This window comes from Cupriavidus sp. USMAA2-4 (assembly GCF_001854305.1).
Taxonomy (GTDB): Bacteria; Pseudomonadota; Gammaproteobacteria; order Burkholderiales; family Burkholderiaceae; genus Cupriavidus; species Cupriavidus malaysiensis.
The window spans coordinates 3,265,666-3,492,960 of the sequence record NZ_CP017748.1 but is presented as its reverse complement, the minus strand read 5'-3'; the positions used below and the strand labels follow the sequence as shown (position 1 = coordinate 3,492,960).

The window sequence follows — 227,295 nt, the reverse complement described above, 5'->3', positions numbered from 1 at the left end:
GCGCATCGGGCAAAGGCCACCCGACCCGTACCTGACTGCCCGCGCAGCACCTCGCGGCGAAAAAAAACCTCCCCAGCCGGGGAGGTTCTCGTTTCTGCTCTGCGACAGGGTGCCCGGCTTACGCGCTCCAGGCCACCAGCCCGCTGTAGGCCGTGCCGAGCACGATCAGGCCGAAGGCAATGCGATACCAGGCAAAGGGCTTGAAATCGTGCGTGGCGACGAAGCGCAGCAGCCAGCGCACGCACAGGAAGGCCGAAATGAAGGCGAACACGAAGCCGATGCCGAAGATACCGAAGTCGTCGGCCGACAGCAGCGCGCGCGCCTTGTAGAGTTCGTAGACGGTGGCGCCGAAGATCACCGGGATGGCCAGGAAGAAGGAGAATTCGGTGGCCACCTGGCGCGACAGGCCGAACAGCATGCCGCCGATGATGGTCGCGCCGGAGCGCGAGGTGCCGGGAATCAGCGCGAAGCACTGGGCGAAGCCGATCTTGACTGCGTCGCGCCAGTTCAGGTCGTCGACCGATTCGATGCGCGGCGCGCCGGCCTTGGCCGCCTCCAGCAGGGCGTTGCCGCGCGGATGCGAGACCTGGCCGCGGCGCGCGTCGCGCCGTTCCGCCCACAGGATCACCAGGCCGCCGATGATGAAGGCGGTCGCCACCGTGATCGGGCTGAACAGATGGGCCTTGATCCATTTGCCGAACACCAGGGCCAGCACGATGGCCGGCAGCGTGGCGACGATGACATTGACGGCGAAGCGCTGGGCATTGCGGTCGGACGACAGGCCGGCCACCACCTTGCCGATGCGCTGGCGGAACTCCCAGCAGACGGCCAGGATCGCACCGAACTGGATGACGATCTCGAAGATCTTGCCCTTTTCGTCGTTGAAATTCAGCAACTGGCCGGCCAGGATCAGGTGGCCGGTGCTGGAGATGGGCAGGAACTCGGTCAGGCCTTCGACGATGCCGAGGATCACGGCCTTCAGGGCGATTGCAATATCCATGCTGGAGCGGATTGGGTTGATGGAGAGCGCCGCACGGCCCCGCCGGGACGGTCCGGACCGGACGATGCGCCGGCCTCAGGGCCGGTTGATCTTGACGTTGATGCCGTTGGGCAAGACGGTGATTGTACCGGGCTCGACCTCGGTTCCGGCCAGCCGCAGCTGTTCCGGCTTGAACGTGTAGAGGGGATAGCCCTGCAGCAGCTGTTCGGCGAGGATCGCGCCCAGTGCATTGAGCTGCCGCGAGAACTGCCCCGGCAGGCCGGCCACGTCGAACTGCTGCACCTGCGGATCCTGCAGCACCAGCGAGCGCGTGGGCTGGTCGTAGCGCAGGCCGCTGTCCAGCGCGAAGCGGCCCTTCAGCGGCTGGTTGAAGAACAGCCGGTTATCGACCGTGGCGTCGAACTGCACGCTGACACGGTTGCGCTGCGGATCGAGCAAGAGCTGCGGGTGGGCGAGCTGGATGTCGAACAACTCCATGTAGCGCTTGTTGAAGGGGAACTTGCGCTCGAGCGCGGCCTGCAGCTGGGCCTGCGAGAAGGTGTAGTCGCTGCCGATGCCGGCGCAGCCGCCCAGCCACACGGCCAGGCCTGCGGCGGCGGCGGTGAGGGTGGCGGCCATCCAGCGGCGGCGGTTGAAGTGGATCATGTCGTTTCCCCTGGCTGTATCCCTGACTCTTTCCCGGACCCTGTTCCCGGCAGCGTCGCCGTCCCGCCCGTCCAGGCCGGGCAAGGCCGCCCGCGTCCTCAGCACGCCGCCGCGCCGCTCGCGGGAGCGGTATCGGCTTCGAGCCGCGCCAGCCAGGCGAGCGCTTCGCCGCGCGAGGCGCCGCACATGTCGGCGGCCGGGCGCAGGCCGGCGCAGAAGGCGGGCCGCTCCGGCCGGCCGAAGATGGCGCAGCGCTGGTCGGGCAGCAGCTGCGCGCACGGCACGCCCGCCGGCTTGCCCTCCGGCATGCCCGGGATGGGCGAGCGGATGGACGGCGCGATGCAGCAGGCGCCGCATCCCGGGCGGCAGGCAAGGTCAGACTGGTGGTTCATGGCAAAGGTTCAGGACGGCGCCGGACGGCGCGCCAGCCCGCCATTTTGCCGCAGCCGGCTCGCCTTGGCCCGCCCATGGCGCCAGCCACCCCGCCGCGCATGCGGTATAGGGCACAAATCGCGCCGGCCGGCGCAAAACGTGCGTGGCCTCCCCTCGCACAATTGACCACAAATGACCACAAATGTGCGCTTGACCGAGCCTGAGCCCTCCCCTACATTACTGACCCATTGGTTATTAACGAAAACAACGCGCTCCGCCCGGCGCCGCGCGCCCCTCGTGAACTCGACTCCCAGCAAAGACAAGCCAGGCGCCCCGGCCAAGCGCTGGAGCCGGCGCAAGGCCGCCCGCCCGCAGGAACTGGTGGCGGCAGCCCTGGCACTGTTCGTCGAACGCGGCTATGCGGCCACGCGCCTGGAAGACGTCGCCGCGGCGGCCGGGGTCTCCAAGGGTACGGTCTATCTCTACTTCGCCAACAAGGAGGAGTTGTTCAAGACGGTGGTGCGCGAAAGCCTGGTGCCCGCGCTGGCAAAGGGCGTGGACCTGGTGGAGGGCTACCAGGGCTCCACCCCTGAGCTGCTGCGCGAGCTGCTGCGCGGGTGGTGGGGCCTGATCGGGGCCACGCCGGTGGCCGGGCTGACCAAGCTGATCCTGGCCGAGGCGGGCAATTTCCCTGACATCGCCGCCTTCTACCATCGTGAGGTCACGGTGCCCGGTGACGAATTATTCGCCCGCGTGCTGGCGCGCGGCGTGGCACGCGGGGAACTGCGGGCGCTGCCGCCTAACCCGGCCACCTCGCTGATCTGCGCGCCGCTGGTGTTCCTGATGCTGTGGCAGCACGGCCTGGGCGCCGGCTCCGCGATCGAGATCGATCCGGAAGCCTACCTGGACAACCTGCTCGAAGTACTGCTGTTCGGCCTGACCACGGGCGCCGCGCGCGACACGCCGCTGCCGCCCCAGTCCGGCCCCTATTTCTGGGAGCAGTTCCGGCCTGCTGCCGGCCCCGCCCCGCTGCCGGACGGCCGGCAAGGAGACGAGACGTGAGACGTGGCAAGGTAGTCGCCCTGGCAGTCCTCGCGCTGGCGCTGGCACTGGGCGCCGGCGCAGCGGTGCGCAAGAGCCGGGGCGCCAAGGCCCCGGCACCCGCGGCGCCGGCGACCGTGGAATTCCTGCAGACCGACCTGATCGACGCCGCCCGGCGCGACCTGCAGGTGGCCCTGCCGCTGTCGGGCAGCCTGCGCGCGCTGAACCAGTCGTCGGTCAAGGCCAAGGTGGCTGGCGAGGTCCTGCAGGTACTGGTGCGCGAGGGCGAAGCCGTGCGTGCCGGGCAGGTCATCGCCCGCATCGATCCCACCGAGTTCGAGGCCAAGGCCGCGCAGGCGCGCGGCCAGATGCTGGCCGCGCGCGGGCAGTACGAGAATGCCCGCCAGACCTACGAGCGCAACCGCACCCTGGTCGACAAGGGTTTCATCTCGCAGACTGCCTTCGATAACTTCCAGTCCAGCCTCGACGTGGCGCGCGCCAACCTTGATGCGGCCCAGGCCGGGCTGGCGCTGACACAGAAATCGCTGGCCGACACCATGGTCAGGTCTCCGCTCGACGGCACCGTCTCCGCGCGCGCGGTGCAGCCTGGCGAGAAGGTCTCGCCCGACACCCGGCTGATCGACGTGGTCGACCTGCGCGTGCTGGAGCTGGAGGCCCCGATCCCGATGGCCGACGTGGCACGCGCCGCCATCGGCCAGCGCGTGCTGCTCGAGATCGAGGGACACGGCCGCCACGAAGGACGGCTGGCGCGCATCAACCCGGCCGTGACCACCGGCACCCGCAGCGTGATGGTCTATGTGCGCGTGGACAATGCCGGAACCGCGCTGCGCTCGGGCATGTTCGCGCGCGGCGCGCTGGTGCTGGGCAACCGCGCCGATGTGCTGGCGGTGCCGGCCGGCGCGGTGCGCAGCGAGGGCCAGCGCGCCTTCGTCTACGTGATCGAGAACGGCCTGCTGGCCGAGCGCGCGGTGCAGACCGGCGTGCGCGACGAAGACGGCGGCCTGGTCGAGATCACCGGCGGCCTCAACCCGGGCGAGCGCATCGTGCGCAACAACCTGGGCACGCTGCGGGCCGGCAGCCGCGTCAAGCTGGTACAGGACTGAGGTCGCCGCCGCCATGTGGTTCACGCGCCTGTCGATTCGCAATCCGGTCCTGGCCACCATGATGATGATGGCCTTCATCGTGGTCGGCCTGTTCTCCTATCAGCGCCTGCCGGTGGACCAGTTCCCCGACATCACCTTCCCCATCGTGGTGGTGCAGACCGAATACCCCGGCGCCGCGCCGGAATCGGTCGAGTCGGACGTGACCCGCAAGGTCGAAGAGATCGTCAACACCATTTCCGGCATCGACGAGATTTTCTCGCACTCCTACCAGGGCACCTCGGTGGTGGTGATCAAGTTCGACCTGAGCGTCGACGTGGGCCAGGCCGCGCAGGACGTGCGCGACAAGATCGCCCTGATCCGGCCCCAGCTGCGCGACGAGGTCAAGGAGCCGCGCGTGCTGCGCTACGACCCGTCGGACGCGCCCATCTTCTACCTGTCGGTCTCCAACGCGCCCGGCGCCACGCGCAGCCAGCGCGAGCTGACCACCATCGCCGACCAGATCGTGCGCAAGCGGCTGGAAACCGTGCGCGGCGTCGGCGCCATCAATCTCGTCGGCGGCACCAAGCGCGAGGTGGAGATCCGCATCCGCCCGGCCCAGCTCGAAGCGCTGGGCATCGGCGTGGACCAGGTGATGAACGCCATCCGCAACGAGAACCAGGAACTGCCGGCCGGCGAACTGCGTTCCTCGTCCACGGAATCGGTGGTGCAGATCAAGGGCCGGGTGCTTTCGCCGGAAGCCTTCCGCCACATCATCGTCGCGCGCCGCGCCGGCCACCCGGTCACGCTGGGGCAGGTGGCCGAGGTGCGCGACGGCGAGGAGGAACGTGAAAGCCTGGCCCTGCTGGATGGCAAGCGCGCCCTCTTCCTCTCGGTGGTCAAGGCCCAGGGGCAGAACACCGTCGACACGGTCGACGGCCTGGTGCGCATGACCGAGGAGACACGCAAGCTGGTGCCGGCCGACGTGCGCCTGACCGTCGTCAACGATACCGCGCGCGGCATCCGCAGCAGCGTCAAGGAGGTCCGCTCCACGCTGCTGGAAGGCGCGCTGCTGACGGTGGCCATCGTCTTTCTCTTCCTCGGCTCCTGGCGCAGCACGGTGATCACCGGCCTGACACTGCCGATCGCGCTGGTCGGCACCTTCGGCGTGATGTACATGTGCGGCTTCACGCTGAACGTGATCACGCTGATGGCGCTGTCGCTGTGCGTGGGCCTGCTGATCGACGACGCCATCGTGGTGCGCGAGAACATCGTGCGCCACAACCTGATGGGCAAGGACCACCACGCCGCGGCGCTCGACGGCACCAACGAGATCGGCCTGGCGGTGCTCGCCACCACGCTCTCCATCGTCGCGGTGTTCCTGCCGGTGGGCTTCATGGGCGGCATCATCGGCCGCTTCTTCCACCAGTTCGGCATCACCGTGGTGGCGGCGGTGCTGATCTCGATGTTCGTGTCCTTCACGCTGGACCCGATGCTGTCCTCGGTCTGGCACGACCCCGACCTGCACGGCACCGCAGACAAGCGCAGCTGGTACGGACGCACGGTGGGACGGTTGCTCGACTGGTTCTCCGCGCGCATGGACCGGCTCGGCGACGGTTACGCCGGCATGCTCGCCTGGTCGCTGCGCCACCGCCTGGCCACCGCCATCATCGCCGTGGTCGCCTTCTTCGGCAGCTTCGCGCTGGTGCCGCTGATCGGCACCGAGTTCGTGCCGGCGGCCGACCTGGGCGAAACCCAGATCGGCTTCACCACCCCGGTCGGCACCGCACTGGAGGTGACCGAGGCCAAGGTGCGCCAGGTCGAGGCGGCGCTGCGCGAGTTCCCCGAGGTGGACTACACCTATGCCACCATCAACTCGGGCAACGCCTCCGGGCGCAACAACGCCCTGGTGTCAGTGCGGCTGACCGATCGGCGCGCCCGCACGCGCACCACCGTCCAGCTCAATCCGCTGATCCGCGAGCGCCTGGCGAGCATCGCCGGCATCACGCTGACCCTGGTCGGCATGCCGGACGGCGCCGGCGGCCAGAAGGCGATCCAGATCTCGATCCAGGGCGACGACCTCGAAGAGCTGCGGCGGCTGTCGCAGGAGGCCAGCCGCCGGCTGGCGGCCATCCCGGGCCTGGTCGACCTCGACTCCAGCATGAAGGACGACCGTCCCACCATCGAGGTGCGCGTGCGCCGCGAACTGGCCTCGGACCTGGGCATCGGCGTGGCGCAGGTCGGCAACGCCCTGCGCCCGCTGCTGGCCGGCGACGCCATCAGCTCCTGGCGCGGGCCGGACGACCAGAACTACGACGTGCGCGTGCGCCTGCCCAAGGACGCGCGCACCGGGCTGGCCGACCTGAACGCATTGATGATCGCCAGCAGCCAGACCAATGCCGACGGCTCGCCCCGGATGGTGCCGCTGCGCCAGGTGGCCGAACTGGTGCCGACCACCGGCGCCAACCAGATCAGCCGGCGCGACCTGAACCGCGAAGTGGAACTGACCGCCAACACGGCCGGGCGCTCGGCCGGCGAGGTGGCGCGCGACGTCAAGCGCACGCTGGATGCCATGGGCTGGCCGGCCGGCTACAAGTACCGCTTCGGCGGCTCGACCAAGTCGATGAATGAATCGTTCGGCTACGCCGTGTCGGCGCTGGCGCTGGCCATCATCTTCATCTACATGATCCTGGCCTCGCAGTTCGCCAGCTTCTTCCAGCCGCTGGCCATCATGAGCTCGCTGCCGCTGACGCTGGTCGGGGTGTTCACCGCGCTGCTGCTGTTCCGCTCGACGCTGAACATGTTCTCCATCATCGGCTTCATCATGCTGATGGGACTGGTGACCAAGAACGCCATCCTGCTGGTGGACTTCGCCAACCAGGCGCGCCAGGGCGCCGACGGCCAGCCCGGCCTGACGCGCGAGGCGGCCCTGGTGGAAGCGGCGCGGGTGCGCCTGCGGCCGATCCTGATGACGACGCTGGCGATGATCTTCGGCATGGTGCCGCTGGCCTTCAGCCTGGGCGAGGGCGCCGAGCAGCGCGCCCCGATGGGGCAGACCGTGATCGGCGGCATCATCACCTCGTCGATCCTGACCCTGGTCGTGGTGCCGGTGATCTACACCTACCTGGACGACTTCGGCGCGTGGCTGGCAAGGCGCTGGCGCGGCGAGCCGCGCCAGCGGGCGGCAGCAGCCGCACGCCCGGGCGAAGTGGCGGCGGAATGAACCGTGTCACACATGCGGAGTTAGAATAAGAGGTTTGACAAAATTCAGGGTCCGGATACGCCACCCCGGCGCGGCCGGACCACAAGGTGGAACCGCCCGGAACCGTGTGCGGTCGGCAATCGAAGGAATGGCAAGATGGATATCGAGAAAGCCCGATTCAATATGATCGAACAGCAGATCCGCCCGTGGGATGTGCTGGACCAGGAAATCCTGGACCTGTTGGCCGTGGTCAAGCGCGAGCAGTTCGTGCCGCCCGAGCACGCGGCCCTGGCCTTCGTCGATATGGAAATCCCGCTGCCGGGCGGCCAGCGCATGCTGCCCCCGCGCGTCGAGGCCCGCATCCTGCAGGACCTGTCCGTGCGCAAGCACGAGAACGTGCTCGAGATCGGCACCGGCTCGGGCTACATGGCGGCCCTGCTGGCCCAGCGCGCTCGCCATGTGCTGTCGGTGGAGATCCGCCCCGAACTGGTGACCATGGCGCGCCTCAACCTGGCCCGTGCCGGCGTCGGCAACGTCGAGGTGGTCGAGGGCAATGCGGCGGCCGGCTGGGACGCCGCCGCCCCCTATGACGTCATCTGCATCTCGGGCTCGCTGCCGGTGCTGCCCAAGAGCATCCTGGCCCAGCTCAAGGTGGGCGGCCGCATCGCCGCCTTCGTCGGCACGCTGCCGGTGATGGAGGCCCGCCTGGTCACGCGCGTGTCCGAGACCGAATACCAGGTCACCAACCTGTTCGAGACCGCCGTGCAGCCGCTGGATGGCGCCGAGCAGCCCTCGCGCTTCCAGTTCTGAGACAGGCGCGGCCATGCAGTTCATCAAGGCAAGCGAGCTGGCCCAGTGGCTGGCCGACGGCAGCCGGCCGCGGCCGGTGCTGCTGGATGTGCGCGAAGGCTGGGAGGTGCAGACCTGCGCCCTGCCCGGCATCACCCACATCCCGATGGGGCAGATCCCGGCGCGCGCCGCGGAGCTGGACGAAGACGCGGACATCGTCTGCATCTGCCACCACGGCATGCGCAGCATGCAGGTGGCCAGCTTCCTCGAGCGCCAGGGCTTCGCCAAGGTCTACAACCTGACCGGCGGTGTCGATGCCTGGGCCCACGAGGTGGACCCGGCCATGCCGAAGTACTGAGTCAGGTCCGGGCCGATCCCCCGCCTCCGCCGGCGTGCGCGCCGGCGGCCGGCCGCCGCGTGGCGGCAAATCTGGAGATGTCATGACATTCGCGCTACCCGCCGTGCCTGGCAGTCCCCAGGCATGCCTGGCCCTGCTGCTGCCCCTGCTGGCACTGCTGCAGCCGGCCACCGCCACCGCCGCGGACCTGCTGCAGGTCTACCGCGACGCCCAGGCCAACGACGCGCAGTTCGCCAGCGCGCGGGCCCAGCTCGAGGCGACGCGCGAGAAGCTGCCGCAGGCGCGCTCCGGGCTGCTGCCGCAGATCGCCGGCACGGCGGGCGCCACGCGCACCAACATCGACCAGAGCCAGCCGATCGCGGCCAACCGCTTCTTCAACGCCAATACCTGGGCGCTGCAGCTGACCCAGCCGCTGTTCCGCTGGGACCGCTGGGAATCCTACAAGCAGGGCGAACTGGCGGTGCTGGCCGGCGAGGTCACCTTCAACCAGGCCCGGCTTGACCTGATCCTGCGCACCTCACAAGCCTACTTCGACGTGCTGGCCGCGCAGGACAACCTCTATCTGGCGGGCGCGCAGAAGAAGGCCATCTCCGAACAGCTGGCCCAGGCCAAGCGCAACTTCGAGGTCGGCACGGCCACCATCACCGACGCCAACGACGCCCAGGCCCGCTATGACCTGGCCGTCTCCAGCGAGATCGCCGCGCAGAACGACCTGGAGATCAAGCGCGCCACGCTGCAGCAGATCACCGCCAAGCCGGTCGACGCGCTGCTCGGGCTGCGCGGGGGCGCTGCCATCCCCGGCCCGCAGCCGGCTGACGTGGGCGCCTGGACCGCCCAGGCCGAGGCCGACAACCTGCAGGTCGGGCTGGCGCGCTACAACCTGGAGAGCGCGCAGCGGGAGACCAACAAGGCGCGTGCGGCCCACTTGCCCACGGTCGACCTGGTAGCCGGCTACGGCTTCACCAACCAGACCGGCACGGCGACGCAGCAGGTCAATGTCGCCAGCCGCTACAACAGCTCGCAGATCGGCGTTCAGCTCAATATTCCGCTCTACTCCGGCGGCCAGATCCAGTCGCGCGTGCGCGAAACGATCGCCCTGGCGGACAAGGCGGCCAGCGACCTGGAATACGCCCGCCGCACGGCGGCACAGACCGCCCGCCAGAGCTATTCGGGCGTATCCAACGGACTGGCGCAGGTGAAGGCGCTCGAAGCCGCCGAACGCTCGGCGCAGAGCGCGGTCGAGTCCAACCAGCTCGGCTACGAGGTCGGCGTGCGCATCAACATCGACGTGCTGAACGCCGAGGCCCAGCTCTTCTCGACCCGGCGCGACCTGGCCCGCGCGCGCTACGACACGATCATGAACGGCCTGCGCCTGAAGGCCGCTGCGGCCTCCCTGCAGGAAGACGATGTGGTGCAGATCAATACACTGCTGACCTCGGCGCCGGGATCGATGTACCAGCTGCCGGCCGCCCCCAAGCTGGGCGAGGCCACGCGCCGGGCCGCGCCGCGCGGCAAGCGCGAGGCCATGGCGACGGCGACGCCGCGCATCTGAGGGTGCCGGCCGTCAAGGCCGGCGAACGGGAGGAGCCGCCGCGCGCTATTGCCCGCGCGAACTCGACTCCACGCGGATGAGCTCCCAGCGGATCGAAGAGGCATCGGCCGGCGGGTTGGCGACGCGGGTCTCGCGCACGCGCAGCCGGTAACGGGTTCCCGGCTCGAAGTCGAAGCCCTCGATGGCGCCATACCACAGCGTCCACGGCGCATCGGGCGCCTGCCTGACGCGATAGCACTGCTGCGGCGCGACCCCGGTACAGGCCACGCGCTGGGCATCGACCTCGATGGTCTTCTCGACCGCGCCCGCCGGGGCCGCCGGCTGCTCGGCGCGTCCGCCCAGTCCCGCACGCTCGACGAACTGCAGCAGGTCGCCCGCGGCCGTCTTCCAGATCACCTGGCGGCCCGCCGGGCCGGCCGAGGGTTGCACGCCGACCGTGCTGAACGGCGATTGCATCGCCTGGTACAGGGCGGACTCCAGCGCCATGCGCGACGGCTCGCAGGCCATGCGCGTGCCGGCCACGGGGCCGAAGACGATGCCGGCGGCAACCTTGCCGTAGCTGCCGCGGAAACGGTTGCAGCCGCTGTAGCCGCTGACGAGGCCCTGCGCGGCATCGATGCCGGCGCTGAACTCGAAGGTCACGGGCTCGCCGTTGTCGCCGTGCGGGATCGGCTTGAGTGTGCCGTCCGCCTGCTGCCAGCGCGTCAGTTCCCAACGGCTGGGGCCTTCAGCACGGCTCTGGTTCAGGCCGGCCTCGGCTGCCGGCGGTGCCTCGGGCACGCCCGGCGCCGTCGCCGGGGCGCAGGCGCCCAGCACACCGCTCAACAGCACCACGGCGCCGGCAGCGCTCAATCGGATGGGCAGCGTCATGATTCGGACTCCTTGAAAACGACAAGCGGATTAGAGGCAGCGGCACGGCGCCGGGTTCAATGGGGCTCCGGCACGTACGGCGCAATGGCTGGCGCCAGCGCGGCCACCGTGCGCACCGTGGCGCCCCGATGCAGGGCCGCGAAGGCACGCGCGTGCTCGCCCATGGCGGCCAGGCGCGCGCCATCGCCTAGCAGCGCGGCGGCGGCGCGCACCAGCGTCTCGGCATCGGCCACCCGCTCGCAGGCGCCGGCGGCAATCGCGTCCTCGGTGGCCTGGGCGAAATTGAAGGTATGGGGGCCGATCAGCACCGGCGTGCCGACCGCGCAGGCCTCGATCAGGTTCTGCCCGCCCAGCGGCAGCAGGCTGCCGCCGATAAAGGCCAGGTCGGAGGCGGCGAAGTACATCGCCATCTCGCCCATCGAATCGCCCAGCAGCACGTCAGCCTGCAGCGCCCCCGCCTCGCCGGCGCCCGGCCGATCGGCCGCATCGGCCACATCGGCCACATCGACGGTCAGAGCGCTGCGCCGCTGCAGCGACAGGCCCGCGCGCGCGACCAGGGCGGCCACTTCGTCGAAGCGCTGCGGATGGCGCGGCACCAGCAGCAGCGCCGGCCGTGGCACGCCGCCGGCAAGCGGCTCCCAACGCGCCAAGGCGTCGAGCAGCAGCGCTTCCTCGCCCTCGCGCGTGCTGGCCGCGGCCAGCACCGCGCGCGCGCCGAAGGCATGGCGCAGGCGGTGGCCGCGCTCGACCAGCTCGGGGGCTGCCTGCATGTCGAACTTCAGGTTGCCGGTCACCTGCACGCCAGCCACGCCGAGCGCGCGGAAGCGGCCGGCATCGCCTTCGGTCTGGGCCAGCACCCCGCGGAAGTCGGCATACATGGCCGCCGCCGCGCGGCCGAAGCGCGCCGTGCGGCGGAAGCTGCGCGGCGACAGCCGCGCATTGACCAGGAACAGCGGCACGCCCGCGCGGCGCGCGCCGCGCACCAGGTTGGGCCACACTTCGGTCTCCATCAGCATGCCGGCCTCCGGCTGGAAATGCCGCAGGAAGCGGCGCACCAGCCAGGGCAGGTCATAGGGGATGTAGCACTGCGCCACGCGCGGCTCGCCGCCGAACAGCTGGGCACCGGTCTGGCGGCCGGTCGGCGTCATATGGGTCAGCAGCAGGCGGTGGCCAGGGTAGCGCTCCAGCAGCGCCTGCACCAGCGGCTGCGCCGCGCGCGTCTCGCCCACCGAGACCGCGTGCACCCAGAGCCAGGGTCCCGCGCCCGGGCTGTGCGGATAGCGGCCCAGCCGCTCGCCCACGTGCTGCAGGTAGCCCGGCTCGCGCCGTGCGCGCCAGGCCAGGCGCAGCAGCGCCAGCGGCAGCACCGCCAGCCACAGCAAGGTATAGAGCAGGCGCAGCATCAGGCGGTCATCCCGCGTACATGGCGCGCGGCCTCATAGACCTCGTCCACGGTGGGCACCACGCCGTCGTCGCCGACGTTGGCGACGGCATCCGACCAGTAGCCCTCGGTCTTCCAGCGCCAGGTGGCGGTGTAGATCTCCACCGTGGGCCGGCACAGCGCCGCGGCGATGTGGACCAGGCCGGTATCCACGCCCACCACCACCTCGGCGCGGTTGATCAGGCCGAAGCCCTGCATCACCGAGAAGCGCGGCAGCACCTGCGCCTGCGGCACGCCGGCGGCGATCTCCTCGGCCACCCGGCGCTCCGCCTCATTGCCCCACGGCAGCAGCACCGCCAGCCCTTCGGCGCGCAGGCGCTGCCCCAGCGCGTGCCAGCTCGCCAGCGGCCAGCGCTTCCTGGCGCCTGCGGTCGCGTGGAAGCAGACCGCATAGCGCGCCGGCAGGCCGGCCCAGTGCGGATCGTCGACGTGCAGGCTGCGTGCCTGCGGCCCGAAGAAGCGGGGCGGCTCGGGCGGCGCCATGCCGGTCAGCGCGGCGCCGAGCAGGCGCGAGCGGCGCACCGAGTGGGTCTGGCGCGGCACGCGCACGTCGAGCGTGTAGAACAGCCTGGCCGCCGGCTCGTAGCCCGAGCCCTGGGTGGCATTGGCCAGCCCGATCACCGGCGCGCCGGGCCGGCGCCGCGCGGCGCGCGCCACCACGGCGGTCTTCAGCAGGCCCTGGCTTTCGATCACCGCGTCGTAGGCCGACTCGCGCAGGGCCGCGCGCAGCGCCGCCACCTCGCGCCAGGTACCGCCCTGGTAGAAGCGCTTGCGCCAGCGGCGCAGCGCGAAGGGAATCACGCGGCGCACTTCGGGCAGCAGGCGCACCAGGTCGACGTAGCCTTCCTCCACCACCCAGTCGATCTCGCAACCGGGCCAGCGCGCGCGCAGGTCGTGGACCAGCGGCATGTTGTGCACCACGTCGCCCAGCGACGAGACCTTGACGATCAGGATGCGCGGCCGCGCCGGCAAGGGGAAACCGCCCACGGCGTCGGCCGCGGGCACCGGCAAGTGGCCCATATCGGACCGGGAATTCTCTCGCATCCGCTCAGAATCTCAGAAGGGCAGTTGCGCGTCCGGCTTCTCGGCCAGGATCGCGCGCTTGAACTGGGCCTGGATGCGCGCCAGCGCGGCATCGTTATCGGCTTCGAAACGCATCACCACCACCGGCGTGGTGTTGGACGGGCGCGCCAGGCCGAAGCCGTCGGCGTACTCGACGCGCACGCCGTCGATCTTGTTGACCTCGCGTGCGCCTTCGAACGTCGCGTTGGCGCGGATCTTGTCGAGCAGCGCGAAGGGTTCGCCCTCGGCGCACTTGAGCTGCAGCTCCGGCGTGCTGTTGGAATTCGGCAGCGCGTTGAGCACCGCGCTGGGGTCGGCATGGCGCGACAGGATCTCCAGCAGGCGCGCGCCGGTGTAGAGGCCGTCGTCGAAGCCGTACCAGCGGTCCTTGAAGAAGACGTGGCCGCTCATCTCGCCGGCGATCGGCGCACCGGTCTCGCGCAGCTTGGCCTTGATCAGCGAATGGCCGGTCTTCCACATCAGCGGCTCGCCGCCGTGCTGGCGGATCCAGGGGGCCAGCTTGCCGGTGCACTTGACGTCGTAGATCACCTGCTGGCCCGGGTTGCGCGCCAGGATCTCCTCGGCGAACAGCATCAGCTGGCGGTCGGGGAAGATGACCTGGCCGTCCTTGGTCACCACGCCGAGGCGGTCGCCGTCGCCGTCGAAGGCCAGGCCCAGCTCGCAGTCGGTCTCGCGCAGGCTGCGCATCAGGTCCTGCAGGTTCTCGACGTGGGCCGGGTCCGGGTGGTGGTTGGGGAAGCTGCCGTCGACCTCGCAGAACAGCTCGGTCACCTCGCAGCCAAGGCCGCGGAAAAGCTCGCCGACGAAGGCGCCGGCCACGCCGTTGCCGGCGTCCAGCGCGATCTTCATCGGCCGCGCCAGCTTGACGTCGGCCAGGATGCGGTCGATGTACTGACGGCGGATGTCGAGCTGCCGGTAACCGCCGGCGCCGCTGGTGAAGGTGCCGGCCTCGATGCGCTGGCGCAGGCCCTGGATGGCGTCGCCGTAGATGGCCTCGCCGGCCAGCACCATCTTCAGGCCGTTGTAGTCGGGCGGGTTGTGGCTGCCGGTGACCATGATGCCGGACGTGGCGCGCTGGCCATCGAGCTCGACATAGGTACCGAAGTAGACCATCGGCGTGGCGACCATGCCCAGGTCGATGACATCGAGACCTGCCGCGCGCAGGCCCTCGACCAGGCCGCCGAGCAGGTCAGGGCCGGACAGGCGGCCGTCGCGGCCGACCACCACGGCCCGCTCGCCCTTCTCGACGGCGGTGGAACCGAAGGCGAGGCCGACGGCGCGGGCCACCTCGCGGGTCAGCGTCTTGCCGACGATGCCGCGGATGTCATAGGCTTTGAAGATGGTGGGATCGAGTTGCATGGTTCGTCCTTCCTGTCCTGGGTATGCGTGATCGCGGCGTCCGGCCCGCTGCCATGGCAGGGCGGACGCCAAAGGTGATATTTTGCCGGAATGCGACGGGCGCGCCAGTTTATAATCGCTTGCCCGCATCGCCCGCCTGGTTGGGTTGACATGCCTCCCAGCCTAGCGCCTGTGCCGCCAGGGGCCCGACCCCGCACCCCGGGACAGCCCGATGCGCCGCCCCCGGCGCCCCGGAGCGATCCGGCGCGCCCCGGAGCAACCCGGCGCGCATGTCGCAGTGCCGGCGGATGAGGCGCCGGCCCGACACACGAACGCCTATCCGATCACGTCGATCACGTCAGAGACACTGGCATTGCCGTCCACCAACCCGCCTGACCGCCGGCTTCGCGTCGCCTTCCTGATCACCCAGTCGGAGATCGGAGGCGCGCAGGCCCACGTCCTCGACCTCCTGCGCGCGCTGCGCGGCCGCGTCGCCGCCACGCTGCTGGCCGGCGGCGACGGCCCGCTGCTGGAGCGCGCACGCGCAGCGGGCGCCACCGTGGTACGCCTGCCCTTGCTCGACAACGCCCTGTCGCCGCTGCGCGCGGCCGCCGCCCTGCGCCAGCTCCTGCGCGCCCTGCGCGAGGCCCGCCCCGATCTGGTCCACGCGCACAGCGCGAAGGCCGGCGCGCTCGGACGCGTGGCCGCGCGCCTGCTCGGCCTGCCCGTGGTCTACACCGTGCACGGCTTCGCCTTCAAGCCGGCCGCGCCGACGCGCCAGCGGCTCGCCGCGCGCGCCAGCGAATGCGTGCTGGCACCGCTCACCACCCGCATGATCTGCGTGGCGGAGGCCGAACGCGAGCTGTCGCGCGGCCTGCCCGTCGCGCAGGACAAGGTCAGCGTGATCCGCAACGGCATCGGCGACACGGCCCTGCAGGCGGATACCTCCCGACCGCTGCGCCGCATCGTCATGGTGGCGCGCTTCGCCGCACCCAAACGCCCCGACCTGGCCATGCGCGCCTTCGCGCGGGCGGCCCTGCCCGACTGCGAGCTCGTCATCGCCGGCGAAGGGCCGCGGCTCGAAGCCATGCGTACCCTGGCCGCCGGCCTCGCCCCGGCACGGATCCGCCTGCCCGGCGCGGAACAGGACGTCCCCGCGCTGCTGGCGAGCGCCCAGGCCTTCGTACTGGCCTCCGACCATGAAGGCTTCCCGCTCTCCGTGCTGGAAGCGATGCGCGCCGGGCTGCCGGTGGTCGCCACCGACCTGCCTGGCATCCGCGAGCAGCTCGACGGCGGCCGGTGCGGCCTCCTGGTGCCGGCAGACGACGAGGAAGCGCTGGCCCAGGCGCTGCGGCGCCTGGCCGACGACGCCGAGCGCATGCGCCTGGGACAGACGGGCCAGGCGCGCTGGCGCAGCCACTTCGGACTCGACGCGATGGCCGACGCGACCTGGGCCGTCTATCAGCAAGCCGTCGGCAGCGGGGCTGCGGCCCTGCGCCGTGCAGGTTCCACACGATGAACGAAAGCCCCCCGCTCCCCCGCAAGGACCACCGGCCGGCAGCCACGCGCTCCGAGACCGTGCGACGCGTCAGCCACATGCTCAGCTGGGCCCTGATCGGCCTGCTGCTCTACGCCGTCAACGCCTTCGTGGCGGAGGCCGCACATCACGCCGGCCTGGTCACCTATGTCTTCACCCGCACCCTGATCTGGTCGATCGCACCCTACCTGTGCGCCTTCGCCCTGCTGCAGCGCGCCCTGCACCTGCCGGCGATGGAAGGCAACAGCCTGATCGGCGTCGCCGTCACGCTGCCGTTCGCCGCACTGCTGTTCGTCTTCGCCGCCTTCCACATCGAATACTCGCGCGGCGCCCTGCTGCTGGGCTTCCTGACCACGCTGGTCTGGACCTGGAGCGGTTACCGCCGCTACGTCAGCAACTACGTCCCGGTGTTCGGCTATACCGACCCCAATGCCCTGCGGCAGTTGGAGGAGATCCTGCAGGTCGCGGGACCGGACGGCGCCATGCCGACGGGGCTGGCCCGCTTCGAGCCGATCGCCACGCTGGAAGCCGCCGCCAGCTGCGACGGCCTGATGCTCGACCGCAATGCCGCGGCCGATCCGGAGCGCACCCGCATGCTGGCCAAGCTCAAGCTCAGCCACGTGCGCATGTATTCGGTGGAAAAGATCGGCGAGATGCTGACCGGCCGCGTCGGCCTCAGCCATATCGACGACAACTTCCTCGACGACTACGCCAGCCACTACCTGTATGGCTATGCCAAGCGCGCGCTCGACCTCGCCGCCGTGGCCTGCCTGGCGCCGCTGGCCCTGCCGCTGGCCCTGGGCACGGCGCTGGCGGTCCGGCTCGACTCGCCCGGCCCGGTACTGTTCCGCCAGGTACGCGCCGGCCTCTACGGCAAACCCTTCACCATCCTCAAGTTCCGCAGCATGAGTTTCGACGCCGGCGCGCCGGCCCGCTTCGCCGCGCGCCAGGATCCCCGCGTGACGCGCGTCGGTCGCATCATCCGCAAGTACCGGCTCGACGAGATCCCGCAGCTGTGGAACGTGCTGTGTGGGCACATGAGCCTGATCGGCCCGCGGCCGGAGCAGATTCCCATGGTAGAGCAGTTCTCGGACACCATTCCTTACTATCCGTACCGGCACCTGGTGCGGCCTGGGCTGTCGGGATGGGCGCAGGTCGAGCAGGGGTATGTGGGCAGCATGGAAGAGACCGTCACCAAGCTCAGCTACGACCTCTACTACGTCAAGCATTGCTCGTTTGCGCTCGACCTGCTGATTGCGGTGAAGACGTTGCGGACGATGATGACTGGGTATGGGGCGCGGTGATGGTAGCGGCTGCCCCCGCCGGCGGACCAATGCGGATCCTGTTACTGACCACCGGCCTCAAGCTCGGGGGCGCCGAGCAGCAGGTCGCGGCGCTCGCGCGGCAGTTCATCGCCATGGGGCACGCTGTTGCGGTCGTCAGTCTGACCCCCGGCCAAGGCGTCAGACTGCCGGATGCGGCCACTCTGCTGCAGTTGCAGATGAGCAAGACACCCATGTCGATGGCGAAGGCACTGTGGCAACTACACGCATTTGTGCGAAAGTGGCGGCCGGAAATCATTCACGCCCATATGGTCCACGCCAACCTTCTCGCCCGCGCACTTGCGGCGACCGGGAATACACCACCGGTCATCTGCACGGCACATAGCGCCCGGGAAGGCGGCCGTCTTCGCATGCTCGCTTACCGCGTGACGGATCGCTGGGCCAACCTGACCACCCACGTCAGCCCGCAGGGAAGACTCGCCATGGTTTCTGCTGGCGCGGTTCCCGCCGCACGCATTGCCGTCATGCCGAATGGCATCGATACTTCGCTGTTTCGCCCGGATCCCGCCGCACGCAGCGACGCCAGGGCGGCACTGGGCCTGAGCGGCGACACGCGGCTGCTACTCAATGTCGGCCGTCTCGCCCGGGAAAAGGCGCAAACTGTATTGATCGATGCCTTTGCGCGCTTGCTGAGCGAGCCAGGGACACACGCCCGACTGATGATCGTCGGCGAAGGCCCCGAGCGCCCTGCCCTCGAACAACGCATCTGCCAGCACCGGCTGGATGGCCTCGTCACGCTCGCGGGTGTGCGCCACGATGTGCCGGCCCTGCTCAATGCAGCCGACCTGTTCGTTCTGTCTTCCGAAATCGAGGGCATGCCGCTGGTCGTGGGCGAGGCGCTGTCCTGTGGGCGCCCCGTGGTCTCCACCGATGCCGCAGGCGTGGCGGAGCTGCTCGGTGAATGCGGCGAAATCGTGCCCAGAGGCGATGTTCCTGCCCTGGCTGCGGCGATGCACCGAGCTCTCGCCGCCGGGCTTGGCAGCGCCCAAGAGCAGACCAGTCGCCGTCAGCGCGTGCTGTCGCACTTCAGCCTTGAAGCAGTCGCCACCGAATGGCTGGCTTGCTATGAGCATCTGGCACGCACGGAGCCCGACTGATGCAACGCAAGGTCGCACACAACCTGCTGTGGATGCTGGTCGAGCGAGGCCTGCAGGTCGGTGCCGGCATTGGCATCGTAGCCATGCTCGCGCGTGGGTTGGGGCCGGAGGGCTTCGCGCATATCCAGTATGCGCAGGCCGTGGTGTACATCGCCTCTTCGATTGCATTGATCTGCGGTGGTGAAGTCGTGATTCCACGCCTTGTCGCCAATCAGGATCTGCTTGTGCAGCATCGTCTGCTAGCCCATGCATTCGGGCTCAGATTGACGGCAGGTGTGCTCGGCTACCTGCTGATGTGTGCCTTCCTTGTCGTCACCGGGCAGACCGTTGAATTCTGGATTCCGGCCCTGATCATCGGCGTGGCCGTAGTGCTGCGCGAGCCATTCGGCATCGTCACGGCATGGATGCAGGCCCACACCCGGACTCGACCCAACACGCTGTTCAACCTGGCCTCGTTGACAGTAAAGGCGGCCGGAGTTGCATTGCTGTTTGCCGCGGGCATCCATAGCGTGCCTGCCTATGCGATAGCCTTCTCGCTCGAGCCGGTCGTCATGGCTGTCTTGTTGACCAGCTTCTACTTGGCACGTGCTCCACGTGCCCGCGTCGTGTACGAGCCGGCGCTGGCCAAGGAGCTGATCAGCAGCGGGCTGCTGTTCTGGGCCAGCTTCATGCTCATGATGGGCTCGCGCCGGGTCGACCAGTTGCTGCTCAAGCCGCTCGTCCCCCTCGGAGAACTGGGGGCGTATGCTGCATCGATGCAGATCCTCGACAACTTTGTCATGGTTGCCACCATTCTCGCAGCCGGCATTGCGCCCATCTACGTCTATGCGCAACCCACACTGCCCCAGGCGCGACGCAACATCCTCAAGATTACCGCCGCCATGATGGCCGTCGGCATCGCCGGCGGCACGCTGATCGCGCTGAGCGCACGCTGGATCATCCATCTGCTCTACGGCTCTGCCTTCGCCTCCGCGACGGGCCTGCTGCAGCTCGCCGCGCTGGCCTCCACGCTTGTCTTCGCCGATGTCGGACTCACCCTCCTGCCTATATACCTGCGGCGCCCACGACTGGTTGCAATCAAATGGGGTATGGTGTTTGCCATCACGATCGGCATTGACATGGTAGCCATTCCGCGCTTCGGCGTGTACGGCGCCATCCTGGGCTTCGCCGTCGCCAACCTGCTCTCGGTGCTGTTCGGCATTGCCACCTGGCTGCGCTGCGCGACGGCAAAGCCCGCTGCGCAGGAGGCCCGGGCATGACACCAACCCCGCTCCGGTTGTGCTTCCTTACCGGAACGTTGAATGCGGTGGCCGGTGCAGAACGAATGACCGCCACGATGGCCAATGCACTCGCATCGCAGGGGTATGCCGTCACGATCCTCAGCCTGTGGGACTCGGCGAGCTGCTTCCCGCTGCACCCGGCGGTCAATCACCAAGCGCTATTCGCACACCGCCCCTCCTTCAAGCGCGCTTATGCCACCACCGTGGCAGGCATCCGACACCATCTCCGGGAAAACAAAACGGCCGTGCTTGTCGAGGTGGACCCGATGCTCTCATTCTTTGCCCTGCCTGCCGCGCTCGGCTTAGGCGTGCGCCATATTGCATGGGAACATTGCCACTTTGACGAAGACCTCGGCAAGCCGGCTCGCAGGCTGGCGCGCCGCCTAGCCGCGCGATTTTACGAGGCCGTGGTGGTCCTGACTGAGCGAGACCGGCGCCGCTGGCTCCAAGCACTGCGGCCTCGCAGCAGGATCGCCTGCATCCCGAATCCCTTGCCCTTCTCGATGCCCGAGCAAGCCTCGTCCAGGACAGCCAAGACCGTGCTCGCAGTTGGCAGGCTCGTTGCAGCGAAGGGTTTCGATGTCCTGTTGCGCGCATGGGCGGAGGTTGCACCGCTGGCACCGGACTGGCGGCTGACGATTGTCGGAGAGGGCGACGAGCGCGTTGCATTGGAAGCGCTGCGAGACGAACTTGGGCTAGGCGCCTGCGTCACGCTACCCGGCATTTGCGCAGATGTAACGGCGGCTTACAGCCAGGCCTCGGTTTTCTGCCTCAGCTCGCGCTACGAGGGATTTGGCCTGGTACTGGTCGAAGCGATGGCATTCGGCCTGCCAATCGTAGCGACGGACTGTGAGACAGGGCCTCGCGAGCTGCTTGAGCCGGGACGTGATGCAATCGTGGTTCCGGTTGGGCAGCCAGCCCCGCTTGCCCGCGCACTTGCACACATGATCAGCCACCCAGGAGAAGCCGCCATACTGGGCGAGGCAGCCAGGCAGAAGGCCAGTGGCTTCCTGCCCGAGCCGATCATCCAACGCTGGGAAGCACTGCTTGATCGCTGCGATGCGGGCAACGAAAGGTGGCAGCGCGGGGACCTGAAGTTTCCTGGTGACGAGAATAAATAAGGCGAAACATTCTCCCTCTGTTCCTGCCTTGCTCGCCTGTCAGGGCAAGGTATAAAGAGGAAGTCCCCACAATATAATGCAGCTCGCCAGTGTGCGCGCCACAGATGCATGGCGAGCCCTTTCCGACGATGACACATCGGATCTTTGCACGGCATGGGAGCACAGTCTCAGCGCCTGCTTGTACGCTGCTTGAAGCGCTGCCGCTTACAGTGTGGCTGACGGGCCTGAGTGGTGCAGGCAAGTCGACGTTGGCCGACGGAGCACAGCGCTGGCTGAGCAGGCTGGGCATCCGCTCACTGCGCATTGATGGCGATCAGTTGCGAGCAGGTATTTGCCAGGACCTACGGTTCTCAGCCGAGGATCGCCATGAAAATGTGCGCCGAGCAGCTCATATCGCAAAGCTCATCAATGAGCAGGGGTTGCTGGTCCTCGTCTCGATGATCTCACCGACCGAACTCGATCGGCAGACCGCCCGCAGCATAGTGGGTGCCGATCATTTCCTAGAAGTCTACGTGAGGGCCGACCTTGAGCAGTGTCGTGCGCGCGACCCCAAAGGACTCTATGCCCGCGTCCAGCGTGGCGAGATCGCCCAATTCACCGGTATCAGTGCACCCTATGAGCCGCCGCGGACGCCAGACCTGACCATCGACACCACGACAGCCGACGAAACGTACTGCGCCAGCTTGCTGGCCCGGCTGGTCCTCGCCCGCAGCACCCGGCAGGACGCGACCTTTCTGCAACTGGCCTCACCATCCCCTTGAAGGATTTGGGGGCGATGCGAAGCACACCATCGCCCCCCTGCCGACCCACAGCCCCTCGCCTACGCGAGCCGCCGTCACCACCATGCATCGCAACCTCGCGCATCCACAACGATCATGACCAACGCCGTCAGGGATGTCATTGTCCACTACCACATCTTCAAGAATGCGGGCACCACCGTCGACGCCATCCTGCACGCCAACTTCCCCGGCTCCAATGGAGCCATCGAGGGCGAGTACCCCTGGGACACGCTGACAAGCCAGGACCTGCTCAACTTCATCCTGGACAATCCTCGGCTCGATGTTGTTTCCAGTCATCAGGCCAGATTGCCGGTGCCGATGCATCCGGGTTTGCGCATTCATCCTATCGTCTTCCTTCGTCACCCGATCGACCGGGTCGAGTCGGTCTACAAGTTCGAACGGCGCCAGGCACCGGACAGCCTCAGCCCCAGCGTACGTATTGCTCAGAACACAGATCTTAGAGGGTTCGTGGAGTGGGGCCTATCGGATGCGGGTACCGCCGTCTTCCGCAATTTCCAGACCATCCATCTCGCCGGACGACAACGGGATATGCGTAGCGCCCGCGCAACCAGCGCCGACCACCTGGTAGCCGCTGCCCGACTGAGCGAGTTGCCGTTCGTGGGCCTTGTGGACAGCTTCGAGGAATCGGTATCCGCATTGCAGCGCAAGCTGCGGCCGGCCTTTCCCGCCATCGCTCTTCCCGCCGAGACGGCGCTAAACCGCAGCGAAGGCAGAGCGGACAGACTCTCCGTCCGCATCGAGCGCATCGCGACGGAACTGGGAGACTCGCTGTTCGATGACTTGTTGAGCCAGAACGGCTTCGACCTCGATCTGTATCGGCAGGCCACCTTCCTGAGTGCGGACCGGAATGGACGAGACGTGCGCTGACGACCAGCGCCACTGGGCGCTGGGATGCTTCAATCATTAGACTAACGACTAGCAAAACGCCGCCCCACTGGCACGCAGATTGCCCGCACCGGGCGAGCGCACCCACGGGTCGGTGCGAGGCTCCCTCGCCAAATCCAGGGGGAGACTCCGGGTGCGTGCTAAATCGACCGGGCTGGCGATTGGCCTGTGACATAATCCCCCCCTGGCCGCATCCTGCGGGCTACCCGACGTACCGGCTCGGCCCTAGCCCCAATGTGCGCTCCCAATAACAGGAACAGAACACGAATGCCACGCCCGGAAAGCCCCCCTTTTGCTCCGGCCTTCTCGAACGCAGAATCGGAGGGGAGGAAAACGGCCACGTGCATTGGACTGCTCGTCGCGCTGAGCATTGTCGGAGTGACTTATCTACGCTTCGCGCCCTGGGTGCCGTCCGCCTTCTATGGTGACGACCTTTACAACCTGCTCGCAACCCGCCCCGAAGGGGATTTTGTGCACAGTTGGGAGCAAGCATTGGTCGGCGTCTTTTATGAGAAGTACCGACCGGTATTCGTCACTATCTGGTTTGCACTGACCAGAATTTCCCATGAAGATCTTCGCGCATTTCTGATTTTCAATGGGTTAGTTCACACCCTGAACGCAACGATCTTCTATTTTCTGGCGCTCGCCCTGTCGAGGAACAACAGGATGACAAGCATCGCCCTGACGCTTGTCTTCGCCAGTTCTCGCTTTGCCTTGTACCAAGTGACTCAAGGCACCGGTCCGGTCGAATCCGTAGCGCTCACCTTCTTCCTGCTCATGCTACTGGCAATCAGCCAGGCGCTGCAACAGCCGGAGCGCGGCCGTTGGCAATGGCTCGCACTGAGTGCGCTGATTCTCGCCCTGCACACCCACGAACGCTATCTTGCGGTATCCCCTTGGCTGGCGATCGTACTCTTCGTCCTTGCTCTGAAGCGGCCTGGCCGGCAAGCGGCGGCATTCATTCCAGCACTATTGAGTCTACTGACTCCTGTCGCCAATTTCCTTGTCAAAACCTGCCTGCTAGGTAGTTCATTCTTTGTGGGCACCGGTTCGACCCACCTCGCGCCGGATGTCCGGTCCAGTCTCGACCGCTTCCTGCAGGCGCTCCTTTCCGTCTGCGGGATCAACCATGGTCCTGACTTTCTGGCTGGTCATGATGTCCTCTCTGGACTCGCTTCCGGCAACCCTATGGACGGCGCCGTCCTGGCGACCGCGGCGGTAGTGCTCGGCCTCTGGATATGGCTCATGATGCGAGCCGTATCTGCAATGAAGGCAAGCGGGTCGGGGCGTATATATATCCCATTGTTCTTTCTCGGCCTGCTTCTTCTTATTCTGTTGCCGCCGGCCTTGACCATCCGAATGGAACAGCGATGGATATACGCACCGTTCTGCCTTTTCCTTCTCTGCTTTGCCTGGGCTTGCGGGGCGACCAACTCACGAAAATGGCTGCCAACGCTGGCATGTGTCCTCGCCTGCCTGTCTCTATTTGGAATCGACACCTATCTATCGAGATACTTTGAGAATATCTACATGATGAGTGCTTCGGCCGCAGCAACTCTGGCCAAGCGCGACATCATCGATACCAAGGCCGCTCCCCAAGGAGCACCTTTGCTCCTGATGGCTTCACGGGATCATTGCCAATGGACTTTCATCGACGGGCGTTTCTTCGAGCTTTATGAAGGCAGCCCTCGCAAAATCCATTGCGAACAGGACCCGCAAGCCTTCGCGAGGCTGCTAGCTATCCATTCTTCCGCATACGCATTTACCTATATGCCAGACGTAGGCTTCAAGCCTGAGCAGAGGCAGACGGAAAAAGCCACCCGAGGTCACTCATGATTCAAGACAAGAAACTGGATCCCCAACTCCTGCTGGAGATCCGCCGGCGTCTCGTTCGTATGCACTATGAGAGCGGTGTGGGTCACGCTGGCGGGAACCTGTCTGCCATCGACGCGCTGGCTCTTCTGTTCAAGGAATACATCGGCAAGGACGATCATTTCGTTCTTTCGAAAGGCCATTCCGCGGGCGCACTCTATGTTGCCCTGTGGAGTGCAGGCAAGTTGCCGGAAGAGGCGCTGAGCACCTTTCATAAGGACGACACGCTACTGGCAGGCCACCCCCCTGCCAAAGGCATTAAGGACATCATGTTCGCTACCGGCAGCCTGGGTCATGGCCTGTCGCTCGCGACCGGCACGGCGCTGGCACTGCGGCTGGGCAATAAGGAAGGGCGGGTCTTTTGCCTGACCTCGGATGGCGAATGGCAGGAAGGCTCCACCTGGGAAGCCCTGATCTTCACCCACCACCAGCAATTGACGAACCTGACAGTTCTCATCGACCACAATCAGTTGCAGGGATTCGGCACTACCACGCATGTGGCGTCGATGGCGCCGCTGTGGGAAAAGCTGCGTGGCTTCGATATCGAACTGGACGTGGTGCCCGGCCACAACCTTGACCAGATGCGCAAGGCGTTGGACAAACGACCTGGCCGGCCACATTTCATATTTCTGGAAACCACCAAGGGAAAGGGTGTTTCCTTCATGGAGGATCGCATGGAGTGGCATTACCTTCCCCTCACTGAAGACAACTACAAGAAAGCGATCGAGGAACTTACCAAGCCATGAGAAAGCAACTATGCGACGCCCTGGTTGCCAGGGCAGCAGCCGAAGACTCGAACATGGTCTTTCTGACCGGCGACCTCGGCTTCATGGCCCTGGAGCCCTTGCAAACAGTAATGGGCGAGCGCTTCATCAATGCCGGAGTTGCCGAGCAGAATATGATCTCGGTGGCCGCAGCGCTGGCGCGCCAGGGCCTGGATGCATGGGCCTACAGCATCGCCCCGTTCTGCTATGCCCGCCCCTTCGAACAGATCCGGAACGACATCTGCTTCCACAATTTGCCGGTGCGGCTGATCGGTAATGGCGGTGGCTACGGCTACGGCGTGATGGGCCCCACTCACCATGCCATCGAGGATTACGGCATCCTGCTGACCCTCCCCAATATGATGGCATTCACGCCGGTGTTCGATGAAGATATCCCGGCTGTGGTAGCGCGCGCCGGTGGCTCATCTCTATCCGCCTATCTGCGCCTTGGCCGCGGCGAAGCACCCAAGGGCTACACGGCACCACCGTATGCGCCCTGGCGCCAGCTCGTAGCCGGGGTGGGCACGCCGGTGGTAGCGGTAGGTCCCCTTGCGGGCACTTATATCGAGGCGCTTGCCGCGCAGCCCGAGAACGTGCGCCCGGCCCTGTGGGCCGTCAGCGAACTGCCGCTCAGCCAGAATCCTGTCCCCAGGGAGCTGATGGACCAGATTGAGCGCACCGGCACGCTCTGCGTCGCCGAGGAGCACGTCGCCCGAGGAAGCCTTGCGTCCGAGCTTGCCTTGTACCTGATGAAAGAAGGCGTCGCCGCGCGCGTGACGCATCTCTGCGCCAAGTCTCATCACTATGCGCGTTACGGTTCGCAAACCTATCTGCGCAAGGCCTCTGGACTCGATACAAGCCACCTGCTTTCGGCTTTGAATCTCGCCTGACTGCGAAAGACATAGATACCAATGCTTGATCTGAGCTCGGAAATCCGCGCGCTGCGTGGCCCCATTGTCATCACCGGCGCAGCAGGATTTGTCGGTGCGAATCTCTTCAGGAAGATTTTCGCAATACGCCGCGATGTCTATGCCGTGGTTCGCGGCGGGAACTTCTGGCGACTGTCGGATATACCCGACAGCAACTTGCTGCGCACCGATGTCAACGACCCGGCGGCCGTCAAGCACCTGATCGATACGATTGCGCCGCAAACCGTCATGGACTGCGTGGCGTATGGAGCCTACTCGTTCGAGCAGGATCCCAATCTAATCTATCAGACGAATTTCAACTCCATTGTGAGCCTGGTAAGCCAGTTGGCCAGGCAGGGAATTTCCGCGTTCGTGCATGCGGGAAGCTCTTCGGAATACGGAAACAATAGCGCAGCCCCCCGCGAAGATGCCGTAACGGAACCCAACAGCCACTATGCGGTCTCCAAGGCCGCAGTCGCAGAGTATCTGCGGTATATGGGCAAGCAGCAGAACTTCCCCTGCGTGAACCTGCGCCTGTATTCTGTCTACGGACCGCTCGAAGACGGCTCGCGCCTGATTCCCAATCTGCTGCGCAAGGCACTGTCGGGCGACCTTCCCCCTTTCGTCGCTCCGGAAACTTCTCGGGACTTCATCCACGTCGACGATGTGTGTGCGGCATTCATCAGCGCCGCCATCCGCATGAACCCGTCGCTGTATGGCGAGAGCTTCAACATCGGCTCGGGAAAGAAGACGACTATTCGTGAGTTGGCGACGCTGACGCGCGAATTGTTCAAGGTAGAGCAAGAACCCGAATTCGGCTCGATGGAGGGCCGTGCGTGGGACCTCGCCGATTGGTATGCAAATGCCGAAAAGGCCGCGCTCCAGCTCGGGTGGAAGGCCAGCATCGCGCTCGACGACGGCCTGCAGGCAACCGCCCGGTGGGTGCAGACACTCAGCCCGGCAGACCTTGCCGAGCGCTCGAAGCTATCCGTACGCAACCGTAGGCGCAGCGTGACCGCCATCATTGCCTGCTATAAGGATGAGCCGGCGATCCCAATCATGTATCGCCGGCTCACGGATACCTTCCAGAAGCTGGAGATCGACTACGAGATCATCTTTGTCAATGACTGCAGCCCCGACAACTCCGAAGAGGTGATTCGCGACATCTCGAAGAGCGACCCTCGCGTCATTGGCATTTCGCATTCTAGGAATTTCGGCTCGCAGATGGCCTTCCGTAGCGGCATGGAACTGGCGTCCAAGGATGCCGTGGTCCTGCTCGACGGCGATCTGCAGGACCCGCCCGAACTCATCGAGGCGTTCTATGCCCAGTGGGAGAAGGGTTTTGACGTTGTGTACGGCCGGCGCATCCAGCGCGAGATGCCATGGCATTGGGGCCTGCTGTATAAGGCCTTCTACCGTGTCTTTGCGGCGTTCAGCTACGTGAAGATCCCCCTCGATGCAGGCGACTTCTCACTGATCGACCGCAAGGTCGTGCACTGGTTGCTGGCCTGTGAGGAGCGGGATCTCTTCATGCGCGGGCTGCGCGCCTATGTCGGATTCCGTCAGACCGGCGTCGACTATGTCCGCCCCGAGCGCATGTTCGGGCATACCACCAATTCTTTTACCAAGAATATCGACTGGGCCAAGAAGGGGATCTTTTCGTTCAGTAACGTTCCACTCACCATGCTGACCACGGCGGGCCTGCTGTTGCTGACGCTGTCGATTCTTGCAGCTTTTATCATCGGCGTACTTCGCATCGCTTTCCCAGATATCGCACCACGTGGCGTCACAACCATGCTGATCGCCATACTTATGTTCGGATCCCTGAACCTGTTCGGAATCGGCCTAGTGGGCGAATATATTGGAAAGATCATGCTCGAGGTCAAGGGCAGGCCACGACTCATACGCGCTGCGCTGATCCGCAACGGGAAGGTTTCAGAGCAGACGGCAAGACCATGAGGAAGCCGGCCCTTCCTGAGCTCGCGCCATCACGCCCATCCGAAACGTACACGCGCGGCGGTCGGTTAACCTTCCGCCCACAGATGACTCAAATGCAACTGGAAAACCGTCACGAGAGGCTTTGCCCAGTCTGTGGCAGTAGCCCCGAGGCCGCGAAGATCTACTTCGAGGAGCACATCGACACCTCAAAGCTGAACGAGTTCAGCTTCGCCTCCCGCAAGGCGCCGGAGTACCTCTGCTACCAGATGGTTCAATGCCATCGGTGCGACCTCGTTTATGTGGACCGCCCACCATCGCAGAGCGCACTCGCAGAGGTGTACCACGCGGCGGAGTACGACAGCAGCGAAGAGGCTGCTGATGCTGCCCGCGCTTATGCCGGCATTGTCAGCGGCCTCGCCAAGAAGCGCCCGCTCAAGGACGCGCTGGAAATTGGAACGGGTACCGGCGTCTTCCTGGATGTGCTCAAGTCGTTCGGATGTGAAAACGTGGCGGGCATCGAGCCCTCCTCTGCCGCTATCGCCGCTGCCCCCGAGTATCGGCGCCCCTGGATCAGGGAAGGCATCTTCAGGGAGAGCGACTACGCACCGGAATCGTTCGACTTGATCTGCTGTTTCATGACCCTCGAGCATGTCCGCGAACCAAAGGAGATTGCCAGTTCGGTGATGAACCTGCTTCGCCCCGGCGGCGCATTCGTCACTGTCACGCACGACTACCGCAGCCCGGTCAACAAGTTGATGGGCAAGCGTTCGCCGATCATCGACATCGAGCACATGCAACTCTTCTCCCAGCGCAGCATCGGGACACTGTTCGACTCGACAGGCTATGTCGACGTGACCGTCCGCCCCTTCGCCAACAGGTATGCCCTGCGATACTGGACGCGTCTTGCCCCACTAAGTCCCCGCCTCAAGAAGATGGCGAGCTCGCTACTGAGCACGCTCGGCATCGATGGACTGAAGCTTTCCGTCAATGTCGGCAATACCGCCGCCATCGGTTTCAAACCGACCCGCTAACGTGCCAGCGTTCCATTTCAACCGGCTCGGGCGGTTCCCGCGCTTTCTCGCGGTGGGCGCGCTGAACTCGCTATTCGGCTTCTGTGCCTACTCGGCGTGCATACTTCTTGGGCTCCCTCCCTGGGCCGCGCTCATCGCCGGCAACGTGGCGGGCATTGGCTTTAATTTCCTGACCACGGGCGGCCTGGTCTTTGCCGACCTTTCGCGCAAGCGCTTTCCCCGTTTCGTGCTGTCCTACCTCGCGCTTTACCTCCTGAATCTGGGACTCGCTCATGAGATCATCCCATTGGTCGGAGGACCGATCGCCTGCCAGGCATTGCTGACGCCTCCGCTGGCCTGCCTCTCATTCCTCTTGATGTCCCGGTTCGTTTTCAACAGGAGAACCGGCCCGTGAGGCGCCGGCCAGCCTTGCCGCTGGTAACTTGAACAGGCGGCCACCGGCGACGATGACGCGCGGCAAGGCCACCCCGTACCAACGACACATCGACACGTGCGATATGCCGCAAGAAAGACGAGTTCTACAACCCGCTGCGTTTGAAGCCATCTCGCTTGCGACGATATTCCTGGCCGTGCATGCCGTGGTGCTGGCCTGCATCTTCCCAGGCTTCTATGACCCATTCTGGCCGCACCACTCCGACTACTACATTGCCCAGGCACTTGCCTACAGCGAGGGCGGTGCCCTGCAGATCCTGACACAGCCCAGGCCACTAGCACTGCTGCTGTTTTCCCTGTTCGGGCGATTGGGCATCCACGGATCCGTCATCGCGTCATTTGGCGTCGTCGTGGCAAACTACATAGGCATCGCCATGATGATGCGCCGAGCATTCCAGCTCGAGATCAAGCTGCCATTCTTTGCCGCCGCATCGGCCTTCGCCTATCTGCTGGCGTCGCATCCGTACCAGTATGAATTCTCGACTTGGGATGTCTTTTCCCAGTTGTCATTTCTGTTCCTGCTGCTAGCAGCGAACCTCAAGCTCCGCGGGCATGCCGACTGGCAGGTGTTCCTGCTGGCCCTGCTGGGTTTCCTCATCAAAGAAACCTATGCAGCATCGGCAGCAATGCTCGCGGCTGCCTGGCTGCTCTACCACATGAAGTCGAACGTGCGGGCAGCGCTCGCACCGCTCGCCATCGTGCTCTCGGCATTCCTACTTGCCTTCGTGATCAACCGGATCAACGGATCTCCCTTCACCGGAAGTGCGAACTTCGACGGCTCGCCCTATCAGATCATCCTGCGCCCGGCATCGATCCTCGCGCAGTGGGCACAGTACTCCGTAGAGGGTATGTCGCTGATCAGCGCGGCCATCATCACACTAACCCTCTTGAGTATTTCGCTGGCCTTCGGCAGCACGAGCGCCATCGCCCTGACGGCATTGGCGATCGTTGCCGCCGGCGCCCTCGCGTGGCTGCCCAATTCCGTGCTGCCCAATCATCACCATGCCGCCTATTCGTGGAACGGCGCATATCTGCTTTACGCGCCAGTGCTGCTTCTGGCAGCAGTCTTCCAGCGCGGCACAACCGGATTCCGGCTTATCGTCGCGGCTATCTTTGCTCTTGCCATCGGCAGCCCTAGCGGATTCGCAGGCACGTACACCAGAGAGAAATGGATCGTTGACAACCAACTCCGACAGAAGCGCCTTGTGATAGAACTCCAACACCTGATCGCGGGTCTTCCTAGCGGACCATCTACCGTCGTCGTTTCCGGCCTGAACGGGCCTTTCAGCCCCTACGACCACTGGCAGGCCATCTTGTCCATGCACCCCCCCGCCGGTGTTCACTTCTATGTGCTGCGCTACCCGGAATGGCTGCCGTCCAACAGTCCATCCGTGTCGGCAATCGAGGGGATCAACGCCGAGCGCGGGATAGTGAGTTGGATCAATCCGGATCAACTGGAGCGCAATCGCCCAGACCAAGCATGGCTGTTCCGCTCGGATGGGAGCGTCGCCCGTGTCATGGATAAACAGAGCCCTCTTGCGGAGGTGTCGGAGTTTGGCATCAGTTCCGAGGACCTTGTGAAATACCCGGATCTCCTGGAGTTCACATCACCGCCACAAGTCGGTCACGCGGGGGACGCTGCAGGATTCCGCTTTCTCAAATGCGGAACCACGTTTCTCTCCTACAATGCACCGGACCGTGCTGAATTCTGCCTGCGGCGCAGCGCTGAATTGATTCCTCGGAATCCCTACAGCCACTTTTACCTGGGCAAGGCGCTCGAAGCGCTCGGATGCCTGGACGAAGCGCGAGACGCGTATGCCGAGGCAGTCGCGAATGCCGGCACCTCGCCCAACCCGGCCTTCAACCAGGCCTTGGAGACTGTGCGACGAGACGACAGATCTTGAGCGACGCATCGACGCGAATCAGCCGGCGTCAGGCTGGCGGAACGAAGGCGGCGCTTGTCCCCCTGCCGCAGGTCGCAGAAACGATGTCTGCGGCAAACAACCAAGACCAGAACATGCAAGATTCAGTGGCCGCCTTCCGGTGGCATAACCTGCTCCGTGGCACGAAGCTCTCATCCATCCTGGATAGGGATGGCAACAACTTCGACCTGCTGAGGCTGTGCGCAGCACTGGCCGTCATGTTCGGCCATTCGTTCTGGCTGCAACCGGCACACGGACGCATAGAACCCATCCTTCAACACACGGGCCTGGAATACTCGGGAAGCCTCGCCGTCTACACCTTCTTCTTGATCAGCGGCATGCTGGTATCCGCCAGCTATGAGCGCCAGCAGTCGCTGAAACGTTTCGTCCCGCTCCGGCTCGCTCGCATTTATCCTGCGCTGATTGCCTGCGTTTTCCTGACTGCCTTTCTGCTATACCCGCTCCTATCCACGGGAAGCTTTGCCAGCGCGGTGCTCGGCGAAGAGACGCGTGACTACTTCTTCAAGAACGTCGGGCTGTTCTGGGGGATCCAGTGGACGCTGCCCCATATCTTTGAGCACAATGCGATCAAGTCGGTTGTAAACGGATCCCTCTGGACGTTGCCACTCGAGCTGATGTGCTACCTGATGGTCGTTGGCGCGGGGCTTATTTCGGCCTATTCCTCTCGGCTGAGACTCGTCGCGCTTCTGGCCATTCTTGGCGCGGGCATCGCCTACCTTGCCACCCACACCTCCAATTACGAACTGCTACGAAGCATTGTCAACAAGCCGACCGGGTACTCGTTCTACGCCCCACCGTTCTTTATGGCTGGCATGCTGCTATATGCTTTCCGAGATCGTGTCATTGTCAGTTGGAGGATCGGAATCATCCTTGCGCTCGCCTACGTGGCAGGACGGCACTCGGCAATTGCCGCTCCACTGTTCCATCTAGCGTTCGCATATGTCCTTCTGTGCCTTTCCGGCGACAGGATCTTGCGACGCATCCGCCTCAGGAATGACTACTCGTACGGCGTCTACCTCTGGGCCTTCCCTATCCAGCAGATAGTGGCTGCATACGCACCGGAGATGGACAACCTGGTCGGCCTGACGATCGCGATTCCGCTGACTTTCGCAGCAGCGGTGCTTTCCTGGCATCTCGTGGAGAAGCCGTCGATCCGGTTTGCCAGACGGCACGCCTTCTCCCGACCCGTCGTATTGAGCGACAAGCGCTCCGCCACTCTTTAGCGGAACCGGGAAGCGAACGGGGAAACAATCGTGGCTCGCCCTGCCTCTCAGACGAGCCACCTTTGCCTGCAACACGGACTACCGCCTCACTGCGCCGTGCAGTGATCCTTATGGATATGGCTTGCCGCCAGCAGCTTGTGCGTGTGGCTTTCCACCAGTACAAACAAGAGCCCTTCCTTCGCCCACGGGCCTGTCAGTTGCCGGCCCTCCTGCCCGCCGCGCTCCCAGAGCTGGGACTTGCCATCCGGCGTTTGAATCCACAACTCGACCGCACGCACCCCCGATTCGACCACATTCCATTGCGCTTCGGCAACGGCACCATGCTGCAAGGCCGTGCATTCAGTCTCGGGCATCAACCTGATATCGAATCCGACACCTGGCATTGCCGCCACACCCACTGCCGCCTGCAATAGCGCCGCACCCGGCACCGCATCGGGCCCGGGTGCACGGTACTTCCCGACCATGATTCCCGCTGCCAGCAATACCGCTATCGAAGCGACGAAAGTGAATTTCTTCATGGCGCGCTCCTATTGCCCCCGAAACGGCCAGATCTGATGGCGCGCGGCACCACGCACATTGAGCAAAGTCGGCACCGCATCTGGCCCGCGACCGGGAATCGCCCACAGGGTCACTTCGCGAAGGCTCACAACCGGCACCGCATGCATGCTATCGACTGCCGCCAGCACTGCCCTGCTCGAACCGGGCCCGGTGACGACATGACTCACGCCCGTCGCACGCACCAAACGCTCCCATAGCACGCCACTGACATCCTCATCCGCCTTGCGGGAAGCCGCCAGCATCGAAGGGTCATACCATGCAGTGGTGAATGCCCGCCCTGCAAATGGGGCAATATAGGGACGCTCACGATCAGTCAGAATGACGCTCGCCTCGGGCCCGCCCTGCTCGAGCAGGTAGTCTGCCAGCACCTTCTCCGGTGCAAAGTTCTGTTCAATTTGTCTGGTTCCGCTATTCAGCCGGAACGTGTCCCAGATGATGCGCTCGCGATAGTGATAGGAGCCACTGGGCAAGAAGGATAGATTGAGCAAGACCATCGCGCCGACAACGGCAACCAACTCCCTGTCGCGAATCCCCCAGCACCGAAAACCGGCAAGCGACAGTGGCACCAGGAGAGTGAGTGCGGGAAAGATATATCGCAAGTACTGGATGCTCGCGAAAGTCGCAAGCAGGCTGATCGCTACCACCAGAAGTGCCGGCAACACCTTGCGCGACCATGCGGCCAATACTGCGCCGCCAAGCAGGCCCAGAAATAGGAAACCCGCGGCACCATCATAGGCCTCCATGTAACGCTTGCTATGGAACGCAAGATCCCACGGCGTAGACAAGCCCATCGCCGTATGCCAACGCATATCGTTGAATCGGGCGAGGTCATAGTACGGGGAACGGAAGACGTCATTGAATACCGGGAGAACGGGATTCCCTGTAATCAGCGCACCATAGAAATAGCTTGAACCCGCAATCAGCAGCACCAGCGGAAACCACCTGGCAACGACCGCCAGATCGCGCCCAAGCTGCCGCCCCCAAAGCGTCCAGACGACCAGCGGACCAACAAGCAGCACCTGTGTCGCTTTGAACGCCATCAGGGTGGCGCACAGGAGGACAACTGCGACGATCGAACGATGGCGTCCCGTTCCCTGCTTGAGATACAGTACCGCCGCAACGGCCGCAGCACTGGCCGCGGTGAGGGACGTCTCTGCTTGCATGCTGCCCAGCAGAGGCAAGATCAGTGGCTGGCTGGCAAAGGCAGCGACCGAGAGCCAGCGCAATCGGCTGGAAAGGCCCAGGCTCCGGCTGATATCCCACAGAAAGTACGCTGCCAAGACAAACCAAACCGCATTGACCAGGCCACGGGCCTCCTGAGTGGCTACCACGGCCACCATTGCCTGGACAATGTCGGCCACCCAGGGGGTCATTGCCCAGACCTGAGTGGCGGCGTCCATTCTGTAGTAGCCGAGTTGACGCAACTGGTCCGTCAAGGACAGATGCAGCACCATATCGTCATATTGCACGGTCGGCAGCCAAAGGCTGGTTGACGAGATACAAAGCACGACGACAGCAAAAAATGACGCATGGGGCGCATCGCGAACCGCAAGTTGCCAGCCGGCCAGGGAATCGCGCACAGCGCGGGCGATCACGCGGTATCGCAGTAGGCAGATTGACAGCATTGCGGCCACATAGATCAGTGGCTTGTGGATCGGGAAGGGCAGGAGCCAACCTGCGGCTCCGCCCAATACGACCATGCCGATGAGCAAGGCAAGCGCCCAGCGCCTCCGCCCCATGGTCGGCACCAGCGCAGAACCGACACCCAGCGCCGCACCACCGAACAGCATCATGGCAGCTGCCGGACCAAAGCCAGCATGCGTGCACAGCAGGACGACGGCAATCCCGGCCAGCGCCGTGCTAGCCGAGCAGCGCTTCACCTTGGTCAGAACCGCTGCAATTGCCAGCAAAGTGCCGGCAATTGCAAGGAATTCCACAATGCGATTGCCCTGCCATTCCGTTCTCACGGTGGTCGTGGCAAATCCTGCCACGATCAGGACCGGCCCCAACCAAAGCAGAAACCTGGCTGGCAGATAGCGGGCGATTGAAGTCATGTCAAGGAAGTCAAATGGATAGCGCCCCAGTCAGGCCAGACTGGGCGCGGCACGGCAGCATGCCGCAATACTTGCACGCCAGCGACGCCCTCGCTCGCTATGGGTTGATCGTCATTGCCAGGACGATCGGCCCTGAGCAGCAAGGACCTGTCGATTCAAACGGGATCGAGAATGCAGACTTGGGCTACTCGCCGATCGACATGTTGGCCACGTCAGCCGCTTGCCCAGATCGCTTGCGCAGCGCCCTGCGTATCGTGAACAAGCGATGAATGGGCCGCCTGGGTACGCTGGCAATGTCATATCCGACGAACGCCAGCAACAGTTGCAGACCGAACAACAGCGACAGGGCAACGATCATCAAGGTGCCCATCGGCGTTGCGATGCCCGTCGACGTCGAGTGTTGCCAATGGTAGGCACCGAATATCAGGCCAAAGCAGAAGATCAGCACCCCGAATACCAGTTCCAGCGACGCCAGCGAAACATCTCGCAGAAAATAATTGTAGAAGAGGCGTTTCCCGAAATTTCTCAGATGCTTGCGAAGGAATTCACCCAGGATGCGCGAGATCTTCAGGTTGCTGACCTCCTCCCCGTATACAGCATCCATCGGGACGTCTACCACCACGGCACGGTAGGTGCAAAGACGAAACAGGATATCGGTCTCGAAGAAATAGCGCTCGCTAATCTTGTCGAACGGCAGTTTCGCTGCCACGTCAGCGTGAATCGCAGTATAGCCATTGGTCGGGTCAAAGATGTTCCAGTATCCCGTCGAGAGCTTGGCCAGGAACGACAAACCTGCGTTGCCGAACAACCGCACCGCCGGCATGCGGCTGATATTGGATAGATCGTAAAAGCGGTTACCCTTGGTGTAGTCGGCCTCGCCGCCTAGGATCGGCATAACAAATTCGCGCAACAGCGACGGATCCATCTGGCCGTCACCATCGATCTTGACGATTACCTTAGCACCGTCCGCAATCGCTGCGCGATAGCCGGTCATCACGGCACCGCCAACACCCTTGTTCTTCTCATGCTTGACAACGATCACACGCGGATCGGTGCAATGCTCCCTCACGTAGTCGCCGGACCCCTCTGGGCAGGCGTCGTCGACAACATAGATAGCCGACACCAGACCATCGATACGCTCGATGACGGACAAGATGAACCTCTTCACCTTGAAGCAAGGAATGACGACGGCTATACCAGATTCATCGCCAGCGATATTAAAATTTCTGTCAATCATGCCGCGAATCTCTTAAATTTATTCAGCGATAAATCCAATACCTGGATACTAAGAAACCTGCCGCAGCCAGCAATCCATCGGCAACCGGCTTTACCAGCCAGGCCAGCTGAATCCCCCGCATCAAATCTACCGAGGCAATAATCAAGGTACTGATCAGCGCAGTACCCAACCACAGCACAACATATCTAAAAAAATGCCTAAACCCAAGCTCGCTCTCGATTTGGGCAGAGAAAGTATTTCTGCCATTCAACCAAAAACCCAGCAATGCCCCAAGTATTCTGCCAGCAATATTGGCCTTCACCGCACCTATACCGGACGAGGTCAACAAAAAGAAGCAGAGCCAGTCCACTCCTAACTGAATGCCTCCGATGACTCCATACGAAGCACCCTGTCTTATCAAGCTCATCTCGCCTCTCCACGGCGACTCCCTGTATCCGGTGCCGCACTACACAACTCACCCCACAACCCAGTCAGAGGCGCCTACATCACAATCGATGTTGAGCTTCCAGGGCTACATCGGCCGAAATCTTGTGGATACGGGAAAAACGCATCGGAAGAAGCGGCGCATCGCCCTATTGGGCAACCCGTGATTCTAGCGTATCTGATGTCCCGCTGGCCCTTGACATGCGTCGAATCCAACATCGAGCCGGTCTAGCAGGCAATGCGCGGCTCACCCGAGGACAAGGTTCGGAAGCGACCGGGGCCTAATTGGGAATTAGGTGCTCTCAAGCGCCAAGGGCAGCACTTCGGCAACGCTACCCTTTCGGCTCCTGGACCATCGTTTCCTCATGAGCATTCCGCTCGGGACCCGAAGGACCCAACCGTTATACGATTGGGTAATGCTATTGAGTTGAATCCAGACGATGATCAGATCAGAAACGGGAAGCAACAGAAAGAATATTGGCATTCCTTTATTGCTGTGCAGCCAATGCACATGCTGATCGGCAATGCAGAGCTATCGTGGGGGGCGCCACGGGACAGGATGACTACAGCCCTCCCATCACATACCCCGATGCAGCACCGAGATCCACGGGCACTCATCCGGGAAGCCCGTCAAAAATAGGTTATCGATTGAGTACTCCGCCTACAGCACTCACTGCCACCATCAGACCCGCATAACCCAACTCTTTCAAGTTGCGTGCGCATCAGCTTGATTTTGACACTGACCGCTACCCGCGGAGATCAATGCAAATTCGACAAAATCGCGCGCGTCGACGCTGCCCTGACCACCTTAGCTAGTGCCCTGCAGCGCAAATCGCTGCCAAGAGGATGGCGCCGGCTTCCTGCGTAGCGCACACACAAACGAAATTGCATCCCCTGACCACGATCCCTCCTAATCAGTGCGCCGGCGCTGCGCCACTAGCCTGCGACCACGCCGCAGGAATCGCGCGGCATTGTGCATGATCATCATATGAATCACCGCCACCACCAGAAAACCAAGGAACAGCCAATTATCGGGAACACCCGCCTTCCATGCGACCACACCGATGAGTCCGAGCAACGCATTGCTGGCAAGAATGATCCACACGACCAGCACCGGCGGCAAATCCATGCGAATCAGTACATGGTGCAAATGCGTGCGATCGGCCGACAACGGATTGCGACCTGAAACCATACGCCGTGTCACCACTGCCAGCAGATCGATCAGTAGGAATCCAGCGATCCACAGCATCAACACCGGCGGGACATGACGGCCTGCATTGTAGACGGGCTGCGACAACTCGACCGCAAACCAGACAATGCCGAAGCCCAGCATCAGACTGCCAGCATCGCCAAGAAAAACACGCTTCCGACCACGCAGCGGGTTCGGCATATTGAACAAGAGGAAGCCCAGCAGCGCACCGCACAGCACCACGCATAGCCGCTGCGCGGAGTTACTGCCGATTTCGCCCGCAAGATAGCCAAACCACGCGAAAATGATAAATGCCAGACCGCCCGCCAGGCCGTCAAGGCCATCCATCATATTCATGGCATTAATGACGGCAACGACGGCGAACAGGGTCAGCGGGATCCCCCAGTTAGCCAGCTCGATCTCACGCTTGCCCATCAGATCGCCCAGGGACATCAGGAACACGCCCCCCCACGACGTCATCAGGATGGCGGCGAAGATCTGGAATCCGAGCTTGGTCAATGGCGTCATGCCCTTCAGATCGTCGACCACGCCGACCATCGCCAGCACGGTCAGGCCGCCCAGCAAGGCGATGTAGTGCCCCTGTTCCCGCATAAAGACGATGGCACCCACCCAGACCGCAAAAGTGATTGCAATGCCCCCCACCAGAGGCACATCGCCATAGTGCCGCTTGCGGCCACCCGGCCGGTCAAGCAAGCCGCCTCGCAGAGCCAGCGGCCGCAGGCTCAGCGTCGCCACGGCGCTGACCAGCGCCACCATCAGCGGCACCCAGAAGAAATCGAACATTGCGCGCTCTACGAATACCTGCTCGTGGGAAAAAGACGGAAACTCCAATAGCTTGCCGATGTCATCAGCCGAACCAGGCTTTTGACATGCCAATGGAGATAGCGGAGGTCGCGATGGCTCTGCCTCTGCGCATCGTGAATCACGCGGGCAGATTGTACCCATGCGACGCTGCGCCCCAGGCGATGCAAGCGCAGGCAGACGTCGATATCCTCGCAATAGAGGTGGTAGCGCTCATCGAAGCCGGACACGGCCGCGAAGCTCGGGCTATCGAACAACATGCACATGCCGGCGATCCAGTCTACCTGCTGCACCGGCGTGCCGACCGCGTAGTCGGGCTCGGAAACCCCGCGCAGGCGGCGCAACACCAGGCGCAGCAGCCCGGGAACGCGCCGCGCGCTGTCCTCTACCCGTCCATCCGGCGACAGCACGCGCGGGCCCGCCACGCCAGGGTGGGCCGCGACCTGTGCCATCAGGGCTTCGAGTCCCGCATCCGGAGGGAAGCGCACGTCGGGATTCAGCACCATGAACAAAGGCGTCGTGCATTCGCGGAACGCAGCATTATGGTTGGCGCCGAATCCTTTCGGCTGCTCGTTCACCTTCCACTGGATCGGGCAACTCGGGCAGTCGGGCAGTCCGGGCCGGCTGTCCGGGATGTTCTCAGTGACGATGACCCGCAGCGACACCGTTGCCGAGAGCACTTGCAACTGCTCCAGCAACGGAGGCAGCAGTGCCGACTGGCCGTGGCTGACGATGGAGAAAGTGATCTGCATTCCGTAATACGCGCACAAGCGCAGCGGGCACCCTTGCGCGCTGCGCGACTTCCCGTCGGTTGGCGGCGAGAGACGCTCGCGCACCAGTGTGTTTCGCTTGGAGACTCAGGGCCGCCGAGCCAGCGCGATGGCCGGATCGATCTCCTCCAGGGCGCTGACAACCGTGCAGCTTACCTCAGCCTCCCCCGGCGCAGCAGTACCGCCGGCGTGGCGAAAAAACCAGCGCTGGCCTATCCCGGCAGCAGCAGCGGCCTGCATGTCCGTCGCCGTGTCGCCGACCATCGCCGAATTGCCCATCTCCAGCCCGTAGGCATCACGCGCAGCCAACAGCATGCCCGCAGCGGGCTTGCGGCAATCACAGACCCGCAGATAGTCGCCGAGTCCGGCGGTCGGGTGATGCGGGCAGTGGTAAACCCGCTCGATCCTGGCGCCCTGCTCCGCGAAACGCTGCAGCATCCAGCCCGTGAACGCCTGGTACTGTTCCTCGTCGTAGTAGCCACGCGCGATCCCGGCCTGGTTCGTTACCACGAACACCAGCATGCCGGCCGCATTGGCGCGCCGAACCAGCTCGAAGATACCACTGACGAACACACAGTCTTGCGGGCGGTGCACGTAGCCCGTGTCCACATTGATGACTCCGTCCCGGTCCAGAAACAAAGCCGGTACGCCCATCACATCTCCGCAATCAGCGCAGGCACCTTGGTCTGGGCCGCCGCATAGTCATCGGGTACGCCAATATCGATGAAATCCCTGACACCGGGGAAGGCACCGAGGTATATCTCATCGATGAAGCGGCCGAGGAAATCCTGCTCGAACGAGAAGCGCTGCGGCAGGTCGGCCCGATCGGCCAAGGCTGCCTTGCGCAGGTGGTAGACGCCCGCGTTGATCAGACCCGGGCCCTCGCGGCCTTTCTCGATGAAGGCGCGAATGCGCCTGTCCTCGTCAATTTCCACGGTGCCGTAGCGGGTAGCATCCGGCACGCTGGCTGCTGCCAGTGCGACATCCGTCCCCCTCGCTTCCGCGTCCGCGACGAAGGCGGCCAGGTCGACGACCGCCAGCGTGTCGCCATTGAACACCAGCACGTCCTCACCGGGAATGCCGGAAATCGCCTTCCGGATCGCCCCTCCCGTGCCGAGCGGTTCGTCCTCGATGATGTAGTGCAGCCGCATGTCGCCGAAGCGCTCACCCATGCCTGCGCGAACCTGCTCGTGCCGGTATCCGACGGAGAGATAGACGTCGCGCAGCCCCTGGTTTTCGAGTTGCTTCAGCAGCCACCACAGGAACGGCTTGCCGGCGACATCGGCCATCGGCTTGGGCAGGTCGCCCACCACGGGACGCAGACGGGTGCCGAGTCCACCGGCAAGGATGATGGCAGGCTTCATAAACGTGGGAAGATAGCGGCTTCGACAAGACCGCAGATGATATGGCCCAGCAGCAGGTGCCCCTCCTGGATCTTCGGCGTCGCGGCGGCCGGAATCTCGATCGAGAGATCGCACAACTCGGGCCGGGCCCAGCCATTCTGACCGGTGAAGCCGATCACCAGCAAGCCGGCCTTGCGCGCCTCCTCCATGGCCAGCAGCACATTGGGTGACTTGCCGGACGTCGAGTAGGCCCAAAAGACGTCCCCCTTGGCACCGACGGCCTGAACCTGGCGGGCAAACAGCTTCTCGTAGCCGTAGTCGTTGCCGATCGCGGTCATCACCGAGGAGTCCACGGTCAGCGCGAACGCGCACAGGCCGGGCCGGTCATAGTTGAAACGGCTGACGAACTCGCCGGCAATATGCTGGGCATCGGCGGCGCTGCCACCGTTGCCGGCCAGCAGCACCTTGTTGCCTCGCTTGAGCGCCTCGCAGATCTGTAGTGCGCATTGCTCGGCGCGCGAAATCAGCTCCTCATCCGCCCGGATCCTGGCAAAAGTGCTGATCGTCTTATCGATTTCCTGCTCAATGAATGCTCTCACGCCATCCTCCAGGATTGAGCACCGCTTTCAGTGAAGTTGCAGGTGAAGACCTGCCCACTGAATTCTGCCAGGGTTCGCATCACGTCCGGTCTTCGGGCCGGATCGACGAAGAACATCATGAAGCCGCCGCCGCCGGCACCGGAGACCTTGCCGGCCAGCGCACCAGCGGCTATCGCCGCATCGTAGATTTCGTCGATGAAGGCATTGCTGATACTGTCCGCCATCTTCTTCTTCGACGCCCAACCAGTGCGCATCGAGTCCGCGAACCCATCGAAGTCCGCCTTCAGGATCGCCTCCTTCATGCGCACAGCCTCTTCTTTTACCGCATGCAGCGCGTTCAGCGATTTCTGCTCGCCGCTCTTCACATGCGCGGTCTGCTGGGCAATGATCTTCGCCGACTCGCGGGAGACGCCGGTGTAGAACAGCACCAGCGACGACTCCAGCTCAGCCTTGATATTGGCCTTTATGCGCAGCGGGTTCACGATGACCCGGTCACCGTAGAACTCCATGAAGTTCAGACCGCCGAAGGCCGCCGCGTACTGGTCCTGCTTACCGCCGGCCATGTCGAGATCCACGCGCTCGATCTGGTAGGCCAGGTGCGCGATCTCGTACTCGCCCAGCGGCAGGGACAGCAATTCACAGAATGCATGGACCAGGGCAACCACCATGGTCGACGAGGAGCCGAGGCCGGACCCCGGGGGCGCTTCCGAGTGTGTCGTGATGGACACGGGAATCGGCTGCCCCTGGTTGAAGTCCTTGACGATGCGGTTGTAGACGCCGACGTGCAGGTCGAGCCCGTCGACGCGCTGGAGTACCGGAGAGCACTGGCCGGTCCACCTACGCTTGCTGTCGGCCGCTATCAGTTCGACCCGGCCATCGTCGCGCGGCGCGATGGTCGCATAGGCGAACTTATCAATGGTGACATTCAGCACCAGGCCGCCGAAATCGTCGGAGTAAGGAGAAACGTCAGTGCCGCCGCCAGCAAGGCCGAGACGGAGCGGTGCGCGAGCGCGGACGAGAGAGAATTGCGACATCGTTGAGCTCATCTTGCAGGATTGTGTACAGCGGGGCCCGGGTCGATGTCGAGCCGGAAGACATCCTCCATCGCCTGCGCGGAAAAACGACCGGAGATGTAGGCGCTGCCCTTCTCCGCGACGTCACGCCAGCGATCGTCGTTTCCAAGCAATGCCACGACCTCCATGGCCACCTTGCAAGGATCGTCGGAAACGGGCACGGCGTCCGTCAGGCCATCCAGGCCCTGCGCACCCACGGGCGTCGTCACCAGCGGCAAGCCATAGTTCATCGCTTCCACAACCTTGCTCTTCACGCCTGCGCCGAAACGCAGCGGAACGATCGCAACGCGCGCGATGCGGTAGTACTCCAGCAATTGCTCGTCGGTCACGTATCCCGTTACGGTGATGTCATCCGCGGCCAGTCGCTGGACTTCCGCGGTCGGGTTGGAACCGACCAGCCAGAGATGGACACCCGGCATGCTTGCCCTGATCAGCGGCATGATGTCGTGCACCAGCCATTTCGCCGCATCGACATTGGGCGGATGGCCGAATCCCGCGACGAACAGGATGCCGCTGCGCCCTTGCGGCGACAGCTCGGACAGGCCGGCCGGCGCCGCGTCAAAGAAATATGGCGGTACCGTGTGCGCCTTTGCCCCCGGCAAGGCTTCCAGCACCGTCTGGGTCTCGGTGGGCGACGGATAGTAAACCACGTCCACGCTCTTCCACAGCGTCAGCTCCAGCTCGCGCATGGCGGCAGCCTCCCTGCGAGCAGCCTCCGAGCCCGTCAGTTCTGCTTCATTCAGCAGGCGCGCATAGTGCAGGTCATGGCCGTAGAACAGGACCTTGGCACGGCTGCAGGCGCGCACCGCAGACAAAAACTCCTTGGCGACGGAAGGCCGGCTCAGCAGCACATAGTCGAGCAGCGAGCCATGCTCCGCGATCCAGCCACCGAAGTCGTTCTGGAACTCCCCGCCATAGAACACTTCAATGCCTGCCTGCTGCAGGGCCGAGACATAGTCGGGGTCGTACCAGAGATTCTGAGGCCAGAACTTCACGTTCAGGCCCATGCCTTGTAGCACACGCAGAAAACACCACATCGAACGGGACCCGGCATCGCGATCCGGCTGCGGCACATAGTGGTCAATGACCAGGATGGTCTTCTTACCGGCCGAGCGTTCGTGGGCATGGAACACGTTGGTGCCGTTGTCGAAATGCTCGCGGTTCAGCACCTCGCGCCAGCGCTCGTGGAACTTCTTCTGGTTCTCCACCTGGTAGGCCTTGATGCCGCCACCGGTATCGGTGCCATGCGAAATGCCTTCATAGTGGACGATCACCGACCTCGGTTGGTAGAGTACACGCTTGCCGGCCGCTCGCACGCGGAACGCCAGATCCGAGTCTTCACAATAGGCGGGAACATACCATTCGTCGAAGCCGTTCAGTTCGCGGAACAATGCCGTCGGGATCAGCAGCGATGCGCCAGAGCAGTAATCGGTGTCCTTGACGTAGTTGTAGACACTGCGGGTCGGCTCGTCGAGGCGACCGAAATTCCAGGCGGAACCATCACGCCACAGGATGCCTCCGGCTTCCTGCAAGCGGCCGTCCGGATACACCAGCTTGGAGCCGACCATGCCGCAGTCCGGCTCCTTGTCGAACAGCGCCAGCATGGTGTCGAGCCATCCCGGCGTCACCTCTGTGTCGTTGTTCAGGAAATACAGGTATTTTCCGCGCGCCAGGCTTGCGGCATGGTTGCACGAGCGGATAAAGCCGAGATTCACCTCGTTCATCACGAAGCGCAGGCCGGGGATTTCCTGCATGCGCAGGATTTCCTGGTCGCCGGAAACGTCTTCGGCAACGATGACCTCGATCGGCACGCTCGGCATATGCGCGCAGATGGAGCGCACGCACGATAGGGTGTGGCTGATATTGCCGTAGGTCGGGATGATCACCGACACCACCGGCTCCGCCACCTCTTCCAGCTTCAGGCTGGCGAGCACCTCGTCGACATCACCGGCCGCGACCGGACCCAGCCCGACCGGAGTCAGCGCCATGCCGGCGCGATGGCGCCGCCACACCTCATAGTGGACCATGCCCTTGAATAACGGGCCGGCGACGCGGTAGGCAACACCGACGCTACGATCCTTCCACTTCTTGGACAGCGGAGCGCGCTGGTAGACCTCGCGACCGATCCGGATCAGCGAGGAACGCAGGTTGTCGAGCACTGCGGGGAAGTCGCCCCGCGCGAGCCGCGAAGCAAACCGCAGCGGACCCGTCATCCGCCAGGAAAGCGAGCGGCGCATGGCTTTCAGTTCGGTCTCTCCGGCCGCGATCTTGCCGAGCAGCCGGTCGTGCTCCAGACGCGCCAGCTCGAGCTCGTGCTTGAAATAGGCCGCCGCATCCAACGCCTCCACCGGCCACGACAGGCCGCCCGATTGCGGAGCCGGCATGGCGGGAGCTGGAGCGGAGTCAGACACACTCGGGCCGGCCGCCGCCGCACGGCGGCGGAACCGCTTTTGCAACCGCCGCAGGCCCGTATTCTCATACTTGGCCCGAAGCGACGAAACTTGCTGGTCGAGCGACAACGCCCAAGCCGTGCGCTCGTCGAACTCGGCCTGCAGCTCGCCAAGGCGCTTGCGCACCGAGGCTTCCTCCTCGCTGAGGCGCCCCGCCCACCTGGCGACCTCCTCCCGCTCGGCGTAGAGATCCACGCCCTCCTCGAAGAACACCGAAGCCGGGCCTGCCGGCAACTCCACCTCCGCGGCGGAGCAGATGGCGACGAAGTACATCATATCGTCGGCCGACACCGTGGTTGCCTTGACCACGTCGCCGCGCATCGTCAGCGCCTGGTACGCTGCCTGGCTCCCATCCAGCGGCAGCAGCACCGAGCTGGTGGCAAGCCGCTGGCCATAGTAGCTGACCTTGGCAAAACACGAGCGCAGCAAGGCATCGAACTCGTCGAAGTAGAGTTCCTTGACGTGATACTCGTTGTGGTAATCGCGGTCGTCGGAATAGACCTTCTTGTTCGGTGAAGACATGACCAGCACGCCGTCGGGACGAAGCACCCGGCGGACCTCCTTGATCATCTCCTCGTGCCCGAGCAGATGCTCGATCGTCTCGAACGACACCACCACATCCACACTGGCATCGGGCAGGGGAATCGCCGTGGCGCTGCCCGCCACGAAACGCAGGTTCTGGTGCTGCTGGTAGCGTTCGCGCGCGTGCGCGACCGCCTCATCGGAAATGTCCACGCCAACAACCGACTTCGCGCGGGTCGCCATGAGGGCGGATCCATATCCCTCGCCGCAGGCGATGTCGAGCACGTCCTTGCCGGCAGCTATATCCAGCGACCAGCTGTAGCGGTGCATATGCTCGTAGCGGATCGCCCCTTCTTCGGTGGGAACGAATCGTTCGCCGGTAAAGTTAAGCACTGACTATTCTTCCTCAGAAATTGCGATGTCGAGCATCGGGATACCGACCAGTCCATGCCGCATGGAGCTGTCCACCGCGCGCAGGGTCAGAGCGTCGTGCACCCAATGCTGCTGTGTATGGTCTTGCTGCGTGCCCGAAGCGACGGCTGCATCCACGGAATAGGCACCGACCGGCAAGGTCGGCATACGGAAGAGGAAGGACGCGCGATAACGCTTGCCGGCCTCACCTGACAGGGCGTCTTCGAGCGTGGCCAGGAAGGTGTTGTCGCCGAACAGACGCTGGCCCAGCCGGTCCTTCAGGTAGAAGCCGAAAATGAGGCCATCCAGCGCGGCATGGAGCTCGGCAGTGATGCGCAGCTCGACCAGCTCGCCGCCGTGGACCAGCTTCAGTTGCTCGCCATGCTCGTCCACCAGCACGGCATCGACGATGGACGCACCGCGTGCGCCGAACTCGCTGTCAGCCTGCTCGGGATCAAACTCGAATACTTCGATCTGCGTGCCGCCCCCTTGCGCGCGGAGCTTCTCCCAGCGGGCGTCCACCACATCGAGCTCGGTCTTCTTGCGTGGCTTCCTCTGCTTGGCGGCTCCGACCTTGACGGACACGCCAAGCGCACCGCGGTCCAGCGCATGCTGCTCCGCCAGGTATGCCTCGACGGTTTCCTTGGCGTTGCCGTCCATCTTCAGCTCGCCATGGTCGAGCCAAATCGCGCGCGAACACAGGCTGGTCACCGCCCCCACGTCATGACTGACGAACAGCAGCGTGCCGGTCTTCTGGAACTCCCGCAGGAAACGCATGCACTTCTGCGTAAAGCGCACGTCCCCCACCGAGAGCGCTTCGTCCACCACCAGCACATCGGCATCGACGTGCGCGGCGATGGCAAATGCCAGCCGCACATACATGCCACTGGAATAGGTTTTCACCGGCTGGTTGATAAAGTCACCGATCTCGGCGAAAGCAACGATGGAATCGAAGCGCTTGGCGAGTTCGTCCTGCTCGATGCCATATAGCAGCCCGCTCAGGTAAACATTCTCCTCACCGGTGAACTCCGGGTTGAAGCCGGCCCCCAGTTCGAGCAGCGCGGCGATGCGGCCGCTGACGCTGACCTCGCCCGAGGTTGGGAAAAGCGTGCCGCACACCAGTTGTAGCAGGGTCGATTTGCCCGAGCCGTTCTGGCCGATGATCGCAACGGTCTCGCCCTGCTGGACGTCGAAGCTGACGCCGCGCAGAGCCCAGAATTCACGGAAATACTCCGGCGGATGCATGCCGACCATGCGCTTGAGGCGCGGCACGACCATCTGTTTGAGGCGGTCCTTGGGCTGCGCGTAGATCTCGTAGCGCTTGCCCAGCTTGTCGACGCGAATCACGGACTTAGAGGACATCGGAGAACCCCTTGCGCGTCTTCTGGAACCAGGCCAGTCCGCCCCATGCCACGCAGTAGCCGACGGCCAGGTAGAGCAGCCAGCCCAGCCAGTCGATGCCGTTTCCCCAGATCGCGGCGTTGCGGATCTGCTCGACGATGAAGGTGATCGGATTCAGGTACAAGAGCGGGCGCAACCGCTCCGGCACCGATTGCAGCGGATAGAACACCGGTGCCATGAACATCAGCAGCGACGTGACGATGCCCATCACCTGCCCGAGATCGCGCAGGTAAACGCCAAGCGAAGCGAGCAGCCACACCAGGCCGGCAATCAGGATCACGAAGGGCAGCAGCACCACCGGCACCAGTAGCGCGGTCAGCGGCAGGTGGCCCTGCCAGATGAAGATCGCGCCGATCAGGATCACCGATGCCACCAGCGTATGGAACAGTGCCGAGCCGATGGCAATCCAGGGCAATGTCTCAAGCGGAAATACCACCTTCTTGACGAAGTTCGGGTTGTTCACCACCAGGGTCGGCGCGCGCTGCAGGCACTCGGCGATCAGGCCGTGCACCAGCACCCCGGCGAACATGACCACGGCGAACTCCAGGTGATCGGTCGAAGTCGGGCGCCAGCGCGACTTGAACACCACGCCGAAGACGAAGGTGTAGATCAGCAGCATCAGCAGCGGATTGATGAAGGTCCACAGCAGTCCCAGGAACGATCCCTTGTAACGGCCGGCGACCTCGCGCTTGACGAACTGGGTGATGATGCTGCGGTTCGCCACAACGGACTGCACCACGATCAGCGGGTGCAGGCTGGGTTTCTCCTTCATGAGCGGTGCCCCCGCCGGCTCGTCATCGGGACCTGGCGGCAGTCACCGGCGCCACGTGCTCGGGATGGCAGGATCATGCGAATACCTCGGCATCGGGCAGGCGCTTTCCGGCCGCGTCCTTGGCCGCAAGCACGGGCTCGCCGCCAGCCAGCGGCCATTGGATCCCCAGCGCGGGATCGTTCCAGGCCAGGCTGCGCTCATGCTCCGGGTACCAATAGTCAGTGGTCTTGTACAGGAACTCTGCCGATTCCGAGGTCACCACGAAACCATGGGCGAAACCCTCCGGCACCCACAGCTGCCGTTTGTTCTCGGCCGACAGCATCGCGCCGACCCATTTGCCGAAGGTAGGCGAGCTCTTGCGCAGGTCGACGGCCACATCGAAAACCTCGCCGGCGACCACGCGCACCAGCTTTCCTTGCGGATGCTGGATCTGATAATGCAGGCCACGCAATACGTTGCGCACGGAACGAGAATGATTGTCCTGGACGAATTCGCGCTTGAGGCCGGTAGCGGCTTCAAACGCCTTGGAATTGAAACTCTCGAAAAAAAAACCGCGGTCGTCGCCGAATACTCTCGGCTCGAGGACCAGCACCTCGGGTATCGCGGTGGCGATGGCTTTCAGGTTCATGACGTGGCTTACTTGATCGTTTCCGAGACTATGCGCTGCAGATACTTCCCATATCCGTTCTTCGCCAGCGGCGCCGCCAGCGCCGCCACCTGCTCGGCGCTGATCCATTTGCTGCGGTACGCGATCTCCTCCGGGCAAGCCACCATCAGCCCCTGGCGGTTCTGCAGCGTGGCGATGAAGCTGGCCGCCTCCAGCAGCGAGTCGTGCGTGCCGGTGTCCAGCCAGGCATAGCCACGGCCCATGATCTCCACGTCGAGTTGCCCCAGCGCCAGGTAGTGCTTATTGACATCGGTGATCTCGAGCTCGCCGCGGGCTGACGGCTTGATATCGGCAGCAATGTCACAAACCTGTCGATCATAGAAGTAAAGTCCGGTAACCGCGTAGTTCGAACGCGGCTTCTGCGGCTTTTCTTCAAGCGAAAGCGCACGGAAACCCTCGTCGAACTCCACCACGCCATAGCGCTCCGGATCGTGCACGTGATAGGCGAACACGGTGGCGCCTGCCTGCTGGCCGGCGGCACTCTCCAGCTGGCGCACCAGGTCATGCCCATGGAAGATGTTATCGCCCAGGATCAGCGTGGACGGATCGTTGCCGATGAAGTCACGGCCGATGATGAAGGCCTGCGCCAGCCCGTCGGGACTGGGCTGCACCGCGTACTGCAGGTTGATGCCCCACTTGCTGCCATCGCCCAGCATGTCCGCAAAGCGCGGCGTGTCTTCCGGCGTGGAAATCACCAGGATGTCACGGATCCCTGCCAGCATCAGCGTGGACAGCGGATAGTAGATCATCGGCTTGTCGTACACCGGCAGCAGTTGCTTGGAGACAGACCGCGTGATGGGGTAAAGCCGGGTGCCGGAGCCACCGGCCAGGATAATGCCTTTGCGCATGGTGTTCTGGTCAGGTAAGGATCTGATCGAGCAGGAGATGGACACCCTGCTGCCAATCCGGAAGATAGATGCCGAAGGTCTCGCGCAGCTTGCCCGTATCCAGCCGCGAGTTGGACGGGCGCGGCGCCGGCAGCGGGTAGGCGGTCGCCGGGATCGCCTCGATGGCCGCCGGGTCCACCTTGAGTTCGACGCCCTTGGCGGCGGCATAGCGGACCACCTCGCTGGCGTAGCCATGCCAGCTCGTCTCTCCGGCCGCGGCCAGGTGGTAGATGCCGCCGGCAAACTCTGCGCGCTCGCCGAACAGCCAGTGCCGCGCGATGATCTGCGCGGTCACGTCGGCAATCAATGCGGCCGTGGTGGGCGCGCCGAACTGGTCGGCGATCACGCGCAGGCTGTCGCGCTCGCGCGCCAGCTTGAGCATGGTCTTGGCGAAGTTGCCGCCATGCGCGCCGGCCACCCAGCAGGTGCGCAGCACCAGCGCCGCCGCGCCGGTCGCCGCGACGGCCAGTTCACCGGCCAGCTTGCTCTTGCCGTAGACGGACTGCGGCGCTACCGCATCGGTCTCGACGTAGGGGCCTTCCTTGCGGCCGTCGAAGACGTAGTCGGTCGAGTAGTGCACCAGCAGGCTGCCGAGCACCTTGGCTTCCTCGGCCAGCACGCCGGCCGCGGTCGCATTGATGGCGAAGGCCGTCTCGGCGTCGGCTTCGGCCTTGTCCACCGCCGTGTAGGCCGCCGGGTTGACGATCACGTCCGGCCGCAGTTCGCGCACGCGGCGGCGGATCTCGTCCGGACGCGACAGGTCGCAGCCGGAGCGGTCCAGTGCGACCACCCGGCCCAGCGGCGCGAGGCTGCGGCGCAGCTCGAATCCGACCTGGCCGTTACAACCGGTGACAAGGAGTGTGGGGATGCGGGAAGCCTTAAACTGCATATTGCTTGGCTACCCAGTTGCGGTATTCCCCCGACATCACATCCTGCACCCAGGCCTGGTTGTCCAGATACCACTGCACGGTCTTGCGCAGGCCGGTCTCGAAGGTCTCGGCCGGCTTCCAGCCCAGTTCGCGCTCGAGCTTGCGGGCGTCGATGGCGTAGCGCCGGTCATGGCCCGGGCGGTCCTTGACGAAGGTGATCTGATCCCGGTAGGAGCCGGCCGCGCGCGGCTTGAGCTCGTCCAGCAGGTCGCACAGGGTGTGCACCACGTCGAGGTTGGTCTTCTCGTTCCAGCCGCCGACGTTGTAGGTCTCGCCCAGGCGGCCGCGTGCCAGCACTTCGCGGATGGCCGCGCAGTGGTCGCCCACATAGAGCCAGTCGCGCACGTTGAGCCCGTCGCCGTACACCGGCAGGGGCTTGCCCGCGAGCGCGTTGGCGATCATCAGCGGGATCAGCTTCTCGGGGAAGTGGTACGGGCCGTAGTTGTTCGAGCAGTTGGTGGTCAGCACCGGCAGCCCGTAGGTGTGGTGGTAGGCGCGCACCAGATGGTCTGAGGCCGCCTTGGAGGCCGAGTACGGGCTGTTGGGCGCGTAAGCCGTGGTCTCCGAGAACTGCGGGTCGGTAGGGCTCAGCGAGCCGAACACCTCGTCGGTGGAGACATGCAGGAAGCGGAAGGCCGCCTTGGCATCGGCGTCGAGCGCGCCCCAGTAGGCGCGCGTGGCCTCCAGCAGCGTGAAGGTGCCGACGATATTGGTCTGGATGAACTCGGCCGGGCCATGGATGGAGCGGTCCACATGGCTCTCGGCGGCGAAATGCACGACCGCGCGCGGACGGTAGGCAGCAAACAGGCGGTCGATCGCCTCGCGATCGCAGATATCGGTCTGCGAGAACACATGGCGTGCGTCGCCTTCCAGCGAGGCGAGCGTCTTGCGGTTGCCTGCGTAGGTCAGCTTGTCGATGTTGACGACGGCATCCGCGCCTGTGTCACGCAGCCAGCCGAGCACGAAGTTCGCACCGATGAACCCCGCCCCGCCCGTTACGAAGATATAGGACAACTCTTTTGCTCCCTGCCTATCGATATATATGTTCGAGAACCCGGCCAAAGCCGGGCGTCCGCCATATTCCATTGTGGGTTGGCGGGGATCCGTTTGTGCTTGGAAGTGGCGGTATTCTATCTGACAGGCAGTCCCCTCCTGCTGTACCCCCCTAACTTTTTGTACCATGTTGTAACGCAACACTGACTTATTGTCGCTACATCCAAACAATAACCCGCTCTATTCTGGCCTTTCTCGATGCCCGCCTCGCCCACCCCAACCGGCCGCCCTTTCGCCATCGGCGACCTCCAGGGATGCCTGCCTTCCCTCAATGTGCTGCTCAACCGACTTCCGGAGGATGCTCCCCTGCGCTTCGTCGGCGACCTCGTCAACCGCGGCCCCGCCTCCCTGCAGACCCTAAGGGCCATCCAGGGCTTCGGCGCGCGCGCCCGCACTGTGCTCGGCAACCACGATATCCACCTGTTGGCGGTCGCCGCCGGCGTGCGCAAGAAGGGACGCAGTGACACCCTGGATGACATCCTGGCGGCGCCCGACCGCGACGCCCTGCTGGACTGGCTGCGCCATCAGCCGCTCGCCCTGGAAGAGGATGGCTTCCTGCTGGTGCATGCGGGCGTGCTGCCCCAGTGGACGGCCACGCAGGTGCTGGAACTGGCCCGCGAGGTCGAGAAGCAGCTGCAGGGCCCGGGCTGGCAGGATTTCCTCGCCAACGTGTTCGGCAACACGGCGGATCGCTGGCAGGACGGCCTGCGCGGCATCGAACGGCAGCGGGTGGTGGTCAACGCCTTGACACGCCTGCGCTTCTGCAGCGCGGAGGGCGTGATGGACTTCAAGACCAAGGAAGGCGCCGACGGTGCGCCGCAGGGCTTCATGCCCTGGTTCGAGGTGCCAGGGCGGCGCAGCAGCGATGTGACCGTCGTCTGCGGCCACTGGTCGACACTGGGACTGGTGATGCGGCCGAACCTGCTGGCGCTGGACACCGGCTGCGTCTGGGGAGGCCGGCTCAGCGCCGTGCGCCTGGCGCACGACCCGTCGGCACGCGACCTCGTGCAGGTGGACTGCCGGCCTTACTGCGACCCGCTGGCGTAAGTCCCGGCACGGTGGCGCCGGGCGGAGCGGCGGGCCCTCGCAGTCCGCTTCAGCGCGCTGGCGCCGGCACGGCCTCGCCGTCGGGCGTGGTGCCCGCCGCAGCCATGCCATTGACCCGTGCGGCCACGCCATGGGCCTGCTCGTGCGCGCCCTGGGTCAGGTGCATGACCACCTCGCGCGCGGCTTCACCGAGCTCGCGCCGGCTGGCCGAGGCGGCATGCAGGGCCGGGGCGAACGACAGGCGCGCGACGATGGGGGGCGCGGACAACACCGCGTTCAGGCACTGCAGCAGGCTGAGGTCGCCGATATAGGCCGGCGCCAGGGTCGGCTGCCGCGTGGCGGCATCGAGATAAGCCAGCCCCAGGGGCTGCACCGGCAAGCCGGCCGAGAGCGGGGCCTGCATCAGGTTGGCGTGGAAAGGCAGCACGCTGCTGCCGTCGCTGGTGGTGCCTTCGGGGAACACGCACACCAGGTCGCCCTGCCGCATCACCCCGGTGATGTCGTGCAGCACGCGATGTGCGTCGCGCTTGCGCCCGCGCTCGATGAAGATGGTACCGGTCTGCTGGCACAGCCAGCCGATCAGCGGCCAGCTGCGGATCTCCGACTTGGCGACGAAGCGCACCGGCTGCCAGCAATTGATCACGTAGATGTCCAGCCACGAGATATGGTTGCACACCACCATCGCGCCATGGCCCGCGCCGGTCGCAGGCGGCTCGCCCTGCAGCTCGACCGTGATGCCGCACAGGCGCAGCAGGCGCCGCGACCAGCGCCGGATGTGCCATTGGCGCGCGGCCGGCCCCAACCAGGGGAACAGCAGCGCGCAGGTCAGTGCCCCCCGCACCAGGTGCAGCACCAGTCCCAGCTTGCGCAGCCAGACCATGATCGTCGCCCGTCAGTGCGCGTCGTGCACGATGTGGCCGCCGACCAGCGTCGTGCGCACCTTGCCCTGCATCTCGTAGCCCAGCCACGGCGAGTTCTTGCCCTGGCTCTTGAGCGAGCGTCGCTCCACCTTCCAGGCCTGCTCGGGATCGAACAGGCACACGTCGGCGGCGGCACCGACGGCCAGCGTGCCGGCCGGCAGGCCGACCGCGCGCGCCGGCTCGCTGGTGATGCGGGCCAGCGCCTGCGCCAGCGGCACCTTGTGCTCGCGCGCCCAGCGCAGCGTCAGCGGCAGCAGCAGTTCGAGGCCGGTGGCGCCCGGCGTTGCCTCGGCGAAGGGCAGCAGCTTCTCGTCGTCGTCCACCGGGGTGTGGTCCGAGCACAGCGCGTCGATGGTGCCGTCGGCCAGGGCGGCGACGATGGCGTCGCGGTCGCGCGCGCTGCGCAGCGGCGGCGTGAAACGCATCTGCGCGTTGAAGTAGCCGATGTCCACATCGGTCAGCGAGACGTGGTGGATATTGACGTCGCAGCTCACGCGCAGGCCTTCGCGCTTGGCCTGGCGTACCAGTTCCAGGCCCGCCGCGGTGGACAGGCGGCAAAGGTGCACGCGGGCGCCGGTGGCGCGCAGCAGTTCGAAGATGGTGTGCAGGCGCACCGTTTCCGCGAACACCGACACGCCCGACAGGCCCAGGCGCGAGGCGACCGCCCCGCTGGCCGCCACGCCGCCGCCCAGGAAGGGGTCCTCCGGGCGCAGCCAGACCGTGAAGCCGAAGGTCTGTGCGTATTGCAGTGCGCGCAGCAGCACCTGGGTGTTGTGGATGGGTGCCTCGGCCTGGCTGAAGCCGACGCAGCCGGCCTCGGTCAGCTGCGACATCTCGGTCAGCACTTCGCCCTTCAGGCCCAGGGTCAGCGCGCCGAGCGGGTAGACATGGGTCTGGTTCAGCGTGCGGGCGCGGAACTTGAGCATTTCCACCAGGCCAGGCTCGTCGAGCACGGGATCGGTATCGGGCGGGCACACCAGGCTGGTGACGCCGCCCGCGGCGGCGGCGGCCACCTCGGATTCCAGCGTGGCCTTGTATTCGTAGCCCGGCTCACGCAGGCGCGCCGACAGGTCGACCAGTCCGGGGCAAACGACCAGGCCGCTGGCGTCGATGGTCTTGTTGGCATGGAAATCGGCCGGGGCATCGCCCACGCCGACGATCTTGCCGGCGGCGATGTACAGGTCCTGGCGGGCATCGATGTTGCCGGCCGGGTCGATCAGGCGGCCACCCTTGATGTGAATCTTCATATCGCGTCGCTTGCTGTGTTCGCTATGTTCGCTTTGCGCCTCGCGCCCTGTGCGGCGCGGCCTCGCTGCTGCTTCAGTCGTTGTTGCCCGCCACGATGCCCATCACGGCCATGCGTACGGCGATGCCGAAGGTGACCTGGTTCAGGATCACCGACTGCGGGCCGTCGGCCACGGCGGAATCGATCTCGACGCCGCGGTTCATCGGGCCGGGGTGCATCACGATGGCGTCCGGCTTGGCCAGCGCCAGGCGTTCCGGGGTCAGGCCGTAGGCCTTGAAGTACTCCTGCGCCGAGGGCAGCAGCGCGCCGCTCATGCGTTCGTTCTGCAGCCGCAGCATGATCACCACGTCGACGCCCTTGAGGCCTGCCTCCATGTCGTGGAAGACCTTCACGCCCATCTGCTCCAGCCCCGAGGGCAGCAGTGTGCGCGGGCCGATGGCGCGCAGCTCGGGCACGCCAAGCGTGGTCAGCGCGTGGATGTCGGAGCGGGCCACGCGCGAATGGAGGATGTCGCCCACGATCGCCACCGTCAGCTGCGTGAAGTCCTTCTTGTAGTGACGGATGGTGTACATATCGAGCAGCCCCTGCGTCGGGTGCGCATGGCGGCCGTCGCCCGCGTTGATCACGTGCACGTGGGGCGCGACGTGCTCGGCGATCAGGTAGGGCGCACCCGAACTGGCGTGGCGCACCACGAACATGTCGGCGGACATCGCCGACAGGTTGTTGATGGTGTCCAGCAGCGATTCGCCCTTGCTGGTCGACGAAGCGTTGATGTTCAGGTTGAGCACGTCGGCCGACAGGCGCTTGGCGGCGATCTCGAAGGTCGTGCGGGTGCGCGTCGAGTTCTCGAAGAACAGGTTGAACACGCTCTTGCCCCGCAGCAGCGGCACCTTCTTGACCTCACGGTCGGAATCGGAGAGGGAGACGAACTGGCTGGCGGTGTCGAGGATGTGGGTGATCATCTCGCGCGACAGCCCCTCGATCGACAAGAGGTGCTTCAGTTCACCGTTCTTGGTCAGCTGCGGGTTGCGGAACATCTTGGTCATGGCGGGTCGGACCTGGGCAGGAATCGGGTCGGGTTCTTCTTCGGCGCACCGGCAGCGTGGGCCGGGCGCGGGGGGACATCAGCTGGCGGCAGCCTCGGTGGCGAAGGCGAAGCGCATGCCGGCGCCCTCGCCCTGGCGCGACAGCACCAGCGTGCGTTCGCGCGGCAGTTCCAGGCGCTCGGCCACGATGTCGGCGGCGATCGGCAGCTCGCGGCCGCCGCGGTCGACCAGCGCGGCCAGCACCACACGGGCCGGCCGGCCGTAGTCGAACAGTTCATTGACGGCCGCGCGGATGGTGCGGCCGGTCGCCAGCACGTCGTCGATCAGCAATACGTTGCGGTCCTGCACCTCGAACGGCAGCGTGGTTGGCTGGGCCTGGCTGTGCAGGCCCTTCTTGGCGTAGTCGTCGCGGTGGAAGGCGACATTGACCACGCCGTGGCCCGCCAGCCCGAGGTCGGCGGCGAGGCGCTCGGCGATCCAGGCGCCACCGGAGTGGATGCCGGCCACGCCCCATTGCGCGCGGGCCTCGGGGGCCGCGGGCAGCAGGGCCTGGACCTGGTCGCGCAGCGAACGATAGAGCACTTCGGCGTCGGGGGTGGAGGACTGGGTCATGGCGGGATGGTTGTCGGTATTCGGATCGGCGGGTCAGGCGCAGATTCGGCAGGCAGCGGCGCGCGACCGTCAGGCGCCGCCCCGGTCGGGCGGCATGTCAGGCCGCTCGCATGCCTCCGGCTGGTCGAAATATTGCTGCAGGATGATGCGGGCGGCCTCCGCGTCGAGGGCACCCGGACGCGCGCCGGCCATCTGCGCCAGGCGCGATGTGTAGCGTTCGTCGACCCAGCTCACCGGCAGCCCGAAGCGGCCGTTCAACTGGTTGCCGAAGCGGCGCGCCAGCCGCATCGACGGCTGCTCGCCGCCGTCGGGATTGAGCGGCATGCCCACCACCAGCTGGACCGGCGACCACTCCGCGATCAGTGCGGCGACGGCCGCAAAGCGGCCGTCCACGGTCAGGTTCGGGAGGATGGTCAGGGCGCGCGCCTCGCGCGTGACGAAATTCCCCAGGGCAACGCCGATCTTGCGCTCGCCGTAGTCGAAAGCCAGCACGGTACCGTCGCGGGGCCGGCCAAGGCCCGGCTGCTCAGGCATGCCCGGCCTCACCCGAGAGCATGGTCAGGTCGATGCCCAGCAGGCGGATGGCGGCGGCGAAGCGTTCCTCGGGAGGAATGCTGAAGATGATTTCGGGATCGGAGTGGACGGTCAGCCAGCCATTGCGGGACAACTCTTCCTCGAGTTGGCCGGCGCCCCAGCCGGAATAGCCCAGCGTCAGCAGGAAGCGCCTTGGCCCGTCGCCATTGGCGACAGCTTCCAGCACGTCCTTGGAGGTGGTCATTTCCAGGCCACCGGGCACGGTCAGCGAAGAGACATAGCGGCCGACCGGGTCGTGCAGCACGAAGCCACGCTCGGTCTGCACCGGCCCGCCGAAATAGACGGGCTGACTGGCGACCGGCTGGATCTCGAGCTTGAGGTCGATCTTGTCGAACAGCGTGCCCATGTCGATATCGATGGGCCGGTTGATCACCAGGCCCAGGGCGCCACGTTCGTTGTGCTCGCACACATAGACGACGGAACCCGCAAAGGTCGGATCGGCCATGCCTGGCATGGCAATCAGGAACTGATTGGTCAGATTGATCTGGGCTTCGGGCTTCGCCATGCCTTGCATTTTATCAAATCGCCGCGCTTGTTCTGTAAAACTTTGGCGTCAATGCCGCCGCGCGGCCGGGTTCGGTTCCGGGATGGGGTGGGTTGCGCAGGGGCGGGACGCGCCCTCAATCCTTGCGCGTCAGCTGCGCGACTTCTTCGGCGTGCAGCCAGCGCCAGCCGCCCGGCGCCAGGCCGGGATCGAGGCTGACCGGCCCGACCGCGCTGCGGTGCAGGGCGGTCACGTGATTCCCGGCGGCCACCACCATGCGCTTGACCTGATGGTACTTACCCTGCACCAGCGTCAGGCGCATGCTGTGCTCGCCGGTGCCCATGCAGTCGGCCGCCGCCAGCGGCGCCGGTTCGTCATCGAGCTGCACGCCGTTGCGCAGCGCCTCGATCTGCGCCAGCGTCACCGGCTCGGCGGTGGTCACCTCGTAGACCTTGGGCACCTTGCGCTTGGGCGAGGTCTGGGCATGGATGAACTGGCCATCGTCGGACAGCAGCAACAGGCCGGTGGTGTCCTGGTCGAGCCGGCCCACGGCCTGCACGCCGCGCTCGCGCAAGGGCACCGGCAGCAGCGTGTAGACGCTGGGATGGTGCAGCGGCCGCTGCGAGCACTCGTAGCCAGCCGGCTTGTTCAGCATCAGGTAGGCCTTGACGTGGCAGATCCAGGCCTCGCCGTCCACCACCAGGCGCAGTCCCTCCGGCTCGAAGCGCGCGCGCGGGTCGTCGCAGGCCTCGCCGTCGACCTCGACCAGGCCGGCATAGACCAGGTCGCCGCAGTAGCGGCGCGTGCCGAAGCCTTGGGATTGGAGAATACGGTCGAGTGTCATCATGTCGTCATGCGGGAGCCATCGCCCCCAGGAAAAGCCAACCGCGGCGCACCTCGGCGCCAACGGCACTATGGTAGGTTATCGAGCCCATCGCCGACAGCCTGGCGTCCTGAATCCCAAATTCGTTGACTCAGTCCGCCGATCAGTCGCGCGATGCGTTGTCACGAAACACTAGCTGCCACCGACCATGTCCACCACACGACAGCCCTATCGGATCGGCCGCCGCTTTGCGCGCGGCCTGGTCTGGTTTCGCCGTGACCTGCGCCTCGACGACCATGCGGCGCTGCATTATGCCCTCAAGCACTGCGCGCGGGTATGGTGCGTGTTCGTGCTCGACCGGGACATCCTCGATCCCCTGCTCGCCCGCGGCCTGCAGGCCGACCGGCGCGTGGCGTTCATCCTGGCCTCGCTGCGCGCGCTGGATGCCGCGCTGCGGGCCGCAGGCGGCGGCCTGATCGTGCGCCATGCGCGCGCGGCCGAGGCGCTGCCGGCACTGGCCCGCGAACTGGATGCCGAAGCGGTCTTCGCCAACCACGACTACGAACCTTCCGCCCGCGCGCGTGACGCGGCGGTCGCCGCGGCGCTGGCCGCGCAATCGCGCGCCCTCTTCCACTTCAAGGACCAGGTGGTATTCGAGGAGGACGAGATCCTGAACGGTCAGGGCAGGCCGTTCGGGGTCTTCACACCGTACAAGAACGCCTGGCTCAAGACCCTGCAGCCGTTCGACCTGCGGCCCTACCCGGTTGCGCCCTACCTGGGCGCGCTGGCGCCGGCGGACGGGCATGCCGGCCCGCTGCCATCGCTGGCAGCGCTGGGCTTCGCCCCGACCAACCTGGCCGCCCTGCCGCTGCCCCCCGGCAGTGAGGGGGCCCATGCCCTGTTCGACGACTTTCTGGCCCGCCTCGGCGACTACGGCCGCCGCCGCGACTTTCCCGCCCTGCGCGGCCCCAGCTACTTGTCGGTGCACCTGCGCTTCGGCACCATCTCCATCCGCACCCTGGCGCGCGCCGCACACGAGGCAGCGCTGCGCGGCGGCGCCGATGCCGACGGCGCCGCTGTGTGGCTGTCGGAACTGATCTGGCGCGAGTTCTACTTCATGATCCTGCACCACCATCCGCAGGTGGCGCAGGGCCGCAGCTTCCATCCGGCCTACGACGCCATCCGCTGGCTCGACGGCCCGCTCGCCGACGACTACTTCGCTGCCTGGCGCGATGGCCGCACCGGCTACCCGCTCGTCGATGCCGCCATGCTCCAGCTCGCTCAGAGTGGCTACATGCACAACCGCCTGCGCATGGTCAGTGCCAGCTTCCTGTGCAAGGACCTGGGGATCGACTGGCGGCGCGGCGAGCAGCTGTTCGCCGACCGGCTCAATGACTTCGACCTGGCGGCCAACAACGGCGGCTGGCAATGGGCGTCGTCGAGCGGCTGCGATGCGCAGCCCTACTTCCGCATCTTCAACCCGGTCACGCAATCGCAGAAGTTCGACCCGCAGGGCCGCTTCATCCGCAAGTACCTGCCCCAGCTGGCGGCGCTGCCGGACAAGTACCTGCATGCACCGTGGACCGCGCCGGACGACGTGTTGGCCGCGGCGCGCGTGCGCCTGGGCGAGACCTATCCGCGCCCCATCGTGCAGCACGATGTCGCGCGCAGGCAGACGCTGGAGCGCTATGCGGTGGTCAAGGCCCGCGCGGCCGGCACCGGCGCGCAGGCATGAAGCGGATGGCGCTCAGGCCGCCAGCATCGCGCTTTCGCGGTAGTGGCGCTGCGCTTCCTCGAGCCGGTCGGTTTCTTCGAACAGACGCCCCAGCGCCAGGTGGGAACGCACGCGCAGCCGCACCTGCTGCGCCGTATCGGCATATTTCAGCGCGCGCTCGAAGTTGGATTGCGCCTTGCCCCACAGTTGCTCGCCCAGGCACAGCACGCCCAGCGTGTAGTACAGGTCGGCGTCGGCCGGATGCTGGACCAGCCATTTCTCCGCCTGCTGGATCAGCGGCAGGGCCTGGCCAGGCGCCGCACACTCGGCGTAGCGCTGCACCAGGCGCGCATCCCAGTTCACCTTGAGCGCTTCCTCGACGATCTTGCGCGCCTCGTCCTGCTTGCCCAGCGCGGCGAAATAGCGCGCCGCCGGCTCGGCGATGCGCACCGCGCGGCGCTCGTCGGCCGACAGGGTACGCCAGAAGTCCTGCAGCGCCTCGGCATCCTGGCGCCGTTCCTCCAGCATCGCTTCGCAGGCCATCTGCTTGAGCCGCAGCGCCAGCACCGGGTGCAGGGCGTTGCGCTTCTCCAGAGCGCGCGCCAGGCGCAGCACTTCGGACCAGTTCTTCAGGTGCTGGTGGGCGCGCAGCGCGATGCGCTGCACGTGGATCTGCCGCCCGCCCTGGGCCTGCAGCTGCGCGATGGTCTCCAGCGCGCCCTCGGCATCGCGCGCGTCGACCAGCAGCTCGGCCATCGACACCAGCCGGGCCTGCTCGCGCTCCGGATCGGTGACCTGCTCCATCCACTTGTCGCGCCGCTCCGACTCCTGCATGCGGTGCGCCGCGCGCGCGCCGATCAGTGCCGCCGTCTGTGCCTGCGCGGGCCATGCCTGGGCTTCCCGTGCCGCGCGCTCGGCGCGGGCGAAGCGGCCCGCGAACAGGTTCTCGATGGCCTCGCGCAGCGCCGCCTGGGCGCCCGACATGCGCTTGCGCTCACGGTAGGCAGCGGCACGGCGCGGCATTTCCGAGAGGTGCCGCGCCGCCGAGAACAGCGTCCACAGCACGAAGAAGACCAGCAGCAGCAGTGCCAGCGCCAGGTTCAGCGACAGCTCGACCCGGTACGGCGGGTAGAACAGCACCACATTGCTTTGGTTGAACTGCGTGAACAACGCCAGGCCGACCGCGCCGCCGAACAGCAGCGCCACCCAGAACAGAAGCCGCATGCGCTACTCCTTCTTGAGCGCGTGCAGCGCGCCGAGGCTGTCGGCCATGGTCGGCAGCTGTACCGTGACGGCGCCGGCCTGCGCCTGCTTGAGCAGGGTCTGCACACCCTGGACACGGCGCGCGTGGCCGTCGAAGTAGCGTGCGATCATGGCCTGCGCCGCCGCCAGGTCGTTGCGGAACACCGGTTCGTTGCGCGACAGCAGGGCCAGGCGCGCGTTGAGCAGGCGCAGCTTGACGTTCTCGCGCAGGAACCAGCCCTGGTCGCCGGACAGCAGCAGGGCCTCAGCGTCGTCCACGCGGCGCACCCGCACCACGCTGGCGAGTTCCTCGCGCAGGTCGCCCCACAGGCCGCCGAACCAGCCGGCGATCGCATGGCCGGCCTGCTGGGCCGGCGTCGCCGGGCCGCCCGGGCCGCCGTCCTTCGCTGCCTTGCGGGCAGCCTTGCGCGCGTCGGCTTCGCTGCGCTCGAGCATGCGCTCGCTCGACAGCAGCGGCAGCGCGTCGACCTGGTTGATGGCTTCGTCGAGCTTGATCGCGGCGCCGGTCAGGTCGGTATCGGGCACCGCCTTCATGCGGGCGATATCGCGCGCGAGGGCCCGGCGCAGCAGGTTGTACTGCGGCTTGTCGGTACGCGCCAGGCGCGCGTCGGCGCTCTGCAGCGCGGCCAGCGCGACCTGCACGTTGCCCGTGAACTGCAGTTGCTGACCGGCATTGGTCAGCAACTGCTGGATCTCAGCGATCTCCCAGTCGTCGCGGTTGCGCATCAGGTCCTGGTAGACCTGCTCGAGGGCGGCCTGCTTGTCACGCGTCTCGGCGACCTCGCCTTCCAACCCGCCCACCTTGCCCTGCAGGTCCTTGACGGTGTCCTGCGCATTGCGCGTCAGCACGCGCGACTCCTGCACCAGCGCGTCGTTGCTCTGCTGGCGTCGCGCCAGTTCCTGGGTCAGGTGGTCGATGCGCTGCTGAAGCCACCAGAAGCCGCCGCCGGTAGCCAGCAGCAGCACCACGAGCAGCAGCCACCAGGGATTGGCCCGGGAACTGCCGGCGGCCGGCGGCGCGGCCGCGGAGCCGGGAACGGAGGCGGTGGAGGACGGGTTGTCTTGCGTCACGCGTTCGACCTTGATGGAGGTTGCCGACAGCGGCTGCGCTGCCGGCGCGGGCTGGGGCGGGCCCGCATAGGATTCGGCCCACTGCCGGCAGGCGGCCAGCAGGCCGTCGTCCCCGGGCGCCGCGCGCAGCAGCCGTGCGAAGCCCAGTGCGCCGGCCTGTTCGGCAATTCTCGCATGCGGCGCGATGCACTGCACCTGGTGCAGGCAGGCAAGTTCCTGCGGCGACAGGTGCTGGCGCGCCAGGGCATCGAGGTTGCGCACCGCTTCCGAGCTGGTCAGCAGCCAGGCCTGCGGCGGCGCACCGGGACGCAGGCCGTCCCGCACCGCTTGCCATTGCAGGGGGCCGGGCTCGGGCACGGCCCGCCGGTAGGCTTCGACCGCTTGCACCTCGGCGCCGGCCTCGCGCAAGCGCTCGGCCAGCCAGTCGCGCCCGCCGTTGCCGCGCACCAGCAGCACCTCGCGCCCGGCCAGCGCCGCCAGGTCGAGCGCGCTGCCGAGCTGCGCCCACAGTGCCTCGGAATCGAAGCGCGGCGCGTCGGCGGCCTCACCGCCCTGGGCCGCGTGCTCGCCCGGGCCATTGTCGTCCGCGCCGCCGTCGGCGGCGCCCGCCGGCGCGATCACCTGCTCGCGCGGCGCGCCGATGCCACGCTGCGCCAGTGCCGCGACGCTGGCGGGCCCGACCACCGCGATGGGCACGCCCACCGGCCATTGCGGCACGGCCGCGCCCTGCACTTCGGCCAGCGCGTCCAGCGCATGGCTGATCGCGTTCGGACTGACGAAGACCACCAGCGCGAAGTCGGCCAGCCGGGCCAGTGCGGCGCGCAGCGGTGCCGGGTCGGCGGCCGGCCCGATCGCCAGCAGCGGGAAGCCCAGCACGTCCAGGCCCGCGGCCTGCAAGGCCTCGGTCAGGTGCCGGGACTGCCCGGCGGGTCGTGTCACGACGACGGTCGGGCGAGGCATGCGACGAACCTCAGGTGGGGGAATCGGAAGGGGCAGGGGCAGCGGCGGAACCGGCCGGGCCGGCCGGATCGGCCAGCGCGGCCAGGATGTCGCCGGCCCCCTGCGCCAGCAGTTCATCGCCCACGCCGGCGCCGAGGCGCTCGGCCTCCGCTGCGCTGGCGGCCGGACCGGCCGCGCTCGCCCGCAGGCAGCGCGTGCCGTCCGGCAGCGCGACGAAGGCATCGAGGCGCAGCTGCGTGCCGTCCCAGCGTGCATGGGCGGCCAGCGGCACCTGGCAGGAGCCGCCGAGCGCGCGCGAGACGGCCCGCTCGGCCGTCACCGCCAGGAACGTGGGGTTGTCGTTGAGCGGTGCCAGCCAGGCGGCCAGCCCGGGCCGGTCGGCGCGGATCTCGATGCCCAGCGCCCCCTGCCCGGCGGCGGGCAGCGAATCTTCCGGTGCCAGCAGCGCACGGATGCGTGCCCCCAGGCCGAGCCGCTTGAGGCCTGCCGCGGCCAGGATGATGGCGCCGTAGTCGCCGCGGTCCAGCTTGGCCAGGCGCGTGTCGAGATTGCCGCGCAGCGGCCGGATCTCCAGATGCGGGTAGCGCGCGCGCAGGGCCGCTTCGCGGCGCAGGCTGGAGGTGCCGACCACGGTGCCCGGCGGCATCTCTGCGAGCGAGGCGAAGCGCTCGCTGACCAGCGCGTCGCGCGGATCCTCGCGTGTCATCACCGCCGCCAGGGTGAAGCCCGCCGGCAGTTCCATCGGTACGTCCTTGAGCGAATGCACCGCCAGGTCGGCACGGCCCTCGGCCATCGCCACCTCCAGCTCCTTGACGAACAGGCCCTTGCCGCCGACCTTGGACAGAGTCCGGTCTAGAATCTGGTCGCCGCGCGTGGTCATGCCCAGAATGGACACATCGCACGCGGGGTAGTATTGTTGCAACGCAGCACGCACATGTTCGGCCTGCCAGAGTGCCAGACGGCTTTCACGGGAGGCGATCACGAGCTTGCGCGGCACAGCAGTTGCGGTATCGGTGGTAGACGGCGGGGTGGCGGATGCATGCATCCGGCAATGGTAGCACGCACCCCCTGCGCCACCCGGCGCCGACAGATCACAGAAGACCACGAGGAGATTGCATGACGCAGCCCGCTGCGCGCCCCGCCGGCCGAGGAGCCGCCTCGGCCGCCCGTAGCCCCGCCCCCGCTTCCGGCCAACCCGCCGACCCCCAGGAATCCAAACCCTCCCCGCGCCGCAGGACAGCGAAATCCGCCAAGGCAAGCGGCACGGCGACCACCGCCAAGGTGACCGGTAAGACACCCGCCGCCAATGCGGCGTCGATCGGCAAGGCTGCCGGCGCGACCCGTGCCGCAGTGGAAGGCACCACCGGCTCCGCTGCGCGCCGCAGCGCCGACAAGGACCTGCCGCTGCGCGAGGACATCCGCTTCCTCGGCCGCCTGCTCGGCGACTGCCTGCGCGAGCAGGAAGGCGAGGCGGCCTTCGACGTGGTCGAAACCATCCGCCAGACCGCGGTGCGCTTCCGCCGCGAGAACGACCGCGCCGCGGGTGCCGAACTCGACCGCCTGCTCAAGCGGCTGTCGCGCGACCAGACCAACTCGGTGGTGCGCGCCTTCAGCTACTTCTCGCACCTGGCCAATATCGCCGAGGACCAGCACCACAACCGCCGCCGCCGCGTGCACGCGCTGGCCGGCTCGCCACCGCAGCCGGGCAGCCTGGAGCGCGCGCTGGCCGATATCGATGCCGCCGGAGTGACCGGGAAGGCACTGCGCAAGTTCTTCGACGAGGCACTGATCGTGCCGGTGCTGACCGCCCACCCGACCGAGGTGCAGCGCAAGAGCATCCTCGACGCCGAACGCGAGATCGCCCGCCTGCTGGCCGAGCGCGACCTGCCCATGACCGCGCGTGAGCGCGAACAGAACACGGCGCGCCTGCGCGCCTGCGTGACCACGCTGTGGCAGACCCGCATGCTGCGCAACACGCGCCTGATGGTGGTCGACGAGATCGAGAACGCGCTGTCGTACTACCGCACGACCTTCCTGCGCGGCATCCCGCAACTCGTCAGCGAGCTGGAGGACGATATCGCCAAGGCCTTCCCGGCCGCCCGCAAGGGCCAGGGCAATGTCCCCGCGCGCCGGCTGCCGCCCTTCTTCCAGATGGGCACGTGGATCGGCGGCGACCGCGACGGCAATCCCAACGTCACCGCCGAGACGCTGAATTACGCGGCGCGGCAGCAGTCGATGCTGATCCTGGAGTGGTATCTCGACGAGCTGCACGCGCTGGGCGCCGAACTGTCGATGTCGAGCCTGATGGTGGAGGCCAGCCCCGCCTTGCTGGCCCTGGCCGAAGCCTCGCCCGACCGCTCCGAACACCGCGCCGACGAGCCCTACCGCCGCGCGCTGATCGGCATCTACGCGCGCCTTGCCGCCACCAGCCAGGCCCTGACAGGCCACGCCGCGCCGCGCCACCCGGTGGCCGACGCCGAACCATACGCCAATGCCGAGGCGCTGGCCGCCGACGTGCAGGTGGTGATCGATTCGCTGCGCGCCCACCACGGCGAGGCACTGGCGCGCACCCGCATCGACGCGCTGGCGCGCGCCATCGACATCTTCGGCTTCCATCTGGCCTCGATCGACATGCGCCAGGTCTCCGACGTGCACGAGGCGGTGGTTGCCGAGCTGTTCGCCACCGCCGGGGTGGAGGCCGATTACGCCGCCCTGCCCGAGGCGCGCAAGCTCGAGCTGCTGCTCGCCGAACTGCGCCAGCCGCGCCTGCTGACCCTGCCCTGGCACGCTTATTCCGAGCAGACCCGCAACGAGCTGGCCATCTTCGCCAAGGCGCGCGAACTGCGTGCCCGCTACGGCAAGCGCGTGGCGCGCAACTACATCATCTCGCACACCGAGACGCTGTCCGACCTGATCGAGGTGATGCTGCTGCAGAAGGAAACCGGCCTGCTGACCGGCGCACTGGGCGACCGGCGCGACCCGGCGCGCATGGAACTGATGGTGATCCCCCTGTTCGAGACCATCGAGGACTTGCGCAATGCCGCCGGCATCATGCAGTCGCTGCTGGACCTGCCGGGCTTCGCCTCGGTGCTGGCCCACCACGGCGGCGAGCAGGAAGTGATGCTGGGCTATTCGGATTCCAACAAGGACGGCGGCTTCCTCACCTCGAACTGGGAGCTCTACCAGGCCGAGCTGGCCCTGGTCCAGCTGTTCGAGGCGCGCAAGGTCAAGCTGCGCCTGTTCCACGGCCGCGGCGGCACCGTCGGACGCGGCGGTGGCCCGACCTACCAGGCCATCCTGTCGCAGCCGCCAGGCACGGTCAACGGCCAGATCCGCCTGACCGAGCAGGGCGAGATCATCAACAGCAAGTTCGCCAACGCCGAGATCGGCCGGCGCAACCTGGAGACGGTGATCGCCGCCACGCTGGAGGCCTCGCTGCTGCCGACACAGAACGCTCCCAAGGACCTGGCCGCCTTCGAGGCGGCAATGCAGCAGTTGTCCGACCACGCCTTCCGCGCCTACCGCGACCTGGTCTACGAGACGCCGGGCTTCAAGGACTACTTCTTCTCCACCACGCCGATCACCGAGATCGCCGACCTGAACCTGGGTTCGCGGCCGGCTTCGCGCAAGCTGATGGACAAGAAAGGCCGCCGCATCGAAGACCTGCGCGCCATTCCCTGGGGCTTCTCCTGGGGCCAGTGCCGCCTGCTGCTGCCGGGCTGGTACGGCTTCGGCAGCGCGGTCAAGGCCATGCTCGACGGCTGCGCCGACGAGCGCGCCCACAAGGCTGCGCTGGGTACCCTGCGGCGCATGGTCAAGCAATGGCCGTTCTTCTCCACGCTGCTGTCCAATATGGACATGGTGCTGTCCAAGACGGACCTGGCGGTGGCCTCGCGCTACGCCCAGCTGTGCGATGACGCGGCGCTGCGCAAGAAGGTGTTCTCGCGCATCAGCGCCGAATGGCACCTGACCTGCGAGATGCTGGCGCTGATCACGGGCCGCCAGGAACGGCTGGCGGAGAACCCGCTGCTGGCGCGCTCGATCAAGAACCGCTTCGCCTACCTCGATCCGCTGAACCACCTGCAGGTCGAGCTGCTCAAGCGCTTCCGCTCGGGCAAGGACGGCGACGATATCCGCGTCCGGCGCGGCATCCACCTGACCATCAACGGCGTCGCGGCCGGCCTGCGCAACACAGGCTGACGCAAGATCCCCGGCCCGCCCCCGCCCCGGCAAGGAAGCGGACCGGGGGCGCCGGGCCCTGCCCCATGCGCCTTGCAGCCCCCCCCCGGCGGCGGGCGCGCCCTCAATCCACGAAAGCCCCTGGCACCGGGTCCTCGCCCAGCGCGGACAGCAGGATGGCCCGGTGCATGGCTTCGTCGCCCAGGATGCTGCCGGCCGCCTTGGCCAGGTGCCGGCTGTGGAAGCTGGGCAGCACCCCCAGCTAGGCCGCGGTCGCGCCTTTTTCCAGCCGGCGGCAAAGCGCAGCACATCGGCCGGCGTCTTGAGCTGCGAACGCCCGTGCCGGGGAAACCGTGGTGAGGCGCCTGGAGCACCTTTCCCTGGATCCCGCGCGGGCCCTGCAGCTCTGGGCGCTGCCTGCCCTGGAGCGCCCGCCCGCGCTGGCCGTCAGCATCGAGCCGCCGGCAGGCTCGCCCAGCCCCGATGATCCGAGCGGCCCGATCGTCTTCCAGGGCCAGGTGATCGACAGCGCGCTCTGAGCGCGCGCGGCTGGCCTTCGCTGCATCTCCTTTCTCCGGTGGGCACGATGGCGGCCGGCCACGGCGATATAATCGCGCTTTCCGCAATTTCCGCCGCCTGCCGGGCTTCGTGCCGGCGCCGCGGCGACATTCCGCACCGACCGCCCATGACCTCCCAACTTGCCAAGAAAGGCGAAGCCTGGTCCGCCCGCTTCTCCGAACCGATGTCCGACCTGGTGAAGCGCTACACCGCCTCGGTGTTCTTCGACAAGCGCCTGGCGCTGTTCGACATCCAGGGCTCGCTCGCGCACGCGGCCATGCTGGCCAGGCAGGGGATCATCGCCGAGGCGGACCGCGCCGCCATCGAGCGCGGCATGACGCAGATCCGCGGCGAGATCGAGGCGGGCAGCTTCGAGTGGAAGCTGGACCTGGAGGACGTGCACCTGAACATCGAGGCACGCCTGACCGCACTGGTCGGCGACGCCGGCAAGCGCCTGCACACCGGCCGCTCGCGCAACGACCAGGTGGCGACCGATATCCGCCTGTGGCTGCGCAGCGAGATCGACACCATCATCGGCCTGCTGGGCGCGCTGCGCGGCGCGCTGCTGGACCTGGCCGAGAAGAACGCCGATACCATCCTGCCGGGCTTCACCCATCTGCAGGTGGCCCAGCCCGTGACCTTCGGCCACCACCTGCTGGCCTACGTGGAAATGTTCACGCGCGACGCCGAGCGCATGGCCGACTGCCGCCGTCGCGTCAATCGCCTGCCGCTGGGCGCGGCCGCGCTGGCCGGCACCAGCTACCCGATCGACCGCGAGTTCGTCGCGCAGCAGCTCGGCTTCGAGGGCGTGTGCCGCAACTCGCTGGACGCCGTCTCGGATCGCGACTTCGCCATCGAGTTCTGCGCCGCCGCCGCGCTGGTGATGACCCACGTGTCGCGCTTCTCGGAGGAACTGGTGCTGTGGATGAGCCCGCGCGTCGGCTTCATCGACATCGCCGACCGCTTCTGCACCGGCAGCTCGATCATGCCGCAGAAGAAGAACCCGGACGTGCCCGAGCTGGCGCGCGGCAAGACCGGCCGCGTCAACGGCCACCTGATCGGCCTGCTGACCCTGATGAAGGGCCAGCCGCTGGCCTACAACAAGGACAACCAGGAAGACAAGGAGCCGCTGTTCGACACGGTCGACACCGTGGTCGATACGCTGCGCATCTTCGCCGACATGGTGCCTGGCATCACGGTCAAGCCCGAAGCCATGCGCGCCGCCGCGCTGCAAGGCTACGCCACCGCCACCGACCTGGCCGACTACCTGGTCAAGCGCGGCCTGCCCTTCCGCGATGCCCACGAAGCCGTGGCGCACGCGGTGCGCGCCTGCGACGGGCGCGGCTGTGACCTGGCCGACCTGAGCGTGGCCGAGCTGCGCGAAGTCTCCGGCCTGGGCGACAAGGCCGCGCTGATCGGCGACGACGTGCACGCCGTGCTGACGCTGGAAGGCTCGGTCGCCGCGCGCGACCACATCGGCGGCACCGCCCCCGCCCAGGTGCGCGCGGCCATCGCCGCGGCGCGCGCCGCCCTGCAGTAAGGCCGCGCGGCCGGGCCGGGCCCGGCCATGCCGCCCCGGCCCGCGGGCTGGATGGCGGGGGCAATGCAGCCGGCCCGCGTAGGTTTCACATAAGTTCTCTGCAAGAAAAAAGCCGCCGAGGCAATCGCCCGGCGGCTTTTTTCTTGCGCGCAATTCTTGCGCATTGCGGTAGGTATTAGCCCCAAGCGCCGATAGATTTTGTTACAGATAAACTAATCGGCGCAAAAAAACCCCGGGGAGACAACCCATGCAATACTTGCTTGGTCTGTCACGACAGATCGACAGGTTAAACCAGCACACGGGCAGGCTTGCAAACATCATGATCCTGCTGTCGTGCCTGGTAAGCGCCGGCAACGCCCTGCTGCGCTACGGCTTCAACCTCAGTGACAACTGGCCGCTCGAGCTGCAGTGGTATATGTTCGCCGTGGCCGTGATGTTCGGTGCCGCCTATACCTTCCAGCGCAATGAACACGTACGCGTGGACCTGATCTACGGCAACGTTTCGGAGCGCGCCCAGCACTGGATCGACATCTTCGGCATCCTGGTCTTCCTGCTGCCGTCCTGCGTCCTCTTCGCCTGGCTTTCCTGGGAATCGCTGTTCCTGCCCTCGTGGCGCATCCTCGAGCAATCGGGCAATTCCGGCGGCCTGCCGCGCTACCCGATCAAGCTGGTGGTGCCCGTCGGCTTCGCCCTGCTTGCGCTGCAGGGCGTGTCCGAGCTGATCAAGCGCGTCGCCGCCCTCAAGGGCCTGGTGCGCATCGAATCGAAATACGAGAGGCCGGTGCAATGATTCCCGTCGAGTATATGCCGCCGCTGATGTTCGGCGGCCTGGTGGTATTCATGCTCATCGGCTTCCCGGTGGCATTTTCGCTGTCGGCGGTGGGCCTGGCCTTCGGCTTCCTCGCCATCGAATGGGGCTATTTTCCCGTCAGCTTCCTGCAGGCAGTGCCGAGCCGGGTGTTCGGCAGCGTGCTGGCCAACGAACTGCTGCTGGCCATTCCCTTCTTCACCTTCATGGGAGCCATCCTGGAGAAGTGCGGGCTGGCCGAGGACATGCTGGACTCGATGGGCCAGCTGTTCGGCCCCGTGCGCGGCGGCCTGGGCTACTCCGTGATCATCGTCGGCTTCATCCTGGGCGCGATCACCGGCACGGTGGCCGCGCAGGTGATCGCCATGGCGATGATCTCGCTGCCGGTGATGATGCGCTACCGCTACAACATGAAGTACGCCACCGGCGTGCTGGCGGCCTCGGGCACCATCACCCAGCTGGTGCCGCCGTCGCTGGTGCTGGTGGTGCTGGCCGACCAGCTCAAGACCCCCGCCGGCAGCGCCGACGTGGGCAGCATGTACCTGGGCGCCTGGGGCCCCTCGGTGGTGCAGATCGCGCTGTTCGCCCTCTACACCTTCGTGCTGGCCCGCATCAAGCCCGACTGGCTGCCGCCAGTCCCGCCCGAGGCGCGCACGCTGCAAGGCTGGGCCCTGTGGAAGAAGTGCCTGCGCGGCATCATTCCCTGCGCCGTGCTGATCTTCCTGGTGCTGGGCACCATCATGCTGGGCATCGCCACCCCGACCGAGTCGGGTGCCATGGGCGCGGTCGGCGCCCTGGTGCTGGCCGTGCTCCGCGACAAGGGCTTCAACCGCATCGACCGCAACATCTATCGCCTCGGCCTGGCCGCGACCGGCATCACCGTGATCGCCGGCATCGTCGCCTTCGGCTCGCACGCCTTCCGCATCCCGCTGGCGCTGGTCTACCTGGTGATCGTCTGGCTGCTGCTGCGTGCGGGCCAGCTGAGCGAACTGCGCGGACTGATCGTCGAGGCCTACCAGTCGACCTCCCGCATCACCGCCATGGTGGTCTTCATCCTGATCGGCTCCACCTGCTTCTCGGTGGTGTTCCAGGGCGTCGACGGCGGCGCCTGGGTCGAGCACCTGTTCAGCTCGCTGCCCGGCGGCTGGATCGGCTTCCTGATCGTCGTCAACCTGTTCATCTTCTTCCTGGCCTTCTTCCTCGACTTCTTCGAGATCGCCTTCATCGTGGTCCCGATGCTGGCGCCGGTGGCGGTCAAGGTGCTGGCACCGGTGGTAGCCGACTCGATGGGCGGCAACCCGGAAGCAGCGGCCACCGCCGCGCTGGTGTGGTTCGGCGTGATGCTGTGCGTGAACATGCAGACGTCCTTCATGCATCCGCCGTTCGGCTTCGCGCTGTTCTACCTGCGCGGCATCGCCCCCAAGGAGGTCAAGAGTTCGGACATCTACTGGGGCGCCCTGCCCTGGGTGGTGCTGCAGCTGGTGATGGTGCTGCTGGTGATGTTCTGGCCCGGCATGGTGACGGGCCTGCTCGACAAGGGTTCGCTGCACCATAGCAATTCGGCGGAGGTCAGTATTCCGTTGGGCAATGACGCGGACAAGGGCGGCGGCTCGGGGGCGGCGTCTGCACCGGGCTCGCTCGAGTTGCCTGCGGCGCCGACGCAGGAGGAACCGGCTGCGCCGCAGTTCGATTTCGAGAAGAAGAAATGACGGTGCGGGTGTCGCCGGGTTGCGGCGATGCCGGGGATTTGAGCTGTTGAGGAAAATGCCGCCCGGTTTGGACTGGGCGGCATTTTTCTTTTTGGGGGTGGTGCTTACTGCGGGCTTGCGCGTTTGTGTGGGCGGCTTTGGTCTGCGGGGCAACGGCCTGTTTCGGCTCCCCCTGCGGGGAGCCGGCCAACCATCGTGGCTCGGTGCTTGCGGCATGAGTTCGAGCGATGTCGGTCTGCGAGGGAACGGCCTGTTTCGGCTCTCGTGACTTGGTGCTTTGGTTGGGGCGATGTCGGTGTGCGAGGCAAAAGCCTGTTTCGACTCCCCTGCGGGGAGCCGACCTACTTTCTTGTCTTGCCAAGAAAGTAGGCAAAGAAGGCGCGCCGGGTGCGGCTCAACCCCCCCTCGCGTGCTGGGGCAAAGAGCGGCCGGGCCCCAACTCGGATCGCCTTAAGGCGATCCTCAGACAGGGGGCCCTCTTTTCCGCTCCTTGCCCCAGCCCGCGAGGCGCCGCACACGGCAGGGAACAGACGCCACGCCTCGCTTCGCTTCGGGTTGAGGGGTGTTCGGCCAGCTTGCTGGCCGAACACGAAAGCTCAGCAGACCAAGCCTTCACGCTATATCGAATTCGTTGGCAGACCGATGGCTTGGCTTTCGCTTTTGCACTCTGAAAGTGCTCGGCAAGCTTAGCCGTCACGCAAAAGCGAGCCCGCTCGTAGACCAACGGTTGGCCTTTCCCTCCCGTGTGCGGCGCCTCGCGAATTAGCCCCGGCCGCCGATGAAGCCCGTCCGCTGTCTGAGCGGCCGCAGGCCGCGAGTTCGGACGGGCGCGGCGGCCGGGGCTGATTCGCGAGGGGGAGTCGCCGCACCCGGGTCGCCTTTCTTTGCCTACTTTCTTTGGCGAGATGTATAGACCGGGGACATGGTGGACAGGTGTGCGAGGACATGGTTGACACTTCACGGCAGAGTTTCTGCCGGAGTCCGTCATGCCCTGGAGCCCACGCGACACCATGAGCCTGCGCCACGAATTCGTCCTGCTCGCCCAGCAAGAGGGCTGCAATCGCCGCCAGCTATGCCAACGCTACGGCATCTCCCCGCAGACCGGCTATAAGTGGATTGCTCGGTACACCGAACAGGAGATGGCTGGCTTGGTCGAGCGGTCGCGCCGGCCCGCGACCAGTCCGACCCGAACGGCGGAGGAACTGGAGCGACTGGTCGTCGACCTGCGCCTGCAGCACCCGGCTTGGGGCGGGCGCAAGATCAGCCGACGGCTTCAGGATCTGGGCCACACACCGGTGCCGGCTCCGAGCACCGTGACGTCCATCCTGCATCGACATGGCCTGATCTCACCCGAAGCCTCGGTCAAGGCCCAGCCCTGGCAACGCTTTGAACATGCGGCGCCCAATCAGCTGTGGCAAATGGATTTCAAGGGCGGCTTTCGCACGCACGATGGCCAGATGTGCTCGCCATTGACGGTACTGGACGATCATTCCCGCTTCGCCGTCACGCTGGCCGCCTGTACGCAGACCCACACCGCTGTGGTCCAGGAGCACCTGGCCCAGGCCTTTCGCCACTTCGGACTGCCTTGGCGCATCAACGCCGACAATGGGGCGCCGTGGGGCAGTCCCTCACAACCGGGGCAGCTCACCGGCCTGGGGGTCTGGCTCATCCGGCTAGGCGTGCGCCTGACCCATAGCCGTCCGGCCCATCCTCAAACCAATGGCAAGGACGAACGCTTTCACCGCACCCTCAAAGCCGAAGTGATCAATGCCCGTGGCTTTGCCTCCAGCCTGCAAGCCCAGCATGCGTTTGATGCCTGGCGCGATATCTACAACTTGCAGCGCCCACATGAGGCACTCGGCCTGGCGACGCCGGTGACACGCTATCAGCCCAGTCCTCGCTCCTATCCGGAGGTGCTACCGGAGATCGAATACGGCCCTGACGATCTGGTAGTGAAGATCAAATGGGACGGACAACTGCGCTTTCGCGGGCAAACCTTCAAAGTGTCCAATGCCCTACGAGATTTCCCGGTCGCCTTGCGCCCACAACCCAACCACGATGGACGATTCGATCTGTATTTCGTCGATCACTGCTTCGGCTACATCGATTTGAACGACCACCAGGCGGCCTAATATGTGTCAACCATGTCCTCGCACAGGTGTCACCTATGTCCCCGGTCTATACAGCGAGACAAAGAAAGTAGGTCGGCTCCCCGCAGGGGAGTCGAAACAGGCTGTTGTCTCGCACACCAAAGCCGCCCACACAAACGCGCTAGCCCGCACCAAGCGCCAGCCCCAGAAAAGAAAAATGCCACCCAGCCCGAACTGAGTGGCACCCTCCGGTCAATACCATCACGCCCGCCGCCTGCAGCAAACAGGCAAACGACCGTCTTACTTCACGCAGTCAACGAAATAAGCCTTCTGCCCATCGACCACTTCTTCCACCAACCCGTGGATATCGGTCTCAAAGCCAGGGAACAGCTTATTGAATTCCCGCGCGAACTGCAGGTACTGCACGATCGTGCGGTTGAAACGCTCACCCGGGATCAGCAGCGGAATGCCCGGCGGATACGGCGTCAGCAGGATGGCAGTGACGCGGCCTTCCAGCTCGTCGACCGGCACACGCTCGATCTCGCGATGCGCCATCATGGCCCATGCGTCCGACGGCTTCATCGCCGGCTCCATGTCCGACAGGTACATCTCGGTGGTCACGCGGGCCACGTCATTGGCCTTGTAGACACTGTGGATGGCATCGCACAGGTCGCGCAGGCCCATGCGCTCGTACTGCGGATGCTTGCCGACGAACTCCGGCAGCACGCGCCACAGCGGCTGGTTCTGGTCGTAGTCGTCCTTGAACTGCTGCAACTCGGTCACCAGCGAGTTCCAGCGGCCCTTGGTGATACCGATGGTGAACATGATGAAGAAGGAATACAGTCCCGTCTTCTCGATGATGATGCCGTGCTCGGCCAGGTACTTGGTGACGATGGCCGCGGGGATGCCGCGCTCACTGAACTCGCCGTCCACGTCCAGGCCCGGGGTGATGAGGGTGGCCTTGATCGGGTCCAGCAGATTGAAGCCGTCGGCGAGGTCGCCGAAGCCGTGCCAGCGGTCATTGGCCTGCAGCATCCACTCTTCGCGGTCGCCGATACCATCTTCGATCAGCGCGTCCGGGCCCCACACCTTGAACCACCAGTCGCCGTTCTTGCCGGCGACATAGTCGCCTTCGACCTTGCGCATGGCGCGGCGGAAGTCCAGCGCTTCCTGGATGCTTTCCTCCACCAGCGCGGTGCCGCCGGGCGCTTCCATCATCGCCGCGGCCACGTCGCAGGAGGCGATGATCGAGTACTGCGGGCTGGTCGAGGTGTGCATCAGGTACGCCTCGTTGAAGCGATGGCGGTCCAGCTTGCGCGTCTCGGAATCCTGCACGAGGATCTGCGAGGCCTGCGACAGGCCGGCCAGCAGCTTGTGCGTGGACTGCGTGGCGAATACCAGCGCGTCCTGGCTGCGCGGGCGATCACGGCCGATCGCGTGCATGTCGCGGTAGAAATCGTGGAAAGCGGCGTGCGGCAGCCAGGCCTCGTCGAAATGCAGCGTGTCGATCTCCGTGGCCAGCATCTGCTTGATCTGCTCGGCGTTGTACAGCACGCCGTCGTAGGTGCCCTGGGTGATGGTCAGGATGCGCGGCTTCTGGTTCTTGGCCTTGCTGGCGAACGGGTGCGCGGCGATCTTCCGGCGGATCGTCTCCGGGTCGAACTCGCTCTTCGGAATCGGGCCGATGATGCCGTAGTGGTTGCGCGTGGGCATCAGGAAGACCGGGATCGCGCCGGTCATCATGATGGCGTGCAGGATGGACTTGTGGCAGTTGCGGTCCACCACCACGATGTCGCCGGGCGCCACATTGGCGTGCCAGACCATCTTGTTCGAGGTCGAGGTGCCGTTGGTGACGAAGAACATGTGGTCGGAATTGAAGATGCGCGCGGCATTGCGCTCCGAAGCCGCCACCGGGCCGGTGTGGTCGAGCAGCTGGCCGAGTTCGTCCACCGCATTGCAGACGTCGGCGCGCAGCATGTTCTCGCCGAAGAACTGGTGGAAGACCTGGCCGACCGGGCTCTTCAGGAAGGCCACGCCGCCGGAGTGGCCGGGGCAGTGCCAGGAATAGGAGCTGTCCTGCGCATAGTCGATCAGCGCCTTGAAGAACGGCGGCGCCAGCGAGTCGAGGTAGACCTTGGCCTCGCGGATGATGTGGCGCGCGACGAATTCCGGCGTGTCCTCGAACATGTGGATGAAGCCGTGCAGTTCGCGCAGGATATCGTTGGGGATATGGCGGGAGGTGCGGGTCTCGCCATACAGGAAGATCGGCAGGTCGGTGTTGCGGCGGCGCACTTCGCTGACGAAGGCACGCAGCTTCTCGATGGCATCCGCTTCGGGACGGTCGTCCTCGCTGACGAACTCGTCATCGTCGATCGAGACGATGAAGGTCGAGGCGCGGCTCGACTGCTGGGCGAAGGAAGTCAGGTCGCCGTAGCTGGTCAGCCCCATGACCTCCATGCCTTCCGCCTCGATGGCCTGGGCCAGCGCCCGGATGCCCGAGCCGGAGATGTTCTCGGAGCGGAAGTCTTCGTCGATGATGATGACGGGAAAGCGGAATTTCATCGGGGCATCCTTGCTAGACGTAAAGCACAAAGGACTTGAGCCACATGGCCGCGGGGTGGTTCCCGCCAGCGGCTGCATGTGGCTCCTGAGTCAGGTCGCGCCGGCTGCCCGGGGATCTCCCGGACCGGCACCGCCGGCATGAGCGCCGGCATTGTATGCGATCAGGTTTTCGGCAGTGTGACACCGTGCTGGCCCTGATACTTGCCGCCACGGTCTCGGTAGGAGGTCTCGCAGACCTCGTCGCTCTCGAAGAACAGCACCTGGGCACAGCCTTCGCCGGCATAGATCTTGGCCGGCAGCGGCGTCGTGTTGGAGAACTCCAGGGTCACATAGCCTTCCCACTCGGGCTCGAACGGCGTCACGTTGACGATGATGCCGCAGCGCGCGTAGGTGCTCTTGCCCAGGCAGATCGTCAGCACGCTGCGCGGGATGCGGAAATACTCCATGGTGCGCGCCAGCGCGAACGAGTTCGGCGGGATGATGCAGACGTCGCCCTTGAAATCGACGAAGGATTTCTCGTCAAAGTTCTTGGGATCGACGATGGTGCTATTGATATTGGTGAAGATCTTGAATTCGTCGGCACAGCGGATGTCGTAGCCGTAGCTCGAGGTGCCGTAGGAGACGATCTTGCGCCCGTCGGCCTCACGGACCTGGCCGGGCTCGAACGGCTCGATCATGCCGTGCTGCTCCGCCATGCGGCGGATCCATTTGTCGGATTTGATGCTCATCGAAGGTGGGCGATCTGCGGGTGGGAGGCAGCGCCGCGCAAGGGCGGCGGGCCGGCGATGGGGCGCATTGTACAACCAATCGGTGCGCGCTCCGCGCGGGTTCCGGCGCCCGGCCGGCCCGGTTGCCGGGCACCACCCGGCCAGGCTGCGCCGGCCTCAGGAGGCCGCGATCACGCCGCAGGCGATGCGCGCGCCGGAATTGCCGGCGGGCTGCGACTTGTAGTCGTCCGGATCCTTGTGCACCACCACCGCGCGCCCGATGACACCGTCCTTGCCGGTCCCGACCGACATGCCGTGCAGCATGAATTCCGCGCGCGCGGTGCCGTTGGCATCGGCCTTCAGGTTGGGGATGTCGCCGGCGTGGTGGTCCGGCGAGGCGGTCGAGCCGTGCGGACGGCCTTCCGGATTGAAATGGCCGCCCGCGCTCATGGCATCGGGCGCCGAGCAGTCGCCCTTCTCGTGCACGTGGAAGCCGTGCTCGCTGCCGGGTGCCAGGCCTGTCACCACGGCCTTGACCATCACCATGTCGCCTTGTTGGGTAAAGGTGACCGTACCCCCGGTCTGGGTACCGCTTTTCGCCGCCAGCGTCGCCGCTGCGGTGGAGGGTCCGATCAGATTGCCGGTGCTGCAGGCGGCCAGTGCCGCCGCGGCGCCTGCCATGGCCAGGCCGAAGAATACACGGGTCATGCGTCGCCTCCTTGCGCAGAAATGGAGCGGGAAATGATGCGGTGATCGAGCAGCCGAATTGTAACGCGGGAATCCCCCCGCCTTGGCCGGCCGCGGAAAAAACGGCACGGCCGGACAGCGGCGGAATCAGGTGTTCTGCACCACGATGCTGGGAAACTTACTGCTCATGTCGCGCGCCTTGTCGGCGACCTTGATCGCCACCTTGCGCGCGATCGCACGATAGATGCCGGCCACCTGGCCGTCGGGATCGGCCACCACGGTGGGCCGGCCGGAATCGGCCTGCTCGCGGATGGACAGGTTCAGCGGCAGGCTGCCGAGCAGCTCGACGCCGTACTCGGCGCACATGCGCTCGCCGCCGCCCTGGCCGAAGATGTGCTCGACGTGGCCGCAGTTCGGGCAGCAGTAGACCGCCATGTTCTCGACGATGCCGAGGATCGGGATGCCGACCTTCTCGAACATCTTCAGGCCTTTCTTGGCATCGAGCAGGGCGATGTCCTGCGGCGTGGTGACGATCACCGCGCCGGTGACCGGCACCTTCTGCGACAGCGTCAGCTGGATGTCGCCGGTACCCGGCGGCATGTCGACGATCAGGTAGTCGAGGTCATGCCAGTTGGTCTGGCGCAGCAGTTGCTCGAGCGCCGAGGTCACCATCGGGCCGCGCCACACCATCGGATTGTCCTGCTCGATCAGGAAACCGATCGAGTTCGCCTGCAGGCCGTGGCCCTCCAGCGGCTCCATGGTCTGGCCGTCGGTCGATTGCGGACGGCCATCGATGCCCAGCATCATCGGCAGGCTGGGCCCGTAGATGTCGGCATCCAGCATGCCCACGCGCGCGCCCTCGGCTGCCAGCGCCAGTGCCAGGTTGACGGCCGTGGTCGACTTACCCACTCCGCCCTTGCCCGAGGCCACCGCGATCACGTTCTTGACGCCCGGCAGCAGCTTGACCCCGCGCTGCACGGTGTGGGCGACGATCTTCATCGTCACCGCCACGCTGGCATTGCCCAGGCCGGGAATTTGCCGCAGCGCAGCAAGCACCATCTGCCGGATCGGTTCCATCTGGCTCTTGCCCGGGTAGCCCAGCTCGACCTCGAGCGACACGTCGGCGCCGTCGACCCGCACATTGCGGACCGCTCGCGTCGACACCAGATCCTTGCCCGTATTGGGGTCGATGACGCTGCGCAGGACTTCGGTAACCTGGTCGAGGGTGAGGCTCAAGGCAATCTCCGCTTCGGAAATGGGGAAAGGCGCGTACTGTATCAAAGTCTCCGCGCGCCTTCCTGGCACGCCGCGCACCGGGCGATCAACCCCGGCGGCACCAGGGAATTACAGACACTTACAACTGTCACAGGCTTAGGCTTGTGCCGACACAGCCATCTCCCTATTGTAGTTCGGCCTGGGGGATGTGCGGTCCGGCTCGCCCGGCGCCACGGCCACCGCATTCGGATACGGCCGGCGCACAGGTTTGGGCTAGGATGGCAATGTTGGCAAACCGCCGCATCCATCGGCTTTTTCACGGGAAACAATCAGAAGGAGAGAACATGAACTTTAAGATCCACGTCGTCTCGCTCGCGGCTGTCGCCGTGCTGGCAGCCGGCTGCGCCACCGAACAAGGCACGCACACCGCCGTGGGCAGCGGCGTGGGCGCGGCGGTCGGCGCCGGCCTGGGCAGCCTGATCGGCGGCAACCGCACCGGCGCGCTGGTCGGCGCGGCAGTAGGCGCGGCGGCAGGCGGCGCGGTCGGCTACAACTGGAACGCGATCCGCGGCAAGCTGGACCAGGATACGGCAGGCACGGGCACGCAGATCACGGAACAGCCGGACGGCTCGCTGAAGGTCAACATTCCCAGCCAGGTCACCTTCGACACCGACAGCTCCGCCATCAAGCCGAGCTTCCGCTCGGTGCTGGACAAGGTCGCCCAGACCCTGTCGCAGCACCCGGACGTCGCCGCCACGGTGGTCGGCCATACCGACAGCACCGGCAACCCGAACTACAACCTGCAACTGTCGCAGCGCCGGGCCCAGAGCGTGGCCGGCTACCTGGGTGACCGCGGCATCCCGCGGGCCCGCCTGGCAGCCGAGGGACGGGGCCAGACTCAGCCCGTCGCGGACAACGCCACCGAGGCCGGACGCGCCCAGAATCGACGGGTCGAAATTTTTTTGAAACCAATTCAAGGATAAGGGAGTCATAGAAAACAGGTACCGCTTGCCACCGTTGCTGGCTCGCGATGGGTGGCTGACCTCCCGGGCGGTGCCTGATTTCTCCTCCTTTTCCGTTGTGGAAAGCTGCGCCGGTCTTGACCGGCGCTTTTTTTTGCCCACGCGGCCTGCAACATTTCATCATGTGCAATCGAGTGGCCGATGGTGGGGCCGGCGCCGCACCCCCGGTTCTTGGCGCTTGCTAAAATAGCCGGTCCAAGGTGCCAGGCCGCCCACCGCCGGCGGCACTGGCGCGCCGACCTCGATTCCCGCTCCTCACCGGCTCTTTCCCATGACAGCACGTCGTATCCTCGTCACATCTGCCCTGCCATACGCCAACGGCCAGATCCATATCGGCCACCTGGTGGAGTACATCCAGACCGACGTCTGGGTGCGCTTCCAGCGCATGATGGGCAACGAGGTCTACTACGTCGGCGCCGACGACACCCACGGCACCCCGGTGATGCTGCGGGCCGAGAAGGAAGGCATCACCCCGAAACAGCTGATCGACCGCGTGTGGGCCGAGCACAAGCGCGATTTCGACAGTTTCCTGGTTTCGTTCGACAACTACTACAGCACCGACTCCGATGAGAACAAGCAGCTCTCGGAGCAGATCTACCTGGCCTTGAAGGCCCAGGACCTGATCGCCGAGCGCGAGGTCGAGCAGTTCTACGACCCGGTCAAGAACATGTTCCTGCCGGACCGCTTCATCAAGGGCGAATGCCCGAAGTGCGGCGCCAAGGACCAGTACGGCGACTCCTGCGAGGTCTGCGGCACCACCTATGCGCCGACCGACCTGAAGAACCCGTACTCCGTGGTATCGGGCGCCACTCCGGTGCGCAAGAGCTCCACCCACTACTTCTTCAAGCTGTCCGACCCGCGCTGCGAAACCTTCCTGCGCGAGTGGGTGGCCGACCTGGCGCAGCCCGAGGCCGCCAACAAGATGCAGGAGTGGCTGGGCGCCGAAGGCGAGGCCTCGACCCTGTCGGACTGGGACATCTCGCGCGACGCGCCCTACTTCGGCTTCGAGATCCCCGGCGCCCCCGGCAAGTATTTCTACGTCTGGCTGGATGCTCCGATCGGCTACTACGCCAGCTTCAAGAACCTGGCCGAGAAGAAGGGCCTGGATTTCGACGCCTGGGTCGGCCCGCACTCCACCACCGAGCAGTACCACTTCATCGGCAAGGACATCCTCTATTTCCACACGCTGTTCTGGCCGGCCATGCTGCGCTTCTCGGGCCACCGCACGCCGACCAACGTCTTCGCCCACGGCTTCCTGACTGTCGACGGCGCCAAGATGAGCAAGTCGCGCGGCACCTTCATCACCGCGCAGAGCTATATCGACACCGGCATGAACCCGGAATGGCTGCGCTATTACTTCGCCGCCAAGCTCAACGCCAGCATGGAAGACCTCGACCTGAACCTCGAGGACTTCATCGCCCGCGTCAACAGCGACCTGATCGGCAAGTACGTCAACATCGCCAGCCGCGCGGCCGGTTTCCTGGTCAAGCGCTTCGACGGCGTGGTCGACGAGGCCGCCCTGGCCCACCCGCTGCTGGCCCAGCTGCGCCAGGCCGCGGCCCAGGTCGCCCATTTCTACGAGCACCGCGAGTACAGCAAGGCGGTGCGCCTGGTGATGGAGCTGACCGACGCGGTCAATGCCTTCGTCGACACGCAGAAGCCGTGGGAACTGGCCAAGGACGAGAGCAAGCGCGCGGCGCTGCACGCGGCCTGCTCGGTCTCGCTGGAAGCCTTCCGCCTGCTGACCATCTTCCTGAAGCCGGTGGTGCCGCAAATGGCGGCCGGCGTCGAGCGCTTCCTCAACATCGAAGCGCTCGACTGGCGCGCCGTCGACCAGCAACTGTCGGCCGCGCGCCCGGTGCAGCCCTACGCCCACCTGATGACGCGCGTCGACGCCAAGCAGGTCGAGGCCCTGCTGGCGGCCAACCGCGACTCGCTGCAGGCTGCCGCCGCGCCCCAGGCCGCCGCCGACACGCCCGCCATCGAGCCGATCGCCGACACCATCACCATCGACGACTTCGCCAAGATCGACCTGCGCGTGGCAAAGATCGTCCAGTGCGAGAAAGTGGAAGGCTCGAACAAGCTGCTGCAGCTCACGCTGGACCTGGGCGAAGGCCGCACCCGCAACGTCTTCTCGGGCATCCAGTCGGCCTACACGCCCGAGCAGCTGGTCGGCAAGCTGACCGTGGTGGTCGCCAACCTGGCGCCGCGCAAGATGAAGTTCGGCGTGTCCGAAGGCATGGTGCTGGCAGCCTCGGCGGCCGACGAGAAGAAGGCGCCTGGCCTTTACATCCTGGAGCCGCATTCGGGGGCGGTGCCGGGGATGAGGATCGGTTGAGCGCGGGGGGTCGCGCGCCATCGTGCGATGCCGGTCGGGTGATGCCGATCGGCATTTTTGTTTCTGGGCGTTCGGCGTTCGGGGCTGCTGGACTTGTTTTGAGCGGCTTTGGTGTGCGAGACAACGGCCTGTTTCGGCTCCCCCGCAGGGGGAGTCGAAACGGTTGTTGTCACGCAGACCGATGCGGCCCAGTCCAGCCCCCAGCCCCCCTACCCCCCCTGCACCCTAGCCGGATCATCACTCCGCGAAGTCGTCGTCACCAGCCCGCTCCCCTGGTCGAAGTGCACATTGAAAAAAGCCTTCTCCTGCGGCTGCTCCCACCAGCGATAACCCCACACCTCTTCCTTCTTCAGCGCGAAGGCCTCGACCTTGGTCGGCTTGCCCAACAGGCGCCGCACCGCATCGCGGCTCATGCCAGGACGCACGCGCGCGAAGTTCTCGGCGGTCAGTACCTGCTCGATCTTCGCCACCTTGCCGTCGGCGCCGATGCTGACCATCCAGGTGGTGGCGCCCTCCGGCCCGCGCGGATACTCGAGCCGCCGGCTGCCGTCCTCTTCCTCCCAGACGATGTCCGGGCGGCCCGCCTGCTCGCGCAGCTCGGCCTCGGTCGAGACACCGGGCTGGATGCCCTGGAACAGCTGGCTGTCCGGCTTGATGGTGTTCCAGGCCGCGCGCGCCTTGTCGCCGGCCTGCTTCATGGCCTGGTCGACCTTCTGCTGGTCGCAGCCGAACAAGGCGAGGAGCGAGGAGATCAGTCCCATGGCGGCAAGGTGTCGGGCCGACGCGCGGTGGCGGGTATTGGCATGCGGGATGGCGTCAGGATGCCGGCGCGCTGGCACCGGCGGCAGGCTCGCCGTCGCTTTCCGTTGCTTCATTCTGCTGGCTCTCCCTGGTGCCGCGTCGATTGGAACGACCCAGGAACAGGTCGGACCAACGGTCGAAGCGGCGGTTGAACAAGACGGACAGGCCGTTGATGGACCCTCCGCGGGCAATCAGCGACCAGCGCCGCGACAGGGCCCAGGTCAGCTTGACCACGTTGCTGGCCGAAGTCAGGCTCTGTTCGTAGCCGACCGAGATCTTCTCCGTCACGGACCTGCCGATGCTGACCACCTGCTGGTCGTTCAGGCCGGCCGTGCTCGGGCCGATGGAAAACTCGTCGAAGCCGAAATGCTGCACGATGTTCTTGCCCACGCGCCCACCGATCATGCCGAGCGCGGCCCCGCCGAGCGCGCCACCGCTGAGCTGGCTCTGCTGCCCGGCGCTGGCGCTGTCCGCGCCGTAGCCGAACATCAGCCACGACAGCTTGTCCTCCTGCGGCACATCAGGCTCGGAGACCAGTTGCACGCGCGGCAGCCGTACGGTACCGGTCACCTCCACACCGGCCGAGACCTCCTGGTTGCGCCGCATCGCGCGGATATTGAGGTTGGGGTTGTCGATCGGCCCGTTGAAATTGACGATGCCGCGGTCGATTTCCAGCCTGCGCCCGAACGCCTCGTAGGTGCCTTCGGCGACGCGGATGGTGCCATTGGCGCGCAGCGGCGTCAGCGGCGCGCTCTTGACCTCGAGTTGCCCGGTCAGGCGCAGGTCGGCGCCGCCGCCGCGGAAGCGGAAATCGTTGCCCAGGTCCAGCGTCAGCTCGACGAGCGGACTGAAGCGGCTGGCCGGCCGGCTTTCCGGCGGCGGCGTGGCAGCGGTACGCAGCGCGCGCTGGTCCTTGCGGCGCACCACCACCACGTCGTCGCCCAGTTCGGGAGCACCGGCCTTAGGCAGGTCGAAGAGGCCACGGTCGACCTTGAACTTGCCGCGGATCACGATCTGCCGGTTCTCGTTCAGGATGGCCGCGTCGCCCGACACGATCAGCGTACGCTCCGGGCTGGAGAACAGCTCCAACTTATCGGCGACGATCCTGCCGCGCAGGTTGGGGTTGGCATCGCCCAGCTGGACGCTGCCGCTGGCTGTCAGCTTGCCGTCGCCACCGTGGAATTCCACCTGGCGCAGCTCGACCGAGTTCTGGTCCAGGGCGATCCGCACCTTGCCATCGGTCAGGCGGATGCCCAGGTCGTACAGCGTCACGCCCAGGCCGTCGCCGTTGAGCTCGCCGGTCAGCAGTGGCGCAGCCACGCTGCCGGCCAGGCGCATCCTGGCGTCGGCACGGCCCTCGAATGCGTACTGCGGTCCGGCCAGCGCCTCGATTGCCTTGAGGCGGGGCACCTCCAGCGCCACCTGGCCTGCCAGCTTCGAGGCGGGGCCGATGGTCGCCAGGCCCTGCTCCTGCAGCAGGCCGGCCGAGGCATCGACCGACAGCTTGCCGACGCGCCCTGAGACGATGCCGCCGCGCAGTGCCAGCCGGCGGCCTTCGAATTCCGCGCGCAGCGCGGTCTGCCCGAGCTCGAGCGTGGTGAAGCCGCGCCCCGCGCTGACCGACAGGTCGCCGCTGCGCCGGCTCAGCTCGGCGAAGCCGGTGGCGTTCTCGGCCAGCACCACGTTCCAGCGGCCGTCGATCACCAGGTCGGAACGCAGCGGCAGCTTGTCGCCGCTGAAGGCCTCGGCCAGGTCCAGCACATGACCGATCTGCACGCCGTCCAGCCGCCCCTGGCTGCGGAGCCGGCCGTGGTCCCAGTCGAACGACTCGATCGCCACCGTGGCGCGCTGGACCTGAAGACGCGTGCTGCCGAGCGCAATATGCTGGTCGGCCACCGCCAGCGGGGCCGGCGCCAGCAGCCGCAGGCTGATCGTGCCGCGCTCCTCGAGCCGGTCGATGGTGCCGCGCCAGCCCTTGTCGCCCTGCCAGGCGCCGTGCCCGGCCAGCGTGGCGTCGAGCGCCCGCCCGTTGACAGCGCCGGTGCTGTTGAGCGCGAAGCGGTGGCTGGCCTGGGTGCCGTCGAGACTGGCGTCGATGGTGTGCAGCGTCGCCTCGGGCCCGTGGAAGTCGCGTGCGGCAAGCTTGAAGGAGAGCGGTCCGTCGAGGGTACCGCCGGCGCCCGGCCGCAGGTGTGCCTCGCCTGCAGCGCTGGCCAGCCGGCGCGGACCGAAGACCAGTGAGCGCGCCTGGTAGCTGGCGTCGATCTCGGGACGCTTCAGCGTGCCGCCAATGTCGGCGTCCAGCTTGAGCGCGCCGGCCAGCCCGAAGCGCAGCCGCTCGAGCTGCGGCGCGTCGACGGCCAGTTTGAGCCGGTCGCCGCGCGCGCCGAAGCTGCCGCGCAGTTCGGCGCGGTTGCCGGCCATCTCGAGCGTGGCGCTGCTGGGCAGCAGGCGCTCGCCGGCCACCTGCACCTTGCCGCCACCGCGCATCGGCAAACCCGCGTATTCGCTGTCGCGCACGGTGAAGTCGACGGCGGCACGCACGGTGCCGGCCAGGCTGCCGGCAGCCCTGAAATCGGCGTTGATGCGGCCCGCCGCCACCTTGGCCAGGCGCGCCGGATCGAAGTTGGCCAGGCGCCCCTGGAAACGGAACGCCTGCTCGCCGGCCAGGCCGAGCTCACCTTCGGCGGTCAGCTGCCCGGGCCCGACGCCGGCGCGCAGCGTGCTCAGCGTCAGCTTGTCCTGGGTCAGGCTGGCGTCGGCAAACAACTTGAGCGGACCGTCGGCGAGATCGAGGGCCACGCTCTGCCGGCCCGGCTCCAGCCGCACGGCCAGCGGCCCGGACAGCCTGGCGCTTTGCAGGGCCCCATGCAGGGCGCGTGGATCGAGCCGGCGCACGTCGAGGTCGAAGCCGCCGCGGCCGTCGTGCAAGGATCCGCCACCGACGATCTGGCCCTGGCCCGCGAGCACCACGCGCAGGTCGCTGACGGCCTGCTCGGCGCTGCTCAGGCGCACGCGGGCCTGTACCGACTCCACCGGCAGGCGCTCGGCATCGAGCGCGCCTGCCAGGCCGTTGCGGATCGTCACCTCGCCTGCCACGGTCAAGGACGGCGGCACGCCCGCCGGCGGGCCGGCCGTGACAGCGGAAGCCGGGACGGATGAGCCCGCCGGCCGCGCCGCCGAGGCAGCCACGGCTGGCGGCTCCGCCGCGCGCTCCTGCACCGGTTTCAGCGCCGCCTGCACCGACAGGTCGGCACTCGGCGCCGACGGGCTGAACAGGCGGGGGTTGATGTGCTCGCCCTGCACGTCGAGATGGCTGAACGGCACCTTGCCGAAGAGCGTCAGGCCGGCGCTGGCGCGGCCGCGCATGCGGTCGCCGCTCGCCTGCAGGCTGGCATCGATGGTCTCCAGCGTACCGCCCGCGCTGGCCGTGACGTTATAGGCCTCTTTTTCCCAGCGCCCCTCGAGCAGGGCCCGTGCACTCAGCGGGAACGGTGCCTGCGCGCCGAGCTGCGCATCGGCGGCCAGCTTGCCATACGGCGTGACGAGCCGGTCGATACCGAGGCGATGGTGCAGGCCATCGGTATGCAGCGACGCCGACAGGTCCGAGAACACCATCGGCTCGGCGGAGACCTGGCCGCCCTCGTGCAGCGCCAGCCGCCGCAGCGTCAGCGCGTCGATATCGACGGCCAGCGGCAGCGCCAGCGAGGTCGGCAGCGTGAGGGGCTTGTTCGACGGCTCGGAGGGGCCGAGGCGGACGTCGACGGCGCCCACGCTCAGCCACTGCACATGCAGCCGCGCCGGCGACCAGGAAAAGGACCATTGGCCGTCCAGGCTGTCGAGCGCGACGCGCGTCTGCCCGCTGGCGAACACCACCTGGCGCAGGCGCAGGCCGCTGGCGAGCGTACCGCCTTCCAGCCGGCCCGACAGCATGCCGGCCGACAGCCGCGTGGCCAGCGCCCACAGCTGGCGCGTACCGGCCTCGCTGTGCAGCGCCGCCGCCAGCAGGCCGGCCAGCATGATCGCCAGTGCCAGCAGCCCGGCCAGGCTCCAGCCCAGCGCGCGCCGCAACCGGCGCCAGGCGCCGTCCGCGCGCGGCGGCGGTGCATCGGGCCCGGGCGCGGGAACCGGGGGCATGTCGGGGCGGCTCATTTCGGCTGCTCGGGCAGGTGCGGGGACAGGAGGGGCGGGAGCAGAGTCGGCACGCGCATCAGAATGCCACCCCCAGGGAAACATGCGGACGGAACTGCTGCTTCTGGATGCCGTAGCCGAGGTCGAGCTGGACCGGGCCGACCGGGCTGCGCCAGCGCGCGCCGATGCCCACGCCATGGAAGATGGTGATGCCGTGCAGGTCGTTGGTGGCGGTGCCGGCATCCCAGAACAGCGCCACGCCCCACTCGGGACGGAACCAGTGCTGGTACTCGAGACCCGTCGTGCCGAGGTAGCGCGCCGGCAGCACGCTGGCGCCGCTGGGCGTGCCGATCGACTGGTAGCCGTAACCGCGCACCGAGTCCGTGCCGCCGGCACGGAAGCGCAGCGTGGCGGGCACGTTCTGCGGGCTGGCGCCGGTCATGTCCGCGCCCAGTTCCAGGCGGGCCACCACGAGGTCGCGCGAGCCCACCGGGATGTACTGGCGGATACGCCCGTACAGCCGCAGGAAGGTGGCGTCCGACATCAGGTTCTTGACCGCCACGCCGACCTGGGTGTTGATCACATTACCGCGGCGCGGGAAGACGGGATTGTCGACGTCGCGCCGTGTCCAGGCGAAGGCCGGCACCAGCGCGCGCGCGATCTGCTGCTGTTCCCCGAGCGGCATCAGCCGGTCGTAGTAATAGTCGAGCGAGAAGGTGACGTCGTAGTTCTCGCGCGAGCGCGAGCGCTTGAGGCCGGTGCGCAGGCTGGTGGTGTCGGTGCTTTCGACGTCGATGGTGCGCTCATAGCTGCCATAGACGCTGTTGCGGTACGACTTGCCGTCGGGCGGCATCGCCACCTCGCCCAGTGCGTACTGCCGCTTCTGTTCGAGGCTGAGCTGGGAGTCGAAGGTCCAGGCGCGGTTGAACAGGTTCAGATAGGTATAGCGCCCGGTGGCCTGGGCGCCGGTGTCGGTGGTATAGCCCACGCCGGCGCCGAGCCGGTTCTCCGGGTACTCGCGCACATGCACGTTGACCGGCGCGGTCACGCTGTCCGCGCCTTCGGCCGGCGGCGCGTCCTCCAGATCGACCTGCACGTTCGAGAAGTAGGGCTGGCGCTGGATCGCGCGCTGCAGCTCCAGCAGCCGTTCCACGCGATAGGGTTCGCCCACGCTGAGCGGGTTGACGTTGCGGACGATGCCCTCCGGATAGCGGCTGGTGCCGGTGATGCGCAGGGGGCCGAGCAGGTAGGCCGGCCCGCTGTCGTAGCGCACCGACAGGTCGGCGGCCTGTTCATCGGGCTCGATGTACGCCTGCGAATGCCCGAGCCTGGCGCCGTAGTAGCGGTTGGACTGCAGTTGCGCCAGCGCGTCGCCCTTGGCCTTGTCCCAGTCAGACTGGCGGAAAGGCTGGCCGGCCGGGAGCTCCCAGCCATTGCGTAATGCCTCCACCTGCGCGGGCGCCTGGCTGGCTGCCGGCCCCTGTACCGCCACGTCGACGCGGCGGATCAGCGTGCGCGCCCCGGCGTCCACCGTCAGGCGGACCACGCGCTTGTCGCCTTCGCCGTCCACCCGCGCGGTGGCGGTGGCATCGAAATAGCCTTCGGTCGAGGCCAGCTGGCGCACCTGGTCGCCGACGGTCTCGACCATGTACGCGAACTGGTCCTGGGACAGGTCGGTGCGATCCGCATAGCGGGTCAGGTCGAGGTGGGCCTTGAGCAGGTCGCGCAGCGCTCCGGGTGCCTCAACCTCCACTTTGTAGACGGCACCGGCCGGCAGCGGCGCCAGCAACAGGGCCAGGCCTGCCGGAGCCAGGCCGCGCAGTGCCAGCGCATGGGATAGCCGCCACCAGGCGCCGCGTCCGTGCTTGCTTCGGAAACGCATCCTCATCCGTCGTCAGCGATTTCGCAAAGTTGACATTTGACCACAACCGGCGGACATCTCTGGCATCCGCCGCAGGAATGCCGCGCATTTCCGACGGCACCGGGCTCCGATACGGTAAAATCGCGCCGGTTCCCGCCTTACCTGATAGACAATCCCCGCCATGGCACTCTACGAATCGGACATCACCCAGTTCCTGAAGACCCTCAAGAAAGAGCAGCCCTCGCTCGAGGCCGAGCAGCGCGAAGGCCGCGCCCTGCTGTGGGACAAGGCACCGATCGACCTGGACGAACGCGCGCGCGCCGATGCCTCGCGCGTGGCGCAGAAGCCCTACGTCTACTCGCTGGACTGAACACGGCACTGCCCGGCCGCCGGCCCATGAGCCCTGACGACCAGGACAAGCTCGCGCCTCCGACCGAGCTGCCCAGCGTCGCGCCAGAGCGCGACGCCACCCCCGACACCATTGACGGGATGGCGTTCGCGCGCCTGTACGGCGAGCCGCTGTTCCAGGTCCCGAACGACCTCTACATCCCGCCCGATGCGCTCGAGGTCTTCCTCGAGGCCTTCGAGGGTCCGCTCGACCTGCTGCTGTACCTGATCCGCAAGCAGAACTTCAACGTCCTCGACATCCCGATGGCGCAGGTGACGCGCCAGTACCTGAGCTACGTCGAAGAGATCCGCAAGCGCAATCTGGAGCTGGCGGCGGAGTACCTGCTGATGGCGGCCATGCTGATCGAGATCAAGTCGCGCATGCTGCTGCCGGTGAAGAAGGCCGACAGCGAGGAAGAAGTCGAGGATCCGCGCGCCGAACTGGTACGCCGCCTGCTCGAATACGAGCAGATGAAGCTCGCCGCGCAGCGCCTGGACCAGTTGCCGCAGCTCGGCCGCGACTTCCTGCGCACGCAGGTATATATCGAGCAGAGCCTGACGCCGCGCTTCCCCGACGTCGACTGCGGCGACCTGCAGGCCGCCTGGGCCGACGTGCTCAGGCGCGCCAAGCTGAACCAGAATCACAAGATCTCGCGCGAAACCCTCTCGGTGCGCGAGCACATGAGCCAGATCCTGCGGCGGCTGCAGCATGCCCGCTTCATGGAGTTCTCCGAACTGTTCGAGGACGCGATCCGCTCGGGCCAGGGCGCCCCGGTGGTGGTGGTCAACTTCATCGCCATCCTCGAGCTGGCGCGCGAATCCCTGCTCGAGATCACGCAGGCCGAGCCGTTCGCGCCGATCTACGTCCGCCTCGCCTATACGCCAACCTGAGCGCCAACCTGAGCGCCGGCCTGAGCACCCATTCCGCGGCGGCAAAGGGGCCCTTCCCCAATCGCGAACGGATTCCGGCGCCGCCATGCCGCCGCGGCGAGGGTCCATCGGCCCGCACCGCGCCCACATGCTCTACAATCCGCCGACAGCCGGCACTCAGACCGGCCTGCCCGGCGGCTCCGGCCCGGGCACTAGGGTCTCTCCGATCACGACCAGCACGCCAAGTTCATGAAAGTCATTTCCTCCATCCACGAGCTGCGCGATCAGTTGCGCGGCCAGAACCGCGTCGCCTTCGTGCCCACCATGGGCAACCTGCACGAAGGCCATCTGTCGCTGATGCGGCTGGCGCGGCAGCACGGCGACCCGGTGGTGGCGTCGATCTTCGTCAACCGCCTGCAGTTCGGCCCCAACGAGGACTTCGACAAGTACCCGCGCACGCTGCAGGAGGACATCGAAAAGCTGCAGAAGGAAGGCGTCTACGTACTGTTCGCGCCCACCGAGCGCGACATGTACCCCGAGCCGCAGGAATACCGCGTCGAGCCGCCGCACGACCTGGGCGACATCCTCGAGGGCGAGTTCCGTCCGGGCTTCTTCAAGGGCGTGTGCACGGTGGTGATGAAGCTGTTCTCCTGCGCGCAGCCGCGCGTGGCGGTGTTCGGCAAGAAGGACTACCAGCAGCTGATGATCGTGCGCCGCATGGCCCACCAGTTCGCGCTGCCGATCGACATCGTGCCGGCCGAGACGGTGCGGGCCGAGGACGGCCTGGCGTTGTCCTCCCGCAACCGCTACCTGGCGCCGGACGAGCGCGCCGAGGCACCGGTGCTCTATCGCACGCTGCATGAGGTGCGCGATACCGTGCTGGCGAGCAATCCCGCTGCCACCGACCTGGCGGCAGTCGAGGCCCAGGCGCAGGCCAGCCTGGCCGCGCGCGGCTGGAAGCCCGACTACGTGGCCATCCGCAAGCGCAGCAACCTGCAGGCGCCGACCCGCGAGGAATTCGTCGCGGGCGAGCCGCTGGTGGTGCTGACCGCCGCCAAGCTGGGTGCGACCCGGCTGATCGACAACCTCGAGATCTGACGCAGCGCGCGCGCCGGCGGCTCCGCCCGGCGCACGCCGCAAGGCAGAACGCAAAACGCCCGGCATCAGCCGGGCGTTTTCTTGCCTCCCTGGCGCCCAGCCAGCCGCGTCAGGCCAGGCGCACGCCGGCGCGCTGGCGCTCGCGCGCGAGATGGCGCCGCTGCCCGCGCCGGCGCTTGAGCCAGATCAGCAGGCCGGTCACGGCGAAGGCCAGCGGCGCCAGGCCGAAGACCGTGATCAGGATCCTCCCCGGCAGCCCGAAGGCCTCGCCGGTATGCAGCGGATACAGCCAGTTCAGCAGGGTATCGCCGGCCGGCGCGCGCAGCGGGTCGCGCAGCCTCAGCACGGTGCCGCGGCGGGCATCGATCCAGACCCGGGTCGAGCCGCCGCCCTGGCGCACCTCGCCCGGCTGGCGCAGGCGCACCTCGTAGGCATCGTCCGGCTTGCGCGGCGGGCTGACGCGGGTCACGCGCGCCTGCGGAAAGGCGGCCTGAGCCGCTGCCATCGCCTGCCCGATCCCCAGCGGCACCGCACCGTCGGCACCGTCCACGGCGGGTGCCGAGAGCGGTTTCGCTCCGGACGGCGTCACCGTCATCACCGCCCCCACCAGCGGCGTCACCCACTTGGGCAGGTTGAGATACCAGCCGGAAAAGGCCACCACCAGCACGATCGGTGCGACAAAGACGCCGCCGGCGCGGTGCAGCGAGTAGTTGAAGCGCGACCAGGAGCCGCCGTGGCGGATCGTGAGCGCCTGCCGCAGGGCGCCCCAGCGCAGCTTGGGCAGCCACAGCAGCAGCCCGCCCAGCGTGGTCAGCAGCATCAGCATGCCGGTGATGCCGGTGATGGTCTTGCCGGTCTCGCCCGCCAGCAGATAGCGGTGCAGGTGGAACAGCGTGGGCATCAGCAAGGGGCGCGACAGGCCGGGCTGGCCCCAGATGCGTTCGCCCTGGATCGCCAGCGTGGCCGGATCGACCATGACCTGGCGCGAGCGTCCCGGCACGGCGCCGTCCGCGCCCTTGACTGCATACGAGGCGACGAAGACGCCGGACGGCCCGTCGGGCAGCATCAACAGGCGCGGCTTGCCATAGCGCGGATCCGCCGCGAGCCTGGCGGCCACCGCCTCCGCCTGGGCCGGCGTGACCGGCCCCGCGGCGGGTGCCGAAGCGCGCAGCAGCTCGGGATTGAGTACCGCATCCAGCTCATCGCGCCAGGCGATCACCGTGCCGGTCAGGCCCAGCAGCACGAAAACCAGCCCGAAGCTCAGGCCGAGGTAGAGATGGATCTTTTGCAGGACGGTACGGAGGCGGCCGGTGACCATGATGGAAAGGCGGCCGCCTGGCGTACCGCGAATGAGAATGCGAAGGATTTGCGATTCTAGCAGCAGCCCGGGACCGCGCGGGACCGCTGCGTGCGCAGGCTAGCCGCAATACTGTTCAGATAGTATTTTTAAAGCCATAATCCTCATCCATCGAAGCTTCAATGGATGAGGGTGATGGCCAGAACACGCAAGACGCTGCCGTCGAGAGTTGACGTTGCGCATTTGATCAGCGCCGGGGTGCTGGCCAGCGTGTGTCCACGGACGTTGATCGAAGAAGTGTTGGCCGAGACCGGCAAGGCCAGCCAGCGGGAGCGGCTGCTGCCCGCGCCGGCAGTGGTGTATTACGTGATGGCGCTGGCGCTGTGGCGCGAAGCGCCGCTGGAGGAAGTGCTGCGCGTGGTGTGCGAAGGCCTGCAATGGCTCGGCGGCGGCCACACTGAGGCGGTGCAGGCCAGCAAGTCCGCGATCTCGCAGGCGCGCAGCCGGCTGGGCCCCGAGGTCATGCGCCAATTGGCCGATCGGGTGCTGCGCCCGCTGGCCGCGCCGGGGGCGCCAGGGGCGTGGTACCGGGGATTGCGCGTGATGGCCCTGGACGGCAGCTGCATGGACGTGGCCGACGAGGCGGCCAACGCCAAGTTCTTCGGCTACCCGGGCGCCTCGCGCGGCCAAAGCGCCTTCCCGCAGGCGCGCGTTCTGGGCCTGGTGGAATGCGGCACGCACGCGGTGGTGGCAGCCGGCATCGCACCCTACGGCCACAGCGAGCAGGTCATGGCCGCCCAGTTGCTGCCCGCCAAGCTCACGCCCGAGATGCTGGTGCTGGCCGACCGCAACTTCTACGGCTTCAAGCTCTGGCAGACCGCCTGCGCTACGGGCGCCAAGCTGGCCTGGCGGGTCAAATCCAACCTCAAGCTGCCGGTAGAGCAGATGTTGCCCGATGGCTCGTACCTGAGCCGCGTGTTCGACAGCGACGACCGCGCGCGGCGCGCAGGGCAAACGGTGCGTGTGATCGACTACGCGCTCGAGGGCTCGGCCACGCCGGCGCAGGGCAGCTACCGGCTGCTGACCAACCTCCTGGACCCCGATGCGGCGCCGGCCCTGGAGCTGGCCGCGCTGTACCACGAGCGCTGGGAGATCGAGGGGGTGTTCGATGAGTTCAAGACGCATTTGCGCGCCAACAGCACGGTGCTGCGCAGCAAGACGCCCGAGCTGGTGCAGCAGGAGCTGTGGGGGCTGCTGCTGGCGCACTTTGCGATTCGCCAGTTGATGGCGCAGGCGGCCTGGGCGCGCGAACTCGATCCGGATCGCCTGAGCTTCATGCACGCCGTGCGCGTGATCAAGCGCAAGATGCCGCAAGCTGCGGCCGTTTCCCCCTGAGCGTTTGCCTGCCTGGCGCGAGGCCCTGCTGGCCGAGATCGCGCGCGGGCGCTGCGTGAGCAGTCGTGGGCGCCTGAACCCGCGCGGCGTCAAGCGCAAGATGAGCAACTTCAATGTTCGGCATCGCGGCGCAGCGCTCCATTTGCGGCATCAGCCAGTGCCGGTGCTTCGTATCTGAACAGTATTTAGGCTAGCCGTGCAGCGGCGCCAGCAGCCGGTCCAAGTCGAGATGGGCGGCCAGGGTATCGGCCAGCCGTTCGATGGAAGCCTCGCGCAGCGCCGCCAGGTCCACGCCCTCGGCCCCCGCCAGGCCGGCCCAGCGCAGCAGCGCGGCGCAGCCGGAGGGGTCGTCGAACAGGCCGTGCACATAGGTGGCCAGTACCTGCCCGTCGGCCGACAGGGCGCCGTCGACGCGCCCGTCGTCCAGCGCCAGCGCGGGCCGCGCCAGGCCGGCCCCGGCGCTGACGCCCATGTGGATCTCGTAGCCCGTCACCGCGGCGGCGCCCCCCGGTGGCGCGCCCGGCTCGAGCAGCAGGCGGCCACCGACACGGCGCAGCTGCTTGCGCGCGGCCAGCGTGGTCTCGTAGTCGAGCAGGCCCAGGCCCGGACTGCTGCCCGCGCGCCCCTCCCGGCCGTCGGGATCGTGCAGGGCCCGGCCCAGCATCTGCATGCCCCCGCAGATGCCGATCACCTTGCCGCCATAGCGCAGGTGGCGCAGGATCGCCGCCTCCCAGCCTTCGGCGCGCAGATGCTCCAGGTCGGCGCGCACGCTCTTGCTGCCGGGCAGCACGATCAGGTCGGCCGGCGGCACCGGCATGCCCGGCCCGACGAAGCGCAGGTCGACCTGCGGATGGGCGCGCAGCGCATCGAAATCGGTATGGTTGGAGATGCGCGGCAGCACCGGCACGATCACGCGCAGCAAAGCCGTGCCGGTGCCGCGCTTGGCTCCCTGCGCGCTGGCGATGGCATCCTCGGCATCCAGGTGCAGGCCGTGCAGGTAGGGCAGCACGCCCAGCACCGGCTTGCCGGTGCGCGCCTCCAGCCAGTCCAGCCCTGGCTGCAGCAGCCCGATATCGCCGCGGAAGCGATTGATGACGAAGCCGGTCACGCGCGCGCGTTCGCTCTCCGACAGGCAGTCGAGCGTGCCGACCAGGTGAGCGAACACGCCGCCCCGGTCGATGTCGGCCACCAGCACCACCGGGCAGTCGACCGCCTCGGCAAATCCCATGTTCGCGATGTCGCGGTCACGCAGGTTGATCTCGGCCGGGCTGCCGGCGCCTTCCACCACCACCACCGCATAGGCCGTGCGCAAGCGCGCGTGCGAGGCCAGCACGGCCTTCATGGCCTCGGGCTTGTAGGCATGGTAGGCGCGCGCGTCGAGATCGAGGCGGGCACGGCCGTGGATGATGACCTGGGCGCCGGTGTCGCTGCTGGGCTTGAGCAGCACCGGATTCATGTCGGTGTGCGGCGCCAGTCCGGCGGCCTGGGCCTGCAGCGCCTGGGCCCGGCCGATCTCGCCGCCGTCGGCCGTGACCGCGCTGTTGAGCGCCATGTTCTGCGGCTTGAAGGGCGCCACCCGGATGCCGCGGCGCGCCAGCACGCGGCACAGCCCGGCCACCAGCGTGCTCTTGCCGGCGTCGGAGGTGGTGCCCTGCACCATCAGGGTGCCGTGCAAGGCGCCCGCCTTGATCGGAGCGGCTGCATCGGCTGCAACGTCGTCTGGGGAGTCTGGATCTCGCATGGCGCGGATTATCGCACCGGCCCCTCCCGCCGCGCGGCCGGACGGCCGCGTGCCGGCCGCGTGCCGGCCGCGTGCCGGCCGGATAGGCGGCGGCTACAATACCCGGATGGAAACCCCGGCAACCGCTCTCGATGTCCCGCCCCAAGCCGCCGCGTCCCCTGCCACGGAGAACGGCCGCGCCGCGCGCGAGCTGACACTGGTACTGGGCGGCGCGCGCTCGGGCAAGAGCCACTTCGCCGAGCAGTTGGCCAGCGACCATGCGGCGCGCCACGGCGGCCCGGTCACCTACATCGCTACCGCCCGCCACGAAAGCGCCAGTGGCGACGAGGAAATGGAGTTGCGCATCGCGTTGCACCGTGCCCGCCGCCCCGCCAGCTGGAAGCTGGTGGAAGAGCCGCTGCACCTGGCCGACGCGCTCTACGCGCACGCCCGGCACGACGGCTGCATCCTGGTCGACTGCGCCACGCTGTGGCTGAACAACCTGCTCTTCCTCGACGCGCGCGGCTATCCCGAGCACGGCCTGATCACGCCGCCGGCCGCCTTCAGCGAGGAAATCGAGGCACTGCTGTCCGCCCTGCCCACACTGCCGGGCCACACCATCCTGGTCTCCAACGAGATCGGCTTCGGCGTGGTGCCGATGGGAGCGATCACCCGCTTCTATGTCGACGAGCTGGGCCGGCTCAACCAGAAGCTGGCTGCCGCCGCCGACCGCGTGCGGCTGCTGGTGGCCGGTATCCCGGTGGCGGTGAAAGGCGCGGACCCGGCATGATCCTGTTGTCCTGGCCGGCCTGCGTGGCCGCCGCGCTGGCAGGCGTCTGGCTGGACCGCCTGCTGGGCGAACCGCCGCGCTGGCACCCGCTGGTGGGCTTCGGCCGCCTCGCCGCCGCGCTCGAGTCCCGCCTGAACCGCCCCGCGCCGCCGCTGCGCCAGCGCCTGGCAGGGTTGGTGGCCTGGAGCCTGCTGGTGCTCGGGCCGGCCGCGCTGGCCTGGCTGCTGGTGACTGCCGCGCAACGCGCCAGTCCCTGGCTGGCGCTGGCGCTGCACGCGCTGGCCCTGTATGCCGCGCTGGGCGCGCGCAGCCTGCAGCAGCATATCGCGCCGATCGCCGACGCCCTGAGCGCGCGGCACCTGGACGAGGCACGCCGCCTGACCGCCCGCATCGTCTCACGCGACACGGCCGACGCCGATACCGAGGCGCTCGCGCGCGCGGCCTGCGAATCGGCGCTGGAAAACGGCAACGATGCCATCTTCGGCGCGCTGTTCTGGTTCCTGGTAGGCGGCGCGCCCGCCGTGGTGCTGTTCCGCCTGGCCAATACGCTCGATGCCATGTGGGGCTACCGCACGCCGCGCCTGCTGCATTTCGGCTGGGCTGCCGCCCGCCTCGACGACCTGCTGAACCTGCTGCCGGCGCGCCTGACGGCGCTGTCCTACGCGCTGCTGGGTGCCACCGGCCCGGCGCTGCGCTGCTGGCGCACACAGGCGCCGGCCTGGTCCTCGCCCAATGCCGGCCCGGTGATGGCGGCCGGCGCAGGCGCGGTGGGCGTCGCCCTGGGCGGCCCGGCGCGCTACCACGGCGCCTGGGAGGACCGTCCGCCGCTCGGCGCCGGCGTCGCCCCCGGCGCCGCCGAAGTGCGCGCCTGCCTGCGCCTGGTGCGGCACACGCTGTGGCTGTGGCTGGCCCTCGCCGCGGCAGGCGCGCTCGCCTGCCTCGCGCTGGATCTCCGCGCCACGCTGGCCGCCACCTCCTGCCCTGCCGCCCACGCGTTCGCGCCGGCCCGCGCATGAAGACCGCATGAACACCAACACGACCGCACCGATCCGCCACGGCGGCGACCTGCGCGCCGCGTCACAGCGCTACGGCCGTCCGCTGCCGGACTGGCTCGACCTGTCGACCGGCATCAATCCCGACGGCTATCCGGTGCCGCCGCTGCCGGCCGACGCCTGGCAGCGCCTGCCCGAGGAGGATGACGGACTGGCCGAGGCCGCCGCACGCGCCTACGGCGCGCCGCTGGCGCTGCCGGTGGCCGGCTCGCAGGCCGCCATCCGCGCGCTGCCCGCGCTGCTGCCACCGGGCCGGGTCGGCATCGCCGCGCTCGGCTACAGCGAGTACGCCCCCGCCTTCGCCTTCGCCGGCCACACCGTGGTGCCGCTCGACGAAGCGACCCTGCACGACTCCGGCCTCGGCGGCACCCTGGCGGCGCTCGATCACCTCGTCGTGGTCAATCCCAACAATCCGACCGGGCGCCTGCTGCCACCCGCCACGCTGGCCGCCTGGCACGCGGCGCTGGCCGCGCGCGGCGGCACGCTGCTGCTGGACGAGGCCTTCATGGACTGCCTCGGGCACGGCTCGCTGGCCGCGCAGGCGCATCTGCCGGGCCTGGTGGTACTGCGCTCGCTGGGCAAGTTCTATGGGCTGGCCGGCCTGCGCTGCGGCTTCGTGCTGGCGGCGCCCGCCCTGCTGGCGGCGCTGCGCGAGCGGCTCGGGCACTGGAGCGTGTCGGGCCCGGCGCGGGCCGTCGCTCGGCTGGCGCTGCAAGACAGCGCCTGGCAGGCCGCCACGCGCCTGCGGCTGGCCCAGGCCGGCGCGCGCCTGGGCAGCGTGCTGTGCGCAGCCGGCCTGGCGCCGGTCGGCCAGCCCTTGTTCCAATGGGTACCCTGCCAGCAGGCCGGCGCCCTGCACGTGGCGCTGGCCCGGCAAGGCATCTGGACCCGCCTGTTCGACGCCGCCGGTGGCTGCCCGCCGAGCCTGCGCCTGGGCCTGCCGCCCGATCGCGCGCAGGACTGGGCGCGCCTGCGCCAGGGCCTGGACGCGGCCCTGGCCGACACCGGCAGCACCGGCCATGTCGATTCCCTGCCGCCCGCCGCCGGCGCGGCGGACTGAACCCTCCCGACCCTCCGCATGCCCAAGCCCCCGCTCCTTGTCCTGCCGCGCGCCCGCGCGCCACGCCGTCTTGCCGCCGCGCTGCTGGCGCTGTCCCTGTACCAGGCCGCGCCGGCCGCCCGGGCCGCGCTCAGCGTGGTCGACGACGCCGGCCAGACCGTGACGCTGGCCGCGCCCGCCAGGCGCGTGGTATCGCTGGCGCCGCACGTCACCGAGCTGCTGTACGCGGCCGGCGGCGGCGAGCGCATCGTCGGCACCGTCAGCTACAGCGACTACCCGCCGGCCGCGCGGGACATCCCGCGCGTGGGCGACAACAAGGCGCTCGACCTGGAGCGCATCGCCGCGCTCAAGCCCGACCTGATCGTGGTCTGGCGCCACGGCAATGCCCAGCAGCAGATCGACCGGCTGCGCGCGCTCGGCCTGCCGCTGTTCTTCAGCGAGCCGCGCCGCCTCGACACCATCGCCGAGGACATCGAGAAACTCGGCACCCTGCTCGGTACCGCGCCGGTGGCGGCGCGCGCCGCCACCGACTTCCGCGGACGCATCGAGAGCCTGCGCAAGACCTATGCGGCCCGGCCGCCGGTGACGGTGTTCTACCAGGTATGGCAGCGCCCTCTGATGACGCTCAACGGCCGCCACCTGGTCAGCGACATGCTGGCCCTGTGCGGCGGCCGCAATCTCTTCGCCGACGCCACGCCGCTGGTGCCGACGGTGACCGAGGAGGCCGTGGTAGCCGGCAATCCCGAGGCCATGGTCACGGCCGGCATGGGCGCAACCCGTGCCGACCGGCCGCTGGCCGACTTCTCGATGTGGGAGCGCTGGAAGCAGGTGACGGCGGTCGCGCGCGGCAACCTCTTCGTGATCGACGGCGACCTGATCAACCGCGCCGGCCCGCGCGTGGCGCAGGGGGCGGAAATCCTCTGCAAGGACCTGGAGCAGGCGCGCGCCCGGCGGCCCGCGCGCTGAGCGCGCTCAACTCTCCGAGCGCGCCCGGGCTTCAGCCGGCGGGCAGGCGGTTCCACCACCCGAGCACCGGCGCGCCGGCGCCGAGCCGGAAGCCGGCGCTGGCGCCGAAGCCGATCGGCCAGCCCAGCGTGCGCGCCAGCGGCAGGCCGAGCCAGTGGGCCGCCAGCATGCGCATGGGCCCGGCGTGGCAGACCACCCAGATGCAGCCCTGCCCTGCACCGTCCGCCGCCAGCGCGTCGGCCCAGCCGGCCACGCGCGCCAGCGCGTTCCCGGCGCTTTCGCCGCCGTGCGGCCGCGCGCCGAGCAGGTCGGCCGCCCACGCATCGAGCTGCGCGCGGGCAATGCCATCCCAGGGGCGGCCCTCCCAGGCACCGAAATCCATCTCGCGCAAGGCAGGCTCCAGCTCGACGGCAGGCAGCGCCGTGGCCTCGGGCCACCCCGCCGGCCACGCTTCGCGCAGCAGGGCCGCGGTCTGCGCGGCGCGCGCCAGCGGGCTGGCGATGATGCGCACGGGCGCCCGCCCGCCCAGCGCCGCCGCCATGCCGGCGGGGGCCGGCGTGGTCGGCTGCGCCAGTTCGAGGTCGAGGCTGCCATAGCAGATGCCTTCGGCCACGGCGGGACGCGCGTGGCGGATCAGGACCACGTCCATGCAGCCGCCAGCAGGTAGATCAGTAGTTCGGCGAGTTGCTGGGCCATGCCCAGGCAATCGCCGGTATAGCCGCCGATGCGACGCACGAAATAGCGCCCCAGGCTCCAGCGCAGCGCCAGCAAGGCCAGCAGCGCGGCCGCGGCGAAGGCCGGCGCCAGGGCCAGCAGCGGCAGCACCCCGCAGGCCAGCGCGAAGGCCAGGCCGAAGCCGGCCAGCCGCTGCGCCACCGGCTTGGCCTTGCCTTCGGCGCGCACATAGTCGAGCGTGGCCAGGTAGCTGGCGGCGAGCGCGCGGCTGGCGCCATGCGCGGCCACCAGCACGGCGAGCAGTACCGGCGTGCCGCCGCGCGCGTGGACCGCCAGCAGCAACTGCCACTTGAGCAGCAGCGCGAGCACCAGCGCGATCGCGCCGAAGGCACCGATGCGCGAATCGTGCATGATGCGCAGCACGTCTTCGCGCGCGAAGGCTCCGCCGAAGGCATCGACGCAATCGGCCAGGCCGTCCTCGTGGAAGGCGCCGGTCAGCAGCAACGTCAGCGCCATGCCGAGCAGCACGGCCACCGCGGGCGGCCACCACTGCAGGGCTCCCCAGGTCGCGAGCGCGCCCAGCGCGCCGACCAGCAGGCCGACCAGCGGGAAATAGCGCGCAGCCGCGTTCAGGTAGTGCGGCGCGAAACCGACCCAGCGCGCCAGCGGCGCCGGCAGCGGCAAGCGCGTGAAGTAGCCCAGCGCGGTGAGGAAATAGCGCAGTTCATCAGCCATCGGCACCTGCCTTCCCGGCATGCCCGGGCACCGTCGCCGGGCCGCACGGCGGCTGCAGCGCGACGGTCCCCGCGGCGCTCATCCCGCGGTGCTCACGCCGGCGCTGCCGAAGGTGGCCATCTCGCGCAGGAAGGCCGTGGCCGAGACCAGCAGCGGCCACGCCAGCGCAGCGCCGGTGCCCTCGCCCAGGCGCAGGTCGAGCGCCAGCAGCGGCTGGGCACCGAAGTGCGCCAGCAGCGCGCGATGGCCCTGCTCATGCGAGCAATGCGAGAACACGCAATAGTCCAGCACCGCGGGCTCGAGGCGCTGCGCCACCAGCAGCGCGGCCGAAGCGATGAAGCCGTCGACCACGATCACCATGCGGCTGGCGGCGGCGGCCAGGAAGGCGCCGGTCATCATGGCGATCTCGAAGCCGCCGAAGGCCGCCAGCGCATCGAGCGGCTCGACCGCGTCGGCATGCCGCGCCAGCGCGCCGGCCAGCACTTCGCGCTTGTGCGCCAGCCCGGCGTCGTCCAGGCCGGTGCCGCGCCCGATGCACTGCTCGATCGGCGTCCCCGTCAGCCGGCTCATCAGGCAGGCGGCGGAGGAGGTATTGCCGATGCCCATCTCACCGAAGGCGATGGCGTTGCTGCCCAGGCGTGCGTGGCTCAGCACGCGTGCCATGCCGGTGGTCAAGGCCAGCTCCAGCTGGCCCGGGTCCATGGCGCGCACCTCGGCGAAATTGCGCGTGCCGTTGGCGATGCGCGCATTGACCAGGCCCGGCGCCGGCGGCAGCGGCGCGCGCACGCCGGCATCGACCACCTCCAGCGCGATGCCGTGCTGGCGCGTGAAGACGTTGATAGCCGCGCCGCCGGCGACGAAGTTGCGCACCATCTGCGCCGTGACCTCGGGCGGATAGGCGCTGACGCCGGCGGCGGCGATGCCGTGGTCGGCAGCGAACACGAGCAATGCCGGACGCTTGAGCTCGGGCTTGGCGCCGCCCAGGATCATGCCGAGGCGCAGCGCCAGCGTCTCGAGCTGTCCGAGGGCGCCGAGCGGCTTGGTCTTGTCGTCGATGGCGGCCTGCAGCACGGGGCGCAGCGAGGCGTCGAGCGGGGCGATGTGGGGAAGCTGCATGGGTAAGGCTCTTGCTATGGCTCTTGCGGAAAAGGTTGCCGGCGCCCGGGCTACATCTCGATGCCCTTCTGCGCCTTGATGCCTTGCTGGAAGGCGTGCTTGACCGGCGTCATCTCGGTCACCGTGTCGGCCGCCTCGATCAGCGCCGGCGGCGCACCACGCCCGGTGATGACGACGTGCTGCATGGGCGGGCGCGCACGCAGGTCGGCGATCACGCGGTCCACGTCAAGATAGTGCAGCTTGAGGGCGATGTTCAACTCGTCGAGCAGGACCAGGCTGATGGCGGGGTCGCGCAGCATGCCGCGCGCGATCTCCCAGGCGGCCTCGGCCTTGGCCACGTCGCGCGCTCGGTCCTGCGTCTCCCAGGTGTAGCCCTCGCCCATCACGTGGAAGGCACAGACATCCGGGAAGCGGCGCAGGAACATCTCCTCGCCGCTGGGAAAAGCGCCCTTGATGAACTGCACCACGCCGGCGCGCATGCCATGGCCCAGCGCCCGCACCACCATGCCGAAGCCCGAGCTGGACTTGCCCTTGCCATTGCCGGTGGTGATGACGATGACCCCGCGTTCGGCCTGGGCGGCGGCGATCTTGGCATCCACCACCTCCTTCTTGCGCACCATGCGTGCCTTGTGGCGCGCATCGCGGCCCGCGTCGTCGGGGGTGTCGGAGGTGCCGGGCGTGTTCTCTTCGTGTTCTGCTTGCGTCATATCGGTTCTGCGGAATCCAGGTAGTCTAGCGGGTGCCGTGGCCGTCCGGCGCGGCGTCGGGGTGGCCGTCGGCAACCAGCGCGGTGCGGTATCCATCGCTCACCGCGACGATCGGCGTGCGCAGCGCGGTGGAACAATGTCCGGGCGTCAGCACTTCGGCCGCCGGGCCGTGCAGCGCGCGGCCATCCTCGGCCATCAGCAGCGCGTGGCTGGCATAGCGCCGTGCCAGGTTGAGGTCATGCAGGATCACCAAGACGGCGTGGCTGCCGGCGCGCGCCAGCGCGGCCAGCGTGTCGAGCACGAGGATCTGGTGGCGCAGGTCGAGATGGGACACCGGCTCATCGAGCAGCAGCAGCGGCGCCTGCTGCGCCAGCACCGCGGCCAGCGCCACGCGCTGGCGCTCGCCGCCCGACAGGGTCAGCACGTCGCGCGCGGCCAGGCCGGACAGGTCGAGCGCGGCGAGCGCCGCCTCGACCACCAGCTCGTCTTCGCGCCGGGCGAAGCCCCAGCCGGCCAGGTGCGGGTAGCGGCCCACCCGCACGGCGTCGCGCACGCGCATCGAAAATGTGTCATGCACGGTCTGCGGCAGGTAGGCGCGCTGCCTGGCCAGCACGGCCGGCGACACCTCGCCCAGTGCCTGGCCGTCGATCGCCACCGCGCCGCCGTCGGGCCGGCGCAGGCCGGCCAGCACGGCCATCAGGGTGGACTTGCCGACGCCGTTGGGCCCAACCAGGCACCACAGCTCGCCCGGCCGGATCTCCAGGTCGAGCGCCGGCAGCAGCTCGCGCGCCCCGGCCCGCAGGGACAGGCCGCGCGCCGTCAGCACCGGGCAGGCAGCCAGCGGCTGCCGCCAGGGCGTGTCGGCGGCCCCGGCCGGGGCATGGCTCGGGTGCGTCATCGCGGCCTCCGCAGCAGCAGGAAGAGGAAGGTCGGCACGCCCAGCAAGGCCGTGATCACGCCCACCGGCAGTTGCGCCGGCGCGATCACCGTGCGCGCGGCCAGGTCGGCCGCCATCAGCAAGGTACCGCCCAGCAGCGCCGAAGCCGGCAACAGCAGGCGCTGGTCGTTGCCCCAGGCCAGCCGCACCAGGTGCGGCACGACCAGCCCGATGAAGCCGATCGAGCCGGCCGTGGTGATGGCCGCGGCGATCGCCAGCGAGGCCACCAGGAAGGCGCCCAGGCGCACCAGGCCGACACGCACGCCGAGCGACTGCGCCACGGTCTCGCCGAGCAGCATCACATTGAGCGCGCGCGCCATCGGCATGGCCAGCAGCAGTCCCGCCGCCAGCGCCAGCAGCGCCGGCCAGAACACCGCCGCACCGCCCAGGTCGCCGGTCAGCCAGAACAGCATGCCGCGCAAGCGCGATTCCGGCGCCACCGACAGGATCAGCGTGATCAGCGCACCCCAGCCGGCGGCCAGGATGACCCCCGTCAGCAACAGCCGCGTACCCGCCTCCTGGTGGCCGCCCTGGACCTGCGGATGCAGCAGGTCGCGGCGCGCCAGCGCCGCCACCAGCAGCATCGAGCCGAGCGCGCCGGCGGCGGCGCCGGCCTGCACCATCCACCAGGGCAGCATCAGCAGCATGGCCAGCAGCGCGCCGGTGGAGGCCCCGCCGGACACGCCCAGCACATAAGGCTCGGCCAGCGGATTGCGCAGCAGCACCTGCATCAGCGCGCCGGCCAGCGCCAGCAGGCCGCCGCAGGCGAAGGCCGCAGCCGCGCGCGGCAGGCGCAGCTCGCGCACGATGGCACCGGCGGTGCCGGCGCCATCGGCCAGCGCGTGCCACAGTTCGGCGGGCGCCAGCGAGACGCTGCCGAGCGCCAGCGACAGCGCGAACACGGCCGCGCCGGCCAGCGCCAGCACGCCCCAGATCCGCAGGGCGCGGCGCAGCTCAGGCATGCGCCCCCCGGGCGGCCGCGTTCACTGGCGCCAGCCCAGCGTGATAAAGCCGGCCCGGCCCTGCGTGTTGTAGGGATAGGCAAGCTGGTAGTTCTTGTCGAACAGGTTTTCCACGCGGGCGGCGACGAACCATTGCTTGTTGATGTTGTAGCGAGCGTTGAGGTTGACGATACCGTATCCGCCCAGCGTGATCGAGTTGTTGTCAAGGCGCGCCGAAGACACGATCCACTGGCCACCGAAACGCCACGCGCCGAAGCTGCGCCCCACGTCGAACGAAGCATAGCGCCGCGCACGCCGGATCAACTGCGTGTTGCTGCCCTCGTTGACGGGATTCTGGATGGTCACGCTGGCGCCGAGGTCGGTACCCCACACGCTGCCGCGCCACGATGTCTCCAGGCCCTGCACCTTGGCACTAGCCACGTTCTGCGCCAGATACAACAGGCCGCCCGAGCCGGGCACCACGGAGCTGACGATCAGGTCGCTATAGCGGGTCTCGAACACCGACATGCGCAGCACCCCGACGCTGCCGCCATCGTACTGCGCGGCGGCCTCGAGCGACCTGGCGCGCTCCGGCTTCAGGTTGGGCTGCCCGAAGTTCGGGTAGTACAACTCGTTGAAGGTGGGCGCATGGAAGGCGTCGCTGGCATTGGCGATCAGCTTGAGCGCGGGCGTCACGTTGAAGCCGTAGCCGGCGAAATAGCTGGCCTGGTTGCCGAAATCCGAATAGTGGTCGTTGCGCGCGTTGAGCTGCAGCTGGTGCGCGCCGATGCGTCCCTCATAGCCGCCGAACACCGACACCACGTTGCGCGCTGGTGCGTTGTAGGCGCTGGAATCGATCTCCTGGCGCAGCAGGTCGGTGCCGAACAGCAGCGTGTGGTTCGGCGCCAGCGCATACTCGTTCTGCCAGGTGAACTGGCGGTTGCGGGTGTTGAAGCGGCTGTTGAAGGCGCCGTTCAGCGTGGTGGTGCTGCGGTCCTCGCTCTGCGACAGCTTGAAGTGCGTGGCCCAGTCGGGTAAAAGCTTGCCGTTGGCGAAGGCAGAGATCGTGTACAGATCGCTGTCCGTACGGTTGTCGTCGGTCGGCCTACCGAGTGTCGATGAGCTGTCGAACGACAGTCTGCCATGTGAGTAGTAGCCGCTGAATCCCGCGTCCCAGCCCCCGTTGAAACGGTGCTTGATCTGGCCCGATACGCTCTGGTTTTCGTACGGGTTGTCGTTTGGATTGGGGCCAAAGCCGAGAGCCGCGCGCCTGGGGTTGTTGGCGTTCCACTGCGCGGTATTGATCGCCGAGAAACCGTCCGTCTTGAACGCCGAGCCCGTGATGTTGAACGAGGTATCGCCGACCTGGCCACCATAGCCGACCGAGCCCTGGCGCGTATTGTTGCTGCCGTACTCGATCTGCGCATTGGCCGCCGGTACATGGCCGGCGCCGCTCCTGGTGAAGATCTGCACCACGCCGCCGATCGCGTCGGAGCCGTACAGCGCCGAGACATTGCCGCGCACGATCTCGATATGGTCGATCTGGTCGGGCAGGATGTTAGCGAGTTGCGCGGTGCCCGAGCTGACCGAGCCGATGCGCATGCCGTCGACCAGGATCAGCACCTGGTCCGAGTTGGCGCCGCGCATGAACAAGGTGGTGTTGCTCCCCATGCCTCCTGTGGCGGCCAGTTCCAGGCCGGCCTGGCCGCGCAGCAGCGTGCGCAGGTCGGGGGCCTGGCTGTTGTCGATGTCGGCGCGCGTGACCACCGTGGTGGCCGGCAGGGTCTCGGTGATGGCCTGGGCGGTGCGGCTGGCGCTGACCACCACCGGCGCGAGCGTGGTGGCCGGGGCCGCGGCAGTGTCCGCGGCAGCCGCGGCCGGCTCGGCGGCAGCGTCGGTGGCCCGGGCCTGGACACTATAGACGGCGAAGGGAATGGCGAGGGGCGCGGCGCACAGGGCGGCCACGAACGGGCGCAGCGGCGACGAAGGCGCTCGGCTGCCGGACCCGCGTGTCTGAGAACGCATGATGCAGATTGTGGGATAGAACTTGCCGGGGCCCGTTCCCCCGCGGTCCCAGTGGCGATCAGCGACGGGCATGGCACGCCGCCCGCGTCCAGGCCGGTATCCGGGCTGGCGACCTCAGCACGGCCGCCTTCCCGGGCCCATGCGGACCCAGTGGCTGGTTGACCGGCCTTGCGAAACCGGGATGCGGATTCGCGTCGCTTACCGTTGCGGGGGCAGCACAGGTTGGCCCGTCCCGACCTGGCGTCGGTGCGGCTCCCTGTTTCCCGTTGAACTGCCCCCGCGTGGCGACGAGGGGGCGAGCACCTGAAGCGTGCGCGAGTGTAGGCAGTTTCCCCGCCAGCGTCAATGCGCGCCGCGGAACCGCCGCCACGGTGGCGGTTGGCCGACGTTGCAAGGGCGATGCCAATACAATGCTGGCAACTTCGCCGCGGTTGCGGGGTCACAACGGCGTCTCGCGCATCGCTGGCATGGCGGCGCTTGGGCTAGAATCCGGATACTCCGACACCATGCACCCGACAGGCACTATGCTCAACGAACTCGAACAACTCGCCGCCAAGATCGGCCGCGTGCTGCATCACGCGGACACCCTGGCGGCGGAAAACCAGCGGCTGCGCGAGGAGATCGGACGCCTGCGTGCCGAAGCCGACCAACTGCGCGGCGAGCGCGAGGCCATGGCGGCCGACCGCGAGCTGCTGAACATCAAGATCGAGGAAGCGCAGTTGCGCATCCAGTCCATCCTCGACAAGCTGCCCACGGCAGGCGATGCGCGCCAGCTCGACCTGCTCGGCGAGGGCGAAGCCGCCCAGGCCCGGCAGCAAGCCTCCGGAGAACATGCATGAGCAACAAGCAAGTCGAAGTCAATATCGCCGGCCAGGCTTACCGCTTCGCCATCGCGGCAGAAAACGAGGCCGCGCTGCTGGAGGCGGTTTCGCTGGTCGATGGGCGCATGACCCGCCTCAAGTCCGGCGGCGGCGCCAAGGGTGTGGAGCGTGTGGCAGTGATGGCGGCCATCAGCCTCGCCTCCGACCTGCTGGCGGCGCAGCGCAAGCAGCAGGAGGAAGGCGCGATCCCGGTGGACGCCGTACGTGCCCGCATCCGCGAACTCAACGAGCGTGCCGACGAGGCACTGCGGCAGTACGCACACGTGGGAACCGACGCGCCGGCCGCGCGGAGCTGAAGCCGGCCGCGGCGGGATGTGGAGCGGATGTCGCGCACCGTGCGCAAAATGTAACGGTCCGGTACGACGGGCTTGGTCTGCGAGACAGTGCGGTGTATAGTGTAGCCAGACTGCACGACGCCACACAGGTGCAGCAAAATGGTCGGGTTACCGCGCCTGGCCGCCGTTCTCATCCCATCCTAGTTAGAAACGGCAAACGTCTGACATCGCACTTGGTGCTCCGCTCCGGGTGATCTTCGAAAGTCAGACGTTTGACAGTTTCCCTGCCTGGTTCGTAAGGGTCATAAACTCCTTGAACCGATATGCATTGCATGGTGCGGGATCATGTCGCGTGGGCGAGCGCGTCACAACATTCATAGTCCGGGCCGAGCCTGGACTCCCTGAGTGGGTGATGTACCCGAAATGCGACTTCCGCAGCCACTCTGAACCTCACTTGGGTTCAGGATGCCGACCCAGCGGCCGAGGCGGGGACCCCCTTCAACAAGGCGGTGGTGCAGACCACCGCCTTTTTTCTTGCCTGCGTTCTTGCCTGCGTTCTTGCCTGCGGCCGGCTCGGCGGTCGTCACTTGCGGCCCGCCGCCGCGCCACCAGAGGATCTGCTGATGAGCCGTTCCGCCACGCCCGCCGCCGAAACCCGCGCCCGCCAGTACTGGCTGATGAAATCGGAGCCAGACGAGGCCAGCATCGACACGCTCGCCGAACGGGGCACCCTGCCCTGGACCGGCGTGCGCAACTACCAGGCGCGCAACTTCATGCGCGATGCCATGCGCGTCGGCGACGGCGTGCTGTTCTATCACTCCTCGTGCCCGGAGCCCGGCATTGCCGGCCTGGCCGAGGTCTGCTCGACGCCCTACCCTGACCCGACGCAGTTCGAGCGGGCCAGCCACTACTACGACGCCGCCTCCAAGCCGGAAGCGCCACGCTGGATGCTGGTGGACGTGCGCTTCGTGCAGAAGAGCGCGCTGATATCCCTGCCCGAGCTGCGCGCGCACGAGGCGCTGGCCGACATGGTCGTGCTCCGGCGCGGCAACCGGCTCTCGATCACGCCGGTGACCCCGGCCGAATGGCGCTACATCACCACGCGCCTGATGCGCTGACGCCCGCCGCATGGCGCCCCTTCCGCCGAGCCCCCGCTCCCGGCCATGAGCCTAGCCGACCTGCCCGTCCTGATTCCCGCCCTGCTGCTGCTCGGCGCCTTCACCGGCTTCTGCGCCGGACTGCTCGGCGTGGGTGGCGGCATGATGATGGTGCCCTTCCTGACGCTGCTCTTCACCGTGCTGCGCTTTCCCGCCGAGGTCATCGTGCACATGGCCATCGCCACCGCGATGTCGACCATCCTGTTCACCTCGCTGTCGTCGGTACGGGCCCACCATCGGCGCGGCGCCGTACGCTGGCCGTTAGCCTGTGCGCTCGCGCCGGGCATCCTGGTGGGCGGCCTGATCGGCAGCGGCAAGGTCTTCGCCGCGCTCAAGACCGGCTGGCTGTCGCTGCTGTTCGCCGGCTTCGTCGGTTTCTCGGCGCTGCAGATGCTGCGCGCGCGCAAGCCGGCGCCCTCGCGCCAGTTGCCCGGGCCCGGCGGCATGGTCGGCGCCGGCACGGTGATCGGCTTCGTGTCGAGCCTGGTCGGCGCGGGCGGCGGCTTCGTCTCGGTGCCCTTCATGACCTGGTGCAACGTGCCGATCCACAATGCGGTGGCCACCTCCGCCGCGCTCGGCTTCCCCATCGCGGTGGCGAGCGTGATCGGCTACGTGTGGAGCGGCCTCGGCCTGGCAGGCATGCCGGCGGGATCGTTCGGCTACGTCTACCTGCCGGCCCTGGCGGTGGTGGCGACGGCCAGCGTGCTGACCGCGCCGCTGGGCGCGCGCGCCGCGCACCGCATGGACGTGGCGCAGCTGCGCCGCGCCTTCGCTGTATTGCTTGCCTGCCTGGCCGGCTACATGCTGTGGAAGGGGCTGCAGGCCCTGCAGGCATAGCGCCCGCGTGACGGCTGCATGACGGCCGCCTCGGTCCGCCCGGATACAAGTCGATACAAGGTGGGGATGGCCGGCACGGAACGTTGGCCGCCATCCCGCGTCTGAACACGCGTGACTTCGAACGGGAGAACAAGATGAAGAAAATGATCGCCGCCACCCTGCTGGGTTCCACGGCCATGGTCGCCGCCGCCCAGGGCGGACCGGTCCATGCGGAGGGCCTGCCGGCCCCTGCGGGCGTGCTGTCGCTGTCCGCCGATGCCGCCACCGATGTGCCGACCGACACCGTGCGCATGACGCTCGCAGCCGAACAGGAAGGCAGCGAGCCGGCCGCAATCTCGTCCGCACTGTCGGCGCGCGCGCAGGAGGTGATCGCGCAGGCCAAGCGCACCGCGGGCGTGCAGGCGGAATCGGGCGGATTCACCATCCACCCGACCACCGACCGCAACGGCCGCATCAATGCCTGGCGCGGACGTGCCGAGGTCGTGCTGCAATCGCGGGATTTCGCCGCCGTGTCCAAGCTGGCCGGCCAGCTGGCCAGCCAGATGCAGGTGCAGAGCATCGCCTTCTCGCTGTCGCGCGAAGCACGCCAGGCCGCCGAGACCAAGCTGGTCGAACAGGCCGTGTCCAGCTTCCGCGACAAGGCGCAGGCCACCGCCAGGCTGTTCGGCTACGGCAGCTACACCATCCGCGAGGTCTCGCTCAACGAAGGCGGCGCGGTCATGCCGATGCCGCGCATGTACGCAGCCAAGGCCATGGTCTCGGATGCGGCGCCGGTACCGGTCGAGGGCGGCAAGGCCCAGGTCACGGTGACCGTCAGCGGCACCGTGCAGATGCTCAAGTAAGGCGCCCCCCCGGCCCCGCCGCCACCATGGCGGGGCCGGGAGGCCGTCTGGCGCGGCCTTACAGCGCGGCGAACTGCTGCCGCAGCACGTTCTTCTGCACCTTGCCCATGGTATTGCGCGGCAGCTCCTCGACCACGTGCACGCGCTTGGGCACCTTGAAGTTCGCGATACGCGCCTTGAGCGTGCCGATCATGGCCGCCTCGTCGATCTGCGCACCGGGCCTGCCCACCACCACCGCCACCACCGCTTCGCCGAAGTCCGCGTGCGGCACGCCGATCACGGCGCTCTCCACCACGCCGGGCATCTCGTCGATGAAGCTCTCGATTTCCTTCGGGTAGACGTTGTAGCCCCCCGAGATGATCAGGTCCTTGCTGCGCCCGACGATGGTCAGGTAGTTGTCCGGCACCACGCGCTCGCCGGCCTGGCTGACGATGGCGCCGCCGAAGCGCCCGACGTCGCCGGTCTTGAACCAGCCGTCCGCGGTGAATTCCTCACGGGTCTTCTCCGGCATGCGCCAGTAACCGTGGAACACATTGGGACCCCGCACTTCCACATTGCCGATCTCGCCGGCGGCGCAGGGCCTGCCTTCGCCGTCGACCACGCGCACCGACACGCCGGGCAGCGGCATGCCGACGGTGCCGCCGATGCGCTCGCCGAGGGCGGGGTCATAGGGATTGGAGACCAGCATCACGGTCTCGCTCATGCCGTAGCGCTCGAGGATGGTGTGGCCGGTGCGCTCGCGGAAACTGTCGAAGGTCTCCAGCAGCAGCGGCGCCGAGCCCGACACGAACAGGCGCATGCGGCGGCAGGTATCGTCATCGAAGCGCGGCTCCTGCAGCAGGCGCACGTAGTAGGTCGGCACGCCCATCATCACGGTCGAGCGCGGCAGGTGCCTGAGCGCCTGGGCCATGTCCAGCTTCGGCAGCCAGATCATCTTGGCGCCTGCCAGCAAGGCACCGTGCGAAGCGACGAAGAGGCCGTGCACGTGGAAGATCGGCAGCATGTGCAGCAGCACGTCGTCGGCGCGCCAGCCCCAGTACTCGTGCAGCGTCTGCGCGTTCGATGACAGGTTGCCGTGGCTCAGCATGGCGCCCTTGCTGCGTCCGGTCGTGCCCGAGGTGTAGAGGATGGCCGCCAGGTCGTCCGGCGCGCGCTGCACGGTCTCGAAGGTGTCGGGTTGGGCGGCGGCGCGATCCAGCAGCGAACCCGAGCGGTGCTCGTCGAGCGTGAAGACCTTGGCGCTGCCATGGCGGAAGGCCAGCTTGGAGACCCAGTGGAAATTCGCGCTGCTGCACACCACCACGGCAGGCTCGGCATTGCCGAGGAAATAGTCGATCTCCGCCTCCTGGTACGCCGTATTCAACGGCAGGTAGACGTAGCCGGCGCGCAGCGTGGCGAGGTAGAGGAAGAGGGCCTCGGGCGACTTCTCCACTTGCACGGCGACGCGCGAGCCCTCCGGCAACTGCAGCGAGGCCAGCAGGTTGGCCAGCTTGGCGGTGGCCCGGTCGAGGTCATCCCAACTGTAGTAGAGGCCGTCGTGGGTCTCGATGCAGCAGGCGCTGCGGTCCGCCGGGAAGCGGGATTCGAACAGGGCGAACAGGTTGGCGTTCATGGTGCGATCGGATGCAAAAGGACGTGCGAAAGGAGGTGCGGAAGAAGAACGGGAAGCGGAAAAGGACAATAGCAGATGACTCCCCTGCGCGGCGCGCGGCGCTGTCAGTCGCCGGTGAAGCGCGGCGGCCGGCGCGCCAGGAAGGCGGCCACGCCCTCGGCATGGTCGTGCCCCGGCACATAGGCGAAATGCGCCGCCAGCTCGGCTTCGGAGAGCGGCTCCGGCTGTGGCGCCAGGCGCCGGATGGTAGCCTTGTTGATGCGGGCCGCTGCCGGCGCGCCGGCAGCGATGCGGGCCACCGTGGCCTCGACCTCGGCGGCCAGTGCGTCCGCTGCCACCACGCGCGTCAGCAGCCCCTTGGCCTGGGCCTCGGCCGCGCCGAACACCCGTCCCTCGAGCAGGATCTCCAGAGTGACCGCACGCCCCGCCAGGGCCAGCAATCCCTGCAGCTCGCCCGGCGCCATGGGGAAGCCGAGCCGGTTGATGGGCACGCCGAAGCGCGCGTCGGCAGCGGCCACGCGCAGGTCGCAATGGCAGGCGATCTCGAGGCCGCCGCCGACGCAGACGCCTTCGATCATCGCCACGGTGGGCAACGGACAATGCGCCACGGCAGCCAGGGCCGGGGCGATGATGTCCATATGGTAGCGGCGCACGGCGGCGGTGTCGGCGCGTTCCACCGGGAACTCGGCGATGTCGGCACCGGCGGCGAAATGGCCGCCGTCGCCACGCACCACCACGCAGCGCAGCGCGCGCTCCCCGGCCAGCGTGGCAAAGGCCGCGGCCAGCTCGCGCCACATCGCGGCCGAGATCGCGTTGAGCCTGCCAGGATGAGACAGCGTGACGGTCGCGACCTGCCCGGCGCGCGCCAGGGTGACATGGCCGCTCATCGGCGCTCTCCCGCCTGCGTTACGGGACGGCATGCGATGCACGGCAAGAGCGGTTTCTGCATGGTAGCCACCGGCATCAGTCGATGGTGGCGCCGGACTGCTGTACCACCTGGGCCCAGCGCCGCACCTCGGCATGCAGGAACTTGCCGAACTGCTCCGGCGTGTAGGCCGGCGTCTCGGAGCCGTTGTTGAGCCAGATCTGCTTCAGTTCAGGGGTATTCAAGGCCTTCTCCACTTCGGCATGGAGCCGCTCGACGACTTCGCGCGGCGTTCCCTTCGGCGCCCACAGCGCGTACCAGGTCGAGACATCATAGTTCGCCACACCCGCCTCGGCCGCGGTGGGCACGTTGGGGAAGGCTGCCGAGCGCTTGCTCGCGGCCACCGCCAGCGCCTTGATGCGGCCGGAGCGGATGTGCTGCGCGGAGGAGCCGAGCCCGTCGAACATCATGTCGACCTGGCCCGCCATCAGGTCGGACAGCGCGGGGCCGGCTCCCTTGTAGGGCACGTGCGCGATATCGGTCTTGGTCTGCAGCTTGAACAGCTCGCCCGCCAGGTGGTGGGCGGAACCGTTGCCCGCCGAACCGTAGTTCAGCTTGCCGGGATTCTTGCGCGCGAAATCGACCAGCTCGGCCAGCGTGCCGGCACGCACCTTGGCGGGATTCACCACGATCACCTGCGGCGGCTGCGCGATCAGCGTGACCGGCACGAAGTCGCGCTCGATGTCGTAGTCGAGCTTCTTGTAGAAGGACGGCGCGATCGCATGGTGGGCACCGCCGATGAACAAGGTGTAGCCGTCCGGCGCGGCCTTGGCCGCCAGGCTGGCGCCGACGGTACCGCCCGCGCCGCCGCGGTTGTCGATCACGAACTGCTTGCCGAGCTGCTTGGACAACTGTGCGGTCAGCGGCCGCGCGAAGGCATCGGTGCCGCCTCCGGCGGGGAATGGCACGATCACCGTGACCGGCCTGGCCGGCCACGCTTCGGCCTGTGCCGCCGGCGCGGCCAGGCCCAGGCAGGCGGCCCCCGCGGCGGCGAGCGCGGCCACGCGCGCGCCCAGTCTCGACTGGCGTTGCATCATCTTGTCTCCTCGCATCGTTATGGTCGTTCTTGTCGTTGCACTGCGGACTACCGATTACCGACTGCCAACTGCCAACTGCCAACCGCGAACCGCCAAAACCAAAACCAGCTGCAGACACCGGTGGGCACGCCCGAGACGAGCCGCGACCCGTCTCGGGCCCCTTGCCGGCCTACAACAGCTTGGCCACCGCGCGGCTCATGCGCGGGTTGCCCTCGCCCAGGCGCGCCAGATTGTCGTCGAGCGCGTCGGGCACGTAGAGATAATTGACCATCATGCCGCAGGACTGGGCCCGCCCTTTCTTGGAGAGATCGGCGGCCCAATTGAGGCGCTCCACGCAAGCGCCGTTGCCCAGGTGAAAGCGTGCCACCGGATCGGCCGGCGCCTCGCGGCTGCGCTCGCGCACGAGGAAATGTGCGGCCAGTGCCATGCCCGCCTCCCGTGCCGGCGCTTCGTCTCCGGCGGCGGCGCACTCAGTCAGCGCGGCCACCCAGCCTGCGCCGTCGGCGGGCGTGCCGCCATGGCGCTCGCGCCAGCGCGCCAGGCGCTTCTCGCCCAGCACGGTGGCCACGGCGGCGCTGTCCTGCTTGCGCAGCCAGTCGGCAAAGCCCGGGATCGGCGACAGCGTGGCGAACTGCTTGAGCTTGGGAAACTCGCGCTGCAACTCCTCGATCACGCGCTTGAGCAGGAAGTTGCCGAAGCTGACGCCGCGCAGACCCGCCTGCGTGTTCGAGATCGAGTAGAAGATGGCCCACTTGACGCGGCGCAGGTCCTCCAGGGGCGCCGCCTCGTCGAGCAGCGCCTGCACATTGGCCGACATCTCGGGCGCGAAGGCCACTTCGACGAAGATCAACGGCTCACGCGGGATACGCGGGTGGAAGAAGGCGTAGCAGCGGCGATCGGAATCGAGACGGTTGCGCAGGTCGGCCCACGAGGCGATCTCGTGTACGGCCTCATAACGGATCAGCTTTTCCAACAGCGACGCGGGAGAGTCCCAGGTGATGGGCTGCAGCTCGAGCAGGCCGACGTCGAACCAGTTGGAGAACATCGCCTCCAGGTCCTCGTCGAGCGCGCGCAGGCCGGGCATGCGCTTATGCCAGCGCAGCATGTCGGCGCGCAGTGCGATGAGGAAATGCAGCCCGCACGCCGAGCCGTCCGGCCCCGGCTGGCCATGCAGCGCGGCCATGCGCTTGAAGAAGCGGATGCGCGCGTTCGACAGGGCCTGCGACAGCGCCGTGCCCCCCTTGCCACCTTCGGGCTCTGCGGTGCTGCCGCTGGCCGCCACCTCCGCCAGCACCGCGAGCATGGCCTGGCGCAACGCTTCCGAGGCCGCCTCGTACTCGGCACGCCAGGATTGTGCCGCCGCGTTGGCGGCACTGTCGGTGAGGCGGGCGTCGAAGCACAGGCGCAACTGCTCGCGCTGACGGCGCTGCGCGCGCGTGGACAGCAGCTCCGGCTGAGCCTCGGCCGGCGCCGTGCGCGCCGGCGCGTCCTTGCGCTGCCACCAGCGCCCGAAGCGCGAAAGCAGGGAGGCGGACGGGGCGCCTCCTTCACTGAGCGGCGCGCTGACCGTGGTGCCGCCGATATCCTTGTCGCCAGTATCGAGAGAGCTCATGGAATGCCTGTCGTCGGTGCGTTGCAGGAAATGAAGGAAGGGGAGGAATGGAAACCTCGCGGCAGGGCAGCTAGGCCTGCGCCGCCCGGGCCGGCGGCACGTGCGGCGCCTCCGCGTCGAGGGTCTTGAGCGCGGCGCGCTGGCGCAGCAGGTGGGTCTTCATCAGCGCCTCGGCGCCTTCGGGATCGTGTGCCTTGAGCGCTGAAAAGACCGACAGGTGCTCCGCGCAGGATTCCTGGATGCGGCCCGGCAATTTCAGGCTCTTGTGACGGGACAGGCGCAGCACCTTGCGCAGGTCGCTGATCAGTCCGCTCAGCCAGCGGTTGCCGGCGAGGCGCTGGATGGCCTCGTGGATCTGGTAGTTGGTTTCATAGTAGGCATCGATGCGCCCGGCACGCGCGTGATCTGCGAGTTCAGCGTGCAGGCCCTCAAGCGCGTCGAGATCGGCGGCGCTGGCCTTGCGCGCCGCCTCATAGGCGCAGCGCCCTTCGAGCAGCGCCATCAGCGGGAAGATCTCGTCCAGATCCTGCTCGGACAGTTCGTTGACCACGCAGCCGCGGCGCGGCTCCAGGCGCACCAGACCTTCGGCCGCCAGCACCTTGAGCGCTTCCCGCAGCGGCGTGCGCGAGATGCCCAGTTCGCCCGCCAGCGCCACTTCGTCGATCCAGGCGCCCGAGGGCAAGGCGTGTTCGCCGATCATGGCGCGCAGCCGCTCGGCGACTTCGAGATACAGGGCTTGCTGCACGATGCGCACGGATTTTCCCCCGGTGTCGCGCCAGGCTGCGCGGGCCGGCATGCCCGCGTGCGGCTCTGCCCGCCGCACCGCATCGATGCGGTGCCTCAGGCGCAATAATTCATAATTATGAATAACGCCAGACATCCGGCAAGCGATTTCGATGATGCAGCGCACCAGGATCCGGACAGCTCCGCGCCGCGGGCGCAGGCTGGATGGCGGATTCGAGCCAAGATGGAAGAAGGCGGGAAGAGACGGTAAAAGAAAGTGATGCGAAGCAGGGTGGCCAGACAAGCACAGCGAACAGAAGGCGGGACGGATACCGCCTCCCGGCGGCATCCGCCCGCGCCCACAAGTGCTCACCCGTTCATCGCTGCCCGGCTCGGCGGCCGGACCTGGCGTGGGCCGTGCAATGCGATGCCGGCCCGGCACCTACCCCCGTCATACCGCAATGCGCTCCGTTGCCGGGGCGCGTCCCCGTTCCAATGATGATGAGTGTGGACGCGGTCTGCTCCCTGCGCGTCTCGTTTGTTGTAGCGGTAACTTAGCGATTCGCGTGCCAGGGTGCATAAGCCCCTGATTTCCTTGGGGGAAGGCCGCGCCAAGTTGTTACAAACAGATAAATATGTAACAACATGTATCTATGCTGCAACGCCCGCGGACGCGGCAAGTGAGAAGTTTCCAACAGCGGAAACGACTGTTTTCCGTCCAGCACCGTCCACCGGGTGCGACAATGTGCGCGCACCGGCGCTCCTGCAGCGATCCAATCGGTTGCATCCATGCAACCCTTGCCGCCCGGCTGCGCCCGTTTACCGAAACCGCCAGTCAGGCAGAGGAACGCACCATGTCATCCAGCCCCGACACGATCGCCGCGGACCACGAGACGCCCGCAACATCGCATGCCCTGCCCCTGCGCTTTACCGGGTCCGGCTCCGAGTACTTCCGCATCTGGATCGTCAATGCGCTGCTCAGCGTGGTCACGCTGGGCATCTACTCGGCCTGGGCCAAGGTCCGCACGCTGCAGTACTTCTATCGGAACACCGAGCTCGACGGCGCCACCTTCGACTATCACGGCCGCCCGCTGGCGATCCTGAAAGGCCGCGCCATCGTCCTCGTGCTGATGCTGGCCTTCAATATGGCCGGCCAGTTCTCCGTGTGGCTGCCGCTGCTGCTGGGCCTGGCCCTGGTCCTGGTATTCCCGCCGCTGCTGGTGCGCTCGCTGCGCTTCCGCCTGGCCAATTCGAGCTACCGCGGCCTGCGCTTCGCCTTCACCGGCGGCGATGCCGGCGGCTACCGGGTCTTCCTGCTGTGGCCGCTCGCCACGGCGGCCACGCTCGGCATGCTGGCGCCGCTGGCCCACCAGCGCTTCAAGCAGTACCAGCACGAGCATACCCGCTACGGCACCGTACCCTTTGCCTTCTCGGCCCATGCGGGCGCGTTCTACGGCGTGTACCTGCGCACTTTTGCCATGATGCTGGGCCTGGTCGTGATCGCCGCGCTATGCGGCATCGCCATCGGCGTCGGCCTCGGTTCGCTGCTGGGTCATGGGCCCCAGCGTGCCATGCTCGCTACGGCGCTGTCAGTGGGCGCCTTCTACGTTGCCTCGCTGGCGATAGGTCCTTTCTTCCTGGCACGGCTGCAGAACCTGGTGTGGAACCACACCACGCTCGGCCCGCACCGCTTCCGCAGCGAAGTCGGTGCGTTCCGCTATTTCTGCCTCGTGCTGAGCAACCTGGTCGGCATCGTGCTGACGCTCGGGCTGTTCGCGCCCTTCGCCCGCGTGCGCGCGCTGCGCTACCGCCTGGCCTGCGTCACCCTGCTGGCAGCCGGGCCGCTTGACAGCTTCGTCGCCGGCGAGGCCGAGCAGGTCGGCGCGCTGGGCGATGCGGCGGTGGACTGGTACGACATCGACATCGCCCTCTGAGCCCGCCGCCGCCGCCATGGTCGCCGCCACCTATTTCGATGGGCGCTCCTCCCGCGCGCAGCCTGCCAGCCTGACGGTGGACGGGAAGCAGGCCGTGCTGCGCGACAGCGAGGGCACGGAACTGCGCCGCGAGCCGCTGTCCGCCCTGCGCGTGTCGGAGCGAGTGCGGCGCGCCCCGCGCCTGGTCACCTTCGCCGACGGCGCGCACTGCGAGATCGCCGACCACGCCGCCTTCGACGCGCTTCTGGCCGCCACCGGCCACCGCGAGGGCTGGGTGGTGCGGGCGCAGAACAGCTGGCGCCTGGCCACGGCAGCGCTGCTGGGCCTGCTTGCCGTGCTGGTGCTGTCCTATACCCTGCTGCTGCCCTGGGCCGCGGCCCGGCTGGCAAGGTCGGTCCCGGTCGCGCTCGAGGACAGCATCGGCCAGGCCGCGCTGCGCAGCCTCGATGAAGGATGGGTTGCACCGTCGAAACTGCCGGCGGCCGAACAACAGCGCATCCGCGACGACTTTGCCGCCCTGCGCCTGCCGGCCGACCCCGGCCACCGCTATCGCATCCTGTTCCGCCAGGGCGGGCGGCTGGGGGCCAACGCCCTGGCATTGCCGGGCGGCACCATCGTGGTCACCGACGAACTGGTGCGCCTGGCCGGCACCGGTCCGGGCCTGATGGGCGTGCTGGCGCACGAGGCCGGACATGTGGCACGCCGGCACGGCCTGCAGCAACTGATCCAGGCTTCGGCGGTGGGCGCGGTGGCGGCCTATTTCCTCGGTGATTTCTCTTCGGTGCTGGCCAGCGCGCCGGCGGCGTTGCTGACACTGCGCTACTCGCGCACGCATGAGCGCGAGGCCGACGCCTACGCGGTCGAGGTCATGCGCGCGAACCAGCTGCGGGTGGCTGCGCTCGCCGACGTGCTGCAGGCCCTGGAAGATGCGCACGGCGCCCGTTCCGCCACATCTTCCGCCTCCGCTGCGACCGGCACCGCCGACGAAGGCGGCAGCGATTTCTTCTCCTCGCACCCGCTTACGCGCGAGCGTATCGCCGCGCTGCGCGAGGCGCGTTAGCGTCCTGCTTCTTGAATTCGCTGGACAACTGAGTCTATCGAGACGTCACGCGCGGCCGGGAACGAAGCGCCGCAAGGCTGGGGCCTTGCGGGCGCTCATGACAACGCATGGCGCGGGCCTGCCCGCGAACTCAGGACGAACTTAATACGAACTAGGGCGGACTTCGGGTGGGCCGGCTCCGCGCACGATTGAGGCAGGGCAACGCGGGCTTGCCGAGGAGGCACGAAGGACGCGGCCCGAGCCTCCGCCTTCAGCCGCGCGACACCCCGGCCGCCTCCGCGCGCGCCTGGCGGCGATAGGCCCAGACCATCATCAGGAGGCCGGCGACGATCATCGGCAGGCTCAGCCACTGGCCCATGGACAGGTGCAGCGCCAGCAGGCCGAGGAAGCTGTCGGGCTCGCGTGCGAATTCAGCCAGGAAGCGGAAACTGCCATAGCCGACCAGGAACAGGCCGGACACCGCGCCCATCGGCCGCGGCTTGCGCGCGAACAGCCACAGGATGATGAACAACGCCACGCCTTCGCCGGCGAACTGGTAGAGCTGCGAAGGATGGCGCGGGATGCTGTCGCCGGCCTGCGGGAAGACCATGCCCCAGGGCAGCGTGGTCGGCCGGCCCCACAATTCACCGTTGATGAAGTTGCCGATGCGGCCGGCCGCCAGGCCGCAGGGGATCATCGGCGCGATGAAGTCGGTCACCTCCATCCAGTGGCGGTGCCTCAGCTTCGCAAACAGCCACATCGCGATGATCACGCCGAGGAAGCCGCCGTGGAAGGCCATGCCCCCTTCCCACACGCGCACGATCTCCAGCGGATGGCTCAGGTAGTACTCGGGCTTGTAGAACAGCACATAGCCCAGCCGCCCGCCCAGGATCACGCCGAGCACGCCGAAGAACAGCATGTCGTCGAGATCCTTGGCGTTCCAGCCCTGCGCCGCCATCTGCGGCTGCTGGATGCGCCGCCGCCCGAACACCAGGAACAGGATGAAGCCGACCAGGTACATCAGGCCGTACCAGCGGATGGCCAGCGGGCCCAGGTGGATGGCGACCGGGTCGAATTGCGGATGAATCAGCATGGTGGGTTCAGGATTGTCGCGGGAAGTTGGCGGGGTCGGTGGAATGGGTCTGCGGCCGCGCGGGCGCCGTCTTTGCGCTGCTTATGCCATCCCCGTGCGACACGCCGATGGCAGGCGAGGTCGCGATCTCGATGAAAGCACGCAGCACCGGACCGATGCCGGCGCCACTCGCGCGCCACGCCAGGCCGGTCTCGATCGGCGGCAGGTCGCCGTGCAGCGGCAGGTAGGACACACCGGTACGGCGAAGGTTGCACAAGGAGGCCGGTACCAGCGCCACGCCCATGCCGGCCGACACGAGGCTGACGATGGTCTGCATCTGGATGGCTTCCTGCGCGATCGCTGGATGGATGCCTTCGCGCGCATAGCAGCCCGTAATGATGTCATAAAACGCCGGCGCGCTGCGGCGCGGAAAGATGATCAGTGGCTCGTTCGCCACCTCGCGCAAGGACACGGGCGCCTCGCCCCCGAGGCTGTCGCGCCGGCCGCGCCAGCCTTCGGGCACCGCCAGCACCAGGGGCTCGCGCATCAGCGGCACATAGGACAGGCCGGCCGGCAGGGCCGCCATCTGGGGGCGGATCACCAGGCCGGCATCGATGCTGCCCTCGGCCAGCGCTTCGAACTGGACGTCGCTGGTGGCCTCGCGCAGTTGCAGCTGCACCTCGGGATGGCGGGCACGGAAGCGGCGCAGCAGGTCCGGCAGGATGCCGTAGTCGGCCGTGCTGACGAAGGCCAGCGCCAGCGAGCCGAGCTCGCCGCGCGCGAGCCGCTGCGCCAGGCCGGGCAGTGCCGCGGCATCGGCCAGCACGCGCCGCACCTCCGGCAGCCATTGCTGGCCGACCGGCGTCAGCGCCACCGAACGCCGCGTGCGCTGGAACAGCGGCACTCCGATCTCCTCCTCGAGTGCCTGGATCTGCTGCGACAGCGGCGGCTGGGTCATCGCCAGGCGACGGGCGGCACGGCCGAAGTGCAGCTCCTCCGCCACCGTCACGAAATAGCGCAACTGGCGCAGGTCCACCTCGCGTGCTCCTTCCGATCCTCGATCATTGATATGGATTTCGACTCAATAGGGATCGAATAATATATTTGACAGGCAAAAATGCAAGTCGCATGCTGTCTGCCACACAACATCCCCGTGCGCCCCGCGCAGAGCCTTACGTCCCCGGAGATCCCCGCCATGGCAGACAACAAACGCTCGCAGCACATCACGCAAGGCGTGGCGCGCTCGCCCAACCGCTCGATGTACTACGCGCTGGGTTACAGGAAGGAGGACTTCGACAAGCCGATGGTGGGCATCGCCAACGGCCATTCCACCATCACGCCGTGCAATGCCGGCCTGCAGCGCCTGGCAGACGCCGCCATCGGCGCGCTCAAGGAGGCCGGCGCCAACCCGCAGGTGTTCGGCACGCCGACCATCTCGGACGGCATGTCGATGGGCACCGAGGGCATGAAGTACTCGCTGATCTCGCGCGAGGTCATCGCCGACTGCATCGAAACGGCCGCCCAGGGCCAGTGGATGGACGGCGTGGTGGTGATCGGCGGCTGCGACAAGAACATGCCGGGCGGCATGATGGCGCTGGCGCGCACCAACGTGCCGGGCATCTATGTCTATGGCGGCACGATCAGGCCAGGCCACTGGAAAGGCAAGGACCTGACCATCGTCTCGTCCTTCGAGGCGGTGGGCGAGTTCACCGCGGGGCGCATGAGCGAGGAGGACTTCGAAGGCATCGAGCGCAATGCCTGTCCGAGCACCGGCTCCTGCGGCGGCATGTACACAGCCAACACCATGAGCTCCTCCTTCGAAGCGCTCGGCATGTCGCTGCTGTATTCCTCCACCATGGCCAATCCCGACCAGGAGAAGGTCGACAGCGCTGCGGCATCGGCGCGCGTGCTGGTAGAGGCCATCCGCTGCGACATCAAGCCGCGCGACATCATCACGCGCCGCTCGATCGAGAACGCCGTCTCGCTGATCATGGCCACCGGCGGCTCGACCAATGCGGTCCTGCATTACCTGGCCATCGCCCATTCGGCCGAGGTGGAATGGAGCATCGACGACTTCGAGCGCATCCGCCGCCGCGTGCCCGTGATCTGCAACCTGAAGCCCTCCGGCCAGTACGTGGCGACCGACCTGCACCGTGCCGGCGGTATTCCGCAGGTGATGAAGATCCTGCTCAAGGCGGGCCTGCTGCACGGCGATTGCCTGACCATCACCGGGCGCACGCTGGCGGAGGAACTGGAACACGTGCCGGACACCCCGCGCGCGGACCAGGACGTGATCCTGCCGATCGAGAAGGCGCTGTACCGGGAAGGCCACCTTGCCATCCTCAAGGGCAACCTCGCCGAAGAGGGGGCGGTGGCCAAGATCACCGGCCTGAAGAATCCGGTCATCACCGGCCCGGCGCGCGTCTTCGAGGACGAGCAGAGCGCGATGGACGCCATCCTGGGCGACCGCATCCAGGCCGGCGACGTGCTGGTGCTGCGCTATCTCGGCCCCAAGGGCGGCCCCGGCATGCCGGAGATGCTGGCACCGACCTCGGCCATCATCGGCAAAGGCCTGGGAGAGTCGGTCGGCTTCATCACCGACGGTCGCTTCTCGGGCGGAACCTGGGGCATGGTGGTCGGCCACGTCGCGCCGGAGGCCTACGTGGGCGGCACCATCGCGCTGGTGCACGAGGGCGATTCCATTACCATCGATGCGCACAAGCTGGTGCTGCAGCTGAACGTCAGCGACGAGGAACTGGCGCGCCGCCGCGCCGCCTGGCAGCCGCCCACGCCCCGCTATACGCGTGGCGTGCTGGCCAAGTTCGCCCGCCTGGCCTCCACCGCCAGCAAGGGGGCGGTAACGGACTGAACCGGGGTGCCGCAACGAAGAAAAAGCCCGCATGCGGGCTTTTTCTTTCTTCGTCTGCTACCTGCCACCGCCTGCTGCCGGCTCGATCGACTCAGGCTCAATGGACTCCGGTTCAATAGGTTCAGTAGGCTCAGTAGCCGCCCGGATCGCCTTCGATCTCCTCCAGCGTGGCATCCAGCCACTCCACCAGCCTGGCCTCGAGCGAACGGGTCAGCTCGGCGGCGAGCTGGGCGGTAAGGGGAGCCAGGCGCGCGTGCAGCGTGGCTTCGGTGTGCGCCTCCACCACCTGTGGCCACTCGGCACGGAAGCGCATCATCACGCGCGTCAGCAGTTCGCTGCGCATGGCGCGCAGCTCTTCGTCCCCCGCCGGCCCGGCCGCTACCTGCTGTTGCGCGGCGTACGCGCCGGCAATCGCCTCCACCGGCGCATGCACCGGCTGCGAAAGCGGCGGGACCGCCTCGCCATCGTCCTCGGCCCCCGTATCGCCGACCTGCGTGACCAGTCCGGACGGCGCCATGCCCGAGGTGTCGACCACGCCGGCCGACGGCGCCGCCTGCCGCGACGAGCGCAGCGGGATGTCGGGCGGCAGCTCGATCACCTCGGTCAGCAGCGGAATGCTGTCGTGGGCGCTGGCGGGAGGGATCACCCGCGAGGTGGTGCGTTCGCTCATGCGGACTCCTGCCCCTTGGGCTGGCCGACATCGTGGTGGGTGAGCGCATAGCCGCGCTCACGGTAGAAGCGGTAGCGCTCGCGCCCGGCGGCGCGGTCGGCGGAATCGGTCCCGACCACCTCGATCAGGCGCTCGAAGCTGGCGAACTGCTCCGGCGCCTGCGCCGTCAGGTTGATCAGCACCTGGTGGTGCGGCACGCGCTCCAGGCCGGCGGCCAGCACGATCGGCGTGACTGCCGCGCGCGGGTGCTCGGCGCCACAGTGCGGCAGGAAGTCGAGCTGGGAGAAGGTCCACAGGCGCGCGTCCAGTTCGGCCAGCTGTGTCGGCACGCCATGCACCACCAGTTTGAGCCCCGCGCCGTAGGCCTTGCGCACCAGCCGGCAGACGTAGCCCAGCTTGTCGGGCACGTTGCTATGGAAGTCGATGCGCGTCATCGGCCCCTGCCTCAGCCGGCCCGATCCATCAGGAACTGCGCCAGCAGCGGCACCGGTCGCCCGGTCGCGCCCTTGGCCGCGCCGCTCTTCCAGGCGGTGCCGGCGATGTCCAGGTGCGCCCAGTCATACTTCTCGGTGAAGCGCGACAGGTAGCAGGCGGCGGTGACGCTGCCGGCCGGGCGGCCGCCGATATTGGCCATGTCGGCGAAGTTGGACTTGAGCTGGTCCTGGTACTCGTCGTCGAGCGGCAGGCGCCACGCGCTGTCCAGCGCCTTGCGCCCGGCCGCCAGCAGCTGGTCGGCCAGCGCGTCGCTGCGCGAGAACAGGCCCGAATTGACGTGGCCGAGGGCGATGATGCAGGCGCCGGTCAAGGTCGCCACGTCGACCACCGCGGCTGGCTTGAAGCGCTCGACATAGGTCAGCGCGTCGCACAGGATCAGGCGGCCCTCGGCGTCGGTGTTGAGGATCTCGACGGTCTGCCCCGACATCGTGGTGACCACGTCGCCCGGCTTGGTGGCGATGCCGCTGGGCATGTTCTCGCAGGTCGGCACCACCGCGATCACATTGAGCTTCAGGCCCATCTCGGCGACCGCCTGCAGCGTGCCCAGCACCGAAGCGGCGCCGCACATGTCGTACTTCATCTCGTCCATGCCCTCGCCCGGCTTCAGCGAGATGCCGCCGGTATCGAAGGTGATGCCCTTGCCGACCAGAACCACCGGCGCCTGGCGCGCGCCGGCGCCTTCGTAGCGCAACACGATGAACTGGGGCGGCTCGACCGAACCCTTGGTCACAGCCAGGAAGGCGCCCATGTTCAGCGCCTCGATCTGCTTGCGGCCCAGTACCTCGACCTTCAGCTTGAAACGCTTGGCGATGCCACGCGCGGTATTGGCGAGATAGGTCGGAGTGCACACATTGGAAGGCAGATTGCCGAGGTCGCGCGCCAGCTCGACGCCGTTGGCGATGGCGGCGCCGCGCAGCACGGCGGCGGCGGCCGCCTTGGCGTCGCCGGCATCGACGGCGATGACCACCTTGCGCAGCGCGGACTTGCCGTTACCGTTGCCGCCGGCGCCCTTGACCGCGGCCGGCTTGAGCTCGGGGTGGCGGTCCAGCAGGCGGTAGGTCGCCTCGCGCAGCAGCGTGACGGTGGTGACCAGGCCCCAGGCCAGGTCGCGGCCCGGCGGCAGGTGCTGGGTGTGCAGGCACCACAGCGCCGAGGCCGAGCGCGTGTCGGAGACGGCACGCACGGCGGCGCGCACCGCGTCGACGTAGGCCTTGTCGCTGAAGGCGGATTCCTTGCCCAGGCCGACCAGCAGCACGCGCGCCGCGCCCACGCCGGCCACCTCGTGCAGCATCAGGTGGGTACCGCGCTTGCCTTCGAAATCGCCCTGCTTGAGCAGGCGCGCCACCAAGCCCTTGGTCGCCACGTCCAGCGCCTTGGCCGCGCCGTCCAGGCTCTGGCCCTCGAACAGGCCGACCACCAGGCAGTCGGTCTTGGTCGCCAGGAAACCATTTTGGCCGGCTTTGCTCCAATCCAGGGCTTTTGTGCTAAATTCCATCGCGCTTCCTTCCAGGGGCTGGTCCAAGATAGAAAGCCCCTATTATCCGCGATTTTTGACCGCGACCTGCCGCCGCCCCGCGCTGCGGACCGCCGGCGCGCCGCGCTCGCCGGCGCCAGGTGGCATCGCCCGCGCCGGCCGGCAGCCCGGAACCGACACCGCATGATCTTTCAACAAGCCTTGCGACGCGAGCTCGCCTACACCGCCGGCGCGGTGTTCCTGGTCATGCTGACCTTCATGCTGACCTCGCTCGTGATCCGCATCCTCGGCATGGCCGCGAACGGGCAGGCCAGCCCCAACGACGTGCTGATGCTGATCGGGCTGGCCACCGTGGGCTACCTGTCCATCCTGTTGTCCGCCACGCTGTTCATCTCCATCCTGATCGTGCTGACACGCTGGTACAAGGATTCGGAGATGGTGGTGTGGTTCTCGGCCGGCATCTCGCTGCGCGACCTCGTCAAGCCGGTGCTGCAGTTCGCCGCCCCCTTCATCGTGATGGCGCTGCTGCTGGGCCTGTTCGCGTGGCCCTGGGCCAACCAGCAGAGCGCGCTGTTCCGCGACCGCTTCGAGCAGCGCGGCGTGCTGTCGATGATTGCCGCGGGCCGCTTCATCGAACCCACCAACGCCAATTACGTGCTGTTCATCGAAGGCATCGACGGCGACATGAAGAACGCGCGCAACGTGTTTGTCGCCAGCGCCGAGTCCGACAAGATCGGCGTGGCCCTGGCCCACCAGGGCCGCTTCGAGTCCATGCCCAACGGCGACCGCCTGGTGGTGATGGAGAACGGGCGCCGCTATACCGGCACGCCCGGCCAGCTCGACTACCGCATCGTCGAGTTCGACCGCTATGCGGTCAAGGTGGACAACAAGCCGCCCGAGGCCGACGCCAACCTGCCGACCAAGAGCCGCGACACCATGGACCTGGTGCACAACCCGACCCGCGAGAACCTCGGCGAGCTGCTGTGGCGCCTGTCGCTGCCGATCCTGGCCTTCAACTTCGCCATGATCGCCATTCCGCTCGCCTACGTGAATCCGCGCCTGGGCCGCTACACCCCCCTCGTCTTCGCCGTGCTGATCTACCTGACCTATAGCAACCTGATCAACCTGGCACAGTCCTGGGTGCGCTCCGGCAGCCTGTCCTTCGGCATGGCCCTGTGGCCTTTCCACCTGGCCGCCTTCCTGGGCGCGCTGCTGCTGTTCCGCTATCGCCAGAACCGCAGCCTGGGTGGCTGGCGCGCGGTGTTCGGCCTGGGCCGTGCCCGCAAGGGAGGCCAGGCATGACGGTGCTGCGCGTCTATGAACGCTATCTCGGCCGGCTGATCTACGGCGTCTTCGTCTTCATCCTGTTCGCGGTGCTGGCGCTGTTCATCTTCTTCGACATGCTCAGCGAACTGGAGAGCGTGAGCGGCAAGTACACCACGCTGGTCGCCTTCATCCACGTGATGCTGGAGGCACCGACGCGCATCTACGAGGTGCTGCCGATCGCCGTACTGATCAGCGCCATCTACGTGCTGTCCCAGCTCGCCAGCCAGTCCGAGTTCACCATCCTGCGCGTGGCCGGCCTGAACACCCGGCAGGCCTTGTTCTCGCTGTTCAAGCTGGCCGTGCCCCTGGTGCTCGTCACCTTCGTCTTCGGCGAGTTCATCGGCCCGCGCGCCGAGGAATTCGCGCAGAAGGTCAAGCTCGAGGCGATCGGCGCCACCGTCTCCTCCGGCTTCCGCTCCGGTGTCTGGGTCAAGGACCGCGACAAAGAACCGGAGGGCGAGGTGACCCGCTTTGTCAACGTGGCGGGGCTGCGCCCGGACCAGAGCATCACCGGCGTCACCATCTACGAGTTCGACCCCAGCTATCGCCTCAGCGTGATCCGCGTGGCCAAGGAAGGGCGCTACCAGGGATCCCAGTCCTGGCAGCTCAGCGACGTCAGCGAGACACGCTTCATCGAGCTGCCGCGCGCCGCCGGCAACGGGGCCGATGCCCTGGTGCCGCATTTCCGCGCGCAGAAGGTCTCCTTCCCCACGCAGACGATGCGCTCCGAACTGACGCCGCAGATCCTCGCGGTGCTGCTGGTCAGCCCGGAACGCATGTCCACGCTGGACCTGTTCCGCTACATCCGCCACCTGCGCGACAACAAGCAGGACACGCAGCGCTACGAGATCGCCTTCTGGAAGAAGGTGGTGTATCCGCTCACGCTGTTCGTCATGGTGGCGCTGGCCCTGCCCTTCGCCTACCTGCACGCGCGCGCCGGCGCGGTCGGCATCAAGGTGTTCGGCGGCATCATGCTCGGCCTGTCCTTCCACCTGGCCAACACACTGTTCTCGCACGTCGGCCTGCTGCACACCTGGCCGCCGATCGTCTCGGCCCTGGTGCCCGGCACGCTCTACCTGCTGATCGCCCTCGGCGCGCTGCGCTGGGTGGACCGCCACTGACGGGACGGCAAGGCATGGTCTCAGCCGCCCAGGAACAGCCCCGCCAGGCCCTCGTGCTGTTCGCCCACGGTGCGCGCGACGCCCGCTGGCGCGAGCCCTTCGACCGCCTGCAAGCCAAGCTGGCAGCGGCGCTGCCCCAGGGCACGGTGCGCCTGGCCTTTCTCGAACTGATGCAGCCGTCGCTGCCCGACACGCTGGACGCGCTGGCGGCGGAGGGCATCACCGGCGTGACCGTGGTGCCGGTCTTCTTCGGCCAGGGCGGCCATCTGCGGCGGGATCTGCCGCTGCTGATCGAGCAATGCCGCCAGCGGCACCCTGGACTCCGTATCGGCTGCGCGGATGCCGTCGGCGAATCCGACCGCGTGCTGGACGCGATCGCCGCTTATTGCCTGGCCAGCCTGGCCAGCCTGCCGGCCGCCCCCGGCACCTGAGGCGCCGGGCGCCCCGCGACTTCCGCCCGCCCACCCCTCACCCTCACCCGCGTGTAGCGCCGCAATGAAAAACGCCGGGCGATGCCCGGCGTTGCCTCGATGCAAGGATGAAAACGGCCGCGGGCCGCTCAGGCGGCCCTCGCCTGCTCGCCCGCCGGCGCCTGCGGCGCGGCTTGCGTGGCGCGCGCGGCCAGTGCCTCGCCGATCATCAGCAGGCTGGGCTGCGCCGCATCGATCCAGGACGCGGCCTCGCCCGCTGCCATCTGGGCCAGCGTGAAGGCCCGGCTGCGTTGCCGCGGCGTGCTGACGGACTCGACCACCCAGGCCGGCGTGGCGGCAGGCTTGCCATGCGCGATCAGCTGCGCGGCGATCGTGGCGGCCTGGTCGCGGCCCATGTAGTAGACCAGGGTATCGGCCTTGACATCGGCTTCGATGCGGGCCGCCGGTCCGGGATCCAGGTCTTCGGCCGCCTTGGCCTGCGTGGCGAAGGCCACGCTGCGCGCGACCCCGCGCTTGGTCAGCGGCTTGCCGATGGCCGAGGCGGCCGCCAGCGCGGCGGTGATGCCCGGCACGATCTCGAAGTCGATGCCGGCCGCCTCCAGCGCCTGCAGTTCCTCGTCGGCACGGCCGAACAGCATCGGGTCGCCGCCCTTGAGGCGCACCACGCGCTGGTACTTGCCGGCCAGGTCGACGATCTGGCGATTGATGAAGAGCTGGGCGGTGGAGCGCTGGCCGCAGCGCTTGCCCACCTCGACCAGGCGGGCCTGCGGACACCAGGCCAGCATCTCGGGTGCGACCAGCGCATCGTGCAGCACGACTTCGGCTTCACCCAGAAGCCGTGCACCGCGCACCGTGATGAGGTCCGCGGCGCCGGGACCCGCGCCGATCAGGTAGACCTTGCCCATGCCATGCTCCTTACTTGCCATTCGGCGAATGCCGGTTCCAGACAACCTCAAGCATAAGCACGGATCATGCCCGCCGCCACCGTATGGTTGCTGGCCTCATCGATCAGCACGAAGGCGCCGGTCGCCGGATTATCGCCATAGGTGTCGCACACCACCGGTTTCTGCAGCGAGATCTGCACCGAGCCGATATCGTTCAGGCGGATCTCGTGGCGGCCGGTTTCGTGCGACAGAGTGTGCACGTCGAGCACGCGCTCGACCGCGGCCACGCGCGCGAACACGCTGGCAGTGGTGTGCTTCAGCACATACTTGCGCGCCGGATTCAGCGCTTCGTCGTCGAACCAGCACAGGTCGGCCTGCAGCTTGCGGGCCGGCTGGGCGGTCGCTTCGGCGGCCACGAACATGTCGCCACGCGACACGTCCACGTCCTCGGCGAGGCGCACCGTGATGGTCTCGCCCGCACCGGCGGACTCGGCCGCGCCGTTGGGGGTCAGCACCTCGGCCACCACCGCTTCGCGGTTGGCCGGCAGCACGCGCAGCTTCTGGCCGACGCGCACGGTGCCGGCTTCCACGCGGCCGGCATAGCCGCGGAAGTCGTCCGACTGCGAACCGTCCTGGCGGATCACCAGCTGCACCGGGAAGCGCAGCGCGGCTTCGCCTTCGGGCGCCGCTTCTTCCACCGGCAACGCTTCCAGCAGCGGCAGCAGCGCTTCGCCCTGGTACCAGGGCATGGTCTCGCTGGCATGGACGATGTTGTCGCCACGCAGCGCCGACACCGGCACATAGCGCACGTCCTTCAGGCCGAGCTGGGCTGCCAGCTCGGTGTAGGCGGCACGGATCTCGTTGAAGCGCTGTTCGCTGTAGTCGACCAGGTCCATCTTGTTGACGGCGACGATCACGTGCTGCAGCTCCAGCAGCTTGAGGATGGCCGAGTGGCGCTTGGTCTGCGCCAGCAGTTCGGCGCGGCCGTTCTCGATCGTCACGCGGGTGGCATCCACCAGCACGATGGCAGCGTGCGCGGTCGATGCGCCGGTCACCATATTGCGGGTGTACTGTTCGTGGCCGGGCGTGTCGGCGATGATGAACTTGCGGCGCGCCGTGGAGAAGTAGCGGTAGGCCACGTCGATGGTGATGCCCTGCTCGCGCTCGGCCTCGAGGCCGTCGGTCAGCAGCGAGAAGTCGATCTCCTCGCCGGCGGTGCGCTTGTGCTTGGCGTTGGCCAGCGCGGTCAGCTGGTCCGACAGCACGGCCTTGCTGTCGAACAGCAGGCGGCCGATCAGCGTGCTCTTGCCGTCATCGACCGAGCCGGCGGTGATGAAGCGCAGCAGGCCTTGGTGGGTGGCTTGGTGGGTGGTCATGGTGCAAATCCTGTCTGGTGGGTCGCGCGGGCAAGCGGAACGGGCGGCTTAGAAATAGCCTTCCTTCTTGCGGCGCTCCATCGACGCCTCGCTGGTCTGGTCGTCCATGCGGGTGGCGCCGCGCTCGGTGATCTCGGTCACCGCAGTCTCAGCGATGATCTCGTCGGGCGTGGCCGCGGTGCTGGCCACCGGGCAGGTGCAGCTGATGTCGCCGACCGTGCGGAAGCGCACCGACAGCACCTCGCTGACGTCGCCGTCCTGCTTGGGGGTGATCGGCGTGACCGGCACCAGCAGGCCGTTCTTGCGCACCACTTCGCGCTGGTGCGCGTAATAGATCGGGGGCAGTGCCAGGTTCTCGCGGGCGATGTACTGCCACACGTCCAGTTCGGTCCAGTTCGAGATGGGGAACACGCGCATCTGCTCGCCCTGGGCCATGCGGCCGTTGTACAGGCTCCACAGCTCGGGGCGCTGGGCCTTCGGGTCCCATTGGCCGAACTCGTCGCGGAAGGAGAAGATGCGTTCCTTGGCGCGCGCCTTCTCTTCGTCGCGGCGGGCACCGCCCATCAGCGCGTCGAACTGGTGCTCGGCGATGGTTTCCAGCAGCGTGACGGCCTGCGCGGCGTTGCGCGAATCGGTTTCCTTGCGCAGGCGCACGGTACCGCGCCGGATCGAGTCCTCGACATGGCCGACCACCAGGCGTGCGCCGAGCTCGGCCACGCGCTGGTCACGGAAGTCGATCACTTCCGGATAGTTGTGGCCGGTGTCGATGTGCACCAGCGGGAACGGCAGTTCGATCTTGCGCTCGCCCAGGCGGAAGGCCTTCAGCGCGAGGTGCAGCATCACGATCGAATCCTTGCCGCCGGAGAACAGCAGTGCCGGGTTGCGGCACTCGGCCACCACCTCGCGGATGATGTAGATCGACTCGGCTTCCAGCTTGTCCAGGTGGTCGTTCTGCACTTGCAGCAGATGCGCGACGTCGGCGCCTGCGATTTCGTTCATGATGCCCATGTCGTGTGGCCTCGATGTCAATGCTTCAATGCTTGATGTTCTGTTCGTGGAGCCCGCACTCTTTCGAGTCCTTGCTCTCCCACCACCAGCGCCCGGCGCGCACATCCTCGCCGGCACGCACGGCGCGCGTACAGGGTTCGCAACCGATGCTGGGATAGCCCTTGGCATGCAGCGCGTTGACCGGTACCCGGTGGCGCTTCAGGTAGGCCCAGACCTCGGCCTCGCTCCAGTCCGCCAGCGGATTGAACTTGGGGATGCCGCGCCCTTCGTCGACTTCCTCGAAGGGCAGGTCGGCGCGCGTCACCGCCTGCTCGCGGCGCTGGCCGGTCAGCCAGGCGTCGGCGTGCGAAAGTGCGCGGTTGAGCGGCTCCACCTTGCGGATGCCGCAGCACAGCTTGCGCGCGTCCAGGCTGTCGTAGAAGCCGTTCAGGCCATGCTTGCGCACGTAGTTCTCGACCGCCTCGGGATCGGGCGTGAACTGCTCGATCTTGTAGCCGTAGTGCTTGTCGACCGCCTCCAGCACCGCCATCGTCTCGGCGTGCAGGCGGCCGGTCTGCAGCGTGAAGACCCGGATGCCGGCCCGCACGGCGGGGGAACCGCGCAGGATGGCATCGGTCACGACCATGTCCTCGGCCGCCAGGCTGGAGGCGAAGCGCGCGCGGAAGAAGCGCGCCGCGATGCCGGCCAGCCGTTCCGACAGCTCGGCCTCCTTGGCTTGCAGGGCCTCCAGGCTGCCGCTGTATTCCGGCGGCGCCCACAGTGCGGGCGGGCGCAGCGAGGACAGTTCGCCCTCGGCCAGCACCGGGATCTCGTTCAGCAGCGCGCTCATACCGCTTCCTTGTGCACGATGCCGGCCTCGGCACGCGCGCGGCGGAACAGCGGCAGCGGCTCGTCGACCGAGGCCTGGTAGGCCACGGTGAACTCGGTGAAGCCCTTGAGCGCGTCGTCGACGCTCTTGTCGGCGCGCACCGCATAGGTATCGAAGCCGCAGCGCTTCATGAAGTTGAGCTGGTCGCGCAGCACGTCGCCGATGGCGCGCAGCTGGCCCTTCCACTGGTAGCGGGTGCGCAGCAGGTAGGCCGTGGAGAAGCCGCGGCCATCGCGGAACACCGGGAAGTCCACCGCCACCACGGCCACGTGGGCGAGCGCGGCCTGCGCGTCGGCGGGCTCGTCTTCGGGCGCCAGCCAGATACCGGTGACGTCGGCTGCACGGCCGGCCAGCAGGCCGTCCTTGTGCGCCAGCCAGGCCGACAGCGGGAACAGCACCGGTGCCTGGCCCTGGGCGGCCTCGGCGACCTGCGCCTCGCTCACCGGCTGGCCCTCGGCACCGCGCAGCACGGTCCAGGCGTCGTCGACGATGACCGGAACGCCGGCCTGCAGTTGGATGATCTTTGCCATGTTTTTTCCTCCCAGGCCTCAGGCTTCGGCGCGCTCGCGCTGCTTGTCGGCGTAGACGCGCTCCTTGAACGGCGCGATGCCGATGCGGGCGAAGGTCTCGATGAAGCGTTCGTCATCGTGGCGGTTGGCCACGAAGGTGTCGATGACGCGGCTGACCACGTCGGGCATTTCCTCGGCCTTGAACGAGGGGCCGATCACTTTGCCCAGCGCGGTGTCGTTGCCCTGCGCGCCGCCCAGCGTGACCTGGTACCACTCCTCGCCGTCCTTGTCGACGCCGAGCACGCCGATATTGCCGACGTGGTGGTGGCCGCAGGCGTTGATGCAGCCCGAGATGTTCAGCGAGATCTCGCCCAGGTCGTGCACGTAGTCGAGATCCTCGAAGCGCTGCTGGATGGCCTGCGCGATCGGGATCGACTTGGCGTTGGCCAGCGAGCAGAAGTCGCCGCCGGGGCAGGCGATGATGTCGGTCAGCAGGCCGATGTTGGCGGTGGCCAGGCCGGCGGTGCGGGCTTCCTGCCACAGCGCGTAGAGGTCGCGCTTCTTCACGTCGGGCAGCACCAGGTTCTGCTCGTGCGCCACGCGCAGCTCGCCGAAGCCGTAGCGGTCGGCGAAGCCGGCCACGGCCTCCATCTGCTCGGCGGTGGCGTCGCCCGGGGGCGACACGATGCCGGGCTTGGTCGACAGCGTCACGGCGGCATAGCCCGGCACCTTGTGCGCGTGCACGCTGCGGCTGACCCAGCGCGCGAAGGCCTTGTCCTCGAGCAGGTGCTTTTCGTAGCCGGCGTCGGTGTCGGCCAGCTTCTCGTAGACGGGCGGGGCGAAGTACTGCGCGACGCGATCGAACTCGGCCTGCGTCAGCGTGGCGGGGCCGTCCTTGCTGAACTGCCACTCCTCTTCGACTTCCTGCGCGAAGGTCTCCACGCCGATGGCCTTGACCAGGATCTTGATGCGCGCCTTGTACTTGTTGTCGCGGCGGCCGTAGCGGTTGTAGACGCGGATGGCCGATTCGACATAGGTCAGCAGGTGCTGCCAGGGCAGGTCTTCCTTGATCACCGAGCCCAGGATCGGCGTGCGGCCCAGGCCGCCGCCGGCCAGGATGCGCAGGCGCGTCTCGCCGGCTTCGTTCTGGTAGGCATAGATGCCGATATCGTGCATCTGCACCACGGCGCGGTCGTCGGCCGAGGCGGAGATGGCGATCTTGAACTTGCGCGGCAGGAAGGCGAACTCGGGCTGGAAGGTGCTCCACTGGCGCAGCAGTTCGGCCAGCACGCGCGGATCGACGGCCTCGTCCGGCGCCACGCCGGCGAAGTGGTCGGTGGTGATGTTGCGCACGCAGTTGCCCGAGGTCTGGATGCCGTGCATCTCCACGCTGGCCAGTTCGGCCAGCGCGTCGGGCACGCGTTCCAGCTCCATCCAGTTGAACTGGATGTTCTGGCGGGTCGAGAAGTGGCCATAGCCGCGGTCGAACTCGCGCGCGATATGGGCCAGCTTGCGCAGCTGCCGGCTGGCCAGCAGGCCGTAGGGAATGGCTACGCGCAGCATGTAGGCGTGACGCTGCATGTACAGGCCGTTCTGCAGCCGCAGCGGCAGGAATTCCTCTTCGCTCAGCTCGCCGCTGAGGCGGCGGCGCACCTGGTCGCGGAACTGGGCCACGCGCTCGTTGACGATGCGCTGGTCGTATTGGTCGTACTGATACATGGTGTGGGTCCGTTCAGTATGCGTTGAATGCGTCAGGAAACGAGCTTGATGGCCACCAGCGTCAGCGTGGTGGCCAGCGCGGCGCGCGTCAGGCGTTCGGGCAGCGCCCGCGACAGTTGCGCGCCCGCCCAGATGCCGGGGATCGAGCCCACCAGCAGCGAGACAAGCAGAGTCCAGTCCACGGTGCCGAGCCAGACATGGCCCAGACCGGCCAGCGCCGTCAGCGGAACGGCGTAGGCGATGTCCGTGCCGGCCACCTCGGCCGGCTTCAGGCGGGGGTAGAGCAGCAGGATCAGGGTGGCGCCGACCGCGCCCGCGCCGATCGACGAGACCGTCACCAGCACGCCCAGCAAGGCGCCGACCACCACGGTGGCGACGGCCTGCGTACGCCCCTCCAGCTGGAAACGCGGATGGCGTTCCAGCCAGGCCAGCATCTGCTTGCGCAGCAGCAGCGAAGCGACCGTCAGCAGCACGGAGACGCCGATGGTCACGCGGATGGCATGCAGCCATCCGGCATCCAGCTCGCCGGCACTCTTGAGCACCAGGATGGTGGCGGCCGCCGCCGGCAGGCTGCCCAGGCACAGGCGGCGCACCACCTGCCAGTGCACATGGCCGTGGGCGCGGTGCGCCAGCGTGCCGAAACTCTTGGTGATGGCGGCAAAGGCCAGGTCCGTGCCGACCGCGGTGGCCGGCGAGAAGCCGAACAGCAGGGTCAGCAGCGGCGTCATCAGCGACCCCCCTCCCACGCCGGTCAGGCCGACGAGGACGCCTACGAGCAGACCGGATACGGTATAGGCAAGGGACATGGGGAGCGCACCGCCTCGAGGCCTTGCCCGTCCGCTGGGCACCACGCGCGCGGGAGGGTCTGGCCGTTCATTAACAAAGTCCGCAAATCGTAATAAACTGGCCTCATATCTCAAACTAATAAGAAGTTGTTTGTTTATACGAGCCGAGTTATATGAATCTGCACCAGTTCCGCTTTGTGCGTGAGGCGGTCCGGCAGAACTTCAATCTGACCGAGGCCGCGAAAGCGCTCTATACATCACAACCAGGCGTCTCCAAAGCCATCATCGAGCTGGAAGAGGAGCTGGGTGTCGATATCTTCACCCGCCATGGCAAGCGCATCCGCAGCCTGACGGAGCCGGGCCGGCGCATCCTCGCCTCGGTGGAGAAGATCCTGCAGGAGGTGGAAAGCCTGAAGCGCGTCGGCAAGGACTACGCTGCCCAGGACCAGGGCAACTTCACCATCGCGACCACCCATACCCAGGCCCGCTACGCCCTGCCGCGCGTGATCGCCGAGTTCACCAAGCGCTACCCCAAGGTGCGGCTGTCGATCCAGCAGGGCAACCCGGCCCAGATCGCCGACATGGTGCTGCACGACCAGGCCGACCTGGCCATCGCCACCGAGGGCATCTCGGCCGACAAGAACCTGGTCTCGCTGCCCGGCTACCAGTGGCAGCACATCGTGGTGACGCCGCCGGACCATCCGCTGCTGGAGAAGAAACACCTGGCGCTGGAAGACCTGATGGCCTACCCGCTGATCACCTACGACCCCAACTTCGCCGGCCGGCCCAAGATCGACAAGGCCTTCGAGCTGCGCCACCTGCAGCCGGACATCGTGCTCGAAGCGATCGATGCCGACGTGATCAAGACCTATGTGGAGGTCGGGCTCGGCGTGGGCATCGTGGCGGGCGTCGCCTTCGACCCCGAGCGCGACCGTAACCTGCGCGGCATCCCGGCCGGCCACCTGTTCGGCACCAATGTGACGCACCTGGCAGTCAAGCAGGGCGCCTACCTGCGCAGCTTCGTCTATACCTTCATCGAACTGTTCTCACCGACGCTGAACCGCAAGCTGGTGGAACAGGCCATGTCGGGCGAGCACGAGGCCTACGAGCTCTGATTCCACCGGGCGGCGGCCGCCCGGCCCGCCCCCGGTTTTTGCGCACACTTCATCACTTCATGACCCAACGCATTTCCCTACGCATTCACACCGGCGCGCCCGCAGGCCGCCTGCAGGAGTCCCGCCGATGAACACGCCGCAGCTGATCCACTGGACCGAGGACGGCGCCGAACACAACGCCCGCTGGCGTTCGGAGGCCGGCATGCCGGCGCCGCGCCGCGTGGTCGTCGCCGACGACACCACCAGTGCCGATACCGCCTACCAGCTGGCCTGCGAAGGCACCGCCCTGCTCTGGCGCGGCGACTTCCAGAATGCGCGCCAGCTGTTGCAGGCCATGGCGCGCCGCGCCGACAAACCCAAGAAGGCGCATCGTACCCGGGCCGCCAAGTCGGCCCGGGCGGACACGCCGCCCGCGCCTGCCGAAGCCTTCCACCTGCATCGCCTGGCACAATCGCAGCGGGCACGCACGCTGGGCATGCTGCTGCTGCCCTTCGAGGCCGGCCACGTGCTGCCGCTGCGGCGCGCGCCCGATGTGCGCCAGGCGTGCAGCGAGGCCTACGGTGAGGCGGATGCTCCCTACGTCGCTTCGCTGCGCGAGCTGCAGGGCCTGATCGGCGCCCACGAATGGCGCAAGAAGGGGGTCGAGATCCCGGCGCTGGGCGCGCGCATCCATCCGTACTACGGGGTGTTCTCGCCGGTACGCGGCGAGTACATCGACCTGGCCGCCAAGGCACCGCTGCCGGCCGGCGCCGAGGCGCTGGCCTTCGACATCGGCGCCGGCACCGGGGTGCTGGCGGCCCTGCTGGCCCAACGCGGCGTGCGCCGCGTGGTGGCCACCGACCAGGATGCGCGGGCGCTGGCCTGCGCCCGCGACAATATCACCCGGCTGGGCCTGGGCAAGCAGGTGGAAGTGATCGAGGCCGACCTGTTCCCGCCGGGGCGCGCGCCGCTGGTGGTATGCAATCCGCCCTGGGTACCGGCGCGGCCCAGTTCGGCCATCGAACATGCCGTCTACGATCCCGACAGCCGCATGCTCAAGGGCTTCCTGGCCGGGCTGGCGGCTCATCTCGAAGCGGGCGGCGAAGGCTGGCTGCTGCTGTCGGACCTGGCCGAGCACCTGGGACTGCGCACGCGCGAAGAACTGCTGGGCTGGATCGACGCCGCCGGACTGCAGGTACTGGGCCGGCTGGAGATCCGGCCGCGCCACCCCAAGGCGGCCGACCAGGCCGATGCGCTGCACGCGGCACGCAGCGCCGAAGTCACCTCGCTCTGGCGGCTGGGCGCGCGCTAGCGGCGTTGCCGCCGCCCGGGGCCGCGGCCGATGGCCAGGCCCGGGCCCAGCCTGCCGGGATCCTGCCCGGTGGTGTGCCGAAACCGCCCCGACCGCTCCTCGCCGGCATGGGGCGCCGCTGCGCGCCCTATCCTGGAGATTCCTCCCCCGACCGAATGGAGCGCGACATGAGCTATATCGAAGGATTCGTCGTCCCCGTCCCCACCGCCAACCGCGAGATCTACCGCAAGATGGCCGAGGATGCCGCCGTGGTGTTCAAGGACCACGGCGCGCTGGGCCTGGTCGAATGCTGGGGCGATGACGTGCCGGAAGGCAAGCTGACCTCCTTCCCGCTGGCGGTGCAGCGCAAGGCGGACGAGACCGTGGTGTTCTCGTGGATCACCTGGCCCTCGCGCGAGGCGCGCGACCGGGGCATGCGCGCGGCCATGGAGGATCCCCGCCTCAAGCAGCAGCAATCCATGCCATTTGATGGCCGGCGCATGATCTTCGGCGGCTTCGAGGTGATCGTCGACGCCTAGCCGTCGGCGACTGCCAGCGACGACCGCCGGCTCCCCCGGCACGCCCCGGATGGCGTGCAAGGCCCACCCTCGGCTATCCTCTTCCGGCAGCAACGCGCAGCCACAAGCAACCACAAGCGCCCGCCGCGCCGGTCCGCGGCGCACGGGCCGACAAAACAGACCGAAGAGGAGACCCGCATGCCCCGTCCCGCCGTCCGCCGCGCCCTGCTCGCGGCTGCCCTGAGCCTGGCCGCCGCCGTGCCCGCCCGCGCCGACATCCGCGTCGGCATCGACGTGTCCACCACCGGCCCGGCCGCCTCCATCGGCATCCCGTCCAAGAACACGGTGCTGATGTGGCCGGCCACCCTGGGCGGGCAGAAGGCGCAGTACATCGTGCTGGACGATGCCTCCGATCCCGCCGGCGCGGTACGCAATGTGCGCAAACTCATCTCCGAGGACAAGGTCGACGTGATCGTCGGCCCCAACATCACGCCGACCGCGCTGGCGGCCCTGGACGCGGTCTCGGAAGGCGAGACGCCGATGGTGGCGCTGGCGGCGTCGGCCGCCATCGTCGAACCGCAGAGCGATCCCAAGCGGCGCTGGGCGTTCAAGATGCCGCAGAACGACTCCCACATGGCCACCGTGCTCACCGAATACATGAGTAACCACGGCATCAGGACGGTCGGCTTCATCGGCTTCAACGACGCCTACGGCGAAAGCTGGTGGCGCGAGTTCTCCAAGCTGGCCGAGGTGCGCAAGATCAAGGTGGTGGCCAACGAGCGCTTCTCGCGCAACGACACCTCGGTAACCGGCCAGGTGCTCAAGCTGATGGCGGCCAATCCCGACGCCATCCTGATCGCCGGCGCCGGCACGCCCTCGGTGCTGCCGCAGAAGACGCTGGGCGAGCGCGGCTACAAGGGCCGCGTCTACCAGACCCACGGCATCGCCACCTGGGACTTCCTGCGCGTGGGCGGCAAGGACGTCGAGGGCACGCTGTTCCCCACCGGCCCGGTGGTGGTCGCGCGCCAGCTGCCCGACAGCCATCCGGTCAAGAAGGTGGCGCTCGATTTCGCCAAGCGCTACGAGGCCCGCTACGGCGCCGACAGCGTGACCCAGTTCGCCGGCGACGCCTGGGGCGCCTGGATGCTGCTGGACGACGCCGCGCGCCGCGCCCTCAAGAGCGGCGCCCAGCCGGGCACGCGCGAGTTCCGCCAGGCCATGCGCGATGCCATCGAAAGCACCGCTGGCCTGACCATCCCCAACGGCGTGATGAACATGAGCGCCAACGACCACCAGGGCTTCGACCAGCGCTCGCGCGTGATGGGCGTGATCCGCGACGGCAAGTTCGCCTACGCCGCCGGGCAATGAGCCGGCCGCGCCGCCGGGCGCGCGGCACATGCCACAATGCGGCACCGCAGGCGCTGCGGGCGGCCGTGCGGGCCGCCGCGCACCCTTCCCGCAACCCCCGGATCAAGGATTTCCCGACATGACCACCGTCGCCTTCATCGGCCTCGGCGCCATGGGCACGCCCATGGTGCGCCACCTGCTCGCCGCCGGCCACTCCGTGCGCGCCTTCGTGCGCCGTCCCGAGGCCGCCGAAGCGGCCCGCGCACTTGGCGCCGAGCCGTTCTTCACACCGGCCGAGGCCGCCCGGGGCGCCGCCGTCGTCTTCACCAACGTGACCTCGTCCGAGGACGTGCGCGCCGTACTGCTCGGCGCGCAGGGTGTGGTCGAAGGTGCGTCCGCCGGCACCATCTGCGTCGACCACAGCACCATCTCGCCGATCGTCACGCGCGAGATCGCCGTGCAGCTCGCCGAACGCGGCATCGAGGCGCTCGACTGCCCGGTCTCGGGCGGCACCGCCGGCGCCGAGGCGGCCAGCCTGACCATCATGGTGGGTGGCAAGGCCGAGGTCCTGGAACGCGTGCGCCCGTTGCTGGCGCTGCTGGGCAAGACCATCACCCATATCGGCGACCATGGCGCAGGCCAGGTGGCCAAGCTGTGCAACCAGATCGCCCAGGTGGTCAATATCGAGGGCATCGCCGAAGCCATGCGCTTCGCGCGGGCCCAGCAGGTCGACACCGGCCGCGTGCTGCAGGCGATGGCCACCGGCATGGCGGGCAGCCGCATGCTCGACCTGTGCGGCCCCAAGATGGTCGCGCAGGACTTCCGCGCCGGCATCGAGGCCAGGCTGCACGACAAGGACTTCGGCCTGGCCAGCGACATCGCCGCCGAGCTGGGGCTGGCCCTGCCGGCCATGCAGGCCACCGCCGGGCAGCTCGCCAGGTTGATGGACAGCGGCTGGGGCAAGGATGACACCTCCTCGCTGCTGCGCGTGCTTGAACTGGACACGGCGCCGAAGCGGGGCTGAGTGGCACGCGGAAGCGCAGCGTGCGGCGGTATCCGGCGCGATAATCCGCCCATGCCCCCTCCTTCGCCCCGCTTCCGCCCATGGTAGTCAAGCGACACCTGCGCGCCGGGCACGACGCGCAGCAGGGCCCGCCGCTTGCGGCGGCGCCGGCGGCGCCGGCCAGCTGTCCGCTGTGCGGCCGGCTGCTGGTGCCCGGCCCCAGCACCGACCTGCACCACCCGGTGCCGCGCAGCCAGGGCGGGCGCGAGGTGGTCGAGATGCACCGGGTCTGCCACCAGAAGATCCACTCCGTCTTCAGCGAAGCCGAGCTCGCCGCCACCTACCACGACTGGAGGCGCCTGCGCAGCCACCCCGCCATCGCCGACTTCATCCGCTGGATCGCCCGCAAGCCGCCGGAGTTCTACGACCGCAGCCGCACCACGCTGGCACGGCGCGGGCGCTAGGCCCGCCCCCGGCTTCTGTTGTGGGTCCAGGCGAAATCGGGCATAATCCCCGGCTCGGCATGGCACCAGCGTGGTGCCGACAGCCACCGCCCGGGTGGTGAAACAGGTAGACGCAGGGGACTCAAAATCCCCCGCCGCAAGGCGTGCCGGTTCGAGTCCGGCCCCGGGCACCAGAATCCAGGCCCTTCCGCAAGGAAGGGCCTTTTCATTGGCGCCCTCATCATTGGCGGCCTCATCATTGGTGCCTTGATCGGCACGCCGGCCGCCTCACAGCGGCCCGGGCAAGGCCTTCAGGCCGATCCACATGGCGCCGATGACCACGTTGATCGGCACGCTCAGGACGCCCGGCACGTAGAAGACGGCCGACAGCCCCGGCGCGCTCAGCATCAGTTCGACGAAGCCACCCAGGGCGTAGCACAGCAGCCCGCAGCCCAGCCATCGCCGCATATAGGTCGGCAGCCAGCGTGACTGCGACTGGTTGAAGCGCCAGGCCGCGGAGCGCTCGAGCAGGTTGCCGCGGCTGGCGTCCTTGAACAGCCAGCTGAAGAAGAAATAGCGATACAGCAGGGTGCGGAAGGCAAGGTCTTGCATGATGGCTCCTTGGGGCCGGACACCCATGGCGTTGCCGCCACGCATCCGCACCCGCGCCGACACGCCGCCCGGCCGTGCAGGGCCCGGGGGGCGGCCCCTGGAGATGGCGCGGACGCGCCCATCCCGATCGCTTGCAGGATCGCGGCGGCCCGTGCATCCCGCCGCTTGCCGCAAGACGATGGCAGCGTGCCCGCGCCAGGCTCCGGCGGGCCCGAGCCTGGCCGCCGCGGGCATGCCGCTGCCTCGTATGCTTCAGCCTATCAAGGATTTGCCGCCTCGGCGGGCTTGGTTACAGGATGCGGGGCACGCCCCCCGGCCTGCACCACGAGCGCGCATGAAAAAGGCCCTTGCCAGGCAAGGGCCCTGCTCCGGCCTGGCGCGCAGCGGCCGCGCCGGCGCCCTCAGCGCGCCCGGCCCGGCTCGGTGATGGCGCTGTAGACCAGCGTGCGCAACTGACGCCGCACCGGATAGGCGGACGAAGGCAGCAACTGGGTCAGGAACAGGCCGATCAGGTCCTCCTTGGGGTCCACCCAGAAGAAGGTGCTGGCCGCTCCGCCCCAGAAGAAATCGCCCTCGCTGCCCGGGATCAGCGTGGTGGCCGGGGTCACCGTGGTGGCGAAACCGAGGCCGAAGCCGACGCCGTCATAGGTGGCTTCGCTGAACATCGAGCGCGACATGCTCGGCAGGTCGGCGCCGCCGGGCAGGTGGTTGGCCGTCATCAGGGCCAGCGTCTTCGGTCCCAGCAGGCGCACCCCATCCAGTTCGCCACCCTGCAGCAGCATGCGGGCGAAGCGCATATAGTCGGCCGCGGTCGAAACCAGGCCACCGCCGCCGGAGACGAAGCCGGGTGGCTTCAGATAAGGACTGGTGCGGGGATCGTCCTGCAGCACCGGCCCCTTGTCCGACAACACCTTCGAGCCCAGCGCGCCGACCGCGTAACAGGCGCAGAAGCGCGCGGCCTTCTCTTCCGGCACGTGGAACGCGGTGTCGATCATGCCCAGGGGATCGAAGATGCGCTCCTTCAGGAAGGTCTCGAACGGCATGCCGCTGACCTTGCCGACCAGGTAGCCCAGCACGTCGGTGGAGACCGAGTAGTTCCAGGCTTCGCCGGGCGAGAATTCGAGCGGCAGCGTGGCCAGCTTCTCGATCATCTCGTCGAGGGTACCGGCGGTGGCCAGCTCGCCCAGCTTGAGCTTGCGGTAGGCGGCATCGACGTTGGAGTTCTGCTGGAAGCCATAGGTCAGGCCGGAGGTGTGGCGCAGCAGGTCCACCACCAGCATGGGACGGGCCGCCGGGCGCGTCTGGAAGCTCTCCATGAAGCCGCCCGCGTACACGCCCAGGTTCGCCCACGCGGGAATGTACTTGCTGACGGGATCGTCCAGCGCGATCTTGCACTCCTCGACCAGCATCATGATCGCCACCGAGGTGACGGGCTTGCTCATCGAATAGATGCGGAAGATGGAATCCTCGGCCAGCGGCACCTGGCGCTCGCGATCAGCCAGCCCCAGCACCGAATTCAGCGCCAGTTCACCGCGCCGCCATACCTGGACCAGGGCGCCGGGGAGCTTGCCGCTGGCGACATAGGCGTCGTCGATGAAACGTTCGATCCGGCCCAGCCGCTCGCGGGACATCCCTTGCGTTTCCCTGCCTTGCATATCCATGTCTCCTCCATATCCTTGCCTTCACGCCCTCGCCGCCGGCACCGGCGCGGGTGCCGGCGTGGTACGGGCCGCCCCTTGTGGTGCACGCGGCGGCCCGTCCCGCGTGCATGGCACGCAGTCGCGAGGACACCGTTGATGCGAATGTGAATGCGAGCGGGCGGATCGCCGGCCGTTGCGCACCCCGCCATCATGACATCGGCAGCCCTCCCGCGCCAAGCGCGGCGCGAGCGGCACCGCGACGGTGCATGCGCGCGGCCTGGGAGGCGGAGGGGAATCGCCCGTTGGGCTGCCGCGGGACAGTGGCGGCAGGCGGCCCGCCGATGCGGTCGAAAGGGCTGACCCAGGCAATGCAGCCGATGGAGCCGATGGAGCCGATGGAGCCGATGCGCCGGGATGCCGCCGCCGGCAGGTGAAGGACCGCTCAACCCCGCAAATTCTCGACAGTCCTCCGGGCTGCCCCGGCGGCCGGCTCTCGGGCCGGCTCACCGGCCCCGCCTGCCTTGACGGCGGCGGAACCGCAACCTGTCCGACCTGCCTTGCCCGATGTCGGCATCCCGGCGCGTTGCCAGTATGCGCAGGGCCGGTCCTCAGGTAAAGCAAGGAAAGCTGATGGCATGCACAAGACCTCCTTATGCGAGGGGACGGCAACGCGCGCCCTGCGCGGTCGCCGCCCCGCCCGCAGGGCAGGGTCCCGGCGCGATCTCCGGCCTCACTTGCCTTCGACGAAGGCCAGCATGGTGCCGAGCATGTCGCGCAGCACCGGCTGCAGCGCAGTGGCGCGCGGCGCGTCGTAGGCGAAGGGGTATTGCTCGCTCATATAGGCACACTGCGCCAGTTCGAGCTGCACGGCATGCACGCCTTGCTGCGGCTGGCCGTAGAAGCGCGTGATGTGGCCGCCCTTGTAGCGGCCGTTGAGCACTGCGGTGTGGCCCGGCACGGCCTGTGCGATGGCCAGCAGGCGATCGGCCAGGCCCTTGTCGCAACTGGCGCCGTTGGCGCTGCCCAGGTTGAAGTCGGGCAGCCTGCCCTCGAAGAAGCGCGGCAGCACCGAGCGGATCGAGTGCGCTTCCCACAACGCCACGGTGCCATGCTCGGCGCGCAGGCGGGCCAGTTCTCCGGCCAGCGCGGCATGATAGGGATGCCAGACCGCATCGCGGCGCGCGGCGATCTCGGCGTCGTCCGGGCCGGCGCCCGTACCGGCGTAGACCGGCGTCTTGTCGAAAGTATCGACCGGGCACAGGCCGGTGGTGTCCTGCCCGGGATAGAGATTGGCGTTGTCGGGCGGACGGTTCAGGTCGATCACATAGCGCGAGTGCGTGGCGGCCAGGATGGAGGCGCCCATCTCGCGCGCGAAGTCGTACAGGCGTTCCAGGTGCCAGTCGGTATCCGGCACGGTGCGCGCCTCGTCGGTGAAGCGCTCGGCCAGCGCAGCCGGCACGTAGGTGCCGACGTGCGGCATCGACACCAGCAGCGGACGCGTGCCACGGTGCAGCGTGAAAGCGGGCTTGTCGGTGGAAAAGAGAGGCTGGGTGGACATCTTGTTCTCGGTGGAGTGCGGCGGCCCGGAGGCCGCCGCGGCCGGTTTCAATCGGTCAGCAGGCCGGCGCGCGCGGCGGCGAAGGCACGGCCGGCCTCCGCCTGCAGCGGGTGGACGCCGTGCCGCACGCGGCTGCGGCCGGCGGTGCGGACGTCTGCTAGTGTCTCATGACCGTGGTTGGCGAACACATGGGCCGCCAGTGCCTGCGCCCCGCCCAGCCCGGCCAGCGCCGGGTGCGCGCCATCCAGCACGACGAAATCGGCGCGCTGGCCCGGAGCCAGCCCCGCCACGGAGCGGCCGGCCGCCCGCGCGCCGCCGGCGACGGCCTCCAGGTAGAGGCGGTCCGCCACCTGGGGATGGGTCTCCGATGCCAGCACGTTGCGCCGCTGCAGCGCCAGGCGCTGGCCATACTCGAACAGGCGCAGTTCCTCGGCCACGCTGACGCTGGCATGGCTGTCCGAGCCGATGCCCCAGGCGCCGCCCTGCGACAGGTAGGGGGCCGCGTCGAACACACCGTCGCCCAGGTTGGCCTCCGTGGTGGGGCAGATGCCGGCCACCGCGCCGCTGTGGGCCAGCCGGCGGCGCTCGTCCCAGTCCATGTGGGTAGCGTGCACCAGGCACCAGCGCGCATCGACCTGGGCATGCTCGAACAGCCAGTCGACCGGACGCGCGCCGGTGGTGGCCAGGCATTCATCGACCTCGCGCTGCTGCTCGGCGATATGGATGTGGACCGGCGCTTGCGCATCCAGCGCATGCAGGCCCGCCACGGCCTCGGCCAGCGCCTGCGGCGGCACCGCGCGCAGCGAATGCGGCGCCAGCCCCAGGCGCGCGCGGTCGCCATCGCACTCGCCTGCCAGCCGCTGCAGCAAGCCCATCATGGCATCGGTGCCAAGCAGGAAGCGGCGCTGCTCCGGCAGCGCCGGCCTGCCGCCGAAGCCGGCGGTCTGGTACAGCACCGGCAGCAGCGTGATGCCGATGCCGGCGCGCTCGGCCGCGCGCAGCAGGCGCAACGACATCTCGGCTGGGTCGGCATAGGGCTGCCCGTCCGGATCGTGATGAACGTAGTGGAACTCGCAGACGCTGGTGTAGCCGGCGCGCAGCATCTCGACATAGAGCTGGGTGGCGATGGCCTCCAGCGCCTCGGGTGTCAGGCGCAGCGCGAAGCGGTACATCAGCGTGCGCCAGCTCCAGAAGGAATCGTCGCTGCCGGTGCGGTGCTCGGTCAGTCCGGCGAAAGCGCGCTGGAAGGCGTGCGAATGCAGGTTGGCCATGCCGGGCAGGACCGCGCCCGCAGCGAGCGGCACGCCGGCCGGCGCAGCCACGCCGGCCTGCACCGTGCTCAGGCGGCCGGCCTCGTCCCAGGCCAGCAGCACATCGCGCGCCCAGCCGGACGGCAGCAGGGCGTCGGCGGCGAACAGCCGCTGTTGCGCGACCTGGCTCATGGGCGGCCTCCGTTGAAGTCGGCGCCCGCGGCCGGGAACACACGGCCCTGGCGCACCACTGCCGCCAGCGGGTTGCGGCCGAACCAGTAGGCCAGTTCGGCCGGCGTGCCGATGCGCCACAAGGCGAAATCGGCCACGCGCCCGGGCGCCAGCAGGCCGTGGCGGTCCGCGGCGCCGAGCGCGCGGGCCGCGTGGACGGTCACGCCGGCCAGGGCCTCGGGCACCGTCATGCGGAACAGGGTGCAGGCCATGTTCATCATCAGCAGCAGCGAAGTGACCGGCGAAGTGCCGGGGTTGTGGTCGGTGGAAACCGCGATCGGGACACCGTGGCGGCGCAGGGCATCGATCGGCGGCAGATGGGTGTCGCGCAGGAAATAGTAGGCGCCCGGCAGCAGCACGGCCACCGTGCCGGCCTCGGCCATGGCGGCCACGCCCGCCTCGTCCAGATGCTCGAGATGGTCCGCCGACAGCGCGCGATGACGCGCGGCCAGCGCGGCGCCACCGAGGTTGCTGAGCTGTTCCGCGTGCAGCTTGACCGGCAGGCCGTGGCGCGCCGCGGCCGCGAACACGCGCTCGGTCTGTGCCGGCGAGAAGCCGATCGATTCGCAGAAGGCATCGACCGCGTCGACCAGGCCCTCTGCGGCCAGCGCCGGCAGCATGGTGTCGCAGACCAGGGCGATGTAGTCGTCGGCACGCCCGGCATACTCGGGCGGCAAGGCATGGGCGCCGAGGAAGGTGGTATGCACGCTGACGCCGCAGGCCTCGCCCAGGCGGCGCGCCACGCGCAGCTGCTTGCGCTCGGCCTCCAGCGACAGGCCGTAGCCCGACTTGATCTCGAGCGCGGTGACGCCCTCGGCCAGCAGGGGCTGCAGGCGCGCGGCGGACTGGGCGAACAGTTCGTCCTCGGTGGCCTCGCGGGTGGCGCGCACCGTGGAGACGATGCCGCCGCCGGCGCGGGCGATCTCGGCATAGTCGGCGCCGGCCAGCCGCATGGCGAACTCGTCGGCGCGCTGGCCGCCGTAGACCAGGTGGGTGTGGCAGTCGACCAGGCCGGGCGTGATCCAGGCCTGCCCGGCATCATGCCGGGTCAGTCCGGCGAAGGCCGGCGGCAGCGCCGCGGCCGTACCCAGCCAGGCGATGCGCCCGTCCTGCACCACCAGCGCGCCATCGCGGATGGCGTGCGCGGGATCGCCGTCGGGCAGCAGGTGGCAACTGTGCCAGACGCCGTCCGCGGACGGCGCCGTGCGGATGCTGGGCAGGATCATGTTCAGCTCTCCGTCTCCGGTTCGGGTTCCATTGTCAATTGCAGGCACAGCGGCACGCCGGGCGCCTGCGCCGGGTCGGCAGGGTCAGGGCGCAGGGCGAGACGGCCTGACCGGCTGCCGCCGGCGAGAAGCCAGCCGGAACCGGCCGCCAGCTCGAACGCGGCGGTCGACGCCTGCGGCGCGGCGCCGTCTTCACCGGCGGCAAGCCAGCGGCCGGCCACGGCCAGCAGCAACACTGCCTGCGGGCCGCCGTCCAGCGCAAAGGGCCCCCGCCGCGGCACGAGGCGCGCGCGGCAACGGCCGCGCCGGGTCATCACATTGAAGTCGCGCGTGGCGCCGTCGACCAGGGTGGCCTGCACGCCGGTCTCGCCGCAAAAAGCGAAGGGCTCGCCGGCGTCGGTCAGCGCATGGTCGAAGCTGCCGTCGTCGGCGCACAGGCGCACGCCGGCGCCGGACAGCAGCACGATCTGGCGGTCGATGCCGGGGAAGGCCGAGAACGGACCGTCGGCGGCGATATCGGCCACGCTGACGCGCCAGTCGAAGTCGTCCATGCCGGCCCCGGGCGGCCACACGGCGATCTCGCGCGTGAGGCCGCCGCCGTTCTTCCACGGCGTCGCGGCAATGTCCGCCAGCGCGAAGACGCGCGGCGGCGCGGCCCCGGGCATGCTCATGCGCCCTTCACCATCGGCAGGTCGAGGCCCTTCTCGTGCGCGCAGTCGATGGCGATGTCGTAGCCGGCGTCCGCATGGCGCATCACGCCGGTGGCCGGATCGTTCCACAGCACGCGCGCCAGGCGGCGGTCGGCGGCCTCGCTGCCGTCGCAGACGATGACCACGCCGGAATGCTGGGAGAAGCCCATGCCGACGCCGCCGCCGTGGTGCAGGCTGACCCAGGTGGCGCCGCCGGCGGTGTTGAGCAGGGCATTGAGCAGCGGCCAGTCGGAGACGGCGTCGGAACCGTCGCGCATGGCCTCGGTCTCGCGGTTGGGGCTGGCCACCGAACCGCAGTCGAGATGGTCGCGGCCGATCACCACGGGCGCCTTCAGCTCACCCTTGCGCACCATCTCGTTGAAGGCCAGGCCGGCGCGGTGGCGCTCGTCCAGGCCGACCCAGCAGATGCGCGCCGGCAGGCCCTGGAAGGCGATGCGCTCGCGCGCCATGTCGAGCCAGCGGTGCAGGTGCGTGTCCTCGGGGAACAGCTCCTTCATCTTCGCGTCGGTCTTGTAGATATCCTCGGGATCGCCGGACAGCGCCACCCAGCGGAACGGGCCCTTGCCGCGGCAGAACAGGGGACGGATGTAGGCCGGCACGAAGCCCGGGAAGTCGAAGGCATTCTCGACGCCTTCGTCGAAGGCGACCTGGCGGATGTTGTTGCCATAGTCCAGCGTGGGCACGCCCATCTGCTGGAAGGCCAGCATGGCCTTCACGTGGGCGACGATGGAAGGCCGCGCGGCCGCCTCCACCGACTTGGGATCGGCCTTGCGTGCCGCCTCCCACTGCGCCACCGTCCAGCCGACGGGGAGGTAGCCGTTGACCAGGTCGTGCGCCGAGGTCTGGTCGGTGACGATATCGGGGCGCATGCCGCCGGCCTGGGCACGTTTGACCAGTTCGGGCAGCACCTCGGCGGCATTGCCCAGCAGGCCCACGGAGATGGCCTGCTTGTTGCGGGTGGCCTCGGCGATCATGGCCAGCGCCTCGTCGATGCTGGTGGCCTTCTTGTCCAGGTAGCGGGTGCGCAGGCGGAAGTCGATGCTCGACTCCTGGCACTCGACGGCCAGCACGCTGGCACCGGCCAGCACGCCGGCCAGCGGCTGCGCGCCGCCCATGCCGCCCAGGCCGGCGGTCAGGATCCACTTGCCCGACAGGTCGCCGCCGAAATGCTGGCGGCCGGCCTCGACGAAAGTCTCGTAGGTGCCCTGCACGATGCCCTGCGAGCCGATGTAGATCCACGAGCCGGCGGTCATCTGGCCGTACATCATCAGGCCGGCGCGGTCGAGCTCGTTGAATTTGTCCCAGGTGGCCCAGTGCGGCACCAGGTTGGAATTGGCGATCAGCACGCGCGGCGCGTCGGCATGGGTCTTGAACACGCCGACCGGCTTGCCCGACTGCACCAGCAGCGACTCGTCCTCGCCCAGGCGGCGCAGGGTGTCCAGGATGGCGTCGAAGCACTCCCAGTTGCGCGCGGCCTTGCCGATGCCGCCATAGACGACCAGGTCCTGCGGCCGTTCCGCCACTTCGGGATCGAGGTTGTTCTGGATCATGCGGTAGGCGGCTTCGATCAGCCAGTTGCGGCAGTGCAGCTGGCTGCCATGCGGCGCGCGGATCTCACGGGGTCCGCGCTGGGCGACGGCATGCTGGAAGAGTTGCTCGTTGGCGTTCATCTGGGGCTCCTTTGATAGGGCGGCCGCGACAGCCTCGCGGTACCTGTATGTTCCTGTATATACAGGTTAAACCAAATCGTCCGGTGAATCCATGCCACCGGCGGAAAATCCGTCTAGGGGTCTACCCGGAGTCTGGCGTCCTGGATCGCAAATTCGTCACAAATCCGCGGAATCGGGACACCGGCCGGGCATCACCCGAAGGCCGGATTGCCCTCGGCGCGGAAACGGCTGCCCAGGCGGTAGCGGTTGCCGGGATGCAGGCAGCGCACGAAGGTCACCGGCGTGCCATGGGTCCAGGTGCGCCGCGTCAGCAGCAGGCAGGGCTGGGCCGGCGGCATGTCCAGCAGGGCCGCCTGCTCGGGGGTGGCCGAAATCGCGTCGACCACATGCTCCACTTCATCGTAGGGCACGTGCCGCAGCAGGTACTCGCCCGGCTGGGTCTGGCTGAAATCCTGGCTGATGAAGGCCGGCGCCAGGCGCGGATTGACATAGCGGTCTTCGAGCTGCACCGGCACGCCGTCCTCGCGATGCACGCAGACCGAGTGGAAAACGGATTCGCCGGTGTGCAGCTCGAGCGCCGCCGCCACCTCGATCGAGGCCGCCACCCGTTCGACCAGCACCACGTCGCAGGCGTAGTCGTGGCCGCGCATGCGGATCTCGTCCTGCAGGTTGACCACCGACAGCAGCGTCGACTGCGGCCGGTGCTCGGCCACGAAGGTGCCCACACCGGCCACCCGCACCACCCTGCCCTGCTCGGCCAGTTCGCGCAGCGCGCGGTTGGCCGTCATGCGCGACACATTGAACTGGTTGACCAGTTCCTGTTCGGAAGGCACGCGGTCGCCCGGCCGCCACGCGCCGCTCTGGATCTGGCGCGCGATGTATTCCTTGACCTGCTGGTAGCGGGCGGCGGGCGCGGCTTCATGCTGCGCGCGCGACGGGCGCGCATTGGCGCCGGCGGTTTGGTTCATACGTTCAATGCTCGGCCGCGGCCAGGGCCTCGGCACGGATTTCCTCGGTTAGCCGGGCCTTCAGGGTAGAGAACTCCGGCGAGGTCTTGATGGTGTAGTGGCGCGGATGGGGGAAATCCACCGCGATCTCGCTCTTGATCCGACCCGGCCGCGCGGAGAAGACCGCGACCCGGTTGGCCATGAAGATGGCCTCGTCGATATCGTGCGTGACGAATAATACCGTCTTGCGCGAGGCCTCCCATATCCCGAGCAGCAGTTCCTGCATCAGCACGCGCGTCTGGTTGTCGAGCGCGCCGAAGGGTTCGTCGAGCAGCAGGATCTTGGGGTCGTTGGCCAGCGCCCGCGCAATCGCGGTGCGCTGCTGCATGCCGCCCGAGAGCTGCTTGGGGAAGTGCTGCTCGAAGCCGCGCAGGCCGACGCGCTGGATGAAGAAGTCGCTGCGCTCGCGCTGCTCGGCCTCGCTCATGCCGCGCTCACGCAGGCCGAAGCGCACGTTCTGCTCGATGGTCAGCCAGGGAAACAGCGTATAGGACTGGAACACCATGCCGCGGTCGGCGCCCGGGCCCGCCACCGGCTGGCCGTCGAGCAGCACGCGCCCGCCGGAAGGCGAGTCCAGGCCTGCCACGATGCGCAGCAGGGTCGACTTGCCGCAGCCCGAAGGCCCGAGGATGGTGACGAAATCGTTGTCGCGCACTTCGAAATCGACCGGCTGCAGCGCCTGCAGCGGCGCGTGGCCGGCGCCGCGCGGGCTCGGGAAACTGCGCGAGACCTGCTGGATGGACAAGGCGCTCATTGGATCGCACTCCAGGGAAAGAGGCGCTGGTTGGCCTGCTTGAAGAACAGGTCCGATACCAGGCCGATGCAGCCGATCACGATGATGCCGAAGATGATCTGGCCGGTATTGAGCAGCGCCTGGCTGTCGGTGATCATGTGGCCGATGCCCGAGGACGAGCCGATCAGTTCGGCCACGATCACGTAGGTCCAGGCCCAGCCCAGCACCAGGCGCAGGATCTCCGCGATCTCCGGCGCGGCGCCGGGAATCAGCACCCGGCGTACGATGCCGCGGCTGTTGGCGCCGAGCGTGTAGGCCGCCTCGACCAGGTCGCGGCGGGCCCCGCCCACCGCCACCGCCACCATCAGCACGATCTGGAAGAAGGAGCCGATGAAGATGACCAGCAGCTTCTGTGTCTCGCCGATGCCCGCCCACAGGATCAGCAGCGGAATGAAGGCCGAGGCCGGCAGGTAGCGGCAGAAGGAGACGAAAGGCTCGAAGAAGGCTTCGGCCGCCTTGTAGGCGCCCATCAGGATGCCCAGCGGCACCGCCAGCACCGCGGCCAGCGCGAAGCCGCCGAGCACGCGCCACACGGTCATGCCGATGTCGCCCAGGAAGCCGTACTGCGTGAACAGCAGCCAGCCCTCGTGCGCCATCGCCAGGGGGTCGGCGAGGAAGGTGCGCGGCACGAAGCCGCCCAGCGTCGCCAGCGCCCAGATGGCGAAGAACAGCACGAAGAAGGACAGCCCCAGCAGCCAGCGCGTGCGCGGCGAGACCGGCACCAGCGGCGCCAGCCACGGATGGCGGCGCCGCACGGACGCCGCCGCGGGCACGGCCGAGGCGGCCAGTGGTGCCGGGGCCGGAGAGGAACCGGTATGCGCTTGCGTCATGGCCTCACCATCCGATCAGCGCAGGAAACGCGCGTCATACAGCGCCGTCACGTCCGGCACCTGGCGGATCACGCCGATCTCGAGCAGTACCGCGGCCGCCTCCTTGCTGAAACTGGCCAGCTCGCCGCCGAAGAACTTGCGGTTGGCCTCGCGGTCCTGCCAGCGCAGGTAGGCGGACGACTTGGCAAACTGCTCACCGGTCTGCTTGACGGCGGCTCCCATGATCTCGTTGGACTTTTCCGGTTCCTTGCGGATCATCTCCAGCGCCTCGAAATAGCTGTCCACCAGCGCCTGGGCCGCCTTGGGATTGTCCTTGAGCCACTTGGGTGCGCAGCCCAGCGTGTCGGTCACCATCGGGTAGTCGAGCGTGGTAGCCAGGATCTTGCCCTTGTCGGGATTCTGGCGCACCGAGGAGAGGTAGGGCTCGTAGGTCATGGCGGCGTCGTTCTGGCCGCTGACGAAGGCCTGCGCGGCCGCCTGCGGCGACAGCGTGACGGTCTTCACGTCCTTCAGCGTCATGCCGTTCTTGCGCAGCATCCAGGCCAGGCCGAAGTAAGGCGCGGTACCCGGTGCATCGACACCGACCGTCTTGCCCTTCAGGTCGGCGAAGCCCTTGACGTCGGCCCGCACCGCCAGGCCGTCGGCACCATAAGACTTGTCGAGCTGGACGATCTGCGTGATCGGCACGCCGTTGGCATTCCACGCCACATGCGTCTCCACCGTGGTGGCGGCGCACTGGATGGCTCCCGAGGCCAGCGCCAGGTGGCGGTCCTTCTGCGGGATCATCTTGATCTCCACATCCACGCCGTGCTTCTTGAAGATGCCGGCGCGCTCGGCCAGCGTCAGCGGTGCAAAGCCGGTCCAGCCGCTCATGCCCAGCGTCACCGGAGTGTTCTGGGCGTGGGCGGCGCCAGCGGCCGCGGACAGGACGAAGGCCGCGCAGGCGGCACGGCGAAGACTGCGAATTCCCATGGTTGGCTCTCCTAGGCTGGTGTGCGGGCAACGCCGGCACCCCTTCGGGCGGCGTGCTCCGCGGCGGCGCCGTCGCGGCGGCGCCTTCTGTTTCCGGGCAATCTAGCAAGCCTGTATATACAAAACAATTTCGGACTTTCCCGGGTGCTTTTCCGGGAAATAACCGATATGAGCCGAAAGTCATGCTGTATGCGGCACGTATCGTGCACCAGTCCGGCGCTGGCCCTGTGCCCGCGCACCGCTCCGAAGCGCACCGGCACCACGCCAGCTGTGTTGTATAGACAGGAATGGCAAACCCGGCAATCCCAGCAAGAGGCATGCCCGGCCAGCGCCGGGGGAGGCTCAGGTGCCGAGGAAATCCGCCACCGTGGGGTAACGCAGGCGCACGCGCAGTTCGCGCTTCAGGCGGGTGTTGTCGAGGCGGCGCGACTCGCTCATGAAGCTCAGCAGGCTCGGCTCCACCTGCTCGGCCAGCAGCCGGCGCGTCAGGCGCGGCGGGCGTGGCAGCCCGCGGCGGTCGGCGACGAGATCGAAGTAGTCGCCCATGCGCAGCTCGGAATCGTCGCTGGCGTGGACGACACGCTGGGGCCGGCCGCGGAACAGGGCAGCCACCAGCACGCGGGCAAGGTCGTCGGCATGGATATGGTTGGTGTAGACGTCTTCCTGCGCCACCAGCGCGGGCGTGCCGCGCGCCAGGCGGGCCAGCGGCAGCCGCTCGGCGGCGTAGATGCCGGGAATGCGCACGATGCCGGCCCGCCAGCCGGCGGCGGCACCGAAGCGGCGCACGGCACGCTCGGCCGCTACCCGGCGGCGTGCCCGCGGCGTGGTCGGGCTGAGACGCCGCGTCTCATCCACGCGCGCGCCACCGAGGTCGCCGTAGACGCCCGAGGTGCTGGCATAGACCAGCGCCGGCCGGCCCGCCCGCCCCGGTTCAAACGCCCGGTGCCCGGCCCGCTCGGGTAGAATACCGGGCTTGCCCCGGCGGGGGGCGCCGGCATGCCGGGCACGCCGCCAGGGACGGCGGCGCAGCACGCCCAGCAGCGCCCGGGTGCGCGGATCGTCCTCGCCCTGCGGCGGCGGCGGCGCCAGGTGCAGCACCCGCCCGGCCAGTCCGCGCAGGCGCGCCAGGCTTGCCGGCCGGTCCAGGTCCGCCACCAGCGGCACGGCGCCGGCCGCGCGCAAGGCGTCGCGACGCCCGGGTTGGGAAGTGACGGCAAAGATGCGCAGGCGCGCCGCCAGCAGTGCGAGGCAGCGCCCCCCCACATCGCCACAACCGACAATCAGCAGGCGCGGGCGCCGCAGGCGCGAAGGCTTAGGATTCTTGCTCATCAAGTGATTATGGCTTATCAAGTTACCGTCATGCCAAGCGGCCGCCAATTCGAGGCGGCAGCCGACGAAACCATCCTGAGCGCGGCCCTGCGCCAGGGCATCGGCCTGCCCTACGGCTGCAAGAACGGCGCCTGCGGCTCCTGCAAGGGCCAGGTGGTGAACGGCTCCGTGGTCCAGGGCGATCACGCCGCTTCCGCGCTGACGCAGCAGGAACAGACCGAAGGCGGTGCCCTGTTCTGCTGCGCCACGGCCAGCTCGGACATCACCATCGAGTGCCGCGAAGTACACGGCGCCGGCGACATCCCTATCAAAAAGGTGCCCTGCCGCGTGGTCGGGCTAGAACGCGCTGCCGACGACGTGGTCGTGGTCCGGCTGCAACTGCCGGCCACCGAGCGCCTGCAATTCCTGGCCGGCCAGTATGTCGAATTCCTGTTGCGCGACGGCAAGCGCCGCAGCTACTCGATCGCCACCCCGCCGCACGAGGAAGGCCCGCTCGAACTGCACATCCGCCACATGCCGGGCGGCGTGTTCACCGACTATGTGTTCGGTGCCAAGGAAGGTGCGCCGGTCATGAAGGAGCGCGACATCCTGCGCTTCGAAGGCCCGCTCGGCAGCTTCTTCCTGCGCGAGGAGTCGGACAAGCCCATCATCCTGCTGGCCTCCGGCACCGGCTTCGCGCCGATCAAGGCCATCGTCGAGCATGCCGCCTACACCGGCATCACCCGGCCGATGACCTTGTACTGGGGCGGACGACGCCCGCGCGACCTGTATCTGCACGCGCTGTGCGAGAAATGGGCGCGGGAACTGCCCAACTTCCGCTACGTGCCGGTGGTGTCCGATGCGCTGGCCGAGGATCAGTGGCAGGGCCGCACGGGCTTCGTGCACCAGGCAGTGATGGCCGACCACCCGGACCTGTCCGGCCACGAGGTGTACGCCTGCGGCGCGCCGGTGATGGTCAACGCCGCCCGCCGCGACTTCACCTCGACGTGCTGCCTGCATGAGGACGCCTTCTTCGCCGACTCGTTCACCTCGGAAGCGGACCTGCATCCGGCGGGCGACAAGCCGGCCGCCTGAGCGCCCCGGCGCAGGTGCAGGCGTCCCCTTCACGCAACAGCACGGCCGCGATGCCCGGGACCGCCAACATTCGCTTTGACACCCGGGCGCATGCGCCTTATATTTGCCGCCATGAACTACGCAACCAATACCCGACGCAGCTTCCGTACGTCGCTCCCCACCGGGGTGCCGCGCGGCTGACCGTCGACAGCGTCTGTTCAGGTCAACAAGCCACGGGCAACCCCCGTGGCTTTTTGTTTTTGTTTCCGCTTTCTTCGCTGGCTTTCCGCCTCTCCCGACCCACGCCGACCCCTGGAGTCCGCCATGGCATTTGCTGATGAGTTTCCCGTCCAATCCCTGATGTACATCACCAACCGGCCCGAACTGGTCTTCACCGAAGGCAAGGGCTCGTGGCTGACGGACCAGCACGGCAAGCGCTATCTGGATTTCGTGCAGGGCTGGGCGGTCAACTGCCTGGGCCACTCGAACCCCGGCATGATCGAGGCACTGACCAAGCAGGCGCACAAGATCATCAACCCGAGCCCGGCCTTCTACAACGAGCCGATGATCGCGCTGGCCAAGCTGCTGACCGACCACAGTGGCTTCGACAAGGTCTTCTTCGCCAACAGCGGCGCCGAGGCCAACGAAGGTGCGATCAAGCTGGCGCGCAAGTGGGGCCGCAAGCACAAGGACGGCGCCTACGAGATCATCACGATGGACCACAGCTTCCACGGCCGCACGCTCGCCACCATGAGCGCGTCGGGCAAGGCAGGCTGGGACACCATCTTCGCGCCGCAGGTGCCGGGCTTCCCCAAGGCCGAGCTGAATGACCTGGCGTCGGTCGAGGCGCTGATCAACGACAAGACCGTGGGTATCATGCTCGAGCCGGTGCAGGGCGAGGGCGGCGTGATCCCCGCCACGCGCGAGTTCATGCAAGGCCTGCGCGCGCTCGCCGACAAGCACAAGCTGCTGTTCATCGTCGACGAAGTGCAGACCGGCTGCGGCCGCTGCGGCACGCTGTTCGCGCACGAACTGTCCGGCGTGCAGCCGGACATCATGACGCTGGGCAAGGGCATCGGCGGCGGTGTGCCGCTGTCGGCCCTGATGTGCACGGCGGCCGTGGCCAGCTTCGAAGCCGGCGACCAGGGCGGCACCTACAACGGCAATCCGCTGATGACCGCGGTGGGCTGCTCGGTGATCGAGCAGCTGACCGCGCCGGGCTTCCTGCAGAGCGTGCAGGACAAGGGCGCCTACCTGCGCGAACAGCTGCTGGCCCTGTCCGGCGAGTTCGGCCTCGGCGGCGAGCGCGGCGAAGGCCTGCTGCGCGCGCTGGTGCTGAACCGCGACATCGGCCCGCAACTGGTGGAGGAAGCACGCGAACTGCAGCCGCAGGGCCTGCTGCTGAACGCGCCGCGCCCCAACCTGCTGCGCTTCATGCCGGCCCTGAACGTCGAACGCGAAGAGATCGACCTGATGATCGGCATGCTGCGCGGCCTGCTGAAGAAGCTGGCCTGAAGCGCGCCACGCCAAGACCGAGCGTCAAGCACAAGGTCTTGGCTCCCTCTCCCGCAAGCGGGACAGGGAGCAGGCCTGCGGCGGGCGGAAAACCGCCCGCCCTCACTCTCCCAGATACGCCGCCCGTACCTTCGGGTCGTCCAGCATCTGCTTGGCGTCGCCGCTCATGGTGATCAGCCCCGACTCCATCACATAGCCGCGGTGCGCCGCCTGCAGCGCCAGGCGCGCGTTCTGCTCGACCAGCAGCACCGTCACGCCCTGGCCGGAGATGTCGCGCACCACCTCGAAGATCTTCTCGACCATGATGGGCGACAGGCCCATCGAAGGCTCGTCCAGCAGCAGCAGCTTGGGCTGGCTCATCAGCGCGCGCGCCATCGCCAGCATCTGCTGCTCGCCACCCGACATGGTGCCCGCGAGCTGGTTGGCGCGCTCCTTCAGGCGCGGGAAAATGCCGAACATGCGCTCGATGTCGGCCTTGATGCCGGCGTCGTCGTTGCGCGTGTAGGCCCCCATCTGCAGGTTCTCGGTGATGGTCATGCGCGCGAACACTCCGCGCCCTTCCGGCACCATGGCCAGCCCCTGCTTGAGCAGCTGGTAGCTGGGCACGCCCTTGATGGACTTGCCCATGTACTCGACGTCGCCGCCGGCCCAGCCCTGCATGCCGGTGATGGCCTTCATCGTGGTGGTCTTGCCGGCGCCGTTGGCACCGATCAGCGTGACCAGTTCGCCGTCGGCGATCTCCAGGTCGACGCCCTTGACCGCCTGGATGCCGCCGTAGGCGACCTTCAGGCCCGAAATCTTCAGCATTGTCTGTTTCATTTGCCGTCTCCCGCCCTCAATGCGCCGACGCGCCGAGGTAGGCCTCGATCACGGCAGGATTGCTCTGCACCTCCTGCGGCAACCCTTGCGCGATGACCTTGCCGTAGTCCAGCACGGTCAGGCGGTTGCACAGGCCCATCACCAGCTTCACGTCGTGCTCGATCAGCAGGATGGTCTTGCCGTCGCTGCGGATCTTGTCGAGTAGGCCGCGCAACTCGACCTTCTCGGTCGCGTTCATGCCGGCGGCCGGTTCGTCCAGCGCCAGCAGCTTGGGCTCGGTGGCCAGCGCGCGGGCGATCTCCAGGCGGCGCTGGTGGCCGTAGGAGAGATTGCGCGAGGTGAAGTTGGCATACTTGGAGATGCCGACGTATTCCAGCAGATCGTGGGCCATGTCCTCGACCGATTCCTCTTCGCGCCGCACCGAAGGCGGGCGGAAGATGGCACCGAACAGGCCGGCCTTGGTGCGCACGTGACGGCCGACCATCACGTTCTCCAGGGCCGTCATGTCACCGAACAGGCGGATGTTCTGGAAGGTGCGGGCGATGCCGGCCTTGGCCACTTCGTGCACGGCGGTGGGCTGGTAGGGCTGGCCGCCCAGGCGGAATTCGCCCGAGTCGGGTGTGTACAAGCCGGTGATGACGTTGAAGAAGGTCGTCTTGCCGGCACCGTTCGGGCCGATCAGGCCGTAGATCTCGCCCTGCTTGATCTGCAGGCCCACATCGGACAGCGCCTGCAGGCCGCCGAAACGCTTGTTGACCCCCTGCACGGACAGGAGGGTGTTGTCTTGGCTCATCTTGTCCTCCTGTTCAGAAACGGCCTACGTTGCCGGCACGACGCGCCACGGGGCGGTCTTCCTTGCGCGGCGAAGGCCACAGGCCCGCGGGGCGGTACAGCATCACACCCACCATGGCGAGACCGAAGAGCAGTTGACGCAAGACTTCGGCATCGACCAGCACGGTGCCGAACAGCATGTTCTGCACCGGCCCTGCCGTCGCGCGCAGCAGTTCCTGGAAGCCCACCAGCAGGATGCCGCCGAGGATCACACCCGGGATATGGCCCATGCCGCCGAGCACCACGATGGCGAGGACGTAGATGGATTCCCACAGCACGAAGGACTCGGGCGAGACGAAGCCCTGGAAGGAGCCGAACACCGCGCCCGACACGCCGCCGAAGGAGGCGCCCATGGCGAAGGCGAGCAGCTTGATGTTGCGGGTGTTGATGCCCATCGCCTTGGCCGCGATCTCGTCCTCGCGGATGGCCACCCAGGCACGACCGATGCGGGAGTTCTGCAGGCGCAGGCAGATGAAGACGATCACCACCACCAGCGCCACCAGAAGGTAGTAGTACAGGAACACCGGTGTGAGCTTGAGCCCGAAGATCTCGTGCGCCTTGGAGAAATCGAATCCGAACAGGTGGACGGGATCGACCGCGGTGATGCCCTTGGGCCCGTTGGTGATGTTGACCGGGCGGTCCAGGTTGTTCATGAAGATGCGGATGATCTCGCCGAAGCCCAGCGTGACGATGGCGAGGTAGTCGCCGCGCAGCTTGAGCGTCGGTGCACCGAGCAGCACGCCGAAGGTGGCCGCCACCAGCACCGCCAGCGGCAGCACCAGCCAGACGCTGAGGTGCAGTCCGTTGGGGAACAGCTGATGGATCCATTCGAACTGGTTGCTGAGGTGCGGCGAGCCCAGCAGCGCCATCAGGTAGGCACCCACCGCGTAGAAAGCGATGTAGCCGAGGTCGAGCAGGCCGGCGAAGCCCACCACGATGTTCAGGCCCAGCGCCAGCATGATGTAGATCAGCGCGAAATCCATCACGCGGACCCAATAGTTGCCACCGAGCGTCTGCACGATGAACGGCGCGAACAGCGCTACCGCGAGGAAGGCCAGCAGCGCTGCCAGCGTCTTGGCCGGCGTTCGCGACGGCGCGGCTGCCTGCGCGGCGGACGAGGGGATCTGGGTAGTCATGATGCAATCCTCCTCAAGCCCGGTCGGCGACACGTTCGCCCATGATGCCGGACGGACGGAACACCAGCACGATGATCAGCACGATGAAGGCGAACACGTCCTGGTAGTTCGACCCGAACACGCCGTTGGTCAGGTCGCCGATATAGCCGGCGCCGAGCGCTTCGATCATGCCCAGCAGCATGCCGCCGACCATGGCGCCCGCCAGGTTGCCGATGCCGCCCAGCACTGCGGCGGTGAAGGCCTTCAGGCCGGGAATGAAGCCCATGTAGAAGTGCGCGTTGCCGTAGTTCGTCGCCATCATCACGCCGGCCAGCGCCGCCAGCGTCGCGCCGATCATGAACGTGGCCGAGATCACGAAGTTGGGGTTCACCCCCATCAGTCCGGCCACCTTCTGGTTCTCGGCGGTGGCGCGCATGGCGCGGCCCAGCTTGGTACGGTTGACCAGCGCCAGCAGGCCCGACATCACGATCAGGGCCATGCCGATGATGACGATCTCCTTGCCGGTGATGGTGGCACCGGTCGAGCCGATGTCGATCGGATCGGACGGCAGCAGTTGCGGGAAGGTCAGCGGGTTGCGCGACCAGATCATCATCGCCAGCGTCTGCAGGATGATGGAGACACCGATCGCAGTGATCAGCGGCGCCAGCCTGGGCGCGTTGCGCAGCGGCCGGTAGGCGACCCGCTCGATGGTGTAGGCGACCAGCGCGCAGACCGGCATCGCGACCAGCGTGGCGATCACCAGCATCAGCCAGTCGGGCAGGCCGGGGGCGAATTTCTGCAGGCCGAGGATGACCGACAGCGCGGTCATGGCGCCGAACATCAGGACGTCGCCGTGGGCGAAGTTGATGATGCCGAGAATACCGTAGACCATGGTGTAGCCGAGCGCGATCAGAGCATAGATGCTGCCGAGCACGAGGCCGTTCACGATCTGCTGGATAAGGATATCCATGAAAAGCTCCTACTTCAGCCCCTGGCCTTGCGGCACGGCATGGTGTGGATGCCGGGGGCGATGGTACGTGACGGGTTGGGTAGCGGAAAGTCGATAGCTGGTAAGCGGCCTGCCCTGCGCCGCCCCGGTAAGGGCGGCGCCACAAGGAGCAAGGCTAAAAAAACGGCACCGCAAGGTATGTACGGTGCCGTCCATTCGGGCCGATAAACCCCGGTTTACATCTTCACGACGTCGAGCACAGTCTTCTTCTTGTCCTTGTACTCGTACAGCGTGATGGTGCCCTCCTTCATGTCGCCCTTCTCGTCGAAGGCGATATTACCGATCAGGCCCTTGTAGTTGGTCTTGGGCATCTCGGCCAGGATGGCCGCCGCATCGGTCGAGTTGGCGCGCTTCATGGCGTCGACGATGACCATCACGGCGTCATAGGTGAACGGCGCGTAGATCTGCACCGGCGACTTGAAGCGCGCTTCGTAGCGCTTCTCGAAGTCGGCGCCCTGCTCCATCTTGGACAGCGCCAGGCCGGCCTCCGAGCAGATGATGTTGGAGACCGCGTCGCCGGCCAGCTCGGCCACCTTGTCGGTACAGACGCCATCGCCGCCGACGATCTTGGCGCCGATGCCCAGTTCCTTCGCTTGCTTGGCGAAGGGACCGCCCGTGGCATCCATGCCGCCGTACATGATCACGTCGGGCTTCTTGCCCTTGATCTTGGTCAGAATGGCCTTGAAGTCCGTGGCCTTGTCATTGGTCGCCTCGCGGGCGACCACGTTGACACCGGCCGCCTTGATGGTCTTCTCGAACTCGTCGGCCAGACCCTTGCCGTAGGCGGTGGCGTCGTCGACGATGGCCACGCTCTTGGCATGCAGGTTCTTGGCCGCGTAGTTGGCCAGCGCCGGCCCCTGCTGGGCATCGGTCGCCACCACACGGAAGGTGGTCTTGAAGCCCTGCTTGGTGTAGTCGGGGTTGGTCGAGGACGGCGAGATCTGCACGATGCCGGCATCGCTGTAGATCTTGGAGGCCGGGATCGACACGCCCGAGTTCAGGTGGCCGACCACGGCCACGACCTTCTCGTCGACCAGCTTCTGCGCGACGGCGGTGCCGGTCTTCGGGTCCGCTGCGTCGTCTTCGCCGACCAGCTCGAGCTTGATCTTCTTGCCGCCGATCTCCAGGCCCTTCGCGTTGACTTCCTCCACGGCCAGGCGGGCGCCGTTTTCGTTGTCCTTGCCCAGGTGTGCGATGCCGCCGGTCAGAGGCGCCGCATGACCGATCTTGACGACCGTCTCGCCGCCGGCCTGCGCGGCTGCCGCCGGTGCCGAGGCGGCCGATTCGGCGGGCTTTTCCTCTTTCTTGCCACAACCTGCGACCAGTGCCACAGCTGCTGCGATCGGCACAATCTTGGCCAACGTGATTTGCATGAGTGATCTCCTAGGATTCACAAGAGCAGGGAACAGCAACGCCTCCCGGACGTTTTCCCTGGACCGCCTTTTGTCTTGTTTCAATTTGAAACGCGCGCATTGTATCCCCTTTCTTCGCGGACGCAATATGCGACGCAACAAGTTGATTCAATAACCCGTTAATTGAGCTAGGGAATTTCCCCAATGCCCAGATTGGGGCAATTCCCGCTCAACCGGCGGGTCCCCGCCTCAAACCTAACAAGATTCGTGCCTACCGCCTCCAAACATGGGTTTTGTAAAGAAAGAAGCACTCAGATTGAGCTTAATTAGTCGGCCCTGAACAATCCCGGAAAGCCAGGCGTAGCAAGGCATTGAGGGAAGAAGCGGATATCAGGAATTGCAAGGATGAGGCATATTGGCACACAGAATCCTGCAAATTCCGACGAGGTCTGAATGGGCCCAACGCCGATCACGCCGCAGACTGGCGAGTTGTTCAAGCAGCCGCTGGCTGAGCAAATCAACATGCGCCACCCCTTGGTGCAACTGGCGGGGCTGATCGACTGGCAGGCCCTGGAGCAAGCGCTGTCGGAGAGCTTCATTTCGAAGCGTGGCCGCCCGGCGACACGCCCGCGACTGATCGCCGGCCTGCTGTACCTGCAGCATGCATTCGACCTGTCCGATGAAGACGTGGTGTGGGGCTGGGTGGAGAATCCCTATTGGCAGTTCTTCACAGGCGAGACGTACTTGCAGACCGATCCGCCGGTTGATCCGTCCAGCCTGTCACGCTGGCGTCGCCGGCTGGGTGAGGCGGGCGTCGAGGAATTGCTGGCGCACACGATTGAGGCGGCCCGGCGTGCCGGTGCAGTCAGGGAGTCGAGTTTGCGACGCGTGATCGTTGACACCACCGTCATGGAGAAGGCGGTGGCACATCCGACGGATTCGCGCCTGCTGGAACGAGGCCGAGTGCACTTGGTGAAGGCAGCGAAGCGGCTGGGCTTGAAACTGCGGCAGAACTACAACCGCGAGGCACCGAGACTCGCCGCACAGATCGGGCGTTACGCCCATGCGAAGCAATACACGCGCATGCGGCGCACCCTGCGGACCCTGCGTTCGCGCGTCGGGCGGGTGTATCGGGATGTGGAGCGCCAACTTGGTGCCGTGCCCGAACCGCAGCGCAACGCACTGCAAGACCTCCTGGCACGAGTACACCGACTGCTGACACAGCGCACCGACGACAAGAACAAGCTGTACGCCTTGCATGCGCCGGAGGTTGAGTGCATCAGCAAGGGCAAAGCCCGCAAGCCGTATGAATTCGGTGTGAAGGTGTCGATCACGACGACGCACAAGGAAGGGCTGGTGATTGGCTCTCGCTCCATGCCCGGCAACCCGTATGACGGTCACACGCTCTACGAGGCGCTCGAGCAGGCCCAGATTCTCTCTAACGTCCGTCCGGAGATTGCCGTGGTGGACCGCGGCTATCGCGGTGCAGAGGTGGATGGCATCCGCATCCTGCGCTCAGGCCAAAAGCGAGGTGTTACCCGAGTCATCAAAGCGATGATTAGGCGGCGCAGTGCGATCGAGCCTGCCATTGGGCACATGAAGGCCGACGGCAAGCTCGATCGCAATTGGCTGAAGGGCACACTCGGCGATGCCCTGCATGCAGTCCTCTGCGGCGCAGGCCATAACATCCGGTTGATCTTGCGGAAGCTGCGGCTTCTTTTTGCCTGGTTTCTTTGCTCCCTACATCTCGAGCAGCTCGCCACATCACTTCGCTGAAGCGCTCGGCGAGCCCGCAGAGGGAATTATTCAGGGCCGACTAATTAAATATGTGCTCCATTCCTATATAGCTGAAGCTATTCCTAATGTGCAGAATGTTCCGCCCGCACCATAATAGGGAAAACCCGATAAATGGGGATTACCCTTATTTGTCTTTCCCCACAGACAGGTGGATATAATCCGGCTGCGATCCGGTGCATTCAGCGGCATTTACCAGGCAGCCGCTGCGCACGCCATGCACCATTCCGGCGCAGCGCACTGGAATGGCGAACCGGGGAATCAGGCATCACATGCCGGCCGGCAACGGCAGTCATCGTGGCGGGCGCCAGGCGGAGGGGAAAGGCGAGGAGCGTGGGGAGGGCGTGGGCGGGAACGCGGCAAGGGGCAGGAGGACGCGGAGTCCGACTGACGGCGCCTGCCCCGCCTGCTGTCGATGCACGGGCAGCCGTGCGCTTAAAGCAGGCGGCGGCCGGGCCGGATGCCCGGCCCGGAAGATTCGTGCAGATTCAGGCGAGATCGGCCTGCAGGCCGCGCGGCAGCGGGAACGACATGTTCTCCTCGATGCCTTCCAGCGCGCGCACCTGCCTGGCCCCCAGGGCACGCAGGCGTTCGACGATGGACTGGGCCAGCGCCTCGGGCGCCGACGCGCCCGCGGTCAGGCCGATGCGGCGCTTGCCCGCCACCCATTCGGGCTGCACCTGGTCAGGCGAGTCCACCATGTAGGCTGGCACGCCGAGACGCGCGGCCAGTTCGCGCAGGCGGTTGGAGTTGGAGCTGTTCGGGCTGCCGACGACGATCACCACCTCCACCTGGGGCGCCATGAACTTGACGGCATCCTGGCGGTTCTGCGTGGCATAGCAGATGTCCTGCTTCTTCGGTTCCTTGACCAGCGGGAAACGCTCCTTCAGGGCCGCCACGATCTCCTGGGTCTCGTCGACCGACAGCGTGGTCTGGGTCACGTAGGCGAGGCGGGCCGGGTCGGACACCTGCAGGCGCGCCACGTCCTCGGCGGACTCCACCAGCAGCATGCCGCCTTCGACCTGGCCCATGGTGCCCTCCACCTCCGGGTGGCCCTTGTGCCCGATCATGATGATCTCGCAGCCCTCGGCGCGCATCTTGCCAACCTCGACGTGGACCTTGGTCACCAGCGGACAGGTTGCATCGAACACGGTCAGGCCGCGTGAGGCGGCCTCGTCGCGCACCTGGCGCGAGACGCCGTGCGCGCTGAAGATCACCGTCGAGCCCTCGGGCACTTCCGCCAGGTCGTCGATGAAGATGGCACCCTTCTCGCGCAGTTGTGCCACCACGTAGGCGTTGTGCACGATCTCGTGGCGCACGTAGATGGGGGCGCCGAAGCGCAGCAGCGCGCGCTCGACGATCTCGATGGCGCGGTCGACGCCCGCGCAGAAGCCTCGCGGCTGGGCCAGCAGGATCTCGGCGTCGTTGGCGGTGTTGAGTTCAGACATGCTGCAGTTCTTAGAGGAGAGCCGCCGGCGCAGGGCGCGGATGCCGCGCTCCGGCCGCCGGACGGCGAAGCATCAAAGGATCCCGATCAGCTGGACGTCGAACAGGATGGTCTGCCCCGCCAGCGGATGGTTGAAGTCGAACAGGGCCGAGGTCGGGCCGATCTCCTTGAGCACGCCGGCGTACTTGCCGCCGCCCGGCGCATTGAATTCCACCAGGTCGCCCGGCGCATAGTCTTCCTCGAAGGAACTGTTCTCGCGCAGGGTCGCCAGCGAGACCCGCTGCAGCAGTTCCGGATTGCGCGGACCGAACCCATGCTCCGGCGCCAGCCGGTAGGTGGTGCGGTCGCCCTCGGCCATGCCCAGCAGTGCCTGCTCCAGCGTCGGGGCCATCTGGCCCTGGCCGAGCAGGAGGGTGGCGGGCTTGTCCTCGAACGTACTGACGATCTCCGTACCGTTCTCGAGGGAAATGCTGTAGTGGAGCGTCAGGAAGGAGTCCGCCTGCACGGTCTTGCGACCAGGCGCCTGCTCCCCTGCCGCCTCCGAGGCAAAAGTTTGCACATTCATGGGTGTTCAACCGGTAGTAGGGTAGGAGCAGACCATTGCTGGCCTGCTCCCCCCTAAGAACCGTACGTGCGAGTTTCCCCGCATACGGCTCAAGCCTTTACATCGCTTCTCCTACCGGAGAAGCCGGCTTCACAACATCAATACTTCTAGCATGCACCTGGGCGTGGCAGTTCGGGTGTAGCAGAACGCGATTCCCTAAGGCGTCCGAGCCACCGTGCACACGGTACTCGATATGGTGGTCGTGCCACCCCGATTCCTTAGTGATCTTGCACTGACACAACGCGCACAAGCCCCGCTGCGAGACATACAAGCGAATCCACTGCTTTCGGTGCGCCATGCCTTCTAGCATACGCTCCTGACGTAGCGATTCCCCGTACATCTCCTGCGCTGGGTCGAAGGGATGGTAGTCCCCTCGAACCTTCTTGTGTCGCCTGATCGGCGTACCCGCGAGCGAGTACAACTCCGACCAACCTTCACTGCCGTCGCCGTTCACGAGCTTGGTCCCAAACACCCAATTCCGCCTTCCAACCGTTGCGAAGTACTTGCTTCGCACCCAGTCGGCAGACTTCTGAGGATGCCGCCTTTTCGCCCACCGCCATAGAACATTGAATACGACATGTTCCATGCGTGTGAACGCCGTCTTGGCTACCACGGGGCTGTGATACTGCGCCCAACCCCGTAGCATCGGGTTCAGCATCCGGATCAGATCCGTCTGCCTCACCGTCTTGTTGACACTGACGACCTCCTTGACCTTGCGATAGAACGCTTGTGCGTTCTTCTTGCTTGGCTTGATGAGCAACGTTCCCGAGTACTTCCGGAAATTCCACCCGAGGAAGTCAAAGCCCTTGGCGATGTTGACGACCCGCGTTTTCTCCGTCGACAGCGACAGCCCTCTCACTGCTAGGAACTGTTCTACCCACGGCTTCACCTCGTGTTCCAACACCTCCGGCGTCTCGCCGGTGATCACGAAGTCGTCCGCATAGCGCACAACATTCACCTTGGCCCTTCTTGTGCCGGCAACCCCTCGCTTCGCTCTAAGGAACTCCGCAAGTTGGGCTTCCAACCCATTCAGTGCCACGTTAGCCAGCGTCGGGGAAATGATGCCTCCCTGCGGCGTTCCGGCTTCGGTCGCCTGAAACTGGCCCTGAAATACCACGCCAGCCTTCAACCACTTCCGAAGGACCACCTTGTCCATGGGGACATTGTGTTCCAGCCAGTCGTGACTGATGTGGTCGAAGCAACCCCGGATGTCCGCTTCCAGAATCCATCGGGCCGAGGCCTTTTTGGACAGGTTGAGGAACAGCTGGGACATGGCATCCGCGGTGGACCGATTGATCCGAAACCCGTAGGAGTTCGGATCGCTCGTCCCTTCGGACACCGGTTCCAGCGCCAGCAGATACAGCGCCTGCATGGCTCGGTCCAACATGGTCGGAATGCCCAGAGGGCGCTCCTTCCCGTTGGCTTTGGGGATGTAGACCCTCCGTAATGGCATGGGCCGATACCCCCGGCGCTTCAACCGCCCGATGGCTTCCCATCGGGCTTCAGGCGAGTCCCACAGTTCGCGATCGACGCCTGCCGTTCGCTTACCTTGGTTCTCCGTCACTCGCTTGACCGCCGATGCCTTGGCGGAAAACGAGCGGGTCAGGGATCGCTGCAAGGCTTTCACCCTGCGCCAGTCCCCTTCCTGTGTTGCCTTCGCAATTCGAATCTGCATTGCCCGAACGTTCCGCTCGATACGGCGCCAGTTGATGGCGCCCCAACGTTGCGGCACGCCGGAGAGCGCAGATTCATCCTTACGGATCAATGCTTCCATGCTGCTCTCCTGTCTTGAGAAGTTCCCCTCGACAGCCAGAGACAACATGCCCCCTGAGGGACACATTGCCCCTCAAGGGAAGAAATTTTCACAAGCGAGTTCAGTCAGTCGTCCTGCGACGAAAGACCAGTTGGAAGTCTGCCCGCTTTCGCGTGGAGGAATGTTTCACCCCCTATCCGAACCATTACAGCCCGGCCTTCGCTTTCTCCAACCTCCCATACCCGCACAGCCAACAGCGTCCCTTACGGTCCGCCTGCCGAAGCCGTACTGCGCTCCGGCAGCCATACGGGCTTACCACGTTCCCTGCACGTTACACGGCTGGGTTAGGGCCTGCCTTTCCGCCGGTGGTCGCATTGGCGACGTACCCCGAGTTGCCAGCGAGGTAACCGACCACACACCGTTTGGTTAGTGCCTGTCAGCAGCTTTGGCACTTCAATAGTCACGGCGTTTATCAGCAGTTCACATATGTTGCCCATGCCAGTCAGCCTAGCTCCTCAACCCCGTTGCTGCTCGGAGTCTCTGCCCCTTCGCCTCGCGGCGAGTGGACACCCTTGCGGGGGCTACGTTGTCAGGAGAGCTTCACACCCCACCGTTACCAGTGACGCATGTCTCCCTAGGCTACTGCTAGTCGCATAGCAGGTTCTCTATCGGGCACCTTCACAGGCGTGTCCGACTGAACCATAACGCACAGAGCTTTACGCTCCGGGACCTCACTTTTTTGCCTCATGTGCTCCTGTACCAGCGAGCGCTTGACGGTGGCGGTCTCTTGCGAGCACCAGCCTCCGTCCCAAAGAACGTAGCGCCGATCCATTGGACCGGTTTCAAAGCTATGTGGCGCATGCGCATCAAACTTCATTGCGCATCCACCCGCTCCCTCCGAAGAGGGGCGTTTACAGGTAACCCGCCCAAAGGCGAGCGTCCCCGCCTTTGGGCGATGGCTGGACATTCGTCCAGCAAAAGCAAGCTGCAAGCGAGACCGATGAACTGGTGCCGTTCGCAACAGATGGACACACCCAGGCTTTGCCGGCCGGGGTAGTCTAAGCAAGTAGATGGTTGGGGTTGTGCGGTTCAGGCCGGAGCCCTTTCCGCGTCCCAACAAGGGTCGATGCTCTTAACGGAAAGCTCCCGGACACGATGATGCGTGTCGCACAACAACCGCTATTGTAAGCGACTGCGAAGCAAGCCGCCCCAAGCCGCCCCAAGTCACCGCCAGCGGGTGGATCCCGGTGAACCCCGCGGGCGCCCGCCCGCCCCTGCCACGGAGACCGAGCGATGCCCATCACCGACTGGCCGGCCGACGAACGGCCGCGCGAGAAGCTGCTGCTGAACGGCGCCGCCAGCCTCTCGGACGCCGAGCTGCTGGCCGTCTTCCTGCGCGTGGGGGTGGCCGGCAAGACCGCCGTGGACCTCGCGCGCGAGTTGCTGCGGGGCTTCGGCTCCCTGTCGCGCCTGTTCGGCGCCGACGCGCAAGCGCTGGCGCGCGTGCGCGGCATGGGCCGCGCCAAGTATGCACAACTGCAGGCGGCACTGGAATTGACGCGGCGCGCCCTGGCGGAGGACCTGCGCCTGGCCACCGACCTCTCCTCCCCGCAAGCCGTGCGCGACTACCTGCGCCTGTCGATCGCCCACCTGCCCTACGAGGTCTTCATGTGCCTGTTCCTCGACGCGCGCAACCGGCTGCTGGCCAGCGAGGAGCTGTTCCGCGGCACGCTGACCCACACCAGCGTCTACCCGCGCGAGGTGGCCCGGCATGCCCTGATGCATAATGCGGCCGCGGTGATCGTCGCCCACAACCATCCGTCCGGCACTGCCACGCCGAGCCGCTCCGACCTGGATATGACGCGCAGCCTGGCGCGGGCGCTGGCACTGGTCGACGTCCAGGTGCTCGACCACTTCATCGTCACCAGCAGCACAGCCTACTCGCTGGCCGAGCACCAGCAGATGTAAAGTAAGGCGGGGCGGAGACAGGACGAGAGCACGGCAGGCGCCAGTCAATGCCGAGAGAGCGCCTATCGCAGGACAATGCGCCGCGTTCGTCCCACCACCTGCCATGGCCGAAGTCAAGAAGATCTTGATCTTCCACTCGAAATCGGTTTACAATACTCGTTTTGCTGAAGTCCAAACCGCTGCAGTCCGGGCCCGTGCGCCTTCTGTTGATCTGTTGCGACATTGTCCACGAATAGAGATTTAGGAGTGCTTCATGGCACGCGTCTGTCAAGTGACCGGGAAAGCGCCGATGGTCGGCAACAACGTTTCCCACGCGAACAACAAGACCAAGCGCCGCTTTCTGCCCAATCTGCAGAATCGCCGCTTCTTCGTTGAATCGGAAAACCGCTGGGTGAGCCTGCGCGTCTCGAACGCCGGCCTGCGCCTGATCGACAAGAAAGGCATCGACTCCGTGCTCGCCGACCTGCGCGCACGCGGCGAAGTCTAATAGGAGTACACCATGGCCAGCAAAGGCGGACGCGACAAGATCAAACTGGAATCCACCGCGGGTACCGGTCATTTCTACACCACGACGAAGAACAAGCGCACCATGCCGGAAAAGATGGAGATCATGAAGTTCGATCCCGTCGCCCGCAAGCACGTTGCGTACAAGGAAACCAAGATCAAGTAATCGATCCTGGCCTTCCCCGGCATGCCGCCAGGCATGCCCGGCAAGAAGCCCCGCCTATGCGGGGCTTTTTTGCGTCCGCGGCCGGCATGCGGGTGTACACTTTCAGGCTTTCCCCTCCCCTGCGCACACGCATCAGCTTGCGCCCTTCCCGTATCATGAACTTCGATGTCGCCATCGTCGGCAGCGGACTCGCCGGACTCACGGTCGCGCTGCAACTGGCCGAGACCCATCGGGTCGTCATTCTCTGCAAACGCGCCATGACCCAGGGCGCCAGCGACTGGGCCCAGGGCGGCATCGCCGCCGTGCTCGATTCGGGCGACAGCCACGACGAGCATGTCCAGGACACGCTGGTCGCCGGCGCCGGGCTGTGCGATGAGGAGGCGACCCGCTACATCGTCGAGCACGGGCGCGAAACCATCCAGTGGCTGATCGATCGCGGCGTGCCGTTCACGCGCGACGAGCAGGCGGAGTTGGGCTTTCACCTGACGCGCGAAGGCGGCCACAGCCGGCGACGCATCATCCACGCAGCCGACGCGACCGGGCACGCGGTGGTGAGCACGCTGAGCGAGCAGGCGCGCCGGCATCCCAACATCACCATCCTCGAGGACCATTTCGCCATCGACCTGATCACGGCCGGCAAGCTGGGCCTGCCGGGCAAGCGCTGCTATGGCCTCTATGTACTGGACGATGCCAGCGGCCACGTGCGCACCGTCACGGCGACCCACACCGTGCTGGCCACCGGCGGTGCCGGCAAGGTCTACCTCTACACCACCAATCCGGACACCGCCACCGGCGACGGCATCGCCATGGCGTGGCGCGCGGGCTGCCGGGTGGCGAACATGGAATTCATCCAGTTCCACCCGACCTGCCTGTACCACCCCTATGCCAAGTCCTTCCTGATCTCCGAGGCCGTGCGCGGCGAAGGCGGCCTGCTGCGCCTGCCCGATGGCACCCGCTTCATGCCGGCCCACGATGCGCGCGCCGAGCTGGCACCGCGCGACGTGGTCGCACGCGCCATCGACTTCGAGATGAAGAAGCACGGCCTGGACTACGTCCACCTGGACATCAGCCACCAGCCGGAAGCCTTCCTGCGCGAACACTTCCCCACCATCCACGCACGCTGCCTGGAACTGGGCATCGACATCGCGCGCGAGCCGATCCCGGTGGTGCCGGCGGCGCACTATACCTGCGGCGGCGTGGTCACCGATACCGCCGGGCGCACCGACCTCGCCAACCTCTACGCCGTCGGCGAATCGGCCTGCACCGGGCTGCACGGCGCCAACCGCCTCGCCTCGAATTCCCTGCTGGAGTGCATGGTGATCGGCCGCGCGGCCGCCGCGCATATCGCTGTTCAGGACAAGAGCACGCGCCCGGACGTCGCCCTGCCCGCCTGGGATGAAAGCCGCGTCTCCGACGCGGACGAGGAGGTGGTGGTGTCGCACAACTGGGACGAACTGCGACGCATGATGTGGAACTACGTCGGGATCGTGCGCACCAGCAAGCGGCTCGAACGCGCACAGCACCGCATCGGCCTGCTGCGTGAGGAAATCGGCGAGTACTATGCCAATTTCCGCGTCACGCGCGACCTGCTGGAATTGCGCAACCTGGTCGAGGTCAGCTCGCTGATCGTGGACAGCGCCTACTCGCGTCACGAAAGCCGCGGCTTGCATTTCAGCCGCGACTATCCCGACACCTTGCCCAAGGCGCTGCCGACCGTGATGCAGCCGCCTTCGCGGCAGCGCTAGGAAAACCCCGCACGGCGGCGGGCAACGGGCGCCGCACGGCGCCCGTTACCTACTCGATGATGCGCAGGGAGTAGTCGGTGGCGCGCACGTCCTTGGTCAGCGCGCCGACCGAGATGCGGTCGACACCGGTCTGTGCGAACGCGCGGATGGTCTCGTGATTGACGCCCCCGGAGACTTCCAGCAAGGCGCGGCCGGCATTGATGCGCACGGCGTCGCGCATCATCGGCTCGGTGAAGTTGTCGATCAGGATGGAGCGCGCACCGGCGGCCAGCGCCTCCTCCAGCTCAGCGAGCGTCTCTACTTCGACCTGCACCGACACGCCGCTGCCGAGCTGCTCGGCGGCGCGCAGGGCGGCAGTGATGCCGCCTGCCGCGGCAATGTGGTTTTCCTTGATCAGGATGCCGTCGTACAGCGCCAGGCGCTGGTTCTCGCCACCGCCGACCTTGACCGCGTACTTCTGCGCCAGGCGCAGCCCGGGCAAGGTCTTGCGGGTATCCAGCACGCGCGCATGCGTGCCCGCGACCAGGTCGGCGTAGCGCCGCGTGGCGCTCGCCACGCCGGACAGCAACTGCAGGAAATTCAGCGATGGCCGCTCGGCCGTCAACAGGGAACGCGCCGGCCCGGTAATCTCGCACACCACGGAATCCGCCTCCATCAGCGCGCCCTCCTCCTGCAGCCAGCGCACCTCCAGGGCGGGATCGACCGCGCGCATGCAGGCATCGAACCAGGGCCGGCCGCACAGCACGGCGCGCTCGCGCACGATGACGCGCGCTCGTGCCGGCTTGCCGGCCGGCACCAGCATGCCGGTCAGGTCGCCGCTGCCAACATCCTCGGCGATCGCGGCGCGCACATTGTCCTGCAAGGCCTCGGCCAGCGCTGCTCCGTAGCCGTCGAAAATCGGATTGATGCTGGCGGTGCTCATGCCGGGCCCACTCCCTGGAACAGCGCCTGCTCCTTGGCCAGGTCGGCCGACGGGCGCACATTGGTCTTCTGCGCAGCAGCGAAACCGAGCATGCGGTCGATGCAGGTGTGGGCCTGGCGCCCGAGCTGCGCGTCGACATGGATCTCGTTGCGGCCGGTCTCCAGCACCTCGGCCAGGTTGCTCAGCGCATTCATGGCCATCCACGGGCAGTGCGCGCAGCTCTTGCAGGTGGCGCTGTTGCCGGCAGTCGGTGCCTCGATGAAGTGCTTGCCGGGGGCAGCCATGCGCATCTTGTGGAGGATGCCGTTGTCGGTGGCGACGATGAATTCGGTGGCGTCCAGCGACTGCGCGGCCGCGATCAGCTGCGAGGTCGAACCGACCACGTCGGCCTGGGCCACCACGTTCGCCGGCGACTCGGGGTGCACCAGGATCCTGGCCTTGGGAAACTCGCGGCGCAGCAGATCCAGCTCGATGCCCTTGAACTCGTCGTGGACGAGGCAGGAGCCCTGCCACAGCAGCATGTCGGCGCCGGTCTGCTGCTGGATATAGCTGCCCAGGTGCTTGTCCGGCGCCCACAGGATCTTCTCGCCGCGGGCGTGCAGGTGCTCGACGATCTTGAGGCCGATGCTCGACGTCACCATCCAGTCGGCGCGCGCCTTCACCGCGGCACTGGTGTTGGCATAGACCACCACGGTGCGGTCCGGATGGGCATCGCAGAAGGCGCTGAACTCGTCGGCCGGACAACCGAGATCGAGCGAGCAGGTCGCATCCAGGTCCGGCATCAGGATGGTCTTTTCCGGGCTGAGGATCTTGGCGGTCTCGCCCATGAAGCGCACGCCGGCCACCACCAGGGTCTTGGCCGGGTGATCGCGGCCGAAGCGCGCCATCTCCAGCGAGTCGGACACGCAGCCGCCGGTTTCTTCGGCCAGGTCCTGCAGGTCGGCGTCCACATAATAGTGGGCCACCAGCACGGCATCGCGCGCCTTGAGCAAGGCGCGGATCCGCGCCTTGAGTTCGCTGCGCTCGGCGGCGTTCAGCGCCGGCGGCACCTTGGCCCAGGCATGGGCCACGCAACTGCCGCCGGCGGCGCCGTTGGCATCCGCCACGTTCGGCTTCTCGAACTCGACGGTCTTGATCGTCTGTGGGGTCATTTCGTACTACTCCCTCGGCTACTCCCGGTGCTTCCGGCTCTCCTCCCGAAGCGTCTCCTGCGCCCGCCGCCTGCGGCGTGCCCATGCGACCTGTCGGCAGGATGTGAGGGCAGTCTAGCGAAAAGAAAAGCCCCGCCAGGTGGCGGGGCTTTTCTTGAGCCTTTCGGGCGCGGGCCTGATTGTATCAGGCGTAGCGGCGCAGACGCAGGGAAAAGTCCTGCAGGGCCTGGATGCCGCTGGCCTCGGCGCGGTGGCACCAGGCCTGCAGCTGCTGCAGCAGCTGTTCACGCGTCAGGTTGGAGCGACCCCAGATCGCGGCCAGCTCGCGGCGCATTTCCACGAAGGTGTGCAGCGACTTGTTCTGCTGGACGATGTCGGCCAGCTGCTCGCGCTGCGTGGCAGCCAGCTTGCCCTCCTCGCGGTGGAACCACTTGCGAGCCGGCTTGAAGTCGCGGTAGGCAGGCAGGCTGCCGGCCTTCAGCTTCTGCAGCTCGTCCTTGTAGGCCGCCTTGACGGCCTTGGCGTAGCGGGCCATCACGTCGTAGCGGTTGGCGATGATCGCCTCCAGCGTGTTGTGGTCGACCGGACGGGCCTCGACCAGGCGTGCCTTGGGCGGCGTCTTCTTCACCTTGGCCAGACCCACTGCCTGCATGGCGCGGATATAGCCCCAGCCGATGTCGAACTCGTACCATTTGATCGAGAACTTGGCCGAAGTCGGGTAGGTGTGGTGGTTGTTGTGCAGCTCCTCACCGCCGATGATGATGCCCCAGGGCGACACGTTGGTCGACGCGTCCTCGCAATCATAGTTGCGGTATCCCCAGAAGTGGCCCAGGCCGTTGATGATGCCGGCCGCGTGGATCGGGATCCACAGCATCTGCACGGCCCAGACGGTCAGGCCGATGACGCCGAACAGCGCCACGTCGATGATCAGCATCAGGCCCACGCCCTGCCAGCCGAAGCGCGAGTAGACATTGCGCTCGATCCAGTCATCAGGGGTGCCATGGCCGAACTTGGTGATGGTCTCCTTGTTCTTCGCCTCGGCGCGATACAGTTCGGCACCTTCCAGCAGCACCTTGCGGATGCCGCGGGTCTGCGGGCTGTGCGGATCGTCCTCGGTCTCGCACTTGGCGTGGTGCTTGCGGTGGATCGCAGTCCACTCCTTGGTCACCATACCGGTGGTCAGCCAGAGCCAGAAACGGAAGAAATGCTGAGCGACCGGGTGCAGGTCCAGCGAGCGGTGGGCCATGCAGCGGTGCAGGAAGATGGTGACGCCGCAGATGGTGATGTGGGTCACCACCAGCGTGTAGATCACGATCTCCCACCAGGACCAGTTGGCAAGGCCGTTGGCGGCCCAGTCAAGAATAGAGTCGAACAAACCGTTCTCCATCGATTAAACAGGGTACAGCCATGCGACGCGGTGACGCAGCGCATGCGCGAAGCAGAAAAAGGACTGCAAATACGGTGATTGCGCTATATATCCGGCAGCGTCAGCCACGGGTCCGGCCTGACACGGCGGAGTCCCCTGCTGCGCCGCCCGGCGCCGCTCCCGGCAAGGAACCGGGGCTGGCGAGACGGGGCACGAGCCGCTGCAATCCGGCGGCTGTCTCATGTGGGGGTCGGGATGCCTGGGCAAACCACGACGACCGGCTATTTTACCGGATCGCGCGGTGCCGGACATCCGCTTTTTCCCGAGTTTGACGAAGCGCAACGGATTTCGTTCTATAAGCGCCTCTTATATCACATGAATCCATTACCATCTGCCCGATGCGGCACCTGCGCTGGCACGGCCGGGTCGGTCGCCAGGCCCGGCGCCTGCGCGCCGAGCACGCGCAGCTCGCGCTGCGGATAAGGAATGGAGATCCCGTGTTCGCGCAGCGTGCGCCAGATGGCGCGGTTCATCGCCGACTGCACACCGAGCTTGCCGTTCTGCGGGTCGGCGATGTAGCCGGCCACCTCGTACTCGATGCCGCTGTCGGCAAACTGCACCAGGAAGGCGCTCGGCGCGGGGGTTTCGAGCAGGCGCGGAATGCCCCGCACGCAGTCGGCCAGCAGTGCCAGCACGGTCTCGGGATCGCTGTCGTAGTCGGCCTGCACGCGCGTGGCCACGCGCACATTGGTATTGGAGAAGGAGTGGTTCTGCACCGCCTGCGCCACCAGCTGCTCGTTCGGCACCAGGGTCTCGCCATCGCCGTTGCGGACCACCGTGTAGCGGGTGCGGATCTGCGACACGATGCCGGTGTACTTGTCGACCGTGATCTGGTCGCCCAGCTTGACCGAATGGTCCAGCAGGATGATGAAGCCCGAGATGTAGTTGCTGGCGATCTTCTGCAGGCCCAGGCCCAGCCCCACGCCCAGCGCGCCGCCGAACACCGACAGCACGGTCAGGTCGATACCGACCAGCGACAGGCTCAGCAGCAGGGAAACCAGCAGCAGCAGGGCCTTGGAAATGCGGCTGAGCACCATCTTCAGGTTGCTGTCCAATCCGCGCGAGCGCATCAGCCGTTCTTCCAGCCAGGAGCCGAACCACATCGCGATCAGCACCGTCAGCAGGATCCAGACCACCGCCATCAGGGTGTCGGCGAGGTTGACCTGCTGCTTGCCGCCCACCGAGAAACGCACCGTCTCCATCCAGCCGACCACATCCCACAGCACGCCCAGCACGTAGAGCAGCATGGACGCCCACACCAGCGTAGTCAGCACCTTCTCGACCAGCATCAGCAGCCCGTGCAGCTGTCCCTCCCCGGACAGCACCCGGCGCAGGATATAGAAGGCGATATAGAGGAAGGTGATGCCGAACAGCGGCACCAGCGCGAGCCGCAGCACGCTGACCGACATCAACTGGGCCAGGCTGAAGCGCGCTGCCAGAACCAGCAGCCAGCCGCACAAGGGGAAGATGGCGCGTTCGAGGCTGGCGGCGGCGAAGCGCAGCGCAAAGCTGGACTCCTGGTAGTGCCGCTCCAGGCGGCGCACTACAAGGCGCGCCAGCATCCAGGCGACGCCCAGGCAGGCGGCGAGTACCGCCAGTTGCCAGATGAAGCCCGGGCCGCCCGCATCGCGGATCAGGTCGTCCAGCATCTTGCCGAACATCGAATGCGTGGCCTTCAGGTCGGTCACCTTCAGGTCGGTCAGGGTATTGCTGTTCATGGAGGAGTCCTTGCGGACGTAAGCCGGGACAGGGATCAGGATCAGCGCGCGCCGCCGTCCACCGATGCTCCGTAGGGCAGCGCCTCGTCGGCGTGCCGCTGCCAGTTGCGCGCGTACAGGCGCGCGAGTTCGGCATGGCCGCGCAGCACAAGCACGTTCTCGGCGTTCTTGCGCTGGGCGCCCTGCGTGAAATTGAAACTGCCCGTGACCAGCACGGGCTCATCGCCGTCGGCGTCGATCACCACGACCTTGTTGTGCGCGTTGGCGAAACGCACCTCCAGCCGCACCGGGATGCCGGCGCGCGCCAGCTCCGGCACGCGGCTGCCGCCCTGGCGCATCATCTGCTCACGGTCGGCCAGCACACGGACATCGACGCCGCGCCCGTGCGCCGCCACCAGGGCACGCACGATGGCGCGGTTGGACAGCAGGTAGGCCTGCACCAGCACCTGCCGGCGGGCCTCGCCGATGGCAGCGGCGATCAGGCCTTCGACATCGTCGCCCGGCGTGAAAGCCGCCTGCACGGTGCCTCGCGCCGGCAACTCCGGCGGCGCGGCCACGGCCGGCAGGGCGGCGGCCGCCAGCAGCAGCCAGCCCGCGCCCAGCAGTGCCGGCAGGCCCGCCGCACGGATGCGCTTTCTCTGACGCAATGGACTAGCGCAGGCGCTCGAGCACCGCGGCAAAGAAGCCGTCGGTCTGGTGCAGCTGCGGGTACAGGGCGAACATCTCCCCGTCGGCCGCGGACGGGGCCAGCGCGATCTTCTGCTCGGCCAGCACCTCGGCGGCCGGCACCAGGCGGAAGTCCGGATGGGCGGCCAGGAAGTCGCGCACGATGGCCTCGTTTTCCGCCTCGAGCACGCTGCAGGTGGCGTAGACGACACGGCCGCCGGCCTTCACCAGGCGTGCGGCGGAGTCCAGGATGGCGCTCTGCTTGGCGCTCAGTTCCAGGACCGACTGCGGCGTCTGGCGCCACTTCAGGTCGGGATTGCGACGCAGGGTACCCAGGCCGCTGCAGGGCGCATCGACCAGCACGCGGTCGATCTTGCCGGCCAGGCGCTTGATCTTGGCATCGTGCTCCGAGTCGATCAGCACCGGGTGCACGTTGGACAGGCCGCTGCGCGCCAGGCGCGGCTTCAGGTTGGCCAGGCGCTTCTCCGACACGTCGAAGGCGTAGAGCCGGCCGGTGGAACGCATCGCGGCGCCCAGGGCCAGCGTCTTGCCGCCGGCGCCGGCGCAGAAGTCCACCACCATCTCGCCGCGGCGCGGCGCCAGCAGCTGGCACAGCAACTGGCTGCCCTCATCCTGCACTTCGACCAGGCCGTTGACGAACAGCGGCAGCTTGTTCAGCGCCGGCTTGCCCGACAGGCGGATGCCGGCCGGCGCCATCGGCGTCGGCTCGGCGCGCAGACCGGCCGCGGCCAGTTCAGCCAGGGCGTCTTCACGCGAGCCCTTGAGCGTGTTGACGCGCAGGTCCAGCGGCGCCGGGCGCAGCCAGGCATCGGCCAGGGCAGCCGTAAAGGCCTCGCCATGGTGCTTGACCAGTTCGTCGAACAGCCATTCCGGCAGGTTGGCGCGCACGCGCGGCGCCAGGCTGGCACGCTCGATGGTGGTGAGGCGGTCGAGCCATTCGGCCTCCTCGGGCGACAGCAGGGACGTCAGGGCGTCACGGCCCTGGGTCGCCGCCAGGCCGAGCAGGGCCAGCCGGCGTGCCGCGGCGCCCGAGCCGCTCTCGGCGAACTGGGCGAACTCGACGCGGCGGCGCAGGACGGCGAACACCGCCTCGGCGATGATGCCGCGCTCGCGGTGCCCCAGCTTGGGGTTCTCGCGGAAATAGTGGCTGACCACGGCATCGGCCGGACGCGCGAACAGCATGACCTTGCCCAGCAGGCGGTCGATGTGCTGGACGTGCGAGGGATGCAGGCCGTGGCCCGCGCGCGTTTCGCCGGCGCCGGCGCCGGCTTCGCGCGGGCGGGCGGGCTGGCGCAGCGGCGAGGCCTTGCGCCCCTTGCCGCGCGAGGGTTGGCGCTCGTCGCGGCCGTCGCGGCTGCGGCGCGCGCCGCCGTTATGGTTGTTGTCCTGGCGGTTCATTGCAGCACCTCCGCGGCTTGCAGTCGGACCAGCAGTTGCGACTCGGGCGGCTCCACCTCCACCCTCCCGTCCTCGACGCGCAGGCGGTCCTGCACGAACCAGCGCACGGCGCGCGGATAGATCCGATGCTCGCAGTCGAGCAGGCGCGCGGCCAGCGACTCGGGCGTGTCGCCCGGCAGTACATCGATGGCCGCCTGCACGACGATGGGACCGTGATCGAGGCGGGGCGTGACGAAATGCACTGAAGCACCGTGCAGCTTGACGCCGGCCTCCAGCGCCTGGCGGTGGGTATGCAGGCCCGGGAAGCTGGGCAGCAGCGAGGGATGGATATTCAGCATGCGGCCGGCGTAGTGCTCCACGAAAGAGGGGGTCAGGATGCGCATGAAGCCGGCCAGCACCACCAGGTCGGGGGCATGGGTGTCGATGACGGCGGCCAGGGCCGTATCGAAGGCTTCACGATCGGAATATTGGCGGTGGTCGACCACCGCGGTGGCGATGCCCTGGGAAGCAGCGAAGGCCAGGCCCGCCGCGTCCGGCCGGCTGGCGATCACGGCCGCCACGCGGGCCGGCCAGCCCTCGCTGGCACAGGCACGGACGATGGCTTCCATATTGGAACCTCGCCCGGAAATCAGAATGACGATGTTTTTCATCGCGCAATTCTACCAAGGCGGCGCCCCATTCCCGCCGCAAATCGCGCGCAAAACCCGCCCGATTACGGCTCAGTAGGCACTTAAAACACCGGAAACCCGCGCCGCAGGCCGGCTTTAGCACAGTGGACACAGTCCGGCTACCCCCGATTGATGGATTGTGACGCCTCGCCCCCTCTGCTAGGATGGCCCTACGTCCACGCGTCAGTTTTGTCTTAGAAATGGGACATTATTGGTAACAAAAAAGGACGAGACGGGAAATTAGACGGGAATAAGCATGTCGAACGCAGCACCGACGTTGTTGGTGGTCGATGATCATCCTATGGCCCTCTCCGGGACTACCGCCTTCCTGGCGGAAGTCATGCCCGATGTCGCCGTCCACGCGGCCGGCAGCGCGCGGGAGGCTCTCAACAGCCTGCATGAAGGCCTGCGGCCGGATATCGTCCTGCTGGACATCTGGCTGAACGACGGCACCGGCTTCGATGCCATGCAGTCGTTCAAGACGGTCATTCCAGGCGCGCGCTTCATTTTCATGTCGGCCGAGGCCACGCCCGAGATCGTCGGGCGCGCCCGCGCCCTGTCGGCGTGCGGCTTCGTCGGCAAGCACCTGGACGCCAATGCCTTCACGGCCGCGGTGCGCAAGGTGCTCGCCGGTGACACCGCCTTTCCGACCGATGAAGCCCTGAACGGTCGAGCCCAGTCCTTCGGGCCGGCGCACGGCATCCCGGTTACCCCGGCCGAGCTCGGCCTGACGCCGCGCCAGGGCGCGGTGCTGGCACTGGTGCTGGAGGGGTTGCCGAACAAGGTGATCGCGCGGCGCCTGGGCCTGACCGAGAACACGGTCAAGGAGCACGTCTCCGCCATCCTGCAGCGCCTCGGCGTGCGTACCCGCATGCAGGTCATGTCGCGCATGGAGCGCTTCCGCCTGCGCCAGTGAGCGCCTGCGCCCCTCCCGGAGGGAGGCGGCGCGCTCCGGACCGTCCCGGACCGATCAGGCCGGACGCAGCCAGCGCCTGAGCAACAGGCGCAGCGAAGCCGGGTCGACCGGCTTGGACAGCACGAAATAGCCCGCCTCTTCGGCCGCCGCCAGCGCGTCGGACTTCAGGTCGCCGGTCAGCAGGGCGCTGCGCGCCTGCGGTTGGGAATTCTGCCAGCGCTCGAGCAGGTCGAGGCCGTTCTCGCTGCCCGGCAGGCGCAGATCGCAGAAGATGATGTCGGGCCGCAGCCCCTGGGCCAGCAGGCGATCGGCATCGGCACCGTGTGCCGCGCAGGCGACACGGATCCCCCAGGCTTCCATCAGCGCGATCCACGCCGTGCGGATCTGGCTGTCGTCGTCGACCACCAGCACGGTGCCGTGCAGGGTCTCGATCCGGGCATCCTCGGCACGGGCGGCGTCGCGCCCGGCACGGATGGTCGCCACGGTGTCGGCCGGCACCGGCGCCAGCGCGAACCAGAACACCGATCCGCGCCCCGGCACCGAGCGCACGCCATAGGTACCGCGCATCAGGCGCACGCATTCCTTGAAGATGGCCAGCCCCAGCCCCAGGCCCTGGGACGGGTCGCGCTGCGGATTGTGGACCTGATAGTAGGGCGAGAAGATGTCGGGCAGGTGCTCGGGCGTGATGCCGGCACCGGTGTCCCACACCTCCACCCGCACGTGCTTGCGCCGCTGCCGCGCGGTCACCAGCACGCCGCCGCGCTTGGTATAGCGCAGCGCGTTCTGCACCAGGTTGAACAGCGCGCGGCGCAGCAGCACCGGCTCCGCCATCGCATACAGTTCGTCGGGGACGCGCGAGGTCAGGGACAGGCCACTCTCGCGCGCGTCGGCGGCGAACTGGTTGATCACGTCGCGGATCAGGCTGCCGACCTCGCAGGGTTCGAGCGTCGGCAGCACCTTGCGTCCCTCCAGCTTCGACAGGTCGAGCAGGGAGCGGAACAGCAGGTCGATGGTCTGGGTGCCCGCTGCCACCTGCTCCACCAGCGGATGCAGCGACGACGACTGGTTGCGTGCGCGCAGCGCCTCGACCAGCATCACCAGCGCATGCACGGGCTGGCGCAGGTCATGGCTGGCGGCGGCCAGGAAACGCGACTTCTCCTCGCTGGCATGCAGCGCCCGCTCCTTTTCTTCCTGGAAGCGCTTGGCCAGGCGCCGGCTGTCGCTCTCGAGCTGGATCGCACGAACCAGCGCATGGTGCAGATTGAGTGCGTGGCGCGCCAGCATCAGCATATAGACCAGCAGCAGCATCTGCACGTAGACGCCGTGGCCGGGAAAGGCCAGTTCCGCCAGCAGCACGTTCGGCACCAGGATCGGCACGCCCGCATAGATCAGGTTGCTGGGCACCGGCGACTGGGCCGTCACGCTGCCGGCCAGCACGCCCAGGGTCAGCAGGTAGAGCACGCTCGAGAAGACGGTCGAGCTGGTATAGAAGTGCAGCAGGGCTGAGCTGCCCCAGGCCAGCCCGGTCAGGAAGGCCAGCACCCGCATATGCGTCCACCACTTGCGCGTGTGCGCCGAGCGGCTCATGGAAGTGGCGTCGCGCCGGTAGCCAAGGTAGAACCAGGCTGCTCCCAGCGACAGGACCAGCATCACCGCGCACCAGGCCAGCAGCGCGCCCTGCACGGCGGCGCGCCAGAAGGCGAAAGTCGTCAGCAGCGGCAGCAGCACGGAGGCTACGATGCCGGTCGGCGTGACGCGATGGACGGTGGCAAGCAGCTTCGCGCGGGTCTCGACGTCGAGCGGAGGGCCTGGCGGCGGCAGGAATCGGTTGAGCAGCGCGTTCAAGAGGAGGCGTGAGCAACAATGCGATCGGCCATATCATGCCCACTTTTGTCGCGGGGCGCCACGCCGGAAGGGCTTGTCCGGCACAAAAATCCCGATTCCGGGGCGCCAGGTCTGGGCACGCGGCGTTGCCGGACTTCCATTCGACTTATAATGCTCGCTTTACCCGAACGCTTGTCGCCGTCCTCGTGAAAGTCTTCCGCGGCCTGCCCAACGCCGAGAGCCGCGCGCCCTGCGCGCTGACCATCGGCAATTTCGACGGTGTGCATCGCGGCCACCAGTCGCTGCTGGCGCGCGCGCGCGCGGCGGCCGACGCGCGCGGCCTGCCGCTGTGCGTGATGACATTCGAGCCGCATCCGCGCGAGTTCTTCATGCCGGAGCGCGCACCGACCCGCATCGCCCTGCTGCGCGACAAGCTGGAGAGCCTGCGCCGCAATGGCGTCGACCGCGTCGTGGTGGAGCACTTCAACGCCCACTTCGCCGGCCAGTCACCACAGCAGTTCGTCGAGAACGTGCTGTGGCACGGCCTGCATGCGCGCTGGGTACTGGTGGGCGACGACTTCCGCTTCGGCGCCAAGCGGGCCGGCGACTTCGCCTACCTGCAGCAGGCCGGCAAGCACTTCGGCTTCGACGTCGAGCAGATGGGCTCGGTGTCCGAGGGCGGCGTGCGCATCTCCAGCTCTGCGGTACGCGAAGCGCTGGCGGCGGGTGACCTGGAACATGCCCGGCGCCTGCTCGGCCATGGCTATGCGATCAGCGGCCACGTCATCCACGGGCGCAAGCTCGGGCGTGACCTGGGCTTTCCCACGCTGAACCTGCGCATCTCGCACAAGCGCCCCGCGGTCAATGGCATCTTCGTGGTCCAGGTGCACGGCCTGGCCGACCATCCGCTGCCGGGCGTGGCCAGCATCGGCGTGCGCCCCACCATCGAGGACGCCGGCCGCGTGCTGCTGGAAGTCCACTTGTTCGATTTCAGCGGCGACCTGTACGGCAAGCTGGTGCGGGTGGAGTTCATGAAGAAGCTGCGCGACGAAGCCCGCTTCGACAATCTCGACCAGCTCACCGCAGCCATTGCCAAGGACAGCGCCGAGGCCCGCGGCTTCTTCGGCCTGACGGTGCCGGGCACGCCCGAACCGGGCGCCGGTCGCGACTTCGCCACCTCCGCGACCGACCGAATTAGCTAGCGGCCGCATCCCGCCAGGCGGCGGGACGCGGAGTCGCCCGCACACGCACCCACAGCCAACTCCGCGCCGGCCCGGGCCGCCAGCCCGCCGCGCGCCAGACGAATTGCCCCGAGAATCGACATGTCCGACGACAAACGCGCCAAGCCCGAGAAAAGCAAGTACCCGGTCAACCTGCTCGACACCCCGTTCCCGATGCGCGGCGACCTGCCCAAGCGCGAACCGCAGTGGGTCAAGCAATGGCAGGAAACGCAGCGCTACCGGAAGATCCGCGAAGCACGCAAGGGCGCCAAGAAGTTCATCCTGCACGACGGCCCGCCGTATGCCAACGGCGACATCCACATCGGACACGCCGTCAACAAGATCCTGAAAGACATGATCGTCAAGGCGCGCGGCCTGTCCGGGCTCGACGCCGTCTACGTGCCTGGCTGGGACTGCCACGGCATGCCGATCGAGATCCAGATCGAGAAGCAGTTCGGCAAGGGGCTTCCGGTGCAGGAGGTGCAGGCCAAGGCGCGCGCCTACGCCACCGAGCAGATTGCCCGCCAGAAAGTCGACTTCCAGCGCCTGGGCGTGCTGGGCGACTGGGACAACCCCTATCTGACCATGAACTTCCGCAACGAGGCCGACGAACTGCGCGCCCTCGGCAAGATCATGGAGAAGGGCTTCGTCTTCCGCGGCCTGAAGCCGGTCAACTGGTGCTTCGACTGCGGCTCGGCGCTGGCCGAGGCCGAAGTCGAGTACAAGGACAAGACCGATCTGTCGATCGACGTCGGCTTCCCCTTCGCCGAGACCGACAAGCTGGCGCACGCCTTCAAGGTGCCGGCCGAGCAGCTCGCCGCCCGCCCCGGCTGGATCGTGATCTGGACCACCACGCCGTGGACCATCCCCTCCAACCAGGCACTGAACGTCCACCCCGAAGTGGAGTACGCACTGGTCGACACCCGGCGCGGCTGGCTGATCCTGGCCACCGAGCGCGTCGAGGAACAACTCAAGATCTACGAACTCGAAGGCAAGGTGGTCGCCACCGCGCGCGGCGCGGCGCTGTCGGAGATCCACTTCCACCATCCGCTGGCCAAGACGGACGCCGGCTACGATCGCCTGTCGCCGATCTACCTGGGCGACTACGTCACCACCGACACCGGCTCGGGCATCGTGCACTCGGCACCGGCCTACGGCGTGGAAGACTTCCAGTCGTGCAAGGCGCACGGCATGCGCGACGCGGACATCATCAGCCCGGTCATGGGCGACGGCGTCTACGCGAGCTGGCTGCCGCTGTTCGGCGGCATGAAGATCTGGGACGCCAACCCGCAGATCGTCGTGGCGCTGAAGGCCTCGGGCAACCTGTTCAACTCGCATAACTACCCGCACAGCTATATGCACTGCTGGCGGCACAAGACCCCGATCATCTACCGCGCTACCTCGCAGTGGTTCGCCGGGATGGACGTGGAGCCCACGGCAGAGAACGGCGAGAGCGGCCCGACCCTGCGCGAGACGGCGCTGGCCGGCATCGAAGCAACCGCCTTCTACCCGTCCTGGGGCAAGCAGCGCCTGCACAATATGATCGCCAACCGGCCCGACTGGACGCTGTCGCGCCAGCGCCAGTGGGGCGTGCCGATGGCTTTCTTCGTCCACAAGGAAACCGGTGCGCTGCATCCGCGCACGCCGGAGCTGCTGGAGGAAGTGGCCAAGCGCGTCGAACAGCACGGCATCGAGGCCTGGCAGGCGCTGGACCCGAAGGAACTGCTGGGCGACGAGGCCGAGCACTATGAGAAGAACCGCGACACGCTGGACGTCTGGTTCGACTCGGGCACCACACACTGGACCGTGATCCGCGGCTCGCACCGGGACGAACTGTACGACCCGTCGGCCGACACGCCGGACGGGCGCCTGGCCGACCTCTACCTGGAAGGCTCGGACCAGCACCGCGGCTGGTTCCACTCCTCACTGCTGACCGCGTCGATGCTGTACGGCAAGCCGCCCTACAAGGCGCTGCTGACGCACGGCTTCACCGTCGACGGCGAAGGCCGCAAGATGTCCAAGTCGATCGGCAATACCGTGTCGCCGCAGGACATCGCCAACAAGATGGGGGCCGAGATCATCCGCCTGTGGGTGGCCTCGACCGACTACTCGGGCGAACTGTCGATCTCCGACGAGATCCTCAAGCGCGTGGTCGAAGGCTACCGCCGCATCCGCAACACGCTGCGCTTCCTGCTGGCCAACCTGACCGACTACGACCATGCCAAGCACGCGCTGCCGCCGTCGGAATGGCTGGAGATCGACCGCTACGCCGTGGCGCTGACTGCCCAGCTGCAGAAGGAAGTGCTGTCGCACTACGACGTGTACGAGTTCCACCCGGTGGTCGCCAAGCTGCAGACCTTCTGCTCGGAAGACCTGGGCGGCTTCTACCTCGACGTGCTGAAGGACCGCCTCTACACCACCGCGCCGGACTCGCGCGCGCGCCGCGCCGCGCAGAACGCGCTGTACCACATCACCCAGTCGATGCTGCACTGGATGGCACCGTTCCTGTCGTTCACCGCCGAGGAGGCGTGGCAGGTGTTCCGCCACGGCACCGGCCACGACGAGACCATCTTCACCAGCACCTACTATGCGACGCCGGCGCTCGACCACGCCGATGGCCTGCTGGAGAAGTGGCACGAAATCCGCACCGTGCGCGCGGAGGTGACCAGGCAGCTCGAGTCGGTGCGCGTGGAGGGCGGTATCGGCTCCTCGCTGCAGGCGGAAGTGTCGATCAGCGCCGGCGGCCCGACCCTGGCCGCGCTGCAAAGCCTGGACGACGACCTGCGCTTCGTGCTGCTGACCTCCGCCGCCACCGTCACGCCGGCGCCGGAAGGCGGTGACCTGCTGGTGACCGTGACGCCGTCGACACACGCCAAGTGCGAGCGCTGCTGGCACTACCGCGAGGATGTCGGCGCCGATACGGCCCACCCCACACTGTGCGGCCGTTGCGTCAGCAACCTGTTCGGCGCCGGCGAACAACGGAGCCACGCCTGATGGCCGCCGCGGGCACGCGCGCGGCGCGTTCGAGCAAGCGCCCGAGCAAGGCGGCAGGCACCACACCCTGGCTGTGGATGGCCTTCGCCCTGCTGGTGGTGATGGCCGACCAGTTCCTCAAGCTGGTCATCGTGCGCAGCTTCGCCTACGGCGAATCGCGCCCGGTGACCGGCTTCTTCAACCTGGTACTGGTCTACAACAAGGGCGCGGCCTTCAGCTTCCTGGCCGACGCCGGCGGCTGGCAGCGCTGGTTCTTCACCGGCCTGGGCGTCGTGGTCGGCCTGTTCATCATCTGGCTGCTGTACCGCCACACCGGCCAGCGGCTGTTCTGCCTGGCCGTGTCGCTGATTCTCGGCGGCGCCGTGGGCAACGTGGTGGACCGCGTGCTCTACGGCCATGTGGTCGACTTCCTCGACTTCTACGCAGGCCGCTACCACTGGCCCGCCTTCAACCTCGCCGACTGCGCCATCACCGTCGGCGCGGCGCTGCTGATCGTCGACGAGCTGCGTCGCGTGCGGCGCCAGTAAGCGCATTGCGGCCCCGGCAACGATGCCCGGGGCCGCGCTCTCCCGACTCCCCTTCCGCGCCGGCGCGGCAGCCCCGGCAGCCCCGGCAGTACCGGCGGCGAGCCGGTATGATGCGGGGTGCCCGGCGCCGCACGCCTGCGGCCATCTTCCCTTTTCCGAGAGCCCACCATGGATTTGCACGGCAAGCACATCGTTCTAGGCCTGACCGGCGGCATCGCCTGCTACAAGTCGGCCGAACTGGTCCGCCTGCTCACCAAGGCCGGGGCCACCGTGCAAGTGGCCATGACCGAGGCGGCAACGCATTTCATCACCCCGGTCACGATGCAGGCGCTGTCGGGACGCCCGGTCTTCCGGTCGCAGTGGGATGACCGCGTCGGCAACAACATGGCCCATATCGACCTCTCGCGGGAAGCCGATGCCATCGTCATCGCGCCCGCCTCCACCGATTTCATGGCGCGCCTGGCCAACGGCCTGTGCGACGACCTGCTCAGCACGCTGTGCATCGCGCGCGACTGCCCGCTGCTGGTGGCGCCGGCCATGAACCGGCAGATGTGGGCCGCGCCGGCCACCCAGCGCAACGTCGCGCAATTGCGCGCGGACGGCGTCACGGTGCTCGGCCCGGGCAGCGGCGACCAGGCCTGCGGCGAGGTCGGCGATGGCCGCATGCTGGAACCCGAGGAACTGCTCGAGGACATCGTCGCTTTCTTCCAACCCAAGGTGCTGGCCGGGCGGCGCGTGCTGATCACCGCCGGCCCCACCTTCGAGGCTATCGACCCGGTTCGCGGCATCACCAACCGCTCGTCCGGCAAGATGGGCTTCGCCATTGCGCGCGCGGCGCGCGAGGCGGGTGCCGAGGTGCACCTGGTGGCCGGCCCGACCGCGCTGCCGACGCCGCGCGGGGTGGCGCGCTCGGATGTGCAGAGCGCGCGCCAGATGCACGATGCCGTGCTGGCCGGGCTGCACGGCAGCGACGTTTTCATCGCGGTGGCGGCCGTGGCCGACTGGCGGCCCGCGCAGGTCGCCGCGCAGAAGCTGAAGAAAGCCAACGACACCGACACGCCGACACTGGAATTCGTGCAGAACCCGGACATTCTCGCCGCCGTCGCCGCGCGGCCCGACGCGCCCTACTGCGTGGGCTTCGCCGCCGAGAGCGAGAACCTGGAGACCTACGGCGAGCAGAAGCGCCAGCGCAAACGCGTGCCCCTGCTGGTCGGCAATATCGGCCATCACACCTTCGGCCTGGACGACAACGAGATCGTGCTGTTCGACGCACAAGGCATGACGCGCCTGCCGCGCGCGGACAAGCTGACGCTGGCACGCCTGCTGGTGGCAGCCATCGCCCAGCGCCTGCCCGCCGGCACCGGAGCGGCATCGTGAGCGCCGCGCCCGTCGGCGACGCCCCGCGGCGCCCCGCCATGCGGCTCTCCGTGCTGGACCAGAGCCCGGTCATCGCCGGGCACAGCGCGCGCGATGCGCTGGCTGCCACCATCGAACTGGCCCAGGCCGCCGACGCGCTCGGCTACACCCGCTACTGGTGCGCCGAGCACCACGGGCTGCATGGCGTCTGCAATCCGGCGCCGGAGGTGATGCTGGCCCGGCTGGGCAGCGTGACCCGGCGCATCCGGCTCGGCTCCGGCGGCGTGATGCTGCCCTACTACAGCCCGTTCAAGGTGGCCGAGCAGTTCCGCATGCTGGAAGCCTTGTTCCCCGGACGCATCGACCTCGGCGTAGGCCGCGCACCCGGCGGCGACATGCGCACGGCCCAGGCCGTGGCCATGGGCGACTACGACCGCGGCGCGCAGTTTGCCGAACAGGTGCGCGACCTGTGCTGGCTGCTCGCCGGAGAAGTCCCGCCGGACCACCTGGCCGAGGGCGTGCTGCTGCAGCCGCAGATCGACACCCGCCCGGAGATCTGGGTGCTGGGCTCGAGCGACTACGGCGGTGCGCTGGCGGCGCAACTCGGCGTGCGCTTTGCCTTCGCCCACTTCATCAACGCGCACGGCGGCCATGCGGTCGCCCGCCATTACCGCGACCATTTCACGCCGGGTTACGAGACGCAGCCCTACAGCGCTGCCGCGGTCTTCGTCATCTGCGCGGACACCGGGGCCGAGGCAGCCGCACTGGAACGCGCCGTCGACCTGCGCCGGCTGCAGATGGCCTACGGTGTCAACGCTCCCATCCCCTCGCTGGCCCAGGCGGCCGGCCATGAGCCCACCGAGCGCGACCGCCTGATCATCGCGCGCGAGCGGCCGCGCACGATCTGCGGCACGCCGGAACAGGTCAGCGAGCGGATGCTGGCGCTGCGCGAGCAGTTCGCGGCCGATGAGCTTGTCGTGCTGAGCGTGGCTGCCAGCTATGCGGCGCGGCTGCGCACCTACGAGTTGCTGGCACAGGCCTTTGCACTGCAGGACGGCGCCTGAGCGCCCCGGCGGCCGCCTACTCTTCCCTCGCTCGGCTATCATCACGGCTCGCCGGCGGCGGGCCGTGCGCCCGCCCCCGCGGCCCCGGGCGACTCGCGCTTCGTGCCGGCCATGTTCCAATCCGCTGCCATTGCGCGGCCTGCCCGCCTTCTGCCCTACACCTTCCGCCCTACCGATTCTCTGCCATGACCGCTGAACTGAACCCGCCCGTCGAAATCAAGGTATTGGACGCTCGTCTGCACGAATGGGGCCTGCCGGCCTACCAGAGCGAGATGGCTGCCGCCATCGACCTGCACGCCTGCCTGGATGCACCGCTCGCGATCGAAGCCGGCACGCCTGCCGTGCTGGTACCGGCTGGCTTCGCCGTGCACATGGGCAATCCCTACATGGCTGCCACCATCGTGCCGCGCTCGGGTCTGGGCCATAAGAAGGGCCTGGTGCTGGGCAATTCGATCGGCGTGATCGATGCCGACTACCAGGGCCAGATCATGGTCAGCGTGTGGAACCGCAATGCCCCCGGCACCGAGCCGATCGTGATCCAGCCGGGCGAGCGCATCGCCCAGATGATGTTCGTGCCGGTACTGCGCCCGGTCTTCTCCACGGTGGAAACCTTCTCGGCCGATACCGAGCGCGGCAGCGGCGGATTCGGCTCCACCGGCGTGCACCACAAGGGAGCATAAGCCCGGGCGCCTGAGCCGGCGCCGGGGGCGCCGGCTCAGGTGGCCTGTTCGAACAGCAGCGCCACCCCGCCGGCCTGGCTGGCCGGCACCAGGCTCTCGTGCGGCCCGAGTTCGGCAGCCTGCACGCCGGCCTCGCGCCACAGGGCACGCGCGGCAGCCAGGTCGGCGGTACGCAGGCGGATCGCCGCGTAGCCCGGCACGCAGCGCTGGACATGCGCCGTACCGGTCGCGGAGGCCAGTGCCTGCGGCGTGCTGATCACCAGCGTCGCGCCGCAGATGGCCAGGCTGCACACATGCTCGCTGAGCTCCGTCAGCTCCGCGCCGGTCAGTTCGGCATAGGCCCGCCCGGTCGCCTCGACCAGCGCAGGCGCCACCACCAGGAACATGGCACCAATAGCGCGCGCCCCGTTGGCGTGTGCCATCCATTCGGGCCGCCACAGCAGTTCGGGGGTACGGTGCTCGCAGGCGAAATAGCGCGCGCCGGGCGCGTCGTCGATGGCCATCACGCGGAAGGTGGCCGGCTGCTCGCTGCCATCCTCCAGCCGCACCGGGCGCGAAAACTCGATCGGATCGGAGGTGTGCCATCCTTCGGCCCGCAGCGCCGCAGCCGTGCCGAAAGCATCGCGGCTCTTGCACGACATGGCGGCACAGCCCCCGCCCGCAGCCTGGGCATCCCAATAGTAGCGCCGGCTGGGGGTGGGTTCGGTCACGTGCAGCAGCTCCAGATAGTCCTGCTCCAGCATGGCGCAGTGATTCTGCGAGCCGAGCGTATGGAAGCCGCGCGGCGTCAGCGTGAAACCGAGCCTGCGCCAGGACTGCGCCGCGGCGTCGAGATCGGGACAGACCACCACGGCGTGGTCGAAGGGTTCCGCACTGCGAGTTGCCATGTCGATACCGTCTCCTCGCCCAGTGAGCTCAATCGAAGCGGATGTTGGCCTTGCGGGCGACGGCCAGCCATTTGTCGTGCTCGCGGCGCACCAGGCGCTCGAGTTCTGCCGGACTGCCCGCCACGATCTCGAAGCCCTGCTGGCCCAAGGCCTCCTGCGCCCGCGGCTGGCGCAGCGCGCCGGCCAGTGCCGCCTGCAGACGGGCCACGGCAGGCGCGGCCATGCCAGCCGGGCCGAACACGCCGATCCAGGAGTAGGCCTCGAAGCCACGAAAGCCCTGCTCGGCCACTGTAGTCACCTGCGCCAGCTCACGCAGGCGGGTGCTGCCGGTGACGCCCAGCACTTTGATGGTCTTGGCGGCAATATGGGCTTGCACGGCCGCATAGCTGCTGAAGAACAGGTCGACTTCGTTCGCCAGCACCGCCTGAACCGCGGGTCCCCCTCCCTTGTAGGGCACATGCAGGAAGCGCACCCCCGCCTCTGTCGCCAGTGCCTCGGCCGCCAGCTGGTTCAGGCTGCCGACGCCGGACGAGGCATAACGCACCGCACCCGGTTCCGCGCGGGCCAGCGCCACCAGCTCCCGCACATTGGCGGCCGGCAGCGACGGATGGGCGGCAATCACCAGGGGGAAGCGCACCAGTTGCGAGATGGGGGTGAAATCGCGGAAGGTGTCGTAGGGCAGGCGCTTGTAGGCAAAGGGATTGATGGCGTGCGTATCGAAAGCCATCAGCAGGGTGTTTCCGTCCGGCCGGGCCCGGGCCACCAGGCTAGAGGCGATCAGCCCGCCCGCGCCAGGCTTGTTGTCGATCACCACGACCTGCCCGAGCGCATTCTTCAAACCCGGCTGCAGTTGCCGCGCGACAATGTCGACGCTCCCGCCGGGAGGAAACGGCAGCACCATCGTGATCGGCCGGCCGTTGCCGGCCCCTGCCTCGCCAACGCCTGAGACGGGGCCCGCCAGGGTCGGCGGCAGGAACGGCAGCGTACCCAGCGGCAGCGATTTGAGCAGCAGGCGGCGCACCTGCCGGCGGTCGTGACTGGACATCGGTGACTCGTGCTAGGAGCGGACGGCGGAGCCGGCGCGAAAAAGCAGGGGCGGCATCACTGCCGCCCCATGTCTCGCCCGAGAATACCACGACTTGCGGGCCACCGGCGCTGAATGCGGCACTTTTGGTGCCCTGGCCGGCCGGAAGAAGCTCAGGCTTCGGCCTTCTGCTCGCTTTCCGGCGCCTCGGGGGGCTCGGCGTCCGCCTCGGCGAAGTCCAGCTTGATGTGTTCTTCGTCGTCGAGGTCCACCATCACCTTGCCGCCGCTCACCAGCTTGCCGAACAGTAATTCGTCGGCCAGCGCCTTGCGGATCATGTCCTGGATCAGGCGCTGCATCGGGCGCGCGCCCATCAGCGGGTCGAAGCCCTTCCTGGCCAGGAACTTGCGCAGCCTGTCGCTGAAGGCGGCGTCCACCTTCTTCTCGTGGAGCTGCTCCTCGAGCTGCATCAGGAACTTGTCCACGACGCGCAGGATGATCTCCTCGTCCAGCGCACGGAAGCTGATGGTGGCATCCAGGCGGTTGCGGAACTCCGGCGTGAACATGCGCTTGATATCTGCCATCTCGTCACCGCGCTCGCGCGTGTTGGTGAAACCGATGGTGGCGCGGTTCATGGTCTCGGCGCCCGCATTGGTGGTCATGATGATGATCACGTTGCGGAAGTCCGCGCGACGGCCGTTGTTGTCCGTCAGCGAGCCATGGTCCATCACCTGCAGCAGGATGTTGAAGATGTCCGGATGCGCCTTTTCGATCTCATCCAGCAGCAGCACGCAGTGCGGCTTCTTGGTGACGGCCTCGGTCAGCAGGCCGCCCTGGTCGAAGCCGACGTAGCCCGGAGGCGCGCCGATCAGGCGGCTGACCGCGTGGCGCTCCATGTACTCCGACATGTCGAAGCGGATCAGCTCGATGCCCATGATGAAGGCAAGCTGCTTGGCCACCTCGGTCTTGCCCACGCCGGTCGGGCCGGAGAACAGGAAGGAGCCGATCGGCTTGTCGGTCTTGCCGAGTCCGGCGCGCGACATCTTGATCGCCGAAGCGAGCGCCTCGATGGCCGGATCCTGCCCGAACACCACCGACTTCAGGTCGCGGTCCAGGGTCTGCAGCTTGCTGCGATCGTCCTGGTTGACGCTCTGCGGCGGGATGCGGGCGATGCGCGAGACGATATCCTCGATCTCGCTCTTGCCGATGGTCTTCTTCTGCTTGGACTTGGGCAGGATGCGCTGGGCGGCGCCTGCTTCGTCGATCACATCGATCGCCTTGTCAGGCAGGTGGCGGTCGGTGATGAAGCGCGCCGACAGTTCGGCCGCCGCGGTCAGCGCCGCTGCCGCGTACTTGACACCGTGGTGCTCCTCGAAGCGTGACTTGAGGCCGCGCAGGATCTGCACGGTCTGGTCGATCGAAGGCTCGACCACATCGATCTTCTGGAAGCGCCGCGACAGCGCCGCGTCCTTCTCGAAGATGCCGCGGTATTCGGTGAAGGTGGTCGCGCCGATGCACTTGAGCTGGCCCGAGGACAGCGCCGGCTTCAGCAGGTTGCTGGCATCCAGCGTGCCGCCCGAAGCGGCGCCGGCACCGATCAGCGTATGGATCTCGTCGATGAAGAGGATCGCATTCGGATTGTCTTTCAGCGACTTCAGCACCCCCTTCAGGCGTTGCTCGAAATCGCCGCGGTACTTGGTCCCGGCGAGCAGCGCGCCCATGTCCAGCGAGTAGACGACCGCTCGCTCGAGGATGTCGGGCACCTCGTTCTTGGTGATGCGCCAGGCCAGGCCCTCGGCGATGGCGGTCTTGCCGACGCCGGCCTCGCCGACCAGCAGCGGATTGTTCTTGCGTCGGCGGCACAGCACCTGGACGACGCGCTCGACCTCGGCCTCGCGGCCGATCAGCGGGTCGATCTTGCCGGCCTTGGCCAGCGCGTTCAGGTTCTGCGTGTACTGCTCCAGCGGGCTTTCCTTGCCGTCGCCGCCCTCGCCCTCGGCATTGCCCTCGCCCTGCTTGGCGGGCTCGGCCTGGTCCTTGCGGATGCCGTGGCTGATGAAATTGACGACGTCCAGCCGGGTCACGCCCTGCTGCTGCAGGTAGTAGACGGCATGGGAGTCCTTCTCGCCGAAGATGGCTACCAGCACGTTGGCGCCGGTGACCTCCTTCTTGCCGTTCGAGGTCGACTGCACATGCATGATGGCGCGCTGGATCACGCGCTGGAAGCCCAGCGTCGGCTGGGTGTCGACCTCGTCGGTGCCTGGCACTACCGGCGTGTTGTCGGCGATGAAGTTCTTCAGACTGGTGCGCAGATCCTCGATATTGGCCGCGCAGGCGCGCAAGACTTCGGCTGCGGTGGGGTTGTCAAGCAACGCCAGCAGCAGATGCTCCACGGTGATGAACTCGTGGCGTGCCTGCCTGGCCTCGACAAACGCCATATGCAGGCTGACTTCCAATTCTTGCGCAATCATGCTTCCTCCATCACACACTGCAGGGGGTGGCCCGCCTGCCGCGCGTGGGTTGACACCAGCTCGACCTTCGTCGCCGCGATATCCCTGGTATAGATACCGCAGACGCCTTTCCCTTCCCGATGCACCGTGAGCATGATCTGCGTCGCCGTTTCTCGGTCCCTGCTGAAATATTGTTGCAGGATCATGACGACAAACTCCATCGGAGTGTAGTCGTCGTTCAGAAGCACCACCTTGTACATGGCGGGCGGTTTGAGCGCCTGCTCTTTCCGCTCCAGTACAGTGTCCGCTCCGCGTTGTGGGACATTCGCCAGCCTCGTAGCCATGGCTTTATTCTAACCCTTACTCACAACTCTGCAATTTGGGGAGAAGCACCGGGATTCAAGGGCCGCCCGGACAAAAGGCAGCCGGCCACACACCGCCTGCCGGGACCGGCACGCCCCGGGGCCGCCGCGCAGGCGCGACGCCGTTCCATTCCTGCCACACCCGCTCAGGAGTGGGGATTCTGCCAGCTTGACAGTGCGAAACTTTGACCGAAGAATCAAAAGTGCATCCTTGTCTGGTTCAACGAGCCAAACGATCCATCCGGACGGGGAGCTTGGTGGGCAGGGAGGCCCATCGACCCCGATCCCTCGGGAACGACCGTCACGCTTCACGCAAGGTCCGAGCCGTCGCCACCGGCCGCGCCCGTCCCGGGCCGCTGCCTTGGCCGGAGCGGGCGTGCGGGCGCCGTGCGGCCGCTCAACAGGCTTCCCCGCTTGATATCTGTTTCTTTGTTGGGGGAGTTTATGGCAAGCGGTATCGTCAAATGGTTCAACGACGCCAAGGGTTTCGGGTTCATCAAGCCCGACGATGGTGAAGAAGAGCTGTTTGCGCATTTCTCGGCGATCCAGATGAATGGCTTCAAGACCCTGAAGGAAGGCCAGCGCGTCTCCTTCGAGATCGTGCAAGGCCCCAAGGGCAAGCAGGCCACCAACATCCAGGACGCGTCCTGAGGGCGCCGGCCGTACCCGCCCGACAGAGCGCGAGACGGCCCAAGGAAATGCGGTACCCCCGGAACGGGAAACGCCGGGAGGCGACAGGCAGGCCCGCGCCGCGATACGCGGCCGGCAGCCCCGACCTTCCAGCGAACATCGGCGGTACGCTGCCGCATCCGACAAGAAAGCCCGGCCCGAGCGGCCGGCTTTTTTATTTCACCATGACTCCAGCCCGGTACTGCGCTGGACTACGCCAAGGCTTGATACAGCAGGTTTATCAATGACTTAGGCGAGTTCATCATATGCCGGTGCTTTCCGAAACTTGACCTGACTTTCCCTCTACTGGCCCCTAGAAGGCTCCTGGGAACCGGGTCTTTCCAAGGAGTCATCATGGCAAAAATCAAACTCACCAAGTCCGCTGTCGATGCGGCACACCCCCAGGCGCAGGCCGTCGAACTCCGGGATACGTTGGTTCCCGGCTTCTTGTGCAAGATTACCCCGTCGGGCCGCAAGGTGTTCATGCTCCAGTACCGGACGAACGCTGGCGAGCGCCGCAAGCCCGCCTTGGGTCAGTACGGGGAACTGACCGTCGAACAGGCCCGTTCGCTCGCGCAAGAATGGCTGGCCCAGGTACGCCGGGGTGGTGATCCCGGCGCAGCCAAGACGGAAGCACGCAAAGCGCCCACCGTCGAAGAGTTGTGCAAGAAGTTCATGGAGGACCACTCCAAGAAGCGCAACAAGCCCAGCACCCGAGTCGGCTATCAAGGTGTCATCGACCGCTGCATCATCCCGTTGTTGGGCCGCAAGAAGGTCCACGACGTGAAGCGGCCTGACATTGCCGGACTGATGGAAAAGCTTTCCTACAAGCAGACCGAGGCGAACAAGGCGTTCAGCATCCTGCGCAAGATGTTCAATTTGGCTGAGGTGTGGGGCTATCGGCCTGACGGCACCAATCCCTGCCGCCATGTCCCAATGTTCCCTGCCGGCAAGTCCACCCACCTTATCAGCGACGAGGACATGGGAAAACTTTTCCGGCAGCTCGACAAGATCGAGGCCGAGGGGCTGGAGAACTACGTCATCCCGTTGGCGATCCGCCTGCAATTCGAGTTTGCCGGCCGCCGTGGCGAAATCGTCTCGCTCGAATGGGAATGGATCGATCTGGAAAACCGCCGCGTCGTCTGGCCTGACAGCAAGACCGGCGGTATGTCCAAGCCCATCAGCGAGGAAGCCTACCGGCTGCTTTCGACGGCGCCGAGGCAGGAAGGCAATCCTTACGTCCTGCCGTCGCCGCGCCATCCAGGGCAACACCTGACCACGGGCGAGTATTACGGCGGCTGGAGCCGTGCGCTCAAAGCGGCGGGGGCAACGCATGTGGGGACGCACGGCATCCGCCACCGCTCGGCGACCGACATTGCCAATTCGGGTATCCCGGTCAAGGTCGGCATGGCCCTGACGGCGCACAAGACCGTGGTGATGTTCATGCGCTACGTCCACACCGAGGACAAGCCCGTGCGGGAAGCCGCCGAACTGGTGGCGAATCGACGCAAGTCGGTCGTCAGCATGCATCAAGAACCGAAAGAGGTGACCGCATGATCAGAGGCCAGCAATCCACCTTGCCGCCCCAATTGTCGTATCACCGCTACGACAATTGGCTCAGTGGCCATCACCGCCTGCGTATCGTACTAAGCACTGGAAAAGTGTGCCCGTTTCGGGTATAGTTTGAAGGTCAAGATGACGCGCATCCTCAAACGAAAGGATTTTGCGCGGTGGCAGGCGGGCGAAAAGCTGTCCGATGCCGCCTTGTGCAAAGCGGTTCAGGAGATGGAAAGCGGTCTGATTGACGCGGACTTGGGCGGCTTCCTTTACAAGAAACGGGTTGCCCGCCCTGGTGGTGGCAAGAGTGGCGGCTACCGCACGTTATTGTCGGCCCGGATCGGCAGCCGCTATGTGTTCCTGCATGGGTTCCCCAAGAGCGACAAGGCGAACATTACGCAGGACGAGAAGAAGGCACTGCAATTCGCCGGCAAGGTGTTCCTGGAACTGTCCGCCGAAGCATTGTCGAAGGCGTTGCAGTCAGGCGTGTTATTGGAGGTGCATTGTGAGCAAGATCATTGAATCCCTGCGTGGCGATCTGGCCGCGCTCCACGAAGCGGGAGCGATCGGCAAGGTAACGATGCGCGAGTTCGACGCAATCTGCCCGCCGCCGGTGCGGGAGTTCAGTGCTTTCGATATCAAGCGGCTGCGTGAAGCCTTGAAGTTTAGCCAGCCGGTGTTCGCTCTTCATCTACACACGTCGGCCTCGACCGTGCGCAAGTGGGAACAAGGCGAAACCCATCCCACGGGGCCAGCGCTCAAACTGCTCAACGTCATCGCCGACAAGGGCCTGCAGGCCATCATCTGATGCCTGACGAGGGAGACAGGCATTGGCGACGCGAATTACCCCTTTCAACTCACAGCATCTTGAAGCCGCCTGCCGCGTGCTCGCCGATACCGAACGCGGTCTGAGCGGTACACAGATCGAGCGGCTGCTGCAGGAAATCGAGGTTGCCGACACGTCGCCCGGCATGACAAAGTGGAAGCGGTTGTTCAATGCGCTGGCCGGTGCGCAGAACCACCACCAGATCGGCAACCATCTCATCATGTTCATCAACCGCGCGATGAACCCGGTGAACTACGCCCGCGATCCCGCGACGTTCGCTTGGCGGCGCGACGAACTCAATGTCGTCCTTGCCTTCTCCGGTTTCTACGTGCGCGATGACGGCAAGGTTGCTCACGCCGATAAGGCCACGACGCTTGATGCCGCCCGCGCCCGCGCGGGACGACTCAAGGCCGCACTGGAAAGCCGCGTCGTCCATGCGGAAGTGCTGAACTACTGCCGCGCCGAGTTGCTGGAGGAAAACTACTTCCATGCCGTGTTCGAGGCAACGAAAGGTGTTGCGGAGCGGATTCGCCTGCTGTCGGGCCTGAACGGCGACGGCGCGGACTTGGTGAACAAGGCATTCGCAGGCCAGCAACCCGTTCTCGCCTTGGGACCGCTCACCACCGAGTCCGAAAAGAGCGAGCAGAAAGGCTTTGCCAACCTGCTGATCGGCTTATTTGGCGCCGTGCGCAATCCGCTGGCCCATGCGCCCAAGACGAATTGGCCCATGTCCGAACAGGACGCACTGGACATCCTGACGCTGGTATCGCTGATTCACCGCAAGCTGGATGGCACCACGAAATTAGCGGCCGTATCGCCGTAAGTGAGAGACAGGAATGGACGAGGCGATCGTTGTCTTCTCTCGAAAAGGGATTTTCCAGACCACGATTGCCGCGCGCGACGTTCGCAGCCGGGAACATGCGCGCAAGCTGTGGCCCTTGGTGTCTCCAGGCGCAGAGCGCCAGATGGTGACATGGGTCAGCCCCTCCTTTGAAAGCGGGAAGCTGCGTCGGCGATCCCATTTCCGCGTACTTCCTGCCCAGCACACCTTTAACCCCAAAGCGCACTTCGACGATGAAGAAGCCAGCCGATGGCGCGCCGTGCAGGAAAGTCCTGAACACCGGCGGGCGAAAGAACTTGTCGCGGCCGAACTCTCACGACGTTTGAATGCCGGGCTTGCGATGCCGTGGGCGTTCAAGGATATGGATGCGTCGGACTATCCGCTGGAAGGCAACTTGTTGCTCGGCGCCGACCAGGTGGCAACCGAGCATCCCCTGGAGACGCCATTCGGCAGCAAATTCCGGCTCGACGTTGCCGTGCTCGGCCCCCCGGTCCAGGCTGAACCGATGGTGCTGGGCGGCGTTGAAATCGAACTCGGCCACGCCTTCGACGGGCGCAAGGCTCTTATCGGGAAGTCGCTCGGATTCCCGCTCATCTCCATCGACATCACCGAGATGACGCTGGACGAACTCACGCCCGAGTGGGCACGGCAGGTATTGACTGCGACCACGCGGAGCCACGAGCAAGGACGCCGGCAGACCTACATCTATCTCCACGACCTGCTGTACCCCCTCTACGCGCAATTGCCGGCGTTTCTGGACGACGAGCAGCGCCATCAGTTCCTTGTGTTTGCCGACGATGAGACCCTGAACAAGTTGGTGCGCTGGATGAACCTGCTCGCCGAAAAGCTGGAGTACCCGAAGGGTACGGTCGCCGTTGCCTTGGTCAATGGCAAGAACGAACAGTCGCGCAAGATGCTGGAACGCGCGGGACAAGTCGTTGGCCCCGACTGGAGCGAGTTCAACGGCCAGCGATGCCTACGACTGACCCTGCCGCGTCCCAAAGGCCCGGCGGATCTCCAGGCCCATCGCTTCCACATGACGATGGCGCGCATCCTGCTGTCGCACACTGATTCGCTCGTTGGCTACAAGTATTGCAACGGCGTAGACAACCACCACCCTGAAGAAGACGTGTGGGTTGCGCATCGCTGGATCGCCGACTTGAAAACCCATACCCAGCATCGCGTCTTGCCGAAGCGGCTGGCTGAACCGATCAACAGATTGATCGCGGTGGTTTCGGACCTGCATCGCAATCACGCGGCTGCCAGCCAAGAGGCGTGACCATCCCCCGTCGGAAGTCAGCCGATAGGCAAGCATTCCTGCGGAGTTACGCGCCTATTTGCAAAGAGCATTGAATCTCAGTCCGTAGTCGGTTTTGAGGCTCTTTTCCGCGGGGCCGAAGAAGGCAAAGACGGCAAGCACTCAAACAAGCGTTCTGCATAGACGAACCCCATCCGTCTGACCGCGCCCTGATCGAAATACAGCAGCCAAGCGGCAAGTAATGCCAGCGAAATGAGCAGTGTCAAGCCTGCGGCAAGCCCCGGATCGGCAAGGTGCTCTAGGTTAAAATGAGGAGGTACTACCTGCAGAATCTTTGCAATCAGCAATCCGTAGACGATGCCCAGGAGGCACGACACGATGCCGGCAGGCTTCATTGCCAGCATATTGCGGTGAAATCCGTAGGCGATGTTCTCTTTCAGCAAGAGCTGCTTGTTGGAACGCGTGAGTTCGCGAAGCCGCTTTGTGGCGCCAACGTAGATGTCGTCTGCCTTGTCAGGGCTTGCTGATTCTTCTTCTGCCGTTGGCATGGCGATGCCCAGCTTGGCCGTGATCGCCGTGTGGTAGCGCTGCTTGCTGACACCATCGAGAAACTTGTCGCGATGGCGTAACGCGATGGTTGTCGGCATACCGCCCCACCTTGCAACCAGGATCTCTTCAAGCTTCTTCCCGCGCCCGCGAGCTACGCTCGCAAGCGCATAAATGGCACCGCAGCCACCAAGCAAGCCGATCACGCCTGTAAGTACCGGGTGCTTTGCGCCGTAGACGCACAACAAAGGAACGAGCAGCGGTAACGCTACAAGAAGTCCTGGGATTACGCGCGCCTTGCGCTCATAGGGGTCTTTGACCAGTTCAAAAATAGTTGTCATGGGCGTTCAGCTTTGGGCCGACAAGGCATCAATATAGGGTTGAATTTCATCGCGGTTCTTTAAAGTGATCTGCTGCGCGAGAGGGTCGGGTGCTTCCTTGGTATGCAAGCCCAAACGCCTCAGCGTGTAATACAAAAACGCTTGGCGGCATGGAAGTTTGACCTGTCCGTCTTCCATTCCATAGTCCAACTCCAGGACTCGTTTCTTGGCAGCGGGCAAATCGGGGTGCGGTGCAAGCACCAGCGTCAAGAGAGTTTGCCAGTGCGAATCTTGGCTGGCGTCCACTTGGCTCGCTTCGAAGCCGTCGATGCGCAGGATTCGGGCGAGGACGAAATCACTGAAGCGCTGGCGTTTGTGGCAAAACGCGCGCATGTGCCAGCGAAAACCGTCATTACCAAGGGCGTGGGGAGACAGCAGACGAACCGATTCGTCCATGGACGTCATGGACTGGTAGCTCACCCAAATGGCTTCCTGCTGCCGAATTGCCCGGACCACTGCTTCGACGGTCTGTTCATTGATCGTGCGCCAGGGGGACGGCGCCCAATCTGCCTCAAGTGCTGAGCCGATAAAGCTGGCCGCAGGCTCGATGACTCCCATCTTGGTGGCCAGCAGCTCCGCTAGATAGTGTTGCGCCGAACTTCGTTGGTAAAGCGGGTGAAAACTCGGCGCTGCCGTGTAGGTCTTGGAACTGCGGTCGTAAGTCAGGTTGCTCGGCGCCAACTCCGTGTACTTGGCAATGTCCAGTGACGCCTGGGGAACCGATATGCCGAAGTGCTCAGTGAGATCCATTCGATTAATGTGCCGTTCCCAGCGCAAACGGAAATCGATGAATTGAAGTCTGCTTTCCAACCCCCAACTTAGCCCTTTGGGCTCAGCAGGATTGGCGGCAGTGACAGAGGGCTCTTGCATCAGTTGCGCCTAAAAAGTAGACGGATATAAAAAATAGTCGTACATTAACTATACGCGATCATCCTTCGGTCGTCTACCCGGAGCCCCAATGCCCACAACCATCACGTTTTTTCCCGTCGACAACGGGGACATGACCCTCATCAAGTTCGGCGACCTCGACGCAACCACCCTGCTGATCGACGTAAACATCAGGCAAGACGCCGACGACCCTGACGGTGAGGCGCGCGATGTCGCCAAGGATCTGCGCGACCGACTGAAGAAAGATGAGAACGGCAGGCCGTATGTCGATGCGTTCCTGCTGAGCCACCCGGACCAGGACCATTGCCGAGGCCTGACGCGGCACTTCCACCTGGGGCCGCTGGACAAGTATCCGGATGACAAGAAGGACGACAAGGACAAGAAGATCGTGATCCGCGAGATATGGTCGTCTCCGATCGTGTTTCGACGCGCCAGCAAGACGCACACCTTGAGTGACGACGCCAAGGCATTCAACACGGAGGCGCGTCGGCGCGTACAGCTGAACCGCGACAAGAATTTCGTCGTCGGGAACGGCGACCGCATTCAGATCATGGGCGAGGACATCGACGGAAAAACCGATGATCTCACCTCGATTGTGCGGAAGGTGGACACGCGCTTCTCGACGATCAATGGCAAGAGTTCCGCATTCTTCTCCGCGATTCTTCTGGCACCCTTGGACGCCCAGGACGACGAAGAAGAGGAAGAGTGCCTGGTCAAGAACCAGTCCAGCGTGATCTTGAACTTCACATTGGCCGCTGATGCTCAGACGCCGGATGGCGCAAAATTCCTTACTGGTGGCGATGCCGAAGTATTTATCTGGAACCGCCAGTGGCAGCGCCACAAGGCCGAAGCCGATGTGCTTGAGTACGACATCATGCAGGCGCCACATCACTGTTCCTGGCATTCGCTGTCCTATGACAGTTGGTCGGACTACCGCGAAAAGGCCAAACTTGATGCCGACGCTCGCAAGGCGCTTTCGCAGACCCGCAACGGTGCCGTCATCGTCGCCAGTTGCAAGCCGATCGCAGACGACGACAGCGATCCGCCCTGCATCCGCGCAAAGCGTGAATACGTAGCAATCGTGGACGAAGTAAAAGGCGACTTTTACTGCACGGGCGAATATCCGAGCGAAAAATCCGTGGAGCCCCTCGTTTTCACCGTCACCGCTCAGGGTGTGCAGCCTCCCTCGAAGAAGGAAGCCGGATCGAAGGCCGCCGCCGTGATCACCTCCGCGCGCGCGCCCATGCCACACGGGGCATCATGACGGGCACCATCGCGGACGCACTGCATCAACTTCAGCGGCACAGGGGCCTTGTCCGCGTTGGCGAGCCAAGGAAAAGTGGTGAATCGACGCAGATTGAAGTCGATGTTGCTGTTGAATTGCCGAGCAGGTCTCGGCGCAATGGCGTATCCGGGACCGGAGTGCGCTCGGTCGAGACATGCGTTCTGGTATTCGGCAGTGACTGGCCCATGTCTGCACCCAAGCCTTTCTTGCGTGCGGACTTCCCACTCAACTTGCCGCACATCAATCCTCATCGCGAAGGCGAGTTGGTCTCGCCTTGTCTGTTCGAGGGATCGTTGGACGAGCTGCTGCATCGGTTTGGTCTGGACGCCATCGTCGATCAGTTGATCGTTTGGTTGCACAAGGCCGCAGCCGGGACGTTGCTGGACCTTGAACAGGGGTGGGAGCCGACTCGTCGAGACAGTTGTCCTTCGACCCTTGTATTCAGTGCCGAGAATGTCGCGGCCGCCGCTCCCGCTGACGGCACGATTTTGGTGGTTCCCGCAGGCTACGTGACGATTGATGGCGGGCTATACGCCATCGTCAATGCCGAACTGACTGCTCAAGTCGATCCTGTGTTCTATCAGGAGGTTCACAACGACAAGTTGGGTAAATGGGGAAATGGCCATACCGCAGCCTTCATTGCGCGGGCTCCAATAACCGACGGCAACCCGCATGTGGTCGGCCACTATCAACCCGAGACGGTTGTCGATCTCGCGACGTTGCTTGATCGAGCAGCGGAACTCGGCGTCGATCGTGACGCTTTGGCTCAAGGCTTGGACGGCTACTATGGACGTTCGATTCTGGATATGCAGCAAGACTCGCGTGGCTGGACGCATGGCTTGTATGCGATTGTGATTCTGACTGTTCAAAGGCCAGCGTCGCTTGTGGGCTCACCGGGGAGAAGTATCGAGGTATTGCCCTACGTGGTGCGCTATGAACTCAACGCTCAATCGCTCCTGGAGCGAAACGCCACGGTTCACCCGGCTTTTCACGCACATGCGTTGTCTCCCGAACTGCTGGCAAGAACGTCCGGCATTCCATCTGCGGCCACATCGCAGCCGCTGGTCTTGCTCGGCTGCGGAAGCGTGGGGTCGAAAATCGCGATGCAACTGGGGCGAGCGGGTTTCGGCTCAATGACCTTCGTCGATAACGAGTCCATGTCGCCTCACAACGCGGCCCGGCATGCACTCATTGAGCGGGCATCGGTGCTGGTCCCACCTCGGAAGTCGGCGCTGATGAAGACGGCCTTTGAGTCGCTGTCGCATCTTCAATCGCAAGCGTTCGACACCGACGCAGTGACTCTCTTGGTCGATGCTGCGCAGTTTGCTGCAACCGTTCCGCAGGATGCGGCCCTCATCGTGGATGCGACAGCCTCACTTCAGGTGTTGGCCGCAGAAACGCAATCAACGGCGCTGAACCAATCCCCTGCGCGGTTGGCACGGATCGTCATGTATGGCCAGGGGCGCTGTGTCGCGGTTTTGCTTGAAGGGCCTGGTCGCGCCGGTCGGGTTGACGATCTTACGGCATTCTTGTTCGAGTGCTGTCGGTTTGTGCCGGAACTGCGGGCGTCGATTGCTGGCGATACGTCTGAGCCGACGCGTATTTTTGTGGGCGACAACTGCCGTTCACTGACGATGCCAATGTCCGATGCCGTTGTTTCGCGTTCTGCTTCATTAGCTGGCCTGCAACTGGAACGCTGGCTCGTTGGCGGACTCCCGAAGGAGGCGACGCTTTGCGCCGGGGTCTCGGATACCGAAGGCCTCGGCATGGCATGGACCAGCACCAGCCTCGGCCCGACCACTGTGCTCAACGTAGCAGACGATGGTGGCTGGAACATTCGGATTCTGCACCCTGTCGTGCAAGCGATCCATGCTGATGCGCTGCGCTGGGGCGCTCTGGAAACAGGTGGAGCCTTGGTCGGTCGTATCTCGTTTGAGAATCGAACCATCACCATTGCTGGCCTCGTGGATGCGCCGCCTGACAGCATTCGGGAGGCCGCCCGCTTCGTCCTTGGGACGAATGGGCTTGTTCAAAATTTGCGCACAGCGAATGGAACCTCTTTGGGGTATCTGGCCTTCATCGGCACTTGGCATAGCCACCCGAAAGGCGGCGCACATTCGGGCATAGACCGAAATACGTTGCGCGGCATCGCCGAGGATGCTGGCGGCCTTCCCGCCGTGTCGTTGGTATGGACTCCGACAGGACTCAGGTGTGCGGTGGATCGCTGGTAAAGGCAAAGCCGCCGGCACTTTCTTGGCATAAAACGAAAGGGATGTATGGCTGACTACTTCGAGATCGATTTTCTTGGCGTCGAAACAGCGAAAAGCGGGGATGCAATCACGCTACGCTATTCGGTGAATGGCACAGAGGGCGTGCACGTCGTTGACGGTGGGTATCTGGATACGGGAGATCAGCTCGTCGAGCACCTGAAGACGTACTATGGAACAACAGTCATCGACCATGTGATCCTCACACACCCCGATCGCGATCACGCCAATGGGCTGCGAAAAGTCCTGGAGCAATGCACAGTCAAAAATCTCTGGATCAACAGGCCGTGGATCTATGCAGATCAGTTGATTGATCGATTCGAGACCTATGAATCAGTTGAAGCACTGAGACGGAAATTGCGCTCCATCTACGATGCCACGGCAATTCTTGAGGATCTTGCGGTTGAGAAGGGAATTCCAATCCATGCCCCTCTTCAGGGGCAGAACATCGGTCCCTTCATGGTGATGGCACCCACACTAGATCGCTACTTCGACCTGATCGTGGACTCCGCGAAGACACCGGAAGCTGTTGAAGAAAGTGCTTTGGATAGCGCGCTGAGCAGCATATTCCGGGTGGTGAAGGCCGCGACCGCCTACATCAAGTCCCTGTGGGGCGAGGAATATTTTCCGCCGGAGCCTACCAGCCGTGAAAATGAAATGAGTGTGGTCCAGTCGGCTGTTCTGAACGGTCATCGTGTCATGCTTACTGGCGATGCCGGGCGTGAAGCGCTGCAAGAGGTTATTGACTACGCGCCTTTTGCCGGACTCGCGTTGCCAGGCATTCGGTATTTCCAGGTGCCTCATCATGGCGGGCGACACAATGTCTCGACTGAAATTCTGGATCAACTGGTTGGTCCACGATTGGACAGCATGCCGGACAAGCATACCTGGAATGCCATTTGCAGTTCTGCCAAAGCCGATGAGGATCACCCGCGGAAGTCCGTAATTCGCGCTGTATTGCACCGGGGTGGGCACTGGGCGGCAACCGAAAGCAAGAATCTCCGCATTGGGGCGGGCATTACCCGCGATGGCTGGGTATCAATTCCTCAAGCAGAGTACCCCGAAGAGCAAGAGAGTTGAGCGGGCAGTTTGAGCGTGACGTGCTGTTCATTGGCTTTCTGCCGCCTACGTTATGAGCGTCCCGGCGTTCCGCCGTCGGACTCGCGGGCTGCGCCCCGCGCCTCATGCCGAGTCGCGGCCACCCGGCTTTGATTCCTGACGCCTCCGGCCTTGCGGGCCTGCGCTTGCCTAACTACCAGGTACTTGCAACCTATGCATGCGATGTCGCTCTCTGAGTTTCCAATTTCTGTGCTTGAACTCCACACATGGCCGTGGTGGCGAAGATTTTGGAATCGACCGCCGGCGCTTGTACGGAAGCGGTGTGAAGCTTGGCGTGAGCTATTGGGGCTCAAGGAGTCGGCAGGAAAAAATGTGCTCCTCAACACCGCAAAATCGAAGATTTTTGATGACTCACGCCGTCGATGGGACATCCTGGACAATCTTAATCGCAGCAACTTTACTTTGCGGAGCCGATTTTCGGGCTTAGCCTCGGGCGCTAAGGAGGCTTTCCAAAGTCCTCATGGATCGCTAGTGCAAGTGACGATGGTGCCTCACTTTGAATGCGACGCAAGCGATATAGAGGGCATCTCCGCAAGCAAGTCGGCAGATATGCCACACGAAAGTGTGGATGTCTTTGGTGCCTACTATATTGATGAGCAGAATCGATATGCCAGAAAAGGAAAGCCCCCGCTCGGACTGGATGATGCGAGCTTAAAAGAGCTTTGTTCTCATGGCGAAATTCGGCTACTGCACGGACGTGGCTCCGACACGTTTAGCGTGCGAGCTTGGGATGGCCGTTTGTTCCTTGACAACAGTGGCGGATCTCACCATCTTGCGGGCGCCGTGCATGTCGCTAAGCGCATTGGCGCGCGCATTCACCTCGCCTCGAAACTCTATCTCTACCAGCTCAACCATTTGACTGTGCAATGGCTGCTCGATGGATTTCATCTGGTATTGCTCCCCAAGGATTTGGCCGGACAGATGCTATGGACTGTGAAGAGCTTGGTAGGTTCTGGTTCGAACATGGAGTTCCCGCCTGTACTGGCCGAAGGCACGCTTTTGGCATTCCCCCGGGGTTCGCAAATCGCCGAGTCCGTGATGGCAGAACTATTGAGTCAGGGGCACCACGATTTGGGCAATGATTTGAGGGAAGCGCTGACTGCGCAACAGCGGTTCTTGACTGAATCGACGGCTCTATGGACAAAGCAATTTTCATCTCCAACCTGCTGACGATGCTCTAAATGCGTGTGGTCACGTCGTTACCTATAGATCGCGAGTTGAAGCTCCACATTTCATAGGAACTTAGCGACAAAAGAGCGTCCCGGCGTTCCGCCGTCGGGCTCGCGGGCTACGCCCCATGCCTCGTACCGAGTCATGGCCATCCGGCTTTGATCCCTGACGCCTCCGGCCCTGTGGGCCTGCGCGCTGCGCTTGCCCATCCGTCGTCTCTGCGGGCGGGGTGTGGGCGGTCTTGCTGTTCCCTTCACCGTATCACGGCGTTCTCGCCGTCAAGGGCTGCGCGCGCCTTGCGCGCTTGCGTCCTGGCGGCCGTCGCTGACCCCTGACCGCTTGCGCTGCGCCGTGCTGAGGCCGGTTCCGGGCAATTCCGCCCGAGCAACCGGAGCATGATCATGTCGCAACTTTCTCTGTCTCTCGATTCCTCGCTGCTGGTGCGTGACGACCAGGGGCGCTATCTGCCGGCGACTGCCGACCAAATTCTGGAAGCTGCGCGGTACGTTATCGACCAGAAAACTCCGCGCGGGACGCTGTTCACTTCGCCGGCGCTGGTCAAGGACTACCTGCGCACCAAGCTGGCCAACTTCGAGCATGAGGTTTTCGCTACGCTGTTCCTCGACAGCCAGAACCGTCTGATCGAATACGTGGAGATGTTTCGCGGCACCATCGACCAGGCATCGGTGTATCCGCGCGAAGTCGTGAAAACGGCACTGCAACACAACGCAGCGGCCGTGATCTTTTCGCACAATCATCCGAGCGGCAATTCCGAGCCGAGCCAGGCGGACAAGCTGCTGACCCAACGCCTCAAGGAAGCCCTGGCGCTGGTGGACGTGCGCACGCTGGATCACATCGTCGTCGGCGGCGAGGCCACTACGTCATTCGCTGAGCGTGGCCTGATCTGACACAGGGGGGCTGCGGCCCCTTTTTTGCTGCGCCCGGTGGCGCAGCTACGGCCCTCGCGGGCCTGCGCTTGCTGAAGACAGGTGTGCGTAGGTGGTGGTGTGAGGCGGTCTTGCTGTTCCCTTCACCGTATCACGGCGTTCTCGCCGTCAAGGGCTGCGCGTGCAAGCACGCTTGCGGCCTCCCGGCCGTCCTTGACCCCTGACCGCTTGCGCTGCGCCGTGCTGGTGACGGTTCCGGGCAATTCCGCCTGTGTAACCGGAGATCGTCATGAACGATAAATCACATGTTTCCCTCGAACAGCACGTTTGCCTGGTCTGCGGCAAAGCGTTCGATACCGGCACCATCCTGCTCGACAAGCGCCTGCGTGCAAGCATGGAGCACCATACGAAGACGGGCTGGGGCCTATGCCCCGAGCACCAGAAGCTGGCCGACGATGGTTTCGTCGCGCTAGTCGAATGCGACCCGCAGCGCAGCGGCTCGCCGGGTGGCCGCCTGAAGCCCGAGCAGGCTTATCGCACGGGCCGGCTGGCGCACCTGAAGCATCATGTGTTCGCCAAGGTGTTCAACGTGCCGATCGAGGCCAACCAGCCTTGCGTCTTCGTTAAGCCGGGCGTCATAGAGCAGCTTGAAGCGATGGTGTCGCCGGCGACGAGCTGATCGCGCTAACAACCCGGCGCGTCGTCCTTTCGGGCGACGCGCCATTCTTTTTGCTGCGCCCGATGCCGATGCCTTCGCGCCCGCGGCGCTTCGCTTGCCTCCAGGGGAAAGCCCTGCGGGCTATCCCCGCCGCGCGATGCTTGGCGCCCCTGGAAGACCGCCGAACCGGCTGCGCCGGATCGGCCAGAAGCCAATCGCAGTCCCAGCAGCAGAAGCAATTTCTCGATGCCTTGTGCATGAGGGCTGTCCTGGGCGTGATGTTCATCGAGCATCGAAGTCAGGGCGTCCCCGGCCAAGAAGACATGGCCGGTCGCGCTGTCGTGCGCGTTGCGCATCGAGCCGCCTGCGGCGTCTCGCCCCTGACGGGCTTCCATCGTTCCCTCGCTCCGCTCGGCTGACGCCTCCGGCCCGGCTTCTAGATCCGGGCCTGCGCGCTTCGCTTGCCGTGCGGTTCGGCACATAGGGATGGCCGTTGCCATGTCCAGCCGTCTTCCCTGACCTCATCACCTTGTCTGCGACTGTAGCCCGCGCCCGTGTGCCGTCAAGGCACGCAGGGCCGTGTCCTCGGCTGCGCCTGCGGGCCGCACCAACCCTGCGCTTGCCTCCTTGACGGCACCCGTTCGCGCGCTCCTGACCGTCGCGGGCGATGAACTCAGGAAAGACGGTGGCAACAGGGCTAACCGGGTTCCTCGTGCCGACCGCACCGAACAGCTGAAAGGCTGGGCTCCGAATCTAGGAATCCGGTGTGCGGTGTGAACAGCAAACCTCTTTTTGTCAGGAGAAAGACCATGCAACTCGCATCCCGTTTCGCTTCCCGTTCCCCGGCACTGCGCAGCGAATACCCGCTGACCGATGACCAGATTCACCGTGTCGCGCCGTCCATCTTCGCGGACGCCCCGCATGAGAGCCGTTCGCAGCGGTACGCCTACATCCCCACCGCCGCCGTGCTGACCGAGCTTCGGAAAGAAGGCTTCCAGCCCTTCATGGTGACGCAGACCCGCGTGCGCGATGAAGGCAAGCGCGAGCACACGAAACACATGATTCGCCTGCGCCACGCCAGCCAGATCAACGGCGCGGAGGCTAACGAAATCGTGCTGCTGAACTCGCATGACGGCACCAGCAGCTATCAGATGCTGGCCGGCATGTTCCGGTTCGTGTGCAGCAATGGTCTTGTCTGCGGCGACACCGTGGCGGACGTGCGCGTGCCCCACAAAGGCGACGTAGCCGGCTCCGTCATCGAAGGCGCTTTCGAGGTGTTGAGCGGCTTCGAGCGGGTGAAGGAATCCCGCGATGCCATGCGCGCGATCACGCTGGACGAAGGCGAGGCCGAAGTGTTCGCCCGTTCCGCGCTGGCCCTCAAGTACGACCCCACCGACAACAAGCCAGCGCCCATCACCGAATCGCAAATCCTGATGCCGCGCCGGTTCGACGACCGCCGCCCGGACTTGTGGAGCGTGTTCAACCGCACCCAAGAAAACCTGACCAAAGGCGGATTGCATGGCCGCAGCGCCAACGGGCGCCGCCAGCAGACCCGCCCGGTGCAAGGCATTGATTCCGATGTGCGCCTCAATCGCGCCCTCTGGATGCTGGCCGATGGCCTGCGCCAGTTGAAAGCCTGAACCCTTCCGATCTTTTACCCGCCGGAGGGGCGGTTCCCCTCCATTCCCTTGTTTCACTTGATTGGAGATACACCATGAACGCCGTTACCACTACCGAAGCCCGCGCCATCCAAGCCCCCGCGCTGGAAGCTGCCGACCCGACCAAGAACCTGATTCTGGTTCCGCTGTCGCGGCTGGTGTTGCGCCCCACGGGCCGCAACGTGCGCAAGACCCCGCGCATGTCCATCCCCGAACTCGCCGCATCCATCCAGCGTGTCGGCCTGCTGCAAAACCTGATCGTGATTGCATCCGCCGATGGCGAGCATTACGAAGTCGTCGCCGGTGGCCGTCGCCTCGCCGCGTTGAAGCTGCTGGCGAAAAAGCACCGCATCAGCAAGGAATGGGAGGTTCCTTGCCTGCTGGTAGCCGATGGCACCGCCCGCACGGCCAGCCTCACCGAGAACGTACAGCGCGAAGCCATGCACCCCGCCGACCAGTTCGAGGCATTCGCCGCGCTGGTGGCCGAAGGCCGGCCCATCGAGGACATTGCGGCGGATTTCAGCGTCACGCCGCTGGTGGTGCAACGCCGCTTGAAGCTGGCGAACGTGTCGCCGCGCCTGATGGCCGACTATCGCGCCGATGCCGTCACGCTCGATCAGTTGATGGCGCTTGCCATCACCGATGACCACGCCGCACAGGAAGCCGCGTTCTACGATGCCCCGCAGTGGCAGCGGCATCCGTCCCACTTGCGCGAACGCCTGACCGAGCGCGAAATCGACGCCTACCGGCATCCGCTGGTGCGGTTCGTAGGGCTGGACACCTACGAAGCCGCAGGCGGTGGCATCCGCCGCGACCTGTTTGCGGAAGGCGATGCGGGCGTGTATCTGACCGATGCCGCGCTGCTGGAACGACTGGCGCAAACCCGGCTGGCAGGCATTGCCGCCAATGTTCGCGCCGAAGGTTGGGCGTGGGTGGATGCCACGCCGGGCGCGACCCATGCCGACCTGCACACCTTCCAACGCGCCCCGAGGGAGCGCCGCGAACCGAACAAGCGCGAAGCCGCACGCATCGAGAAGCTGCAAGCCCGGATGCACGAACTGGCCGAAGCCGTGGATGCCGCATTGGACGCCGACGACGAGGAAAAGGCCGATGCCTTGCAGGAGGAAGGCGAAGCCGTGGGCGAGCAGTTGCAAGCGCTAGAAGATGGCTTGCAAGACTACGGCGCGAACGTGAAGGCCGCAGCCGGAGCCATCGTCACCATCGACCGCAACGGCGAGGCCGTCATTCATCGCGGCCTGATGCGCGAAGCCGAAGCCAAGGCGCTGCGCACACTGGAAAGGATTCGGCAGGGTTTCGGCGGCGAAGGCGAAGCCGCGAACGACGAGGAAGGCGAGGACGGAGACGACGACAGGCAGCCCAAGGCCGCCGCCATGTCCGACCGGCTGGCGCAGAAGTTGAGCGCCCACCGCACCGCCGCGCTGCAAATCGAAGTCGCCCGGCATCCGCAAGCCGCGCTGGCCGCCGTGGTGCATGGCATGGTGCAGACCGTTTTGCAGGGCAGCCACTACGGCCACGACTTGCCGCTGGGCGTAAGCCTCAAAGTGCAAGACCGGCTGGAAGGCATGGCCCCGGACTTGCCCGAATCGCCCGCCGCCGTGGCGCTGCGCGAACTGCAACAGGTGGCGGGCGAAGCCTTGCCGGAGGACAGCGCCGAACTGTTCGCCGTGCTGCTGGCGAAGCCGCAAGATGAACTGGTGCGGCTGCTGGCCGTGTGCGTGGCTTCCACGGTGGACGTGGTGACACCCCGCGCCACGCCGCACCAGCGCGGCGCAGAACTGGCGCAGGCCGTGGGCCTCGACATGGCCGCATGGTGGAAGCCGACCGCAGAAGGCTACTTCAAGCATGTTTCCAAGGCCGTGATTCTGGATGCCGTGGCCGTGTTTGCACCGGATTCTGTAACCCGGCTGGCGAAGTTGAAGAAGGCCGACATTGCCAGCGAGGCCGAGCGGCTGGCCGATGGCACGGGCTGGATGCCCGCCATCTTCAAGGCCGCAGGCCCGCAGGATGCCGTGCAGGAAGAAGGCCCGGAGCAAAACGCCCCGGAGGATGCCGAGGCAATGGCGGATGAACCCGCCGAAGCACTGGCCGCTTGACCCGCACGGAAGGCAAGCGCCCCGGCCTCGACCGGGGCGCTTCGCTGCAAGGAGAAACCCCAATGACCCGCACCACGACCAGCCGCCCACGCATGGCGGCGACCTATGCCCCCGGTACGGTACGCGCCCGCCGCTGGCACGGCGAAGGCGACGTGCGCGGCTACCGTCCGCCTCGCGGCTGGACAGCCCGAGCCGACCTGACCGACTTTCACCCCATCACGGGCCGCGCCTTGCCGCGTGCCGTGTGGTGGATTATCGAAACCAAGGACTAACCCATCATTCACGCCAGCCCCAGTCCGTTCCGCCCTGGGGCTGGTGGTCAAAAATCCGGGCGCGGCGGTGGCCGCGCCCGGTTTCAAGGCCCAAAACCAAAACGCCCCTTCGCCGCCTTCGGGCGGGCGGCGAAGGGGCCGCGCACAAGCGGCCTTGTGCGCGAGAAACCACGAAGCCCACAAGTGCGGCGGCGCACCCCGCCGCCGGTGTTTGGACTGCGCCCCGCCGCAATGGGCGGGGCTTGTGGGGCTACGCCCCGGCTTGCTGCGGCAGGTTGTGCGAAAGCGTGCCGTCCTCGACGCTGGCGGTTCGTTGCCTGTATGTCACGAAGGACGGTTCACCGACACACCGCCCGGCCTCGCCCGATGGAGCCTCCACGCCACGCCTCAAGCATGTGCCGCGAGCTGCGGCAGGGGCGCTCCGGCCTTGTCGTCGGGGCATTGACCTGGCCCGCGTCAGGGCGCAAGCCGGTGAAGCCGTCACGCGGGGATGCCGAGTCGGCCATGTCTCCATTCGGGAGCGGTCGGCCTGTACGTCCTTGTCTTGTTGTGAATCCTGGCGGTGGCGCGGCTGCGCCTTGGGCTTCATGGCCGCAACCTTCCAGCAAAAATAATTTCCCCTGCGCTGCGCGCATTCCTCGCGGGACAAATTATTTTTGCTTCCAGGTTCTCCACTTCGTTCCGACCGCAAGCGGTGCGGCCAGCCCATCCCCGCCGGACGGATCACAACAAGGACGCACTGGCGCGACCTTGTTCAACCCGAAAGGAGAAATCATCATGGCAAACATCGGCACCTTCACCGCAGAGAAAGACGGCTTCACCGGCACGCTCCGCACCCTGACGCTCAACGTCAAAGTCAAGCTGGTTCCCAACGACAAGGGCGACAACGAGAACGCCCCCGACTACCGCCTGCAAGCGGCAAGTCATGACATCGGCGCGGCGTGGAAGAAGACCAGCGAGGCCGGACGGCCCTATGTGTCCGTGACCCTGGACGATCCTTCGTTCCCAGCCACCGTTTATGCCCGCCTGATCGAAGGCGAGAACGGCACGCACGACCTGATCTGGTCGCGCAACAAGCCCAAGGCGGCCTGACGGCCGCCCACAGCGCCCCGCCCATTGCGGCGGGGCACTGTGCTGCTCATCGCATCACCGCACGCATAGGGTTTCGGCAGTCGCTCCGCGCTGGGTACGTCCACCAGGGCCGGTATCGCATGGGTGCTGACTGGAGGGTTCGCAACCCTTGGCAGCCGCAGGCACAAGATGGCGTGTCGGCGCTGGAAGCGCCGCCGGGCTTTCGGGCTGCGCCCCGTGCCGGCTACGCCGTCACGGCCAATCGGCTTCAATCCCTCACGCCTTCGCGCCTGCGGCGCTGCGCGCTTCGCTTGCGGAGATCCGGCACTACGCGCCGACGCGCTACGGCGTATCCGACTCCTTCAGCACGGCCTCAAGCTCCTGGCGCACGCGCGCCAGCAGCTCGTCGGCCTGGTGCGCGCTGTCGCCGACGTAGGCCAGCGTCAGCAGCGTGAGCGGATGCACGTCCATGACCTCGCACAGCTCGGCCAGCTTGTGGATGGTCGGGCTTTTCAGGTCGCGTTCCAGCGAACTCATGTAGGTGCGGCTGGACACGTCAGAGAACGCTTCCTGGCTCAAGCCACGCGCTTTCCTGACCGTCCGTATCGCCGCTGCCAATGAGTTCTTCGCTGCCACCTATGGTTTCCCCCCAAAAACCAAGATGACAGCCCATTGCGCTCTATAGGGCTACAATCTATAGTGTTCATTTTGTGCTACTGCTTTCCTCTTTCGTGCCTTTACGGAAATCCGTATCTGCGGATTTCTTCAAACCCAGGGAACCGCATCCGTGTCTTTCCTGACTTCCGGCAATGCGCTTTCGTGCCTCTACGCTTCTATGGATTCGTGCGCAAGCACAGAGGCGCTTCGGCGGTTCCGTGCATTCGTGGAAGGCACGCGGCCGTGATCCCGCTTGCGACCGAGGAAGAACGGACGCGGCTGCTGGCCCACGGCCAAGCCCGCGCCGCCGGGCAGGATATCGACCCGTTGCCGGCCGTGCGGCTGTTCACCCCGGACGCGCATGCAACATGGCTGCTGGCCTCGCTCGATCCTGCCGATGGCGATACGGCCTACGGCCTGATCGACTTGGGGATCGGAATGCCCGCTCTGGGCACGGTGAGGCTGTCCGATCTCGCGTCCATCGTCGGCCCGCGTCAGCGGCCGGTGATGCGCGATCGCTACTTTCAGCCGACGCGGAGGCTGTCGGAGTATGTCCGGCTGGCGCAGGAAGACGGTTCGATCCCGGACTGATACCGGCCAGCGCAGCAGGGCCAAACGGGACGCATTGTGACTATTTCAGTCTTGTTCAAGACCGGACAAGTCTGAATCCGCACGCTTGCGCCGAAGCGGTGCGATCCAGATGCAAACAGTCATGATGCCGGGCGCTGGATGCGGCACGTTGCTCAATGCTGCGCACCATTTTTACGGCGGCGCAGCCGTCGCATTCAGACGATTTCAGCAATGCTCCGGAGCGAATCTGTCTTGACACCAGCAGTTACAGCTTACCTTGATTCGATGACGACTTGATGGCGTTTCGATAGCTCCCGCACGGCGGAATCCGTAGCGACGTTCCTGCTGATCGACAGGAGGTTGCGTTATGGCTGATCTGAACGCCGAGCATTGGTATCCAACCGCCGCGTATCTCTACACGCTGCACCTCGACGGCCCCGCGCTGGCCTGGGAATACCTGCGTAGAAACCCCGATTACCGGCTCGACTGGTTGCGCCGTCGCCGCCGACCGGATACGGCGCATCGATGGGGCTTGCGCCTGCTGGAAGACCCGGCCCTGGATGCGCGCGATGCGCATCCAGCCTGGTTCCCCGATCACGATGGCGTGATCCAGCTCTATCCAGACGACGACCCGCCGCCGGATGCCGACGCCTTCGAGTTCTGGCGCGTGCCTGGCCGCAAGCAACTGATCCACGACGGCAAGCGCCTGGTGCTGGTGTCGCACTGGCCGGGTTGCTGCGTGCGGCTGGCACTCGCGCCCGGCCTGGAAGACGGCATGGCCTACCTCTACGCCACCCGCGCCTGCGCCACGCCCTGCACGCGCTATCGCACGCTCGCGGCCGAACTGGATGCGCTGTCCGCCGCGACCGTGGCCACGCCTGCGGCGGCGGCTCGATCCCGGCCCACGCCCGCCGCGGTGCTGGAACTGCACACCTTGCAGGCGCTCGACGCGACCCTCTCGGGCGCGTCCTTGCGCGAGGTGGCCGAAGGGCTGTTCGGCGCGGATGCCGTCGCAGCCGACTGGCACAAAGACAGCGCCTTGCGTGCTCGCGTGCGGCGGCTGGTGCGCCGTGGCGATGCGCTGATGCGCGGCGGCTACCGCCGCCTGGCACAGCTTCCGCCACCGTTGCACTAGGGGGGACGTTTCGCGTCCCTTGAAGAACGTCCCTTAGCAAGAAGCCTTGCTTTCTTGAAAGTGCCTCTATCCGGCCGCGTGGTGTGGCCGGGCTTGATGGAGGTACACCCCATGCGACCCGCTCCCTTGCGGCCTGCCGCCGCTGCTGTCGCTGCGCCCGCGCAGCCCCAACGCTACCTGACCAACGACGAAGCCGCCGAATACCTGCGGCTGTCGCCGCGCACGCTGGAGAAACAGCGCGTGATCGGCGGAGGGCCGAAGTTCCGCAAGTTCGGCCGCCGCGTCATGTACGCGGTAAGCGACCTCGATGCCTGGGCCGACCAGCGCAGCTACGAGGCGACTTCCGACCCGGAATATGCCCAACGCCACGCGGGTGACTACCGTGATGGCCGCTGAACGCCGGTGCGTGGGTGGCCTTTGCCATGTCCAGCCCGCCAGGGCAAGCCTTGCAGCAGCGCGAACAGCTCGACCTGTTCCGGGCGCTGCCGGGCGACATGGCACCACGCGACAGCCAGGACTTGATGGCCTTTCCGTTCTTCTCGCTGGCGAAGTCGCGGCGCACCGCGCCGATCGACTTTCGCGCAGGCGGCATCACCATCCGCGTGGAGGGCACGCAGGAGCACGGCATCGCAACGATATGGGATGCCGACGTGCTGATATGGGCCGCTTCGCAGATCGCGGAGGCGCGCGACGCGGGCATCCGCCCGTCGCGCTGGATACGCGCCACGCCCTACGAAATCCTGCGCTTCATCGGGCGCGGCACATCGCTCAACGACTACCAGCGCCTGAAAGCGGCGCTCGACCGGCTGCAATCGACCAGTGTGGCCACGTCCATCCGAGAAACCACGGGCAGGCGCTTGCATCGCTTCTCGTGGATCAACGAGTGGAAGGAACTGGCCGACGCCAGCGGCGTGCCGCTGGGCATCGAGCTGATCTTGCCCGATTGGTTCTATGCGGGCGTGCTCGATGCCGCCTTGGTGCTGACCATCGACCCGGCCTATTTCCGCTTGAAGGGCGGCATCGAACGCTGGCTGTACCGCTTGGTACGCAAGCACGGCGGGCGGCAGGAACACGGCTGGCAATTCGACTTCCGGCATCTGCATCGCAAATCCGGCAGCGCGGCTCGCTTCTCGGACTTCGCCTACGACCTGCGCGTGCTGGTGGCACGGCAGTCGTTACCCGGCTACGTCCTCGGCATCGAGCGCATGCCGGACGACAACACCGAACTGCTGACCTTCCGGCCCGTGCTGCATACGGCACGGGGATAACTGCGGGAAAAGCTGTGGACGGCCTCGTGCTATCAGGAGTACCCGGTATCGTGCTATCGGGAGTACGCCTATCGTGCTATCAGGAGTACGAAAACGCCGCAAAGCCAGTAATGGCGCGGGTTTTCAGCCTCTCTAACTTACCTAACTATAAATCTCTAACTTTTAGTAGAAGCGCACCGTTTCGGTGGACAACCGCCAAACGGCACAGCGAACAGCGTTTTGCAGGGCAGGCGAATCCCGGCTTTCCAGCATGGGAGGCCGCGTCATGATCTTCGCGCTTCTCAATCAGAAAGGCGGCGTCGGCAAGACCACGCTCGCCACGCACATCGCGGGCGAACTGGCGATGCGCGGTCTGCACGTCATCCTGCTGGATGCCGACCCGCAGGGTTCCTCACTGGACTGGACGCAGCGCAGAAGCCAGCAGGGCTTGCCCCGGCTGTTCAGCACCGTGGGCCTCGCCCGCGAGACGCTGCATCAGGAAGCGCCGGAGCTGGCCCGCCGCGCCGATCACGTCATCATCGACGGCCCGCCGCGCATCGCCGCATTGGCGCGTTCCGCGCTGCTGGCGGCCGAGCGCGTGCTGATTCCCGTGCAGCCCAGTCCGTATGACCTGTGGGCCAGCGCCGAGATGGTGGCGCTGATCCGCGAAGCGCAGGTGTTCCGGCCTGCGCTGCACGCGGCCTTCGTCATCAACCGGCGCGTCAGCACCACCATCATCGGCAGGGAAGCGCGGCAATCGCTGGCCGAACAGCCGCTGCCGGCGCTGCGCAGCGAAGTGCGCCAGCGCATCGTCTTCGCCGACAGCGTGGCCGCTGGCCGGCTCGCCCGCGAGACGGCGCCCGACAGCGCCGCCGCCCGCGAGATCGCCGTGCTCACCGATGAACTGCTGCGGTGGCCGACATGAGCATCCCGCGCAGCAAGCGCGTCGGCATCGGCGCACGTCCGCCCGCGAATCCGCACGCCGAGGCGTGGATTCGCCAGGGCGATGCCGATGCGCTCAACAAGGGCGACCTTTATACGGCCCGCCTGACGCTCGACGTGACGCCCGCGCTACGTGCACGCATCAAGATCGCCGCCTTCGGCCAGGGCGTGACCGTGGCCGAGTTGCTGCGCGGCTTGCTGGAACGGGAGTTCCCCGACAAGCGCCCGGAGAACCTGCCATGAACGCATCCGCCTTGCCTGCCGCTCACGCGGCGACGGCTGCACCGGCTGCTGCGCCGCCGCCTTCGCTTTCGACGCTCGCCGGCCAGGCCGGCAGCGTGCCGCTGACGCGCGTATCGCTCGCCTACATCGAACCGCGCTTCAAGCTCTACCTGCGTTTCGGCGAACCGGCACGCACGTTGCGGCTCGACCGCTGGCGGCGCTGCGCGGTGTTCCTGCCGCGTGCAATGTTCTGCCGCGTGCGCTGGGAAGCAAACGACTACGGCACGATCCGCTGGCAGCTCATGGTGATGCAAGCCGCCACGCCGCTGGACGACATGCAGCGCATCCCCGGCGTGCGGCCCGGCGCACGCCTGCTGCTGCACGCCGAAGGCGAAAACGCGGTGCGTGCCGTGCTGGAACGCATCGACGGCATCGAAGGGCAAGGCATCGCCGCCATCGACGTGTCGCCAGCGTACTGGCGCACGCTGGGCAACCGTCTGGCGGCCCGCCTGGCGCTGCCCGAATACACCGCCGAGCGGCACGCCGCCTGGCTGGCCGGAAAGGCGCTGCCATGACGACCCAATCCAACACCCCATGCACGCACGAAGTCGCGCCGCAACCTCGCTCGCGCCTGCGCGTTCGCATCGTGCTGGCGGGCTTCGCCGCCGTCGGCCTCGCTGCGCTGGCCTGGGCGGCTTTCGTGTCGCCGCTGCCGCGTCTGACCTACAACCCGTCCGACAGCGTGGCGGTCGGCTGGTATCGCATCGAACCGTTCGACCCGCGCACCGCCTCGCTGCCACGTCCGTTGTCCGTGGACAGCATCGTGCTGGTGCCGCTGCCCGACAGGGCCGCCATGCTGGCTGCGCAGCGCGGCTACCTGCCGACCCGCGTTCCGCTGCTCAAACGTGTGGGCGCGGTCGCGCCGCAACACGTTTGCATCGTCGCCGGGCAGGTACGCATCGACGGCGTGCCTGCGGCCGCCGCGCTGCCTGCCGACCGGCTGGGCCGGCCGCTGCCATCCTTGCAGCTTTGCCGCCGCCTCGAATCGGGCGAGCTGTTCCTGTTGAGCGTGACCAATCCAGCGTCGTTCGACAGCCGCTATTTCGGGCCGGTCAGCGCATCCGCCGTGATCGGCGTCGCGTATCCGGTCTGGCTGGAAACACGCCCATGATGGCCGCCGATTCGCTGCACGTTGCCGTGCATCTCATCGTGCCATCGGGCATGTCGTTCCGGTGGCTGCCGCCGTGTCGTCGCGCGTGCAGCGCGGGCGCATCCGCGCCGCGCCTCGCGCAACATCCGGCGCAGCCGTCCAACGTGCAGGCGTCTTGCCTCGAACGCGCCCGGCCTGCAGCCATTGGCGCGTTCGCCGGCGGGCGGGTTGCAAGCAGCGCAGCGCCGCCGGGCCGCCGACGCCCGGAGCGACAGCGAAGGGCAAAGGCGGAAGGCAAGATTGAAGGGCGCGGCACCACGGCGCGCGCAAAGCCAGTCTGCACGTGGGTTGGGGGCGGCACTCGCCACAAGGTGGCTTCGTGCCGCCAGCAGCCCCAAGGCCTTGCGGGCATTGGGAATACCGTGTGCCGCATGCGCTCGGGCGCGATGGGCTTGGTGGGGACTGCATCATGAGCCAGCGCGGAAATCCCGGTGACGATGACCGTTTTCGCGTGCGGCCCAGCAAGCCCAGGCAGCGCGGCGACACCTTCATTGCCCAGGTGCTGCGCCAGACGAGCAAGGCCGCTGGCGTCTCTGGCCGGGGGCGCAAGACCACCGGCAAGCCCCCCGGTTCGCGCCTGGGGCGCGGTCATGTCGCAGCCCGCTTCACGGGCCAGTCGTTGACGGCGCTTTCTCGCCGGGCCACGGTCAAGGTGCGGCTGGTGTATTTGCAGCAGGCCAGCGGCCGCTCCACCGTGCAGCACCTGCGCTACATCGAGCGCGAAGGCGTGGACCGCCAGGGTGGACAGGGCCGTGCCTATGGCGCCATCACCGACGAGGCGGACACGGCCGCCTTCGAGGAGCGTGGCAAGGGCGACCGCCACCAGTTCCGCTTCATCGTCTCGCCCGAGGATGCGGAGCAGCTCGAAGACCTGCGCACCTACACCCGGCACCTGATGCAGCGCATGGAGGCCGACCTGGGCACCCGCCTGGATTGGGTGGCGGTCGATCACTGGAATACCGACAACCCGCACACCCATGTCGTGCTGTGCGGCAAGGACGACACTGGCAAGGATCTCATCATTTCGCAGGAGTACATCACCCGCGGCATGCGCGAGCGGGCGATGGAACTGGCCACCGAATGGCTGGGGCCGCGCACCGAGCTGGAGATCCAGCGCACCCTAGCCCGCGAAGTGGAACAGGAGCGGTGGACGAGCCTGGATCGCACCCTCCAGCGCGAGGCGGTGGACGGCCTGGTGAAGGTCGAGCGCTTCAACGAACCCAAACTGCAACGCCAGCGTCTGCTGCTGGTCGGGCGCTTGCAGCGGCTTCAACGCATGGGGCTTGCCACGCAGACCCAGCCCGGCACTTGGGCCGTGCATGCCGATGCCGAGAAAACCTTGCGGGCCATGGGAGAACGTGGCGACATCATCCGCACCATGCAGCGCGCGATGGGCGGCAAGCAGCGTGACCTGGCCGTGTTCCAACCGGGCGAGGATGGACACTCCATCATCGGCCGCGTGGCGGGCAAAGGACTGGCCGACGAACTGTACGACCGGGGCTATCTGGTGGTCGATGGCATCGACGGCAAGGCCCACTATGTGGCGCTGCCGCCCAGGACGGAACTGGAGCAGTACCCCATGAGCGCAGTGGTCGAGGTGAAAGGCTCCGCCGAGGTGCGCGCAGCGGACAAGACCATCACCGCGCTGGCGACCAATGGGCTGTACCGCACCGACCATCACTTGGCCATTGCACAAGGCCAGGCCAAGGATGGCCGCGACCCGCATGAAGTGGTTGCGGCCCATGTCCGCCGCCTTGAAGCCCTGCGCCGAGCGGGCATCGTGGAGCGCGTCGCTGAGGGACTATGGAAGGTGCCCGGTGACTTGCCTGAGCGTGGCCGCCAGTACGACGCGCAGCGCCTGGGCGGCGTGGCCGTGGAGCTGAAATCGCACCTGCCCATCGAGCGGCAGGCCCGCGTGATCGGTGCCACCTGGCTGGATCAGCAGTTGATCGGCGGCGGCTCCGGTCTGGGTGACCTGGGCTTTGGCGGCGAGGCCAAGCAGGCGCTACAGCAGCGCGCCGATTTCCTGGCCGAACAGGGACTGGCCGAGCGGCGCGGCCAGCGCGTGATCCTGGCGCGCAATCTGCTGGGCGCGTTGCGCAATCGGGAAGTGGCGCAGGCCGCGAAGGACATTGCCGCTGATACGGGCTTGGAGCATCGTCCGGTAGCTGAGGGGCAGCGCGTGGCGGGTATCTACCGCCGCAGCCTCATGCTGGCCAGCGGGCGCTACGCGATGCTGGATGACGGTATGGGGTTCAGCCTGGTGCCGTGGAAGCCGGTCATCGAACAACGACTCGGCATGCTGATTTCTGCACAGATACATGGTGGCACTGTATCCTGGCAAATCCGACGCCAGTTGGGTTTATCCATTACCTGACGCCAACGGCAATTGAACTCCACCAACTGGATGCGTCTACAACCGATCAGCGTCCGGTAAACTGAGGCACTCGCTTTGCGACGAACGCGTGGACCGCTTCCAGCGAATCCGTGGTTTTCGAGGCCCGATTCATTTCGGCCGCCTCTAACCTCAATGAGGTCACCAGACCGCTCTCGAAGGCAGCAAGTTGCAGGCGCTTGGCGCCCGCATAACCATGCGTAGGACCGGTCGAGAATTGCACCGTCATGCGCTGCGCTTCGTCCAGCAGGCTCTCGCCCGGAACTACTTTCTCGACCAATCCCCAGGCCAAGGCTTCATCCGAACCGACCACGCGGTTGGTCAGGATCATGTCGCGTGCGCGTCGTCCGCCCACTGCGCGCGGCAGGAGCCAGCTGATGCCGAAATCCCCCGCGTATCCAAGGCCGGTGTGGGCCGCCACGAATTTCGTCCCACTTGCGGCAATCAGGTAGTCAGAGGCCAATGCTAGTCCGAGGCCGCCTCCAGCGACCGCGCCTTGTACGGCGCAGACCACCGGGAATGGCAGGCTGGCGAATTGAGGAATCATGCGTTCGACCACCCTCAATTCGTCATCGACCAAGGTAGACAACGCTTCGCCTGCTGCCGCCATTTCGTCGATGTCGCCGCCGCAACTGAACATCCGGCCCTCGCCGCGCAGCAGCAAAGCGCGAATCGAGCCGTCACGTTCGACGTCTGCAATGACGCCAGCTAGCACGTTGACGACAGACGTGCTCAGCGCATTCTTTTTCTGAGGCGCATTGAGTGTGATGGTCGCAACAGCACCATGCTTTTCGAGAATGACAGAATTTTCGGACATGACGCTTCCTGATGGGCCAAGATTTCAGGCGTCAGCGCGGCGCCATGCGAATAGCGCCATCCACCCGAATGGACTCGGCGTTCATGTAGCCGCAGGTGACGAGAAACTCGACGGCCTGCGCGAATTCATCGGGATCGCCCAAACGCTTGGGAAAGGGCACGCTGGCCGCCAGCGCCTGCTTGACGTTGTCCGGCAGGCCCAGCAGCAATGGTGTTCCGAAGATCCCCGGCATGATGGTGTTGACCCGGATCCCTTCGTCCATCATGTCGCGCGCAATCGGCAAGGCCATGCCCACGATGGCAGCCTTACTGGCAGCATAGCTGGCCTGGCCAACCTGGCCATCCTGTGCGGCGGCCGACGCAGTGTTGACGATGGCGCCGCGGTCGCCATCGGCCAGCGGCGCGAGCGTCAACATGCCCGCGGCTGACTTGGCGATGCAGCGGAAGGTGCCCACTAGGTTGATCTGAATGATGCGATTGAAACGATCTGTTGGGCATGGGCGGATTTCGCCGGTTTTCTTGTCGCGGCTGACCGTCTTGACGGCATCGGCAGTACCGGCGCAGTTGACCAGAATGCGTTCCTGTCCAATGGCCGCGCGGGCCTTGGCGAAGGCGGCGTCCACTTGCTCCTCGGACGTCACGTCCACGTTGCAGTAAACACCGTCAAGTTCGCTGGCCAACGCCTGGCCGATGGCTTCGTTCATGTCAAAGATGGCGACTTTGACACCATGGCTGGCCAAGCGCCTGGCCGTGGCAGCTCCTAGGCCGGAAGCGCCCCCGGTGATGACGGCGGAGAT

201 protein-coding genes, 1 tRNA gene, 1 other RNA gene, 1 pseudogene and 1 riboswitch (2 of these 205 cut by a window edge) are annotated in these 227,295 nt (G+C 66.8%); of the genes and pseudogenes, 98 read left to right on the top strand and 106 right to left on the bottom strand.

Annotated features, from left to right (window positions below; all coding sequences use genetic code 11):
• Window positions 1-35, top strand: partial view of an SURF1 family protein gene (locus BKK79_RS15495; RefSeq protein ID WP_071037995.1) — the end only. The gene continues 802 nt to the left of window position 1, outside the view; the window shows 35 of its 837 coding nt (coding positions 803-837); the start codon falls outside the window, past its left edge; it ends in the stop codon at window positions 33-35.
• Between the two features lie 83 nt (window positions 36-118).
• Here the strand turns inward: BKK79_RS15495 and BKK79_RS15490 are convergent, their stop codons facing one another.
• From BKK79_RS15490 to BKK79_RS15480, 3 genes are all read right to left on the bottom strand, one after another.
• Window positions 119-1,000 carry an undecaprenyl-diphosphate phosphatase gene (locus tag BKK79_RS15490; protein WP_071014851.1) on the bottom strand — a complete coding sequence of 294 codons (882 nt, stop codon included), beginning with the start codon at window positions 998-1,000 and terminating at the stop codon, window positions 119-121.
• A 75-nt stretch (window positions 1,001-1,075) separates the two neighbouring features.
• On the bottom strand, window positions 1,076-1,645 hold the full coding sequence (locus BKK79_RS15485; protein ID WP_071014854.1) for a DUF1439 domain-containing protein: 570 nt from the start codon (window positions 1,643-1,645) through the stop codon (window positions 1,076-1,078).
• 98 nt (window positions 1,646-1,743) lie between these two features.
• Entirely contained in the window at window positions 1,744-2,037 is a 294-nt protein-coding gene (locus BKK79_RS15480) for a YkgJ family cysteine cluster protein (RefSeq protein ID WP_071014857.1), read from the bottom strand.
• A 277-nt stretch (window positions 2,038-2,314) separates the two neighbouring features.
• On the opposite strand from BKK79_RS15480, the gene BKK79_RS15475 reads away from it, so the two are divergent.
• The 6 genes from BKK79_RS15475 to BKK79_RS15450 all read left to right on the top strand — a co-directional run bounded on the left by BKK79_RS15475 (window position 2,315) and on the right by BKK79_RS15450 (window position 10,059).
• Window positions 2,315-3,079 (top strand): TetR/AcrR family transcriptional regulator, encoded by a 765-nt coding sequence (locus tag BKK79_RS15475; RefSeq protein WP_071014860.1) that lies wholly within the window; start codon window positions 2,315-2,317, stop codon window positions 3,077-3,079.
• Window positions 3,076-4,182 (top strand): efflux RND transporter periplasmic adaptor subunit, encoded by a 1,107-nt coding sequence (locus BKK79_RS15470; protein ID WP_084084735.1) that lies wholly within the window; start codon window positions 3,076-3,078, stop codon window positions 4,180-4,182. The genes BKK79_RS15475 and BKK79_RS15470 overlap by 4 nt, the downstream gene beginning before the upstream one ends.
• Before the next feature lie 13 nt (window positions 4,183-4,195).
• Window positions 4,196-7,381 carry an efflux RND transporter permease subunit gene (locus tag BKK79_RS15465; protein WP_071014862.1) on the top strand — a complete coding sequence of 1,062 codons (3,186 nt, stop codon included), beginning with the start codon at window positions 4,196-4,198 and terminating at the stop codon, window positions 7,379-7,381.
• Between the two features lie 135 nt (window positions 7,382-7,516).
• Window positions 7,517-8,170, top strand: coding sequence for a protein-L-isoaspartate O-methyltransferase family protein (locus BKK79_RS15460; RefSeq protein ID WP_071014865.1), 654 nt, complete (start codon window positions 7,517-7,519; stop codon window positions 8,168-8,170).
• Between the two features lie 13 nt (window positions 8,171-8,183).
• Window positions 8,184-8,507 carry a rhodanese-like domain-containing protein gene (locus BKK79_RS15455; RefSeq protein ID WP_071014868.1) on the top strand — a complete coding sequence of 108 codons (324 nt, stop codon included), beginning with the start codon at window positions 8,184-8,186 and terminating at the stop codon, window positions 8,505-8,507.
• An 82-nt stretch (window positions 8,508-8,589) separates the two neighbouring features.
• Window positions 8,590-10,059, top strand: a complete 1,470-nt coding sequence (locus BKK79_RS15450; protein WP_071037994.1) for a TolC family outer membrane protein — start codon at window positions 8,590-8,592, stop codon at window positions 10,057-10,059.
• 45 nt (window positions 10,060-10,104) lie between these two features.
• Here BKK79_RS15450 and BKK79_RS15445 read toward each other — a convergent pair whose 3' ends face one another.
• From BKK79_RS15445 to BKK79_RS15430, 4 genes are read right to left on the bottom strand one after another with little or no spacing between them, the layout of a single operon-like run.
• Window positions 10,105-10,929, bottom strand: coding sequence for an META and DUF4377 domain-containing protein (locus BKK79_RS15445; protein WP_071014870.1), 825 nt, complete (start codon window positions 10,927-10,929; stop codon window positions 10,105-10,107).
• A 56-nt stretch (window positions 10,930-10,985) separates the two neighbouring features.
• Window positions 10,986-12,332 (bottom strand): lipid IV(A) 3-deoxy-D-manno-octulosonic acid transferase, encoded by a 1,347-nt coding sequence (gene waaA, locus BKK79_RS15440; protein WP_071037993.1) that lies wholly within the window; start codon window positions 12,330-12,332, stop codon window positions 10,986-10,988.
• Window positions 12,332-13,390 carry a lipopolysaccharide heptosyltransferase I gene (waaC, locus tag BKK79_RS15435; RefSeq protein ID WP_232346323.1) on the bottom strand — a complete coding sequence of 353 codons (1,059 nt, stop codon included), beginning with the start codon at window positions 13,388-13,390 and terminating at the stop codon, window positions 12,332-12,334. The genes waaA and waaC overlap by 1 nt, the downstream gene beginning before the upstream one ends.
• Before the next feature lie 36 nt (window positions 13,391-13,426).
• Window positions 13,427-14,812, bottom strand: a complete 1,386-nt coding sequence (locus BKK79_RS15430; protein ID WP_071014879.1) for a phosphomannomutase/phosphoglucomutase — start codon at window positions 14,810-14,812, stop codon at window positions 13,427-13,429.
• Window positions 14,813-15,164: 352 nt separating this feature from the next.
• Here BKK79_RS15430 and BKK79_RS15425 point away from each other — a divergent pair, with 352 nt between their 5' ends.
• From BKK79_RS15425 to BKK79_RS15355, 15 genes are all read left to right on the top strand, one after another.
• The gene (locus tag BKK79_RS15425) at window positions 15,165-16,310 is read left to right on the top strand and encodes a glycosyltransferase family 4 protein (protein WP_232346220.1); all 1,146 of its coding nucleotides are present in this window, start codon (window positions 15,165-15,167) and stop codon (window positions 16,308-16,310) included.
• Entirely contained in the window at window positions 16,307-17,632 is a 1,326-nt protein-coding gene (locus BKK79_RS15420) for an exopolysaccharide biosynthesis polyprenyl glycosylphosphotransferase (protein WP_071037991.1), read from the top strand. Before BKK79_RS15425 ends, BKK79_RS15420 begins: the two co-directional genes overlap by 4 nt.
• A gap of 29 nt (window positions 17,633-17,661) precedes the next feature.
• Window positions 17,662-18,768 carry a glycosyltransferase gene (locus BKK79_RS15415; RefSeq protein ID WP_071037990.1) on the top strand — a complete coding sequence of 369 codons (1,107 nt, stop codon included), beginning with the start codon at window positions 17,662-17,664 and terminating at the stop codon, window positions 18,766-18,768.
• A complete protein-coding gene (locus tag BKK79_RS15410) occupies window positions 18,768-20,027 on the top strand; it encodes a lipopolysaccharide biosynthesis protein (RefSeq protein WP_071037989.1) in 1,260 nt (419 codons plus the stop codon). Before BKK79_RS15415 ends, BKK79_RS15410 begins: the two co-directional genes overlap by 1 nt.
• Window positions 20,024-21,169 carry a glycosyltransferase family 4 protein gene (locus BKK79_RS15405; RefSeq protein WP_071037988.1) on the top strand — a complete coding sequence of 382 codons (1,146 nt, stop codon included), beginning with the start codon at window positions 20,024-20,026 and terminating at the stop codon, window positions 21,167-21,169. The genes BKK79_RS15410 and BKK79_RS15405 overlap by 4 nt, the downstream gene beginning before the upstream one ends.
• A 104-nt stretch (window positions 21,170-21,273) precedes the next feature.
• Window positions 21,274-21,930: an adenylyl-sulfate kinase gene (gene cysC, locus BKK79_RS15400; protein ID WP_442873232.1), complete on the top strand. Its 657-nt coding sequence runs from the start codon at window positions 21,274-21,276 to the stop codon at window positions 21,928-21,930.
• A 114-nt stretch (window positions 21,931-22,044) separates the two neighbouring features.
• Window positions 22,045-22,836 (top strand): hypothetical protein, encoded by a 792-nt coding sequence (locus BKK79_RS15395; protein ID WP_071037987.1) that lies wholly within the window; start codon window positions 22,045-22,047, stop codon window positions 22,834-22,836.
• A 285-nt stretch (window positions 22,837-23,121) separates the two neighbouring features.
• Window positions 23,122-24,690, top strand: coding sequence for a hypothetical protein (locus BKK79_RS15390; RefSeq protein ID WP_071037986.1), 1,569 nt, complete (start codon window positions 23,122-23,124; stop codon window positions 24,688-24,690).
• Complete coding sequence (locus tag BKK79_RS15385) at window positions 24,687-25,472, top strand: transketolase (protein WP_071037985.1); 786 nt, start codon at window positions 24,687-24,689, stop codon at window positions 25,470-25,472. Before BKK79_RS15390 ends, BKK79_RS15385 begins: the two co-directional genes overlap by 4 nt.
• Window positions 25,469-26,380, top strand: coding sequence for a transketolase (locus BKK79_RS15380; protein ID WP_071037984.1), 912 nt, complete (start codon window positions 25,469-25,471; stop codon window positions 26,378-26,380). Before BKK79_RS15385 ends, BKK79_RS15380 begins: the two co-directional genes overlap by 4 nt.
• Before the next feature lie 21 nt (window positions 26,381-26,401).
• Window positions 26,402-28,357, top strand: coding sequence for an NAD-dependent epimerase/dehydratase family protein (locus BKK79_RS15375; RefSeq protein WP_071037983.1), 1,956 nt, complete (start codon window positions 26,402-26,404; stop codon window positions 28,355-28,357).
• 92 nt (window positions 28,358-28,449) lie between these two features.
• Window positions 28,450-29,367 carry a class I SAM-dependent methyltransferase gene (locus BKK79_RS15370; protein ID WP_084084916.1) on the top strand — a complete coding sequence of 306 codons (918 nt, stop codon included), beginning with the start codon at window positions 28,450-28,452 and terminating at the stop codon, window positions 29,365-29,367.
• Window position 29,368: 1 nt separating this feature from the next.
• Window positions 29,369-29,761 carry a GtrA family protein gene (locus tag BKK79_RS15365; RefSeq protein WP_071037981.1) on the top strand — a complete coding sequence of 131 codons (393 nt, stop codon included), beginning with the start codon at window positions 29,369-29,371 and terminating at the stop codon, window positions 29,759-29,761.
• A 52-nt stretch (window positions 29,762-29,813) separates the two neighbouring features.
• Window positions 29,814-31,703 (top strand): tetratricopeptide repeat protein, encoded by a 1,890-nt coding sequence (locus BKK79_RS40355; RefSeq protein WP_071037980.1) that lies wholly within the window; start codon window positions 29,814-29,816, stop codon window positions 31,701-31,703.
• Window positions 31,700-32,965: an acyltransferase family protein gene (locus tag BKK79_RS15355; RefSeq protein WP_198173284.1), complete on the top strand. Its 1,266-nt coding sequence runs from the start codon at window positions 31,700-31,702 to the stop codon at window positions 32,963-32,965. The genes BKK79_RS40355 and BKK79_RS15355 overlap by 4 nt, the downstream gene beginning before the upstream one ends.
• Before the next feature lie 86 nt (window positions 32,966-33,051).
• On the opposite strand, the gene BKK79_RS15350 is transcribed toward BKK79_RS15355, so the two are convergent.
• The 17 genes from BKK79_RS15350 to rfbB form a co-directional block, all read right to left on the bottom strand.
• Window positions 33,052-33,483, bottom strand: coding sequence for a hypothetical protein (locus tag BKK79_RS15350; protein WP_071037979.1), 432 nt, complete (start codon window positions 33,481-33,483; stop codon window positions 33,052-33,054).
• A 9-nt stretch (window positions 33,484-33,492) separates the two neighbouring features.
• Window positions 33,493-35,577, bottom strand: coding sequence for a hypothetical protein (locus BKK79_RS15345; protein ID WP_071037978.1), 2,085 nt, complete (start codon window positions 35,575-35,577; stop codon window positions 33,493-33,495).
• 184 nt (window positions 35,578-35,761) lie between these two features.
• A complete protein-coding gene (locus BKK79_RS15340; RefSeq protein WP_071037977.1) occupies window positions 35,762-36,814 on the bottom strand; it encodes a glycosyltransferase family 2 protein in 1,053 nt (350 codons plus the stop codon).
• A 22-nt stretch (window positions 36,815-36,836) separates the two neighbouring features.
• The gene (locus tag BKK79_RS39035; protein WP_084084725.1) at window positions 36,837-37,220 is read right to left on the bottom strand and encodes a GtrA family protein; all 384 of its coding nucleotides are present in this window, start codon (window positions 37,218-37,220) and stop codon (window positions 36,837-36,839) included.
• 927 nt (window positions 37,221-38,147) lie between these two features.
• Window positions 38,148-39,230 carry an MraY family glycosyltransferase gene (locus BKK79_RS15335; RefSeq protein ID WP_071037976.1) on the bottom strand — a complete coding sequence of 361 codons (1,083 nt, stop codon included), beginning with the start codon at window positions 39,228-39,230 and terminating at the stop codon, window positions 38,148-38,150.
• Window positions 39,231-39,238: 8 nt separating this feature from the next.
• On the bottom strand, window positions 39,239-40,000 hold the full coding sequence (locus BKK79_RS15330) for a glycosyltransferase (protein ID WP_071037975.1): 762 nt from the start codon (window positions 39,998-40,000) through the stop codon (window positions 39,239-39,241).
• A gap of 105 nt (window positions 40,001-40,105) precedes the next feature.
• A complete protein-coding gene (gene gmhB / locus BKK79_RS15325) occupies window positions 40,106-40,672 on the bottom strand; it encodes a D-glycero-beta-D-manno-heptose 1,7-bisphosphate 7-phosphatase (RefSeq protein ID WP_071037974.1) in 567 nt (188 codons plus the stop codon).
• A complete protein-coding gene (locus BKK79_RS15320; RefSeq protein ID WP_071037973.1) occupies window positions 40,672-41,382 on the bottom strand; it encodes a nucleotidyltransferase family protein in 711 nt (236 codons plus the stop codon). The genes gmhB and BKK79_RS15320 overlap by 1 nt, the downstream gene beginning before the upstream one ends.
• Window positions 41,379-41,960 carry a D-sedoheptulose 7-phosphate isomerase gene (locus BKK79_RS15315; RefSeq protein WP_071037972.1) on the bottom strand — a complete coding sequence of 194 codons (582 nt, stop codon included), beginning with the start codon at window positions 41,958-41,960 and terminating at the stop codon, window positions 41,379-41,381. Before BKK79_RS15315 ends, BKK79_RS15320 begins: the two co-directional genes overlap by 4 nt.
• On the bottom strand, window positions 41,957-42,994 hold the full coding sequence (locus BKK79_RS15310; RefSeq protein WP_071037971.1) for a GHMP family kinase ATP-binding protein: 1,038 nt from the start codon (window positions 42,992-42,994) through the stop codon (window positions 41,957-41,959). Before BKK79_RS15310 ends, BKK79_RS15315 begins: the two co-directional genes overlap by 4 nt.
• 8 nt (window positions 42,995-43,002) lie before the next feature.
• Entirely contained in the window at window positions 43,003-46,398 is a 3,396-nt protein-coding gene (locus BKK79_RS15305) for a methyltransferase domain-containing protein (protein ID WP_198173283.1), read from the bottom strand.
• A gap of 3 nt (window positions 46,399-46,401) precedes the next feature.
• Window positions 46,402-47,778, bottom strand: coding sequence for an ABC transporter ATP-binding protein (locus BKK79_RS15300; RefSeq protein ID WP_071037969.1), 1,377 nt, complete (start codon window positions 47,776-47,778; stop codon window positions 46,402-46,404).
• Complete coding sequence (locus tag BKK79_RS15295) at window positions 47,768-48,589, bottom strand: ABC transporter permease (protein ID WP_071037968.1); 822 nt, start codon at window positions 48,587-48,589, stop codon at window positions 47,768-47,770. The genes BKK79_RS15300 and BKK79_RS15295 overlap by 11 nt, the downstream gene beginning before the upstream one ends.
• 73 nt (window positions 48,590-48,662) lie before the next feature.
• Window positions 48,663-49,217, bottom strand: coding sequence for a dTDP-4-dehydrorhamnose 3,5-epimerase (gene rfbC, locus BKK79_RS15290; protein ID WP_071037967.1), 555 nt, complete (start codon window positions 49,215-49,217; stop codon window positions 48,663-48,665).
• Between the two features lie 8 nt (window positions 49,218-49,225).
• Window positions 49,226-50,104 (bottom strand): glucose-1-phosphate thymidylyltransferase RfbA, encoded by an 879-nt coding sequence (rfbA, locus tag BKK79_RS15285; protein WP_071037966.1) that lies wholly within the window; start codon window positions 50,102-50,104, stop codon window positions 49,226-49,228.
• Window positions 50,105-50,114: 10 nt separating this feature from the next.
• The gene (gene rfbD, locus BKK79_RS15280) at window positions 50,115-51,032 is read right to left on the bottom strand and encodes a dTDP-4-dehydrorhamnose reductase (RefSeq protein ID WP_071037965.1); all 918 of its coding nucleotides are present in this window, start codon (window positions 51,030-51,032) and stop codon (window positions 50,115-50,117) included.
• Window positions 51,022-52,086, bottom strand: coding sequence for a dTDP-glucose 4,6-dehydratase (gene rfbB, locus BKK79_RS15275; protein WP_071037964.1), 1,065 nt, complete (start codon window positions 52,084-52,086; stop codon window positions 51,022-51,024). The genes rfbD and rfbB overlap by 11 nt, the downstream gene beginning before the upstream one ends.
• A 237-nt stretch (window positions 52,087-52,323) precedes the next feature.
• Between rfbB and BKK79_RS15270 the strand changes: the two genes are divergently transcribed.
• Window positions 52,324-53,172, top strand: a complete 849-nt coding sequence (locus tag BKK79_RS15270) for a symmetrical bis(5'-nucleosyl)-tetraphosphatase (RefSeq protein ID WP_071037963.1) — start codon at window positions 52,324-52,326, stop codon at window positions 53,170-53,172.
• A 49-nt stretch (window positions 53,173-53,221) separates the two neighbouring features.
• Here BKK79_RS15270 and BKK79_RS15265 read toward each other — a convergent pair whose 3' ends face one another.
• From BKK79_RS15265 to BKK79_RS15235, 7 genes are all read right to left on the bottom strand, one after another.
• Window positions 53,222-54,052 (bottom strand): lysophospholipid acyltransferase family protein, encoded by an 831-nt coding sequence (locus BKK79_RS15265; RefSeq protein WP_071037962.1) that lies wholly within the window; start codon window positions 54,050-54,052, stop codon window positions 53,222-53,224.
• Between the two features lie 12 nt (window positions 54,053-54,064).
• Window positions 54,065-55,339 carry a dihydroorotase gene (locus tag BKK79_RS15260; RefSeq protein ID WP_071037961.1) on the bottom strand — a complete coding sequence of 425 codons (1,275 nt, stop codon included), beginning with the start codon at window positions 55,337-55,339 and terminating at the stop codon, window positions 54,065-54,067.
• 73 nt (window positions 55,340-55,412) lie between these two features.
• Entirely contained in the window at window positions 55,413-56,384 is a 972-nt protein-coding gene (locus tag BKK79_RS15255; RefSeq protein ID WP_071014937.1) for an aspartate carbamoyltransferase catalytic subunit, read from the bottom strand.
• Window positions 56,385-56,462: 78 nt separating this feature from the next.
• The gene (gene pyrR, locus BKK79_RS15250; RefSeq protein WP_071014940.1) at window positions 56,463-56,996 is read right to left on the bottom strand and encodes a bifunctional pyr operon transcriptional regulator/uracil phosphoribosyltransferase PyrR; all 534 of its coding nucleotides are present in this window, start codon (window positions 56,994-56,996) and stop codon (window positions 56,463-56,465) included.
• A 69-nt stretch (window positions 56,997-57,065) separates the two neighbouring features.
• Window positions 57,066-57,530 carry a Holliday junction resolvase RuvX gene (gene ruvX / locus BKK79_RS15245; RefSeq protein ID WP_071014942.1) on the bottom strand — a complete coding sequence of 155 codons (465 nt, stop codon included), beginning with the start codon at window positions 57,528-57,530 and terminating at the stop codon, window positions 57,066-57,068.
• Window positions 57,523-58,095: a YqgE/AlgH family protein gene (locus BKK79_RS15240; RefSeq protein ID WP_071016544.1), complete on the bottom strand. Its 573-nt coding sequence runs from the start codon at window positions 58,093-58,095 to the stop codon at window positions 57,523-57,525. The genes ruvX and BKK79_RS15240 overlap by 8 nt, the downstream gene beginning before the upstream one ends.
• A 115-nt stretch (window positions 58,096-58,210) precedes the next feature.
• Window positions 58,211-58,918, bottom strand: a complete 708-nt coding sequence (locus BKK79_RS15235; RefSeq protein ID WP_071038546.1) for a 16S rRNA pseudouridine(516) synthase — start codon at window positions 58,916-58,918, stop codon at window positions 58,211-58,213.
• A gap of 187 nt (window positions 58,919-59,105) precedes the next feature.
• On the opposite strand from BKK79_RS15235, the gene BKK79_RS15230 reads away from it, so the two are divergent.
• Window positions 59,106-60,632, top strand: coding sequence for a cryptochrome/photolyase family protein (locus BKK79_RS15230; RefSeq protein WP_071037960.1), 1,527 nt, complete (start codon window positions 59,106-59,108; stop codon window positions 60,630-60,632).
• Between the two features lie 12 nt (window positions 60,633-60,644).
• Here the strand turns inward: BKK79_RS15230 and BKK79_RS15225 are convergent, their stop codons facing one another.
• From BKK79_RS15225 to hemC, 3 genes are read right to left on the bottom strand one after another with little or no spacing between them, the layout of a single operon-like run.
• Window positions 60,645-61,835 carry a heme biosynthesis HemY N-terminal domain-containing protein gene (locus tag BKK79_RS15225; RefSeq protein ID WP_071014948.1) on the bottom strand — a complete coding sequence of 397 codons (1,191 nt, stop codon included), beginning with the start codon at window positions 61,833-61,835 and terminating at the stop codon, window positions 60,645-60,647.
• 3 nt (window positions 61,836-61,838) lie between these two features.
• Complete coding sequence (hemDX, locus tag BKK79_RS15220; protein WP_071037959.1) at window positions 61,839-63,905, bottom strand: fused uroporphyrinogen-III synthase HemD/membrane protein HemX; 2,067 nt, start codon at window positions 63,903-63,905, stop codon at window positions 61,839-61,841.
• Between the two features lie 10 nt (window positions 63,906-63,915).
• Window positions 63,916-64,950, bottom strand: a complete 1,035-nt coding sequence (gene hemC, locus BKK79_RS15215) for a hydroxymethylbilane synthase (RefSeq protein WP_071037958.1) — start codon at window positions 64,948-64,950, stop codon at window positions 63,916-63,918.
• A gap of 71 nt (window positions 64,951-65,021) precedes the next feature.
• On the opposite strand from hemC, the gene ppc reads away from it, so the two are divergent.
• On the top strand, window positions 65,022-68,105 hold the full coding sequence (gene ppc / locus BKK79_RS15210) for a phosphoenolpyruvate carboxylase (protein ID WP_071037957.1): 3,084 nt from the start codon (window positions 65,022-65,024) through the stop codon (window positions 68,103-68,105).
• Between the two features lie 103 nt (window positions 68,106-68,208).
• Here the strand turns inward: ppc and BKK79_RS39030 are convergent.
• Window positions 68,209-68,417 (bottom strand): annotated as a pseudogene (locus tag BKK79_RS39030) (ferritin-like domain-containing protein); the annotation flags it as partial.
• Between the two features lie 23 nt (window positions 68,418-68,440).
• Between BKK79_RS39030 and BKK79_RS15205 the strand changes: the two are divergent.
• The 5 genes from BKK79_RS15205 to BKK79_RS15185 all read left to right on the top strand — a co-directional run bounded on the left by BKK79_RS15205 (window position 68,441) and on the right by BKK79_RS15185 (window position 74,831).
• Entirely contained in the window at window positions 68,441-68,623 is a 183-nt protein-coding gene (locus BKK79_RS15205; RefSeq protein ID WP_071037956.1) for a hypothetical protein, read from the top strand.
• A gap of 146 nt (window positions 68,624-68,769) precedes the next feature.
• Window positions 68,770-70,182, top strand: coding sequence for an argininosuccinate lyase (gene argH / locus BKK79_RS15200; protein WP_071014962.1), 1,413 nt, complete (start codon window positions 68,770-68,772; stop codon window positions 70,180-70,182).
• 247 nt (window positions 70,183-70,429) lie between these two features.
• Window positions 70,430-70,972 carry a TRAP transporter small permease subunit gene (locus BKK79_RS15195; RefSeq protein ID WP_071014964.1) on the top strand — a complete coding sequence of 181 codons (543 nt, stop codon included), beginning with the start codon at window positions 70,430-70,432 and terminating at the stop codon, window positions 70,970-70,972.
• Window positions 70,969-72,699, top strand: coding sequence for a TRAP transporter large permease (locus BKK79_RS15190; RefSeq protein ID WP_071014967.1), 1,731 nt, complete (start codon window positions 70,969-70,971; stop codon window positions 72,697-72,699). The genes BKK79_RS15195 and BKK79_RS15190 overlap by 4 nt, the downstream gene beginning before the upstream one ends.
• A gap of 986 nt (window positions 72,700-73,685) precedes the next feature.
• The gene (locus BKK79_RS15185) at window positions 73,686-74,831 is read left to right on the top strand and encodes an IS481 family transposase (RefSeq protein WP_071037632.1); all 1,146 of its coding nucleotides are present in this window, start codon (window positions 73,686-73,688) and stop codon (window positions 74,829-74,831) included.
• 258 nt (window positions 74,832-75,089) lie between these two features.
• Here BKK79_RS15185 and BKK79_RS15180 read toward each other — a convergent pair whose 3' ends face one another.
• The 4 genes from BKK79_RS15180 to apbC form a co-directional block, all read right to left on the bottom strand.
• A complete protein-coding gene (locus BKK79_RS15180) occupies window positions 75,090-77,351 on the bottom strand; it encodes an arginine/lysine/ornithine decarboxylase (RefSeq protein ID WP_071014969.1) in 2,262 nt (753 codons plus the stop codon).
• Window positions 77,352-77,512: 161 nt separating this feature from the next.
• Window positions 77,513-78,079 (bottom strand): dCTP deaminase, encoded by a 567-nt coding sequence (gene dcd / locus BKK79_RS15175; RefSeq protein ID WP_071014972.1) that lies wholly within the window; start codon window positions 78,077-78,079, stop codon window positions 77,513-77,515.
• Between the two features lie 156 nt (window positions 78,080-78,235).
• Window positions 78,236-78,766 (bottom strand): superoxide dismutase family protein, encoded by a 531-nt coding sequence (locus tag BKK79_RS15170; RefSeq protein WP_071014974.1) that lies wholly within the window; start codon window positions 78,764-78,766, stop codon window positions 78,236-78,238.
• A 126-nt stretch (window positions 78,767-78,892) separates the two neighbouring features.
• Entirely contained in the window at window positions 78,893-79,981 is a 1,089-nt protein-coding gene (gene apbC / locus BKK79_RS15165) for an iron-sulfur cluster carrier protein ApbC (protein WP_071014979.1), read from the bottom strand.
• Window positions 79,982-80,304: 323 nt separating this feature from the next.
• On the opposite strand from apbC, the gene BKK79_RS15160 reads away from it, so the two are divergent.
• Together BKK79_RS15160 and metG are read left to right on the top strand one after the other, a co-directional pair.
• Window positions 80,305-80,943: an OmpA family protein gene (locus tag BKK79_RS15160; protein WP_071014981.1), complete on the top strand. Its 639-nt coding sequence runs from the start codon at window positions 80,305-80,307 to the stop codon at window positions 80,941-80,943.
• A 310-nt stretch (window positions 80,944-81,253) separates the two neighbouring features.
• Complete coding sequence (gene metG, locus BKK79_RS15155; RefSeq protein ID WP_071037955.1) at window positions 81,254-83,320, top strand: methionine--tRNA ligase; 2,067 nt, start codon at window positions 81,254-81,256, stop codon at window positions 83,318-83,320.
• Window positions 83,321-83,529: 209 nt separating this feature from the next.
• Here the strand turns inward: metG and bamE are convergent, their stop codons facing one another.
• From bamE to BKK79_RS15140, 3 genes are read right to left on the bottom strand one after another with little or no spacing between them, the layout of a single operon-like run.
• Window positions 83,530-84,081, bottom strand: a complete 552-nt coding sequence (bamE, locus tag BKK79_RS15150; RefSeq protein WP_071016548.1) for an outer membrane protein assembly factor BamE domain-containing protein — start codon at window positions 84,079-84,081, stop codon at window positions 83,530-83,532.
• Between the two features lie 55 nt (window positions 84,082-84,136).
• Entirely contained in the window at window positions 84,137-88,273 is a 4,137-nt protein-coding gene (locus BKK79_RS15145) for a translocation/assembly module TamB domain-containing protein (RefSeq protein ID WP_071037954.1), read from the bottom strand.
• Window positions 88,274-88,331: 58 nt separating this feature from the next.
• A complete protein-coding gene (locus BKK79_RS15140) occupies window positions 88,332-90,134 on the bottom strand; it encodes an autotransporter assembly complex protein TamA (protein WP_071014989.1) in 1,803 nt (600 codons plus the stop codon).
• Between the two features lie 160 nt (window positions 90,135-90,294).
• Between BKK79_RS15140 and BKK79_RS15135 the strand changes: the two genes are divergently transcribed.
• From BKK79_RS15135 to panC, 3 genes are all read left to right on the top strand, one after another.
• Window positions 90,295-90,483: a DUF3460 family protein gene (locus tag BKK79_RS15135; RefSeq protein WP_071014992.1), complete on the top strand. Its 189-nt coding sequence runs from the start codon at window positions 90,295-90,297 to the stop codon at window positions 90,481-90,483.
• A gap of 26 nt (window positions 90,484-90,509) precedes the next feature.
• Window positions 90,510-91,391, top strand: coding sequence for a segregation and condensation protein A (locus BKK79_RS15130; RefSeq protein ID WP_071014995.1), 882 nt, complete (start codon window positions 90,510-90,512; stop codon window positions 91,389-91,391).
• 228 nt (window positions 91,392-91,619) lie between these two features.
• A complete protein-coding gene (gene panC, locus BKK79_RS15125) occupies window positions 91,620-92,468 on the top strand; it encodes a pantoate--beta-alanine ligase (RefSeq protein WP_071014997.1) in 849 nt (282 codons plus the stop codon).
• 109 nt (window positions 92,469-92,577) lie between these two features.
• On the opposite strand, the gene BKK79_RS15120 is transcribed toward panC, so the two are convergent.
• On the bottom strand, window positions 92,578-93,786 hold the full coding sequence (locus BKK79_RS15120; protein WP_071037953.1) for a PepSY-associated TM helix domain-containing protein: 1,209 nt from the start codon (window positions 93,784-93,786) through the stop codon (window positions 92,578-92,580).
• A gap of 165 nt (window positions 93,787-93,951) precedes the next feature.
• On the opposite strand from BKK79_RS15120, the gene BKK79_RS15115 reads away from it, so the two are divergent.
• The gene (locus BKK79_RS15115; RefSeq protein ID WP_011517431.1) at window positions 93,952-95,160 is read left to right on the top strand and encodes an IS4-like element ISBvi1 family transposase; all 1,209 of its coding nucleotides are present in this window, start codon (window positions 93,952-93,954) and stop codon (window positions 95,158-95,160) included.
• Window positions 95,161-95,350: 190 nt separating this feature from the next.
• Here BKK79_RS15115 and BKK79_RS15110 read toward each other — a convergent pair whose 3' ends face one another.
• Window positions 95,351-96,820 (bottom strand): cobyric acid synthase, encoded by a 1,470-nt coding sequence (locus tag BKK79_RS15110; protein WP_071038545.1) that lies wholly within the window; start codon window positions 96,818-96,820, stop codon window positions 95,351-95,353.
• Between the two features lie 187 nt (window positions 96,821-97,007).
• Here BKK79_RS15110 and cobU point away from each other — a divergent pair, with 187 nt between their 5' ends.
• Genes cobU through BKK79_RS15090 form a run of 4 tightly spaced genes read left to right on the top strand, consistent with a single transcriptional unit; the run spans window position 97,008 to window position 100,748 of the window.
• Window positions 97,008-97,670: a bifunctional adenosylcobinamide kinase/adenosylcobinamide-phosphate guanylyltransferase gene (cobU, locus tag BKK79_RS15105; protein WP_071037952.1), complete on the top strand. Its 663-nt coding sequence runs from the start codon at window positions 97,008-97,010 to the stop codon at window positions 97,668-97,670.
• Entirely contained in the window at window positions 97,667-98,686 is a 1,020-nt protein-coding gene (cbiB, locus tag BKK79_RS15100) for an adenosylcobinamide-phosphate synthase CbiB (RefSeq protein ID WP_071037951.1), read from the top strand. The genes cobU and cbiB overlap by 4 nt, the downstream gene beginning before the upstream one ends.
• A gap of 7 nt (window positions 98,687-98,693) precedes the next feature.
• Complete coding sequence (gene cobD, locus BKK79_RS15095) at window positions 98,694-99,782, top strand: threonine-phosphate decarboxylase CobD (protein WP_071037950.1); 1,089 nt, start codon at window positions 98,694-98,696, stop codon at window positions 99,780-99,782.
• Window positions 99,783-99,800: 18 nt separating this feature from the next.
• Window positions 99,801-100,748: a cobalamin-binding protein gene (locus BKK79_RS15090; RefSeq protein WP_084084721.1), complete on the top strand. Its 948-nt coding sequence runs from the start codon at window positions 99,801-99,803 to the stop codon at window positions 100,746-100,748.
• Window positions 100,749-100,779: 31 nt separating this feature from the next.
• Here BKK79_RS15090 and BKK79_RS15085 read toward each other — a convergent pair whose 3' ends face one another.
• The 7 genes from BKK79_RS15085 to BKK79_RS15055 form a co-directional block, all read right to left on the bottom strand.
• Window positions 100,780-101,397 carry a histidine phosphatase family protein gene (locus BKK79_RS15085; RefSeq protein WP_071015011.1) on the bottom strand — a complete coding sequence of 206 codons (618 nt, stop codon included), beginning with the start codon at window positions 101,395-101,397 and terminating at the stop codon, window positions 100,780-100,782.
• Window positions 101,382-102,158 (bottom strand): adenosylcobinamide-GDP ribazoletransferase, encoded by a 777-nt coding sequence (locus BKK79_RS15080; protein WP_071037949.1) that lies wholly within the window; start codon window positions 102,156-102,158, stop codon window positions 101,382-101,384. Before BKK79_RS15080 ends, BKK79_RS15085 begins: the two co-directional genes overlap by 16 nt.
• A gap of 78 nt (window positions 102,159-102,236) precedes the next feature.
• Window positions 102,237-103,274, bottom strand: a complete 1,038-nt coding sequence (gene cobT / locus BKK79_RS15075) for a nicotinate-nucleotide--dimethylbenzimidazole phosphoribosyltransferase (RefSeq protein WP_071015016.1) — start codon at window positions 103,272-103,274, stop codon at window positions 102,237-102,239.
• Window positions 103,275-103,324: 50 nt separating this feature from the next.
• Window positions 103,325-103,981 (bottom strand): cob(I)yrinic acid a,c-diamide adenosyltransferase, encoded by a 657-nt coding sequence (cobO, locus tag BKK79_RS15070; RefSeq protein ID WP_071015019.1) that lies wholly within the window; start codon window positions 103,979-103,981, stop codon window positions 103,325-103,327.
• A 25-nt stretch (window positions 103,982-104,006) separates the two neighbouring features.
• Entirely contained in the window at window positions 104,007-104,879 is an 873-nt protein-coding gene (locus tag BKK79_RS15065) for an ABC transporter ATP-binding protein (protein ID WP_071037948.1), read from the bottom strand.
• Window positions 104,876-105,880, bottom strand: a complete 1,005-nt coding sequence (locus BKK79_RS15060; RefSeq protein ID WP_071015024.1) for a FecCD family ABC transporter permease — start codon at window positions 105,878-105,880, stop codon at window positions 104,876-104,878. Before BKK79_RS15060 ends, BKK79_RS15065 begins: the two co-directional genes overlap by 4 nt.
• 21 nt (window positions 105,881-105,901) lie before the next feature.
• On the bottom strand, window positions 105,902-107,884 hold the full coding sequence (locus tag BKK79_RS15055; protein WP_071037947.1) for a TonB-dependent receptor plug domain-containing protein: 1,983 nt from the start codon (window positions 107,882-107,884) through the stop codon (window positions 105,902-105,904).
• An 87-nt stretch (window positions 107,885-107,971) separates the two neighbouring features.
• Window positions 107,972-108,192: riboswitch (cobalamin riboswitch) on the bottom strand.
• Window positions 108,193-108,408: 216 nt separating this feature from the next.
• On the opposite strand from BKK79_RS15055, the gene BKK79_RS15050 reads away from it, so the two are divergent.
• The 6 genes from BKK79_RS15050 (at window position 108,409) to BKK79_RS15025 (ending at window position 111,876) form a co-directional block, all read left to right on the top strand.
• The gene (locus tag BKK79_RS15050) at window positions 108,409-108,723 is read left to right on the top strand and encodes a hypothetical protein (protein ID WP_071037946.1); all 315 of its coding nucleotides are present in this window, start codon (window positions 108,409-108,411) and stop codon (window positions 108,721-108,723) included.
• The gene (locus BKK79_RS15045) at window positions 108,720-109,061 is read left to right on the top strand and encodes a cell division protein ZapA (RefSeq protein ID WP_071015031.1); all 342 of its coding nucleotides are present in this window, start codon (window positions 108,720-108,722) and stop codon (window positions 109,059-109,061) included. Before BKK79_RS15050 ends, BKK79_RS15045 begins: the two co-directional genes overlap by 4 nt.
• A gap of 257 nt (window positions 109,062-109,318) precedes the next feature.
• Window positions 109,319-109,536: non-coding RNA, 6S RNA (gene ssrS, locus BKK79_RS15040), on the top strand.
• Between the two features lie 127 nt (window positions 109,537-109,663).
• On the top strand, window positions 109,664-110,158 hold the full coding sequence (locus tag BKK79_RS15035) for an EVE domain-containing protein (RefSeq protein ID WP_071015034.1): 495 nt from the start codon (window positions 109,664-109,666) through the stop codon (window positions 110,156-110,158).
• A gap of 45 nt (window positions 110,159-110,203) precedes the next feature.
• Window positions 110,204-111,034 carry a sulfite exporter TauE/SafE family protein gene (locus tag BKK79_RS15030; protein ID WP_071015036.1) on the top strand — a complete coding sequence of 277 codons (831 nt, stop codon included), beginning with the start codon at window positions 110,204-110,206 and terminating at the stop codon, window positions 111,032-111,034.
• 134 nt (window positions 111,035-111,168) lie between these two features.
• Window positions 111,169-111,876, top strand: coding sequence for an SIMPL domain-containing protein (locus BKK79_RS15025; protein WP_071016553.1), 708 nt, complete (start codon window positions 111,169-111,171; stop codon window positions 111,874-111,876).
• A gap of 58 nt (window positions 111,877-111,934) precedes the next feature.
• Here the strand turns inward: BKK79_RS15025 and BKK79_RS15020 are convergent, their stop codons facing one another.
• The 5 genes from BKK79_RS15020 to BKK79_RS15000 all read right to left on the bottom strand — a co-directional run bounded on the left by BKK79_RS15020 (window position 111,935) and on the right by BKK79_RS15000 (window position 117,816).
• Complete coding sequence (locus BKK79_RS15020; protein ID WP_071015039.1) at window positions 111,935-113,488, bottom strand: malonate--CoA ligase; 1,554 nt, start codon at window positions 113,486-113,488, stop codon at window positions 111,935-111,937.
• Window positions 113,489-113,592: 104 nt separating this feature from the next.
• On the bottom strand, window positions 113,593-114,375 hold the full coding sequence (locus BKK79_RS15015; protein ID WP_071037945.1) for an enoyl-CoA hydratase/isomerase family protein: 783 nt from the start codon (window positions 114,373-114,375) through the stop codon (window positions 113,593-113,595).
• A gap of 76 nt (window positions 114,376-114,451) precedes the next feature.
• A complete protein-coding gene (locus BKK79_RS15010; RefSeq protein ID WP_071015044.1) occupies window positions 114,452-115,450 on the bottom strand; it encodes a tripartite tricarboxylate transporter substrate binding protein in 999 nt (332 codons plus the stop codon).
• 169 nt (window positions 115,451-115,619) lie between these two features.
• Window positions 115,620-117,062, bottom strand: coding sequence for a malonyl-CoA decarboxylase domain-containing protein (locus BKK79_RS15005; RefSeq protein ID WP_071015047.1), 1,443 nt, complete (start codon window positions 117,060-117,062; stop codon window positions 115,620-115,622).
• A gap of 70 nt (window positions 117,063-117,132) precedes the next feature.
• Complete coding sequence (locus tag BKK79_RS15000) at window positions 117,133-117,816, bottom strand: GntR family transcriptional regulator (protein ID WP_071016555.1); 684 nt, start codon at window positions 117,814-117,816, stop codon at window positions 117,133-117,135.
• An 823-nt stretch (window positions 117,817-118,639) separates the two neighbouring features.
• Between BKK79_RS15000 and BKK79_RS14995 the strand changes: the two genes are divergently transcribed.
• Together BKK79_RS14995 and BKK79_RS14990 are read left to right on the top strand one after the other, a co-directional pair.
• Window positions 118,640-119,719: a YjgN family protein gene (locus tag BKK79_RS14995; RefSeq protein ID WP_083384139.1), complete on the top strand. Its 1,080-nt coding sequence runs from the start codon at window positions 118,640-118,642 to the stop codon at window positions 119,717-119,719.
• A gap of 16 nt (window positions 119,720-119,735) precedes the next feature.
• Window positions 119,736-120,779 (top strand): M48 family metallopeptidase, encoded by a 1,044-nt coding sequence (locus tag BKK79_RS14990; protein ID WP_071015050.1) that lies wholly within the window; start codon window positions 119,736-119,738, stop codon window positions 120,777-120,779.
• A 250-nt stretch (window positions 120,780-121,029) separates the two neighbouring features.
• On the opposite strand, the gene lgt is transcribed toward BKK79_RS14990, so the two are convergent.
• A complete protein-coding gene (lgt, locus tag BKK79_RS14985; RefSeq protein ID WP_071015053.1) occupies window positions 121,030-121,851 on the bottom strand; it encodes a prolipoprotein diacylglyceryl transferase in 822 nt (273 codons plus the stop codon).
• A 7-nt stretch (window positions 121,852-121,858) separates the two neighbouring features.
• The gene (locus BKK79_RS14980; RefSeq protein WP_071037944.1) at window positions 121,859-122,866 is read right to left on the bottom strand and encodes a LysR family transcriptional regulator; all 1,008 of its coding nucleotides are present in this window, start codon (window positions 122,864-122,866) and stop codon (window positions 121,859-121,861) included.
• Window positions 122,867-123,025: 159 nt separating this feature from the next.
• On the opposite strand from BKK79_RS14980, the gene ilvD reads away from it, so the two are divergent.
• A complete protein-coding gene (gene ilvD, locus BKK79_RS14975; RefSeq protein WP_071037943.1) occupies window positions 123,026-124,699 on the top strand; it encodes a dihydroxy-acid dehydratase in 1,674 nt (557 codons plus the stop codon).
• A gap of 130 nt (window positions 124,700-124,829) precedes the next feature.
• Here ilvD and BKK79_RS14970 read toward each other — a convergent pair whose 3' ends face one another.
• The 3 genes from BKK79_RS14970 to BKK79_RS14960 are packed head-to-tail and all read right to left on the bottom strand — an operon-like array spanning window position 124,830 to window position 127,359.
• Window positions 124,830-125,369, bottom strand: coding sequence for a hypothetical protein (locus BKK79_RS14970; RefSeq protein ID WP_071015061.1), 540 nt, complete (start codon window positions 125,367-125,369; stop codon window positions 124,830-124,832).
• Window positions 125,366-125,803 carry a DNA polymerase III subunit chi gene (locus tag BKK79_RS14965; RefSeq protein ID WP_071015064.1) on the bottom strand — a complete coding sequence of 146 codons (438 nt, stop codon included), beginning with the start codon at window positions 125,801-125,803 and terminating at the stop codon, window positions 125,366-125,368. The genes BKK79_RS14970 and BKK79_RS14965 overlap by 4 nt, the downstream gene beginning before the upstream one ends.
• An 11-nt stretch (window positions 125,804-125,814) precedes the next feature.
• Window positions 125,815-127,359: a leucyl aminopeptidase gene (locus BKK79_RS14960; RefSeq protein WP_071015065.1), complete on the bottom strand. Its 1,545-nt coding sequence runs from the start codon at window positions 127,357-127,359 to the stop codon at window positions 125,815-125,817.
• A 162-nt stretch (window positions 127,360-127,521) separates the two neighbouring features.
• Between BKK79_RS14960 and lptF the strand changes: the two genes are divergently transcribed.
• From lptF to BKK79_RS14945, 3 genes are read left to right on the top strand one after another with little or no spacing between them, the layout of a single operon-like run.
• On the top strand, window positions 127,522-128,640 hold the full coding sequence (gene lptF, locus BKK79_RS14955; RefSeq protein WP_071015068.1) for an LPS export ABC transporter permease LptF: 1,119 nt from the start codon (window positions 127,522-127,524) through the stop codon (window positions 128,638-128,640).
• On the top strand, window positions 128,637-129,785 hold the full coding sequence (gene lptG / locus BKK79_RS14950) for an LPS export ABC transporter permease LptG (RefSeq protein ID WP_071015071.1): 1,149 nt from the start codon (window positions 128,637-128,639) through the stop codon (window positions 129,783-129,785). Before lptF ends, lptG begins: the two co-directional genes overlap by 4 nt.
• Window positions 129,786-129,799: 14 nt before the next feature.
• Window positions 129,800-130,216 (top strand): sirohydrochlorin chelatase, encoded by a 417-nt coding sequence (locus BKK79_RS14945; protein WP_071015073.1) that lies wholly within the window; start codon window positions 129,800-129,802, stop codon window positions 130,214-130,216.
• 128 nt (window positions 130,217-130,344) lie between these two features.
• On the opposite strand, the gene cobA is transcribed toward BKK79_RS14945, so the two are convergent.
• From cobA to BKK79_RS14910, 7 genes are read right to left on the bottom strand one after another with little or no spacing between them, the layout of a single operon-like run.
• Complete coding sequence (cobA, locus tag BKK79_RS14940) at window positions 130,345-131,121, bottom strand: uroporphyrinogen-III C-methyltransferase (RefSeq protein WP_198173282.1); 777 nt, start codon at window positions 131,119-131,121, stop codon at window positions 130,345-130,347.
• 47 nt (window positions 131,122-131,168) lie between these two features.
• Complete coding sequence (locus BKK79_RS14935) at window positions 131,169-132,476, bottom strand: sulfate adenylyltransferase subunit 1 (protein ID WP_071037941.1); 1,308 nt, start codon at window positions 132,474-132,476, stop codon at window positions 131,169-131,171.
• Window positions 132,477-132,524: 48 nt separating this feature from the next.
• The gene (gene cysD / locus BKK79_RS14930; RefSeq protein ID WP_071015080.1) at window positions 132,525-133,484 is read right to left on the bottom strand and encodes a sulfate adenylyltransferase subunit CysD; all 960 of its coding nucleotides are present in this window, start codon (window positions 133,482-133,484) and stop codon (window positions 132,525-132,527) included.
• 25 nt (window positions 133,485-133,509) lie between these two features.
• On the bottom strand, window positions 133,510-134,313 hold the full coding sequence (locus tag BKK79_RS14925) for a phosphoadenylyl-sulfate reductase (protein WP_071015082.1): 804 nt from the start codon (window positions 134,311-134,313) through the stop codon (window positions 133,510-133,512).
• A complete protein-coding gene (locus BKK79_RS14920; RefSeq protein WP_071015085.1) occupies window positions 134,310-134,882 on the bottom strand; it encodes a DUF934 domain-containing protein in 573 nt (190 codons plus the stop codon). Before BKK79_RS14920 ends, BKK79_RS14925 begins: the two co-directional genes overlap by 4 nt.
• Before the next feature lie 18 nt (window positions 134,883-134,900).
• Entirely contained in the window at window positions 134,901-136,580 is a 1,680-nt protein-coding gene (locus BKK79_RS14915) for a nitrite/sulfite reductase (protein WP_071015088.1), read from the bottom strand.
• A 32-nt stretch (window positions 136,581-136,612) separates the two neighbouring features.
• Entirely contained in the window at window positions 136,613-137,386 is a 774-nt protein-coding gene (locus BKK79_RS14910; RefSeq protein ID WP_071015090.1) for a sulfite exporter TauE/SafE family protein, read from the bottom strand.
• A gap of 152 nt (window positions 137,387-137,538) precedes the next feature.
• On the opposite strand from BKK79_RS14910, the gene BKK79_RS14905 reads away from it, so the two are divergent.
• From BKK79_RS14905 to BKK79_RS14875, 7 genes are all read left to right on the top strand, one after another.
• Window positions 137,539-138,480, top strand: coding sequence for a CysB family HTH-type transcriptional regulator (locus BKK79_RS14905; RefSeq protein WP_071015093.1), 942 nt, complete (start codon window positions 137,539-137,541; stop codon window positions 138,478-138,480).
• Between the two features lie 127 nt (window positions 138,481-138,607).
• Window positions 138,608-139,771: a methyltransferase gene (locus BKK79_RS14900; RefSeq protein WP_071015096.1), complete on the top strand. Its 1,164-nt coding sequence runs from the start codon at window positions 138,608-138,610 to the stop codon at window positions 139,769-139,771.
• A gap of 167 nt (window positions 139,772-139,938) precedes the next feature.
• Window positions 139,939-140,289, top strand: coding sequence for a DUF1428 domain-containing protein (locus BKK79_RS14895; RefSeq protein WP_071016559.1), 351 nt, complete (start codon window positions 139,939-139,941; stop codon window positions 140,287-140,289).
• 177 nt (window positions 140,290-140,466) lie between these two features.
• A complete protein-coding gene (locus BKK79_RS14890) occupies window positions 140,467-141,636 on the top strand; it encodes an ABC transporter substrate-binding protein (RefSeq protein WP_071015098.1) in 1,170 nt (389 codons plus the stop codon).
• Window positions 141,637-141,754: 118 nt separating this feature from the next.
• Window positions 141,755-142,639 carry an NAD(P)-dependent oxidoreductase gene (locus tag BKK79_RS14885; RefSeq protein WP_071037940.1) on the top strand — a complete coding sequence of 295 codons (885 nt, stop codon included), beginning with the start codon at window positions 141,755-141,757 and terminating at the stop codon, window positions 142,637-142,639.
• 80 nt (window positions 142,640-142,719) lie between these two features.
• Window positions 142,720-143,082: an HNH endonuclease gene (locus BKK79_RS14880; protein ID WP_071015103.1), complete on the top strand. Its 363-nt coding sequence runs from the start codon at window positions 142,720-142,722 to the stop codon at window positions 143,080-143,082.
• An 88-nt stretch (window positions 143,083-143,170) separates the two neighbouring features.
• Window positions 143,171-143,255, top strand: a tRNA-Leu gene (locus tag BKK79_RS14875).
• A 94-nt stretch (window positions 143,256-143,349) separates the two neighbouring features.
• Here BKK79_RS14875 and BKK79_RS14870 read toward each other — a convergent pair.
• From BKK79_RS14870 to BKK79_RS14815, 12 genes are all read right to left on the bottom strand, one after another.
• Window positions 143,350-143,673, bottom strand: coding sequence for a hypothetical protein (locus BKK79_RS14870; RefSeq protein WP_071015106.1), 324 nt, complete (start codon window positions 143,671-143,673; stop codon window positions 143,350-143,352).
• A gap of 401 nt (window positions 143,674-144,074) precedes the next feature.
• Window positions 144,075-145,334, bottom strand: coding sequence for a serine hydrolase domain-containing protein (locus BKK79_RS14865; RefSeq protein WP_071015109.1), 1,260 nt, complete (start codon window positions 145,332-145,334; stop codon window positions 144,075-144,077).
• A gap of 709 nt (window positions 145,335-146,043) precedes the next feature.
• Window positions 146,044-146,871: an N-formylglutamate deformylase gene (gene hutG / locus BKK79_RS14860; RefSeq protein WP_071015112.1), complete on the bottom strand. Its 828-nt coding sequence runs from the start codon at window positions 146,869-146,871 to the stop codon at window positions 146,044-146,046.
• Window positions 146,872-146,918: 47 nt separating this feature from the next.
• Window positions 146,919-148,313, bottom strand: coding sequence for a formimidoylglutamate deiminase (locus BKK79_RS14855; protein ID WP_071015114.1), 1,395 nt, complete (start codon window positions 148,311-148,313; stop codon window positions 146,919-146,921).
• Complete coding sequence (hutI, locus tag BKK79_RS14850) at window positions 148,310-149,578, bottom strand: imidazolonepropionase (protein ID WP_071015117.1); 1,269 nt, start codon at window positions 149,576-149,578, stop codon at window positions 148,310-148,312. The genes BKK79_RS14855 and hutI overlap by 4 nt, the downstream gene beginning before the upstream one ends.
• A 2-nt stretch (window positions 149,579-149,580) precedes the next feature.
• Window positions 149,581-150,249 carry a HutD/Ves family protein gene (locus tag BKK79_RS14845; protein ID WP_083384140.1) on the bottom strand — a complete coding sequence of 223 codons (669 nt, stop codon included), beginning with the start codon at window positions 150,247-150,249 and terminating at the stop codon, window positions 149,581-149,583.
• Window positions 150,246-151,958, bottom strand: a complete 1,713-nt coding sequence (gene hutU, locus BKK79_RS14840) for a urocanate hydratase (protein ID WP_071037939.1) — start codon at window positions 151,956-151,958, stop codon at window positions 150,246-150,248. The genes BKK79_RS14845 and hutU overlap by 4 nt, the downstream gene beginning before the upstream one ends.
• A gap of 191 nt (window positions 151,959-152,149) precedes the next feature.
• A complete protein-coding gene (gene hutC, locus BKK79_RS14835) occupies window positions 152,150-152,926 on the bottom strand; it encodes a histidine utilization repressor (protein WP_071015122.1) in 777 nt (258 codons plus the stop codon).
• Window positions 152,927-152,930: 4 nt separating this feature from the next.
• The gene (locus BKK79_RS14830) at window positions 152,931-153,719 is read right to left on the bottom strand and encodes an ABC transporter ATP-binding protein (protein ID WP_071037938.1); all 789 of its coding nucleotides are present in this window, start codon (window positions 153,717-153,719) and stop codon (window positions 152,931-152,933) included.
• Entirely contained in the window at window positions 153,716-154,588 is an 873-nt protein-coding gene (locus BKK79_RS14825) for an ABC transporter permease (RefSeq protein WP_071015127.1), read from the bottom strand. Before BKK79_RS14825 ends, BKK79_RS14830 begins: the two co-directional genes overlap by 4 nt.
• Before the next feature lie 15 nt (window positions 154,589-154,603).
• Window positions 154,604-155,560: an ABC transporter substrate-binding protein gene (locus tag BKK79_RS14820; RefSeq protein WP_071015130.1), complete on the bottom strand. Its 957-nt coding sequence runs from the start codon at window positions 155,558-155,560 to the stop codon at window positions 154,604-154,606.
• Between the two features lie 342 nt (window positions 155,561-155,902).
• A complete protein-coding gene (locus BKK79_RS14815) occupies window positions 155,903-156,889 on the bottom strand; it encodes an NAD-dependent epimerase/dehydratase family protein (RefSeq protein WP_071037937.1) in 987 nt (328 codons plus the stop codon).
• A gap of 9 nt (window positions 156,890-156,898) precedes the next feature.
• On the opposite strand from BKK79_RS14815, the gene BKK79_RS14810 reads away from it, so the two are divergent.
• Together BKK79_RS14810 and BKK79_RS14805 are read left to right on the top strand one after the other, a co-directional pair.
• Window positions 156,899-157,963, top strand: a complete 1,065-nt coding sequence (locus BKK79_RS14810; RefSeq protein WP_071037936.1) for a CDP-6-deoxy-delta-3,4-glucoseen reductase — start codon at window positions 156,899-156,901, stop codon at window positions 157,961-157,963.
• Window positions 157,964-158,266: 303 nt separating this feature from the next.
• Window positions 158,267-159,457, top strand: coding sequence for an acetylornithine transaminase (locus BKK79_RS14805; protein ID WP_071015138.1), 1,191 nt, complete (start codon window positions 158,267-158,269; stop codon window positions 159,455-159,457).
• A 102-nt stretch (window positions 159,458-159,559) separates the two neighbouring features.
• On the opposite strand, the gene BKK79_RS14800 is transcribed toward BKK79_RS14805, so the two are convergent.
• The 5 genes from BKK79_RS14800 to BKK79_RS14780 form a co-directional block, all read right to left on the bottom strand.
• Complete coding sequence (locus tag BKK79_RS14800) at window positions 159,560-160,276, bottom strand: ABC transporter ATP-binding protein (protein WP_071015140.1); 717 nt, start codon at window positions 160,274-160,276, stop codon at window positions 159,560-159,562.
• A gap of 16 nt (window positions 160,277-160,292) precedes the next feature.
• A complete protein-coding gene (locus BKK79_RS14795; RefSeq protein ID WP_071015143.1) occupies window positions 160,293-161,069 on the bottom strand; it encodes an ABC transporter ATP-binding protein in 777 nt (258 codons plus the stop codon).
• Between the two features lie 13 nt (window positions 161,070-161,082).
• Window positions 161,083-162,243 carry an ABC transporter permease subunit gene (locus tag BKK79_RS14790; RefSeq protein WP_071015144.1) on the bottom strand — a complete coding sequence of 387 codons (1,161 nt, stop codon included), beginning with the start codon at window positions 162,241-162,243 and terminating at the stop codon, window positions 161,083-161,085.
• Window positions 162,244-162,256: 13 nt separating this feature from the next.
• Window positions 162,257-163,192 (bottom strand): branched-chain amino acid ABC transporter permease, encoded by a 936-nt coding sequence (locus tag BKK79_RS14785; protein WP_071015147.1) that lies wholly within the window; start codon window positions 163,190-163,192, stop codon window positions 162,257-162,259.
• A gap of 215 nt (window positions 163,193-163,407) precedes the next feature.
• Complete coding sequence (locus tag BKK79_RS14780) at window positions 163,408-164,604, bottom strand: branched-chain amino acid ABC transporter substrate-binding protein (protein ID WP_071015149.1); 1,197 nt, start codon at window positions 164,602-164,604, stop codon at window positions 163,408-163,410.
• 432 nt (window positions 164,605-165,036) lie between these two features.
• Here BKK79_RS14780 and BKK79_RS14775 point away from each other — a divergent pair, with 432 nt between their 5' ends.
• Window positions 165,037-166,359, top strand: coding sequence for an IS5 family transposase (locus BKK79_RS14775; RefSeq protein ID WP_071037935.1), 1,323 nt, complete (start codon window positions 165,037-165,039; stop codon window positions 166,357-166,359).
• Window positions 166,360-166,865: 506 nt separating this feature from the next.
• Here BKK79_RS14775 and ispH read toward each other — a convergent pair.
• From ispH to ltrA, 3 genes are all read right to left on the bottom strand, one after another.
• Window positions 166,866-167,825 carry a 4-hydroxy-3-methylbut-2-enyl diphosphate reductase gene (gene ispH, locus BKK79_RS14770; RefSeq protein WP_071015152.1) on the bottom strand — a complete coding sequence of 320 codons (960 nt, stop codon included), beginning with the start codon at window positions 167,823-167,825 and terminating at the stop codon, window positions 166,866-166,868.
• Between the two features lie 72 nt (window positions 167,826-167,897).
• A complete protein-coding gene (locus tag BKK79_RS14765; protein ID WP_071015154.1) occupies window positions 167,898-168,389 on the bottom strand; it encodes an FKBP-type peptidyl-prolyl cis-trans isomerase in 492 nt (163 codons plus the stop codon).
• Window positions 168,390-168,486: 97 nt separating this feature from the next.
• Window positions 168,487-170,202 (bottom strand): group II intron reverse transcriptase/maturase, encoded by a 1,716-nt coding sequence (gene ltrA, locus BKK79_RS14760; RefSeq protein WP_071037934.1) that lies wholly within the window; start codon window positions 170,200-170,202, stop codon window positions 168,487-168,489.
• Between the two features lie 1,272 nt (window positions 170,203-171,474).
• Between ltrA and radC the strand changes: the two genes are divergently transcribed.
• From radC to nadB, 4 genes are all read left to right on the top strand, one after another.
• Window positions 171,475-172,149 (top strand): RadC family protein, encoded by a 675-nt coding sequence (radC, locus tag BKK79_RS14755; RefSeq protein WP_071015160.1) that lies wholly within the window; start codon window positions 171,475-171,477, stop codon window positions 172,147-172,149.
• 253 nt (window positions 172,150-172,402) lie between these two features.
• The gene (gene rpmB, locus BKK79_RS14750; RefSeq protein ID WP_006575661.1) at window positions 172,403-172,636 is read left to right on the top strand and encodes a 50S ribosomal protein L28; all 234 of its coding nucleotides are present in this window, start codon (window positions 172,403-172,405) and stop codon (window positions 172,634-172,636) included.
• Between the two features lie 12 nt (window positions 172,637-172,648).
• Window positions 172,649-172,819 (top strand): 50S ribosomal protein L33, encoded by a 171-nt coding sequence (gene rpmG / locus BKK79_RS14745; protein ID WP_010814980.1) that lies wholly within the window; start codon window positions 172,649-172,651, stop codon window positions 172,817-172,819.
• Window positions 172,820-172,974: 155 nt separating this feature from the next.
• Window positions 172,975-174,564 (top strand): L-aspartate oxidase, encoded by a 1,590-nt coding sequence (nadB, locus tag BKK79_RS14740; protein ID WP_071037933.1) that lies wholly within the window; start codon window positions 172,975-172,977, stop codon window positions 174,562-174,564.
• A gap of 49 nt (window positions 174,565-174,613) precedes the next feature.
• On the opposite strand, the gene nadC is transcribed toward nadB, so the two are convergent.
• The 7 genes from nadC to purN form a co-directional block, all read right to left on the bottom strand.
• On the bottom strand, window positions 174,614-175,486 hold the full coding sequence (nadC, locus tag BKK79_RS14735; protein ID WP_071015164.1) for a carboxylating nicotinate-nucleotide diphosphorylase: 873 nt from the start codon (window positions 175,484-175,486) through the stop codon (window positions 174,614-174,616).
• The gene (gene nadA / locus BKK79_RS14730) at window positions 175,483-176,637 is read right to left on the bottom strand and encodes a quinolinate synthase NadA (protein WP_071037932.1); all 1,155 of its coding nucleotides are present in this window, start codon (window positions 176,635-176,637) and stop codon (window positions 175,483-175,485) included. Before nadA ends, nadC begins: the two co-directional genes overlap by 4 nt.
• A 184-nt stretch (window positions 176,638-176,821) precedes the next feature.
• A complete protein-coding gene (locus BKK79_RS14725; RefSeq protein ID WP_071015170.1) occupies window positions 176,822-178,012 on the bottom strand; it encodes a DesA family fatty acid desaturase in 1,191 nt (396 codons plus the stop codon).
• 362 nt (window positions 178,013-178,374) lie between these two features.
• Window positions 178,375-179,781: a mechanosensitive ion channel family protein gene (locus tag BKK79_RS14720; RefSeq protein ID WP_071037931.1), complete on the bottom strand. Its 1,407-nt coding sequence runs from the start codon at window positions 179,779-179,781 to the stop codon at window positions 178,375-178,377.
• A gap of 41 nt (window positions 179,782-179,822) precedes the next feature.
• Window positions 179,823-180,410, bottom strand: coding sequence for a phospholipase D family nuclease (locus BKK79_RS14715; RefSeq protein ID WP_071016563.1), 588 nt, complete (start codon window positions 180,408-180,410; stop codon window positions 179,823-179,825).
• 22 nt (window positions 180,411-180,432) lie between these two features.
• Window positions 180,433-181,866, bottom strand: a complete 1,434-nt coding sequence (locus tag BKK79_RS14710; RefSeq protein WP_071015173.1) for an RsmB/NOP family class I SAM-dependent RNA methyltransferase — start codon at window positions 181,864-181,866, stop codon at window positions 180,433-180,435.
• Window positions 181,863-182,516 (bottom strand): phosphoribosylglycinamide formyltransferase, encoded by a 654-nt coding sequence (purN, locus tag BKK79_RS14705; RefSeq protein WP_071015176.1) that lies wholly within the window; start codon window positions 182,514-182,516, stop codon window positions 181,863-181,865. Before purN ends, BKK79_RS14710 begins: the two co-directional genes overlap by 4 nt.
• Window positions 182,517-182,790: 274 nt before the next feature.
• Between purN and BKK79_RS14700 the strand changes: the two genes are divergently transcribed.
• Window positions 182,791-183,450 carry a response regulator gene (locus tag BKK79_RS14700; RefSeq protein WP_071015178.1) on the top strand — a complete coding sequence of 220 codons (660 nt, stop codon included), beginning with the start codon at window positions 182,791-182,793 and terminating at the stop codon, window positions 183,448-183,450.
• 54 nt (window positions 183,451-183,504) lie between these two features.
• Here BKK79_RS14700 and BKK79_RS14695 read toward each other — a convergent pair whose 3' ends face one another.
• Window positions 183,505-185,295 (bottom strand): hybrid sensor histidine kinase/response regulator, encoded by a 1,791-nt coding sequence (locus BKK79_RS14695; RefSeq protein ID WP_071015180.1) that lies wholly within the window; start codon window positions 185,293-185,295, stop codon window positions 183,505-183,507.
• 185 nt (window positions 185,296-185,480) lie between these two features.
• Here BKK79_RS14695 and BKK79_RS14690 point away from each other — a divergent pair, with 185 nt between their 5' ends.
• The 6 genes from BKK79_RS14690 to dut all read left to right on the top strand — a co-directional run bounded on the left by BKK79_RS14690 (window position 185,481) and on the right by dut (window position 193,115).
• Window positions 185,481-186,476, top strand: a complete 996-nt coding sequence (locus BKK79_RS14690; protein ID WP_071015183.1) for a bifunctional riboflavin kinase/FAD synthetase — start codon at window positions 185,481-185,483, stop codon at window positions 186,474-186,476.
• A 120-nt stretch (window positions 186,477-186,596) separates the two neighbouring features.
• Window positions 186,597-189,488, top strand: a complete 2,892-nt coding sequence (gene ileS / locus BKK79_RS14685; protein WP_071037930.1) for an isoleucine--tRNA ligase — start codon at window positions 186,597-186,599, stop codon at window positions 189,486-189,488.
• A complete protein-coding gene (gene lspA, locus BKK79_RS14680; RefSeq protein WP_071015188.1) occupies window positions 189,488-190,015 on the top strand; it encodes a signal peptidase II in 528 nt (175 codons plus the stop codon). Before ileS ends, lspA begins: the two co-directional genes overlap by 1 nt.
• 168 nt (window positions 190,016-190,183) lie before the next feature.
• Window positions 190,184-191,392, top strand: coding sequence for a bifunctional phosphopantothenoylcysteine decarboxylase/phosphopantothenate--cysteine ligase CoaBC (gene coaBC / locus BKK79_RS14675; RefSeq protein WP_071037929.1), 1,209 nt, complete (start codon window positions 190,184-190,186; stop codon window positions 191,390-191,392).
• Between the two features lie 38 nt (window positions 191,393-191,430).
• Window positions 191,431-192,435, top strand: coding sequence for an LLM class flavin-dependent oxidoreductase (locus BKK79_RS14670; RefSeq protein ID WP_071016565.1), 1,005 nt, complete (start codon window positions 191,431-191,433; stop codon window positions 192,433-192,435).
• Window positions 192,436-192,620: 185 nt separating this feature from the next.
• Window positions 192,621-193,115, top strand: coding sequence for a dUTP diphosphatase (dut, locus tag BKK79_RS14665; protein ID WP_071037928.1), 495 nt, complete (start codon window positions 192,621-192,623; stop codon window positions 193,113-193,115).
• Between the two features lie 35 nt (window positions 193,116-193,150).
• On the opposite strand, the gene BKK79_RS14660 is transcribed toward dut, so the two are convergent.
• From BKK79_RS14660 to clpS, 4 genes are all read right to left on the bottom strand, one after another.
• Complete coding sequence (locus BKK79_RS14660; protein WP_071037927.1) at window positions 193,151-194,002, bottom strand: VOC family protein; 852 nt, start codon at window positions 194,000-194,002, stop codon at window positions 193,151-193,153.
• 28 nt (window positions 194,003-194,030) lie between these two features.
• Window positions 194,031-195,047: a tripartite tricarboxylate transporter substrate binding protein gene (locus BKK79_RS14655; protein WP_071037926.1), complete on the bottom strand. Its 1,017-nt coding sequence runs from the start codon at window positions 195,045-195,047 to the stop codon at window positions 194,031-194,033.
• A 152-nt stretch (window positions 195,048-195,199) separates the two neighbouring features.
• Window positions 195,200-197,497, bottom strand: coding sequence for an ATP-dependent Clp protease ATP-binding subunit ClpA (clpA, locus tag BKK79_RS14650; RefSeq protein WP_071015202.1), 2,298 nt, complete (start codon window positions 197,495-197,497; stop codon window positions 195,200-195,202).
• Window positions 197,494-197,820 carry an ATP-dependent Clp protease adapter ClpS gene (clpS, locus tag BKK79_RS14645; protein WP_071015205.1) on the bottom strand — a complete coding sequence of 109 codons (327 nt, stop codon included), beginning with the start codon at window positions 197,818-197,820 and terminating at the stop codon, window positions 197,494-197,496. The genes clpA and clpS overlap by 4 nt, the downstream gene beginning before the upstream one ends.
• 462 nt (window positions 197,821-198,282) lie before the next feature.
• Here clpS and BKK79_RS14640 point away from each other — a divergent pair, with 462 nt between their 5' ends.
• From BKK79_RS14640 to BKK79_RS14615, 6 genes are all read left to right on the top strand, one after another.
• The gene (locus BKK79_RS14640) at window positions 198,283-198,489 is read left to right on the top strand and encodes a cold-shock protein (protein ID WP_071015208.1); all 207 of its coding nucleotides are present in this window, start codon (window positions 198,283-198,285) and stop codon (window positions 198,487-198,489) included.
• A gap of 372 nt (window positions 198,490-198,861) precedes the next feature.
• Window positions 198,862-200,064, top strand: a complete 1,203-nt coding sequence (locus BKK79_RS14635) for a tyrosine-type recombinase/integrase (RefSeq protein ID WP_023110663.1) — start codon at window positions 198,862-198,864, stop codon at window positions 200,062-200,064.
• Between the two features lie 138 nt (window positions 200,065-200,202).
• Complete coding sequence (locus tag BKK79_RS14630) at window positions 200,203-200,586, top strand: type II toxin-antitoxin system RelE/ParE family toxin (protein ID WP_014703508.1); 384 nt, start codon at window positions 200,203-200,205, stop codon at window positions 200,584-200,586.
• Entirely contained in the window at window positions 200,570-200,872 is a 303-nt protein-coding gene (locus BKK79_RS14625; RefSeq protein ID WP_014703509.1) for a helix-turn-helix domain-containing protein, read from the top strand. The genes BKK79_RS14630 and BKK79_RS14625 overlap by 17 nt, the downstream gene beginning before the upstream one ends.
• Window positions 200,873-200,894: 22 nt before the next feature.
• Window positions 200,895-201,713, top strand: a complete 819-nt coding sequence (locus BKK79_RS14620; RefSeq protein WP_014703510.1) for a TIGR02391 family protein — start codon at window positions 200,895-200,897, stop codon at window positions 201,711-201,713.
• A gap of 13 nt (window positions 201,714-201,726) precedes the next feature.
• A complete protein-coding gene (locus tag BKK79_RS14615; protein ID WP_014703511.1) occupies window positions 201,727-203,010 on the top strand; it encodes a hypothetical protein in 1,284 nt (427 codons plus the stop codon).
• 77 nt (window positions 203,011-203,087) lie between these two features.
• Here the strand turns inward: BKK79_RS14615 and BKK79_RS14610 are convergent, their stop codons facing one another.
• Window positions 203,088-203,876 (bottom strand): hypothetical protein, encoded by a 789-nt coding sequence (locus BKK79_RS14610; RefSeq protein ID WP_014703512.1) that lies wholly within the window; start codon window positions 203,874-203,876, stop codon window positions 203,088-203,090.
• A gap of 6 nt (window positions 203,877-203,882) precedes the next feature.
• The gene (locus tag BKK79_RS14605; RefSeq protein WP_014703513.1) at window positions 203,883-204,785 is read right to left on the bottom strand and encodes a WYL domain-containing protein; all 903 of its coding nucleotides are present in this window, start codon (window positions 204,783-204,785) and stop codon (window positions 203,883-203,885) included.
• Between the two features lie 88 nt (window positions 204,786-204,873).
• Between BKK79_RS14605 and BKK79_RS14600 the strand changes: the two genes are divergently transcribed.
• The 6 genes from BKK79_RS14600 (at window position 204,874) to BKK79_RS14575 (ending at window position 212,210) form a co-directional block, all read left to right on the top strand.
• Window positions 204,874-206,067 (top strand): hypothetical protein, encoded by a 1,194-nt coding sequence (locus BKK79_RS14600; RefSeq protein ID WP_023110661.1) that lies wholly within the window; start codon window positions 204,874-204,876, stop codon window positions 206,065-206,067.
• Window positions 206,064-208,319, top strand: a complete 2,256-nt coding sequence (locus BKK79_RS39020) for a ThiF family adenylyltransferase (protein ID WP_014703516.1) — start codon at window positions 206,064-206,066, stop codon at window positions 208,317-208,319. The genes BKK79_RS14600 and BKK79_RS39020 overlap by 4 nt, the downstream gene beginning before the upstream one ends.
• 45 nt (window positions 208,320-208,364) lie before the next feature.
• A complete protein-coding gene (locus tag BKK79_RS14590; protein ID WP_014703517.1) occupies window positions 208,365-209,435 on the top strand; it encodes a ComEC/Rec2 family competence protein in 1,071 nt (356 codons plus the stop codon).
• Between the two features lie 351 nt (window positions 209,436-209,786).
• Window positions 209,787-210,644, top strand: a complete 858-nt coding sequence (locus BKK79_RS40350) for a DUF6685 family protein (RefSeq protein WP_045285107.1) — start codon at window positions 209,787-209,789, stop codon at window positions 210,642-210,644.
• A gap of 401 nt (window positions 210,645-211,045) precedes the next feature.
• Window positions 211,046-211,552 (top strand): JAB domain-containing protein, encoded by a 507-nt coding sequence (locus BKK79_RS14580; RefSeq protein WP_014703519.1) that lies wholly within the window; start codon window positions 211,046-211,048, stop codon window positions 211,550-211,552.
• A gap of 268 nt (window positions 211,553-211,820) precedes the next feature.
• Window positions 211,821-212,210 (top strand): hypothetical protein, encoded by a 390-nt coding sequence (locus BKK79_RS14575; RefSeq protein WP_014703520.1) that lies wholly within the window; start codon window positions 211,821-211,823, stop codon window positions 212,208-212,210.
• 5 nt (window positions 212,211-212,215) lie between these two features.
• Here BKK79_RS14575 and BKK79_RS40345 read toward each other — a convergent pair whose 3' ends face one another.
• Complete coding sequence (locus BKK79_RS40345) at window positions 212,216-212,584, bottom strand: hypothetical protein (protein WP_014703521.1); 369 nt, start codon at window positions 212,582-212,584, stop codon at window positions 212,216-212,218.
• A gap of 414 nt (window positions 212,585-212,998) precedes the next feature.
• Here BKK79_RS40345 and BKK79_RS14570 point away from each other — a divergent pair, with 414 nt between their 5' ends.
• From BKK79_RS14570 to BKK79_RS14555, 4 genes are all read left to right on the top strand, one after another.
• Complete coding sequence (locus BKK79_RS14570; protein ID WP_023110659.1) at window positions 212,999-213,829, top strand: DUF932 domain-containing protein; 831 nt, start codon at window positions 212,999-213,001, stop codon at window positions 213,827-213,829.
• A 74-nt stretch (window positions 213,830-213,903) separates the two neighbouring features.
• A complete protein-coding gene (locus BKK79_RS14565; RefSeq protein ID WP_014703524.1) occupies window positions 213,904-215,961 on the top strand; it encodes a ParB/RepB/Spo0J family partition protein in 2,058 nt (685 codons plus the stop codon).
• Window positions 215,962-216,023: 62 nt separating this feature from the next.
• The gene (locus tag BKK79_RS14560) at window positions 216,024-216,233 is read left to right on the top strand and encodes a hypothetical protein (protein ID WP_023110658.1); all 210 of its coding nucleotides are present in this window, start codon (window positions 216,024-216,026) and stop codon (window positions 216,231-216,233) included.
• Window positions 216,234-217,010: 777 nt separating this feature from the next.
• Window positions 217,011-217,325 carry a DUF736 domain-containing protein gene (locus BKK79_RS14555; protein WP_014703526.1) on the top strand — a complete coding sequence of 105 codons (315 nt, stop codon included), beginning with the start codon at window positions 217,011-217,013 and terminating at the stop codon, window positions 217,323-217,325.
• Between the two features lie 321 nt (window positions 217,326-217,646).
• Here the strand turns inward: BKK79_RS14555 and BKK79_RS14550 are convergent, their stop codons facing one another.
• Window positions 217,647-217,940, bottom strand: coding sequence for a helix-turn-helix domain-containing protein (locus BKK79_RS14550; protein ID WP_023110657.1), 294 nt, complete (start codon window positions 217,938-217,940; stop codon window positions 217,647-217,649).
• A gap of 264 nt (window positions 217,941-218,204) precedes the next feature.
• On the opposite strand from BKK79_RS14550, the gene BKK79_RS14545 reads away from it, so the two are divergent.
• The 9 genes from BKK79_RS14545 to BKK79_RS14505 all read left to right on the top strand — a co-directional run bounded on the left by BKK79_RS14545 (window position 218,205) and on the right by BKK79_RS14505 (window position 225,664).
• Window positions 218,205-218,552 (top strand): DUF2958 domain-containing protein, encoded by a 348-nt coding sequence (locus BKK79_RS14545; protein WP_014703529.1) that lies wholly within the window; start codon window positions 218,205-218,207, stop codon window positions 218,550-218,552.
• Between the two features lie 346 nt (window positions 218,553-218,898).
• On the top strand, window positions 218,899-219,666 hold the full coding sequence (locus BKK79_RS14540) for a DUF2285 domain-containing protein (protein WP_014703532.1): 768 nt from the start codon (window positions 218,899-218,901) through the stop codon (window positions 219,664-219,666).
• Between the two features lie 111 nt (window positions 219,667-219,777).
• On the top strand, window positions 219,778-220,062 hold the full coding sequence (locus BKK79_RS14535; RefSeq protein ID WP_014703533.1) for a helix-turn-helix transcriptional regulator: 285 nt from the start codon (window positions 219,778-219,780) through the stop codon (window positions 220,060-220,062).
• A 26-nt stretch (window positions 220,063-220,088) separates the two neighbouring features.
• The gene (locus tag BKK79_RS14530) at window positions 220,089-220,934 is read left to right on the top strand and encodes a replication initiator protein A (protein WP_071037924.1); all 846 of its coding nucleotides are present in this window, start codon (window positions 220,089-220,091) and stop codon (window positions 220,932-220,934) included.
• 265 nt (window positions 220,935-221,199) lie between these two features.
• Window positions 221,200-221,838: a ParA family partition ATPase gene (gene parA, locus BKK79_RS14525; protein WP_021204048.1), complete on the top strand. Its 639-nt coding sequence runs from the start codon at window positions 221,200-221,202 to the stop codon at window positions 221,836-221,838.
• Window positions 221,835-222,098 carry a hypothetical protein gene (locus BKK79_RS14520; protein WP_031270616.1) on the top strand — a complete coding sequence of 88 codons (264 nt, stop codon included), beginning with the start codon at window positions 221,835-221,837 and terminating at the stop codon, window positions 222,096-222,098. Before parA ends, BKK79_RS14520 begins: the two co-directional genes overlap by 4 nt.
• Window positions 222,095-222,652 carry a DUF2840 domain-containing protein gene (locus BKK79_RS14515; protein ID WP_021204046.1) on the top strand — a complete coding sequence of 186 codons (558 nt, stop codon included), beginning with the start codon at window positions 222,095-222,097 and terminating at the stop codon, window positions 222,650-222,652. The genes BKK79_RS14520 and BKK79_RS14515 overlap by 4 nt, the downstream gene beginning before the upstream one ends.
• Window positions 222,649-223,248, top strand: coding sequence for a S26 family signal peptidase (locus BKK79_RS14510; RefSeq protein ID WP_023112221.1), 600 nt, complete (start codon window positions 222,649-222,651; stop codon window positions 223,246-223,248). Before BKK79_RS14515 ends, BKK79_RS14510 begins: the two co-directional genes overlap by 4 nt.
• Before the next feature lie 448 nt (window positions 223,249-223,696).
• Entirely contained in the window at window positions 223,697-225,664 is a 1,968-nt protein-coding gene (locus BKK79_RS14505) for a relaxase/mobilization nuclease domain-containing protein (protein ID WP_008642578.1), read from the top strand.
• A 46-nt stretch (window positions 225,665-225,710) separates the two neighbouring features.
• On the opposite strand, the gene BKK79_RS14500 is transcribed toward BKK79_RS14505, so the two are convergent.
• Window positions 225,711-226,499 carry an enoyl-CoA hydratase/isomerase family protein gene (locus tag BKK79_RS14500; protein WP_008642579.1) on the bottom strand — a complete coding sequence of 263 codons (789 nt, stop codon included), beginning with the start codon at window positions 226,497-226,499 and terminating at the stop codon, window positions 225,711-225,713.
• 31 nt (window positions 226,500-226,530) lie between these two features.
• Window positions 226,531-227,295, bottom strand: partial view of an SDR family oxidoreductase gene (locus tag BKK79_RS14495; protein ID WP_008642580.1) — the 3' portion only. The gene runs 18 nt beyond the window's last position; the window shows 765 of its 783 coding nt (coding positions 19-783); its start codon lies beyond the right edge, outside the window; its stop codon occupies window positions 226,531-226,533.

What these genes read in the sequence shown, in the direction of transcription:
- hutU (WP_071037939.1), bottom strand. Translation starts at nt 151,958, where the DNA reads ATGAACGCCAACGAGCAACTCTTCCAGCATGCCGTCGCCCAGCGCGGA.
- BKK79_RS15195 (WP_071014964.1), top strand. Translation starts at nt 70,430, where the DNA reads ATGCAATACTTGCTTGGTCTGTCACGACAGATCGACAGGTTAAACCAG.
- BKK79_RS15050 (WP_071037946.1), top strand. Translation starts at nt 108,409, where the DNA reads ATGCTCAACGAACTCGAACAACTCGCCGCCAAGATCGGCCGCGTGCTG.
- BKK79_RS15420 (WP_071037991.1), top strand. Translation starts at nt 16,307, where the DNA reads ATGAACGAAAGCCCCCCGCTCCCCCGCAAGGACCACCGGCCGGCAGCC.
- BKK79_RS40345 (WP_014703521.1), bottom strand. Translation starts at nt 212,584, where the DNA reads ATGGAAGCCCGTCAGGGGCGAGACGCCGCAGGCGGCTCGATGCGCAAC.
- bamE (WP_071016548.1), bottom strand. Translation starts at nt 84,081, where the DNA reads ATGGGACTGATCTCCTCGCTCCTCGCCTTGTTCGGCTGCGACCAGCAG.
- BKK79_RS15015 (WP_071037945.1), bottom strand. Translation starts at nt 114,375, where the DNA reads ATGAGCGGCCATGTCACCCTGGCGCGCGCCGGGCAGGTCGCGACCGTC.
- BKK79_RS14910 (WP_071015090.1), bottom strand. Translation starts at nt 137,386, where the DNA reads ATGTCCCTTGCCTATACCGTATCCGGTCTGCTCGTAGGCGTCCTCGTC.
- BKK79_RS15330 (WP_071037975.1), bottom strand. Translation starts at nt 40,000, where the DNA reads ATGCAGATCACTTTCTCCATCGTCAGCCACGGCCAGTCGGCACTGCTG.
- BKK79_RS14605 (WP_014703513.1), bottom strand. Translation starts at nt 204,785, where the DNA reads ATGCAAGAGCCCTCTGTCACTGCCGCCAATCCTGCTGAGCCCAAAGGG.
- BKK79_RS15490 (WP_071014851.1), bottom strand. Translation starts at nt 1,000, where the DNA reads ATGGATATTGCAATCGCCCTGAAGGCCGTGATCCTCGGCATCGTCGAA.
- BKK79_RS15240 (WP_071016544.1), bottom strand. Translation starts at nt 58,095, where the DNA reads ATGGCGAAGCCCGAAGCCCAGATCAATCTGACCAATCAGTTCCTGATT.
- gmhB (WP_071037974.1), bottom strand. Translation starts at nt 40,672, where the DNA reads ATGGGCGTACCGGCTTTGTTTCTGGACCGGGACGGAGTCATCAATGTG.
- BKK79_RS14920 (WP_071015085.1), bottom strand. Translation starts at nt 134,882, where the DNA reads ATGGCAAAGATCATCCAACTGCAGGCCGGCGTTCCGGTCATCGTCGAC.
- BKK79_RS15180 (WP_071014969.1), bottom strand. Translation starts at nt 77,351, where the DNA reads ATGAAATTCCGCTTTCCCGTCATCATCATCGACGAAGACTTCCGCTCC.
- cobD (WP_071037950.1), top strand. Translation starts at nt 98,694, where the DNA reads ATGAACACCAACACGACCGCACCGATCCGCCACGGCGGCGACCTGCGC.
- BKK79_RS15480 (WP_071014857.1), bottom strand. Translation starts at nt 2,037, where the DNA reads ATGAACCACCAGTCTGACCTTGCCTGCCGCCCGGGATGCGGCGCCTGC.
- cysC (WP_442873232.1), top strand. Translation starts at nt 21,274, where the DNA reads ATGCATGGCGAGCCCTTTCCGACGATGACACATCGGATCTTTGCACGG.
- nadB (WP_071037933.1), top strand. Translation starts at nt 172,975, where the DNA reads ATGAACTTCGATGTCGCCATCGTCGGCAGCGGACTCGCCGGACTCACG.
- BKK79_RS15255 (WP_071014937.1), bottom strand. Translation starts at nt 56,384, where the DNA reads ATGACCAAGATGTTCCGCAACCCGCAGCTGACCAAGAACGGTGAACTG.
- BKK79_RS14900 (WP_071015096.1), top strand. Translation starts at nt 138,608, where the DNA reads ATGAACACGCCGCAGCTGATCCACTGGACCGAGGACGGCGCCGAACAC.
- BKK79_RS14660 (WP_071037927.1), bottom strand. Translation starts at nt 194,002, where the DNA reads ATGGCAACTCGCAGTGCGGAACCCTTCGACCACGCCGTGGTGGTCTGT.
- BKK79_RS14565 (WP_014703524.1), top strand. Translation starts at nt 213,904, where the DNA reads ATGAACGCCGTTACCACTACCGAAGCCCGCGCCATCCAAGCCCCCGCG.
- purN (WP_071015176.1), bottom strand. Translation starts at nt 182,516, where the DNA reads ATGAAAAACATCGTCATTCTGATTTCCGGGCGAGGTTCCAATATGGAA.
- dcd (WP_071014972.1), bottom strand. Translation starts at nt 78,079, where the DNA reads ATGAGCATCAAATCCGACAAATGGATCCGCCGCATGGCGGAGCAGCAC.
- BKK79_RS14965 (WP_071015064.1), bottom strand. Translation starts at nt 125,803, where the DNA reads ATGACGCGCATCGACTTCCATAGCAACGTGCCCGACAAGCTGGGCTAC.
- BKK79_RS15450 (WP_071037994.1), top strand. Translation starts at nt 8,590, where the DNA reads ATGACATTCGCGCTACCCGCCGTGCCTGGCAGTCCCCAGGCATGCCTG.
- lspA (WP_071015188.1), top strand. Translation starts at nt 189,488, where the DNA reads ATGGCCGCCGCGGGCACGCGCGCGGCGCGTTCGAGCAAGCGCCCGAGC.
- coaBC (WP_071037929.1), top strand. Translation starts at nt 190,184, where the DNA reads ATGGATTTGCACGGCAAGCACATCGTTCTAGGCCTGACCGGCGGCATC.
- hutC (WP_071015122.1), bottom strand. Translation starts at nt 152,926, where the DNA reads ATGAACCAAACCGCCGGCGCCAATGCGCGCCCGTCGCGCGCGCAGCAT.
- cysD (WP_071015080.1), bottom strand. Translation starts at nt 133,484, where the DNA reads ATGGGCATCATGAACGAAATCGCAGGCGCCGACGTCGCGCATCTGCTG.
- BKK79_RS14945 (WP_071015073.1), top strand. Translation starts at nt 129,800, where the DNA reads ATGGTCTCAGCCGCCCAGGAACAGCCCCGCCAGGCCCTCGTGCTGTTC.
- BKK79_RS15140 (WP_071014989.1), bottom strand. Translation starts at nt 90,134, where the DNA reads ATGCGTTTCCGAAGCAAGCACGGACGCGGCGCCTGGTGGCGGCTATCC.
- panC (WP_071014997.1), top strand. Translation starts at nt 91,620, where the DNA reads ATGAAAGTCATTTCCTCCATCCACGAGCTGCGCGATCAGTTGCGCGGC.
- BKK79_RS15405 (WP_071037988.1), top strand. Translation starts at nt 20,024, where the DNA reads ATGACACCAACCCCGCTCCGGTTGTGCTTCCTTACCGGAACGTTGAAT.
- BKK79_RS14970 (WP_071015061.1), bottom strand. Translation starts at nt 125,369, where the DNA reads ATGAGCGAACGCACCACCTCGCGGGTGATCCCTCCCGCCAGCGCCCAC.
- BKK79_RS14805 (WP_071015138.1), top strand. Translation starts at nt 158,267, where the DNA reads ATGGCATTTGCTGATGAGTTTCCCGTCCAATCCCTGATGTACATCACC.
- BKK79_RS14635 (WP_023110663.1), top strand. Translation starts at nt 198,862, where the DNA reads ATGGCAAAAATCAAACTCACCAAGTCCGCTGTCGATGCGGCACACCCC.
- BKK79_RS15380 (WP_071037984.1), top strand. Translation starts at nt 25,469, where the DNA reads ATGAGAAAGCAACTATGCGACGCCCTGGTTGCCAGGGCAGCAGCCGAA.
- BKK79_RS14800 (WP_071015140.1), bottom strand. Translation starts at nt 160,276, where the DNA reads ATGAAACAGACAATGCTGAAGATTTCGGGCCTGAAGGTCGCCTACGGC.
- BKK79_RS14560 (WP_023110658.1), top strand. Translation starts at nt 216,024, where the DNA reads ATGACCCGCACCACGACCAGCCGCCCACGCATGGCGGCGACCTATGCC.
- BKK79_RS14500 (WP_008642579.1), bottom strand. Translation starts at nt 226,499, where the DNA reads ATGTCCGAAAATTCTGTCATTCTCGAAAAGCATGGTGCTGTTGCGACC.
- hemDX (WP_071037959.1), bottom strand. Translation starts at nt 63,905, where the DNA reads ATGCCTCGCCCGACCGTCGTCGTGACACGACCCGCCGGGCAGTCCCGG.
- metG (WP_071037955.1), top strand. Translation starts at nt 81,254, where the DNA reads ATGACAGCACGTCGTATCCTCGTCACATCTGCCCTGCCATACGCCAAC.
- clpA (WP_071015202.1), bottom strand. Translation starts at nt 197,497, where the DNA reads ATGATTGCGCAAGAATTGGAAGTCAGCCTGCATATGGCGTTTGTCGAG.
- cobA (WP_198173282.1), bottom strand. Translation starts at nt 131,121, where the DNA reads ATGGGCAAGGTCTACCTGATCGGCGCGGGTCCCGGCGCCGCGGACCTC.
- BKK79_RS40355 (WP_071037980.1), top strand. Translation starts at nt 29,814, where the DNA reads ATGACGCGCGGCAAGGCCACCCCGTACCAACGACACATCGACACGTGC.
- BKK79_RS39020 (WP_014703516.1), top strand. Translation starts at nt 206,064, where the DNA reads ATGACGGGCACCATCGCGGACGCACTGCATCAACTTCAGCGGCACAGG.
- BKK79_RS15410 (WP_071037989.1), top strand. Translation starts at nt 18,768, where the DNA reads ATGCAACGCAAGGTCGCACACAACCTGCTGTGGATGCTGGTCGAGCGA.
- lptG (WP_071015071.1), top strand. Translation starts at nt 128,637, where the DNA reads ATGACGGTGCTGCGCGTCTATGAACGCTATCTCGGCCGGCTGATCTAC.
- argH (WP_071014962.1), top strand. Translation starts at nt 68,770, where the DNA reads ATGACCTCCCAACTTGCCAAGAAAGGCGAAGCCTGGTCCGCCCGCTTC.
- BKK79_RS14915 (WP_071015088.1), bottom strand. Translation starts at nt 136,580, where the DNA reads ATGTATCAGTACGACCAATACGACCAGCGCATCGTCAACGAGCGCGTG.
- BKK79_RS14880 (WP_071015103.1), top strand. Translation starts at nt 142,720, where the DNA reads ATGGTAGTCAAGCGACACCTGCGCGCCGGGCACGACGCGCAGCAGGGC.
- BKK79_RS14790 (WP_071015144.1), bottom strand. Translation starts at nt 162,243, where the DNA reads ATGACTACCCAGATCCCCTCGTCCGCCGCGCAGGCAGCCGCGCCGTCG.
- BKK79_RS15445 (WP_071014870.1), bottom strand. Translation starts at nt 10,929, where the DNA reads ATGACGCTGCCCATCCGATTGAGCGCTGCCGGCGCCGTGGTGCTGTTG.
- BKK79_RS14815 (WP_071037937.1), bottom strand. Translation starts at nt 156,889, where the DNA reads ATGAGCAAGAATCCTAAGCCTTCGCGCCTGCGGCGCCCGCGCCTGCTG.
- BKK79_RS14960 (WP_071015065.1), bottom strand. Translation starts at nt 127,359, where the DNA reads ATGGAATTTAGCACAAAAGCCCTGGATTGGAGCAAAGCCGGCCAAAAT.
- BKK79_RS15055 (WP_071037947.1), bottom strand. Translation starts at nt 107,884, where the DNA reads ATGCGTTCTCAGACACGCGGGTCCGGCAGCCGAGCGCCTTCGTCGCCG.
- parA (WP_021204048.1), top strand. Translation starts at nt 221,200, where the DNA reads ATGATCTTCGCGCTTCTCAATCAGAAAGGCGGCGTCGGCAAGACCACG.
- BKK79_RS15225 (WP_071014948.1), bottom strand. Translation starts at nt 61,835, where the DNA reads ATGCGGCTTCTGTTCTGGGTGGCGCTGCTGTTCGGCGGCGCGGTCGGC.
- BKK79_RS15460 (WP_071014865.1), top strand. Translation starts at nt 7,517, where the DNA reads ATGGATATCGAGAAAGCCCGATTCAATATGATCGAACAGCAGATCCGC.
- BKK79_RS15115 (WP_011517431.1), top strand. Translation starts at nt 93,952, where the DNA reads ATGAGGGTGATGGCCAGAACACGCAAGACGCTGCCGTCGAGAGTTGAC.
- BKK79_RS14895 (WP_071016559.1), top strand. Translation starts at nt 139,939, where the DNA reads ATGAGCTATATCGAAGGATTCGTCGTCCCCGTCCCCACCGCCAACCGC.
- BKK79_RS15025 (WP_071016553.1), top strand. Translation starts at nt 111,169, where the DNA reads ATGAAGAAAATGATCGCCGCCACCCTGCTGGGTTCCACGGCCATGGTC.
- BKK79_RS15185 (WP_071037632.1), top strand. Translation starts at nt 73,686, where the DNA reads ATGCCCTGGAGCCCACGCGACACCATGAGCCTGCGCCACGAATTCGTC.
- ppc (WP_071037957.1), top strand. Translation starts at nt 65,022, where the DNA reads ATGACGCAGCCCGCTGCGCGCCCCGCCGGCCGAGGAGCCGCCTCGGCC.
- cbiB (WP_071037951.1), top strand. Translation starts at nt 97,667, where the DNA reads ATGATCCTGTTGTCCTGGCCGGCCTGCGTGGCCGCCGCGCTGGCAGGC.
- BKK79_RS14825 (WP_071015127.1), bottom strand. Translation starts at nt 154,588, where the DNA reads ATGACGCAAGCGCATACCGGTTCCTCTCCGGCCCCGGCACCACTGGCC.
- BKK79_RS15310 (WP_071037971.1), bottom strand. Translation starts at nt 42,994, where the DNA reads ATGTCGCAATTCTCTCTCGTCCGCGCTCGCGCACCGCTCCGTCTCGGC.
- BKK79_RS15170 (WP_071014974.1), bottom strand. Translation starts at nt 78,766, where the DNA reads ATGACCCGTGTATTCTTCGGCCTGGCCATGGCAGGCGCCGCGGCGGCA.
- BKK79_RS15135 (WP_071014992.1), top strand. Translation starts at nt 90,295, where the DNA reads ATGGCACTCTACGAATCGGACATCACCCAGTTCCTGAAGACCCTCAAG.
- BKK79_RS15295 (WP_071037968.1), bottom strand. Translation starts at nt 48,589, where the DNA reads ATGAAGGAGAAACCCAGCCTGCACCCGCTGATCGTGGTGCAGTCCGTT.
- BKK79_RS15335 (WP_071037976.1), bottom strand. Translation starts at nt 39,230, where the DNA reads ATGTTCGATTTCTTCTGGGTGCCGCTGATGGTGGCGCTGGTCAGCGCC.
- BKK79_RS14535 (WP_014703533.1), top strand. Translation starts at nt 219,778, where the DNA reads ATGCGACCCGCTCCCTTGCGGCCTGCCGCCGCTGCTGTCGCTGCGCCC.
- BKK79_RS14795 (WP_071015143.1), bottom strand. Translation starts at nt 161,069, where the DNA reads ATGAGCCAAGACAACACCCTCCTGTCCGTGCAGGGGGTCAACAAGCGT.
- BKK79_RS15260 (WP_071037961.1), bottom strand. Translation starts at nt 55,339, where the DNA reads ATGAAGATTCACATCAAGGGTGGCCGCCTGATCGACCCGGCCGGCAAC.
- BKK79_RS14520 (WP_031270616.1), top strand. Translation starts at nt 221,835, where the DNA reads ATGAGCATCCCGCGCAGCAAGCGCGTCGGCATCGGCGCACGTCCGCCC.
- BKK79_RS15235 (WP_071038546.1), bottom strand. Translation starts at nt 58,918, where the DNA reads ATGACACTCGACCGTATTCTCCAATCCCAAGGCTTCGGCACGCGCCGC.
- lgt (WP_071015053.1), bottom strand. Translation starts at nt 121,851, where the DNA reads ATGCTGATTCATCCGCAATTCGACCCGGTCGCCATCCACCTGGGCCCG.
- ispH (WP_071015152.1), bottom strand. Translation starts at nt 167,825, where the DNA reads ATGTCTGAACTCAACACCGCCAACGACGCCGAGATCCTGCTGGCCCAG.
- lptF (WP_071015068.1), top strand. Translation starts at nt 127,522, where the DNA reads ATGATCTTTCAACAAGCCTTGCGACGCGAGCTCGCCTACACCGCCGGC.
- rpmG (WP_010814980.1), top strand. Translation starts at nt 172,649, where the DNA reads ATGGCCAGCAAAGGCGGACGCGACAAGATCAAACTGGAATCCACCGCG.
- cobT (WP_071015016.1), bottom strand. Translation starts at nt 103,274, where the DNA reads ATGCAGCTTCCCCACATCGCCCCGCTCGACGCCTCGCTGCGCCCCGTG.
- ilvD (WP_071037943.1), top strand. Translation starts at nt 123,026, where the DNA reads ATGGCAGACAACAAACGCTCGCAGCACATCACGCAAGGCGTGGCGCGC.
- BKK79_RS15085 (WP_071015011.1), bottom strand. Translation starts at nt 101,397, where the DNA reads ATGGACGTGGTCCTGATCCGCCACGCGCGTCCCGCCGTGGCCGAAGGC.
- BKK79_RS15390 (WP_071037986.1), top strand. Translation starts at nt 23,122, where the DNA reads ATGCCACGCCCGGAAAGCCCCCCTTTTGCTCCGGCCTTCTCGAACGCA.
- BKK79_RS14710 (WP_071015173.1), bottom strand. Translation starts at nt 181,866, where the DNA reads ATGAACCGCCAGGACAACAACCATAACGGCGGCGCGCGCCGCAGCCGC.
- BKK79_RS14995 (WP_083384139.1), top strand. Translation starts at nt 118,640, where the DNA reads ATGTCATCCAGCCCCGACACGATCGCCGCGGACCACGAGACGCCCGCA.
- waaC (WP_232346323.1), bottom strand. Translation starts at nt 13,390, where the DNA reads ATGGGCCACTTGCCGGTGCCCGCGGCCGACGCCGTGGGCGGTTTCCCC.
- BKK79_RS14615 (WP_014703511.1), top strand. Translation starts at nt 201,727, where the DNA reads ATGGACGAGGCGATCGTTGTCTTCTCTCGAAAAGGGATTTTCCAGACC.
- BKK79_RS14885 (WP_071037940.1), top strand. Translation starts at nt 141,755, where the DNA reads ATGACCACCGTCGCCTTCATCGGCCTCGGCGCCATGGGCACGCCCATG.
- ruvX (WP_071014942.1), bottom strand. Translation starts at nt 57,530, where the DNA reads ATGCCTGAGCAGCCGGGCCTTGGCCGGCCCCGCGACGGTACCGTGCTG.
- BKK79_RS15455 (WP_071014868.1), top strand. Translation starts at nt 8,184, where the DNA reads ATGCAGTTCATCAAGGCAAGCGAGCTGGCCCAGTGGCTGGCCGACGGC.
- BKK79_RS14925 (WP_071015082.1), bottom strand. Translation starts at nt 134,313, where the DNA reads ATGAGCGCGCTGCTGAACGAGATCCCGGTGCTGGCCGAGGGCGAACTG.
- BKK79_RS15485 (WP_071014854.1), bottom strand. Translation starts at nt 1,645, where the DNA reads ATGATCCACTTCAACCGCCGCCGCTGGATGGCCGCCACCCTCACCGCC.
- BKK79_RS14590 (WP_014703517.1), top strand. Translation starts at nt 208,365, where the DNA reads ATGGCTGACTACTTCGAGATCGATTTTCTTGGCGTCGAAACAGCGAAA.
- BKK79_RS15465 (WP_071014862.1), top strand. Translation starts at nt 4,196, where the DNA reads ATGTGGTTCACGCGCCTGTCGATTCGCAATCCGGTCCTGGCCACCATG.
- BKK79_RS14700 (WP_071015178.1), top strand. Translation starts at nt 182,791, where the DNA reads ATGTCGAACGCAGCACCGACGTTGTTGGTGGTCGATGATCATCCTATG.
- BKK79_RS14630 (WP_014703508.1), top strand. Translation starts at nt 200,203, where the DNA reads ATGACGCGCATCCTCAAACGAAAGGATTTTGCGCGGTGGCAGGCGGGC.
- BKK79_RS14515 (WP_021204046.1), top strand. Translation starts at nt 222,095, where the DNA reads ATGAACGCATCCGCCTTGCCTGCCGCTCACGCGGCGACGGCTGCACCG.
- BKK79_RS14830 (WP_071037938.1), bottom strand. Translation starts at nt 153,719, where the DNA reads ATGAGCGCCTTGTCCATCCAGCAGGTCTCGCGCAGTTTCCCGAGCCCG.
- BKK79_RS14810 (WP_071037936.1), top strand. Translation starts at nt 156,899, where the DNA reads ATGGCTTATCAAGTTACCGTCATGCCAAGCGGCCGCCAATTCGAGGCG.
- BKK79_RS14865 (WP_071015109.1), bottom strand. Translation starts at nt 145,334, where the DNA reads ATGGATATGCAAGGCAGGGAAACGCAAGGGATGTCCCGCGAGCGGCTG.
- BKK79_RS15005 (WP_071015047.1), bottom strand. Translation starts at nt 117,062, where the DNA reads ATGAGCTCTCTCGATACTGGCGACAAGGATATCGGCGGCACCACGGTC.
- BKK79_RS15370 (WP_084084916.1), top strand. Translation starts at nt 28,450, where the DNA reads ATGCAACTGGAAAACCGTCACGAGAGGCTTTGCCCAGTCTGTGGCAGT.
- BKK79_RS15345 (WP_071037978.1), bottom strand. Translation starts at nt 35,577, where the DNA reads ATGACTTCAATCGCCCGCTATCTGCCAGCCAGGTTTCTGCTTTGGTTG.
- BKK79_RS14570 (WP_023110659.1), top strand. Translation starts at nt 212,999, where the DNA reads ATGCAACTCGCATCCCGTTTCGCTTCCCGTTCCCCGGCACTGCGCAGC.
- BKK79_RS15395 (WP_071037987.1), top strand. Translation starts at nt 22,045, where the DNA reads ATGACCAACGCCGTCAGGGATGTCATTGTCCACTACCACATCTTCAAG.
- BKK79_RS14505 (WP_008642578.1), top strand. Translation starts at nt 223,697, where the DNA reads ATGAGCCAGCGCGGAAATCCCGGTGACGATGACCGTTTTCGCGTGCGG.
- BKK79_RS15230 (WP_071037960.1), top strand. Translation starts at nt 59,106, where the DNA reads ATGTCCACCACACGACAGCCCTATCGGATCGGCCGCCGCTTTGCGCGC.
- BKK79_RS14905 (WP_071015093.1), top strand. Translation starts at nt 137,539, where the DNA reads ATGAATCTGCACCAGTTCCGCTTTGTGCGTGAGGCGGTCCGGCAGAAC.
- BKK79_RS15010 (WP_071015044.1), bottom strand. Translation starts at nt 115,450, where the DNA reads ATGATGCAACGCCAGTCGAGACTGGGCGCGCGCGTGGCCGCGCTCGCC.
- BKK79_RS15065 (WP_071037948.1), bottom strand. Translation starts at nt 104,879, where the DNA reads ATGACGCACCCGAGCCATGCCCCGGCCGGGGCCGCCGACACGCCCTGG.
- rpmB (WP_006575661.1), top strand. Translation starts at nt 172,403, where the DNA reads ATGGCACGCGTCTGTCAAGTGACCGGGAAAGCGCCGATGGTCGGCAAC.
- BKK79_RS15035 (WP_071015034.1), top strand. Translation starts at nt 109,664, where the DNA reads ATGAGCCGTTCCGCCACGCCCGCCGCCGAAACCCGCGCCCGCCAGTAC.
- BKK79_RS14855 (WP_071015114.1), bottom strand. Translation starts at nt 148,313, where the DNA reads ATGAGCCAGGTCGCGCAACAGCGGCTGTTCGCCGCCGACGCCCTGCTG.
- BKK79_RS15110 (WP_071038545.1), bottom strand. Translation starts at nt 96,820, where the DNA reads ATGGTGCAGGGCACCACCTCCGACGCCGGCAAGAGCACGCTGGTGGCC.
- BKK79_RS14780 (WP_071015149.1), bottom strand. Translation starts at nt 164,604, where the DNA reads ATGCAAATCACGTTGGCCAAGATTGTGCCGATCGCAGCAGCTGTGGCA.
- rfbC (WP_071037967.1), bottom strand. Translation starts at nt 49,217, where the DNA reads ATGAACCTGAAAGCCATCGCCACCGCGATACCCGAGGTGCTGGTCCTC.
- pyrR (WP_071014940.1), bottom strand. Translation starts at nt 56,996, where the DNA reads ATGACCCAGTCCTCCACCCCCGACGCCGAAGTGCTCTATCGTTCGCTG.
- BKK79_RS14820 (WP_071015130.1), bottom strand. Translation starts at nt 155,560, where the DNA reads ATGGGAATTCGCAGTCTTCGCCGTGCCGCCTGCGCGGCCTTCGTCCTG.
- BKK79_RS14845 (WP_083384140.1), bottom strand. Translation starts at nt 150,249, where the DNA reads ATGAGCATGCCCGGGGCCGCGCCGCCGCGCGTCTTCGCGCTGGCGGAC.
- dut (WP_071037928.1), top strand. Translation starts at nt 192,621, where the DNA reads ATGACCGCTGAACTGAACCCGCCCGTCGAAATCAAGGTATTGGACGCT.
- BKK79_RS14935 (WP_071037941.1), bottom strand. Translation starts at nt 132,476, where the DNA reads ATGACCACCCACCAAGCCACCCACCAAGGCCTGCTGCGCTTCATCACC.
- BKK79_RS14610 (WP_014703512.1), bottom strand. Translation starts at nt 203,876, where the DNA reads ATGACAACTATTTTTGAACTGGTCAAAGACCCCTATGAGCGCAAGGCG.
- BKK79_RS15090 (WP_084084721.1), top strand. Translation starts at nt 99,801, where the DNA reads ATGCCCAAGCCCCCGCTCCTTGTCCTGCCGCGCGCCCGCGCGCCACGC.
- BKK79_RS14555 (WP_014703526.1), top strand. Translation starts at nt 217,011, where the DNA reads ATGGCAAACATCGGCACCTTCACCGCAGAGAAAGACGGCTTCACCGGC.
- BKK79_RS14540 (WP_014703532.1), top strand. Translation starts at nt 218,899, where the DNA reads ATGGCTGATCTGAACGCCGAGCATTGGTATCCAACCGCCGCGTATCTC.
- BKK79_RS14890 (WP_071015098.1), top strand. Translation starts at nt 140,467, where the DNA reads ATGCCCCGTCCCGCCGTCCGCCGCGCCCTGCTCGCGGCTGCCCTGAGC.
- BKK79_RS14775 (WP_071037935.1), top strand. Translation starts at nt 165,037, where the DNA reads ATGGGCCCAACGCCGATCACGCCGCAGACTGGCGAGTTGTTCAAGCAG.
- BKK79_RS15060 (WP_071015024.1), bottom strand. Translation starts at nt 105,880, where the DNA reads ATGCCTGAGCTGCGCCGCGCCCTGCGGATCTGGGGCGTGCTGGCGCTG.
- BKK79_RS15020 (WP_071015039.1), bottom strand. Translation starts at nt 113,488, where the DNA reads ATGAACGCCAACCTGTTCGCCCTGTTCGAATCCCGCTTCCCGGCGGAC.
- BKK79_RS15340 (WP_071037977.1), bottom strand. Translation starts at nt 36,814, where the DNA reads ATGATTGACAGAAATTTTAATATCGCTGGCGATGAATCTGGTATAGCC.
- ltrA (WP_071037934.1), bottom strand. Translation starts at nt 170,202, where the DNA reads ATGGAAGCATTGATCCGTAAGGATGAATCTGCGCTCTCCGGCGTGCCG.
- cobU (WP_071037952.1), top strand. Translation starts at nt 97,008, where the DNA reads ATGGAAACCCCGGCAACCGCTCTCGATGTCCCGCCCCAAGCCGCCGCG.
- BKK79_RS15030 (WP_071015036.1), top strand. Translation starts at nt 110,204, where the DNA reads ATGAGCCTAGCCGACCTGCCCGTCCTGATTCCCGCCCTGCTGCTGCTC.
- hutI (WP_071015117.1), bottom strand. Translation starts at nt 149,578, where the DNA reads ATGATCCTGCCCAGCATCCGCACGGCGCCGTCCGCGGACGGCGTCTGG.
- BKK79_RS14640 (WP_071015208.1), top strand. Translation starts at nt 198,283, where the DNA reads ATGGCAAGCGGTATCGTCAAATGGTTCAACGACGCCAAGGGTTTCGGG.
- BKK79_RS15190 (WP_071014967.1), top strand. Translation starts at nt 70,969, where the DNA reads ATGATTCCCGTCGAGTATATGCCGCCGCTGATGTTCGGCGGCCTGGTG.
- BKK79_RS15160 (WP_071014981.1), top strand. Translation starts at nt 80,305, where the DNA reads ATGAACTTTAAGATCCACGTCGTCTCGCTCGCGGCTGTCGCCGTGCTG.
- BKK79_RS15385 (WP_071037985.1), top strand. Translation starts at nt 24,687, where the DNA reads ATGATTCAAGACAAGAAACTGGATCCCCAACTCCTGCTGGAGATCCGC.
- hutG (WP_071015112.1), bottom strand. Translation starts at nt 146,871, where the DNA reads ATGTCCACCCAGCCTCTCTTTTCCACCGACAAGCCCGCTTTCACGCTG.
- cobO (WP_071015019.1), bottom strand. Translation starts at nt 103,981, where the DNA reads ATGACGCAAGCAGAACACGAAGAGAACACGCCCGGCACCTCCGACACC.
- BKK79_RS14655 (WP_071037926.1), bottom strand. Translation starts at nt 195,047, where the DNA reads ATGTCCAGTCACGACCGCCGGCAGGTGCGCCGCCTGCTGCTCAAATCG.
- nadA (WP_071037932.1), bottom strand. Translation starts at nt 176,637, where the DNA reads ATGACCCCACAGACGATCAAGACCGTCGAGTTCGAGAAGCCGAACGTG.
- BKK79_RS15130 (WP_071014995.1), top strand. Translation starts at nt 90,510, where the DNA reads ATGAGCCCTGACGACCAGGACAAGCTCGCGCCTCCGACCGAGCTGCCC.
- BKK79_RS15375 (WP_071037983.1), top strand. Translation starts at nt 26,402, where the DNA reads ATGCTTGATCTGAGCTCGGAAATCCGCGCGCTGCGTGGCCCCATTGTC.
- rfbA (WP_071037966.1), bottom strand. Translation starts at nt 50,104, where the DNA reads ATGCGCAAAGGCATTATCCTGGCCGGTGGCTCCGGCACCCGGCTTTAC.
- BKK79_RS15415 (WP_071037990.1), top strand. Translation starts at nt 17,662, where the DNA reads ATGCGGATCCTGTTACTGACCACCGGCCTCAAGCTCGGGGGCGCCGAG.
- BKK79_RS15265 (WP_071037962.1), bottom strand. Translation starts at nt 54,052, where the DNA reads ATGGTCTGGCTGCGCAAGCTGGGACTGGTGCTGCACCTGGTGCGGGGG.
- hemC (WP_071037958.1), bottom strand. Translation starts at nt 64,950, where the DNA reads ATGCATGCATCCGCCACCCCGCCGTCTACCACCGATACCGCAACTGCT.
- BKK79_RS14670 (WP_071016565.1), top strand. Translation starts at nt 191,431, where the DNA reads ATGCGGCTCTCCGTGCTGGACCAGAGCCCGGTCATCGCCGGGCACAGC.
- BKK79_RS14785 (WP_071015147.1), bottom strand. Translation starts at nt 163,192, where the DNA reads ATGGATATCCTTATCCAGCAGATCGTGAACGGCCTCGTGCTCGGCAGC.
- BKK79_RS14575 (WP_014703520.1), top strand. Translation starts at nt 211,821, where the DNA reads ATGAACGATAAATCACATGTTTCCCTCGAACAGCACGTTTGCCTGGTC.
- BKK79_RS15145 (WP_071037954.1), bottom strand. Translation starts at nt 88,273, where the DNA reads ATGAGCCGCCCCGACATGCCCCCGGTTCCCGCGCCCGGGCCCGATGCA.
- waaA (WP_071037993.1), bottom strand. Translation starts at nt 12,332, where the DNA reads ATGCTGCGCCTGCTCTATACCTTGCTGTGGCTGGCGGTGCTGCCGCTG.
- BKK79_RS15045 (WP_071015031.1), top strand. Translation starts at nt 108,720, where the DNA reads ATGAGCAACAAGCAAGTCGAAGTCAATATCGCCGGCCAGGCTTACCGC.
- BKK79_RS14870 (WP_071015106.1), bottom strand. Translation starts at nt 143,673, where the DNA reads ATGCAAGACCTTGCCTTCCGCACCCTGCTGTATCGCTATTTCTTCTTC.
- BKK79_RS15320 (WP_071037973.1), bottom strand. Translation starts at nt 41,382, where the DNA reads ATGAAGCCTGCCATCATCCTTGCCGGTGGACTCGGCACCCGTCTGCGT.
- radC (WP_071015160.1), top strand. Translation starts at nt 171,475, where the DNA reads ATGCCCATCACCGACTGGCCGGCCGACGAACGGCCGCGCGAGAAGCTG.
- BKK79_RS15300 (WP_071037969.1), bottom strand. Translation starts at nt 47,778, where the DNA reads ATGTCCTCTAAGTCCGTGATTCGCGTCGACAAGCTGGGCAAGCGCTAC.
- clpS (WP_071015205.1), bottom strand. Translation starts at nt 197,820, where the DNA reads ATGGCTACGAGGCTGGCGAATGTCCCACAACGCGGAGCGGACACTGTA.
- BKK79_RS15270 (WP_071037963.1), top strand. Translation starts at nt 52,324, where the DNA reads ATGCCCGCCTCGCCCACCCCAACCGGCCGCCCTTTCGCCATCGGCGAC.
- ileS (WP_071037930.1), top strand. Translation starts at nt 186,597, where the DNA reads ATGTCCGACGACAAACGCGCCAAGCCCGAGAAAAGCAAGTACCCGGTC.
- BKK79_RS39035 (WP_084084725.1), bottom strand. Translation starts at nt 37,220, where the DNA reads ATGAGCTTGATAAGACAGGGTGCTTCGTATGGAGTCATCGGAGGCATT.
- BKK79_RS14990 (WP_071015050.1), top strand. Translation starts at nt 119,736, where the DNA reads ATGGTCGCCGCCACCTATTTCGATGGGCGCTCCTCCCGCGCGCAGCCT.
- BKK79_RS15350 (WP_071037979.1), bottom strand. Translation starts at nt 33,483, where the DNA reads ATGAAGAAATTCACTTTCGTCGCTTCGATAGCGGTATTGCTGGCAGCG.
- BKK79_RS14530 (WP_071037924.1), top strand. Translation starts at nt 220,089, where the DNA reads ATGTCCAGCCCGCCAGGGCAAGCCTTGCAGCAGCGCGAACAGCTCGAC.
- BKK79_RS14600 (WP_023110661.1), top strand. Translation starts at nt 204,874, where the DNA reads ATGCCCACAACCATCACGTTTTTTCCCGTCGACAACGGGGACATGACC.
- BKK79_RS15080 (WP_071037949.1), bottom strand. Translation starts at nt 102,158, where the DNA reads ATGGCTGATGAACTGCGCTATTTCCTCACCGCGCTGGGCTACTTCACG.
- BKK79_RS14765 (WP_071015154.1), bottom strand. Translation starts at nt 168,389, where the DNA reads ATGAATGTGCAAACTTTTGCCTCGGAGGCGGCAGGGGAGCAGGCGCCT.
- BKK79_RS14580 (WP_014703519.1), top strand. Translation starts at nt 211,046, where the DNA reads ATGTCGCAACTTTCTCTGTCTCTCGATTCCTCGCTGCTGGTGCGTGAC.
- BKK79_RS14510 (WP_023112221.1), top strand. Translation starts at nt 222,649, where the DNA reads ATGACGACCCAATCCAACACCCCATGCACGCACGAAGTCGCGCCGCAA.
- BKK79_RS14720 (WP_071037931.1), bottom strand. Translation starts at nt 179,781, where the DNA reads ATGAACAGCAATACCCTGACCGACCTGAAGGTGACCGACCTGAAGGCC.
- BKK79_RS15120 (WP_071037953.1), bottom strand. Translation starts at nt 93,786, where the DNA reads ATGGTCACCGGCCGCCTCCGTACCGTCCTGCAAAAGATCCATCTCTAC.
- BKK79_RS15430 (WP_071014879.1), bottom strand. Translation starts at nt 14,812, where the DNA reads ATGCAACTCGATCCCACCATCTTCAAAGCCTATGACATCCGCGGCATC.
- rfbD (WP_071037965.1), bottom strand. Translation starts at nt 51,032, where the DNA reads ATGCAGTTTAAGGCTTCCCGCATCCCCACACTCCTTGTCACCGGTTGT.
- nadC (WP_071015164.1), bottom strand. Translation starts at nt 175,486, where the DNA reads ATGAGCACCGCCAGCATCAATCCGATTTTCGACGGCTACGGAGCAGCG.